Source organism: Luteimonas sp. Soil_C_16 (genome assembly GCF_057657295.1).
The window spans coordinates 226,751-451,276 of the sequence record NZ_JBDGIS010000002.1; the positions used below are offsets into that span (position 1 = coordinate 226,751).

204 protein-coding genes and 3 pseudogenes (2 of these 207 only partly in view) are annotated in these 224,526 nt (G+C 68.7%); 79 read left to right on the top strand and 128 right to left on the bottom strand.

The genetic code is table 11. The annotated features are described in order from the left end of the window. The 18 genes and pseudogenes from AC3A5T_RS04815 to AC3A5T_RS04900 form a co-directional block, all read right to left on the bottom strand. Positions 1 to 14, bottom strand: the 5' portion of a protein-coding gene (locus AC3A5T_RS04815) for a glycosyltransferase family 2 protein (protein ID WP_487627596.1). 847 nt of this gene lie to the left of the window's left edge; only the first 14 of its 861 coding nucleotides appear in the window; its start codon is at positions 12 to 14; its stop codon lies beyond the left edge, outside the window. Positions 15 to 142: 128 nt separating this feature from the next. Further along, a pseudogene (locus AC3A5T_RS04820) lies at positions 143 to 976 on the bottom strand (glycosyltransferase family 2 protein); the annotation flags it as partial. A 27-nt stretch (positions 977 to 1,003) separates the two neighbouring features. Further along, on the bottom strand, positions 1,004 to 3,289 hold the full coding sequence (gspD, locus tag AC3A5T_RS04825) for a type II secretion system secretin GspD (protein WP_487627597.1): 2,286 nt from the start codon (positions 3,287 to 3,289) through the stop codon (positions 1,004 to 1,006). A gap of 10 nt (positions 3,290 to 3,299) precedes the next feature. Continuing rightward, positions 3,300 to 4,148 carry a hypothetical protein gene (locus AC3A5T_RS04830; protein WP_487627598.1) on the bottom strand — a complete coding sequence of 283 codons (849 nt, stop codon included), beginning with the start codon at positions 4,146 to 4,148 and terminating at the stop codon, positions 3,300 to 3,302. Next, entirely contained in the window at positions 4,138 to 4,800 is a 663-nt protein-coding gene (gene gspM / locus AC3A5T_RS04835) for a type II secretion system protein GspM (protein ID WP_487627599.1), read from the bottom strand. The genes AC3A5T_RS04830 and gspM overlap by 11 nt, the downstream gene beginning before the upstream one ends. Beyond that, on the bottom strand, positions 4,790 to 5,977 hold the full coding sequence (locus AC3A5T_RS04840) for a PilN domain-containing protein (protein ID WP_487627600.1): 1,188 nt from the start codon (positions 5,975 to 5,977) through the stop codon (positions 4,790 to 4,792). The genes gspM and AC3A5T_RS04840 overlap by 11 nt, the downstream gene beginning before the upstream one ends. After that, a complete protein-coding gene (locus AC3A5T_RS04845) occupies positions 5,977 to 6,834 on the bottom strand; it encodes a type II secretion system minor pseudopilin (RefSeq protein WP_332079474.1) in 858 nt (285 codons plus the stop codon). The genes AC3A5T_RS04840 and AC3A5T_RS04845 overlap by 1 nt, the downstream gene beginning before the upstream one ends. After that, positions 6,831 to 7,466, bottom strand: coding sequence for a type II secretion system protein GspJ (locus AC3A5T_RS04850; RefSeq protein WP_332079473.1), 636 nt, complete (start codon positions 7,464 to 7,466; stop codon positions 6,831 to 6,833). The genes AC3A5T_RS04845 and AC3A5T_RS04850 overlap by 4 nt, the downstream gene beginning before the upstream one ends. Continuing rightward, positions 7,463 to 7,888: a type II secretion system protein XpsI gene (gene xpsI, locus AC3A5T_RS04855; RefSeq protein WP_487627601.1), complete on the bottom strand. Its 426-nt coding sequence runs from the start codon at positions 7,886 to 7,888 to the stop codon at positions 7,463 to 7,465. The genes AC3A5T_RS04850 and xpsI overlap by 4 nt, the downstream gene beginning before the upstream one ends. Beyond that, positions 7,885 to 8,349, bottom strand: coding sequence for a type II secretion system protein XpsH (gene xpsH / locus AC3A5T_RS04860; protein ID WP_332079471.1), 465 nt, complete (start codon positions 8,347 to 8,349; stop codon positions 7,885 to 7,887). The genes xpsI and xpsH overlap by 4 nt, the downstream gene beginning before the upstream one ends. Positions 8,350 to 8,429: 80 nt before the next feature. After that, positions 8,430 to 8,867, bottom strand: coding sequence for a type II secretion system major pseudopilin GspG (gspG, locus tag AC3A5T_RS04865; protein ID WP_332079470.1), 438 nt, complete (start codon positions 8,865 to 8,867; stop codon positions 8,430 to 8,432). 56 nt (positions 8,868 to 8,923) lie between these two features. Further along, on the bottom strand, positions 8,924 to 10,141 hold the full coding sequence (gene xpsF, locus AC3A5T_RS04870) for a type II secretion system protein XpsF (protein ID WP_487627602.1): 1,218 nt from the start codon (positions 10,139 to 10,141) through the stop codon (positions 8,924 to 8,926). Positions 10,142 to 10,154: 13 nt separating this feature from the next. After that, entirely contained in the window at positions 10,155 to 10,829 is a 675-nt protein-coding gene (locus AC3A5T_RS04875) for a hypothetical protein (RefSeq protein WP_487627603.1), read from the bottom strand. Then, positions 10,826 to 11,002: a hypothetical protein gene (locus AC3A5T_RS04880; protein WP_487627604.1), complete on the bottom strand. Its 177-nt coding sequence runs from the start codon at positions 11,000 to 11,002 to the stop codon at positions 10,826 to 10,828. Before AC3A5T_RS04880 ends, AC3A5T_RS04875 begins: the two co-directional genes overlap by 4 nt. After that, positions 10,999 to 11,655, bottom strand: a complete 657-nt coding sequence (locus tag AC3A5T_RS04885) for a dihydrofolate reductase family protein (RefSeq protein ID WP_487627605.1) — start codon at positions 11,653 to 11,655, stop codon at positions 10,999 to 11,001. Before AC3A5T_RS04885 ends, AC3A5T_RS04880 begins: the two co-directional genes overlap by 4 nt. Then, a complete protein-coding gene (gene gspE, locus AC3A5T_RS04890; RefSeq protein WP_487627606.1) occupies positions 11,655 to 13,388 on the bottom strand; it encodes a type II secretion system ATPase GspE in 1,734 nt (577 codons plus the stop codon). The genes AC3A5T_RS04885 and gspE overlap by 1 nt, the downstream gene beginning before the upstream one ends. Positions 13,389 to 13,458: 70 nt before the next feature. After that, the gene (locus AC3A5T_RS04895) at positions 13,459 to 14,100 is read right to left on the bottom strand and encodes a DUF2242 domain-containing protein (RefSeq protein WP_487627607.1); all 642 of its coding nucleotides are present in this window, start codon (positions 14,098 to 14,100) and stop codon (positions 13,459 to 13,461) included. A gap of 103 nt (positions 14,101 to 14,203) precedes the next feature. Then, entirely contained in the window at positions 14,204 to 14,611 is a 408-nt protein-coding gene (locus tag AC3A5T_RS04900; protein ID WP_332079464.1) for a hypothetical protein, read from the bottom strand. Between the two features lie 236 nt (positions 14,612 to 14,847). On the opposite strand from AC3A5T_RS04900, the gene AC3A5T_RS04905 reads away from it, so the two are divergent. From AC3A5T_RS04905 to AC3A5T_RS04915, 3 genes are read left to right on the top strand one after another with little or no spacing between them, the layout of a single operon-like run. Next, positions 14,848 to 15,999, top strand: a complete 1,152-nt coding sequence (locus AC3A5T_RS04905; RefSeq protein ID WP_487627608.1) for a heparan-alpha-glucosaminide N-acetyltransferase domain-containing protein — start codon at positions 14,848 to 14,850, stop codon at positions 15,997 to 15,999. Between the two features lie 28 nt (positions 16,000 to 16,027). Then, the gene (locus tag AC3A5T_RS04910) at positions 16,028 to 17,194 is read left to right on the top strand and encodes a serine hydrolase (protein ID WP_487627609.1); all 1,167 of its coding nucleotides are present in this window, start codon (positions 16,028 to 16,030) and stop codon (positions 17,192 to 17,194) included. Beyond that, positions 17,191 to 18,327: a serine hydrolase gene (locus AC3A5T_RS04915; protein WP_487627610.1), complete on the top strand. Its 1,137-nt coding sequence runs from the start codon at positions 17,191 to 17,193 to the stop codon at positions 18,325 to 18,327. The genes AC3A5T_RS04910 and AC3A5T_RS04915 overlap by 4 nt, the downstream gene beginning before the upstream one ends. 170 nt (positions 18,328 to 18,497) lie before the next feature. Here the strand turns inward: AC3A5T_RS04915 and AC3A5T_RS04920 are convergent, their stop codons facing one another. The 5 genes from AC3A5T_RS04920 to xerD all read right to left on the bottom strand — a co-directional run bounded on the left by AC3A5T_RS04920 (position 18,498) and on the right by xerD (position 37,640). Further along, positions 18,498 to 20,411: a S8 family peptidase gene (locus AC3A5T_RS04920; protein ID WP_487627611.1), complete on the bottom strand. Its 1,914-nt coding sequence runs from the start codon at positions 20,409 to 20,411 to the stop codon at positions 18,498 to 18,500. Positions 20,412 to 20,517: 106 nt separating this feature from the next. Continuing rightward, the gene (locus AC3A5T_RS04925; protein ID WP_487627612.1) at positions 20,518 to 30,702 is read right to left on the bottom strand and encodes an ESPR-type extended signal peptide-containing protein; all 10,185 of its coding nucleotides are present in this window, start codon (positions 30,700 to 30,702) and stop codon (positions 20,518 to 20,520) included. Positions 30,703 to 31,216: 514 nt separating this feature from the next. Next, positions 31,217 to 35,119: a phosphoribosylformylglycinamidine synthase gene (gene purL, locus AC3A5T_RS04930; RefSeq protein ID WP_487627613.1), complete on the bottom strand. Its 3,903-nt coding sequence runs from the start codon at positions 35,117 to 35,119 to the stop codon at positions 31,217 to 31,219. Positions 35,120 to 35,209: 90 nt separating this feature from the next. Next, positions 35,210 to 36,019: a DsbC family protein gene (locus AC3A5T_RS04935; RefSeq protein WP_332079457.1), complete on the bottom strand. Its 810-nt coding sequence runs from the start codon at positions 36,017 to 36,019 to the stop codon at positions 35,210 to 35,212. 634 nt (positions 36,020 to 36,653) lie between these two features. Beyond that, positions 36,654 to 37,640: a site-specific tyrosine recombinase XerD gene (gene xerD, locus AC3A5T_RS04940; protein WP_487627614.1), complete on the bottom strand. Its 987-nt coding sequence runs from the start codon at positions 37,638 to 37,640 to the stop codon at positions 36,654 to 36,656. A gap of 43 nt (positions 37,641 to 37,683) precedes the next feature. On the opposite strand from xerD, the gene AC3A5T_RS04945 reads away from it, so the two are divergent. Further along, positions 37,684 to 38,172 carry an RDD family protein gene (locus AC3A5T_RS04945; RefSeq protein ID WP_487627861.1) on the top strand — a complete coding sequence of 163 codons (489 nt, stop codon included), beginning with the start codon at positions 37,684 to 37,686 and terminating at the stop codon, positions 38,170 to 38,172. A gap of 509 nt (positions 38,173 to 38,681) precedes the next feature. Here AC3A5T_RS04945 and lptG read toward each other — a convergent pair. Both lptG and lptF read right to left on the bottom strand, forming a co-directional pair. Then, positions 38,682 to 39,845: an LPS export ABC transporter permease LptG gene (gene lptG, locus AC3A5T_RS04950; protein WP_425497277.1), complete on the bottom strand. Its 1,164-nt coding sequence runs from the start codon at positions 39,843 to 39,845 to the stop codon at positions 38,682 to 38,684. Next, positions 39,788 to 40,873, bottom strand: a complete 1,086-nt coding sequence (gene lptF, locus AC3A5T_RS04955; protein ID WP_332079453.1) for an LPS export ABC transporter permease LptF — start codon at positions 40,871 to 40,873, stop codon at positions 39,788 to 39,790. The genes lptG and lptF overlap by 58 nt, the downstream gene beginning before the upstream one ends. A 134-nt stretch (positions 40,874 to 41,007) precedes the next feature. On the opposite strand from lptF, the gene AC3A5T_RS04960 reads away from it, so the two are divergent. The 5 genes from AC3A5T_RS04960 (at position 41,008) to zupT (ending at position 48,254) form a co-directional block, all read left to right on the top strand. Further along, complete coding sequence (locus AC3A5T_RS04960) at positions 41,008 to 42,486, top strand: leucyl aminopeptidase (protein ID WP_487627615.1); 1,479 nt, start codon at positions 41,008 to 41,010, stop codon at positions 42,484 to 42,486. Between the two features lie 67 nt (positions 42,487 to 42,553). Continuing rightward, positions 42,554 to 42,979: a DNA polymerase III subunit chi gene (locus AC3A5T_RS04965; RefSeq protein WP_487627616.1), complete on the top strand. Its 426-nt coding sequence runs from the start codon at positions 42,554 to 42,556 to the stop codon at positions 42,977 to 42,979. A gap of 114 nt (positions 42,980 to 43,093) precedes the next feature. Further along, positions 43,094 to 45,928 carry a valine--tRNA ligase gene (locus AC3A5T_RS04970; RefSeq protein ID WP_487627617.1) on the top strand — a complete coding sequence of 945 codons (2,835 nt, stop codon included), beginning with the start codon at positions 43,094 to 43,096 and terminating at the stop codon, positions 45,926 to 45,928. Between the two features lie 126 nt (positions 45,929 to 46,054). Next, positions 46,055 to 47,368 (top strand): NAD(P)/FAD-dependent oxidoreductase, encoded by a 1,314-nt coding sequence (locus AC3A5T_RS04975; RefSeq protein ID WP_487627618.1) that lies wholly within the window; start codon positions 46,055 to 46,057, stop codon positions 47,366 to 47,368. A 76-nt stretch (positions 47,369 to 47,444) separates the two neighbouring features. Next, entirely contained in the window at positions 47,445 to 48,254 is an 810-nt protein-coding gene (zupT, locus tag AC3A5T_RS04980) for a zinc transporter ZupT (protein ID WP_487627619.1), read from the top strand. 89 nt (positions 48,255 to 48,343) lie between these two features. Here the strand turns inward: zupT and rpoH are convergent, their stop codons facing one another. From rpoH to AC3A5T_RS05015, 7 genes and pseudogenes are all read right to left on the bottom strand, one after another. Further along, complete coding sequence (rpoH, locus tag AC3A5T_RS04985) at positions 48,344 to 49,222, bottom strand: RNA polymerase sigma factor RpoH (protein ID WP_487627620.1); 879 nt, start codon at positions 49,220 to 49,222, stop codon at positions 48,344 to 48,346. A gap of 198 nt (positions 49,223 to 49,420) precedes the next feature. Further along, positions 49,421 to 52,198, bottom strand: coding sequence for a bifunctional [glutamate--ammonia ligase]-adenylyl-L-tyrosine phosphorylase/[glutamate--ammonia-ligase] adenylyltransferase (gene glnE, locus AC3A5T_RS04990; protein WP_487627621.1), 2,778 nt, complete (start codon positions 52,196 to 52,198; stop codon positions 49,421 to 49,423). A 219-nt stretch (positions 52,199 to 52,417) separates the two neighbouring features. Further along, positions 52,418 to 54,046, bottom strand: a complete 1,629-nt coding sequence (locus AC3A5T_RS04995) for a phytoene desaturase family protein (RefSeq protein ID WP_487627622.1) — start codon at positions 54,044 to 54,046, stop codon at positions 52,418 to 52,420. Continuing rightward, positions 54,043 to 55,161, bottom strand: coding sequence for a UDP-N-acetylglucosamine--N-acetylmuramyl-(pentapeptide) pyrophosphoryl-undecaprenol N-acetylglucosamine transferase (locus AC3A5T_RS05000; protein ID WP_487627623.1), 1,119 nt, complete (start codon positions 55,159 to 55,161; stop codon positions 54,043 to 54,045). The genes AC3A5T_RS04995 and AC3A5T_RS05000 overlap by 4 nt, the downstream gene beginning before the upstream one ends. Positions 55,162 to 55,235: 74 nt before the next feature. Continuing rightward, complete coding sequence (locus AC3A5T_RS05005; RefSeq protein WP_487627862.1) at positions 55,236 to 55,700, bottom strand: GNAT family N-acetyltransferase; 465 nt, start codon at positions 55,698 to 55,700, stop codon at positions 55,236 to 55,238. 9 nt (positions 55,701 to 55,709) lie between these two features. Continuing rightward, positions 55,710 to 55,961: pseudogene (locus tag AC3A5T_RS05010) on the bottom strand (GIY-YIG nuclease family protein); the annotation flags it as partial. Positions 55,962 to 55,992: 31 nt separating this feature from the next. After that, positions 55,993 to 57,207: an NAD(P)/FAD-dependent oxidoreductase gene (locus AC3A5T_RS05015; protein ID WP_487627624.1), complete on the bottom strand. Its 1,215-nt coding sequence runs from the start codon at positions 57,205 to 57,207 to the stop codon at positions 55,993 to 55,995. Between the two features lie 125 nt (positions 57,208 to 57,332). Between AC3A5T_RS05015 and AC3A5T_RS05020 the strand changes: the two genes are divergently transcribed. Then, positions 57,333 to 58,550 carry a BaiN/RdsA family NAD(P)/FAD-dependent oxidoreductase gene (locus tag AC3A5T_RS05020; RefSeq protein ID WP_487627625.1) on the top strand — a complete coding sequence of 406 codons (1,218 nt, stop codon included), beginning with the start codon at positions 57,333 to 57,335 and terminating at the stop codon, positions 58,548 to 58,550. Positions 58,551 to 58,642: 92 nt separating this feature from the next. Here AC3A5T_RS05020 and AC3A5T_RS05025 read toward each other — a convergent pair whose 3' ends face one another. From AC3A5T_RS05025 to AC3A5T_RS05045, 5 genes are all read right to left on the bottom strand, one after another. Continuing rightward, positions 58,643 to 59,716: a 3-deoxy-7-phosphoheptulonate synthase gene (locus AC3A5T_RS05025; protein ID WP_487627626.1), complete on the bottom strand. Its 1,074-nt coding sequence runs from the start codon at positions 59,714 to 59,716 to the stop codon at positions 58,643 to 58,645. 235 nt (positions 59,717 to 59,951) lie between these two features. Next, a complete protein-coding gene (locus AC3A5T_RS05030) occupies positions 59,952 to 62,144 on the bottom strand; it encodes an AsmA family protein (protein WP_487627627.1) in 2,193 nt (730 codons plus the stop codon). 141 nt (positions 62,145 to 62,285) lie between these two features. Beyond that, entirely contained in the window at positions 62,286 to 63,926 is a 1,641-nt protein-coding gene (gene groL, locus AC3A5T_RS05035; protein ID WP_332079438.1) for a chaperonin GroEL, read from the bottom strand. 97 nt (positions 63,927 to 64,023) lie between these two features. Continuing rightward, positions 64,024 to 64,314 (bottom strand): co-chaperone GroES, encoded by a 291-nt coding sequence (locus tag AC3A5T_RS05040; protein WP_232147877.1) that lies wholly within the window; start codon positions 64,312 to 64,314, stop codon positions 64,024 to 64,026. Between the two features lie 316 nt (positions 64,315 to 64,630). Beyond that, entirely contained in the window at positions 64,631 to 65,116 is a 486-nt protein-coding gene (locus tag AC3A5T_RS05045) for an acyloxyacyl hydrolase (protein WP_332079437.1), read from the bottom strand. A 360-nt stretch (positions 65,117 to 65,476) separates the two neighbouring features. Here AC3A5T_RS05045 and AC3A5T_RS05050 point away from each other — a divergent pair, with 360 nt between their 5' ends. The 5 genes from AC3A5T_RS05050 (at position 65,477) to accC (ending at position 70,931) form a co-directional block, all read left to right on the top strand. Further along, complete coding sequence (locus AC3A5T_RS05050; protein WP_487627863.1) at positions 65,477 to 67,861, top strand: protein-disulfide reductase DsbD family protein; 2,385 nt, start codon at positions 65,477 to 65,479, stop codon at positions 67,859 to 67,861. Next, complete coding sequence (locus AC3A5T_RS05055; RefSeq protein ID WP_487627628.1) at positions 67,858 to 68,457, top strand: TlpA family protein disulfide reductase; 600 nt, start codon at positions 67,858 to 67,860, stop codon at positions 68,455 to 68,457. The genes AC3A5T_RS05050 and AC3A5T_RS05055 overlap by 4 nt, the downstream gene beginning before the upstream one ends. Before the next feature lie 103 nt (positions 68,458 to 68,560). Then, on the top strand, positions 68,561 to 69,004 hold the full coding sequence (aroQ, locus tag AC3A5T_RS05060) for a type II 3-dehydroquinate dehydratase (protein WP_487627629.1): 444 nt from the start codon (positions 68,561 to 68,563) through the stop codon (positions 69,002 to 69,004). Positions 69,005 to 69,070: 66 nt separating this feature from the next. Then, entirely contained in the window at positions 69,071 to 69,553 is a 483-nt protein-coding gene (gene accB, locus AC3A5T_RS05065) for an acetyl-CoA carboxylase biotin carboxyl carrier protein (protein WP_332079434.1), read from the top strand. A gap of 10 nt (positions 69,554 to 69,563) precedes the next feature. Beyond that, positions 69,564 to 70,931 (top strand): acetyl-CoA carboxylase biotin carboxylase subunit, encoded by a 1,368-nt coding sequence (accC, locus tag AC3A5T_RS05070; protein ID WP_487627630.1) that lies wholly within the window; start codon positions 69,564 to 69,566, stop codon positions 70,929 to 70,931. 39 nt (positions 70,932 to 70,970) lie between these two features. On the opposite strand, the gene AC3A5T_RS05075 is transcribed toward accC, so the two are convergent. Further along, complete coding sequence (locus AC3A5T_RS05075) at positions 70,971 to 71,495, bottom strand: hypothetical protein (RefSeq protein ID WP_487627631.1); 525 nt, start codon at positions 71,493 to 71,495, stop codon at positions 70,971 to 70,973. Between the two features lie 134 nt (positions 71,496 to 71,629). Between AC3A5T_RS05075 and AC3A5T_RS05080 the strand changes: the two genes are divergently transcribed. Beyond that, on the top strand, positions 71,630 to 71,821 hold the full coding sequence (locus AC3A5T_RS05080; RefSeq protein WP_487627632.1) for a hypothetical protein: 192 nt from the start codon (positions 71,630 to 71,632) through the stop codon (positions 71,819 to 71,821). A 36-nt stretch (positions 71,822 to 71,857) separates the two neighbouring features. Here the strand turns inward: AC3A5T_RS05080 and AC3A5T_RS05085 are convergent, their stop codons facing one another. The 4 genes from AC3A5T_RS05085 to AC3A5T_RS05100 all read right to left on the bottom strand — a co-directional run bounded on the left by AC3A5T_RS05085 (position 71,858) and on the right by AC3A5T_RS05100 (position 74,237). Then, positions 71,858 to 72,301 (bottom strand): hypothetical protein, encoded by a 444-nt coding sequence (locus AC3A5T_RS05085; protein ID WP_487627633.1) that lies wholly within the window; start codon positions 72,299 to 72,301, stop codon positions 71,858 to 71,860. Between the two features lie 103 nt (positions 72,302 to 72,404). Then, positions 72,405 to 72,815, bottom strand: coding sequence for a hypothetical protein (locus AC3A5T_RS05090; RefSeq protein WP_487627634.1), 411 nt, complete (start codon positions 72,813 to 72,815; stop codon positions 72,405 to 72,407). 183 nt (positions 72,816 to 72,998) lie between these two features. Continuing rightward, on the bottom strand, positions 72,999 to 73,736 hold the full coding sequence (locus AC3A5T_RS05095; protein ID WP_487627635.1) for an HAD family hydrolase: 738 nt from the start codon (positions 73,734 to 73,736) through the stop codon (positions 72,999 to 73,001). Between the two features lie 123 nt (positions 73,737 to 73,859). Next, positions 73,860 to 74,237, bottom strand: coding sequence for an EF-hand domain-containing protein (locus AC3A5T_RS05100; RefSeq protein ID WP_487627636.1), 378 nt, complete (start codon positions 74,235 to 74,237; stop codon positions 73,860 to 73,862). A gap of 385 nt (positions 74,238 to 74,622) precedes the next feature. Here AC3A5T_RS05100 and AC3A5T_RS05105 point away from each other — a divergent pair, with 385 nt between their 5' ends. Beyond that, a complete protein-coding gene (locus AC3A5T_RS05105; RefSeq protein ID WP_487627637.1) occupies positions 74,623 to 75,825 on the top strand; it encodes a PQQ-dependent sugar dehydrogenase in 1,203 nt (400 codons plus the stop codon). Between the two features lie 58 nt (positions 75,826 to 75,883). Here AC3A5T_RS05105 and AC3A5T_RS05110 read toward each other — a convergent pair whose 3' ends face one another. Then, positions 75,884 to 76,657, bottom strand: a complete 774-nt coding sequence (locus tag AC3A5T_RS05110) for a lytic transglycosylase domain-containing protein (protein WP_487627638.1) — start codon at positions 76,655 to 76,657, stop codon at positions 75,884 to 75,886. Positions 76,658 to 76,748: 91 nt separating this feature from the next. Here AC3A5T_RS05110 and AC3A5T_RS05115 point away from each other — a divergent pair, with 91 nt between their 5' ends. Together AC3A5T_RS05115 and AC3A5T_RS05120 are read left to right on the top strand one after the other, a co-directional pair. Next, entirely contained in the window at positions 76,749 to 77,300 is a 552-nt protein-coding gene (locus AC3A5T_RS05115) for an adenine phosphoribosyltransferase (RefSeq protein WP_487627639.1), read from the top strand. 60 nt (positions 77,301 to 77,360) lie between these two features. Then, positions 77,361 to 77,840: a cupin domain-containing protein gene (locus AC3A5T_RS05120; RefSeq protein ID WP_487627640.1), complete on the top strand. Its 480-nt coding sequence runs from the start codon at positions 77,361 to 77,363 to the stop codon at positions 77,838 to 77,840. Between the two features lie 9 nt (positions 77,841 to 77,849). On the opposite strand, the gene AC3A5T_RS05125 is transcribed toward AC3A5T_RS05120, so the two are convergent. Both AC3A5T_RS05125 and AC3A5T_RS05130 read right to left on the bottom strand, forming a co-directional pair. Continuing rightward, the gene (locus AC3A5T_RS05125; protein WP_332079419.1) at positions 77,850 to 78,296 is read right to left on the bottom strand and encodes a hypothetical protein; all 447 of its coding nucleotides are present in this window, start codon (positions 78,294 to 78,296) and stop codon (positions 77,850 to 77,852) included. 61 nt (positions 78,297 to 78,357) lie between these two features. Continuing rightward, the gene (locus AC3A5T_RS05130; RefSeq protein WP_487627641.1) at positions 78,358 to 79,074 is read right to left on the bottom strand and encodes an SOS response-associated peptidase; all 717 of its coding nucleotides are present in this window, start codon (positions 79,072 to 79,074) and stop codon (positions 78,358 to 78,360) included. A gap of 145 nt (positions 79,075 to 79,219) precedes the next feature. On the opposite strand from AC3A5T_RS05130, the gene AC3A5T_RS05135 reads away from it, so the two are divergent. Beyond that, positions 79,220 to 79,420: a hypothetical protein gene (locus tag AC3A5T_RS05135; RefSeq protein WP_465074918.1), complete on the top strand. Its 201-nt coding sequence runs from the start codon at positions 79,220 to 79,222 to the stop codon at positions 79,418 to 79,420. Positions 79,421 to 79,551: 131 nt separating this feature from the next. On the opposite strand, the gene AC3A5T_RS05140 is transcribed toward AC3A5T_RS05135, so the two are convergent. Beyond that, complete coding sequence (locus AC3A5T_RS05140; protein WP_487627642.1) at positions 79,552 to 79,821, bottom strand: hypothetical protein; 270 nt, start codon at positions 79,819 to 79,821, stop codon at positions 79,552 to 79,554. 218 nt (positions 79,822 to 80,039) lie between these two features. Between AC3A5T_RS05140 and AC3A5T_RS05145 the strand changes: the two genes are divergently transcribed. Further along, entirely contained in the window at positions 80,040 to 80,546 is a 507-nt protein-coding gene (locus AC3A5T_RS05145; RefSeq protein WP_332079415.1) for a DUF421 domain-containing protein, read from the top strand. 55 nt (positions 80,547 to 80,601) lie between these two features. Further along, on the top strand, positions 80,602 to 81,201 hold the full coding sequence (locus AC3A5T_RS05150) for a DNA-3-methyladenine glycosylase (RefSeq protein ID WP_487627864.1): 600 nt from the start codon (positions 80,602 to 80,604) through the stop codon (positions 81,199 to 81,201). Here the strand turns inward: AC3A5T_RS05150 and AC3A5T_RS05155 are convergent. Beyond that, positions 81,198 to 81,521, bottom strand: a complete 324-nt coding sequence (locus AC3A5T_RS05155; RefSeq protein WP_487627643.1) for a thioredoxin family protein — start codon at positions 81,519 to 81,521, stop codon at positions 81,198 to 81,200. The two genes, AC3A5T_RS05150 and AC3A5T_RS05155, sit on opposite strands and share 4 nt — an antisense overlap. Beyond that, positions 81,521 to 81,919, bottom strand: a complete 399-nt coding sequence (locus AC3A5T_RS05160; protein ID WP_332079714.1) for a host attachment family protein — start codon at positions 81,917 to 81,919, stop codon at positions 81,521 to 81,523. Before AC3A5T_RS05160 ends, AC3A5T_RS05155 begins: the two co-directional genes overlap by 1 nt. Positions 81,920 to 82,105: 186 nt before the next feature. Here AC3A5T_RS05160 and AC3A5T_RS05165 point away from each other — a divergent pair, with 186 nt between their 5' ends. Then, positions 82,106 to 83,257 carry an acetyltransferase domain-containing protein gene (locus AC3A5T_RS05165; RefSeq protein ID WP_487627865.1) on the top strand — a complete coding sequence of 384 codons (1,152 nt, stop codon included), beginning with the start codon at positions 82,106 to 82,108 and terminating at the stop codon, positions 83,255 to 83,257. A gap of 34 nt (positions 83,258 to 83,291) precedes the next feature. On the opposite strand, the gene AC3A5T_RS05170 is transcribed toward AC3A5T_RS05165, so the two are convergent. The 3 genes from AC3A5T_RS05170 to AC3A5T_RS05180 all read right to left on the bottom strand — a co-directional run bounded on the left by AC3A5T_RS05170 (position 83,292) and on the right by AC3A5T_RS05180 (position 84,892). Continuing rightward, complete coding sequence (locus AC3A5T_RS05170; RefSeq protein WP_487627644.1) at positions 83,292 to 83,843, bottom strand: hypothetical protein; 552 nt, start codon at positions 83,841 to 83,843, stop codon at positions 83,292 to 83,294. 88 nt (positions 83,844 to 83,931) lie between these two features. Next, positions 83,932 to 84,579 carry an NAD(P)H-binding protein gene (locus tag AC3A5T_RS05175; protein WP_487627645.1) on the bottom strand — a complete coding sequence of 216 codons (648 nt, stop codon included), beginning with the start codon at positions 84,577 to 84,579 and terminating at the stop codon, positions 83,932 to 83,934. Further along, positions 84,569 to 84,892 carry a DUF6122 family protein gene (locus AC3A5T_RS05180; protein ID WP_332079410.1) on the bottom strand — a complete coding sequence of 108 codons (324 nt, stop codon included), beginning with the start codon at positions 84,890 to 84,892 and terminating at the stop codon, positions 84,569 to 84,571. Before AC3A5T_RS05180 ends, AC3A5T_RS05175 begins: the two co-directional genes overlap by 11 nt. A 189-nt stretch (positions 84,893 to 85,081) precedes the next feature. Here AC3A5T_RS05180 and AC3A5T_RS05185 point away from each other — a divergent pair, with 189 nt between their 5' ends. Beyond that, entirely contained in the window at positions 85,082 to 86,695 is a 1,614-nt protein-coding gene (locus tag AC3A5T_RS05185) for a sensor domain-containing diguanylate cyclase (protein ID WP_487627646.1), read from the top strand. A 21-nt stretch (positions 86,696 to 86,716) separates the two neighbouring features. Here the strand turns inward: AC3A5T_RS05185 and AC3A5T_RS05190 are convergent, their stop codons facing one another. Continuing rightward, entirely contained in the window at positions 86,717 to 87,151 is a 435-nt protein-coding gene (locus AC3A5T_RS05190) for a VOC family protein (RefSeq protein WP_487627647.1), read from the bottom strand. A 192-nt stretch (positions 87,152 to 87,343) separates the two neighbouring features. Here AC3A5T_RS05190 and AC3A5T_RS05195 point away from each other — a divergent pair, with 192 nt between their 5' ends. Next, entirely contained in the window at positions 87,344 to 88,054 is a 711-nt protein-coding gene (locus tag AC3A5T_RS05195) for a response regulator transcription factor (protein WP_232134207.1), read from the top strand. Positions 88,055 to 88,122: 68 nt separating this feature from the next. Here AC3A5T_RS05195 and AC3A5T_RS05200 read toward each other — a convergent pair whose 3' ends face one another. Continuing rightward, complete coding sequence (locus tag AC3A5T_RS05200; RefSeq protein ID WP_487627648.1) at positions 88,123 to 88,287, bottom strand: hypothetical protein; 165 nt, start codon at positions 88,285 to 88,287, stop codon at positions 88,123 to 88,125. Positions 88,288 to 88,489: 202 nt separating this feature from the next. On the opposite strand from AC3A5T_RS05200, the gene AC3A5T_RS05205 reads away from it, so the two are divergent. Continuing rightward, positions 88,490 to 88,873 carry a VOC family protein gene (locus AC3A5T_RS05205; protein ID WP_487627649.1) on the top strand — a complete coding sequence of 128 codons (384 nt, stop codon included), beginning with the start codon at positions 88,490 to 88,492 and terminating at the stop codon, positions 88,871 to 88,873. Positions 88,874 to 88,893: 20 nt separating this feature from the next. Here the strand turns inward: AC3A5T_RS05205 and AC3A5T_RS05210 are convergent, their stop codons facing one another. Then, positions 88,894 to 89,364 (bottom strand): hypothetical protein, encoded by a 471-nt coding sequence (locus tag AC3A5T_RS05210; protein ID WP_487627650.1) that lies wholly within the window; start codon positions 89,362 to 89,364, stop codon positions 88,894 to 88,896. Between the two features lie 74 nt (positions 89,365 to 89,438). Between AC3A5T_RS05210 and AC3A5T_RS05215 the strand changes: the two genes are divergently transcribed. Then, positions 89,439 to 90,605, top strand: a complete 1,167-nt coding sequence (locus AC3A5T_RS05215) for a PQQ-dependent sugar dehydrogenase (protein WP_487627651.1) — start codon at positions 89,439 to 89,441, stop codon at positions 90,603 to 90,605. 22 nt (positions 90,606 to 90,627) lie between these two features. Here AC3A5T_RS05215 and AC3A5T_RS05220 read toward each other — a convergent pair whose 3' ends face one another. Together AC3A5T_RS05220 and AC3A5T_RS05225 are read right to left on the bottom strand one after the other, a co-directional pair. Further along, positions 90,628 to 91,950 (bottom strand): glycoside hydrolase family 2 TIM barrel-domain containing protein, encoded by a 1,323-nt coding sequence (locus AC3A5T_RS05220; RefSeq protein ID WP_487627652.1) that lies wholly within the window; start codon positions 91,948 to 91,950, stop codon positions 90,628 to 90,630. 123 nt (positions 91,951 to 92,073) lie between these two features. Then, on the bottom strand, positions 92,074 to 93,249 hold the full coding sequence (locus AC3A5T_RS05225; RefSeq protein ID WP_487627653.1) for a GAF domain-containing sensor histidine kinase: 1,176 nt from the start codon (positions 93,247 to 93,249) through the stop codon (positions 92,074 to 92,076). 206 nt (positions 93,250 to 93,455) lie between these two features. Here AC3A5T_RS05225 and AC3A5T_RS05230 point away from each other — a divergent pair, with 206 nt between their 5' ends. From AC3A5T_RS05230 to AC3A5T_RS05245, 4 genes are all read left to right on the top strand, one after another. After that, positions 93,456 to 93,815, top strand: a complete 360-nt coding sequence (locus AC3A5T_RS05230; protein WP_487627654.1) for a GFA family protein — start codon at positions 93,456 to 93,458, stop codon at positions 93,813 to 93,815. 106 nt (positions 93,816 to 93,921) lie between these two features. Then, entirely contained in the window at positions 93,922 to 94,662 is a 741-nt protein-coding gene (locus AC3A5T_RS05235; protein WP_487627655.1) for a GAF domain-containing protein, read from the top strand. 85 nt (positions 94,663 to 94,747) lie between these two features. After that, entirely contained in the window at positions 94,748 to 94,984 is a 237-nt protein-coding gene (locus tag AC3A5T_RS05240; RefSeq protein WP_487627656.1) for a hypothetical protein, read from the top strand. A gap of 73 nt (positions 94,985 to 95,057) precedes the next feature. Continuing rightward, positions 95,058 to 96,251, top strand: a complete 1,194-nt coding sequence (locus AC3A5T_RS05245; RefSeq protein ID WP_487627657.1) for a sensor histidine kinase — start codon at positions 95,058 to 95,060, stop codon at positions 96,249 to 96,251. Positions 96,252 to 96,281: 30 nt separating this feature from the next. On the opposite strand, the gene AC3A5T_RS05250 is transcribed toward AC3A5T_RS05245, so the two are convergent. The 4 genes from AC3A5T_RS05250 to alaE all read right to left on the bottom strand — a co-directional run bounded on the left by AC3A5T_RS05250 (position 96,282) and on the right by alaE (position 98,293). Then, the gene (locus tag AC3A5T_RS05250; RefSeq protein WP_487627658.1) at positions 96,282 to 96,638 is read right to left on the bottom strand and encodes a low molecular weight protein tyrosine phosphatase family protein; all 357 of its coding nucleotides are present in this window, start codon (positions 96,636 to 96,638) and stop codon (positions 96,282 to 96,284) included. Next, positions 96,635 to 97,474, bottom strand: coding sequence for a polysaccharide deacetylase family protein (locus AC3A5T_RS05255; RefSeq protein WP_487627659.1), 840 nt, complete (start codon positions 97,472 to 97,474; stop codon positions 96,635 to 96,637). Before AC3A5T_RS05255 ends, AC3A5T_RS05250 begins: the two co-directional genes overlap by 4 nt. Further along, a complete protein-coding gene (locus AC3A5T_RS05260; RefSeq protein ID WP_487627660.1) occupies positions 97,471 to 97,593 on the bottom strand; it encodes a hypothetical protein in 123 nt (40 codons plus the stop codon). Before AC3A5T_RS05260 ends, AC3A5T_RS05255 begins: the two co-directional genes overlap by 4 nt. 244 nt (positions 97,594 to 97,837) lie before the next feature. Continuing rightward, positions 97,838 to 98,293, bottom strand: a complete 456-nt coding sequence (alaE, locus tag AC3A5T_RS05265) for an L-alanine exporter AlaE (RefSeq protein WP_487627661.1) — start codon at positions 98,291 to 98,293, stop codon at positions 97,838 to 97,840. Positions 98,294 to 98,545: 252 nt separating this feature from the next. Here alaE and AC3A5T_RS05270 point away from each other — a divergent pair, with 252 nt between their 5' ends. After that, complete coding sequence (locus tag AC3A5T_RS05270; RefSeq protein WP_487627662.1) at positions 98,546 to 98,779, top strand: hypothetical protein; 234 nt, start codon at positions 98,546 to 98,548, stop codon at positions 98,777 to 98,779. Between the two features lie 174 nt (positions 98,780 to 98,953). Then, on the top strand, positions 98,954 to 99,757 hold the full coding sequence (locus tag AC3A5T_RS05275; RefSeq protein WP_487627663.1) for an EAL domain-containing protein: 804 nt from the start codon (positions 98,954 to 98,956) through the stop codon (positions 99,755 to 99,757). A 6-nt stretch (positions 99,758 to 99,763) separates the two neighbouring features. On the opposite strand, the gene AC3A5T_RS05280 is transcribed toward AC3A5T_RS05275, so the two are convergent. Then, complete coding sequence (locus AC3A5T_RS05280; protein WP_487627664.1) at positions 99,764 to 100,009, bottom strand: hypothetical protein; 246 nt, start codon at positions 100,007 to 100,009, stop codon at positions 99,764 to 99,766. Between the two features lie 178 nt (positions 100,010 to 100,187). Between AC3A5T_RS05280 and AC3A5T_RS05285 the strand changes: the two genes are divergently transcribed. Further along, positions 100,188 to 101,225 carry a sensor histidine kinase gene (locus AC3A5T_RS05285; RefSeq protein WP_487627665.1) on the top strand — a complete coding sequence of 346 codons (1,038 nt, stop codon included), beginning with the start codon at positions 100,188 to 100,190 and terminating at the stop codon, positions 101,223 to 101,225. Continuing rightward, positions 101,222 to 101,620, top strand: a complete 399-nt coding sequence (locus AC3A5T_RS05290) for a response regulator (RefSeq protein WP_487627666.1) — start codon at positions 101,222 to 101,224, stop codon at positions 101,618 to 101,620. Before AC3A5T_RS05285 ends, AC3A5T_RS05290 begins: the two co-directional genes overlap by 4 nt. 287 nt (positions 101,621 to 101,907) lie before the next feature. On the opposite strand, the gene AC3A5T_RS05295 is transcribed toward AC3A5T_RS05290, so the two are convergent. From AC3A5T_RS05295 to AC3A5T_RS05310, 4 genes are all read right to left on the bottom strand, one after another. Continuing rightward, entirely contained in the window at positions 101,908 to 102,051 is a 144-nt protein-coding gene (locus AC3A5T_RS05295; protein WP_332079385.1) for a hypothetical protein, read from the bottom strand. Positions 102,052 to 102,122: 71 nt separating this feature from the next. Continuing rightward, a complete protein-coding gene (locus tag AC3A5T_RS05300) occupies positions 102,123 to 103,187 on the bottom strand; it encodes an SDR family oxidoreductase (protein WP_487627866.1) in 1,065 nt (354 codons plus the stop codon). Between the two features lie 36 nt (positions 103,188 to 103,223). Then, positions 103,224 to 103,592, bottom strand: a complete 369-nt coding sequence (locus tag AC3A5T_RS05305; protein WP_487627667.1) for a TraR/DksA family transcriptional regulator — start codon at positions 103,590 to 103,592, stop codon at positions 103,224 to 103,226. An 80-nt stretch (positions 103,593 to 103,672) separates the two neighbouring features. Next, positions 103,673 to 105,025: an amidohydrolase family protein gene (locus tag AC3A5T_RS05310; RefSeq protein WP_487627668.1), complete on the bottom strand. Its 1,353-nt coding sequence runs from the start codon at positions 105,023 to 105,025 to the stop codon at positions 103,673 to 103,675. Between the two features lie 83 nt (positions 105,026 to 105,108). Between AC3A5T_RS05310 and AC3A5T_RS05315 the strand changes: the two genes are divergently transcribed. From AC3A5T_RS05315 to AC3A5T_RS05330, 4 genes are all read left to right on the top strand, one after another. After that, on the top strand, positions 105,109 to 105,951 hold the full coding sequence (locus tag AC3A5T_RS05315; RefSeq protein ID WP_487627669.1) for a LysR family transcriptional regulator: 843 nt from the start codon (positions 105,109 to 105,111) through the stop codon (positions 105,949 to 105,951). Positions 105,952 to 106,416: 465 nt separating this feature from the next. After that, a complete protein-coding gene (locus AC3A5T_RS05320) occupies positions 106,417 to 106,626 on the top strand; it encodes a cold-shock protein (protein ID WP_332079381.1) in 210 nt (69 codons plus the stop codon). Between the two features lie 165 nt (positions 106,627 to 106,791). After that, complete coding sequence (locus tag AC3A5T_RS05325) at positions 106,792 to 107,505, top strand: pseudouridine synthase (protein WP_487627670.1); 714 nt, start codon at positions 106,792 to 106,794, stop codon at positions 107,503 to 107,505. Next, positions 107,505 to 107,756 (top strand): hypothetical protein, encoded by a 252-nt coding sequence (locus AC3A5T_RS05330; protein ID WP_487627671.1) that lies wholly within the window; start codon positions 107,505 to 107,507, stop codon positions 107,754 to 107,756. Before AC3A5T_RS05325 ends, AC3A5T_RS05330 begins: the two co-directional genes overlap by 1 nt. A gap of 21 nt (positions 107,757 to 107,777) precedes the next feature. Here AC3A5T_RS05330 and AC3A5T_RS05335 read toward each other — a convergent pair whose 3' ends face one another. After that, a complete protein-coding gene (locus tag AC3A5T_RS05335; protein WP_487627672.1) occupies positions 107,778 to 108,785 on the bottom strand; it encodes a hypothetical protein in 1,008 nt (335 codons plus the stop codon). 159 nt (positions 108,786 to 108,944) lie between these two features. Here AC3A5T_RS05335 and AC3A5T_RS05340 point away from each other — a divergent pair, with 159 nt between their 5' ends. Beyond that, on the top strand, positions 108,945 to 109,706 hold the full coding sequence (locus AC3A5T_RS05340; RefSeq protein ID WP_487627673.1) for a nuclear transport factor 2 family protein: 762 nt from the start codon (positions 108,945 to 108,947) through the stop codon (positions 109,704 to 109,706). Positions 109,707 to 109,726: 20 nt separating this feature from the next. Here AC3A5T_RS05340 and AC3A5T_RS05345 read toward each other — a convergent pair whose 3' ends face one another. From AC3A5T_RS05345 to AC3A5T_RS05375, 7 genes are all read right to left on the bottom strand, one after another. Then, positions 109,727 to 110,035: a hypothetical protein gene (locus tag AC3A5T_RS05345; protein WP_332079376.1), complete on the bottom strand. Its 309-nt coding sequence runs from the start codon at positions 110,033 to 110,035 to the stop codon at positions 109,727 to 109,729. A gap of 179 nt (positions 110,036 to 110,214) precedes the next feature. Next, positions 110,215 to 110,580: a hypothetical protein gene (locus tag AC3A5T_RS05350; RefSeq protein ID WP_487627674.1), complete on the bottom strand. Its 366-nt coding sequence runs from the start codon at positions 110,578 to 110,580 to the stop codon at positions 110,215 to 110,217. A gap of 77 nt (positions 110,581 to 110,657) precedes the next feature. Continuing rightward, positions 110,658 to 111,662 carry a hypothetical protein gene (locus tag AC3A5T_RS05355; protein WP_487627675.1) on the bottom strand — a complete coding sequence of 335 codons (1,005 nt, stop codon included), beginning with the start codon at positions 111,660 to 111,662 and terminating at the stop codon, positions 110,658 to 110,660. Between the two features lie 269 nt (positions 111,663 to 111,931). Next, positions 111,932 to 112,405, bottom strand: a complete 474-nt coding sequence (locus tag AC3A5T_RS05360; protein ID WP_487627676.1) for a BON domain-containing protein — start codon at positions 112,403 to 112,405, stop codon at positions 111,932 to 111,934. A 264-nt stretch (positions 112,406 to 112,669) separates the two neighbouring features. Next, positions 112,670 to 113,458: an alpha/beta fold hydrolase gene (locus AC3A5T_RS05365; protein WP_487627677.1), complete on the bottom strand. Its 789-nt coding sequence runs from the start codon at positions 113,456 to 113,458 to the stop codon at positions 112,670 to 112,672. A 183-nt stretch (positions 113,459 to 113,641) separates the two neighbouring features. Then, positions 113,642 to 114,424 (bottom strand): SDR family oxidoreductase, encoded by a 783-nt coding sequence (locus AC3A5T_RS05370; RefSeq protein ID WP_487627678.1) that lies wholly within the window; start codon positions 114,422 to 114,424, stop codon positions 113,642 to 113,644. Beyond that, positions 114,421 to 114,750 carry a nuclear transport factor 2 family protein gene (locus tag AC3A5T_RS05375; protein ID WP_487627679.1) on the bottom strand — a complete coding sequence of 110 codons (330 nt, stop codon included), beginning with the start codon at positions 114,748 to 114,750 and terminating at the stop codon, positions 114,421 to 114,423. Before AC3A5T_RS05375 ends, AC3A5T_RS05370 begins: the two co-directional genes overlap by 4 nt. A 97-nt stretch (positions 114,751 to 114,847) precedes the next feature. Between AC3A5T_RS05375 and AC3A5T_RS05380 the strand changes: the two genes are divergently transcribed. Continuing rightward, positions 114,848 to 115,777 carry a LysR family transcriptional regulator gene (locus AC3A5T_RS05380; protein ID WP_487627680.1) on the top strand — a complete coding sequence of 310 codons (930 nt, stop codon included), beginning with the start codon at positions 114,848 to 114,850 and terminating at the stop codon, positions 115,775 to 115,777. 75 nt (positions 115,778 to 115,852) lie between these two features. Here the strand turns inward: AC3A5T_RS05380 and AC3A5T_RS05385 are convergent, their stop codons facing one another. The 9 genes from AC3A5T_RS05385 to AC3A5T_RS05425 form a co-directional block, all read right to left on the bottom strand. Next, positions 115,853 to 116,425: a YybH family protein gene (locus tag AC3A5T_RS05385; protein ID WP_487627681.1), complete on the bottom strand. Its 573-nt coding sequence runs from the start codon at positions 116,423 to 116,425 to the stop codon at positions 115,853 to 115,855. 140 nt (positions 116,426 to 116,565) lie between these two features. Beyond that, positions 116,566 to 116,919: an FKBP-type peptidyl-prolyl cis-trans isomerase gene (locus AC3A5T_RS05390; RefSeq protein ID WP_487627682.1), complete on the bottom strand. Its 354-nt coding sequence runs from the start codon at positions 116,917 to 116,919 to the stop codon at positions 116,566 to 116,568. Positions 116,920 to 117,022: 103 nt separating this feature from the next. After that, complete coding sequence (locus tag AC3A5T_RS05395; RefSeq protein ID WP_487627683.1) at positions 117,023 to 117,634, bottom strand: hypothetical protein; 612 nt, start codon at positions 117,632 to 117,634, stop codon at positions 117,023 to 117,025. A gap of 162 nt (positions 117,635 to 117,796) precedes the next feature. Next, a complete protein-coding gene (locus AC3A5T_RS05400) occupies positions 117,797 to 118,480 on the bottom strand; it encodes a hypothetical protein (RefSeq protein WP_487627684.1) in 684 nt (227 codons plus the stop codon). Positions 118,481 to 118,540: 60 nt separating this feature from the next. Then, positions 118,541 to 118,897, bottom strand: a complete 357-nt coding sequence (locus AC3A5T_RS05405; protein WP_487627685.1) for a hypothetical protein — start codon at positions 118,895 to 118,897, stop codon at positions 118,541 to 118,543. After that, positions 118,897 to 119,283: a hypothetical protein gene (locus AC3A5T_RS05410; RefSeq protein ID WP_487627686.1), complete on the bottom strand. Its 387-nt coding sequence runs from the start codon at positions 119,281 to 119,283 to the stop codon at positions 118,897 to 118,899. The genes AC3A5T_RS05405 and AC3A5T_RS05410 overlap by 1 nt, the downstream gene beginning before the upstream one ends. Before the next feature lie 120 nt (positions 119,284 to 119,403). Then, on the bottom strand, positions 119,404 to 120,186 hold the full coding sequence (locus tag AC3A5T_RS05415; RefSeq protein ID WP_487627687.1) for a TSCPD domain-containing protein: 783 nt from the start codon (positions 120,184 to 120,186) through the stop codon (positions 119,404 to 119,406). 250 nt (positions 120,187 to 120,436) lie between these two features. Further along, a complete protein-coding gene (locus AC3A5T_RS05420) occupies positions 120,437 to 121,132 on the bottom strand; it encodes a hypothetical protein (RefSeq protein WP_487627688.1) in 696 nt (231 codons plus the stop codon). A gap of 167 nt (positions 121,133 to 121,299) precedes the next feature. Further along, positions 121,300 to 123,450, bottom strand: coding sequence for an adenosylcobalamin-dependent ribonucleoside-diphosphate reductase (locus tag AC3A5T_RS05425; RefSeq protein WP_487627689.1), 2,151 nt, complete (start codon positions 123,448 to 123,450; stop codon positions 121,300 to 121,302). A 535-nt stretch (positions 123,451 to 123,985) separates the two neighbouring features. Here AC3A5T_RS05425 and AC3A5T_RS05430 point away from each other — a divergent pair. The 5 genes and pseudogenes from AC3A5T_RS05430 to AC3A5T_RS05450 all read left to right on the top strand — a co-directional run bounded on the left by AC3A5T_RS05430 (position 123,986) and on the right by AC3A5T_RS05450 (position 128,102). Continuing rightward, positions 123,986 to 125,413 (top strand): Do family serine endopeptidase, encoded by a 1,428-nt coding sequence (locus AC3A5T_RS05430; protein ID WP_487627690.1) that lies wholly within the window; start codon positions 123,986 to 123,988, stop codon positions 125,411 to 125,413. A 58-nt stretch (positions 125,414 to 125,471) separates the two neighbouring features. Then, positions 125,472 to 125,828 (top strand): hypothetical protein, encoded by a 357-nt coding sequence (locus AC3A5T_RS05435; protein ID WP_232134162.1) that lies wholly within the window; start codon positions 125,472 to 125,474, stop codon positions 125,826 to 125,828. A gap of 24 nt (positions 125,829 to 125,852) precedes the next feature. Continuing rightward, positions 125,853 to 126,311 (top strand): annotated as a pseudogene (locus AC3A5T_RS05440) (phage holin family protein); the annotation flags it as partial. A 53-nt stretch (positions 126,312 to 126,364) separates the two neighbouring features. After that, positions 126,365 to 126,958: a protein sip-5 gene (locus tag AC3A5T_RS05445; RefSeq protein WP_487627691.1), complete on the top strand. Its 594-nt coding sequence runs from the start codon at positions 126,365 to 126,367 to the stop codon at positions 126,956 to 126,958. A gap of 22 nt (positions 126,959 to 126,980) precedes the next feature. Then, positions 126,981 to 128,102, top strand: coding sequence for an AI-2E family transporter (locus AC3A5T_RS05450; protein ID WP_487627692.1), 1,122 nt, complete (start codon positions 126,981 to 126,983; stop codon positions 128,100 to 128,102). A gap of 33 nt (positions 128,103 to 128,135) precedes the next feature. Here AC3A5T_RS05450 and AC3A5T_RS05455 read toward each other — a convergent pair whose 3' ends face one another. Both AC3A5T_RS05455 and AC3A5T_RS05460 read right to left on the bottom strand, forming a co-directional pair. After that, positions 128,136 to 131,318, bottom strand: coding sequence for a YadA-like family protein (locus AC3A5T_RS05455; protein ID WP_487627693.1), 3,183 nt, complete (start codon positions 131,316 to 131,318; stop codon positions 128,136 to 128,138). 157 nt (positions 131,319 to 131,475) lie between these two features. Continuing rightward, positions 131,476 to 133,815, bottom strand: a complete 2,340-nt coding sequence (locus AC3A5T_RS05460; protein ID WP_487627694.1) for a winged helix-turn-helix domain-containing protein — start codon at positions 133,813 to 133,815, stop codon at positions 131,476 to 131,478. Positions 133,816 to 133,972: 157 nt separating this feature from the next. On the opposite strand from AC3A5T_RS05460, the gene AC3A5T_RS05465 reads away from it, so the two are divergent. Both AC3A5T_RS05465 and AC3A5T_RS05470 read left to right on the top strand, forming a co-directional pair. Next, a complete protein-coding gene (locus tag AC3A5T_RS05465; RefSeq protein ID WP_487627695.1) occupies positions 133,973 to 134,686 on the top strand; it encodes an HAD family hydrolase in 714 nt (237 codons plus the stop codon). A 13-nt stretch (positions 134,687 to 134,699) separates the two neighbouring features. Then, the gene (locus AC3A5T_RS05470; protein ID WP_487627696.1) at positions 134,700 to 136,061 is read left to right on the top strand and encodes a leucyl aminopeptidase family protein; all 1,362 of its coding nucleotides are present in this window, start codon (positions 134,700 to 134,702) and stop codon (positions 136,059 to 136,061) included. Between the two features lie 7 nt (positions 136,062 to 136,068). Here AC3A5T_RS05470 and AC3A5T_RS05475 read toward each other — a convergent pair whose 3' ends face one another. Beyond that, entirely contained in the window at positions 136,069 to 136,494 is a 426-nt protein-coding gene (locus tag AC3A5T_RS05475; protein WP_332079350.1) for a hypothetical protein, read from the bottom strand. A gap of 180 nt (positions 136,495 to 136,674) precedes the next feature. On the opposite strand from AC3A5T_RS05475, the gene hglS reads away from it, so the two are divergent. Beyond that, positions 136,675 to 138,042, top strand: a complete 1,368-nt coding sequence (hglS, locus tag AC3A5T_RS05480; protein WP_487627697.1) for a 2-oxoadipate dioxygenase/decarboxylase HglS — start codon at positions 136,675 to 136,677, stop codon at positions 138,040 to 138,042. A 200-nt stretch (positions 138,043 to 138,242) separates the two neighbouring features. On the opposite strand, the gene AC3A5T_RS05485 is transcribed toward hglS, so the two are convergent. The 5 genes from AC3A5T_RS05485 to AC3A5T_RS05505 form a co-directional block, all read right to left on the bottom strand. Then, positions 138,243 to 138,863: a response regulator transcription factor gene (locus tag AC3A5T_RS05485; protein ID WP_487627867.1), complete on the bottom strand. Its 621-nt coding sequence runs from the start codon at positions 138,861 to 138,863 to the stop codon at positions 138,243 to 138,245. Positions 138,864 to 138,931: 68 nt separating this feature from the next. Next, positions 138,932 to 140,101, bottom strand: coding sequence for a sensor histidine kinase (locus AC3A5T_RS05490; protein ID WP_487627698.1), 1,170 nt, complete (start codon positions 140,099 to 140,101; stop codon positions 138,932 to 138,934). A 74-nt stretch (positions 140,102 to 140,175) separates the two neighbouring features. Further along, positions 140,176 to 142,029 (bottom strand): CIA30 family protein, encoded by a 1,854-nt coding sequence (locus AC3A5T_RS05495; protein WP_487627699.1) that lies wholly within the window; start codon positions 142,027 to 142,029, stop codon positions 140,176 to 140,178. 31 nt (positions 142,030 to 142,060) lie between these two features. Next, positions 142,061 to 142,831, bottom strand: coding sequence for an ABC transporter permease (locus AC3A5T_RS05500; protein ID WP_487627700.1), 771 nt, complete (start codon positions 142,829 to 142,831; stop codon positions 142,061 to 142,063). Beyond that, positions 142,831 to 143,778, bottom strand: a complete 948-nt coding sequence (locus tag AC3A5T_RS05505; protein ID WP_487627701.1) for an ABC transporter ATP-binding protein — start codon at positions 143,776 to 143,778, stop codon at positions 142,831 to 142,833. The genes AC3A5T_RS05500 and AC3A5T_RS05505 overlap by 1 nt, the downstream gene beginning before the upstream one ends. A gap of 246 nt (positions 143,779 to 144,024) precedes the next feature. On the opposite strand from AC3A5T_RS05505, the gene AC3A5T_RS05510 reads away from it, so the two are divergent. The 5 genes from AC3A5T_RS05510 to AC3A5T_RS05530 are packed head-to-tail and all read left to right on the top strand — an operon-like array spanning position 144,025 to position 148,862. Continuing rightward, a complete protein-coding gene (locus tag AC3A5T_RS05510; RefSeq protein ID WP_487627702.1) occupies positions 144,025 to 145,272 on the top strand; it encodes an efflux RND transporter periplasmic adaptor subunit in 1,248 nt (415 codons plus the stop codon). A gap of 44 nt (positions 145,273 to 145,316) precedes the next feature. Next, positions 145,317 to 146,009: an ABC transporter ATP-binding protein gene (locus AC3A5T_RS05515; protein ID WP_487627703.1), complete on the top strand. Its 693-nt coding sequence runs from the start codon at positions 145,317 to 145,319 to the stop codon at positions 146,007 to 146,009. A gap of 25 nt (positions 146,010 to 146,034) precedes the next feature. Next, complete coding sequence (locus tag AC3A5T_RS05520; protein WP_487627704.1) at positions 146,035 to 147,192, top strand: ABC transporter permease; 1,158 nt, start codon at positions 146,035 to 146,037, stop codon at positions 147,190 to 147,192. Positions 147,193 to 147,246: 54 nt separating this feature from the next. After that, positions 147,247 to 148,557, top strand: a complete 1,311-nt coding sequence (locus AC3A5T_RS05525) for an ABC transporter permease (protein WP_487627705.1) — start codon at positions 147,247 to 147,249, stop codon at positions 148,555 to 148,557. Further along, positions 148,554 to 148,862, top strand: coding sequence for a hypothetical protein (locus AC3A5T_RS05530; RefSeq protein ID WP_487627706.1), 309 nt, complete (start codon positions 148,554 to 148,556; stop codon positions 148,860 to 148,862). The genes AC3A5T_RS05525 and AC3A5T_RS05530 overlap by 4 nt, the downstream gene beginning before the upstream one ends. A gap of 271 nt (positions 148,863 to 149,133) precedes the next feature. Here the strand turns inward: AC3A5T_RS05530 and AC3A5T_RS05535 are convergent, their stop codons facing one another. Then, complete coding sequence (locus tag AC3A5T_RS05535; RefSeq protein ID WP_487627707.1) at positions 149,134 to 149,751, bottom strand: nucleotidyltransferase family protein; 618 nt, start codon at positions 149,749 to 149,751, stop codon at positions 149,134 to 149,136. 176 nt (positions 149,752 to 149,927) lie between these two features. On the opposite strand from AC3A5T_RS05535, the gene AC3A5T_RS05540 reads away from it, so the two are divergent. Continuing rightward, positions 149,928 to 151,001: an alpha/beta fold hydrolase gene (locus AC3A5T_RS05540; protein ID WP_487627708.1), complete on the top strand. Its 1,074-nt coding sequence runs from the start codon at positions 149,928 to 149,930 to the stop codon at positions 150,999 to 151,001. Between the two features lie 97 nt (positions 151,002 to 151,098). Here AC3A5T_RS05540 and rarD read toward each other — a convergent pair whose 3' ends face one another. The 15 genes from rarD to AC3A5T_RS05615 all read right to left on the bottom strand — a co-directional run bounded on the left by rarD (position 151,099) and on the right by AC3A5T_RS05615 (position 168,113). Then, on the bottom strand, positions 151,099 to 152,010 hold the full coding sequence (gene rarD / locus AC3A5T_RS05545; protein ID WP_487627709.1) for an EamA family transporter RarD: 912 nt from the start codon (positions 152,008 to 152,010) through the stop codon (positions 151,099 to 151,101). Next, positions 152,007 to 152,945, bottom strand: coding sequence for a drug/metabolite exporter YedA (gene yedA / locus AC3A5T_RS05550; protein WP_487627710.1), 939 nt, complete (start codon positions 152,943 to 152,945; stop codon positions 152,007 to 152,009). The genes rarD and yedA overlap by 4 nt, the downstream gene beginning before the upstream one ends. Positions 152,946 to 153,161: 216 nt before the next feature. Further along, the gene (locus tag AC3A5T_RS05555; RefSeq protein WP_332079334.1) at positions 153,162 to 155,354 is read right to left on the bottom strand and encodes a carboxy terminal-processing peptidase; all 2,193 of its coding nucleotides are present in this window, start codon (positions 155,352 to 155,354) and stop codon (positions 153,162 to 153,164) included. A gap of 182 nt (positions 155,355 to 155,536) precedes the next feature. After that, positions 155,537 to 156,544, bottom strand: a complete 1,008-nt coding sequence (gene lipA / locus AC3A5T_RS05560; RefSeq protein WP_487627711.1) for a lipoyl synthase — start codon at positions 156,542 to 156,544, stop codon at positions 155,537 to 155,539. 80 nt (positions 156,545 to 156,624) lie between these two features. After that, the gene (gene lipB / locus AC3A5T_RS05565) at positions 156,625 to 157,281 is read right to left on the bottom strand and encodes a lipoyl(octanoyl) transferase LipB (RefSeq protein ID WP_487627712.1); all 657 of its coding nucleotides are present in this window, start codon (positions 157,279 to 157,281) and stop codon (positions 156,625 to 156,627) included. After that, positions 157,278 to 157,745 carry a BLUF domain-containing protein gene (locus AC3A5T_RS05570; RefSeq protein WP_487627713.1) on the bottom strand — a complete coding sequence of 156 codons (468 nt, stop codon included), beginning with the start codon at positions 157,743 to 157,745 and terminating at the stop codon, positions 157,278 to 157,280. Before AC3A5T_RS05570 ends, lipB begins: the two co-directional genes overlap by 4 nt. Positions 157,746 to 157,767: 22 nt before the next feature. Further along, positions 157,768 to 158,046 (bottom strand): DUF493 family protein, encoded by a 279-nt coding sequence (locus tag AC3A5T_RS05575; RefSeq protein ID WP_332079330.1) that lies wholly within the window; start codon positions 158,044 to 158,046, stop codon positions 157,768 to 157,770. 257 nt (positions 158,047 to 158,303) lie between these two features. Further along, the gene (locus tag AC3A5T_RS05580) at positions 158,304 to 159,545 is read right to left on the bottom strand and encodes a D-alanyl-D-alanine carboxypeptidase family protein (protein ID WP_487627714.1); all 1,242 of its coding nucleotides are present in this window, start codon (positions 159,543 to 159,545) and stop codon (positions 158,304 to 158,306) included. Positions 159,546 to 159,600: 55 nt separating this feature from the next. Further along, the gene (locus AC3A5T_RS05585; RefSeq protein WP_487627715.1) at positions 159,601 to 160,917 is read right to left on the bottom strand and encodes a septal ring lytic transglycosylase RlpA family protein; all 1,317 of its coding nucleotides are present in this window, start codon (positions 160,915 to 160,917) and stop codon (positions 159,601 to 159,603) included. Then, a complete protein-coding gene (gene mltB, locus AC3A5T_RS05590; RefSeq protein WP_487627716.1) occupies positions 160,914 to 162,044 on the bottom strand; it encodes a lytic murein transglycosylase B in 1,131 nt (376 codons plus the stop codon). Before mltB ends, AC3A5T_RS05585 begins: the two co-directional genes overlap by 4 nt. 83 nt (positions 162,045 to 162,127) lie before the next feature. Beyond that, positions 162,128 to 163,237, bottom strand: coding sequence for a rod shape-determining protein RodA (gene rodA / locus AC3A5T_RS05595; protein ID WP_232147787.1), 1,110 nt, complete (start codon positions 163,235 to 163,237; stop codon positions 162,128 to 162,130). Continuing rightward, positions 163,234 to 165,291 carry a penicillin-binding protein 2 gene (gene mrdA / locus AC3A5T_RS05600; RefSeq protein ID WP_487627717.1) on the bottom strand — a complete coding sequence of 686 codons (2,058 nt, stop codon included), beginning with the start codon at positions 165,289 to 165,291 and terminating at the stop codon, positions 163,234 to 163,236. Before mrdA ends, rodA begins: the two co-directional genes overlap by 4 nt. A gap of 14 nt (positions 165,292 to 165,305) precedes the next feature. After that, complete coding sequence (mreD, locus tag AC3A5T_RS05605; RefSeq protein WP_487627718.1) at positions 165,306 to 165,785, bottom strand: rod shape-determining protein MreD; 480 nt, start codon at positions 165,783 to 165,785, stop codon at positions 165,306 to 165,308. After that, a complete protein-coding gene (gene mreC / locus AC3A5T_RS05610) occupies positions 165,782 to 166,843 on the bottom strand; it encodes a rod shape-determining protein MreC (RefSeq protein WP_487627719.1) in 1,062 nt (353 codons plus the stop codon). Before mreC ends, mreD begins: the two co-directional genes overlap by 4 nt. A 229-nt stretch (positions 166,844 to 167,072) precedes the next feature. After that, positions 167,073 to 168,113, bottom strand: coding sequence for a rod shape-determining protein (locus tag AC3A5T_RS05615; protein ID WP_332079324.1), 1,041 nt, complete (start codon positions 168,111 to 168,113; stop codon positions 167,073 to 167,075). 206 nt (positions 168,114 to 168,319) lie between these two features. Here AC3A5T_RS05615 and AC3A5T_RS05620 point away from each other — a divergent pair, with 206 nt between their 5' ends. From AC3A5T_RS05620 to AC3A5T_RS05635, 4 genes are all read left to right on the top strand, one after another. Then, on the top strand, positions 168,320 to 169,270 hold the full coding sequence (locus AC3A5T_RS05620; RefSeq protein ID WP_487627720.1) for a carbohydrate kinase family protein: 951 nt from the start codon (positions 168,320 to 168,322) through the stop codon (positions 169,268 to 169,270). Positions 169,271 to 169,647: 377 nt separating this feature from the next. Beyond that, a complete protein-coding gene (locus tag AC3A5T_RS05625; RefSeq protein WP_487627721.1) occupies positions 169,648 to 170,037 on the top strand; it encodes a hypothetical protein in 390 nt (129 codons plus the stop codon). Between the two features lie 1,029 nt (positions 170,038 to 171,066). Then, positions 171,067 to 171,420 (top strand): Imm8 family immunity protein, encoded by a 354-nt coding sequence (locus AC3A5T_RS05630; protein ID WP_487627722.1) that lies wholly within the window; start codon positions 171,067 to 171,069, stop codon positions 171,418 to 171,420. A gap of 675 nt (positions 171,421 to 172,095) precedes the next feature. Next, positions 172,096 to 172,545 carry a DUF4279 domain-containing protein gene (locus AC3A5T_RS05635; protein ID WP_487627723.1) on the top strand — a complete coding sequence of 150 codons (450 nt, stop codon included), beginning with the start codon at positions 172,096 to 172,098 and terminating at the stop codon, positions 172,543 to 172,545. A gap of 127 nt (positions 172,546 to 172,672) precedes the next feature. Here the strand turns inward: AC3A5T_RS05635 and AC3A5T_RS05640 are convergent, their stop codons facing one another. Both AC3A5T_RS05640 and AC3A5T_RS05645 read right to left on the bottom strand, forming a co-directional pair. Further along, complete coding sequence (locus AC3A5T_RS05640; RefSeq protein WP_487627724.1) at positions 172,673 to 175,669, bottom strand: LysM peptidoglycan-binding domain-containing protein; 2,997 nt, start codon at positions 175,667 to 175,669, stop codon at positions 172,673 to 172,675. A 196-nt stretch (positions 175,670 to 175,865) separates the two neighbouring features. Further along, positions 175,866 to 177,350, bottom strand: a complete 1,485-nt coding sequence (locus tag AC3A5T_RS05645; protein ID WP_487627725.1) for a peptidoglycan-binding protein — start codon at positions 177,348 to 177,350, stop codon at positions 175,866 to 175,868. 354 nt (positions 177,351 to 177,704) lie between these two features. On the opposite strand from AC3A5T_RS05645, the gene AC3A5T_RS05650 reads away from it, so the two are divergent. Then, entirely contained in the window at positions 177,705 to 179,204 is a 1,500-nt protein-coding gene (locus tag AC3A5T_RS05650) for an MATE family efflux transporter (protein ID WP_487627726.1), read from the top strand. A 115-nt stretch (positions 179,205 to 179,319) separates the two neighbouring features. Further along, positions 179,320 to 179,739, top strand: coding sequence for a hypothetical protein (locus AC3A5T_RS05655; protein ID WP_487627727.1), 420 nt, complete (start codon positions 179,320 to 179,322; stop codon positions 179,737 to 179,739). Positions 179,740 to 180,071: 332 nt separating this feature from the next. Here AC3A5T_RS05655 and AC3A5T_RS05660 read toward each other — a convergent pair whose 3' ends face one another. The 5 genes from AC3A5T_RS05660 to AC3A5T_RS05680 all read right to left on the bottom strand — a co-directional run bounded on the left by AC3A5T_RS05660 (position 180,072) and on the right by AC3A5T_RS05680 (position 187,932). Beyond that, a complete protein-coding gene (locus AC3A5T_RS05660) occupies positions 180,072 to 180,803 on the bottom strand; it encodes a hypothetical protein (RefSeq protein WP_487627728.1) in 732 nt (243 codons plus the stop codon). Further along, entirely contained in the window at positions 180,800 to 181,783 is a 984-nt protein-coding gene (locus tag AC3A5T_RS05665; protein ID WP_487627729.1) for an alpha/beta fold hydrolase, read from the bottom strand. The genes AC3A5T_RS05660 and AC3A5T_RS05665 overlap by 4 nt, the downstream gene beginning before the upstream one ends. 4 nt (positions 181,784 to 181,787) lie before the next feature. After that, positions 181,788 to 183,800: a M1 family metallopeptidase gene (locus AC3A5T_RS05670; RefSeq protein WP_487627730.1), complete on the bottom strand. Its 2,013-nt coding sequence runs from the start codon at positions 183,798 to 183,800 to the stop codon at positions 181,788 to 181,790. A gap of 940 nt (positions 183,801 to 184,740) precedes the next feature. Continuing rightward, positions 184,741 to 186,753 carry a BCCT family transporter gene (locus AC3A5T_RS05675; protein ID WP_487627731.1) on the bottom strand — a complete coding sequence of 671 codons (2,013 nt, stop codon included), beginning with the start codon at positions 186,751 to 186,753 and terminating at the stop codon, positions 184,741 to 184,743. Between the two features lie 123 nt (positions 186,754 to 186,876). Then, on the bottom strand, positions 186,877 to 187,932 hold the full coding sequence (locus AC3A5T_RS05680) for a hypothetical protein (protein WP_487627732.1): 1,056 nt from the start codon (positions 187,930 to 187,932) through the stop codon (positions 186,877 to 186,879). A 363-nt stretch (positions 187,933 to 188,295) separates the two neighbouring features. On the opposite strand from AC3A5T_RS05680, the gene AC3A5T_RS05685 reads away from it, so the two are divergent. Genes AC3A5T_RS05685 through AC3A5T_RS05695 form a run of 3 tightly spaced genes read left to right on the top strand, consistent with a single transcriptional unit; the run spans position 188,296 to position 189,282 of the window. After that, complete coding sequence (locus AC3A5T_RS05685) at positions 188,296 to 188,580, top strand: DUF4031 domain-containing protein (RefSeq protein WP_487627733.1); 285 nt, start codon at positions 188,296 to 188,298, stop codon at positions 188,578 to 188,580. A 60-nt stretch (positions 188,581 to 188,640) separates the two neighbouring features. Next, positions 188,641 to 188,883, top strand: coding sequence for a DUF3297 family protein (locus tag AC3A5T_RS05690; RefSeq protein WP_332078105.1), 243 nt, complete (start codon positions 188,641 to 188,643; stop codon positions 188,881 to 188,883). A gap of 24 nt (positions 188,884 to 188,907) precedes the next feature. Beyond that, positions 188,908 to 189,282, top strand: coding sequence for a YciI family protein (locus AC3A5T_RS05695; protein ID WP_487627734.1), 375 nt, complete (start codon positions 188,908 to 188,910; stop codon positions 189,280 to 189,282). Between the two features lie 21 nt (positions 189,283 to 189,303). Here AC3A5T_RS05695 and AC3A5T_RS05700 read toward each other — a convergent pair whose 3' ends face one another. From AC3A5T_RS05700 to AC3A5T_RS05740, 9 genes are all read right to left on the bottom strand, one after another. Continuing rightward, positions 189,304 to 190,386 carry a GGDEF domain-containing protein gene (locus AC3A5T_RS05700; RefSeq protein WP_487627735.1) on the bottom strand — a complete coding sequence of 361 codons (1,083 nt, stop codon included), beginning with the start codon at positions 190,384 to 190,386 and terminating at the stop codon, positions 189,304 to 189,306. 61 nt (positions 190,387 to 190,447) lie between these two features. Further along, positions 190,448 to 191,026, bottom strand: coding sequence for a DUF4410 domain-containing protein (locus AC3A5T_RS05705; RefSeq protein ID WP_487627736.1), 579 nt, complete (start codon positions 191,024 to 191,026; stop codon positions 190,448 to 190,450). Between the two features lie 162 nt (positions 191,027 to 191,188). Next, the gene (locus AC3A5T_RS05710) at positions 191,189 to 192,490 is read right to left on the bottom strand and encodes a DUF58 domain-containing protein (RefSeq protein ID WP_487627737.1); all 1,302 of its coding nucleotides are present in this window, start codon (positions 192,488 to 192,490) and stop codon (positions 191,189 to 191,191) included. A gap of 178 nt (positions 192,491 to 192,668) precedes the next feature. After that, complete coding sequence (locus AC3A5T_RS05715; RefSeq protein ID WP_487627738.1) at positions 192,669 to 193,661, bottom strand: AAA family ATPase; 993 nt, start codon at positions 193,659 to 193,661, stop codon at positions 192,669 to 192,671. Between the two features lie 8 nt (positions 193,662 to 193,669). Further along, positions 193,670 to 194,794: a DUF4350 domain-containing protein gene (locus AC3A5T_RS05720; protein ID WP_487627739.1), complete on the bottom strand. Its 1,125-nt coding sequence runs from the start codon at positions 194,792 to 194,794 to the stop codon at positions 193,670 to 193,672. Next, positions 194,794 to 196,407, bottom strand: a complete 1,614-nt coding sequence (locus AC3A5T_RS05725) for a DUF4129 domain-containing protein (protein WP_487627740.1) — start codon at positions 196,405 to 196,407, stop codon at positions 194,794 to 194,796. Before AC3A5T_RS05725 ends, AC3A5T_RS05720 begins: the two co-directional genes overlap by 1 nt. After that, positions 196,397 to 197,398 carry a stage II sporulation protein M gene (locus AC3A5T_RS05730; RefSeq protein ID WP_487627741.1) on the bottom strand — a complete coding sequence of 334 codons (1,002 nt, stop codon included), beginning with the start codon at positions 197,396 to 197,398 and terminating at the stop codon, positions 196,397 to 196,399. The genes AC3A5T_RS05725 and AC3A5T_RS05730 overlap by 11 nt, the downstream gene beginning before the upstream one ends. Further along, entirely contained in the window at positions 197,395 to 198,078 is a 684-nt protein-coding gene (locus AC3A5T_RS05735) for an RDD family protein (protein WP_487627742.1), read from the bottom strand. The genes AC3A5T_RS05730 and AC3A5T_RS05735 overlap by 4 nt, the downstream gene beginning before the upstream one ends. A gap of 80 nt (positions 198,079 to 198,158) precedes the next feature. After that, on the bottom strand, positions 198,159 to 198,701 hold the full coding sequence (locus AC3A5T_RS05740; protein ID WP_487627743.1) for a gamma carbonic anhydrase family protein: 543 nt from the start codon (positions 198,699 to 198,701) through the stop codon (positions 198,159 to 198,161). A 59-nt stretch (positions 198,702 to 198,760) separates the two neighbouring features. Between AC3A5T_RS05740 and AC3A5T_RS05745 the strand changes: the two genes are divergently transcribed. Then, a complete protein-coding gene (locus tag AC3A5T_RS05745; protein WP_487627744.1) occupies positions 198,761 to 200,182 on the top strand; it encodes a coniferyl aldehyde dehydrogenase in 1,422 nt (473 codons plus the stop codon). Here the strand turns inward: AC3A5T_RS05745 and AC3A5T_RS05750 are convergent. After that, positions 200,118 to 202,184 carry an LTA synthase family protein gene (locus AC3A5T_RS05750; protein ID WP_487627745.1) on the bottom strand — a complete coding sequence of 689 codons (2,067 nt, stop codon included), beginning with the start codon at positions 202,182 to 202,184 and terminating at the stop codon, positions 200,118 to 200,120. The two genes, AC3A5T_RS05745 and AC3A5T_RS05750, sit on opposite strands and share 65 nt — an antisense overlap. A 76-nt stretch (positions 202,185 to 202,260) precedes the next feature. Here AC3A5T_RS05750 and AC3A5T_RS05755 point away from each other — a divergent pair, with 76 nt between their 5' ends. Genes AC3A5T_RS05755 through xth form a run of 3 tightly spaced genes read left to right on the top strand, consistent with a single transcriptional unit; the run spans position 202,261 to position 205,015 of the window. Beyond that, positions 202,261 to 202,953: a response regulator transcription factor gene (locus AC3A5T_RS05755; RefSeq protein ID WP_487627746.1), complete on the top strand. Its 693-nt coding sequence runs from the start codon at positions 202,261 to 202,263 to the stop codon at positions 202,951 to 202,953. After that, positions 202,950 to 204,245, top strand: a complete 1,296-nt coding sequence (locus AC3A5T_RS05760; protein WP_487627747.1) for a sensor histidine kinase — start codon at positions 202,950 to 202,952, stop codon at positions 204,243 to 204,245. The genes AC3A5T_RS05755 and AC3A5T_RS05760 overlap by 4 nt, the downstream gene beginning before the upstream one ends. Further along, on the top strand, positions 204,242 to 205,015 hold the full coding sequence (gene xth / locus AC3A5T_RS05765; RefSeq protein WP_487627748.1) for an exodeoxyribonuclease III: 774 nt from the start codon (positions 204,242 to 204,244) through the stop codon (positions 205,013 to 205,015). The genes AC3A5T_RS05760 and xth overlap by 4 nt, the downstream gene beginning before the upstream one ends. 73 nt (positions 205,016 to 205,088) lie before the next feature. On the opposite strand, the gene AC3A5T_RS05770 is transcribed toward xth, so the two are convergent. Together AC3A5T_RS05770 and AC3A5T_RS05775 are read right to left on the bottom strand one after the other, a co-directional pair. Then, positions 205,089 to 205,346, bottom strand: coding sequence for a GlsB/YeaQ/YmgE family stress response membrane protein (locus tag AC3A5T_RS05770; RefSeq protein WP_232137503.1), 258 nt, complete (start codon positions 205,344 to 205,346; stop codon positions 205,089 to 205,091). A 103-nt stretch (positions 205,347 to 205,449) separates the two neighbouring features. Next, on the bottom strand, positions 205,450 to 206,868 hold the full coding sequence (locus AC3A5T_RS05775; protein WP_487627749.1) for an AMP-binding protein: 1,419 nt from the start codon (positions 206,866 to 206,868) through the stop codon (positions 205,450 to 205,452). 111 nt (positions 206,869 to 206,979) lie between these two features. On the opposite strand from AC3A5T_RS05775, the gene AC3A5T_RS05780 reads away from it, so the two are divergent. The 4 genes from AC3A5T_RS05780 to AC3A5T_RS05795 all read left to right on the top strand — a co-directional run bounded on the left by AC3A5T_RS05780 (position 206,980) and on the right by AC3A5T_RS05795 (position 210,465). Next, entirely contained in the window at positions 206,980 to 207,606 is a 627-nt protein-coding gene (locus AC3A5T_RS05780) for a 4'-phosphopantetheinyl transferase family protein (protein ID WP_487627750.1), read from the top strand. Positions 207,607 to 207,895: 289 nt separating this feature from the next. Then, positions 207,896 to 208,537 carry a 16S rRNA (guanine(527)-N(7))-methyltransferase RsmG gene (rsmG, locus tag AC3A5T_RS05785; RefSeq protein WP_487627751.1) on the top strand — a complete coding sequence of 214 codons (642 nt, stop codon included), beginning with the start codon at positions 207,896 to 207,898 and terminating at the stop codon, positions 208,535 to 208,537. A gap of 195 nt (positions 208,538 to 208,732) precedes the next feature. Beyond that, complete coding sequence (locus AC3A5T_RS05790; protein ID WP_487627752.1) at positions 208,733 to 209,548, top strand: ParA family protein; 816 nt, start codon at positions 208,733 to 208,735, stop codon at positions 209,546 to 209,548. Then, entirely contained in the window at positions 209,545 to 210,465 is a 921-nt protein-coding gene (locus AC3A5T_RS05795) for a ParB/RepB/Spo0J family partition protein (protein ID WP_332078085.1), read from the top strand. The genes AC3A5T_RS05790 and AC3A5T_RS05795 overlap by 4 nt, the downstream gene beginning before the upstream one ends. 4 nt (positions 210,466 to 210,469) lie before the next feature. Here the strand turns inward: AC3A5T_RS05795 and AC3A5T_RS05800 are convergent, their stop codons facing one another. Further along, entirely contained in the window at positions 210,470 to 211,102 is a 633-nt protein-coding gene (locus AC3A5T_RS05800; RefSeq protein ID WP_487627753.1) for a hypothetical protein, read from the bottom strand. Positions 211,103 to 211,266: 164 nt separating this feature from the next. Between AC3A5T_RS05800 and AC3A5T_RS05805 the strand changes: the two genes are divergently transcribed. The 4 genes from AC3A5T_RS05805 (at position 211,267) to AC3A5T_RS05820 (ending at position 217,363) form a co-directional block, all read left to right on the top strand. After that, complete coding sequence (locus AC3A5T_RS05805) at positions 211,267 to 211,614, top strand: DUF2946 family protein (RefSeq protein WP_487627754.1); 348 nt, start codon at positions 211,267 to 211,269, stop codon at positions 211,612 to 211,614. A 54-nt stretch (positions 211,615 to 211,668) separates the two neighbouring features. After that, positions 211,669 to 212,958 (top strand): TolC family protein, encoded by a 1,290-nt coding sequence (locus tag AC3A5T_RS05810; RefSeq protein ID WP_487627755.1) that lies wholly within the window; start codon positions 211,669 to 211,671, stop codon positions 212,956 to 212,958. After that, positions 212,955 to 213,944, top strand: coding sequence for an efflux RND transporter periplasmic adaptor subunit (locus AC3A5T_RS05815; RefSeq protein WP_487627756.1), 990 nt, complete (start codon positions 212,955 to 212,957; stop codon positions 213,942 to 213,944). Before AC3A5T_RS05810 ends, AC3A5T_RS05815 begins: the two co-directional genes overlap by 4 nt. Before the next feature lie 248 nt (positions 213,945 to 214,192). After that, a complete protein-coding gene (locus AC3A5T_RS05820; protein ID WP_487627757.1) occupies positions 214,193 to 217,363 on the top strand; it encodes an efflux RND transporter permease subunit in 3,171 nt (1,056 codons plus the stop codon). A 126-nt stretch (positions 217,364 to 217,489) separates the two neighbouring features. On the opposite strand, the gene AC3A5T_RS05825 is transcribed toward AC3A5T_RS05820, so the two are convergent. Both AC3A5T_RS05825 and AC3A5T_RS05830 read right to left on the bottom strand, forming a co-directional pair. Beyond that, a complete protein-coding gene (locus AC3A5T_RS05825) occupies positions 217,490 to 219,250 on the bottom strand; it encodes a DUF2207 domain-containing protein (RefSeq protein ID WP_487627758.1) in 1,761 nt (586 codons plus the stop codon). Between the two features lie 163 nt (positions 219,251 to 219,413). Further along, entirely contained in the window at positions 219,414 to 220,145 is a 732-nt protein-coding gene (locus AC3A5T_RS05830) for a nuclear transport factor 2 family protein (RefSeq protein ID WP_487627759.1), read from the bottom strand. Between the two features lie 119 nt (positions 220,146 to 220,264). Between AC3A5T_RS05830 and AC3A5T_RS05835 the strand changes: the two genes are divergently transcribed. The 3 genes from AC3A5T_RS05835 to AC3A5T_RS05845 form a co-directional block, all read left to right on the top strand. Next, the gene (locus AC3A5T_RS05835; RefSeq protein ID WP_487627760.1) at positions 220,265 to 221,590 is read left to right on the top strand and encodes an acetamidase/formamidase family protein; all 1,326 of its coding nucleotides are present in this window, start codon (positions 220,265 to 220,267) and stop codon (positions 221,588 to 221,590) included. A gap of 123 nt (positions 221,591 to 221,713) precedes the next feature. After that, positions 221,714 to 222,424: a DUF3348 domain-containing protein gene (locus AC3A5T_RS05840; RefSeq protein WP_487627761.1), complete on the top strand. Its 711-nt coding sequence runs from the start codon at positions 221,714 to 221,716 to the stop codon at positions 222,422 to 222,424. A gap of 10 nt (positions 222,425 to 222,434) precedes the next feature. Further along, positions 222,435 to 224,526: the 5' portion of a DUF802 domain-containing protein gene (locus AC3A5T_RS05845; RefSeq protein WP_487627762.1), read on the top strand. The gene runs 260 nt beyond the window's last position; only the first 2,092 of its 2,352 coding nucleotides appear in the window; the start codon lies at positions 222,435 to 222,437; its stop codon lies off the right edge, out of view.

Below are 224,526 nucleotides of genomic sequence, written 5' to 3' on the forward strand. Positions count from 1 at the left end.
ACTGCAGCGGTCACTTCGGTGGCGAGTCGTCGGTGGAAGCGACATTGTCCGCTGCGCCGGGTGCAGCGTGTGTGGTGCCGTCGTCGCCCGGGTGGGACACGGCAACCGGTGATGCATCATCGACCGCATCAGCCACGTCGTCCGCCTCGAACAGTTGCTGCTGCGCCGGCGCGTTCTCCAGCGCATCGAAGCCCTGCTTCAGCGCCAGCCGTGTCGCGTATAGCGGGTCCTGCATCAGGAAGGTCGCCAGCCGCGAATGCCACGCCGGCCAGCGCACCGCGAGCGCATCCATGTCGCCGTCGGCCGGCCCGCCTTCGCCGCCGCGCGCCACGAACGCGGTTTCGCACAGCGCATTGCGCCAGCCGAGGCCGGCCATGCGCAGCGACAGGTCGATCAGGGCGGCGTACCAGGAGCGGTAGCTCGACGCATCGAGACCGCCGGCCTTGCGCCGCGCATTGCCGCGCAGCAGCACCGCGTGGCCGATCGCAGCCGGCAGTTCGGGATACAGCGGCGGGAGCGCTTGGCAGGCACGCGCGAGACGGGCGGGTGCATCGGGCACGGGATTGATCTCGCCGATCCGCGGCCAGGCCGCGGACTCGCCGGCGTTGCACCACGGCGTCGCGGTCGCGATCGAGGCATCGCGCGCGAAGCAGGCGGCGAGCGCGTTGGCCCAGCCCGGCGCGGGAATCGCATCGGGTGCGAGCACGACGACGTCGGCATCGCCGCACGCGCGCAGCACGTCGTCGAGATGCGCGACCTCGCCGATCGAACGCTGGCGGCAGGTGTAATCGGCCTGCAGCGGCGTGCGGGCGAGCCAGCGCTGCACGATCTCCGCGCCACGCGGCCCGATGCGCGCGTCGTCGGCCAGCCAGATCCGCGTGCCCGCCGGGGTGCCGGCATCGAGCGCGGCCAGGCACGCGTCGAGCGCATCGTCGTCGTGCCCGACCGGCAGCAGGATCACCGGCAACTCAGCCATGCGCAGCATCTCCGCGCATCGCGGCCCTCAGTCCTGCGGACGCTGCAGCGGCTGCAGCGCGCGGAAACGGCGCCCGTACTCGTCGGTCAGCTGACGCGCCTCGAGCGGATTGCGCACGATGGTCGGCGTCAGCAACACGATGACTTCGCTGCGTTCGGTGCGCGATGTCTGCGAGCCGAACAGGCTGCCAATCACCGGAATGCGGCTCAGGCCCGGCAGGCCACCCGAGGTGCGGCCGACCTGGTCACTGATCAGTCCGGCCAGCATCACCGTGTCACCCGCCTGCACCGCGGCCTCGGTCTTGAGCCGACGCGTATCGATGCGTACGTTGCCCTGCGAATCGGCGGTGTTCTGCGGCTGGGGCGAACTGACTTCCTGCACGATGTCGAGGAACACCATGCCGTCGCGGGTCACGCGCGGGCGCACCTTGAGGATCGTGCCGGTCTCGATGTACTGGACCTGCGTGTACTGGCTGTCACCGAGGATCGGATTCACGCTGCTCGACGAGATCGGAATGCTCGCGCCGACATTGAACTCCGCCATGGCGTTGTTGCGCACGAACACCGATGGCGACTGCAGTATCTGCACATCTGTCACTTCATCCAGCGCGCGGATCACTGCCGCCGCGTCGTTCTTGACGAGCGACCATGCGAGCCCCGAACCCGAGACACCGCCGATGCTCGCACCGAGCGTGCTCCAGCTGGTCGGCCCCGCGAGTCCCTGCCCTGCACCTGGCGGACCAAACGGGCCGAAGCCGTTGTCGGTCATGCCCTTCTCGATGAACCAGTTAACGCCGTATTCCAGCGCGCCGGTCAGCGCAACCTCTACCACCTGCGCCTCGATATGCACCTGTGCCGGCATCACGTCGAGCCGTTCGACCACATCGCGGATCGAGCGCCACGCGGCGGGCGTCGTGCGCACCAGCAGCGTGTTCGTCTCGTCCACTGCCGACACGCCGACGCGATCGCCCTCGACTTCCAGCGTCACGCTGCTCGGCCCGTCCTGCTGCTCACTGAGTTGCATCTGGCCGATGTTGGCGCTTCCGCCACCGCTGCCACCGCGACCCATGCCCGCGCCGCCGCCGCGGTTGTTGCTGCCGAGGCCGGAACTGCTGCCACTGCCGCTGTCCAGACCGGACGAACCATCCGTGCCGCCGGTACGCAGCGTGTTGCCGGTGAGCCCCGGCATCAGCGAGGCTGCATCCTGACCGCCACTGCTGCCGCTGCCGCCGCCGAAGACTTCCGACAGGCGCTGCGCGAGCTCGCGGGCCTTGATGAACTTCAGTTCGTAGGAGAACAGCTTCGGGTCCTGGCCCGCGTTGTCGATGCGCTCCAGCCACTGCTGGATCTCGCCGAGGTAATCGGCCTGCGGCGTGATCACCAGCACCGCGTTCGCGCCTTCCAGCGGCATGAAACGGAACATGCCCGAGACCGGCGATTCGCTGTCCTGGCCGAATACCTTTTCCAGATCGGCGACGACCTGCGTCGCCTTGCCCGACTGCAGCGGGAACACGCCGACCGACATGCCCGACAGCCAGTCGACGTCGAAGATCTCGATCGTGCGCAGGTAGTTGTCGAGCTCGGAGCGGCTGCCGGAAATCGTGATGACGTTGCGGGCGTTGTCGGCGGAGACGATCGCGTTCGGACGCGCGTACGGCTCGAGCACCTTCTCCATCTCGGTCGCGGAGATGTAGCGCAGCGGCACGGTGCGGACTTCGAAACCGCGCGCGGCGCCGGTGCTGCCGGTGCGCGGCGCGACGGTGCCGGTCGCCAGCGCGGTGTCGGCGGCGACGATGTTGTAGCGGCCGTCGCTGTAGATCATGCGGGCGTTGTTCCAGCCCAGCACCATCTCCAGCAGGCTCAGCGCCTGCGCCGCGCTCACCGGCTGCGGCGTCGCGAGGGTCACCGTGCCCTGGACTTCCGGCGCGATGACGTAGTTCTGGCCGAGCATGTCGCCGAGGATCGCCTTGGCGACGGCGTGCACCGATTCGCCTTCGAAATTGAACGAAGCCTGCCCGCTGGTCGCGCCCAGCGTGGGCGGCGCGGCGGACGCGGCACGCTGGTTGAGCACGGTGCCGCTGCCGCGGCGGATCTGCGGCTGCGGGCGCTCGTCGTCGCCGAGCAGGGGCTGGGTGCGTGCGCCCGGCGCTGATGCGGTGTCGGCGGAGGAGGTGCCCGCCTCCGCACCCTGGCGCAGGTCGGCATCGCGGCGCATCGACGCGGTCGGCGCGGTGGCGCAGCCGGCGAGCAGTGCGATGCCGGTACCGAGGGCGATCGCCCGGAGGTGGAAGGCTGGCGTCTGGGAAGGCTTCATCGACGGGAGTCTAGTCCTGGGCGGAATTGGGTTGCTGTTGCTGCTGGCGCAGACGTGCGCGCCGTTCTTCGATCCGGCGACGGATCGCCTCGACCTGGGCTTCGGACGGGCCAGCGGCCGGCGCGGCTTCCGGCGTGACACCGCCGCTCGCGTCGACGGGCGTCGTCTGCGGCGCAGCCGCGCCGCGTGGCTGTCCGTTGCCGCCAGGCTCGGAGGCGCGGGCCGATGCGGTGGCACGTCCTGTCGTGGCGCCCGGACTGCCGGTGGCCGGGGGCGGCGGCGGGCGCGAGGCGGCCTGCGCCGGCGATTGACCATCCGGCGGCGGTGTCGGTGTCATCGGTGTCGGCGGCTGTCCGCCACTGCCGTCGAACACGCGCAGTTCCAGCGTGCGCGGGCCTTCGGGCGTGGTGAACACCACGCTGCGGGCATCCACCGAATCGAGCAGCCAGTTCGAGGCCTCAGGCGGACCTTCGCCGACCTTGAGCCGGATCGATTCGCCGCCGCCATTGGGCTGCAGGATCGCCATCGCGAAGTCGGGCGTGCGCAGCACGCTGGTCAGCACGTAGTCGAAGCCCGTGCCGGCCCCCTCGCCTTCGTCCTGCGGATCGATGAAGAAGGGATGCGGACGGCGGTCGCCGGAGAACAGCGGACGCGCGGCGACTTCGTCGAAGCTCGACAGCGGCGGCGCCGGCGAGGCGTCGCCGGGCGCAGGACCGATCGGCGCAGCGACCACGCCGTCGTCCTCCAGCGTGCCGATGCGACTGCCGAGTCCGGCCAGCGACAGCAGCGCGAACAACAGCGCCCAGCCGCCGACCGCGGCGACCAGCCAGGTGCGCGCGTTGGTGGCGTCAATCCGCATCGGCGCCTCCATTGGTCGCCGCGGGGCGCGCACGCGCGGCGGCATTGGCCGCCGGCGCCGCGCCGGGGGCCGGCAGCACGTAACCGGACAGATCGAAACTCACATCGACACCGCCACTGGTCGCACCGGCCGCGAGCGTGTGCCGCTGGCTGAGGATGTTGAGGTTGTCGATGAACAGCCGCGGCGTGCCGGTCTCCAGCGAATGCAGCACCGCCGCCAGCTCGGCATTGCCGCAGCGCAGGCGCACCTGCACGGTCGCGCGCGGGTACTTGTCGCTGCGCTGGCCGGCGATCGGCGAGCGGTTGCTGATCGCGCAGCTGCGATTGCCGGGGCTCGCGTCGAGCACGGCGCTCTCCAGCCGCTGCACCAGCGCCGCGGTCGCGAGTTCCACACCGGCCTGCGGCATGAAGCCGGGCGTGTCGTCCATCGCCGCGCGCGCGCGTTCAAGTTCGGCGAGCACCTGCGGCGCCTGCTCGAGTTCACGGCGGATGCGCAGCTCGCGTTCCTGCAACGTGTCGATACGCGTGCCGAGTTCGCGCATGGGCTGCGTCCACCACGGATGGATCAGCAGCAGGTATCCCAGCAACAGCACGCCCAGCAGCAGCGCGAGCGCCAGCCAGCGGTCGCGGGCCGACACGGGCCTATCGGGCATCGTCCGCACGCACGGGCTCCTGTGCCGGGGTGGATGCGGGCGCCGGCGCAGTCGCGGGCGGTACGAGTTCGGCGGTCAGTGTGAAACGGTCGGAGCGCGTGCGCGGATCATTCTGCAGCGCACCGGCGAGCGCGGGTGCGCGCCACAGCGTGGAGCCCGACAGTTGCCCGACCAGCGCCGAGGCTTCGGTGCTCAGGCCGATCAGCAGCACGCGGTCGCCCTCGATCGCGGCCTTCTCCAGCGACGTGGAATCCGGCAGCCGGCGCGCGAGTTCGTCGAGCACCGCGACCGTCAGCGGCCGCGCGGCGCGCTGCGCCTGCAGGAAGGCCATGCCTTCGCGCAGATCGGTCAGTTGCTGGCGCTGCGCGGATGCCGCGCGCGCACGGGTGGCTTCGGCGGCGACGCGTGCTTCGAGTGCATCGGCGGCGGCGCTGCGGTTCTCGCGCATCTGCCACAGGCCAAACGCGGTCAGCAGCACCGCGATCGCGAGGAGCATCAGCTGCACGCGACGCTGTGGATCCTCGCGTCGCCGACGACGCGCGTCGTCGATCAGGTTGACGCCCAACGGGCCGGCGTCGCCGGCGAGATCGATACCGGCCAGCATCGGCGCCAGCGGGCCGAGCGCGGCGAGCTGCGCGTCGATTGCGGTGCGCGGCACCACCACCAGTTCCACGTCGATCTGGCCATCGCCGCGCCGGCCGAGCACGCGATGGTCGTAACGCACATCGGCGGCGGCGAACGGCGTCTGCCGGTCGATCTCGAACCCCAGCACATCGTGCAGCCGATCGCCGGCGGCTTCGGGCAGCGTCAGGCGCCGGCGCAGACCGGTGCGTGCGGGCAGCAGCAACCAGCGCGGCAGATCGATCGTGCGCGGCGCGAGCAGCGCGGCCAGCGGATCGCCCTCGGTGTCGTCGAACGAGGCGCGCGGCACGTGCGCGAGGTCGCGTACGCCGTCGGCGTCCTGCAGGCGCAGGACGATGTCGCCGCCGTCGCCGACCAGCAGCAGGCGACGGCTGGCGAGGCCGAACAGTTCGCGCACGCGCGCCGGCAGCCAGGCCGACAGCGACGCACCCCACCACGACAGGAAAGTCCTGGCGCGCGCCGACGTGCGGCCGTCCAGACGCCAGGCGCGGCGGCCGGGCACGGTCTCGCCCGGAGTTGCGGGTGTCGCGGACATCATCGTGGTGACGCTCCTTCCTCCCAACGCAGCACGGTGTAGGCCGTGCCCGGTACGGCGCCAGCGCCGGTTCTGACGACTGCCCGCAGCCGCGCGGTCCGCCCCTCCGGAAGCCGCGCCTGGCTCTCGATACTATACGTGCCGCTGCCACTGCCCAGCAGTGCACCGGCGAGTTGCGCAACGGTCGCGTCGCGGGCCGCGAGGATCGGATCGGCGTCGACCCCCATCGCCTGCAGCACCGGCGCGGCGGCGAACTGCGGATCGGGCGACGGCAGGCGGCTGTAGATCGTCAGATACGGCGCGACCGCCTCGTACAGCTCGGGCGTCATGCCGAGCACCTGCTCGACCTCGGCGACGCTTTCGAATGGCGCATTCTTGGCGCCGTAGGGCCGCCCCGCGCTGGCGTAATCCGCGGCTTCCGCGCCGCCGGTGACCTGCACGAAATCGTCGCCATCGCGCCAGTCGACGATCGCGCCGGCGACCTGCACCGCAACGCTCTGCTCGGCGCCGGTGGTCTGCAGCAGCGCGGCGAGCAGCAGGCCGTCGGCGGCATTGAGATCGACCTTGCCGGTTTCGTCGACGATCTCGAGTGCCACGTCGATGTCGTGGAACCGCCAGGCATAGGGACGTCCGTCCGGCTGCCACTGCAGCGCGGGGTCCTCCATCGCCAGCCGGGTCAATGCGTATTCCAGGCCCGCGCGCGCGGCCTGGTCGCCGGCGACGCCGCGACTGAGCACGCGACCCTGCTGCTGTTCGATGCGCGCGGTCAGCGCGAACGCCCCGACCAGCGCCGCCAGCAGCGTGATCAGCCACAGCACCAGCAGCAGCGCCGCCCCGCGATGCGTGCGCGCGTTCATGGCATCGCCACCGGCGCGGCCTGCCCGGTGCCCTGTGGCAGCGTGACGACGAGTGTCGGCCAGGCGCCGTCACGCTCGGTCTCGATCTGCACCTCGACCTGCAACGGCAGCGCGGCCGGGCCCCAGCGCTCCTGCCACTCGCCGAGTGCGCCGGCGTCGTCGAAGCCGCGATAACGCATGCGCAGCTCGACCAGATCGTCGACCAGCGGCTCGGGCGGGCGCGGACTCGGCGGTTCGATCGTGCGGCCGGTCATCACCATGCCGAAGGCGACCGTCAGACGTTGGGCACCGCGCACCTCGTCGACCGCGATGTCGTGCAGATGCGGCCCGCCCTGGCCGAGATAATTCGGCAGATCGGCGACGAAGCGCAGGCGCTGGGGTTCGCCGATGAACTGCGAGATCTCGCCGGTGTTCTCGTCGGTCTGGAACGCGATCTGCTGCGCGGACGCGATGCGCCGACGCAGGAAGCCTTCGACCGCGCGCATGCGTTCGGTGCGCTGCGACAGCGCCTCGCCGCGATCGACGGTCGCGGTCGCGGCGCGCAATGTGGTCAGCGCCAGGGCCAGTCCGGCTGCGAGCAGCACCGTCGCCAGCAGCACTTCGATCAACGTGAATCCGCGCGCATGCCTCATGGCATCGGCGCTCCGAGTACATCCGGTTCGCGCAGCCGCAGCGTGTGGACCTGCAGACGCTCGCGCGGACCGCGTTCGCCCCAGTCCACGGCGAGCGCGATCTCGAACAGCTGCTGGCCGCTCGGATCGAGCAACGCGGGCGGCATCGCCGGATCGACGTAGGGCGCGATCTCCAGCGTCCAGCGATAGCGTCCGTTCTCGAATTCGCCGGTGGTGCTGCCCGGCAGCACCGGAATCTCGATGCCGAGGCCATCGAGCAGCGACTGCGCATGCAGCGCCGCGCGTCCCGAATCGGCCGCCCAGCGCACCTGGCGCGTGCCGTTCGACAAGGTGCCCAGCAGCAGCATCAGCGCGATGCCCAGCACCGCGAATGCCACGATGACTTCGATCAGGGTGTAACCGCGCTGGCCGCGATGACTCATTCGGTCGCGTTCGCGCGGGACAGACGCACTTCGCCGGTCAGCCAGGCCACGTCGACCTGCCACGCGGCATCGCGCAGCAACACGCGTACCCGGCCACCCGTGGCCGCGCCATCGGCGAAGAACAGGATCGCGCCTTCGCTGTCGCTCGATTGCAGCTCGCGCGCGCCGGTGAACTCGACCGCGAGCGGTTCTGGAATCGTACCGTGACGACCATTGGGCGCCTGCCACGTGCGCGCCTGCGGATCGATCACGAAGCGCTGCGGCGCACCGGTCGAAATCGCCTGTGCCCGCGTGTAACGCAGCTGCGCAGCGATGGTCTTGCTCGTCGACTGCAGCGCGATGCGATCGAAACCGCCGCTCATGGCGGCGGCCGCCAGCACCCCGGTCACGGCGATCAGGCCGACGACCAGCAGGACTTCGAGCAGCGAGAAACCGCGGACCCTGGCGATGCGATGCGACATCTGGCGCGGCGACGTTCCGGAGCGGGAGCAGCCCCGGAATCTAGCATCATCGGCGCCGCTTTCCACGGCGCGCGGAGTGCTTATTCGTAGCGGATATCGGCGTTCACACTGTCGCCGCCCGGCTTGCGATCGGCGCCGTAGCTGACGATGTCGAACGGCTGGCTGTTGCCTGGCGCCGCGAACTCGTAGGGCGTGTTCCAGGGATCGCGCAGTTCGGCGTCCTTGGCGTACGGGCCGAGCCAGCCGCTGGCGCCGCCGGGCTGGGTGACGAGATCGCCGAGTGAATTGGGCAGCGTGCCGGTGTCCATCTCGTACTGGTGCACCTTCTCGGCCAGCGTCTGCACCTGCGCCTTGGCGAGATTCACGCGCGCGCGGTCGCCGCCGCCGAGGATGCGGGTCGCGGCGAACGCCACGATGCCGCCGATCAGGACGACGACGAGGATGATCTCGATCAGGCTGAAGCCGCCCTGCGCGCTGCGCGGGCTGCCGAGGGGACGCGATCTGCGGATGTGCTGCATCGACACTGCCTCGTTCAAGAATCTGGATCGCATTGTATGACGCTGCGCAGCTGAACCTAGCCGATGACGCTGGTCAGGTCGTAGATCGGCACCAGCACCGCGAGGATCACCACCATCACCACGAGCGCGAGCAGCATCGTGATCGCCGGCACCAGGGCGGCGAGCATGCGGTCGAGCGACGTGCCGGTCTGCTGATCGAAGGTGTCCGCCGTCTTGAGCAGCATCGCGTCGAGCGCGCCGGACTCCTCGCCGACCTGGATCATCTGGATCGCGAGCCGCGGAAACCGCTTGGTGCGCCCCAGCGCCGTCGACAGGCCGACGCCGTTCTTGACCTCGGATTCGGCCGCTTCCACGTCCGCCGACAGCGCGAGGTTGCTCAGCACCTTGCGGCCGATCCCGAGCGCGGCGATCAGCGGCACCCCGTTGCGCAGCAGCGTGCCGAGCGTGCGGGCAATCCGCGCGGTCTCGATGCGCGCGACCAGCGGCCCGAAGATCCGCCGCTGCAGCAGCCAGCTGTCGAAGCGCAACCGGAAGCGCGCATCGCGCAGCTTCAGCACGAAGGCGTAGATCGCGATCACCGGCACCGCCAGCATCAGGAGCCACCAGTCGCGCACGAACTCGCCCAGACCGAGCACGATCTTGGTGAACACGGGCAGCTCGGCATCAAGGCTGTCGTACATCGCCGCGAACTGCGGCACCACGTAGCCGAGCAGGAACATCAACGACGCGCCGACCATGACGATCAGGATCGCCGGGTAGATCAACGCGTTGACCACGCGACCGCGCAACAGGCGCGCGCTCTCGAGGTAATCGGCGAGGCGCTGCAGCGTGTCTTCGAGACTGCCGCCGGCTTCACCGGCGCGCACCATGTTCACGTACAGCCGCGAGAACGTGCCGTGCTGGCGCTCGAGCGCCGTCGACAGCGACACACCGCCACGCACCGCATCGCGCAGCTCGGTGATCGTGCGCTTGGCTTCGGGTTCCTCAGGCAGATCGAGCAGGATGGTCAGCGCACGATCCAGCGGCTGCCCCGCATTGAGCAGCGTCGCGAGCTGCTGGGTGAACTGCACCAGCCGCTGGCCCGAGAACGGCTTGGGCTTGAACAGGGCCTTCCAGTCCTCGACCGCCCGCGCCTCGCTCGCCGGCCGCGCCTCGATCGGCAGATGCCCCTGCTCCTGCAGACGCAACGCGACCTCGGCTTCGCTGCCGGCATCCATCGTGCCGTCGAGCGTTTCACCGCGGGTGTTGAGGGCTTTGTAGCGGTAGAGGGTCATGGGAACGGGTTTCTCACGGCGCGTTGACCATTGCCACGTCCGGATCCGTCGAGAACAGGATCCGCATCTCGCTGGCACCGCCTGGCCAGGTGAACGCCATCTGGGCAAACACCGGCAATGGCATTGGCGGCTCGTTGGCGTCCGTTTCGTACCACCTGGCGTACCGTTCATCTGCGCCCGGCACGGCGAGCGGGATCGTCGCGGCACACAGGCTGCGCCCACAGCCGAATCCGGATATCTCGAGACCATGGCGGCCGAGCGATGTGCGTAGCCAGTCGCCGAACAACTGGTGCAGATCTCTTGCGTCGGGATCGGTCAGGCCATCGTTCTCGAACGCACGGACCGCATCTGTCCAAGCCTGCCCATTGTTGATGATTCCGAATGTATCGGACATCAGCGCGCCGTCCTGCAGCAACCGTGATTCGATGGAATCACGCGATCGCGGCGAGGCCTGTGCCTGACGTGTGGACACGCCTTCAGTCCGGAGTTGCCCCGTTGCGCGTGCGCCACCGGTCTGCGGCGCAGTCGCATCGATCGACACATCTCGATCCGTCAGATCAGCGCGCTCTTCGACGTTTCCGTTCGCGACGCGGGCATCGGCATCTGCGACTCGTCCATCCACGTCCCGATCGCCGCCACAGGCCGCGACCATCACCGCCGTCGCGCACACCAGTCCTGCCAGCTTCATGGGCTGCCTTCCGGGCGTATCCGTCGGTGCAGGCGGCATCTCCCCGCGTCCTCCGTCACCCGCAGCACTTCCACGATCGTCGTCTCGCCGACCTCGGCTTCGCTGCCGGCACCCATCGGGCCATCGAGCGTTTCGCCGCGGGCGCTGAGGGCTCTGTCGCGGTAGAGGGTCATGCGCCGGAGACCCGATCGATCAGCACGTGCATCGCACGCTCGCCCGGAACGCTCCGCGTCGCACGATATCCGAGCGCCGGCAGATCGAGCCCGGCCAGCAGCGACTCACCGCGCCCGAGCAACACGGGCGCCACGGCGAGGTGCAGCCGATCGATCGTGCCGGCCTGCAGAAACTGGCGGATCGTCGCGGCGCCACCACCGATCCGCACGTCCGCGCCGCCCGCGGCATCGCGTGCCAGCGCCAGTGCCGCTTCGGGACCGTCGGTGACGAAGTGGAACGTGGTGCCGCCCGCCATCGCCAGCGGTGCGCGCGCATGGTGCGAAAGAACGAAGACATCGCAGTGGTAGGGCGGCTCGTTGCCCCACCAGCCGCGCCAGCCGTCGTCCGGCCAGGCGCCGCGCGAGGGGCTGAACATGTTGCGGCCGAGAATCCACGCGCCGATGCCGTCGAAGCCGCGCGCGGCGAAGTCGTCATCGACGCCGGACTCGCCGACCTGTTGGCCGAGCACGTGCCGCTGGAAGGTGCGTGTCGGGCGGAACCAGTCGTGCAACGCCATGCCGCCGGCGCCCAGTGGATCGTCGAGCGACTGACCGGGGCCGGCCGCGAACCCGTCGATGGAGATGGCGAAGCTGTCGACCCGGACCTCGGCCATCACGCGTCCTCCGTCACCCGCAGCACTTCCTCGATCGTCGTCTCGCCGGCTAGTGCCTTGAGGATGCCGTCCTCGTACATCGTGCGCATGCCCGATTCGCGGGCGAGCTGTTCGAGTTCGCCCATGCCCGCGTGACGCATCACCGCGCGGCGCAGGGTGTCGTTCATGACCAGGAACTCGACGATCGTGGTGCGGCCGAGGTAACCGGTCGGCGCGGCGTTCGACGGACCGGGGCGATAGAGCACGATCTCGCCCTCGGGCTGGAAGCGGCGCAGTTCGAAGCGTTCGATCTCCTCGGGCGATGCGGCGTAGCGCACGCGATGCGTCGGCTCGAGCTTGCGCACCAGGCGCTGGGCGAGGATGCCGTTGACGGTCGAGGTCAGCAAGTAATCCTCGACGCCCATGTCGAGCATGCGGGTGATGCCGCCAGCGGCGTTGTTGGTGTGCAGCGTGCTGAGCACCAGATGGCCGGTCAATGCGGACTGGATCGCGATGCGTGCGGTTTCCAGATCGCGCATTTCGCCGATCATGATGATGTCCGGATCCTGGCGGACGATCGAGCGCAGCGCGTGCGCGAAATCGAGGCCGATCTGCGGCTTGGCCTGGATCTGGTTGATGCCTTCGATCTGGTATTCGACCGGATCCTCGACGGTGATGATCTTGACGTCCGGCGTGTTGAGCTGCGACAGCGCGGTGTAGAGCGTCGTCGTTTTGCCCGAACCGGTCGGGCCGGTGACCAGCAGGATGCCGTGCGGCTGGTCGAGCACCTTGTTGAACTGCGGCAGGAACTCGTCGGTGAAGCCGAGCCGGTAGAAATCGAACACCACCGTCTCGCGGTCGAGCAGGCGCATCACCACGCTCTCGCCGTGCGCGGTCGGCATCGTCGACACACGCAGGTCGAGTTCCTTGCCCTGCACGCGCAGCATGATGCGGCCGTCCTGCGGCAGGCGGCGTTCGGCGATGTTGAGCCGCGCCATGATCTTGATGCGGCTGATCACCGCCGCGGTGAGGTTCACCGGCGGACTCTCGCCGTCGATCAGCACGCCGTCGACGCGGTAGCGCACTTTGAGCCGGCTCTCGAACGGCTCGATGTGGATGTCGGACGCGCGCAGTTCCACGGCGCGCTGGATGACGAGGTTCACCAGCCGGATCACCGGCGCCTCGGATGCGAGATCGCGCAGGTGCTCGACATCCTCGACGTCGCCGCCGCCTTCGCCGTCGGCCGATTCGATGATCGTGCCCATCGCGCTGCGGCCCTGGCCATACCAGCGTTCGATCAGATCGTCGATTTCCGAACGCAGCCCGACCGCGGGCGCGATGTCGCAACCGGTCGCCAGCCGCACGGCGTCGAGCGCGTAATCGTCGTGCGGATCGGACATCCACACGTGCAGGCGGCCGCGGCTTTCGCCGATCGGCAGCACGTGGAACTGGCGCAGGAACCGCACCGACAACGGTTGCGCGCCGTCGACGAGTTCCGGCGGATCTTCCGGCACGGATTTGGCGCCGAGCAGTTGCAGGCCGAGTTCGGCGGCGCAGGCTTCGGCATGGTCGCGTTCCGACACCAGTCCGAGCCGTCCGAGCAGGGTCAGCAGGCTGCCGCCGGCTTCGGCGTGCAGGCGCTGCGCGCGCGCCAGGTCGACATCCTTGAGCCGGCCGCTGGCGCGCAGGCGCGCGACGATGCGCGCCTCGGGCGTGTCGGGCGTCGCTGTGGAATCCTCGAGCACCGCATTCACTGCACGGCCATCCCATCGATTACGGATCGGCCGACTTTAGCAGTTCGACGGCGCGGGGCGCCGCCGCGGATCAGCCCTGCGGAAGCGGTTCGGTGGTGGCCTCGGCGCCGCGCTTGAGGTCCGCCGGCGGGGGATCCTCGCGGCGCATCTCGTCGGCGCTCGGCTTGCGGTCGCGGCTGCTCGGCGCGGGCACGTAGTAGCCGACGCGTTCGAAGGAGCGGCGGTAGAAGCCGGTGTCCTGCACGGTGCTGCTGGCGGTGCGCACCAGCGAGTCCTCGCGGCTGCCGACCGGCAGCGACAGCGAACCGATGCCACCCACGCCGACGCTGGCCGAGTTGGAACTCTTGCGCATCACGTAGCGGTCGAGCAGCGCGCTGACGAACAGCAGCGAGCGGTCGTTGCCGCGCGACACGCAGGACACGCGCACCGACAGCTGGGTGTGCACGTCGTCCTCAGGCTGGAAGTTCTTGGACGCCTCCACCGCATCGTCGCTGGACTTGGCCACCGCGTAGCCCTGGCCGAGCAGCGCCAGGCGCGCCGCACTGCACACCTGCGCCGGCGGCAGCTCGTAGGTGCGCGAATAGGTCTCGTCGGAATCGAAGGATTCGCCCATGAACGGCGCGTCCTCGCGCACGTTGCGCCCGCATGCGGCCAACACCAGTACGGCGACGGCGATGGCGGTCAAACGCGGCAGGGAGCGGACGGATTGCATGGGGACGGATCGGAAGCCGGGACCGCGGCATGATACCGGCGTCGCCGCGCGCGCATCCCGACGCGGCCTGCACGGTTCATCATGCAGCCGGATGCCCGCGGCCTCAGTGCGCGGTGGGCGGCGCCTCGGGCGGCGCATTGCGCGTGCGGCGCTCGGCTTCGAGCCAGTCCAGATGCTCGGTCAGCGTGCGGCCTTCGGCCTGCGCCTCTGCGCTCGCGGCGGCATCGAGCGCCTTGGATACCGACAGTCGCGTCGCGATGCCGTTCGCATGTCGCGAGGCCGCGGTGTGCCGCAGCATGGCCAGCAACATCGCCGCGCTGTGCGTGGTCGCCACCGGTTCGCCGCGCAACACGAGCGTCCACTCGCCCTCGTGATAGGTCGCGCCGGCGAGCACGCGATCGTCGGGACCCTTGAGCTGTGCGTGGATCTGCGGTGCGCCTGCGCTGCCATCGCTGCGACGCGGTGCATTGCGACGCCGGGCGTCGCGGCGGGACTTGGACGAGATGGACATCGGACTGCGGTCGTACGGAAGGCTGGCGCGACAGTATCCCAGATCGGCGCGCGGCCGCTGACCGCTCCATCACGGTGGCACTGCTGGAATGCACGCCCCCGACCTCGAAGGATCCGCATGGTCCAGGTGCCGCCTCCCGTCCGCGCGCTGCGCACGCACGCCCGTTGCGCGGTGGCCAGTACCGGCTGTCGTTGCACGCCGCAGGGCGCAAGGCCCGCGCCGGACGAGGCGACGGCATGAGTGCGACGGAGTCGCCGGCGCAGTCGCTGGAAGCGAACACGTCGACGGTCTACACCGGCCGCATCGGCGCGATCGATCTGGCGCGCGGCTTCGCGGTCTGCCTCATGATCCTCAGTCACGGCACCAACGGCCTGATGCCGCTCGACGATTTTCCCGCATGGGGCCAGGTGCCGGTCCACGCGATCACCAAGTTCTCCTCGTCGTTGTTCGTGATCGTGTTCGGCATCGCGCTCGCGGTCGCCTTCGTCCCCAAGACCACGGCGCCCGACTGGCCGCAGCGACGCAATCGGCTGCTGTGGCGCGGTCTGCTGGTGCTGTTCTGGTACAAGGTTCTGACCGTCGTGGAGATGTATGGCCGCCACGACGCCGCCGCGATCGTCGACACGCTGCTGTACCGCGATTTCCCGTCGTTCGTCGAGATCCTCGGCTATTATGCGATCGCGCTGCTGTGGATTCCCTGGCTGCTGCCGCTGTGGGCGAAGACGCCCGCCGCACTGCGCTGGTTGAGCCCGGTTCCGGTCGCCTTCGCATCGTGGTGGCTGCTGCACCACTTCGATTTCTGGGGCGTGCCGCAGTTGCAGGCACTGATCGTCGAGCACCCCGATTACTACACCTGGGGCCAGCTCGCGCGCGGCCCGCTGATCCTCGTCGGCCTGTTGATCGGTGGCGTGCTGCTGCAGGCCTACCGCGAGCCGCGGACGCGCTGGGCGCTGGCAGGCGCACTGGCGCTGGTGTCCGCGGCGCTGTTCGCCTGGTTCGCGATCCGCGCCGGCGATCTGCGCCCATTGCTGGTCGAGATCGCGCGCAATGCCGGCAAGCATCCGCCGCAGCTGATGTTCATGCTCTTCAGCACGGGCGGCGCGTTCGCGTTGCTGGCGCTCGCGGTGGCGGGCGGCGAATGGCTGGCGAAATGGCTGCGACCGATCGCGGTCATCGGCAGCGACGCGCTGATGGCCTTCATCGTGCACATCAGCGTGATCTTCCTGTTGCTGCGCGAGACGCTGGGGCTCTACCAGTCGATCACCTACGAGCGCGCGCTGTGGTTGACCGGCTTGCTGCTGGTCGCGACTGCGACGTGGATCTGGCTGTGGGGCGCGATGAAGCGTGCTCTGAAGCGCGCGCCCGACTCGGAAGTTCAGCGCAAGTGAAGCGGCGCGGCGCGAGGCTTTCGAGCCCATGCTGAGACACCTGCGACATCTGTGTATCGTCGCTTCGCTCGCGCTGTCCTCGATGAGCGGCGCGGCGCTGACGCAGCCGGCCATACCCGCTGCCAAAGCGATGGTGCCGGTGAAACCCGGCATTGCGAAGACGGCACTGGCGGCATCGCCACCTGCGGCCAGGCCTTCCTGGTCAACCGAGCTCGACCGTCGCGTACGCGACATCGATGCGCGCTTCGCCGGCGAGCTGGGCGTGCACGTGCAGCGGCTCGGCGACGACGCGCAGTACGACTTTCGTGGCGACGAGATCTGGTATCTCGCGTCCGGCGTCAAGGTGCCGATCGCAATCGCGGTGCTGCGCGAGATCGAACAGGGCTGGCTGACGCTCGACACGCCGATCACGCTGCTCGACAGCGATTTCGTCGATGGCGCCGGCCGCACCAACGCGCATCGCGCGGGCGATCGGCTGACCATCGGCTGGCTCATCGAGCAGATGATCATCTACAGCGACAACACGGCGAGCGACATGCTGATCCGCACCGTCGGCCTCGGCCAGGTCAACGCGGTCGCCTCGGAACTGATCGCGCGCGACGTGCGCATCACGACCTTGGCCGATGTGCGTCGCCTCGCCTACGGCATGTTCCATCCCGGCGCCGCGGGGCTCACCTCGCAGGACATGCTGGCGCTGCAGCGCGCCGGCAGCGGCCAGGCGCGCGTGCGCGCGCTCGCGCAACGGCTCGGCGTGACACCCGCCGATTTCCTGCTGCCCGATCTCGACAGTGCGTTCGAGTCCTATTACGCCACCCACGTCAACAGCGCCACGCTGCGCGACTACGGCCACATGCTGGCGGCGCTGCAAGCGGGGCGCGCACTGGACCCCGACCGCACGCGCTATCTGCTCGACGTGATGGCCCGTGTGCAGACCGGCGAGCAGCGCATCCGCGCGGGTCTGCCTTCGACAGCGCGCTTCGCACACAAGACTGGTACCCAGTACCGGCGCATCTGCGATTCCGGTATCGCCAGCCTGCCGGCACGCGAAGGCACCGCACTAGTGGAGGTGGTCATCGCCGCCTGCGCCCGCGGCGCCGGCACGGCGGCCAGTGAACGCGCATTGCGCGAGCTCGGCGCAGCGATCACCGCATCGGGCGTGCTGAATCCCGTCTCTTCGCTCGAACCTGCCCGATGACTAACCGAACGCACGCCCGCCGCACGCAGCGGCTCGTCTCCGTCCTGCTGGCCGTTGCCCTGCTGGCGGCCTGCCGCGGTGGCGAAACACCGCCAGCGACCGACGATCCCGCCGCGCAGTCCGCGGTCGATGCTGCGCTGCAGGCCGATGCGCCGTGGGTCGCTGCGTTGGAGACACGCGTCGCCGCACTCGACGACGCGATGCCCGGACGTTTCGGCGTCTACGTGCGGCATTACGGTGCACAGCCGGGCACGCTGGATCGCGGTGACGATCGCGCGTGGTACCTGTCGTCCACGATCAAGATCCCGGTCGCAATCGCGGTGCTCGAACAGGTCGACGCCGGCACGCTATCCCTCGATGAGACGCTGACGCTCGCGCAAACCGACTTCGTCGACGGCTCCGGCGACATGCTCCAGCACAAGCCTGGCGAGACTTTCAGCATCGCCACGTTGCTGGAGAAATCGCTGCGCGACAGCGACAGCACCGCGACCGACATGCTGATTCGCAAGGTCGGCGAAGACCATCTCAACGCACGCATCCGCGACTGGACCGGCGGCGGCTTCGGACCGGTCACGACGATCCTGCAGGTGCGCTACGACGCCTACGATCCGGTGCATCCGGGCGTCGCGCAGCTCGACAACATGGCCATCGTGCGTCTGCGCAATGCGGACGCCGGCGAGCCACGTCTGCAGGCATTGGCGCAAGAACTGGGAGTGCCGCGCGCGGATCTCGATGCCGACACGCTCGAATCCGTGTTCGATGCCTACTATCGCGGAGATCGCAACACCGCGACTCTTCCCGCGTTCGCCACCTTGCTCGACCGCCTGGCGGCAGGCGAACTGCTGTCCCCCGGGAGCACCCGCCGCATGCTCGACCACATGCGCGCCATCAGCACCGGCGACCGCCGCATCAGCGCGGGCCTGCCACCCGATACCGACTTCGCGCAGAAGACCGGCACGCAGTTGCGACGCGCGTGCAACGTCGGCGTGATCGATCCCGGACGCGCCCGCAAAGGCGCCACGCTGGTGCTCGCGTGCGCGGAGGATTTCGACGACATCGCGCAGGCCGAAACCGCGTTCCAGGGTCTGGGACGTGCACTGGCCGAGACGGTGCTGGATCCGGAAGGCGGTTGACAGTCCGTCGTGCAGGCGCGCCTGCGCCGGAGTGCTTCATCGCTGCGCCCCTACCGACATCCGCGACGGATATCTCGCAAAGCGCCCATAAAAAAGCCGGCGGATGCAGGCATCCGCCGGCCAGACATTACGGTCCACCCGACCCGCGCGAACGCGGGCCGGGCCTTGAATCAGACCGGCGGCAGGGAGAAACGCGCCTGCAGCGTGACGTTCGAGTACGCGCGAACGCCCGTCAGCTTGATGTAGTACGTCCCCGCGGTCGGGGCATTGATGCGGATCGTTTCCGCATTGCCCGGGCGCGAGGAGTTCCACGTGCCCGTTGCCGCCGGCGCCTCGCCGAGGCTGACGTGCAGCGAGACGTCGCCGCTGCCGCCCGTGGTGGTGATGCTCAGCGGACCGGAGACACCCGACGGCACGTCGATGCTGTACAGCGTCTCGGCGCCGGCAGCGCCGGAGAGTGAACGCACCGGTGTCGCGTTGACGATCGGCGTCGCCGGCGGTGCGCATTCCTCGACTGCGGGGTCACAGGGCTCTTCCAGAGCCAAGGCCAACGCAGCCACAGGATTGACGATACCCGTGCCGATCGGCGTGTTGGCCGGGATGGTGGTCGGGAACGGGCGCGCGGTCGACTTCAGAAGCTCTTCCAGTGCCGCAGGCGTCAGCGGATCACGATCCGCAGCCGCCAGCGCGCTTTGCACGAGTGCGGCCACCGCGGCGACGTGCGGCGAAGCCATCGAGGTGCCGGTGTAACCGGTGTACAGGTAGGCACCGGAGTCCGGCGTGGTCGCAGCGTCGGAACCGGCCTGGATGATGTACCCATCCCAGCCGCCGTTGCCTGCATCCTGTGAACCACCACCGCCGGGCGCCGACAGGTCGACCAGCGCGCCGAAGTTGGAGTACGACGCACGGCCGCCGGTGATGCGCGTCGCGCCGACGGCTACGACGTTGTTGCAGCTTGCCGGACGGAAGTTCGCGACGTTGGAGTTGCTGTTGCCGGCGGCGACGACGACGAGGCTGCCGTTTGCGGTCGCGATGTTGATCGCATCCTGGTATGTGGCATCACAAGCCGCGCCACCGCCGAGGCTGAGATTGATGACCTCGGCCGGATTGGTGTTGGCGGGGAGACCGGGAACGGTGCCGCCCGACGCCCAGACAATGGCATCTGCAATGTCGGAACCATAGCCGCCGCAACGGCCCAGCACGCGGAGCGGGAGGACTTTGGCGCCATATGCGAGACCTGCTGCACCCAGCGCGTTGTTTGTCGTCTGCGCCACCGTGCCTGCGACATGCGTGCCGTGCCAGGAGCTGTCTTGGATCGGAGACGGCGTCGGGGTGGTGTAGCACTCACCGACTTCGGGATTCCAGTCGCCGTAGTCGAGTGCACCGGGAACACGCTCGTCGGTCGGGCGACGCGAGACGAATGCGTCACTGATGAAGTCGTAGCCCGGCAGCAGCTGTCCGGCGTTCATGTCGGGGTGGTCGGGCAGGATGCCGGTATCAAGCACGGCGACCACGACGCCTTCGCCAGTGGCCACGTCCCACGCCGCCGGCGCATTGACGCCGCCAACCGGATTGGTGAAGTTCCACTGGTACTGGCCGTAGAAGGGGTCATTCGGAACGAACTGCGGCGTCACATCCGTCGCAGCGCGCTGGTTGACGAGCGCGTAATCGCGCGTATCGACGTGCGCGTACTCGACAGACGGATCGGCCGAGATCTCACGCACAAGAGCGTTCAACGCACTGCTGTCCATCTTCTGCGACAGACGCAGCAGATCGGCGCCAACGCCAAGCTGGCGCACGTGGGTCGCCGACAGCGCGGCGCTACGGCCGGCCTTGGAGGTGTTGCCGCCCATCCGCGCAGCGGCGGACTGCACGACGCGGGTCTTGGCAGTGTTGCTGCTGCGCTCCAGCGTTCCCGCGCGGTACTTGACGATCAGACGTGCGCCCGCGAGCTGGGCGGACGCGGGGGGCTGGGCGATCCTGGACTCACCGATCACCGCCGTCGGACCCGCTGCGAATGCGGCAGGCATGCTCATTGCGGCTGCGACAGCGGCACACAACAGCGTCTTGTTCTTCATCGACATCAACACTCTCCTCAACGTATTTGGATTTGTTCCACTTCGACATGACGCTGCGGACCGCCGTCGCGCCCGTCCCCAAGCGGACGTGGCGGCGATCCGTACGCATTGGTTACCAACCGAAACCCGCACCCACACCGACCGACTTCTCGTCACCGCTGAACGCACCACCGACGGTCACCGTCGCGCGCTCACTGATCGCACGCTGGTAGCCGACCGACAGCGCGCTCTCGCCACCCTGGAAACCGACACCGACGCCGACGCGATTCTCGGTGCGGATGCCCGCGGCGCTGGTCGCCATGTTGAGCATTGCCGCGCCCATCGCGCCCTGGCGGTCGATGCGGCGATCGGTGTCGTAGAAGCGACGATCGACGTCACCCTTGAAGGTGTCGAAGTTGTCGTTCCACGCGGCGAACTTCTGGTCGGTGTAGGCGTTCGAGGTCGCGACGGCCTGGGTCCGCGCGGCATCCACCTGACCCACGTTCGCCGCATCCGTCGCCTGCGTACCCGCTGCCACGTTGGTGATCTGGCGCTGGTTGCCCGCGCTGCCCACCGACACCGTATTCGCGCGATCGGCCGTCGAACCCTGACCCAGTGCCACCGCACCCTGGGCGGTCACGCTCGCGCCTTGGCCGACCGCCGTGCCGGACGCCGCCGTCACCGACGCGCCCTCGCCCACTGCCACCGCATTCGTTGCGTTCGCCGAGATGTTGGTGTTGGCACCTACTGCCGTGCTGCCGTCCGCATTGACGCGCGCGTTGCCACCGATCGCAGTGTCGTTCGGACCGTGGGCATACGCATTGCCGCCGACGGCCACGCCGTTCTGGCCATTGGCCGCGGCGTTGGAACCGACTGCGACCGCGTTCGTCCCCGCGCCGACACTGGCGTCATCGGTGCCAGTGCCGTCACCGCCGACCGCGACGCGATCATTGGTGCCGTCGCCGGCTTCGATCACCGTTTCGACCGCGCCGACGCGCTGCTTCAGCTGGGTGATTTCGGTATTGAGCGCACCGAAGGTCGCCTCGATACCGGCGTAGTTGCTGCCCTGGATCGAGTAGCTCGGGGTCGAGATCGTCCCGAAGGCCGTGTCCACCATCGAACCGCCGCCCAGTGCGTCCGCAACACTCTGCAGACCGGCGTTGAGGCTTTCACCCGCGCCGTCGGAGATCCGACGAAGCTGGGCCAGGTTCACCGCATCGGTGTCTTCGGTACCTTCGGCCACGTTGACGATCTGGCGCTCGCTGCCGCTCGCACCCACCGACACCGTGTTCGCGCGATCCGCCACCGCGCCCTGACCCAGCGCCACGCTGTTGTCCGCGCTGGCGACTGCGGTCTGGCCGACCGCAGTGCTGTTGAGGCCCGAGGCTGCAGCCTGGCGACCCAGCGCCGTGCTGTTGTCGCCGGTGGCAGCCGCCTGATTGCCGACTGCCGTGGACAGTGCGCCCGTGGCATCCGAGTCCCAGCCGATCGCAGTTGCGCCGCGGCCGCTGGAGATCGCGAGCGCGCCAATCGCCGTCGAATGGAAGCCCGACGCGTTGGCCGCCTGACCAAACGCCGCGGATTCTTCATCGCTGGCCGATGCGCCCTGACCGACCGCCGTCGTCCGCAGCGCGGACGCCGTCGCCGCGCGGCCTAGTGCCGTGCTGTTCTCGCCGGTGGCGGAGGCGGAGTTGCCCAACGCGGTGGACAGCGCGCCGGAAGCCGTCGAATCCCAACCGATCGCGGTCGCACCGCGGCCGCTGGACTCGGCCAGCGCGCCGATGGCGGTCGAATGGAAGCCCGATGCATTGGCCGCCTGGCCGAATGCCGCAGCCTCCTCATCGCTTGCGGATGCGCCCTGGCCCACGGCCGTCGAACGAACTCCGGTGGCGCTGGAATTCGCACCGACCGCGACCGTGTTCTCTGCGGACGCTTCCGCCAGTTCACCCGCGGCAACCGAATTCACACCGCTTGCGGTTGCGCCGACACCCGCTTCACCTTCGGCAGGGCTTGCAGCGAAGTAGCGATTGCCTTCGGCGTCCACGTTCGCGATGGCGCCTTGCAGCTGATCGAGGTTGACCGCATCGGTCCCTACCGTCGCAGACGCGACATTGGTGATCTGCCGCTCATTACCGGCGCTGCCAACCGAAACGCTGTCGGCACGATCGGCCAGAGAGCCTGCGCCCAACGCGACGCTGTTGCCAGCGAAGCTTCTGGCATCGCGGCCGATCGCAGTGCCGTCCTGCGCCAGCACGACGCTGTTACTGCCGACACTGGTCGCGCCCACGGCGACCGCATTGACGTTGTAGCCGACCGCCGTCGCATCGTCCTGTGGCGCGAACGCCTGGCTGCCGAGTGCGGTGGCGCGGTTGCCACTCGCCACCGCGTTGTAGCCGAACGCCGAAGCGAACTGGGCGCCGTCTGCGTCGAAGATGTTCAACGCGCTCGCACCCGAGCCGAACGCGGAGCCCGTGGCACCAGCGCGGCTAAAGTAGCCCACCGTGGTGCCATCCGTCCCGCGCGCTTCGGCGAACTCACCGATTGCAACCGAGCGCGCACCGGCTGCGCCACTCAGGTGTCCGATCGCCACGCTCGCCGCGCCGGTCGCAGATGCACCCGCGCCGACAGCGACACTGTTCGTGCCGCTGGCGACGGCGTCATCGCTGCCGTCCTGCGCGCCGTCAGCCTTGAAGTAGCGTGCGTTTCCTGTCACCGCATCGCTGACTTCGGTGAGCTGATCCAGATTGACCGCATCGGTGCCCACCGTACCGGCTGCGACATTGGTGATCTGACGCTCGTCGCCCACATCGCCTACCGACACCGTGTTCGCTCGGTTGGTGAACGCGTTGGCACCGATCGCGACGCTGTTGGCTGCAGTCGCATAGGCGCTCAGACCGAGCGCCATCGAGTTCACGCCAGTTGCATACGAATCACGACCCACCGCGGTGGCGCCGATGGCCGTGGCCCATGCGAACTGACCCACTGCCGTGGTGTTGTCCGCCGTCGCCCACGCCGTGCCGCCGAGAGCGGTGCTGTTGAGATTGGTCGCACGCGACGCCGTGCCCAACGCCACGCTGCTCGCGCCACTGGCAGTCGACGTGTTGCCCACCGCCGTCGCATTCGTGCCGCTCGCCGTTGCCTGGATACCGACTGCCGTGGTCCGCGTGTTCGATGCCGTCGCGCTGTAACCCAATGCCGTTGCGAAATCACCGCTGGCGGTGCTGAAGCCACCGTTGGCCGTCGACGCCAGACCGCTCGCGGTGCTTGTGTAACCCGTTGCAGTTGACTGCGTATTGGTTGCCGAAGCGCGTGCACCGGTCGCGGTGGCGTACGCACCGGACGCAGTCGCACCCGCGCCGAAGGCCGACGCGCCATCCGCATTGGCGGTGGTCTGCACGGTCACGGTCGCACCCTGTGCATCGACGAACTCCAGCGTGCCGCCGACAGCGGTCGCAGAGTTGGCCGTTGCGGAGGCGCCGTAACCCGATGCCGTCGCGAACTGGCCATCCGCCTGCGCCCCAGCGCCATACGCCGACGCGCCCAGACCGAAGGCATTGGCGCCTTCACCGGATGCAGTTGCGAAATCGCCCTCGGCGTAGGCACCGACATCACCATCGGGGTCGCCCGTGCCGGTGGCCGCGAAGTACTTGTTGTACTGCGTGGCCTCTTCCAGCTGATCGACATTGACCGCATCGGTGCCCTGTGTGCCCGCGGCCACGTTGGTGATCTGGCGCTCTGCGCCGGACTCACCCACCGACACGCTGTTCGCACGATCCGCGACGGATCCGGCACCCAGCGCGACGCTGTTCTCCGCGCTGGCGTACGCGCCGTAACCGAATGCCGACGCGTTGTCAGCCTCTGCCCACGACGCCGCACCCACTGCAGTCGAGTTCTCGCCATCGGCGCTGCTGATCCAGCCCAGCGCGGTGGCGTAATCGTTGATCGCCCAGGCGCCGGAACCGAAAGCGGAGGCGCCATCGCCGGACGCACGGACCGGAATGAATCCGAACGCCGTGCCGCCGACCGCAACGCTTTCGAGACCCGTGGCTTCACTGTACTCGCCGACGGCGACGCTGCTGACGCCCGAAGCCTGTGCAGCGATACCGACTGCAGTGGCGTAGTCGGCGCCTGCTTCGGCACCGTAGCCGAGCGCAGTCGCCCCGAAGCCCGAAGCAGCGGAGTAGCTGCCGTAAGCCGATGCCGCATTCTCGGAGGCATTACTGCGGAAGCCGGTCGCCGTCGCCTGTTGACCCGACGCTGCGGCTTCGGTGCCCACGGCCGAGGCATAGGCGCCGGTCGCCTGCGCGCTGCTGCCGATGGCCGCTGCGCCAATTTCACTGGCATACGCCGAGCTGCCGACCGCGACGCTCAACTCACCGGCGGCCTCGCTGTAAGAACCCATTGCCAGCGCGTTGGTCGTGCTGGCCAGCGCGTTGAAGCCGACGGCGGTGGCGTAGTCGGCCTGCGCCATCGCGCCACTGCCCAGCGCCGATGCGCCTTCGCCGAACGCATCGCTCGAAGCACCGATGGCCGTGGCGTAATCGCCATCGGCGTAGGCGTTCGAACCTGCAGCCGTGGCGTCCTCTCCATTGACCAGCGCTTCGCCGTCACCGCTTGCGCGGAAGTACTGGTTGTAGGCAGTGGCTTCTGCCAGCTGACCGACGTTTACAGCATCCGTCGTTTCCGTACCGGCGGCGACGTTGGTGATCTGGCGCTCGCTGCCCGCCGAACCCACCGACACGCTGTCGTCCCGATCCGCAACCGAATCCGCGCCCAGCGCCACGCTGTTCACTGCGGACGCCTCGGCGAAGTTGCCGAGTGCCGTGCTGTTCTCACCCGATGCAACCGCCGCACCGCCGAGTGCGGTAGCAAAGTCGCCTGATGCCTCCGCGGCCGCGATGCCGAAGAACGCACCACCCACTGCAACGCTGTTGTAACCGGTCGCTGTCGCGGCCTGGCCGACCGCGGTGCTGTACGCACCCGATGCGGTGCTGTCCGCACCCAGCGCCACGCTGCTGCCACCGGACGCGTTGCTAGCGTTGCCGAAGGCTGAACTGTTTGCCCCCGTCGCGGCCGCATTGCCACCCACGGCCGTCGCGTAGATACCTGACGCTTCCGCGCGGAAGCCGAAGGCTGCGGCTTCTTCGGCACTGGCGATGCTCTCTGCACCGACTGCGGTCGCGACTTCACCAGATGCGTCTGCGAAGAAGCCAACCGCCGTCGCTTCGACGCCGGACGCTTCCGCCAATGCGCCGCTGGCCAACGCGCCGTCGCCGCTGGCGACCGCGCCTGCGCCGGTCGCGGTCGACAGTTCGCCGCTCGCCAGACTCTCGGCGCCCAGCGCCACGGCGTACTCGCCGTTGGCCTCTGCCGTCGCGCCGATCGCGATCGCATTGGCCGCCGATGCTGTGGCGTTGAAGCCGATCGCTGTGGCGAGATCGGCGCCCGCGAACGCCCCGCTGCCGAATGCGGAAGCACCATCACCGAGTGCATTGCTGGCATCGCCTGCCGCGGTCGCGTTGAGGCCGTCAGCGAAGGCGCCGACATCGTCCGCCGGATTTTCGTTGTTGCCGGTTGCGGCGAAGTACTTGTTGTACTGCGTCGCGGTTTCCAGCTGGTCCAGGTTCACCGCATCGGTGCCCTCGGTACCGGCAGCGACATTGGTGATCTGACGCTCGCTGCCGACATCGCCGACTGACACGGTATTCGCCCGCGTCGCGGTGGAGTTGGCACCCAACGCAACGCTGTTCGCACCACGCGCGGTGGAGTAGTAGCCCAGCGCGAGGCTGTCCTCGCCGCTGGCCCAGGACTCGCTGCCGATCGCGGTGGCATTGGTACCTGCTGCATAGGCGAAGTAGCCGACCGTCGTGCTGCCGTCGCCCTCCGCCGCGCTGAGGGTGCCGAGTGCCGTGCTGTTGTTGCCGGATGCCACGGTGCCCGCACCGAACGCTGCAGCGTTGTCACCCGACGCGGAGGTCGACACCAGGAAACCAAAGCCGGGGATCAGATCGGCAGGTCCGCCAACCGCGACGCTGCTGGCGCCGCTGGCGGTCGCCTGCGAGCCGACCGCCGTCGCGAAATCGGCAGATGCCGTCGAAACGGCACCCAATGCCAACGACTGGTCGCCGATCGCGCTGGCACCCACGCCAACTGCCGCCGAAGCAAAGCCCGATGCGTCCGCACTCGCGCCGACGGCCGTCGCGGCCACACCGGCGCTGGTCGCGGATGTCTCGACAGGTGCGCCACCGAGCGTCAGCAGGGGATTGCCGTCTTCGTCGACTGCGTTTCCGCCGATCGCGACGCTCGCAGGACCGTCGGCCTGCGCGCCGGCTCCGAACGCCGCACTGTTCTGACCGAATGCAGTCGCGTTGAACCCGACCGCGGTCGAGTTCGTCGACTGCGCGGTCGCGCCGCTGCCGAAAGCCGAGGCCCCTTCGGCATTGGCGCTGCTGGAGGCACCGATTGCAGTGCTGTAATCACCTTCGGCGTAGGCGTCCGAGCCGGATGCTGTGGAATCCGCGCCGAGCGCATATGCCTCGCCCTCGCCTGTTGCGCGGAAGTACTTGCTGTTGGCGGTCGCTTCTTCCAGCTGCCCCAGATTCACCGCGTCCGTCGCTTCCGTACCAGCGGCGACGTTGGTGATCTGGCGCTCATCGCCAACCGTACCCACCGAGACGCTGTTGGCGCGGTCAGCCTCGGAATACGCGCCCAGCGCCACGCTGTTGTCCGCGTAGGCATAAGCGCCGTAACCGAGCGCCGTCGAATCCTTGGCCTCCGCCCAGGACAACGTGCCGACCGAAGTGGTGAAGTCGGCCGTAGCCTCTGCGCCTGCGCCCAATGCCGTCGCCGCGAGCCCCGATGCGCGGGTGGCGTAACCATTTGCGATACCACCGATTGCCGTCGTTGCCTCCTCCGAGGCGACGCTGCCCCGACCCACCGCCGTGCTGCCCAGTCCCGACGCCGTGCTGTCCGAGCCGACCGCAACGCTGTCTTCTCCCGAAGCTGTGCTCGTCGAACCGAATGCCGAGCTGTTGAAGCCGCTGGCCACCGCGTTGCTGCCAGCGGCCGTCGCGAAATCACCAGACGCCTCTGCCAGCAGGCCGAACGCCGCCGATTCGTCACCGCTGGCAATGCTCTCAGCGCCAACCGCAGTCGCAGCGATACCGGTAGCGGCCGCGGCGTAACCCACGGCAACCGATTCGATGCTGCTTGCTTCGGCCGAATCGCCGAGCGCCACGCTGCTCACGCCGCTGGCTGCTGCGTTGAAGCCGATCGCGGTTGCGCCCGTCTCGATCGCGAAGGCGCCGCTGCCGAAGGCAGATGCACCATCGGAGCCCGCAAAAGCGGTCTCGCCTGCCGCCGTGGCGTACTCGCCATCGGCTGCAGCGGCGTTATCGCTGTCGACGCCACCGGTCGCGGTGAAGTATTTGCTGGTTTCTTCCGCGACGTCAGCCACGGCTTCCAGCTGCGCAAGATTCACGGCGTCGGTCGCCTGTGTACCCGCAGCGACGTTGACGATCTGACGTTGACTGGTCGCTGTACCCACCGACACAGTGTTCGCCCGGTTGGCGAGCGCATCAGCGCCGAGGGCTACGCTGTTAGCCGCGGACGCATAAGCGCCCAGCCCGAGCGCAGTCGCATTTGCGCCCGTCGCATAGGAGTCCTGACCCAGCGCAGTCGTGCCCGCACCGGTCGCCCATGCAAATTCACCGACCGCAGTCGCGTTGGCACCGGTCGCCCAGGCGAATTCGCCAAGTGCCGTCGCGTTCGCCGCGGTTGCGCGCGAGCCGCTACCGACTGCAGTCGCGTAGAGTCCCGCTGCACTGGCGCCCGCACCGACCGCCACGCTGTTCGCGCCGGTCGCCGCACTTTCCGTACCGACCGCGGTAGAGAAATCGCCCGTTGCATTAGCCACCGCACCGAAGGCCGACGCCTGCGCGCCGGTTGCAGCCGCACCCACACCTGCCGCCGTCGAGGCGAAGCCGGACGCGTCGGCGCTCGCGCCCAACGCGGTGCCCCCTACACCCGCGCTCGCTGCGCCGGTTTCAATCGGGTTGCCATCCGCATCGATCAGCAGCGGATTGCCGTTCTCATCAACAGCCTGACCGCCAACTGCGACGCTTCCTGCGCCGTCCGCCTGTGCCAAAGCGCCGAGCGCGACGCTGTTCTGGCCTTGCGCGGAGGCGTTGTAACCAACGGCCGTCGCGTAGTCGGCCTGCGCGGCCGCGCCGCTGCCGACTGCCGAGGCACCGACGCCATATGCATCGCTCGATGCACCCAGGGCGGTGCCGTAATCACCATCTGCAAACGCATTTGAGCCGACCGCCGTGGCGTCATCGCCAGACGCAAACGCCTGGCCGTCACCCGTTGCCTGAACGTAGTCGAGCTGTGCCGTGGCCTCTTCCAGTTGGCCCAGGTTGACCGCATCGTTTGCCTCGGTGCCCGCCGCGACATTGGTGATCTGACGCTGATTGTCGGACGTGCCCACAGACACGCTGTTCTCGCGGTCGGCGATCGACAGGGCACCCAGCGCGACGCTGTTCTCAGCGCCTGCATAGGCGCCGTAGCCCAGCGCAGTCGCGCCCAGTGCATCCACTTCGGACAGTGTACCGACAGCAGTCGCGAAATCCGCGAGTGCTCCCGCGCCTGCACCCAGTGCGGCAGACCGGTAGCCGACTGCCTCCGCGGCAAACCCGTTCGCGATACCGCCGAGCGCCGTGCTCTCGTCCGCCGAGGCGATGCTGTTCTGACCAACAGCCGTGCTGGCTAGGCCCGACGCCGTGCTGTCCGAACCGACGGCGACGCTGGCGTCGCCTGAAGCAGTGCTGGCGTTACCGAACGCGGAGCTGTTGAGACCGCTAGCCGTCGCGTAGCCGCCTACGGCCGAAGCGAAATCACCCGCCGCAGAAGACTGCAGACCGAATGCCGATGACTGTGCGCCCGATGCGGCGCTTTCGGCGCCGACCGCGGTCGCACCATCACCGGACGCATCCGCGATGTAGCCGGTCGCCGTCGACTCGACGCCCGACGCCTGCGCGCCGGCGCCGGTCGCCGTGCTGCCGAGGCCATTCGCACTGGCACCCGCGCCGGTCGCGGTGGCCTGGGAAGCCAATGCGCTGCTGCCATAGCCGACTGCCGTCGCATCGATGCCAGTCGCAGTCGCGCCGCTGCCCAGTGCAGTGGTCTGATCTCCCAGCGCCTGGGCGTTCGAGCCGACTGCAGCGGAATAATCGCCTTCGGCCGTGGCGCCCGAACCGACGGCAAGCGCTTCCTCGCCTTCGGCGATCGCGGCGGCATCGCCTGTCGCTTCGACGTAAAGGGCGGTTTCGCCCGCGACATCGGCGACCGCTTGAAGCTGCGCCACGTTCACGGCGTCGCTCGCCTGCGTACCCGCGGCCACGTTGGTGATCTGGCGCTGGGCATCCGCGGTGCCGACCGAGACGGTATTCGCACGATCGGCAACCGAGTTGTGGCCGAGCGCCACGCTGCCGTTGGCACTGGCGACCGCACCGCGACCCAGCGCGGTCGAACGCACCGCCTCGGCGCTGGCCGAGGTGCCGAGCGCGACCGAACCGTCGCCGGACGCGGTGCTGTTGGTACCGACGGCAGTCGATACGCCGCCGAGCGCCTGGCTGCCGCGACCGAGTGCGACAGCGGAATTGCCGCCTGCAATCGCAGCGGTGCCGATCGCGGTCGAGTTGAGGCCCGATGCATTCGAGAGCGCGCCGAAGGCGGCCGCATTGGTGTCGACCGCATTGGCGCCGCGACCGACCGCTGAGCTGTTGACGGCCGTGGCGTTGCTGCCGGTGCCCAGCGCCGTGGTGTTGGTTTCCGATGCAGTGCTGTTGACGCCGACCGCTGCGGCATTGGTGCCGCTGGCGGTGGCATTGCGACCGAGCGCGGTCGAGGCATTACCGGTCGACTGGGCGTTGTTGCCCACTGCCGTGGCGTTGTCGCCCGTGGCATTGGCGCGCGCGCCGACTGCCGTGGCACGCAGTCCGCTGGCGACGGCGGCACGACCGAATGCGGTCGATGCAGCGCCGGTCGCCTGGGCGCCCACACCGCACGCGGTGCTGTCCGCCCCGACTGCCGTACCGATCGGATTGCCGTTGGCGTCCAGACAGACCGCTTGCGCCAGGGCCATGGGTGAGGCCATGCCGAACAGCATCAGGCTCAGGGCGATTGCAAGCGCGGAACGGCCGGGCGCGGCGGCGCCACCGCCGTCGGACGCGCCGGCGCTGTCGCTGGATGCCAGCTCGGAGGCGACCACGACCTGGCCCAGCGACTTGTTCCATACCTTGCGATAGATGCGATTCATTTCGAGCCCCTCGAAGTGCTTGGTTTGATTGGAATTTCGGCGAAAAAAAAGCCGCAGCGTCGTCGAGCGACCGCTGCGGCTTCCGGGTGTCTCAGGCGTTGGCCGTTCCGTGCTCCGGAAGCGGCTCTGCAGCGCGGGAACGCGCTACATGAAGGCGGGATGTACGCAACTTGAATCTTCCCCAAACGCCAAACTGTGACCCGATACTCCTCCCGGGCAATCCGTGCCGTCAAGCGTTGCGGCGCGGATTCGACAGTCCGGCATCGAATATGCCTAAGGGCCTAGCCACTTACGTCAGAATCGAATATTCCGGATTAGATTCCAGCCACATCCAACTGATTTGTATATGATTTGGCTATTCAGTCAGACGCACTGAAACGTCAGAGAATTCTGAAAAAACCGCGTCATGACGGGCTTGAGGACGCCTGCGAGGCCCCGAACGCAGATCGGGCCGGGAGACTGTTCCGTCTCCCGGCCCGACCGGTTTTTGCGAAAAGTGACGCAGTGCGTCACGTCATCCGAGATGCCGCCTCGCGTTCCGGAACATCCGCAGCCAAGGGCTGTCATCCGGCCAATCGGTCGGGGCCCAGCTCAGGTTGGCGGTGCGCGGGGTGCGTTCGGGGTGCGGCATCAGGATCGTCGCCCGGCCGTCGAGCGACGCGAGACCGGCGATGGCGTCCTGGGAGCCGTTCGGATTCGCCGGGTAGCCCATGGCGTGTCCGTTGCCGTCGACGTAGCGCAAGGCCACGGTCGCTGCGATCCGGTCGGCATCGTCGTCGAACTGCACGCGACCTTCGCCGTGGGCGATCGCCACCGGAATCCGCGAACCGGCCATGCCGGCGAAGAACAGCGACGGTGATTCTTCGACTTCGAGCAGGCCGAAGCGCGCCTCGAACTGCTCGCTGCGGTTGCGGAGCAGGCGTGGCCAGTGCTGGGCGCCGGGGATGATCGGCTTGAGCTGCGACAGCATCTGGCAGCCGTTGCAGACACCCAGCGAGAACGTGTCGCTGCGGGCGAAGAAGCGTTCGAACGCCGCACGCAGCTCGGCGGCCTCCAGGACCGACGTCGCCCAACCGCGGCCCGCGCCGAGCACGTCGCCGTAGCTGAAACCGCCGCAGGCCACGAGGCCCTGCATCGTTGCCAGATCCACCCGGCCGGCGATCAGGTCGCTCATGTGCACGTCGACCGCGGTAAAACCAGCGCGATCGAAGGCCGAGGCCATTTCGATCTGACCATTGACGCCCTGCTCGCGCAGCACCGCGACCTTCGGTCGTGCGCCGGTCGAGATGTACGGCGCCGCGACATCCTCCGACGGGTCGAAGGTCAGGACCGGACGCATCGCCGGCGCATCGAAGCGACGCGCGTTTGCGCGCTCTTCCTCGGCGCACTCCGGGTTGTCGCGCAGCGCCTGCATCGCATGCGTCACCGACCACCAGGCGTCGAACAGCGTCTCCCACTTCCACTCGGCCAGCACGTCCTCGCCGTCGAGCACGCGGATCGCATTGGCGGTCGTCGGGCGCGCGATGCGCTGGGCGCATTCGATCAGGCCGTGACGCGCGACGAGATCGGCGAATTCGGCGCGGTCCTCGGCGGAGATCTGCACCACCGCGCCCAGCTCTTCCGAGAACAGTGTGCGCAGCGCGTCGCGGCTGCGGTCGTCGCCCCAGCCTTCGAGATCGATGTCGAGGCCGAGATGCGCGGTGAACGCCATTTCGCAGAGCGCGGCGAACGCGCCGCCGTCGGAACGGTCGTGATAGGCCATCAGCAGACCGGCCTCACGCGCTTCGCAGATCAGTTCGAAGAACGCTTTCAGGCGCTCGGGTTCGTCGATGTCCGGCACCGCGCCGCCGAAGCCTTCGAAACACTGCGACAGCACCGAACCACCGAGACGCTGCTTGCCGGCGCCCAGGCCGATCAGCCACAGCTCGGTATCGGGCTCGCGGCTGAGCAGCGGGGTGAGCTGGGTGCGCACGTCGGGCACCGGCGCGAACGCGGTGACCACCAGCGAGACCGGCGAGACGACCTTGTGCGCGGCGCCGTCGGCCTGCCACTGCGCCTGCATCGACAGCGAATCCTTGCCGACCGGAATCGACAGGTCGATCTCGGGGCACAGCTCCATCGCGACCGCATGCACGGCATCGAACAGGCGCGCGTCCTCGCCGGCGTGTCCGGCCGCGGCCATCCAGTTCGCCGACAGCTTGACCCGGTGCAGGGTCTCGACCGGCGCGGCGCACAGATTGGTGATCGCCTCGCCCACGGCCATGCGCGCGGCGGCGGCGGAATCGATCAGCGCCAGCGGGCTGCGCTCGCCGATCGCCATCGCCTCGCCGGTGAAGCCTTCGAACCCGGACAGCGTGATCGCGCAATCGGCGACCGGCAGCTGCCACGGGCCGACCATCTGGTCGCGCGCGGTCAGGCCGCCGACGCTGCGGTCGCCGATCGTGACCAGGAAGGACTTCGACGCGACGGTCGGATGCGCGAGCACGCGCAGACCGGCTTCGTGCAGATCGACGGCGCGGCTGTTGAGCGCCGGCCAGCGATGCGGCGTGGTGCGTGCGGTGTCGCGATGCATCTTCGGCGGCTTGCCGAACAGCACGTCCATCGGCAGATCGATCGGCCAGTCACGGCCGCTGCCGATCGTCTCCAGCGTCGCGCCGTAGCCGACCGTCAGATGTTCTTCGGCCGTCGCCACGCCGACGATCGCGACCGGGCAGCGCTCGCGCGCACAGATCGCTTCGAATTCCTCGACGCGGTCCTGCGGAATACCGAGGACGTAGCGTTCCTGCGATTCGTTGCACCACAGCTGCATCGGCGACAGCGACGGATCGTCGCTGGGCACGCGGTCGAGATCGATGATGCCGCCGACGTCGGAGTCGTGCAGCAGTTCGGGAATCGCGTTCGACAGACCACCCGCGCCGACGTCGTGGAACCACAGGATCGGGTTGCGCTCGCCCAGCGCCACGCAGCGGTCGATGACCTCCTGCACGCGGCGCTCCATCTCCGGGTTGTCGCGCTGCACGGAGGCGAAATCGAGATCCTCGGCGCTTTCGCCCGAGGCCACCGAACTCGCCGCGCCGCCGCCCAGACCGATCAGCATCGCCGGACCGCCGAGCACGACGACAGCATCGCCCGCCGACAGCGTCTTCTTCTCGACCATCGCGCGATCGATCGCGCCGAGGCCACCGGCCAGCATGATCGGCTTGTCGTAGCCGCGCACCAGGCCGTCGTCGCCTTCGGGCAGTTCGAAACTGCGGAAGTATCCGAGCAGGTTCGGGCGGCCGAACTCGTTGTTGAACGCGGCGCCGCCGAGCGGGCCGTCGAGCATGATCTCCAGCGCCGGCGCCATGCGCGGATTCAGCGCGCGCGGCGCTTCCCACGGCTGCGGCAGCGTCGGAATGCGCAGGTGCGAGACCGAGAAACCGGTCAGGCCGGCCTTGGGCTTGCCGCCGCGGCCGGTCGCGCCCTCGTCGCGGATTTCGCCGCCGGCGCCGGTGGCCGCGCCCGCGAACGGCGAGATCGCGGTCGGATGGTTGTGGGTCTCGACCTTGATGCAGAACGCGCTGTCGATCAGCGGCTCGCTGCGGTACTCGAACGACACCGGATCGGGCCGGAAGCGGCGCGCCGGATAGCCTTCGACGACCGCGGCGTTGTCGCTGTAGGCCGACAGCGTGTGCTCGGGCGTGCTCGCATGCGTGTGGCGGATCATGCCGAACAGCGATTGCGCGCGGCCGTTGCGCTGCATGTCCTCGCCGTCGATGGTCCACGACGCGTTGAAGATCTTGTGCCGGCAATGCTCGGAGTTCGCCTGCGCGAACATCATCAGCTCGACGTCGGCCGGGTCGCGACCCAGCGCGCCGAAGCGCTCGCGCAGGTAGGCGATCTCGTCGTCGGCCAGTGCCAGACCGAGGCGACGGTTGGCGGCGTCGAGATCGTCGAGCGCGATGCGTTCGAGCGCGCCGCGCGCGGGCGCCGCGAACAGCGCATCGGCGGCGTCCACGTCGCCCAGCAGCGACTGCGTCATCGGATCGTGCAGCAGCTTCGAGACCGCCGCCTGCGTGGCCGCATCGTCCGGCCAGCCGGTCAGGTCCAGGCGCAGGCCGCGTTCGACGCGATGCACCGGCAGGCCGGCGCCGCGCAGCAGCTCGGTCGACTTGCTGGCCCACGGCGAAATCGTGCCCAGCCGCGGCGAGACGACGCGCGAAACCGCGCCACCGATGCGCGCCGGTGCGGGACCGGCGTCGACCTCGAGGATGCGGCGCAGCGTGGCGTCGTCGGGCGACTGCCCGGCCTCGGCTTCGACGAAGTAGACATGCCAGGCACCGGCGACGGAAAGCGCGGGCGACACCGACTGCAGACGTGCTTCAAGCCGTTCGCGGCGGAACGGCGACAGGGCCTGCTGGCCCTCGAGGACGATCATGTCCGGGGAAACCGTATTTCAGGGCCGGCCATTGTAGCCAATGGCCGCGCCCGCCGCCCCAACGATCGCTGTGCGCGGGGGCGCGTTGGCTCAGCGGCTGCCGCCCGCGGCCTCGCCATCGAGGCGCTGCAGCGCTTCGAGCAGCTGGTCCGGCGGCATGTAGCCCGGCATCTGGGTGCCGTCGGCGGCGATGATCATCGGCGTACCGGTGAGGCCGGCGCGCTGGCCCAGCGCGTAGTGCGCGGCGACCGGGTTCTCGCAGGCTTTCGAATCGACGCGACGGCCGGCCTTGGCGTCGGTGAGCGCTTTCTTGCGGTCGGCCGCGCACCAGACCGATTCCATCAGGCGGAAATCGTCGCTGCCCGGGCCCATGCGCGGGTACGCGAGGTACTCGATCGCGATGCCGCGCTTGTTGTACTCGGCGATCTCCTCGTGCAGGCGACGGCAGTAGCCGCACTCGACGTCGGTGAAGACCGAGACCGTGTACTTCGGATTGGCCGGCGCGAAGATGATGCGCTGGTCCTCCGGCACCTCGGACAGCAGGCGCTGGCGCAGCTTCGACAGACCCGCTTGGCTCAGGTCACGCTTCTCGCGTGCATCGAACAGGCTGCCCTGCAGCACGTAGCGGCCGTCGTTGCTGACGTAGAGCACTTGGCCGGAGACCACGACTTCCTGGAAGCCCGGCAGCGCGGCATCGGACACGCTCTCGATGGACACGCGCGGATTGATCGACAGGATCGCGTCACGCGCCTCGGCGGCGGGCGAGCCTGCCGGCGCTTCGATCGCGGCTGGTGCCGGCGTGGCAGGCGTCGCGGCTGCGGCGGTGTCGGACGCACCCGGGTTCTGGGCACAGGCGGACAGGCTGAAGGCGCCGAGCAGCGCGAACACGTATCGCTTCATCGAATCTGACGACCAAGAGCGGGGGCGATCCCGGGGGCGGCCATTCTGGCATGAAGGGATGGGGCGGGCTTCGGGCGGCCTGGAGCGGGGCTGGGGGCGTTCATGGTGGGGCTCGGATGGTGGTTTGGTGGGCCTGGCCTGGTGATGGACGCCCCGGTGTGTCGCGTTCGAACGCCCAGCGACGTGGAGTCGTTCTGCTTCGTAGGATGGGTAGAGCGAGGCGAACCCCATCGCTCGCGGTTCGCGTGGTGGGTTCAATGCGATCTGCTGCCCTCACCCCAACCCCTCTCCCAGGGGGAGAGGGGCCTCGACATCCGGCGTCTTGGCGAACGACGTCTCTGATCTGGTGCGGGCCATCTACGCGCGACCTGCGTGCAACCGAAGCAGCACGCTCAGTCAGCAACCTGATCGACTCGCAAGAACAAGCGTTGTATCCGCACGGTCTTGATCGAACTGCTGCAGGCCATTCGCTTCATCGCATGTCCGGTCCGGCGAAGCACGCCGGGCGTTCGGCGCACCCGCGCGGTCGGAATCGGAGATCTATCGGCTTTTCGTTTCATCGCACGCCCGGCCCGGCGAAGCACGCCGGGCGTTCGGCGCAACCGCGCGGCAGTGCCGCGCAAACGGGTGCACCTCACCCCCTCGGATGATGCGTGGCGTGCAGCCGCTTGAGCTGTTCGCGCGCGACCAGCGTGTAGATCTGCGTCGTCGACAACGAGCTGTGGCCCAGCAGCATCTGCAGCGCGCGCAGGTCGGCACCGTGGTTGAGCAGATGGGTGGCGAAGCTGTGCCGCAGGCCATGCGGGCTGATACGCGCGGGATCGATGCCGGCCGCGGCGGCGTGGCGTTTCACGAGCACCCAGAACTGCTGCCGGCTCATCGCCGTGCGGCGCGCGGTCAGGAACAACGGTGTGTCGCCCGCAGCATCGCGGGCCGGACCCTTGCCGCCGGCGAGCGTCGGACGTGCGTCGTCGAGATAACGCTGCAACCAGTGCTGCGCCTCCTCGCCCAGCGGCACCAGACGCGTGCGCTCGCCCTTGCCGGTCACGCGCAGCGCGCCCTGGCGCAGGTTGACGCCGTTGGCCGGCAGGCCGACCAGTTCGCTGACGCGCAGCCCGCAGGCGTACATCAGTTCGAGCATCGTGCGGTCGCGCAGACCGTCGACGCTGGCGGTGTCCGGCACGCCGAGCAACGCGTCGATCTCGGACTCGCCCAGCGCCTTCGGCAGTGAGCGCGGCAGCTTGGGTGGATCGAGCAACGCGGTGGGATCGTCGACGCGTCCATGCCGGCGCTGACGATGCGCGAAGAACGCGCGCAGCGCGGACAGCAGACGGGCATTGCTGCGCGGCGACCAGCCGTGACGGGTGCGCCAAGCGAGATGTTCGAACAGGGCAACGCGGTCCGCGTGCGCGATGCCACCATCGCGTCCGTCGCGCCAGCGCGCGAGGCCTTCGAGATCGCGCCGGTACGCGGCCGCGGTCTGGTTCGCGATGCCGTGCTCGGCCCAGAACGCATCGAGGAACCCTTCGATGTCGCTGCGGTCCTCGTCGCGCAGCGGTGGCAGTGCGACCGCAAGGGCGCGGCGTTCGGCAGGCGTGGTCGTGGTGCTGCGGCTGGACATCGACGACAGCTTAGACGCTCGACGCTGCGGCTATGCTTCGGCGATGCCCGACGCCACGACGCCCCTCATCTCCCCACCCCGGCCGTGGATCGGCTGGCGCCTGCTGGCGCTGGTCTACGACCTGTGGCCGGCGCTCGCCCTGTGGTTGCTGCTGTCGGCGGCGTTCACGGCCGCCTTCACCTTTCTGGGCCATCACGATGCGCACGAGAACATCGCGCCGCTGAGTGGTCTGCAGCTCACCTTGTGGGCCGCGTGCTGGCTGGTGACCGGCCTGTATGCCGTCGTCAGCTGGCGCAATGGCGGGCAGACGCTGGGCATGCGGCCGTGGCGATTGCGCGTGCGCGCCATGGACGGCGGGCGGGCGTCGACGCGGTCGCTGTGGGTGCGCTTCGGCGTGGCGACGCTCTCGCTGCTCGCCGGAGGACTTGGCTTCTGGTGGGCGTGGGTCGATCGCGAGCGGCTGACCTGGCACGACCGGGCGAGCGGGACGCGGGTGGTGCGGGAGGCGAAGCAAGGGCTGGGAGGCGGTTGATTCGTCGCGCTTGAGCCGGGGAGCTACAACCAGGCTGCCAAGTGGGGCCCAGGAAGTCAGGATGTCGCGTTCACGCCTGTCGTCGTCATCCCGGCGCACGCCGGGATCCAGTGACGTGCGTCACCACGACGTCGCCTGCGTTCTCACCGCAAAGGCACATGGTTTTCAGCAGCCGATCGACTGGGTACCGGATGCGTGGCGCGCGCCGAGCCCTCACTGGATCCCGGCCTGCGCCGGGACGACGGCGTTCGGGCTGGTCGGGGCAGCCATCAGCCGTTGAGCCTCATCCGGCCGTACGACGCATTCGGCGCCGCGCGCGCCGCACGTCGACGTTCTACTGGCGGTCTGCTTCATCGCCCGCCCGGCCTCGCGAAGCACGCGAGGCGTTCACTGCCGCGCGCCGCACGTCGAAATATTATCGGCGATCTGCTTCATCGCCCGTCCGGCCCGGCGAAGCACGCCGGGCGTTCGCCGCACCCGCGCGGCAGTGCCGCGCAAGCGGGTGCGCCTCACCCACTCCGGCGACGGAAGAGGGTCCAGGAAATGATCAGCATCACGACAGGCGGCACGAGATAGGCCAGCCGATAGTCGATGCGGTACACGGCGGCGAGTTTCACGATCTGGGTCTGGCCGAGCCAGAAGCCCAGGGCGAAGACCACACCGATGAAGAGACGCTTGCCGGCGTTGCCGCTGCGCAGGGAACCGAACGCGAACGGGATCGCAGCCAGACACAGCGCCAGCACGTTGAGCGGATAGAACCAGCGGCCCCAGTAATGCTCTTCGAATTCGCTGGCGTCGAGCTGGTTGCGGTGCCGGTACTCGATGCCCGCACGCAGTTCGCTCGCCGGCATGTAGCGCGGGCGCCAAATGTTGCTGGCACTGGCGGCGAGCGTGGTCGCGTCGAGTTGCGACTCCCAGTGCTCTTCCAGCGCCTCGGTGCGGGTCACCGCGCGCGGTTCGAACCAGGTGCGCTGGACGTTGCGCAGCAGCCAGCCGTCGACGCCGTGTTCGGCCGTCTTGGCGTGCGCCACCGATTCCAGACGGCCGTCGCTGGCGAACTCGAACAGGCGCACGTCCTGCAGCTGGATCCGGGCACCGGCGCCGTCGCTGATCTCGGTGCCGTTCTGCGCGTTGAGGAAGGTGTCGCCTTCGCGTGCCCACAGGCCGGAATAACGGCCGACGATCATGTCGCTCGAACGTGCGGCCGACTTCATGCTGTCGGCGTTGCGCTGGGCCATCGGGCCGAGGGTCTCGCCGTTGAGCACCATCACCGCGGTCAACACGAGCAGCGGCAGTGCGACCGACACACTCAGGCGGGTACGCGACAGGCCCACGGCGCGCATCGCGATGAGTTCCGAGGTCGCCGCAAGCTGGCCCAGGCCCATCAGCGAGCCGATGACGGCCGCCGTCGGGAACATCACGTAGGCGCGACGCGGCAGCGTCTGCAGGATGTAGGTCAGGGCGCCGAAATAGGTGTAGTCGCCCTGCCCCACGGCGCCGATCTCGCTGACACCCGCCATCAGCGCGTCGAGACCGACCAGCACCACCCAGGTCGCCATCACCATCACGGTGACGACCTTGGCGACGTACAGATCATGGATGCGCAACAGGGTCTTCATTTCGCGCGCCTCCACTTGGGCGCGGTCACCCGGCCATCGGTGAAGTACATCCACGCCGCGAAGCCGAGCAGCGGCAGCACCAGCCACCACAGGCCCAGCAGCACCGGAATGCGCCCTTCGGCGACCCAGTCCTTGCCGAGCATCATCAGGTTCATGCCCATCACGTAGGCGAGGAAGCCGGTCATCATCCGGCCGTAGCGCGCCTGCCGCGGCGGGCTGCGGGCCAGCGGCACCGCCAGCAGCGCGAACGCCAGCGTCAGCAGCACCGGCGCGAGGCGGTAGTGCAGTTCGGCATGCGCTCCGGGGCGCGCGTCGCCGAACAGCGAGAACGTCGGCTGCAGCTCGGGATCATCGCCATCGGCGCGGGACTCCACCGCCGGCAGGCGCAATTCGTTGCTGGCGTAGCGCATCAACCGGTAGTCGAGGCCGGCATCGAGCGGACCTTCGACACGGAAGCCCTCATCGAGGCGCAGGAAGCGCTCGGTGCCGTCGATGCTCAGTGCGCCGGTCAGCGACGTGGTGACGTCCATGCGGCCTTCGTCCTGGCGATAGACGAATACGCGGCCGAGTTTGCTGCCGTCGTCCGACATCGCGTTGACATAGACCACGCCGCCACCGCCGGGGAACTCGACGAAGCGGCCGGCCTCCAGACCGGTCACCAGCAGGCTGCGCTGCCCGGCCTCGATCATCTGCTGCGAGTAGTCGCGCGCCCACGGGCCCAGCCACAACGAACAGGCACCGATCACCAGCAGCATCGGCCCGACCACCAGCGACAGCGGCCGCAGCAGGCGTCGCGGGCCGATGCCGACCGAGGTCAGCACCGGCATTTCCGAATCGCGGTACAGCCGGCCGAAGCCCAGCATCAGACCGAGCATCAGGCCCAGCGGCAGGATCAGCGGCATGTAGCTGATCACCGACAGGCCCAGCTGGGCCAGCATCAGCTTGGCCGGCACCCGGCCGCGGGCGATGTCGCTCAGCACGTCCGCGAACACGCCGCCCAAGCTCACGATCAGCAGCACCACGAGGGCAGCGAACGTGGACTGGGCCAACTCGCGGGACAGGTATCGGTCGAGCTTCGACATCGGCTGTGGGGGCTTTGCTTTAGACTTGGGGGTTCGTCCAGCCGCGCCACCACGGCGCTTCTGCAGCGGCAAGCCTGACTGGGCGCCGCGCGCTGGACCGTGAAGTGTACCGATCACCCCATGGAATCTGGTTGATGACCCTCGAATTCACCCTGAACCAAGCGTCCCCCGCCACCCTGTCCAGCGATTGCCTCGTCATTGGCGTCTTCGCTGACGGCCCGCTGGCCGGCGCTGCTGCCGCGATCGACGCCGCCAGCGGCGGTCGTCTGTCCACCCTTGCCACGCGTGGCGATCTGTCCGGCAAGGCTGGTCGTACCAGCCTGCTGCACGATTTGCCGGGCGTCACCGCGCCGCGCGTGTTGGCAATCGGTCTGGGCGAGCGCGCCAAGTTCGGCGTGCCGCAGTACCTCAAGGCGGTTGCCGATGCCGTGCGCGCGCTGCGCGACGGCAACAGCACCAGCGCTGCGATCGCGCTGGCTGACCTCGACGTCGCCGGCCGCGACACCGCGTGGAAGATCCGCCAGGCCGTGGTCGCCGCCGACCATGCCGCGTACCGCTACGTGGCCACGCTGGGCGCCAAGAACAAGAAGCGCGAGCCCGACACGCTGACCGCGATTTCGATCGTCGGTGACGATGCCGATGCGCTGGCGCAGGGCAAGGCGATCGCCGCGGGCGTGAAGTTCGCCCGCGAGCTCGGCAACCTGCCGCCGAACATCTGCAACCCGGCCTATCTCGGTGAGCAGGCGCAGACCTTCGCGTCACGCTTCGACAAGGCCTCGTGCGAAGTCCTCGACGAGACCCAGATGGAAGCGCTGGGCATGGGCTCGCTGCTCGCCGTGGCGCGCGGCTCGGCCAACCGTCCGCGTCTGGTCGTGCTGAGCTGGAAGAACGGCGGCGACGCCAAGCCCTATGTGCTGGTCGGCAAGGGCATCACGTTCGACACCGGCGGCGTCAACCTCAAGACGCAGGGCGGCATCGAGGAAATGAAGTTCGACATGTGCGGCGCGGCGACGGTCATGGGCACCTTCGTGTCCGCGGTCGGCCTCGATCTGCCGATCAACCTGCACGTGATCGTGCCGGCGGTGGAGAACGGCATCGACGGCGACGCGTATCGCCCGTCGGACGTCATCACCAGCATGTCGGGCAAGACCATCGAAGTCGGCAACACCGACGCCGAAGGCCGCCTGATCCTGTGCGACGCGCTGACCTACGCCGAGCGTTTCGAGCCGGCTGCGCTGGTCGACGTCGCCACGCTGACCGGCGCCTGCATGATCGCGCTCGGCACGCAGGCCACCGGCCTGATGAGCAAGCACGACGACCTGGCCGCCGAACTGCTGGCCGCCGGCGAGCACGTGTTCGACCGCGCCTGGCGTCTGCCGCTGTGGGACGAATACCAGTCGATGCTCGATTCCAACTTCGCCGACGTCTACAACATCGGCGGCCGTTGGGGCGGCGCGATCACCGCAGGCTGCTTCCTGTCGCGCTTCACCGAAGGCCAGCGCTGGGCGCATCTCGACATCGCCGGCAGTGCCAGCGGCAGCGGCAAGATGGCCTACGCCACCGGCCGCCCGGTCGGCCTGCTGAGCCAGTGGCTCATGGACCAGGTCGACTGACCGGTCCGGGCCTTGCGGGGATGCGGCTTCGCGCCGCGTCCCCGGTTCCGGCCCGACCGCCACCGCCATGGCCCGCGCCGACTTCTACCTGATCGCCAAGCCGCGCTTCCGCGAGGAACCGTTGCGCCTGGTGTGCGAACTGGTCCGCAAATCCTATGCGGCCGACCTGTGGACGCTGATCCTCGCCCGCGACGCCGAACAGGCCGAAGCGCTCGACGATCTGCTGTGGGACATGGGCGAGGACGCCTACATCCCGCACCAGATCGCCGGCATGGACGAGGAGGACGACGAAACGCCTGTCCTCATCGCCACGCCCGGCTTCGACGCGCCGATGCGCGCGCTGGTCATCAACCTGCGCGACGAAGTGGCGCCGCCGGGTTTCGAGCGCGTGCTCGAAGTGGTGCCGGCCGACGACTCGGCCCGCGAACCGCTGCGCGAGCGCTGGAAGCAGTACAAGGCCGCCGGCCTCGATCTCGCCAAGCACGATATGTGAGACGCGGTAACGGGTGATTGGTGATTGGTGATTCGAAAGAGCACTGGGCCGATCGCTTGATGCCGCTTCGCGTTTCCAATCCCGAATTACGAATCACCCATCACGGCCCTCCCCATGTCCCTCGCCCAAAGCTACGACCCCGGTACCTTCGAAGCCCGCCTGTACGCGGAATGGGAGAAGAGCGGCGTTTTCCAGCCGCAGGGCGACGGCCCGGCCTACACGATCCTGCTGCCGCCGCCGAACGTCACCGGCACGCTGCACATGGGCCACGCCTTCCAGCACACGCTGCAGGACGCGCTGATCCGCTATCACCGCATGCTGGGGCATCGCACGTTGTGGCAGATGGGCACCGACCACGCCGGCATCGCGACCGAGATGGTGGTCTCGCGCAACCTCGCGCTCGAAGGCAAGGGCGAGACCCGCGACTCGCTGGGCCGTGACGGCTTCATCGAGAAGGTGTGGGAGTGGAAGAGCCAGTCCGGCGACACGATCGAACGCCAGATGCGTCGCCTCGGCGCGTCGGGTGACTGGTCGCGCAAGACCTTCACGATGGATCCGCTGCCCTCGCAGGCGGTCGTCGAAGCCTTCGTGCGTCTGCACGAGGAAGGCCTGATCTATCGCGGCCAGCGCCTGGTCAACTGGGACCCGGTGCTCAAGACCGCGATCTCGGATCTGGAAGTTGTCAGCGAAGAAGAAGACGGTTCGCTGTGGTCGATCCGCTATCCGCTCGCCGATGGCGCCAGTTACGAACACGTCGAAGTCGACGCCGACGGCAACGAGACGCTGCGCGAGACGCGCGACTATCTCGTCGTCGCGACAACGCGCCCGGAAACCATGCTCGGCGACACCGCGGCGATGGTGCATCCCGATGACACGCGCTACGCGCACCTGATCGGCAAGGCAGTCGTGCTGCCGCTGACCGGTCGCCGGGTCCCGGTCATCGGCGATGGCTACGTCGACCGCGCGTTCGGTACCGGCGTGGTCAAGGTCACGCCCGCGCACGACTTCAACGATTACCAGGTCGGCCAGCGTCACGACCTGCCGATGATCAACCTGTTCACGCCTGACGCCGCGGTCAACGAGAACGCACCCGAGCAGTACCGTGGCCTCGATCGCTTTGATGCGCGCAAGGCCGTGCTCGCCGATCTGGAAGCCGGCGGCTTCCTCGTCGATACCAAGCCGCACAATTTGCAGGTCCCGCGCGGCGACCGCACCGGCCAGGTCATCGAGCCCTACCTGACCGACCAGTGGTTCGTCGCGATGGACGGCTTCGCAAAGCGCGGCATGGATCTGGTCGACGGTATCGATGGAAAGCCGGGCGAAGTGAAATTCGTCCCGCCGAACTGGACCAGCACCTATCGCCACTGGATGGAGAACATCCAGGACTGGTGCATCAGCCGCCAGCTGTGGTGGGGCCACCGCATTCCGGCGTGGTACGACGCCGACGGCAAGCCCTACGTCGGCCGCGACGAGGCCGAAGCGCGTGCGCGCAGCGGACTCGGCGCCGATGTCGTGCTGACCCAGGACACCGACGTGCTCGAGACCTGGTTCTCGTCGGGTTTGTGGCCGATCAACACGATGGGCTGGCCCGACGAAGCGGCGATGGCCGAGCGCGGCTTCGACCACTTCGTGCCGTCGAGCGTGCTGGTCACCGGTTTCGACATCATCTTCTTCTGGGTCGCCCGGATGATCATGCTGACCGATCACCTGACCGGCCAAGTGCCGTTCCGTGATGTCTACATGACCGGCCTCGTGCGCGACCGCGACGGCCAGAAGATGTCGAAGTCGAAGGGCAACGTGCTCGATCCGCTCGACATCATCGACGGCATCAGCATCGAAGACCTGGTCGCCAAGCGCACCACCGGGCTGATGAAGCCCAAGGACGCGCCGAAGATCGAGAAGGCGACGCGCAAGGAGTTTCCGGACGGCATCATCGCCCACGGCGCCGACCCGCTGCGCTTCACGATGGCCGCGCTGGCCGGTCCGGGCCGCGACATCAAGTTCGATCTCGGCCGCGCCGAGGGCTACAAGAATTTCTGCAACAAGCTGTGGAACGCGACGCGTTTCGTGCTGATGAACACCGAAGGCTTCAGCGCCGAGGGTGCGCCCGAGCCGACGACCGACGCCGAGAAGTGGATCCTCGCGCGCCTGGCGACGACCGCCGATGACGCGCGCGCACACTTCACCAGCTACCGCTTCGACCTGCTCGCGCAGACGCTGTACGAGTTCGCATGGAACGACTTCTGCGACTGGTTCGTCGAGCTCGCCAAGCCGGCGCTGCTCGGCGACGACGCCGCAGCTGCGGACAGCACCCGTCACACGCTGCTGCACGTGCTCGAATCGCTGCTGCGCCTGCTGCATCCGCTGATTCCGTTCGTCACCGAAGAACTGTGGCGCCAGGTCGCGCCGCGCGTCGGCATCACGGACGCGACGATTTCGCTGCGGCCCTACCCGGCGCCCGACAGTGCGCTGATCGCCCGCTGCGCGCAGGCGACGACCGACATCGAATGGCTCAAGCAGATGGTCACCGCGCTGCGTCGCGTGCGCAGCGAACTGGGCGTGTCGCCGGGCAAGCAGGTGCCGCTGCTGGTGCAGGTCGGCAGCGACGCCGCGCGTGCACGTCTGCAGCGTTTCGAGTCGCAGCTGAAGTTCCTCAACCGGCTCGAGCGCATCGACAGCGTCGATGGCGATCCACCGCCGGCCGCGACCGGTCTGGTCGGCGACGTGAAGCTGTTCGTGCCGCTGGAAGGTCTGGTCGATCTGGACGCCGAGCGCGCACGCCTCGACAAGGAAATCGCCCGCGTGGTGTCGGAGAAGGACAAGAGCGCGGCGAAGATCGCGAAGTTCAGCGACAAGGTGCCGGCGGCCGTCGTCGACCAGGAGCGTCAGCGTCTCGTCGACTGGACCGCGCAGCACGACGCCCTCGCCGCGCAGCGCGCGCGGCTCTGAGACATCACGCCGGCGCACGCAAGCGCCGGCGTTTGACTGCTGCACACGTACACGTGCAGCACGCGTCCTGACGAAGCGTTACCGGGCGGCCGCCTACAATCGGCCTCCACCACGCACGTCGATCACATGCCCAGTTCCGATCGCACTCCTCATGTCGTCATCGTCGGCGGCGGTTTCGCCGGTCTCTGGGCCACGCGTGCGCTGGCGCGCGATCCGGTGCGCATCACCCTCGTCGATCGCGGCAACCATCATCTGTTCCAGCCGCTGCTCTACCAGGTGGCGACGGCCGGCCTGTCGGCGCCGGACATCGCCGCGCCGCTGCGCCACATCCTGCGCAGCCAGGACAACGTCGAGGTGCGTCTGGCCGAAGTGCAGGGCATCGACACCGCCGCGAAGACGCTCGCGCTCGCCGACGGCACCGCCCTCGCCTTCGACACGCTGGTGCTCGCCGCCGGCGCGACCCATGCCTACTTCGGCAACGACCACTGGGCCGCGTATGCGCCGGGGCTGAAGACGCTCGACGATGCGCTGCTGCTGCGGCGCAAGCTGCTGCTCGCCTTCGAGCGCGCCGAGGCCGAAACGGACCCCGAGAAGCGCGCCGCGTGGCTCAGCTTCGCCGTCGTCGGCGGTGGCCCGACCGGCGTCGAACTCGCCGGCACACTGGCCGAGATCGCCCGTCACACGCTGCGCAGCGAGTTCCGCAACATCGATCCGGCGCTGGCAAAGGTGCGCCTGGTCGAAGCCGGACCGCGCGTGCTGTCGTCGTTCCCGGACGATCTGTCGGACAAGGCGCGTCGCCAGCTGCAGAAGCTCGGAGTCGAGGTGCAGACCGGCACGCCGGTCGCCGACATCGATGCCGACGGTTACCGCCTCGGCGATCAGCGCGTCGCCGCCAAGACGGTGATCTGGGCCGCGGGCGTTGCGGCGTCGCCGCTCGGCGCCCTGCTCGATGCGCCGCGCGACCGTGCGGGGCGCGTGCAGGTCGATCCCGATCTGCGCGTGCCGGGCCACCCCGACATCTACGTCGCCGGCGATCTCGCCGCGATCCAGAGCGCGGGCCAGCCTGTGCCGGGCGTCGCGCCGGCCGCCAAGCAGATGGGCCGGCACGTCGCGGCCGGCATCCGCGCGCGTCTGCGTGGGCAGACGACGACGCCGTTCGCCTACCGCGACTTCGGCAACCTCGCGACGATCGGGCGCATGGCCGCGGTCGTCCATTTCGGCCGGCTGAAACTGTCGGGCGCGCTCGCCTGGTGGTTCTGGCTGATCGCCCACGTGTTCTTCCTGATCGGCTTCCGCAACCGCGTGGTCGTGCTGCTCAACTGGACCATGGCGTACTGGAGCTACCAGCGCGCGGCGCGGATCATCTTCGGCCCGCCCGTCGATGCCGAGCCGGTCACACCGCCGGATCGTGAAGGACCCGATGCCCCGCGCATCGGCTAGCATGGCCGCGCGCCCACCCACGCCGGATCTGCAGCCGGGCTGAGTCGCTCCCTCCCACGTTCCGGCGTTCCCGCGCATGCTCGAAATCTCGACCCACAACTTCTGGATCGCGCTCGCGGTCACCACCGCGGCCGGCCTGGCGACCGGGCTCGGCAGCCTGCTGGTGCTGTTCTCCAAGCAGCCCAACGCGCGCCTGCTGTCCTTCGGTCTGGCGTTCGCCGCCGGCGCGATGGTCTACGTGTCGCTGACCGAGATCCTCGACAAGTCGATCCTCGCCTTCACCAATGCCTACGGCGCGCAGCTCGGCTTCACCTGGGGCACGCTGTCGTTCCTCGGCGGCGTGCTCTTCATCGTCTCGATCGATCGACTGGTGCCCAACCCGCACGAGCGACTGGAAGTCGACGATCCCTACTTTCGCGAGCACAACACCAGTTACATCAAGCGCGTCGGCCTGCTGACCGCGGTCGCGATCACCGCGCACAATTTCCCCGAAGGCCTGGCGACGTTCTTCGCCACGCTGGAAAACCCGGGCGTCGGCCTGCCGCTCGCATTCGCGATCGCGATCCACAACATCCCCGAAGGCATCGCGATCGCGGTGCCGGTGTACTTCGCCACCAACAACAAGCTCTACGCCTTCATCGCCTGCCTGCTGTCGGGCCTGGCCGAACCGATCGGCGCGCTGATCGGCTATGCGGTACTGCGGCCGTTCCTGTCCGAGCCGGTGTTCGGCGTCGTCTTCGGCCTGATCGCCGGCGTCATGGTGTTCCTCGCTCTCGACGAACTGCTGCCCGCCGCCAAGCGCTACGCCAAGGGACACGAGACGGTCTACGGCCTCGTCTCCGGCATGGCCGCACTGGCGATCAGCCTGGTGCTGTTCAAGTGGTGAGTGCGCGCCGCGCCTGGCGCGCCTGAAGACCCCGAACGGAAACGGCCCGCTTGCGCGGGCCGTTTCATATCTCGCGATCGCGCCGACGATCAGGCGGCGAACAGCGCCTTCATCTTCTTCAGCGCGTTGGCTTCGACCTGACGGATGCGCTCGGCGGACACGCCGTACTCGTCGGCCAGTTCCTGCAGCGTCACCTTGTGCTCGTCGTCGAGCCAGCGGCGGCTGATGATGTCGCGCGAGCGCGCATCCAGCGTGGCCATGCCTTCGCGCAGCAGCTCGAGCTTGCTGCCCTCGCTGTCGCGACGCTCGTAGGCCTGCGCGGGATCTTCGTCCTGTGCGACGAGATAGGCGACCGGCGCCGGCGGCGCGTTGTCGTCGTCCTCGCCCGCGGGCGCGTCGAAGCCGATGTCGCGACCGGACAGGCGCGATTCCATCTCGAGCACTTCGCGCTCGGACACGTTCAGATCGGCAGCGACCGCACGGACCTCGCTCGCGTTGAGCCAGCCCAGGCGCTTCTTGCTCTTGCGCAGGTTGAAGAACAACTTGCGCTGCGCCTTGGTCGTGGCGACCTTCACGATGCGCCAGTTCTTCAGGATGAACTCGTGCATCTCGGCACGGATCCAGTGCACAGCAAAGCTCACCAGGCGCACGCCCACATCGGGATCGAAACGCTTGACCGCCTTCATCAGGCCGATGTTGCCTTCCTGGATCAGATCGCCCAGCGGCAGGCCGTAGCCGTTGTAGCCGCGGGCGACGTGCACGACGAAGCGCAGGTGCGAGTGCACCAGTTCGCGCGCGGCGTCGAGATCGTCGTCGTCGCGGTAACGCTGCGCGAGTGCCTGCTCGTCTTCGACCGACAGCACCGGAATCTGGTGCACGGCGCCGATGTAGGCATCCAGCGAACCCAGCGGGTTGAGGGTCGGGAGGCTGTTGGCAACCAGGGCGTGGGACATGGTCTGCGTGCTCATGGGGAGGGATGTTAGCAGTCGATACATCTGACTGCTAAGACGCACAAGAGTTCCCGAACGTTCCATTCACAGAACGACGGCGGGATTTTCGTTGACTTCTGTTCACGGTCGAGATTGTGGTATTCCCCGACCGTGCTTTAACGTCGTGGACGCAAGTCTGCGGATCAGGCCGCCAACCTCGCATGAAAACCGCCGTATTCAGGTCCAGTCGGCGGCGCAACGGATCGTCTCGCGCGCCGCATCGAGCTCGGGCGTCTCGACGACGATCCGGGTCCGCCGATCCAACGTGCAGCCCAGGCCCAACTCGAGCAGCGTCGCGTGGGCGGCCCGCAGGCCCGCGCTCGTGGCCGCCTCGAGCACGCCTTCGGCACCGGCCGCCTCCAGCAGCAGGGGCGTTGCGCGCGGTGCGAGCAAGGCGGGCCGCGTCGCCGCCTCGCGCAGCACGATGCACTGCAGCAGGAATTCCAGATCGACCAGGCCGCCCCTGCCCTGCTTGAGGTCGAAGCGGTCCCCGACGCTGCGGTCCAGCTCGGCGCGCATGCGCCGCCGCATCGACAGCACGTCCTCGTGCAGCTTCGCCGGATCACGCGGCGTCGCCAGGATGTCGCGGCGGACGTCTTCGAACGCGGCCGCCATATCGTCATGCCCGGCCACGAAGCGTGCACGCACCAGCGCCTGGTGTTCCCAGGTCCAGGCCCGCTCGCGCTGGTACTCGGCGTAGCTGGCCAGCGACGAGACCAGCAGCCCCTTGCCGCCGTCCGGGCGCAGGCGCACGTCGACGTCGTAGAGGCGGCCGCCACCGGTGACGGTCCCCAGCAGCGCGACGATCTTCTGCCCCAGCCGCGCGGCCCAGCGCTGTGCATCGAGCGGGCGCGCACCGGTGGACTGCGCAGCGGCGGGCGCGTCGTAGAGGAACACGAGGTCGAGATCGGAACCGAAGCCGAGTTCTTCGCCGCCGAGGCTGCCGTAGCCGATCACCGCGAACCGCGCGTCGGGCAGCGCGCCATGCGTGGATTCGAGATCGCGCATCGCCAGCGCGAGTACGGTGTCGACCACCGCGTCGGCCAGCCACGCGAGCTGGCGGGTGGCGTCCTGTCCGGACTGGCGTCCGTCGAGTGTCGCGAGCGCGATGCGGAAGCTCAGCTGCTGGCGGGTCTCGTTGAGATCCAGCAGGCCGGCTTCGAGATCCGGCTGCCGCAGCGCACGCGCGCAGGACTGGGCCATCTCGCCACGCTGCAGCAGCGGGCCCTCGTCGCGCGTGTCGAGCAGTTCGTCGAGCAGCAGCGGATGCGCGGCGAGCCGTTCGGCGAGAAAGGCGCTGCGCGTGACCACGTCGACCAGACGCGCGAGCGCGGCCGGGCGTTCGTCGAGCAAAGCCAGATAACTCGCGCGTCGCAGGATGTTGTGCAGCAGGGCGAGCAGGCGGCGGATCGCCTGCAGCGGACGGTCCGCGGGCGCGGATGCCTGCAGCAGCACCGGCATCAGCCGGTCCAGTCGCGTGCGTGCGCTGTCGGACAGATCGCGCACGCTCGGCGAACGCGCGAAATCGCGCAGCGCGGCGTCGACTTCGGCGCTGTCGGTAAAGCCGGCGGCGTCGAGCACCGCGCGCTCGCCGCCTTCGGGCAGCGCGCGCCAGTAGCCGGCGAGATCGTCGTCCGTCTCGACCGTCCGCTGCTGGCTGCGCACGGCGAACAGGGCGTCGAACTCCTGTGCGACCGACGCGCGCACAACGCGCAGCGCGTCGACGAGCGCGTCCCAGTCGACGTATCCGAGGCCGCGTGCGATCCGCAGACGATCCAGCGGATCGGCGGGCAGCCTGTGCGTCTGCGCATCGCGCAGCATCTGCAGCCGGTTCTCCAGCTGACGCAGGAAGCGGTACGCGCGTTGCAGCAAGGCCAGCGTGTCCGCATCGATCTGCGCGTGCGCGTGCAGGGCCTCGAGCGTGGGCAGCAGGCGCCGATCGCGCAGCGCCGGCTCGCGGCCGCCGCGGATCAGCTGCAGGGCCTGGGCGAGGAATTCGATCTCGCGGATGCCACCGTCGCCGCGCTTGATGTCGTCGGACAGTTCCTTGCGCGCGACCTCGGCCGCGATCATCGCCTTCATCTGGCGCAGGCCGTCGAGCGCGCCGTAATCGAGATAGCGGCGATAGATGAAGGGCCGCAGCTGCGACAGGAACCGCTCGCCGGCCTCGATGTCGCCCGCGACCGGCCGCGCCTTCTGCCAAGCGTAACGCTCCCAGTCGCGGCCTTCGTGCTGGAAGTACTGTTCCATCGCCGCGAAGCTCAACGCGATGCGTCCGGCATTGCCGAACGGACGCAGACGCAGATCGACGCGATGGCTGAAACCGTCGGCGGTGTTCTCGTCGAGCAGCTTCGCGAGCTGCTGGCCCAGCCGGGTGAAGTAGTCCTCGGCCGCGAGCGCACGCGCGCCATCGCTCTCGCCCGCGGTCGCGAAGCCGTAGATCAGATCGATGTCGGAACTGAAATTGAGTTCCCCGCCACCGAGCTTGCCGAGGCCGAACACGATCAGTCGTACGACGGTGCCTTCGGCATCGCGCACCTGGCCGTAGCGCTGCGCGAACTCGGCTTCCAGCGCGTCGAGCGCAAGCGTCAGGCAGGTGTCCGCCAGCGCCGTGCTGCCGGCGAGCGTCGCGTCGACATCGTCGAGACCATGCACATCGCGCCACACCAGCCGCGCCGAAGACGCTGTGCGATAGCGACGCAACAATGCCGGCCATTCGCTGCGATTGCCTGCGTCGAGCGTCGGTGACGCGATGCCGTGTTGCGCGTCGTCTTCCAAAAGTTGCGCGAGCACCTCCGGCTGACGCTGCAACACATCGAGCGCGAAATCGCTGGCGAGCGCGACCGGGCGGATGCGCGCGATGGCATCGGCATCGCTGCGGATGGTGTCCGGCAGCCGCGCGATCAGGCGGTCGATCTGGGCGTCGAGTTCGGGCGGCAACGGGGCGTCGGGCATCCGAGGATTGTCGCATCGCGATGCGGATGTCGCGTCCGGGCACATTGCGTGTCCACGCGGCTGCAAAAACATCAGGCAAAAAAAAGCCCGCGACCGGTAAACCGGTTGCGGGCCTTGCTCCCTCCCCCACGTCGGGTGCAGGGCGATAGTGAAAGAGTCGTTACCGCTTTGCACGCTGCATTGCAAAACGATACCGACGGGTTCAAAAATCGGCCGTATTCAGGGTGCAGGGCCGCGACGCAGGTCGCGCAGGATCTCGCGCGCGGCGTTGCGTCCGGGTAGGCCGGTGACGCCGCCGCCCGGGTGCGAGCCCGAGCCGCACAGGTACAAGCCGCCCAGCGCGCCGCGATAGTTCCCCTGCCCGAGCACGGGCCGTGCGCTGAACAACTGGTCCGGGCCCAGCGCGCCGTGGAAGATGTCGCCGCCGATCAGACCGAGCCGGCGCTCAAGATCGAGCGGCGTCAGCGCGTCATAGCCGAGCACGCTGCGGGCGAAGTTCGGCGCCTGCGCGTCCACCGTGTCGATCATCAACTTTGCAACCGTGTTCCGGTGCGCGTCCCAGCCGCCGTCGGCGGCGTCGATCACCGGATTGACGTGCTGGCAGAACAGGCTGGCGACGTGCTGGCCGGGCGGCGCGAGGCTGTCGTCGAGCGTGGACGAGATCACCAGTTCCACGACGGGCGCACGCGCCCAGCCGGGATTGTGTTCGCGCGATTTCGCATCGAAGTACGCGCGTTCGAAATAGCCGAGCGAATCGCCGATCAGGATGCCGCTCTGATGATGCGGTTGCAGCGTCGTGCCCGGCGCTGCTCGGAAATCCGGCAGTTCCGACAGCGCGACATTCATGCGGAACGTGCCGGAACCGCAGCGGTAGCGGCGGATGCGCGCGGTGGTGTCCTCGTCGAGATGTTCGGGTGCGACCAGGCGCGTGTAGAGCAGCTTCGGATTGAGGTTGGACGCGACCACGCCGGCGCGCAATGTGCGTCCGTCGGCGAGTGCGACACCGACCGCGCGACCGTCTTCTACCAGCACCTGCGCGACCTCCGCAGCGGTGTCGATCACCACGCCACGCGCGCGGCATTCGGTCGCGATCGCCTCGCTGATCGCACCCATGCCGCCGATCGCGTGACCCCAGACGCCGCTCTTGCCGTTGACCTCGCCGAACACGTGGTGCAGCAGCACGTAGGCCGAGCCCGGCGTGTAGGGACTGGCGAAATTGCCGACGATCGAATCCCAGCCCAGCGCAGCCTTCAGCGGTGCGCATTCGAACCAGTCGTCGAGCAGTTCGCCGGCGGATTTGGAGAACAGATCGAGCAGGTCGCGGCGGCCGCGCATGTCCAGCGATTTCAGCTGTTTCGCGACGGTCAGCGAATTGAGCCAGTCGGCGAGCACGAAGCGGTCGCTGACGTTGGGCGGCGTGGCGTGCATCAACGCGCGCAGCACGACGACGACGCGGTCGAGCATCGCGTAGTACTCGGGCAGACGCGCGGCATCGCGTGGCGACCAGCGCGCGAGTTCGGCCGCGCCGTCCGGGCCGCCGAGCCGGAATGCACGGCCGTTCGGCAACGGCAGGAAATTCGAGTACGGCCGCTCGACCACGCGCAGGCCGTGCTGCGCCAGCCGCAGATCCGCGATCACCTTCGGGTTGAGCAGGCTGACGGTGTAGCTCGCGAGCGAGTTGCGAAAGCCGGGATGGAATTCCTCGGTGACGGCCGCGCCCCCGACGACGCCGCGGCGCTCCAGCACGCGCACGCGCAAGCCCGCGCCGGCGAGATACGCCGCGCAGACCAGCCCGTTGTGGCCGCCGCCGACGACCAGCACATCGCAGTCGTCGCGGCGGCCGCTCATGCGTGCCGGGCCAGCGTGGACTGCACGAGATCGGCCAGCGTCGACGCGGCCTGCGGGCGACCGAGCGCGGCGGACGCACGCGCGGCGTCAGGCAACACGGTCGGCGATGCGAACGCCTCGGCGAGCAAGGTCGACAGATGCTCGGGCGTGAGTTCGGGTTCGGGCACGCACCAGCCGATACCGGCCGCGGCCAGCGTTTCGGCATTGCGGCGCTGCTCGTCACGCGAGCCGCCGGCGGGGATCGGGACCAGCACCGCAGGACGGCCGACGGTCAGCAGATCCGCGGCCGTGGTCGCGCCGGCGCGGGTGATCACCAGATGCGCATCGCGCAGCCGCGCGCCCATGTCGTCGAAGAACGGACGCACGGTCGCGTCGATGCCGGCCTCGCGCAAGGTGCGTTCGATCTGGTCGGTCGCGTCGCCCTTGTATTGCAGCGAGACCTGCAGACGTTGGCGGATCGATCCGGGCAGTTGCAGAAGCGCCGGCGGCACGACCTCGCCGAACACGCGCGCGCTCTGGCTGCCGCCGACGACGAGCAGGCGCAGAGGCGACGTCGCGTCGAGCACCGGATAGTCACCGCGCGCATCGAGGATCGCCTGGCGCACGGGATTGCCGGTGTCGACGATGCGGGCGGCATTGAAGCCGTCGAGACCCGCGGTGGCCGGGAACGACGTCGCCACGCCGTCGGCGAAGCGCAGCAGTTTGCGGTTGGCCATGCTCAGGCGCGCGCCCTGCTCGTGCAGCAGCAGCGGCAGCGCACGGCTCTTGGCCGCCAGCGCCGGCGCGAAGCTCGGATAGCCACCGAACCCGACCAGCAGACGCACGCCGCGACGGCGCATGTCGGCGCGTGCCTGCGCCGTCGCCCGCAGGATCGTCAGGCCGGCGGCCAGCTTGCCCGACAGCCCGCCTTCGAGGCTGCGCGCCGGCAATACGAGGTGGTCGAGTCCCGCCAGTGCCTGCGTATACGCGGCGCCGCGGCGCTCGGTGTAGATCACCACCGGATGTCCGCGGCGCTGCAGCTCGCGCGCCAGCGCCTCGGCCGGGAACAGATGTCCGCCGGTGCCGCCTGCGGCGCAGGCGATGGTGGGGAGCGTTGCGGGAGACACGTGCGACATGGACAACCTGGGGGATCACGACAGCGCACGACTATAGCCAGTGCGCCCGGCGCGTTCACGCCCGCGCGCGGCGCTCAGTCGTTCAGGGTGCGGGTCATGAAAGTGCTGAAGGGATCGTCGACGTAATCGCCGAACGGACCGCAGGGCGCGAAGCCGTGGCGCGCGTACAGCGCATGCGCCGGGGCGAACGCGGCGGCGGTGCCGGTTTCCAGGCTCAGCCGCCGCCAGCCCTGCGCGCGGGCCGTGGCCATCAGGTGCGCGAGCATCGCGGCGGCCACGCCCTGGCGCAGATGCGCGGCGTCGGTGCGCATCGACTTGAGTTCGCCATGCCCGTCGCCGAGATCCTTCAGCGCGCCGCAGCCCGCCAGCGCATCGCCGCGCCAGGCGCCCCAGAACGACACGCCCGGCGCACGCAGGCCGGACAGGTCCAGCGCGTGGATGCTTTCGGGCGGCGAGTGCAGGGCCATCGCATCGAGATGCGCCTGCAGCAGCGCGATGACGCGTGGATCGTCGAGGCCACCGGCGCGGATCTCCAGCATCGGCGCGGGCGCCTGCAACCAGGCCAGCTTGCGCGCACGCGGCTGGCGCTTGAGTTGCCACTCGGCGCGCGACGCACTGGCGCGATCGGGATATCCGCGGCTGGCGAGGATGCACACCGGCGGGTTGCCGCGCGTGTACTTCGCGCCGCGGCCTGCCGCGTGGGCCTTGAACCGCGCGTCGAGATCATTGGTGATGCCGGCATACCAGCTGCCGTTGCGGCATTCGAGCAGGTACAGGTGCCAGGGCGACGGTGCGGTCATCGCACCGATTATCCACACGCGCGCGGCGCTGTCAGCGGTCGAGTCGATCGAACGAGAACAGCGCCGCCAGCGGATGTTTGCGCCGCTCGATCAGCGCCCGCAGCAGACCCGCGCCCAGCATCGAATAGGTGATGCCGTTGCCGCCGTAGGCCATCGCGAAATGCACGCGCTTGCCGGTCGCGGCATGCGGGCCGAAGAACGGCAGACCGTCGTCGGTTTCGGCGAAGGTGCCGGCCCAGGAGAACGTGGGCGTCAGGTCGAGATCCGGACGGATCTTCGCGATCTGTTTCATCAGCACGCGCGCCTTCTTCTCCACCCGCGCATCGCGCCGCGCGGGCACGTCGACATCGTCGTCCTCGCCGCCGATCAGCAGGCGCCGGTCGCCGGTGGTGCGCATGTAGAGGTAGGGCCGCGCGGTTTCCCAGACGAGGGTATGGGTGAGCGGACCCAGCTCGGCTTCGGAGATCGGATCAGTGACGAAGGCGTAGCTGCTGCGGTTGCGCGCGACCTGTTTGGGCAGCCAGTGCTGGCTGGCATACCCGGCTGCGATCACGACATGGCGGGCGCGGATGCGCGCACCGTTGTCGGTCGTCGCGACGACATCGCGCGGCCGCGCATCGAGGCGCAGGATCGCGGTGCGGTCGAACACCTGCGCGCCGCGCTTCACCAGCCGTGCGAGCAGCCGTGACGCGAAACGGTAGGGATCGACCTGCGCCGCCTGCCTGCTGCGCAGCGCAGCGGGCGCGTCGATCATGTATTCGGCTTTCAGCGGTTCCGATTCCAGATACTCGATGTCGAAGCCGTGGCGTTTACGCGCTTCGTATTCCTCGCGCAGGCTGGCGACGTCGCGCTTGCGGCTGGCGTAGTACAGGCTGTCGGCACGTTCGAAATCCACGTCGCGTAGGCCGCGTGCGACCTCGCCCAGCATGTCGATCGATTCGCCGCAGGCGCGATACGCGAGCGCGGCATCGTCCTCGCCGTAACGCTTGGCCAGATCCACCAGATGGGTGTCGATCTCGTACTGCAGCAGCGCCGTGCTCGCGGCCGTGCTGCCCCAGGCGATGTCGCGCTGCTCGACGACGACCACCGAATGCCCGTGCGTGGCGAGTTCGTCTGCGATCAGTGCGCCGGTGATGCCGCCGCCGACGACCAGCACGTCGCAGGCCACGTCGGCTTCGGGCCGCGGGAATGCGTGCATCAGCCCGTTGCGCACGGCCCAGAAGGGATAACCGCTCTTGAGGTCCATGCGCGCGCATCGATGGGAGGTGCGGCAGTCTGGACGCGCCCGCGTGAACACGCTGGTGACAGCCTCCGACGACAGCCGCAGCCGCTGCCCGCTAGACTGCGCGCCCCCGCCCGACCCGTGCCGTGATGCCCGTCGTTCCCGCTCCCGCCTCCACCGCCCTGCCGTCGACCGAGTGGGACGTCATCGTGCTCGGCGCGGGCGCCGCCGGCCTGATGGCGGCGATCGCGGCCGGCCAGCGCGGCCGCCGCGTGCTGGTGCTCGACCACGCGAACAAGGTCGGCAAGAAGATCCTGATGTCGGGCGGCGGCCACTGCAATTTCACCAATACCGGCACGACGCCGGCGCAGTACCTCTCCGACAACCCGCACTTCTGCAAGTCGGCGCTGGCGCGCTACACGCCGCAGGATTTCATCGAACTCGTCGATCGCCACGGCATCGCCTGGCACGAGAAGGAACTGGGCCAGCTGTTCTGCGATGGATCGTCGAAGCAGATCGTGCAGTTGCTGCTCGACGAAGCCGATGCCGTCGGCGTGCAGGTGCGCACGCACTGCACGGTGCAGCAGCCGCGGCGCGTCGACGACGGCTACGTGATCGACACCGCGGCCGGGCGTCTGCGCTGCACCTCGCTGATCGTCGCGACCGGCGGGCTGTCGATTCCGAGCATGGGCGCGACCGGCTTCGGCTACGAGCTCGCACGCAGCTTCGGCCACACGCTGGTGCCGACGCGCGCCGGCCTGGTGCCGCTGACGCTCAGCGGCAAGCATCAGGAACGCCTGGACGAGCTGTCCGGTGTCGCGCTCGATGTCGAAGCGGGTTGCAACGGCGCGTTCTTCCGCAACCGCATGCTGGTCACGCACCGCGGCATCAGCGGCCCGGCGATCCTGCAGATCTCGTCCTACTGGCAGCCCGGCGACGATCTGCGTCTGGACCTGCTGCCCGGCCGCGATGCGCTGACGTGGCTGCAGACGCAGCAGGCCGAGCGCCCCGGCACCGAACTCAAGAACGTGCTGGCCGAACTGATGCCGCGACGATTCGCCCAGCGCCTGTGCGAGATCTGGCTGCCGAACCGGCCGATGAAACAGTTCACCCCGCCGCAACTGCAGGACACCGCCGCGTTGCTGCAGGCCTGGCCGCTGGTCGCCAGCGGCACCGAGGGCTACCGCACCGCCGAAGTCACGCTCGGCGGCGTGGATACCGGCGGCGTGTCGTCGCGGACGATGGAATCGCAGCATGCGCCCGGGCTGTACTTCATCGGCGAAGTGCTCGACGTCACCGGCTGGCTCGGCGGTTACAACTTCCAGTGGGCCTGGGCCTCGGGCATGGCGGCGGGCAGCGTGGCCTGACAGCACTCCTGGAGCAGCGCGCTTGCGCGCGACGCGGCTGGACCGGAAAAGCCCCTCGCGCAAGCGCGCTCCCACAGGGTTGATGTATCCGCTCAGGCCGCCTGCGCGTCGGCGCGCGCACGGCGCGTCCGCACCGCATCGGCCAGACGATCGAGCGTGCGCACCGTCGTGTCCCAGTCGATGCAGCCGTCGGTGATGCTCTGGCCGTAGACCAGCGGCGTGCCCGGCACCAGCGCCTGCTTGCCCGCCACGAGATGGCTCTCGATCATCGCGCCGACGATGCGGCGCTCGCCGCCTTCGAGCTGGCGCGCGATGTCGTCGATCACCTTCGGCTGGTTGTCCGGATTCTTGCTGCTGTTGGCGTGGCTGGCGTCGATCATCAGTGCCGCGCGCTGGCCCTGCGCCTGCAGCACGCCGGACGCCGCCTCGACATGCGCCGCGTCGTAGTTGGGCACCGTGCCGCCGCGCAGGATCACGTGGCAATCCGGATTGCCGGACGTCGAGGCCACCGCGCAGTGCCCGTCCTTGCCGACGGCGAGGAAATGGTGCGGATGCGAGGCCGCGCCGACCGCGTCCACCGCGATGCGCACGTCACCGCCGGTGCCGTTCTTGAAGCCGACCGGACACGACAGGCCCGACGCCATCTCGCGATGCACCTGGCTCTCGGTCGTGCGCGCACCGATCGCCCCCCAGGCGACCAGATCGGCGAGGTACTGCGGGCTGATGATGTCGAGAAATTCGACGCCGGCCGGCAGGCCCAGCGCATTGACCTCGCGCAGCAGGCCGCGTGCCAGACGCAGGCCCTTGTCGATGTGGAAGCTGCCGTCGAGATCGGGATCGTTGATCAGGCCTTTCCAGCCGATCGTCGTGCGCGGCTTCTCGAAGTACACGCGCATCACCAGTTCCAGCGCATCGCCGTGCGTGTCGCGCAGCGCGCGCAGGCGATGCGCGTACTCCATCGCCGCGATCGGATCGTGGATCGAGCATGGGCCGACGACGACGATCAGACGGTCGTCCTCGCCGTGGAGGATCGCGTGGCAGGCGGCGCGGGCGTCGGCGACGGTCGTCGACATCGCGTCACTGCAGGGTAGTTCGGCGAGCAGCGTGGCGGGCGGGGTCAGCGGTTGCAGGTCGCGGATGCGGAGGTCGTCGGTGTGCGGGGGCATGGTCGATCTCGGAAACGGAAAGGCTGGAAACGAAAAAAGCCGCCAGGGTCTCTGGCGGCTTCCGGGAAAACGTGCGACCTGGTGTCAGGGCGCGCGCGGACCGTCCGCCGCCTGTGGCGTCGGAAACGCATACCAATAGAAAAAGCTGGCGGGGCGCGAGGTCATGGCGTCATTGATACCACGGCATTCCGCGCGGCGCGACGGTTGCAGTCGCGACCATCGCGGCCCGCTGCCGTCATTCGGGCAACAGCGGCGGCCGCGATTCGTACCAGTCGCGCGCACCGGCGATGTGCAGCTTGCGGTCGCCGCCCTGCAGCTCGACGCCCATGCCCAGCACGCCCCAGCGCGCGTACAGATCGCCGTCCGGCGTGCCGTCGGCGATGCGCAGGCGCGCCTGCATGTCGATGCGGTCGTTGCTGGCCTGCACGCGGTCGAACACCAGCTCGTTGCCGCGCAGCCGCAGATCGCCGGTCGCGTGCGCTTCGCCGGAATCGATCAGATTGCCGATCCAGCGCGGGAACACGCTGCGCTCGGCGAACAGCCCCAACAGCACGCTGACGTCACGCATGTCGACGCGGCCGCGGCCGCTGACTTCGAAGGGCTCGCGCCAGTCCAGCGTGCCGTTCTCCAGCGCGAGCCGCGCCCACCAAGGCGCGTCGTCGCCACCCGACCCGTCGAGACGTACGCCGTCGAGACGCAGCGCCATCGCATCGATCCTGTAGCGCCGTCCGAAGCGCTGCATGCGCGACAGGCGGCTGTCGAGATCGACATTGCCCGACAGCTGCGACGGTCCCAGCGCCACGCGCACATCCTGCCCGCGCACGCGCATGCGCCCGCCGAGCATCTCGCCGCCGTTGTCCAGTCGGATGTCGCCGCTGGCATGCCCGCTGCCGCCGACCAGACGCGCACTGTCGCCGGGCAGATAGCGGTTGTAGGTGCGCAGGTCCGGCACCTGCGCATCGTCGAAACGCAGCCGCGCATCGAGACGTTCGTGGAATTCGGCCAGCGCACCGGTGGAACTCAGATCCAGCCGCAGATCGCGACCGCGCAGATCGATCCGGTCGGGCGCCGATTCCGGCGCGAGCGTGAAGCGGTCGAGCACGATGCCGATCGTCGTGCGCTGGCCGGCCTGGGTGTCGTCGCGCATCCGCATGCGCGCGTGCGCGTTGCCGCTGAAACGATTGTCGAGCACGCGCGCGGTCAGCGCGGCATCGTCGAGATCGATGCGGCTGCCGGGCTGCAGCTGCCCGTCGTGCAGGCGCACGTCGGCATCGAGATCGGCGCGCCCGTCGAAGGCCAGCCAGTCGACGTCGCGCAGGATCACGTCGATCCAGCGCAGCGGCACCGCCGGCCATTGCGTCTCCACCGTCCCGCCCAGCGCGCGCACCGGTCGCAGCCAGTCATCGGGACCGATGCGGCGATCGGCGACACGCAGGTCGGCGCGCAGCCACGGCGTGCCCGACGCCGGCGCGGGCACGCGCGCGGCCACGAGGATCGCGTCCGACGAGGTGCGCAGGGCCACGCCCAGCGGATGCCGCAATGGCGTGCCATCGGCGGCGCTGGAATACACCGGCGCCGACCAGTCGAGCTGGCTACCGGGCATCAGCACGCCGCGTTCGAGCGTCAGATCGGCACGCAGATGCCCGACGAAACCGGCGGTGCCGATCGGCAGGGCGTCGTCGTTGCGCGCGACCAGATCGATCCCCGGCGCCGGCCCGTCGACGCGCATGCGCGCATCGAGCAGTACGAGTTTCTCCTCGCCCTGCGCCTGCTCACGGATGTGGGCGGGAATCGCGATCTCGAAATCGAGCATGCCCTCGCGCAGCACGGTCACGTCGCTGATCTGCAGGGTCGCGTCCGGCATCCTCAGTGTGGACGGACCGACTTCCATCGCGCCGCCCTGCAGCGTCTTCTCGAACTCGAAGCGCGCCTCGCCGTGCCCGGTCACGCGCGCATCGTAGAAATCCAGCCGCAGCAGGCTCGGCGTGGTGATCGCGGCGAAGCGGATCGTCCACGGCGACTTGCCGGGACGCACCGTGCTCGGCAGATCGTGCGGCGTGCGGGCGACGTGGACCGACACGTTCTGCGCGCGGATCCTGCCGAACGTGATCTGGCGCCCGAGCAGCGGCAGGATCCGGATGCGCCCGTTGGCGCGCGGACTGGCGACCGTCCACACGTTCGTGCGCGCATGACCGCCCATGACGATGCCGCGTGCGTGGATGTGCCCGGGATACAGACTCATCGCCCAGTCCCAGCGCGCATGGAAGCGCTCGGGCTTGCGGTTGATGATGTCCGCGCCGAACGTGCTGTTGAGGAACACGTTCGCGGCGACGAGATACAGCAGATACAGCACGCACGCGACGAGCGCCGCACGACGCAGGCCGCTGCGGTGCACGCGCCACCACGGATCGGGAGAAGTCGCCGGCATGTCGCGAGCATGGCCGATCACCGGTGACGGCTGCCTGCACGCGACACGGTGGAGCCCTTACAGACGGCCCGGATACGCGCGAAAAAAAACCCCGCCTCGCGGCGGGGTTCTTCGTGCAACGGTGCAGCGGATGGGGCTGGATCAGAAATCCATGCCGCCCATGCCACCCATGCCGCCGCCGCCCGGCATCGCCGGCTCTTCCTTCTTCGGCAGCTCGGCGACCATCGCTTCGGTCGTGATCATCAGACCGGCGATCGAGGCCGCGTTCTGCAGCGCCGAACGGGTGACCTTGGTCGGATCCAGGATGCCGAACGCGATCATGTCGCCGTATTCGCCGGTCGCGGCGTTGTAACCGAAGTTGCCGCTGCCGTCCTTGACGGCGTTGAGCACGACGCTCGGCTCTTCACCGCAGTTGGTGACGATCTCGCGCAGCGGGGCTTCCATCGCACGCAGGGCGATCACGATGCCGTGGTTCTGGTCCTCGTTCGCACCCTTCAGACCGTGGATGGCCTGCAGCGCGCGCACCAGGGCCACGCCGCCGCCCGGGACCACGCCTTCTTCGACCGCTGCGCGCGTGGCGTGCAGGGCGTCTTCGACGCGGGCCTTCTTTTCCTTCATCTCGATCTCGGTCGATGCGCCGACCTTGATCACCGCAACGCCGCCGGCCAGCTTGGCCACGCGCTCCTGCAGCTTCTCGCGGTCGTAGTCGGACGAGGTGTCCTCGATCTGCGCCTTGATCTGCTTGATGCGGGCTTCGATGCCACCGGTTTCGCCGGCGCCGTCGATGATCGTGGTGTTCTCCTTCGAGACCTGGATCTTCTTGGCACGGCCGAGGTCGGCGATGGTCGCCTTCTCGAGCGTCAGGCCGACTTCCTCGGAGATCACGGTGCCGCCGGTCAGGGTGGCCATGTCTTCGAGCATCGCCTTGCGACGGTCGCCGAAGCCCGGCGCCTTGACGGCGCAGACCTTGACGATGCCGCGGATCGTGTTGACGACCAGGGTCGCCAGCGCTTCGCCTTCGACTTCCTCGGCGACGATCAGCAGCGGCTTGCCGGCCTTGGCCACGCCTTCGAGGACGGGCAGCAGGTCACGGACGTTCGAGATCTTCTTGTCGTACAGCAGGATGAAGGGGTCATCCAGCTCGGCCGACATCGACTGCTGGTTGTTGACGAAGTACGGCGACAGGTAGCCGCGGTCGAACTGCATGCCCTCGACGACGTCGAGTTCGTTGTCAAGGCCCGAGCCTTCTTCAACGGTGATCACGCCTTCCTTGCCGACCTTCTTCATCGCGTCGGCGATGATCGTGCCGATCGACTCGTCCGAGTTGGCGGAGATCGTGCCGACCTGTGCGATCGCCTTGTCGTCGGCCGTCGGCTTGGACAGGTTCTTCAGCTCGGCGACGGCGGCCTTGACGGCCTGGTCGATACCGCGCTTGAGGTCCATCGGGTTCATGCCGGCCGCAACGGCCTTCGAACCTTCGCGGATCAGCGCCTGCGCCAGCACGGTCGCGGTGGTGGTGCCGTCACCGGCGTTGTCGGAAGTCTTGGACGCGACTTCCTTGACCATCTGCGCGCCCATGTTCTCGAACTTGTCGGCCAGCTCGATCTCCTTGGCGACGGACACGCCGTCCTTGGTGATCGTCGGCGCGCCGAAGCTCTTCTCGAGCACGACGTTGCGGCCCTTCGGGCCCAGGGTTGCCTTGACGGCATTGGCGAGAATGTTCACACCACGCACCATCTTGGAACGTGCGTCTTCGCCGAAGCGGATTTCCTTCGCAGCCATTGCGGTATTACCTCAGAAATGAAAGGGGATTGAAGGGCGGGCGGTGCCCGCCGGGGTCGATCGCGGGATCGCGCGGACGCGGTGCGTCCGCCGCGGATCAGCCGACGATCGCGAGGACGTCGTCTTCCTTGACGATCTTGTATTCGATGCCGTCGGCCTTGTAGGCGCTGCCGGCGTACTGGCCGTAGATCACGATGTCGCCGACCTTGACCTTCGGCGCGCGCACGCTGCCGTTGTCCAGGGCCTTGCCTTCGCCGACGGCGACGACTTCACCCTTGGTGGGCTTTTCCTTCGCGTTGTCCGGAATCAGGATGCCGCCGGCGCTCTTCTCTTCGGCCTCGACAGGCTTGACCACGATGCGGTCGTAAAGCGGCTTCAGGTTGCTCATTACAGCCTCGCTAAGTAATTGATTGGAAAGAAATCGGTCGCCAATTCTAGCACTCGCACATGGCGACTGCCAGAAACCGCGGCGCACGCACCCGGCAGAGCCGGGACCGGACGGGAGATGGGCACGGGGAATCGGAATGCAAGGGCGGCCGAGGAAAAATGTCCGCATACCGATACGCCTGTGCCCGCTGCAACCGACAGGCACGCAATGACGCACGGCCGCCGCGAGGCCCAGTGGCCCGCGGAACTCAGGATGTGTCGACGTGGCCGCCCCATCGGCGCGACGCCGGCGCCGGGCGAGCGGCGTCAATCCGTCGTCAGCGGAAGCGCCACGCCGCGAGCAACATCGTCTCGCCGTCGTTGGGCTGCTTGATGCTGGCGTTGGAGATGTGCCGGGCCAGCAGCGAGAACCGCTCCCAGCGCCAGCCGACGGTGCTGACGAACTGCGGATTGCCCGACAGCGCGCTCGTGCGGCCGGCCTGCACACCGACGCCGAAACCGGCGACGAAGCCGTTGTCGCGCTCGTAGCGGGCGCCGCCGTGGAACACGCCGGCGTCTTCGGACAGATCGAAGCGCGTGTTGTCGCGGCCGCGCACGTAGACCGCGCCGACGTCCCAGCGCAGCACACCATTCTGCGTGCGGCGCCATTCCGGCAGCCAGGCCACGCTGGCGACGAAGGTGGTTTCGTTTTCCCGCGTCGCGGACGCGCCGACAGCGATATCGACGGGCGCGCTCTGGGCGGCGGCGGGCAGTGTGGCGCAGGCCAGGAGGGCTGCGGCAAGGAGAGAGAGGATCGGGCGCATCGAACTCTGTAGGAATCGCCAGGCGATTCGGCTGGTTTGGGGAAGGTCAGTAATTATACCGACCGGTTCAGTAATGCGTGCGACATCTTTCTCCCACTGGCGGGATGCTGCGTCCGCACGGCGGCGCGCCAGCGTGGGCGGCGGCGCGTGGAGACGCCGTGCACGGCCCGCGTGGCGTCGCCTTCGGAGGCCTCTGCCGTCGCGCCCGGACGCAGGCCTGCGTCCGGGCGCGTCTCGATCGGCATCGCCGCTGCGCTCGCGCCGCTCGCCGAGCGGGATGACAGGCGCTGAACCCGCGTTCGGGCATCGGCCGTGGCGGCCTGCGATACTGGCGCGATGCGTGCGCCCTCCTCCGATGCCATGTCCGGCCGCGATCGCCGGCCCCGCTCCTTCACCGCGTGGCTGATGGCCTCGGTGCTGCTGTTCGCCGGGCTGCCGGCCTGGGCACAGGGCATCGGCTTCGACGACGTGCTGCCGGTCGACGAAGCGCTGCAGGTCTCGGCCGAGGCCGTCGCACCGGGCCGGATCGAGATCCGCTGGACCATCGCCGACGGCTATTACCTGTATCGCCATCGCATGGGCGCGCGGGTCGAGAGCGGCTTCAAGACCAATCCGCTGCAGTTGCCGGCCGGCCGCAAGCACACCGACGAATTCTTCGGCGAGGTCGAGACCTATCGCGGCCGGGTCACCGGCGTGCTGACCGGCGCGGCGGCCGACGGCGTCGACACGCTGCAGGTCGAAGTGAAATACCAGGGCTGCGCGGATGCGGGCATCTGCTATCCGCCGCAGACGCGCGTGCTGCAAGTCGCATTGCCGGGCGGCACTGCGGGTGCCGCACGCGCGCCGGCCGCGAGCGATGCCGGCTTCGCCGCATTCGGCCAGGCCCTCGGCGGCAACAGTGCCGGCCGCACGCCGACGCTCACCGGTGCGAACGATTCCCTGCCGCCGGAACGTGCGTTCGCGTTCGAGGCCATCGCGGGCGACGGCGACACGATCCTGCTGCGCTTCACCCCGGCCAAGGGTTACTACCTCTATCGCGACCGCAACCGCTTCGAAGTCCGCGGCGCCGACGGCATCCGCGCCGGCGCGCCGCGCTGGCCGAAGGGGCAAGCGCATCACGACGCGCACTTCGGCGACGTCACCGTCTATTTCGACCAGGTCGACGTGCCGCTGCCGCTGGTGCGCACGACGGCCGAGGCCGCGCAGGTCGAGGTCGTCGCGACGTTCCAGGGCTGTCAGGACGAGGGCATCTGCTATCCGCCGATGACCCGCACCGTGCGCGTCGCCTTGCCGGCGGGCCGTGTGCAGACGGTGGCCGAAGCCGCGGCTGCGCTGGCGGGCGCTGCATCGACTGGCGACCCCGCTACGACGGACGCGACCGACACTGCGGCCGACATCTCGACATTTGAAAGCCCGTCGCCTGTTGCAACCGGAGACACCGACGCGTCGACTGCAGACGCAGAGACTTCCAATGCCAGCGCCGACAACGCGGCGCGCACGCGCCCGCCCGCCGCCACGTCGATCGGCCTGTTCGCCGCCCTCGGTCTGGCGCTGCTCGGCGGCGTGCTGTTGAACCTGATGCCCTGCGTGCTGCCGATCCTGTCGCTCAAGGTGCTGGGCATCGCGAAGAGTGGCGGCAGTCGCGCGGCCGCGCGCGCGCATGCGCTCTGGTACACGGCCGGCGTGCTGGTGGCGTTCGCGCTAGTCGGCCTGCTCGCGATCGCCCTGCGCGCCGCCGGCCAGGCGATGGGCTGGGGCTTCCAGTTGCAGCAGCCCTGGTTCGTCGCGGCGCTCGCCTATCTGATGTTCGCGGTGGGCCTGAGTCTGTCGGGTGTCTTCAGCCTCGGCGGGCGCATCGGCAACGTCGGCCACGCGCTGGCGGGACGCACCGGCCCGGTCGGTGATTTCTTCACCGGCGTGCTGGCCTGCGTGGTCGCCAGCCCTTGCATCGCGCCCTTCATGGGCGGCGCGCTGGCCTATGCGTTCACCGCGTCGACGCCGATGGCGCTGGCGGTGTTCCTGATGCTGGGCCTGGGCCTGGCGCTGCCGTTCCTGCTGATCGGCCTGGTGCCGGCACTGGCCGACCGCCTCCCCAAGCCCGGCGCGTGGATGGAGACGCTGAAGCAGGTGCTGGCGTTCCCGATGTATCTCACCGCGCTGTGGCTGGCCTGGGTGCTCGGCAAGCAGCGCGGCGTCGATGCGATGGCGCTGCTGGTCGCGGGTATGACCGTGCTCGCGCTGGCGCTGTGGTGGTTCGAACGGCGCCGCTGGACCGGCCACGCCCTGCATCGCGGACTCGCGCTGGCGCTCGCGCTGCTGGCCCTGCTGCCGGTGATCGCGGTCGGCCGGCTGACGACGCCGGCGACGGCGAACAACACGGCCAGCGAAAGCGGCACGCACGTCGCCTACTCCGCGCAGCGCCTGGCCGCCTTGCGCGCCGCCGGCACGCCGGTGTTCGTCAACATGACCGCCGACTGGTGCGTGACCTGCAAGGCCAACGAGCGCCGGGTGCTGTCGGGTGCCACGTTCAAGACCGCGATGGCCGATGCCGGCGCGACCTACATGGTCGGCGACTGGACCAATGTGGATCCGGAGATCGGCGCCTTTCTCGAGGCGCATGGCGCGGTCGGCGTGCCGTTGTACGTGGTGTATCCGGCCGGCAGCGGTGACGGCGTCGTGCTGCCGGCGCTGCTCAGCGATGCGATCGTCGTCGACGCGCTCGGCCGCACGGGATCGGCGCAATGAAGGTCGGCCCGCTGACGGTCGTCGCGATCGCGGTCGTCGCCGGCGGTCTCGGCGTGCTCGCCAGCCTCTTCGTCGGAGGACCCGGCCCGCTGCTTGGCACCGAGACCGGACAACGTCTGTATGCCGATACGCTCAGCGCCACCGCGCCTGCGCCGCCCGAGGGTGTGACCGTCGCGCGTCGCGGCGACGTCATCGCGCCCTTCGAGGTCGCCGGTCTCGACGGACCGACGCTGCAGATGCCGGCCGCCTACGCCGGTCGACCGGTGCTGGTGAATCTGTGGGCGAGCTGGTGCGGGCCCTGCATCGAGGAAATGCCCGAACTGGACCGCTTCGCCCGCGAACAGGGCCAGACCGGCGTACAGGTACTCGGCATCGCGCTCGACGATGCCGAGGCCGTGCGGGCATTCCTCGAGCGGATTCCGGTGCGCTATGCCATCGCGCTCCATGCGCCCGGCCCGGCCGATGCCGGTGTGCGCCTGGGCAATCCACGCGGCGTGCTGCCCTACACAGTGCTGCTCTCGCCGGACGGGCGGTTGCTCAAGCAACGGATCGGCCCGTTCGCCCACGGCGAGATCGACGACTGGGTCGCGCCCTGACGCGGAAAATTCAAACGGACGTTTAAAATCGTCAAACGTCTGCGAACTGGACACCATCGGGGACATCCCGCAGACTTCGCGCACCTGCCGCACCGCGTTCCCGATGGCCTCGATCCTCGTCCTGCACGGCCCCAACCTCAACCTGCTCGGCACGCGCGAGCCGGCGGTCTACGGGTACGCGACACTGGCCGACATCGACACCGCGCTGCAGACGACCGCGCAGGCCGCCGGCCATACGCTGGAGAGCCTGCAGTCGAACGCCGAGCACGTGCTGGTCGACCGGGTGCAGGCCGCCCGGAGCGACGGCACCGCGCTGATCCTGCTCAATCCGGCCGCGTTCACCCACACCTCGGTGGCCCTGCGCGATGCGCTGGCCGCGATCGCCCTGCCGTTCTACGAGATCCACCTGTCGAACCCGCACCGCCGCGAGCCGTTCCGCCATACCAGCTATTTCAGTGATCTCGCCATCGGCGTGGTCTGCGGCTTCGGCGCCGACAGCTATCGCTACGCGCTCGACGCCGCGATCGCCCGGCTGCGCGCCGGCTGACCCGATTCCCATCATCCTGTTCCGTATTCGCGCGGCTGCGCGACCCACGCAAAGAGAGAGGCCCGCATGGACCTGAGAAAGATCAAGAAGCTCATCGACCTGCTCGAAGAGTCCAACCTGACCGAGATCGAGATCAAGGAAGGCGAAGAGTCCGTGCGCCTGTCGCGCAACTCGGGCAATGCCGCCCCGATGATGTACGCCCCCGCGCCGGCCGCGGCCGCGCCGCGCGCGGCCGAGCCGGTGATGCCGATGAGCTCGCCGGTCGATGCCGCCACCGGCGGCACGCCGAAGGCCGCAGGCGACGATCTGCCCGCAGGCCAGGTGACCAAGTCGCCGATGGTCGGCACGTACTACGCCTCGCCCGCACCGGACAAGCCGGCCTTTGTGACCGTGGGCCAGCAGGTCAAGGCAGGCGACACGCTGGGCATCATCGAAGCGATGAAGATGTTCAACCCGATCGAGGCCGAGACCTCGGGCACGGTCGTCGCGATCCTGTGCGAGAGCGGCCAGCCGGTCGAATTCGACCAGCCGCTGTTCGTGATCGGCTGAGGCCGCCGCGATGCTGGAAAAAGTCGTCATCGCCAATCGCGGTGAGATCGCGCTGCGCATCCTGCGCGCGTGTCACACCCTCGGCATCCGCACGGTCGCGGTGCACTCCACCGTCGACCGCAATCTCAAGCACGTGGCGATGGCCGACGAGTCGGTCTGCATCGGCCCGCCGCCGTCCGCGCAGAGCTATCTCGACATGCCGGCGATCATCGCCGCGGCCGAGGTCACCGACGCCCAGGCGATCCATCCCGGCTACGGCTTCCTCAGCGAGAACGCCGATTTCGCCGAGCGCGTCGAACAGTCGGGTTTCATCTTCATCGGGCCCAAGGCCGAGACCATCCGCCTGATGGGCGACAAGGTCGAGGCGATCCGCGCGATGAAGGAAGCCGGCGTACCCTGCGTGCCCGGTTCCGGCGGCCCGCTCGGCGACGACGCAGCGACCAACGTCAAGATCGCCCGCGAGATCGGCTATCCGGTCATCGTCAAGGCGGCCGGCGGCGGCGGCGGACGCGGCATGCGCGTGGTCCACACCGAAGCCGCGCTGGTCAACGCGATCGCGACGACCAAGCAGGAAGCCAAGGCCGCGTTCTCGAACGACATGGTCTACATGGAGAAGTTCCTCGAGAACCCGCGCCATGTGGAGATCCAGGTGCTGGCCGACGGCCAGGGCGGCGCGATCCATCTGGGCGAGCGCGACTGCTCGATGCAGCGTCGCCACCAGAAGGTCGTCGAGGAAGCACCGGCACCGGGCATCACGCCCGAAGCGCGTGCGGAGATCGGCAAGGTCTGCGTGGATGCCTGCATCCGCATCGGCTATCGCGGCGCGGGCACGTTCGAATTCCTCTACGAGAACGGCCGCTTCTACTTCATCGAAATGAACACCCGCATCCAGGTCGAGCATCCGGTGACCGAACTGGTGACCGGCATCGATCTGGTGCGCGAGCAGCTGATGATCGCCTCGGGCCACAAGCTGTCGATCAAGCAGGAAGACGTGGTGCTGACCGGCCATGCGATCGAGTGCCGCATCAACGCCGAGGATCCGGAGACCTTCCTGCCCTCGCCCGGCACGATCCGTCACTTCCACGCGCCCGGCGGCCCCGGCGTGCGCGTCGACACGCACGTCTACGAAGGCTATGCGGTGCCGCCGAATTACGACTCGATGATCGGCAAGCTGATCGTGCACGGCGCCGACCGCGAGCAGGCGATCTGCCGCATGCGCGTGGCCCTGTCGGAAATGGTCGTCGACGGCATCAAGACCAACATCCCGCTGCAGCAGCGGATCATGCGCGACCAGGGCTTCGCCGCCGGTGGGCAGAACATCCACTACCTCGAGAAGCGCCTCGCCGAGCGCAAGAACAAGACGCTGGCCATCGGCTGAGTCGGCATCCGGGCGTCGCAGTCGCGGCGCCCGGCGGCGTCAGCCTTCGCGGTCGGGAAACGCGCGGCGCAAGGCCGCGTCCAGCCGGATCGGCCGCGCCCAGCGGTCGAAACTCGATACCAGCCCACGCCGCACGCGGGTGAAGGTTTCCGTGCCGCGGCCCGCCTCCAGTCTCGCGAGCACCTCGCTCCAGCCGCCGGCCGGATCGAGCCGCCATTCGCCGACGATCTCCCGGCACGTCCGCCCCAGCGCACGCGCCGTCGCACAGGCCAGATAGACGTCTGCCGGTCGCGCGCCGGCATCCAGCAGTTCGGTCACGAACGCGCGCGGCGCGCCCTGGTAGCGCACCAGCTCGTCGACGAAGGCGCCGCGATAGCGCCCGGCGTACGTATTGACGTCCGCCAGCCAGGTATCGAGCCAGTCGTCACCGCTCGCCGCCGTCCAGATCGCGACTGCCGCCGGTGCGTCCGCGACCGCCACCGGCGCATCGGTCGCGTCCTGCGCCATCGCCGGCAGGGCGATACCGGTCAGCAACGCGGCGATCAGGGCGGAGCGGATGTACATCGAAGGTCCTCGACTGGCCGGACGGGCGCATCGCGCGCGTTGTCCGGCATGAGCGTTGACGCGCCGCCTCGCGACGTGCCTGCGACACGCGGTGGACGACGATACCCCACGCCCGCAATCCAAGGACAGCCGTCATGACCGCATCCCGCCCGCAGAACCGCTCGACCCGATTGTGGCGCTGGGGCATCGGGATCGGCGTGGTCGCCGTGCTGCTGGGCGCGTGGTGGCTGGCCCTGGACCGCGTCGCTGCACGGATCGGACTGGACGCCGAAAACACGATGCGCGAACTGCCCCGCAACGCGGACAACCGCCTGCTGGCGGACTGAAGGGAATTCGAACCGCGCCGGCACGCGGCGCGGTGCTCAGCGCGCAGCGATGACCAGCGTGCCGGGACGTCCGCCCTGTTGCCACCAGTCGCCGGTGCCGGTCACGCGCAGCGCTATTGCGCCCTTGCGCATCGCCAGATCGTTGCCGACCTGCCCGTTCGCCACGTAGGCACCGATCACGTCGCGCGGATCCTCCACGCCACTGAAGCTCGCCGCGCCCGCATCGATGCGCAGCGTGTCACCGCCATGGGCCTTGACGCTGACCCGCACCGGCAAGGTCCGCCCGTCGGCGCAGCGGAGTTCGCCGGTGCCGCGTGCGGCGCGGTGATGCGTCGACCAGTTGCCGGCGGTGAACACCAGTTCGCAGGTCATCGGCTCGGCGGCGACACCGCTTGCAGGCGCGCCCGCGAACAGCACGCACGCGGCCAGGACCGCGACGAGCGGACCGTGGGTTTGGCGGAAACGGAGATGGCGGCGCATGGGCCAACGCTAGCAGAAGGTCCGGACGGACACACGCCGCAGTCGATGACTGCGGCGTGGCGGATGGCTGAATGCGGCGGGCCGCCGCGATGTGGCGCCGGACTCAGCGCCAGCGGCGATCGCGCGAGCGGTCCTGGCGCGGATCGTAGTACTGCACGGTGCAGCGGCCGCGACGGTCGCAGGTCTCGCGGCGCACCTGCTGCTGGTTGCGCCAGCCGTGGGCGGGCGCGTGGCGCGGCGGGCCGTGGCGATAATGGCGTGAGTCGTAGCGCGGCGCCGTGCGGTAGTAGACCGGACGACCGCGGTTGTCGTAGGACACGCGCAGCTGGTTGTTGTAGTCGCCGCGGTAGTAGGGCTGGTTGCCGCGCAGCACCACATCGGCGACATCGACGATGACCTGCACCAGGTCGTCGTTGGACTGGGCGTGCGCCGGCGCCGGCGCGAGTGCGGCGGCCGACAGACCTGCGGCGAGCAGGCCGGGCGCGAGCCATCGGGTCAGGGGATTGGTGATCATGGCGTCTCTCCAGTGGGCCGCCACCGCAGCGGCCATGGGTCCAACATGGCGCCCCGGGAATGAACAGGCATGCAATTTCGCGGCCTGCGGCCCCACAGACGCGGCCGCGTAAAGAGACGGTTCAAACTGTAAACGTTTCCCGACGATGGAAGCGTTTACGGCGCGGTTGCGCGACCTTGCCGATCAATCTTCGCGAGAGGCCGATGCGCGCGCGGCGAGCATCGCCACCGCGTCGGGCAACGCTTCGGGTTCGGCGACCACGCACATCCGCGCATCGAGTGCCGCGTCGATGTTCGCGTCCGTTTCATGCGCCCACGTCGTGCGATACGGCATGTGCACGCCCCAGCCGCCGAGCGCGAGCACCGGTGCGATGTCGGAGCGCAGCGAATTGCCGATCATCAGGAATTGCCCGGCGTCGATGTCGAACTCGGCCAGCAGGCGCGCATAGGTCGGCGGATCCTTCTCGCTGACGATCTCGATGCGCCGGAACAGATCCGACAGCCCCGAATCGCGCACCTTGGCTTCCTGGTGGAATAGGTCGCCCTTGGTGATCAGCACGACGTCGAAATCCGTGGCCACGGCTTCGACCGCCTGGCGGATGCCGGGCAGCAGTTCCACCGGATGCCGCAGCAGCCCCTTGGCCATCTCGACGATGCGATGCAGATCGAGCGCGGCGATGCGGCCACCGGTGATCTGCGTCGCCGATTCGATCATCGACAGCGTCATGCCTTTCACGCCATAGCCGAACACCGCGATGTTGGCGGTCTCGACCGCATACAGCGCATCGAGCACGCGCACATCGGCGAGATCGACGTAGCGGCCGACGATGCGCTCGAACTCGGCCTGCGCATCATCGAAATAATCCTGGCTGCGCCAGAGCGTGTCGTCGGCATCGAAGCCGATCATGCGGATTCCGGTCATGCGCCGATTATGCGCTGCCCGCGTGACACGTCACCGCGACGCGGGCACGAAAAAAGGGCGGCCCGAAGGCCGCCCTCTGTCACGCGATCACTTGAAGTCGATCAGATCACGCGCGTGCCGGGATCACTCCTCCGCAGCGCCCGCACCAGCGGCCTGACGGTTCACGAAGTCGCGATACTCTTCCGGCGTGATAAAGCCATCGCCGTCGGCATCGACCTCGCTGAAGACCTGTGCGAGGCCCTCGAGGCCTGCAGCCTCGGCCTGGCTGAGCTTGCCGTCACCATCGGTATCAAGATCCGCCCAGGTCACCTGACCCTGCTGGGCCTGCGGCGCTTCGGCCGTGGCGTCGTGCGCGTAGTCCTGCGTGGTGGTGGTCGCCGCATCCGTGGTCGGTGGCGCCTGCGTGGTGGAGGCGGTCGGATCCTGCGCGAACGCCATCGGCATGGCCAGGGCAACACCCAGGGCGATCATCGCGGTCAGCGGCTTGCGTGCATTCTTCATGAGCGTCTACTCCGTATTTCAGAACTTGGGTTTGTTGCGCGGGGTGGTGAGTCGTCCTCGTCGTGGATACCGCACGGGATCCACCTTGCAGGCAGGCGAATGAACGCTCTTGGCGCCACGAACACCACTCCTTACGAACGCTTAACCACAGCGTGGATCGCGCGCTTTAGGCCGGCCGTTCATGACGCGTGAGCGCGAGCAGACGAAACGCTTGATGACGGCATTTGTGCGCGCGATGCATCGACGCGCTCGGACGGCTGCGTTGCGCCGGATTCACTGAATCGAACACAACGTTTACGAGCCGACGCTCGACCACGCGTCAAACGGTCTCTACGAACCGGTATGCGACACTCGGGTTTACCCCGATTGCGCCTTGGAGATACGCATGACACGCACGCGACCCCTCGTTCTGACCACCCTCGCCGCTTCGCTGTTGTGGCTCTCGGGCTGCGACGGCAATGCCGCCAACGGCACCGCGACGCAGGACACGGCAGCGCCGCAGGCAGCGACCTCCGACGCGACCGCGACCGCAGCGCCCGCCGCCGATGCGATCGAAGGCCTGCCGTTCGCGAGCACCGCGATCGCCAGCTTCAACGAGCCGTGGGCGATCGGCTTCCTGCCCGACGGCAGCGTGCTGATCACCGAGAAGAGCGGCGTGCTCAAACACGTGACGCTGCCCGGCGGCGAAGCGCGCGAGATTTCCGGTGTGCCGGCCGTCGCCAACGCGGGCCAGGGCGGCCTGGGCGACATCAAGCCGCATCCGCAGTTCGCGGAGAACGGCATCGTCTACCTGAGCTACGCGGAAGATGGCGAAGGCGGTCGCGGCGCGGCGGTTGCACGCGCGCGTCTGGATCTCGACGCCGGCGCGCTGCAGGACGTCTCGGTGATCTGGCGCCAGGTGCCCAAGGTCGACGGCAACGGCCATTACGGCCATCGCATCGCGTTCGATGGCGACGGCAAGCTGTGGATCTCCTCGGGCGAGCGGCAGAAGTTCGATCCCTCGCAGAGCATGCAGTCCAACCTCGGCAAGATCGTGCGCCTCAACGACGACGGCAGCGTGCCGGACGACAATCCGTTCGCCGGCAAGGGCGAGGTCGCGTCGCAGGTCTGGTCGCTCGGCCATCGCAATCCGCTCGGTCTCGCATTCGACACGCAGGGCCGTCTGTGGAACAGCGAGATGGGCCCGGCCGGCGGCGACGAACTCAACCTCGTCAAGCGCGGCGCGAACTACGGTTACCCGACGGTCTCCAACGGCGACCACTACGACGGCCGTCCGATTCCCGACCACGACACGCGCCCCGAATTCGAGAAGCCGGCGATCACCTGGACGCCGGTGATCTCGCCGTCGAGCCTCGCGTTCTACAGCGGCACGCTGTTCCCGGAATGGACCGGCAACGCCTTCATCGGCGGCCTGTCGGGCCAGACGCTGGTGCGCATCGAGATCGACGGCGACAGCGCGCGCGAAGCCGAGCGTTTCGCGATGGGCGGTCGCATCCGCGACGTCGCGCAGGGCCCGGACGGCGCGCTGTACGTGATCGAGGATGGCAAGGATGGCCGCCTGATCCGGCTGGCACCGCGCGAGGGCTGATCGCACACGCGTCGCATCGAAGGCCGCGGGGAACCGCGGCCTTCGTCGTTCCGGGCTTTCAGATTTCCGGTCGTTCGATCGGATTGCCCAGCGCGGCGCGATACCGCACGTACAGCGCCTGCACCTTGTCGATGTAGGCGCGCGTCTCGGCATACGGCGGTACGCCGTCGAACCGCGTGACCGTGCCGATGCCGGCGTTGTAGGCCGCGAGCGCGAGCGTGCGGTCGCCGTTGTAGCGGCGCAGCAGACCCCGCAGATGCCGTGCGCCGGCACGGATGGATTCGGCCGGTGCGTCCGGATCGACGACGCCGTAATCGGCGATGACATCGGGCATCAGCTGCATCACGCCGCGCGCGCCTTTCGGCGACACCGCCGTGGCGTCGAAGCCGCTTTCCGCGTGCGCGATCGCGCGCAGCCACGCCTCGTCGAGTCCATAGGTCTTCGCATTCGCCGCGAACAGCGCCGAGTGCGGTTTGAGCTGCGGCGCGCCGACGTTGCCCAGGCCTTCGTGCGCGGGTTCGCCGGGCGGCGTCTGCGCGGTGAAGCGCAAGTACTCGCGTGATCCCGGCAGCCGGCGCGTGCCGTAGACCATCACACCGTCCTGCTCGCGCTCGTACAGCACGCCGCTGAAGACGCCCATCGAACCCCACAGATTCGGCGTCTGCACCGCGTCGTCGGCGATCTCGCGCGCTTCGCATTTCGACCCGGGCTCCGGCGCGGTCGACAGGCTCACCGTGCCGCCCTTGACGCAGCGCCAGACGGTGCGTGCCTCGGCCGGCGCGGCGGCCACGAGTGCGGCCGCGACCACGAGGGCCGACCACCGGTGCGACATGGGCGGGAACTGGGGCATGACGGCACCGGAAGCGGGTCGCGGCTGTATACGCCGCATGGCGTGCACATTGTGTCGGAGCGCGTGTGCGGCCATGATCGTCGCCCGCCGAACGAGCCCTCCCCCGATGCCGCACTGGTCGTCGCTGATCCGGGAAATCCCGGACTTCCCCAAACCCGGCATCGTGTTCAAGGACATCACGCCGGTCCTCGCCGATGCACGCGGATTCGCCGACGCGATCGACGCGATGGCCGCGCCGTGGCGCGACGCGGTGCCCGATGCCTTCATCGGCATCGAATCGCGCGGCTTCATCTTCTCCGCCGCGCTCGCCCATGCGCTGGGCGCCGGCTTCGTACCGGTGCGCAAGCCGGGCAAGCTGCCGGCGCGCACGCTGAAGCACGACTACGCACTCGAATACGGCAGCGACCGGTTGGAGATGCACGCCGATGCACTGCCGCCGGGCGCACGCGTGGTGCTGGTCGACGACGTCCTCGCCACCGGCGGCACGCTGCGCGCCGCGTTGTCGCTCGCACGCCAGCAGGGTGCGCGCGTCGTCGGCGCCGCGGTACTGGTCGAACTGCCCGAACTCGACGGCCGCGCACGCTGGGACAGCGACGCGCCGCTGCACGTCGCCCTGCAGGGCTGAGTTCCCGGCCCTGTGACGCGTCCGCAGGCAAGTTGCAGGAAAGACCTGTCGGAGCCTGAAATGCGCATCGAACATCTGGTCCTCGGCCCCAACGACTGGGTGCCGAACCATCCATCGATCGCGGTGCGCGTCTATCGCGGCCTGCGCTCGGCCGACGGTCATGTGCCGGATGCATCGGCGTTCGAGCGCATGTTCGCGTCGCACGGCTGGCCGCCGGACTGGCGCGGCGGCGTCTACGACGATCACCACTACCATTTGACCGCGCACGAAGTGCTGGGCGTCTACGCCGGTCGCGCGCGACTGGAAATCGGTGGACCCGGCGGCAATGTCGTCACGCTCGAAGCAGGCGACGCACTGCTGTTGCCGGCCGGCACCGGGCATCGCCGTGTCGACGCCGACGCTGCGTTCCGCGTGGTCGGCGCCTATCCCGAGGGACAGGTTTGGGATCTGCAGCGCGACGCGCCGGATGCGGCGACGCGCGCGCGCATCCGTGCGCTGCCGGCGCCGGCGCGAGATCCCGTCGACGGCGCGCCGTTCTAGCGCAGTGCGTCAGGGCGTTGCAGGCGCCGGCGGTGCACCGCGCTTGGCCTGTTCCAGCAGCGCCGCGAAGCGCGCCTGCCGCAGCTGGTCGCCGAGCGTCGTGCACTGCGGACCGACCGGGCGCGACGCGAGCTGCGTGCGCATCGTGCCGGCGACCTGGTCGAACTGCGCATCGACGGCCTGCACCGTCGCGGCGAATTCGGGCGAGTCGGGCTTGCTGCCCTTCGCGGCGACGTAGTCGGGATTGTTGAGGCGGAACTGGGTCACGCCGGTATCGAGCGCCTGCGCGCCGGCCGGATCCTTGGCACAGAACTCGCGGAACACCTCGATCTGGCGATCAAAGACGTGCGCGCCCATGTAGGCGGCCTGCGCATCGGTGGGCGGTGCCTGGGCGAAGGCGGGGGCGCCGACGGCGGCAAGGGACAGCGCGAGACAGGCGGTGCGCAGGATCGGCATGACGGACTCCGGAACGGACTGGGGGAAGCGCGGACGATAGCGCTGCGATGTGAGTTTTCCGTCAGTCGTCGTCGATGTCCGCGTCGGGATCGGCATCGTCGTCCACCGCATCGGCATCGTCCGGCGGTGCGGGTTCGAGCAGGGTGTAGTCGTCGACATCGCGGCTGCGGATGCGCTTCGAGACCGGATAGGCCTCGAGCGCCGGCTGTGGTGTCCCGGCGATCCGCGCGGGATCAGGCGCCGGATCGGACAGCCAGTCGAGAATGTTCGAGGCTGGCAGGAACAGCGGCCCGTCGGGCGACAGGGGCCGCGGAATCGCGGTGTTCGGCATCGTCAGCAACGCGAACGAGGCCAGCGGCGGCGGCTCGCGTTCCCACAGATCCCAGACGCCGGCCGCGAACAGCAGCTCGCCGCTGCGCGACTGGATGAAGTGCGGCACGGGCCGCGCGCCGCTGCGGTCCCATTTGTAATAGCCGTTCATCGGCACGACGCATCGCCGCGATGCCCACGGCCGCGCGTAGATGCGACTGGTCGGTGCGCGATTCAGGCGCGCGGTGATCGTGCTGTACGCGGTTTCCGGCAGCTTCGACCAGCGCGGCACCAGCCCCCAGCGCAGCGTGTCCACCACCACCTCGCCGTCGTGCAGAACCAGCACGAGCGCCTCGCCGTTGGACGCGATGTTGTAGCGCGGCGGCGCGTCCGACAGCGCGGCCCTGATGTCGGGCGCCAGCGCGGCCGGCACGGTATCGGCGGCGACGGCCTGCACGAACCTACGCATCGACGGTCTCTGGATGCACGATGTGGCGCACGTGATGCGACATGTGACCAACCTGCGACGGGGCGCGTGAAGCAGGCGCGGATTTCACGCGTGCATGGCGCGTCCGCGGCCACGGTGGACGCACCACCCGCACCGAGACGACGCCATGCAGATGCCGAACCCTTCGCGACCGCCGACGCCGCCGGATGACGTGCCCGGCAGCATTCCGCATCCGATGCACGATCCGATGCCGGACCAGCCGGTCGATCCACCGCTGCCGACGCCCGGCGACCCGGAGCGGGACCCGCAGCCGATGCAGGACCCGCCCGCACCCAACCAGCCGCAGGATCCGCCGCAGCAGTACTGAGCGCGCATGGAACAGCGCACGCAAGACTGCGTGTCGCTGTCGAACGTCGGTAGCGCGTCTGATGCGCGCGTGCCACCGGCGGGTCCGCGCGGCGGCCTGATGCCCCAAGTGAATGCCGGCTGTCGTACGCGTCAGAGTGCGACGGTCGATACCGTGTCGTCGCCGCCCGACTGCGCGGCCATCGACGCAGCGGGGGCGTACATGCGTTCGTGCTCGTAGCCCCCATCGGCGCCGAAGATGCGCAGCGTCGCGCCACGCGCGAGCGTCAGCGGATTGGCGGCGAGGGTGTCGAACGCCGAGGCATGCGTGGCGTGGTGCGAGGGTGTGGCATCGCCGGCCGCGGCGAGTTCCCAGTCGAACGTGGCGGCGTTGTGCCGCAGGGTGAAACTGATCGGAGACATTGCAGGGTGTCCATCGACGGTGAGGAGGCCGCCGGGCACCGGAGCATCCTCACACGCGCGGCATGATGGCCTCGTGTGCGCGGCCCGCAGGCTGCGCAGCAACGCGATGCACATGCCGGTCCGATTGCGACGGGCGGGCCTTGGCCCCGCATTCACCGAGGCAGCACATGCGCTGCGCGATAAGCCCGGACACCGGCGCACCGCCGGCGGAGACGCCCATGCACGCTGCATTCGAGAGTCTGTTTTCGCTGAGCATGCCGTGGTGGGAGTTCGTGCTGCGCGCGGTGCTGGTGTACGTGGTCGTCCTGGTGTTGATGCGCCTCACCGGCAAGCGCACCGTCGGCCAGCTCACACCGTTCGATCTGCTGGTCGTCGTGCTGCTGGGCAATGCGGTGCAGAACTCGCTGATCGGCGAGGACACCTCCCTGCTCGGCGGTCTGATTCTCGCCGCGACGCTGTTGGGATTGAACTCGCTGGTCGGCCGGTTGTCGGCGCACAACCGCCGCTTCGACCGGTTCATCGAAGGCTCGCCGGTGATCCTGGCGCGTCGCGGCGAAGTGTTCCGCGCGCAGCTCGCGCGCCAGGCGATCAGCGAGCAGGATTTCGCGATCGCGCGCCGCGCCGCCGGTTACGCGACACTGGGCGAGATCGAACTGGCGGTGCTCGAGACGTCGGGCGAGATCACCTTCATCCCACGCAGGGACGGCGCGCACGCGACACGCTGAGTGGTCGTTCGCACGCGCGCCACGCGGCTGCATGCACGCTGCATCCATGCGTCCCCTGCCCCGTCGTTTCTATGCCCGCGACGCGGATGTCGTCGCACCCGAGCTGCTCAACAAGGTGCTCGTCACTGCCGATGGACGCCGCGCGCGCATCGTCGAAGTGGAGGCCTATCGCGGCGGCGACGATCCGGCGGCGCACTCGTTCCGCGGTCCGACACCACGCAATGCGGTGATGTTCGGCGCGGCCGGTCATCTGTACGTCTATTTCATCTACGGCATGCACTGGGCGATCAATGCCGTCTGCGGACAGCGGTCCGGGCATGGCGTGCTGATCCGCGCGGCCGAACCGCTTGCGGGCCTGGACACCATGGCCGAGGCGCGCCGGACGACGACTCCGACATTGCTCGCGTCAGGCCCGGGACGCCTGGCGCAGGCATTGGGCGTGACACGCGAGGATGGCGGGCTCGACATCACCCGGCGCACGTCGCGCATCTGGATCGGCGACGACGGCACCCCGCCGCCACCGGCCCCCTCGATCACGACCCGTATCGGCATCCGCCGTGCGATCGACGCGCCGTGGCGCTTCTGCGTACCGGGCAATCCCCATGTCTCGAAACATCGCGGACCACCGAAGGCCCGACGCACGCGGACGCGCTAGTCCAGCGCGCGCAGCGCCTCGGTAACGGCCGCCGCATCGGTCGGACGGATGACGCGGGCGAGTTCCACGCCATCACGCATCACGATCAGCGTGGGCCACAGCTTCACCGAGAAGCTGCGGCCGAGCGGACGGCCCTTGCCGTCCTCGACCTTCAGATGTGCGATGGACTCACGACCGGCGAGCGCGGAGGCGATCGCCGGTTGCGCGGCCTGGCAGTGGCCGCACCAGTCGGTCCCGAATTCGATCACCAGCGGCCCACGCATCGTGTCGACGTCATCACGCGTCGGCGCCGCTTCGCGGTAGCCGCGGGTGGCCGTCATCAGGACAGCGAACGCTGGATGTCTTCGAGCGGCGCGTTGGTCAGATCCTTGGCGAGATCGCCGACCAGACGCTGCTGGGTTTCCTTGTGCAGCAGCGGACGCACGCGGCCCAGCGTCTTGGCATCGGCGATCAGCACCAGATGCGCGTACTTGTTCTTCAGCGCGCCGTCGTTGAGGCCCTTGGCCAGCTGCTTGGCGAACGTGGCCTCGTCGAGCTGCGAGGCGCTGGATTCCGACGGCATCGAACCGGACGGACCTTCGTCGTCCAGATTCATGCCTTCCAGCAGCGCTTCCTGCTTCAGGGCCAGGTTGCGTTCGTCACCGGTGTTGCTGAACACGCGGGCCGAGCCGCCATCCGCCACTACGATCAGGGCGCCCTGCGGAATCTTCATCGTCATCTTCGCCTCCACTTTGTTGGTCTGCGCCGTCATCCGGCTGCGGCCAGCCTAGGCAGGCAAATGTGAGCAGCGCGGCATGGGGGCGTTCGCGCTGCCGCGTTGCGTTCAGGGCCGGGAGGCCTCCAGACTTGTTATGTAATAATCTAACGATTGACGGTTTCCGGTTCCGCTGTGTCCACCAACGTCCTGTCCGCCGCGCCGACGGCACGCCTGTCCTCGATCGATCTGCTCCGCGGCACCGTGATGGTGCTGATGCTGCTCGACCATGTGCGCGAGACCTTCTTCCTGCACGTGCAGATGGGCGACCCGGTCGACGTGGCCACGGCTTCGCCTGCCCTGTTCTTCTGCCGCCTGCTGGCGCATCTGTGCGCACCAGTGTTCGTATTCCTGACCGGCCTGTCGGCTTGGCTGTACGCGAGCCGTCAGCCGGATGGCCGACGCGCGGCCTCGGCCTTCCTGTTCAAACGCGGCCTGTTTCTGGTCGTGCTCGAACTGACCCTGGTCAACTTCGCGTGGACCTTCGAACTGCCGCCGCAGACGCTGTACCTGCAGGTGATCTGGGCGATCGGGCTGAGCATGTTGGCGCTGTCCGCGCTGCTGTGGCTGCCGCGTGCAGTTCTGATTGCGCTGGCGATCGCGATCATCGCCGGCCACAACCTGCTCGATGGGCTGCGGCTGGAGGCCGACCATCCGTTGCACACGCTGTGGGCGGTGCTGCACCAGCGCGACTGGCTGCAGATCGACGACGCAATGCGTGCGCGCACCTCGTACCCGCTGCTGCCGTGGATCGGTGTCATCGCGCTGGGCTGGGCGGCCGGCCCGTGGTTCGCACGCGAGGCGTCGGCCGCGCGCCGGCATGGGCTGTTGCTGTGGAGCGGGCTCGGCGCCCTCGGCGGCTTCCTGATGCTGCGCATGGCGAATGTCTACGGCGACGCAGCCTGGACACTGCAGGCCGACACCACGCGCACGCTGATGGCGTTCTTCAATGTGACCAAGTACCCGCCATCGCTGCAGTTCGTGCTGCTCACCCTCGGCGTCGGCCTGTTGCTGCTGCGGCTCTACGAATCGCCCGCACTCGCGCCCCGCCTCCAGCCGCTGTCCGCACTGGGCGCCGCGCCGATGTTCTTCTATCTGCTGCACCTGTACGTGCTGAAGCTGCTGTACCTGGCCGCGGTGGCGCTATGGGGCACCAACCAAGGTGCGGTGTTCGGCTTCGACAGCGTGGCGACGCTGGTGGCGATCTCGATCGCGCTGGCGGTGGTGCTGCAGCCGCCAACGGCCGCCTTCGCGCAGCTCAAGGCGCGCCGACGCGACATCGCGTGGCTGCGTTACCTCTGACGTTCAAACATCCAGCACTGTCGCGCCGGCACGCTCAGCGCCAGGGCTGACGGCCTTCGGTCCACGATTCGCCGCGGATGCGGCCGGATGGATACGGGCCGTGGATGTCATTGAAGCCCGCGCCGAAGCCGTCGAAGTAGCCGCCGTAGCCACCGTAGGGGCCGAAGCCGCGGCCGTAGTAACCGGGGCCGTCGAACTGGGCGACGCGCAGGTTGAGCTGCATCGTGTTGATGTTGCCGGCGTCGCTGACGGTTTCCTTGCACAGACTGATGTCGGCGGCGTTGAAGTGGCTGTTGCCGCCGCGCGAGGAATAGCCGATGCCGGTGGTGACGCTGCCGGTGACGGTGCGTTCGCTGCCGTCCGGCCCGGTCGGGCAACCGCCGCGACGCACCCGTTCGTCGCCGTAGCGGCCGCGATACGCGGGCATATCGGTGCGCGGGCCGGTGTACTCGCCGCCGCCGAAGGCCGCTTCGCCGGTGAACATCGGCTGCGACGGCAGGCTCAGGTCGACGCGATCGTCTTCCGCCGCGTACGCCATGCAGGGCGCGACGAGCAGGGAGATCCACAACACTGGGGTGATCCGCATCGCGAGGCCTGTTCCGGTTTCGTGGGCGGGCAGCGTCGGCCCGGAGTTCGACGCTAGCACTGCGCGCTTGAATCGGTGCTGGCTGCGCTCAGGCCAATGCGGCCGCGTCGACGACCCGGCAGACGGGCACGGCAGCCAGCGCGTGCTCGACGAGGGCGTCGGCGATGCGCGCCGCAGGACTGATGCGCCAGCGCTTCGGCAACACCGGCCCCAGCGCACCGAGCACGACCGCGGCGGCGCGTTCGGCAGGCCGCGCCTCGTTGCGATCGCCGCCGATGAGACCCGGACGCACGAACGTCAGCGACGGCCAGACCTGCGCCTGCAGCGTGGCTTCGAGTTCGCCCTTGACCCGGTTGTAGAAGAACCGCGACTGCGCATCGGCGCCCATCGCCGAGGTCAGCGCGAAGGCCTGCGCCCCATGACGACGCGCGAGCGCGGCGGTCGCCAGCGGGTAGTCGTGGTCGACGCGGCGGAACGCTTCGCGCGAGCCGGCCACGCGCATCGTCGTGCCGAGCGTGCAGATCACCGCATCGACCGACCACAGCGCGGCATCGTCGGGCAATGCATCGAAATCGACGACCGGCGCCTGCAGCCGTGCATCGCGACGTGGCAACGGACGCCGCACCGGCGCGATCACGCGCGTAACACGTGGATCCGCCAGCAGCCTGTCCAGCACATGGCCGCCGACGAGGCCGGTGGCACCGACCAGTAAAATGCGCGCGCCGTCAGCCGACATGACGCATCCACACGCAGTCGATCGCATCGAGCGCGATGTGCACCAGCAGGCCGATGCCGAACAGGCGCGTGCGCCGTGGCACCGTCAGCCCCGCGTAGACCGCGATCGCCGGCGCGGTGTGCAGCGGATGGAAGCCGATGCTGCAACGCCCCGGCGCATAGATCGGATCGGCCAGCAGATGGTCGATGTCGATGATCCAGCCGAGCATCAGCAGCGCCCAGGCCCGGCCGAACCGTTCGCGCCAGAACAGCCACGCCAGCAGCGCGGGCACGGCGGCATGCAGCAGCAGGTGGAGGATGGCGCGGACACCCATGGGCGACGACGGTTCGACGGAGGCCGCACAGCTTAGACCCGCGTGCGGTGACGATCACGCCAGCCGCGGCGCTGCACGACTCAAGCAATCGGGAACGCGGCCGTTACACTTTCCGAAGCTCCCATTCCGGGAAACAGGGTGTCTCCGGCGCGAACGATGATGCGAATGCGGGGTTGGCGGGCGATGGCCATGTCCATCGCGGGGGGATTACTGGTGTGCATGCTGGCGGCCTGCGGGCAGCCCGGCGCGGCTGCGCCCGTGGTCACCGGCGCGCCCGCGCTCGTCTCCGACGCCCAGCACGAATGCGTGCACGTGCATCGTCCTGGCCGGCAGGTGCTGCAGTTGCCGGCGCCCGAGGGCGGTTGGTCCGGTCATCCGCAGGCGGTGGTGGTGCTCAATGCGCTGTCGGGCGAAGTCGACATCCGCCACGGCCAGCGCGACCGCTGCGGCACGCTGGCCGACGCCCGCACGCTCGATTCGCGCTTCCGCGCCGGTGTCGGCACGGTGCTGGTGCCCGATGCCGGCGACACCGCACCGATCGAGATCGAATACGACGCCAATCCCCTGCCGCTGTGGCGGCCGATCGTGCAGCTGGGCGAACCGGCACCGGTGCAGCGCGCGGACATCGGCCGCTTCGCGATCCGCGTCGCGTCGCTGGCGGTGGTGTTGACGCTGGTGATGTCGGCGCTGCTGAGTTTCGTCGCCACGCGCGAGCGCGCGTTCCTGACCTACGCCACCACGGTGAGCGTCTTCGCGATCTGGGTGGCGCTGCTGTCGGGCATGTGGGCGTGGCCGCGTCCGTGGCTGCCGATCGCCGGCTTCGCGGTGGAGGCGATGGTGGGGCTTGCGGTCGCGCTGGTCGGCGTGACCACGCTCGCGCTGGTGCGGCAATCCTGGTTGCGACGTCGCCTGCCCCAGCTCGAGCGCGGCGTGCGCTGGGCCGCGTGGGCGCTGGTCATCGCCGGACTGTGCGCGCCGCTGCTGCCGCCGGTCGTACTGGCGGCGATGTCGGTGGCGACGGAAGTCGGCTTCTACCTGTTGGCGCTGGTGTTCGCCGGCGTCGCGATCACGGCGCTGGCACGGCGACGCGGCGGTGGCGCCTCGCTGCTGGCCGGTGTGCTGCCGTTCCTGGCCGTCGCCGCACTGGAGGCCTTCGCGCCGATGACGCTGGCGCTGTGGAAGGTCGAAGCTTTCATGCTGTCGGGCGGCTGGCTCGCGCTGACCTGCAGCATGGTGTTGACCCTGCGCCTGGGCGTGCTGCGCCAGCAGCGCGACGAGATGACGCGGCTGGCGCAGACCGATCCGCTGACCGGCCTGCCCAATCGGCGCGCGGCACTGGCGCAGCTCGAGCGCAGCATCGCGGGCGCACGCACCAGCGGCGCACCGCTGACGGTCGCCTTCATCGACCTGGATCATTTCAAGCGCATCAACGATCTCTACGGCCACGAATGCGGCGATCGCGTACTGCGCCACGTCGCGCACGCGCTGCGTGGCGCGTTCCGCAGCGCGGACCACGTCGCGCGCATGGGCGGCGAGGAGTTCCTGGTGATCCTGCCCGGCGCCGATCCCGATCACGCCCGCATGCGGGTCGATACCCTGCGCGCGATGCTGTCGAGCACCGGCGTCGTGCTCGACACGCCCGGCATGCAGGTCACGCTCAGTGCCGGCATCAGCGCGCTGCGCGCCGACGATGCCGGCGGCGATGCGCTGCTGCAGCGTGCCGACACCGCGATGTACGCGGCCAAGCACGCGGGCCGCGACCGGACCGAACTCGAAGCGCCGCGGCCGGCCCTGGTCGACTGACCGCCACCGCGCCTGCGCCGGTCATTCCGCGAACGAGATCTCCACCGACGCCGCGCTGCGCCTGGCCTCGCCATGGAAGACCACTTCGATGTTGTTGCCGTCCGGATCGAGCACGAACGCGGCGTAGTAGCCCGGGTGATACGGGCGCTCGCCCGGCGCGCCGTGATCGCGTCCGCCGGCACCCAGCGCCGCGGCATGGAAGGCGTCGACCATCGCCCGGTCGCGCGCCTGGAACGCCAGATGATGGCGCCCGGTCGGCACGCCTGCGGCGGCCTCGCTGTCGGGGGTGGAGACGAACAGCTCGTCGGCCCAGAAGAAGCCCGGACCTTCGCCGCCGATCGGCACATCGAGCACGTCGAGGACCGCCTGGTAGAAGCGACGACTGGCGGCGAGATCGGCGACGACGAGCTGCAGATGATCGATCAGACGGCCGCGGTACAACTGCTGGGTTTCCATGTCGGGAGGCCTAGGCAGGGTGGAACGCCGATCTTGCACCTGCCACGTGACGGCCAGGGCGACGCCGCGAACCCCCGCCCAACGTCCCCGAACGGGTCGCCATATGTGCGGAAACGCACATGGGTTTTCACCGGATTTCCACCGCCGTGATGCGAGCTTCGCGAACCTTAATCCTGTAGTCGGAGTCGTTCCATGGCGCACCACAGTCCCGGCGGTCTCATCCTGCTCGTCGAGGACAACCGCAACATTTCCGAACCCGTGGGCGAGTTCCTCGAAAGCCGCGGCTTCGAGGTCGATTACGCGGCCGACGGACTCGATGCGGTGAACCTCGCAACCGAGATCCAGTTCGACGTCATCGTGCTCGATCTCATGCTGCCGCGACTGGGCGGACTGGAAGTCTGCCGCCGCCTGCGCACCGAACACCGCAGCACCACGCCGATCCTGATGCTCACCGCGCGCGATTCGCTGGAAGAGAAGATCGAAGGCCTGGAAGCCGGTGCCGACGACTATCTGACCAAGCCGTTCGACATCAAGGAACTCGAGGCGCGCGTGCGCGCATTGATCCGCCGTGACCGTCGCGAGATCGGTGCCAGCGTGCTGCAGATCGCCGATCTCGTGCTCGACCCGGCTTCACTGCGCGTGCAGCGCGGAGGCCGCGAGCTCAACCTCGCGCCGATCGCGCTGAAGATCCTGACCATCCTGATGCGCGAAGCGCCGCGCGTGGTCAGCCGCCGCGAGATCGAACAGGAAATCTGGGGCCTGACGCTGCCCGATTCCGACACGCTGCGCAGCCATCTCTACAACCTGCGCAAGGCCGTCGATCGCGACCAGGACGTGCAGCTGCTGCACACCATCACCGGCGCAGGCTATCGCGTCGCAGATCTGGACAAGGCGGTCGCCTGATCCGTTTCGCGTGACGCTCCGGCACCGGAGCGTCACGCTGCGTCGTACATCGGCGCACGAGACGCCGCTTATTCCTCTTCTTCGCTGCCGCCGGGCGTCTGACGCTGCGGCTGCTGACGCGTCGCATCATCTTGACGATCGTTGCCCTGCTGACCGGGCGACTGGCCGTCCTGCTGACCCTGGTTGTTCTGGGACTGCGACTGCTGCTGCGGCTTCTGATGCTGATTGCTCATGGGAGGCTCCAACGGCGGGAATCGCCGTACGCGCACCCTCCGCCGATCCTCGTGAGTCGTTCGAGACGAACGGGCATTCAGTACGCACGCCCGCCTGGCCGTTGTGTTCGATACAGGCAGCTGTCTGCGCACCGCGCCCGATCGCCACGTGTGCTTCACCGCTGCAGGCGCGTGATACCGATATCCCATCGGAGATACCGCCATGCTGCAGGACTTCCCGCTCTACAGTGATCTCCCCGCGCGCGACGTCGCGCGTGCGCGCCGCTTCTACGAAGACACACTGGGGCTGCATGCCAGCGAGGAAAACGCGGGCGGCGCGACCTATCGCTTCGCAGGCGGCACCGCGTGCTTCCTGTATCCGACGCCGAACGCCGGCACGTCGAAGGCCAGCCAGGCGTTCTGGCAGGTCCGCGACATCCACTCGGTGAAGCGCGCACTCGAAGCACGCGGCGTCGTGTTCGAACGCTACGACCTCGACGACGACGACGGTGCGTGGGACGACGGGGTGTTCACCGGCGGCGGCGCGAAGGCCGCGTGGTTCAAGGACAGCGAGGGCAACATCCTCGCGCTGATCGAACCCGTCTGAGCGTCAGTCCCGCGCGGCGATCAGTGGCGACTGCGGCGGCGCCGCGTCCACCATGCGAATGCAGCGCCGGCGAGCAGGCTGCCAAGCGCCATCGACAGCAAACCGCCGATGCCGCGGGTCGCGTCGATGAGCACCGGCATCGGCGCGACCGCATCGACGACGCGCACCGCGGCGATCAGACCGACACCGGCAGCGAGCGCGTAAACGGGCACGCGCGCCTGCGGCCATGCGCGCACCAGCAGGGCGGCGGCGAGAAACGCGGGCAGCCATGCCGCCAGCACGATGCCGGCGTAGACCGGGCCGAAACCCGCGAGATCCTGCAGCGTGGTCGCGCCACGCACCTGCAGCGGAATGTCGACATCCAGCGCCACCAGTGCCTGCAGATTGAACTGCGTCTGCACCACGCTGCCCCACGCGGTGGCGAGCAGCAGGGCGGCGAGGAACGCGGCGATGCGCCGGCCCCATCCAACGGTGCGGGTCGTACGGGACATCGTCATCGGCAAGGGTCATGCAGCATCATGTGACGCGATGATGCCGCAGTCGCGGCGCCGAATGTGGAGTGTGCATGTCGATCGCGTCCCCCTGCCCGCCGTTGTCGCAAGTGACGTGCAGGCCGTTCGCGCGCGTCGGCATCGCCTGCATCGCGCTGCTGTCGATGCTGCTGTCCGGGACCGCCGTCGGCGATACGCGCGATTACCGCGTGGAGACCGTCGCCGGCGGCCTCGACCATCCGTGGTCGCTCGCCTTTCTGCCCGACGGTCGCATGCTGGTGACCGAACGCGCGGGTCGCCTGCGCGTCATCGAACGCGACCGCAATGGCGCATTCGCATTGCGCGACGCGCCGGTCGGCGGCGTGCCGCCGGTGCTGGCGATGGGGCAGGCCGGGCTGTTCGACGTCATGGTCGATCCCGGCTTCGCGAACAATGGCCTCGTCTATCTGTCGTTCGCGCACGGCACCGCGGACGCGAACCACCTGCGCATCGTGCGCGCGCGCTTCGACGGCACGCGCCTCCACGGGGTCACGCCGGTCTTCACTTCGCAACCGGCCAAGCGCGCCGGCCAGCATTTCGGCGGCCGCATGGCGCTGCTCGCCGATGGCACGCTGGTCACCGCGATGGGCGACGGCAATCTCGAGCGCACCGATGCGCAGCGTCTGCACACGCATCTGGGCAAGACCATCCGCGTGCACACCGACGGCCGCGTGCCGCGCGACAATCCCTTCGTCGGCCGGGACGGTGCGCTGCCGGAAATCTATACGACCGGCCATCGCAATCCGCAGGCGATGGTGCGCGTCGGCAACCTGCTGTATTCGAACGAGCACGGCGCCAAGGGCGGCGACGAACTCAACGCGATCACCGCCGGCGCGAACTACGGCTGGCCGATCACCACCGACGGCGTCGACTACACCGGCGCGCGCGTGACGCCCTATCGCACCTGGCCCGGCATCACCGCGCCGCTGACGCACTGGACGCCGTCGATCGCACCCTCGGGCATGGCCTGGTACGACGGCGCCCTGTTCCCCGCCTGGCGTGGCAGCCTGTTCGTCTCGGCGCTGGCCGAACGCAGCGTGCGACGCGTGCCGATGGCCGGCGGCACGCCGGGCACGCAGGACATCCTGTTTACCGAACTCGGCGAGCGCATCCGCGATGTCCGCAGCGGACCGGACGGCGCGCTGTATCTGCTGACCGACAGCGCGAGCGGGCGCGTGCTGCGGATCTTGCCGGCGCAGTGACGGCGCACGCGCCTGCGGCTCATCACGCAGGCGGCGGCCCGACATGGAACGGGAAATTCGCGTAGGCCGCATGGCCTTGGCCGTCGCGCACTTCGACGAACAACCGGTAGGCACCCGGCGTCGTGGGCGCGGAGAAACGCAGCGTGCCGTCCGCATGTTCCGCCAGCCGCAACGACATCTCGGGCGGCAACGCTTCCGGATCGCCCCCGATCGACGTCGCCCGGCTCTCTTCGCGCACGATCCAGCGGTAGACGAGCGGATCGCCATCGGGATCGGTCGCGACCACCTGCGCGCGATGTTCGGCATCGGGCATCAGCACCACGCTGTCGGTGGCGACACGCGCGTCGATGCGCAGCGGTGAGATCGCCGGCGCACGATTCGCCGGCCAGTGCCCGGTCCACAGCTGCTGCATCGCATCGACGCCGGGCGTGGATTCACCGCCGGACAGGAACAGGCCGTACCAGGTCGGCGTGCGTTCCTGCTTCTGCCCCCACAGGAACACATAGGACCCGAGTCCCTGCGCGGCATCGGCCTCGATGATGCGCGTGTAGCGATCGACCAGCAGCGCCGCCTTGCGCGATGCGTCGTCTTCGACCGGCGCACCCCAGGACGTCAGCGGGCTTTCCCAGTGACCGGTCGGGCCCCATTCGGTGACGACATAGGGCCCGGCCCAGCGCGCCGCCTCGAGCTTGCGCGGCAGATCGACGATGTCGCCGTAGAGCTGCACGCCGATCAGGTCCAGCGACGGCGCGCGCGTACGCAGCAGGTCCACGAGCGAGGGGTCGAATCCCGCCAGCGGTGTCATCACCGGATGGTTCGGATCTTCGGCGTGGATCGCCCGCGTGATCGCCTCGACCGCATCCCAGACCCGCGGATCGCGGCCTTCGAGATTCAGTTCGTTGCCGACCACCCACATCAGCACCGCGGGGTGATCCTTGTAAGCACGCACCTGTGCGAGGAGGCGCGCCTGCTGCGCCGCGAGCGCAGCGGCATCGTCGAAGTCGAATCCGTGCCGTTCCTTGCCGACGTGCAGACCCATCGCAACCATGAGCCCGTTGCGCTGCGCCCGATCGAGCATCGCGCGCACCTGCGCGGCATCGTCCGCGGTGTGCCAGGTCCGGAACGAATTCGCGCCGCGTGCGGCGAGCGCTTCCTGGTCGCCGTCCTGCAGCCCGGCGCCGCGGATGCGGAACGGCGTGCCGTCGACCTGCAGCTGATGGCCGTCCGCCGTTGCGACGATGCGGACGACCGCCGGGCCATCGGCAGCGGCCACGGACAGGCTGCTCGCGCACAGCACCAGCACTGCGATCGCGCGCAATGTGTAGCGAGACATCACTCCGTTCATCGCGGACTCCAGCGCGCGGACGGGCGCAATCGCGCCACTCTAACGGCGGAACCGCGCACGCCCGAGCCGCAGCGCAGCATGCGCCTCCGGATCAGAGCGGAGCGGAATGACCCGGCTAAGACCTCAGACCTTCGGCAGCGACACCGACACCCGCGTGCCTTCGCCGAGTGCGGACTGCACGTCGATGCGCGCGCCCAGCACGTCGGCCGCCTGACGCACGATCCACAGACCGATGCCGAGACCTTCGGATGCGGCATCGGCCTGGCGGAATGCGGTGAAGTAATCCTCGACACGGGTGGCGTCCATGCCGATGCCGGTATCGGCGACGACGATCTCGATCGCGTCGTCGCCGGCGCTGCAGTCGACGCTGACGCGGCCGCCGTCGGGCGTGTACTTGATCGCGTTCGACACGAGATTGCCGAGCAGCGTTTCGAGCAGGCCGGCATTGGTGCTGGCGATGCAGGGCGACGGGTCGACCACCAGTTCGATGCGCTTGCGGCGCGCGGCACGATTCCACACACGGCCCACTTCGCCCAGCACCGGCGCCAGATCGGTCGGGCGCAGTTCCGGCGCGGCAGCGCCGCCCTTGCCGGTGGCGCCGGCGATCATGTCGCCGAACTTCTGGTTGATGTAGGCGAGATCGTGCTCGGCACTTTCCAGCCGGGCTTCGCGTTCTTCGCCATCGGCGACACGCGCCTTGGTCAGCGCGTACAGCGCGGCGCGCAGCGGACCCTTGAGATCGTGACCGGCGGTCGCGAGCACGCGGGCGCGATGCTGGTTCAGCGCCTGCGCCTCGATCAGCATGCGCCGCAGTTCGAGCTGCGCCATCACCTGCCGCGCGAGCGCCTGCAGGGTGTCGATCTGCAGCGGCGTAAGTTCGCGCGGCACGGTGTCGAGCACGCAGACCGTGCCGAGCGGCAGGCCGTCGGGCGTCTTCAGCAGCGCGCCGGCGTAGAACCGCAGGCCCGGATCGCCGGTCACCAGCGGATTGCTGGCGAAGCGCGCATCGGTGGTGGTGTTGGGGACTTCGAGAAAGTCGTGTTCGAGGATCGCGTGCGCGCAGATCGACGTGTCGAGCGGCGTCTCGCGCACGCCCAGGCCGATCTCGGACTTGAACCACTGGCGATCGGCATCGATCAGGTTGACCACCGAAATCGGCGTGCCGCAGACGGCCGCGGCGATCCGGGTGATGTCGTCGAAGACCGTCTCGGCCGGCGTGTCGAGGATTCCGTAGCTGCGCAACGCGGACAGGCGCCGGGACTCGGCGTGGGCGGGCAACTTCGCGGCGGCCTGATGCATGGTGCACTCCGAGGGGGTGGCGGATTCTGCCACGTCCGGCAGGGGCGGCATGTGGTGCCGGCATTCCGCGGTGCGGATCGCGGCACGGCACGACGCCACGACCACGCGGCTTAGCTACGATCGCCCGGACCGCCCCAGGCCGGAGTCCGCATGCCCGTCGTCCGCTTCGTCGTTCGCGCCCTGTCGCCGACCCGGGCGCCCGGTCGATGAGCGCCCTGCTCGCCTCCTGCCACTGCGGCGCGATCGAGATCGCCGTCGACGTCGCGCCCACCGAGGTCACCGAGTGCAACTGCTCGCTGTGCCGCCGCTACGGCGTGGTGTGGGCCTACTTCGAAGCCGACCAGCTCACCCTGCCCGATGCGTCGCTGAGCGCGACCTACGCCTGGAACGGGCGCCACGTCGACTTCCATCGCTGCCGGACCTGCGGCTGCGTGACCCATTGGGTGCCGCGCACCGACGGCCGGACCCGGCGCGGACTCAACGCACGCCTGTTGCCGCCCGAGGTGATGGCTGCCGCGCGCCTGCGGCACAAGGACGGCGCCGGCAGCGGCGCGTATCTCGATTGAGCCCGGCGCGCGCGACATCGGCGACGTCTGAGCCGCAGCTGTCGGTGGCGAAGGACGCGTGCCTCGGCGGCCTGCCGAATGCCGCGTCCCGCGCTACGCTACGCACATGACGCAGACCACCCTCGATCAACTCAACGACCTGGTCGCCGAGGGCCGGTTGCGCAGCGCGCTCGAGACGCTGAACCTGCTCTCGGGGTGCCGCTTCACCGCGTTCTTCCGCTTCAGTGATGCGGATCTGCGCAACCTCGTGCTCATCGACCGGCAGGACCCCTACGCCCCGACGATGCAGGCGGCCCCGATCGACCAGACCTACTGCGTGTTCGTGCAGCAGTCGCGCGATGCCTTCCTGGTCACCGACGCTTCGGGCGATCTGCGACTGGAAGGGCATCCCAAGCGTCCTGTGGTCCGCACCTACGTCGGTTTTCCGGTGGCGTCGGGCGACGTGGTGTTCGGCACCGTCTGCCATTTCGATTACGAAGTGATCGAGGTCTCGCCGGCGGTCGTCGCGCTGACCCGCGCCTTCGTCGCCTCGTTCGAACCGCTCGGCGCGATGGCCGGCCTGCAGCATCTGCTGGATCGCCGGCTCGAATCGTTGCGGCTGATGAGCCACGAGATCCTGCTGGCGTCCACCACGCGCAGCGAGGCGCTCGAAGCGTTCGAGGAATACGCGCAGCCGCTGCGCCAGGAAGCCGGCCGCCTGCTCGACCCCCACGTGGCCGCCGCGTTCCACGCCGACATCGACGCGCTCGCCACGCACTTCCTGTCGCTGGACGGATCCGCCGCCGCCACGCCGCCGCTGCCGCTGCTCCCCATCGGCGCGGCGCCCGATCTGCAGCCCGCCGTCTAGATGCCCGGAATCAGACCGCTGCTGCGGATGTGAGGAGCGCCGTCCGGGCCAGCTGCTAGGTTTCCCGATTGACCGGGAGAACATCTTGACCACTCGCGACACCGCGACTTCGGTGCTGGACGACCTGGACGGCGAGCTCGTCCGCATGGCCGACACCGGCGCCCCCGAGCTGTCCCGCCTGGCCGCATTCGCGAATGTGGCGGACGCCCTGCAGTTCATGATCGTGCCGGTGGATCGGCCCTGGTTCTTCGGCGCGTTGCAGATTCTCGTCGAACGTCACCACCTGCCCGTCAAACGCCTGGACGCAGCGGCCGCGCATTGAGCGGACGTCTGGCAACGCCGTGCGCCTTCACATAGGATTCACGCCAGAGGATGAGTCGCCCGGGGAGGGCGTCGTGGCCACCGGCGAACGCTTCTTCAGCCAGTCGGGCAATCTCGCCGATCTCGCGGTCGCCTCGGTGACCAGCACGTCGCTCCGCCATGCCTTCGACGATCTGCTCGACGGTCTCAAGCGCAGCCTCGACGTCGCGCATGCGCAGCTGACCTTCGATCCACAGGTCTCGGCCTGGTTCGCGCTCGAAGGCGCGCCCGAACCGGCGCCGGTCGACGACGGCGCGCCGGATCTCACCGTCGTCTGCCGCCAGGTCATCGCGCACAGCACGCCGATCGAGGTCACCGATCTCGCGGCGCATCCGGTATTCGCCGACGAACCGTTCGTCACCCGCGCCGGGTACCGCTTTTACAGCGGCCTGCCGCTGCTTTCGGATTCCGGTCGCGCGCTCGGCGCGCTGTGCGTGCTCGACACCCGACCGCGCGTGCTCGACGCCGACGAACGCGCCCTGCTGCAGGGCGCGGTGCGCCAAGCCAGCATCCAGCTCGAACTGCGACGGGCGCTCGAGAGTGCGCGTCGCGCCAACCGTTATCGCTCGCGCCTCAACGTGCTCGCCACGCGCGGCTTCCGCGGGCCGCTGACTACCATCACCACCGTACTCGGCGAACTGGCGGGTTTCACGCACTCCGCCGAAGAAAAAGAGTTACTGGAACTGGCGCTGGACGCGGCGCGCACCCTGGAAACCGACTTCCGCCAGGTCGCCGAAGCCACTGCGGAAGACGCCGACCAGGACCTGCAACCCAGCGCGCCGATCGCGCTGTCGCAGGTGTTCAACGATCTCGCGCACTCCATGGCGTTGCCGATGCGCGTGCACGGCACCCGGCTCGAAGTCGAGGCGACCGACGTCGTGCTGCACACCAATGCGCCCCTGCTGCTGCGCACGCTGTGCAGCCTCGTCCGCGTGGCGCTGGAGCGACGCGCGACGCTGGTGTACGTGCAATGCAGTCGCGACGCCGACGGCCTGCTGCTCTCGGTGCGCGCCCGCGGCGGTGGCGATCGCAGCGGCATGAACGACCGCGACGCGCGCGGCGTTGCCGAGGATCTCGCCGGCCTCAATCCCAACGGCTCGCTGGGCCTCGGCACCAGTATCGCCAAGCGCAGCTGTGACGTGCTGGGCTACAGGCTGTCGGTCGAGACCGCGCTCGACATCGGCAGCGACTACAGCATCCGCATTCCGGCGACGCAGATCGTCGACTGAAGTTCCTGCGACACGACGTCGCTCGCGGCGTCAGTCTTCGCGCCGTGACGCGGCGGGCCCGCGTGGCAGATGCGGCGACACCTTCGCCTGGAGCAGACGCACCAGCGCCGGCGCCATGAAATCGAAGTCGTCCGGTATCTGCAGACAGATCACCCGCGCATGCCGCAGATGCGTCCGGAACCGTTCGCCCAGACGCGCGCGATGCACGCGCTCCATGACGAAGATCGTATCGGCCCAGGCCAGCAGTTCCGGTGTCACCGGCACTTCGGCATCCGGGCTCAGGCCGGCCGATGCGGTCTCGATCCCGGGCCAGTCCGCGAACACCTGTTCGGCGGTCGGGCTGCGCAGCCGGTTGCGGCTGCAGACGAACAGGACGTGCCGGGTCAAGGTGCGTCCATTCCGGGGCGGGCCGGTGCATCGGCCTGCGTCTGCTGGCGGCGCACCCAGGTCATGATCTCGCGGAAGGTCGCGGTCCAGTAGCGGTCGCGATGCGCAGCGAGATGATCGAGCAGTTGCGCATGCGCCTCGCTCGACACGGCGAGGTGCTCGGCGCCGATCCCGTGGAAGGTCAGGTTCACCATCGTGCCGCGGCGCGCGGCCGCGTCGACCAGCGCGATCAATGCCTCGCCATCGAGATCGGCCGGCGCCTCCACCGGTACCGCCTGCGGGTCGAGGCTGCGCATGTCGGGTACGACGGCGCCGCCCATCACCTTGATGCCCACGAAGTCCGCAGCGAGTCCCGCCACGTAATCGCCATCGCGCGCCACGGTGTCGCCGCAGGGCACGGTGAACGTCCGCGCCGTGGCGCCGTCGATCGCCTGCAGCATCGTCGATGCCAGCCGCACCTGTTCCTGCATCTGCGCGACGGTCATCGCGTCGAGATCGTGCTGCGGCGTCACCCATGTGCGCTCCGGCTTCGACGCCGCGCACTGGTGGAACAGGCTGTGGTTGCCGAGCTCGTGCCCGTTGCGCGCCGCCGCGCGCCACGCGTCCATGCGCGTACGCACCGTGTCGGATGACAGCGTGAGGTAGAAGCTGGCCTTCAATCCCCGGCGATCGAGTGCGGGAATCGCCGTGTCGAGCTGCGAATCCAGCGCATCGTCGTAGGCGAGACTCACCGCGGCCCGCTGGCCATCGGGCCACGCGAACGCAGCCGGCTCCGCTGCCGCGGCCGCGCACGACGCCACGGCCAGAATCAGCGCAAATGCAGACCGGCGTGTCACGGCACTGGATCCGCACGCATGAAGTTCGTCACGTAAACGGGCGATCCGTCCTTGGACGTCATGCCCATCCGCGGGTCGACGAAGCTGTTGTGGAACCAGAACACTTGGATCGGCTTCATCCGGAGTTCCCTGCAGAACGCATCCGCGCAGCGTAGTCCGGTCGCGCGCGCCGTGCATGCGGGACCTGCATCGCGCAGTCCGGCGCACGTCGTGATCGCTGTCGCGCACGGCGGGCGGCAGTCGTCGCTGACGCTGTCCCGGCGCAGACCGGTTCGGGCGCTCGATTCAGCGCACCGCTCGTTCGACGCGGTGCGCTGACCGATCGAGCGCGTTCCGTGGGCACGGGTCGGCGCGCCGCAACCGTCAGGACTGCAGGCTCATCGGCTTCTCGCCGCCCGGCGGCAGTCCGAACAGGCGCCTGATCCAGTTGAGGAACGCGCCGTAGGGGCGCCCCGACACCAGCATGATCGCCGTCGCACCCAGCACGCCGAGCAGCAGGCCACGACCCGACGCACCGCTGATCGCGATGATCGCCGCGTAGATCGGCACCTGGAACGACACCAGCGCCAGGCTGTCCCACGCGGTGCGCGACAGGCGGGACGGGCCAGCGCGTCGCATCAGCCAGTCACGCCACACGCCATAGGGTCGCGCCACCGGAATCATCAAGGCCGCGCCGAGCAGACGGGCATGCAGCACTTCGTCCCAGGACATGCCGGAGACGAAGCGTTCGTTGAGTGCACCGGTCACGGTGAAGAACAGCAACAGCGCAGTGGTGTCGGCGAGGAACGCGCGCGTGCGTGTCGGTTGTGTGGGGGTCATGGGAGACGGCCGTGCAGATCGTGGCAGGAACCGGCGCCAACGGACCGTGGCAGCCGTGCGCCGCGTCCGGTGCCGCGGCGTTGCAGTGTGACATTGGGTGGACGCGATCCCGTTTCACGTCGACGCCTTGCGCATGCCGAAACCGGTATTCGCAGCGGAATCCGCAGCATCGCGCAGAACAGCCGCCTGCAACCGTGACATACCGTGCACGCGCCCGCTCTACAGTTGCGCATCCCTCCGGATGCACAGCCCATGCCCATCAACGACGCCACGACCGCCGCGCTGCAGGACCTCGACGTCAGCCTGTGCAACTACGGCGATTCCGAGGGCGACCGCCTGAAGAAGATCGCCGCACTCGCGAACATGGCGGTGCGCCTGCGCGAGAGCGCACCGGCGGACGAGCGCGACTGGATCAACCAGGCACTGCACGCTCTGGCGACCAAGCATCGTGTGCCCGACGAGTGCGTCCTGCCGCATCCGAACTGATCCACGGCCTCGGGCGCGACGCACGCATCGCCCCCGGGACTGCATGACCTCCGATACGAGCGTCGATCGACGCGCAAAGTGCGCCAGCGCGCACATCGGCGCGCAGCCCGGTCGTAGGATGGAGTGCGTCCGCGGTGCATCCTGCGTGCGGCGCTCCTTCCGCTGGAACCTGGCATGTATCTCGAGAAATTCTTCGGCGCCGCGCCGTCCCCGCATCCCTGCAGCGGCTGTGGCGGTGATGACACGCTCGATTTCGAAGTCCGCATGGCGTTCCAGCCGATCGTCGATGCGCGCGACCACTCGATCTTCGGATACGAAGCGCTGGTCCGCACCGGAGACGGCGGCGGCGCGGCCGAAGTCATCGCGCGGGTCACGCCGGCGCAGCTCTACCGCTTCGACCAGACCTGCCGGGTGAAGGCCATCGAAACCGCGGCGCGGCTCGGTCTGCAGCAGCGGCTGTCGATCAACTTCTTTCCCAATGCGGTCTACGAGCCGGCGACCTGCATCCGCCTGACGCTGACCGCGGCGCAGATGTTCGGCTTCCCTACCGACCGGTTGATCTTCGAGACCGCGGAATCGGAGCAGGTCCGCGACCACGCGCATCTCACGCGGATCTTCCGCGACTACCGCAATCGCGGCTTTCTCACCGCCATCGACGACTTCGGCGCCGGCTACGCGGGCCTGAACCTGCTGGCGGATTTCCAGCCCGATCTGATCAAGCTCGACATCGCGCTGATCCGCAATGTCGACACCGATCCGGTGCGCACCTCGATCGCACGCGGCCTCGTGCAGATCGCCGATGCGATCGGCTGCACGCTGCTCGCGGAAGGTGTGGAAACCGAGGCCGAATACCGGTGTCTGCGCGCGCTCGGCGTGCCGCTGTTCCAGGGTTACCTGTTCGGCAAACCGCAACTGGAACGCCTCGACACCGTCCCCGACGCGCTCTGGGACCAGCTCGAGCGATCGCCGGGCACCTGAGCGCCTTCAGGCGGAATCGACGGCGATCGCGTCACCGGGCGCGTCGTCGCGCGTCGACGCGACCTGCCGGGCGGCCTCGATCGCGGCGACCTCGGCCACCTGCGGCGTTTCGAAGCTGTCGCCTGCCAGCACCGTGTCGATGGGCGCATCCGATCCGGCCACGTGCAGTTCGCCTTGCGAGGTCCACTTCCCGGGCTTGTCGGCCGTGGGCGTGACCCGTGCGGTGATGGCGTAACGGCCTTCTGTGTCCATGGCATGCGCTCGGCCGGGTGGCGGGCCTGCAGCGTACGCGGGCGCCCTGCAGCGTCGCCTTCACCCGCGCGACCCGGTCTGACCTGCGTCGGGCGAGCATTCAGATTGCGGGGCCGTCATGACGGAATGCCCACAAACCCCGGTGCTAGAGTCGGCCACCGCCTCGCGAGCCCGTGCCGTGCAACTTGCCCAGCCGCGTGACCCTGCCACCTTGCGCGCCTATGAAGCGCTGCTGCAGGCCACGCCCGATCTCCTCTACGTGTTCGATCTGCAGCACCGGTTCGTCTACGCGAACGATGCGCTGCTGGCGATGTGGGGGATGCGCTGGGAAGACGCGGCCGGCAAGACCTGTCTGGAAATCGGCTACGAGCCCTGGCACGCGGCGATGCACGACGAAGAGATCGACCGCGTCATCGCCACCCGCGCACCGATCCGCGGCGACGTGCCCTTCCAGCACCACGCGAAAGGCACACGGATCTACGACTACATCTTCACTCCGGTGATCGGCGCCGATGGCAAGGTCGAGGCGGTCGCCGGCAGCACTCGCGATGTGACCGACCGGCGCGTGCACGAGGAACACCTCGAACTGCTGGTCAACGAGCTGAACCACCGGGTCAAGAACACCCTGTCCACCGTGCAGTCGCTGGTGCGCCAGACCCTGGGCACCGCGCAGGATCTCGACGACGGTGGCACGCGCATCGAATCGCGCCTGTTCGCACTGTCGCGGGCGCACGATGTGCTCACGCGCGAGAACTGGCACAGCGCCGACATCCAGGACATTGTCGAAGGCGCCATCGCACCCTACGAGGCGGAAGTGGGCCAGCGCTTCGAATTGTCGGGCCCGCCCTGCCGCGTGAATCCGCAGCGCGCGCTCGCCCTCGCCATGGCGCTGCACGAGCTGGCGACGAATGCGGTGAAATACGGCGCGCTGTCGCGCGACGAGGGCGAAGTGCACATCCACTGGGACTGCACGCATCCCGGCGAAGGCGCCGCGATGGAGTTCACGTGGCGCGAGTGCGGCGGCCCCGTCGTGCAGGCACCGACGCGCCGGGGGTTCGGCTCGCGACTGCTCGAACGCGGCCTGCGCAACGATCTGGGCGGCGACGTCGAGCTCGCCTACGCGCCCGAGGGCGTGGTGTTCCGCGCGACCGCACCGCTCGAATCCGCACCGACCGAGACGCTGACCGAAGCCGAACTGGAAACGGAAGCCCGATGATCGGCACCGATGCCGCGATCCTCATCGTCGAGGACGAATCGATCCTGGCGATGCTGCTGGAGGATTTTCTCGGCGATCTGGGCTACGCGCCGCCGGCGGTGGCGTCCAACGTCGCCCAGGCGCTGCGCATCATCGATGCCCGCGACTTCGACTTCGCGATACTCGACATCAACCTCGGCGGCGAACAGAGTTTTCCGATCGCCGACGCACTCGACGCACGCGGCGTTCCCTACATCTTCATGACCGGCTACGGCGCTGCCGGCGTGCCCGAGCGGCTGCGCGACCACTACATCCTGCAGAAGCCCTACGGCGCCGATGCGCTGCAGAAGGCCCTCGCGAGCGGCGGCCGGATGGTCGACGCCGCGCGTGCACGCCAGTCGGGCGCTGGCGCCTGACGCGAACGTGCCGCGCTAGTCCGGGTAATCCGCAAGACGCGCACCGTCGATCGACACGATGCGATCGAGCCGCACAGGCCTGCCGCTGTCGAGCAATACGTATTCGCCATCGGGCCGGGTGACGATGTCACCGATGGCGCCTGCACGCGCTCGATCGCATCGGCGGCATCACGGACCTCCAGCGTCACCACCGAACGCCGCGTTGCCGCGGCCTCCAGCAGGTCGTGGAAGTCGCAGCTGATCGGGCGGTAGGGCGTGTCGTCCATGCGATGTCTCCGCGAACCGGCTCAGTGCCCGCCCTGACGTTCTTCGGCGCGATCGCCGGCTTCGTCGCTCGACAGCTTCGACGGCGCCTCCTTCCCGGGCGTTTGCGGTGGCGCCTTGTCCTGCTGCGACTTCTTCATGCTGTCGGGTGTCTGCGGGATGCTCATAGCGGATCTCCGTGGTCGGGCGATCACCCTGCGCCCGGGCGGATCAGCCAGCCGTGATGCGCGGCGCCTGTCTAGGGAATCAGCCGCTGCGCGCGCAGCTTCGCGAACAGATCGAAGAACGCATCGTCACTGGGCTGGTAGTCCAGAAAGCCCATGCGGCGGCTCTTGGACATGTCGGTGACGACTTCCAGCGGCCGGCCCAGATCGGCATCGGTATGCCAGGGCGAAATCAGGCGGTGGATGTCGGCTTCGATCAGACCGTGGGCAACCGCGAGCTGCGTCCACGCGTCGGCATCGTCCGCCATCTGCATTTCCAGCGGCTGCACCGTGCCGTCGAACGGCGCGGGCTCGAGCTCGAACCACTCGGCGATGCGGCCCCACATCCAGCGCCAGCGGAACACGTCGCCGTTGACCACGTTGAAGGCTTCATCGGCCGCGGCCGGCGTGGTCGCGGCCCACAGCAGATGCTTGGCCAGCTGGCGTGCATCGGTCATGTCGGTCAGGCCTTCCCACTGCGCGGTGGAACCCGGGAAGCGGAACGGCCGGCCGGTCGCCTTGCACAGCGAGGCATGGACGGCGAGCGTCGTGCCCATGTTCATCGCATTGCCGACGGCCGCGCCGATCACCGTGTGCGGACGATGCACGCTCCAATGGAAGCCGTCGCGCGCAGCGGCGGCGAACACCTCGTCTTCCTGCGCGTAATAGAAATTCTCGACGTCGAGCCGCGGTTGTTCCTCGCGGAACGGCGTCTGCGGCAGCGCGCCTCTTGCGTACGCTTCGAACGGACCGAGGTAATGCTTCAGCCCGGTCACCAGCGCGACGTGCCGCACCGAACCCGCCGGCTGCAGCGCATCGAGCAGGTTGCGCACCATTGCCGCGTTGACGCGGATGTTCTCCGCCTCGTTCACCTGCCGCGACCAGGTGGTGATGAACACATGGCTGGGGGCGAGACCCGCCAGCGCCGCGCGCGTACCCTGCGCATCGAACAGATCCGCCGCCACGCCCTGCACGCCCGGCGGCAATGCCTCCGGCCGTCGCGCCAGTCCATGCACGTCCCAGCCCGCTGCCAGCAGCTGTTTCGCCAGCGCGCTGCCCACGATGCCCGTCGCGCCCACCACCAGTGCCTGCTGCGTCATCTGTCCCGCCTTGCGTTGCATGTCCGGCGCCATGTCTTACGCGTCCTCGTCTTCTTCGACGGTCCACAGACTCTCCGGCAGCGCATCGAGACGGGCCTTGGGAATCGGTGCGCCACTGCGATCGGACAGACCGTAGCTGCCGTCCTCGATCTTCTGCAGTGCGCGCATCACGGCCGCGAGGCGCGCGGTGTTGTGCTCGATCAGCGCGGCGTTGTTGTCGCGCAGGTTGGTCTTCTGCGCGTCGTCGCCCGAGCCCTGCGGTTCGTCGATCGAATCGGCCTGCAGCTCGGCTTCTTCAGCTGCGGAGGCCTGATTATCCGCCCCCAGCTCGTCGCGCAGGGCCAGCAGGCGCGCCTTCTGTGCGGCGATGTAATCGGCTGATAACGCGGCGGTGTCGTGGGCCATGGGGGAATCCGCTCGATGCAAAGTGAGCGCAGACCCTAGGCCACGCGGCGCCTGATGCGCGTGAGCATCGGCTCCGTGCCTCAGGCGGCGCCCACCTCGCCCGAGACCAGACGCCCCTCCTGGAAGGTCGCGCGACGCGGTGAACAGCGCGCCACCACCTCGGCCGAGCAGCTGGCCTCTGCAAGCACGAACGCCGCCGCATCACCGGCCTTTGGCCAGGCGCGCGCGCCTGCATCGTCCAAGGGCAGCACATCGCCGGTCGCGATCCGCAACGCACGCGACAGACTGTGCTCGTCGCTGCCCGCGTAGAGCTGCGCGTACAGATTCGCCTTGTCGATCATGTCGCCAGTGCCGAAGGGCGACCAGTGATCGATGACGCTGTCGGTGCCCGACATCACCCGCACGCCCATCTCGCGCAGCGCCTGCAGCGGCATCACCGAACGGCCGATTGGCACGGTCGAGGCCACGTCGATCCCCTGCGCCGCCATCCGTCCGCCGAGCTCCGCCAGTTCGCCTGCGTCCAATGACGCCAGCGCGAAGGCATGACTGAAGGTCACGCGCGAGCGGAGCGGCGCGTTGGCCTCGACCGTCTCGACCATGTAGCGCAGGGCCGCGACGCCCGACGGGCCGGACTCGTGCAGATGGATGTCGACGCCCTTGTCGTGGTCCAGCGCGATCTGGAACATCGCGTCCAGCGAGGCTTCCATCGCACCGTCCACATTGGTGGGATCCAGCCCGCCCACGTGCGTGACGCCCAGCGCCATCGATTCGCGCATCAGGCCGTCCACCTTCGAATGCAGCAGGCCGTGCTGCGGAAACGCGACGATCTCGCACTCGAACGATGCCTGGCGTTCGGCCAGCGCGCGCTTCAGATGTTCCAGGCTTCGCAATCCGCTGACCGGATCGATGTTGCAGTGGCTGCGCGCCGTCGTGGTGCCGTTCGACAGCAGCAGCGCGATCAACGCTTCGGCGCGCGCCTGCGAGGTCGGCAGCAACTGCGGCAGCAGCGTTTCCTCGTACGCGATCATGTCCATGATCGTCTTGCCCTTGCGCGGACGCGGCGCCTGCCACGGACCGCCGTAGAAGGTCTTGTCGAGATGGATGTGCATGTCGCGCATCGGCGGCAGCGCCAGCAGTCCCTGCGCGCTGTAGCGCGGCAGGTTGCCCGCGGGTGCGTCGTGGATCGCGACGATGCGGCCGCCTGCGATCTCGAGCGTCTGCAGCGCGGTCTCGGTGCCGACCACCACGCCGCCGTCGCGCGCGAAGCCGGTTTCCAGACGCACGTCGGTCAGCAGGTAGTGGTCGTGGACGATGCCTGTCACACCTGCGGTGTCCGGTGCTCGCGCCTGCGCGTGCACGGGCAAAAATCCAAGGGCTGCGCCCGCCGTCATGATGCTGCCGCTGCGGCGCAGGAACTCTCTGCGGTTGGTCATGGGTGCGTTCCCGGGTCCGAACTGACGCACTGTAGACCGCCGCCGCTGTATTCAGAAATTAAATATCCGGATACTTTTCATGCATGAACCAGATGATCGACCCGCGCCTGCTCCGCGCCTTCATCGCCGTCGTCGACGGCGGCGGCTTCACCCGCGCGGCCGAACATCTGCACATGACCCAGTCCACCATCAGCCAGCAGATCGCGCGGCTCGAGGGGCAGCTCGGCCAGCCATTGATCGACCGGGATGCGCGTCCGATCCGCATGACCGCGGCGGGCGAACGCCTGTCCGGCTACGCCCGGCGCATCCTCTCGCTGCAGGACGAAGCCACACGCGCGCTGGGCGATCCGTCCGGTACGGTGCCCGTCCGCATCGGCCTGGCCGACGACATGCTCACGCCTGCCATGGCCCAGCTGTTCGCCACGTTCGCGGCGGCGCATCGCCACATCCGTCTCGACGTCACCACCGGCCTCAGCCGGGGACTGACGGCGCGCTATCGCGACGGCGAATTCGACATCGTGGTGGTCAAGGAAGCCGCGCCGGCGTCCGACTGTCGCGTGAGCTTTCCGGAACCGGTTGCATGGTTCGAAGCCAAGGGCGCTGCACCGTGGCCCGACCCGCTGCCGCTCGTGACGTTTCCGCCAGGCGGCCTGTATCGCGATCAGATGTTCGCGCGTGCGGAGGCCGACTGGCATCGCTGGTACGTCGCGTTTTCGGGCAGCAACCTGCAGAACGTGACCACGGCCGTCGAGGCGGGGCTCGGCATTTCGTTGTTGCCGGTGCGGGCGGTCGCAGATCGCAAGGTGCAACGTTGCCGACGCTTCGGCGCCGAGCAGGCCATGGTCGTCTCGATGTACGCGTGGGAAGCGCAGGGTCCGTACGGACCGCTGGTCGCGGACATGTACGGCGTGCTGGAGTCCCGCTGAGCGGCGAAACGCAGTTCCGGCGTTTTCGACGGCCGCGTCCGGGATCCACCGTTCGCCGCATACGCGATCGAATTCCCGGACGCAGGTTTGCCCCGGTTGACCGACGTTGACGGCGTTCGGCGCACCGGCCGCGCTGGATCGGGCGCCACGATGGTCTCTGCTTCAACCGGGAAAACACCGCTCAGGCCCGTCGTACCGCCGTTTCCCTGCCCCGCCCGCAGCTCCGCCCGTCATCGGGCGCTCACAGTTCACAGACAAATCGGAAAAGTGCTGTAAGGTGCACCCACTGTTCAAAGCGGGATCACGGTACATCGTGGCTCCGATGCGGTTGATCACAGGTTCCAGGGCCGGCAACGGCCTCTCCAGACGATCCGCTCCATCGCTTCGCGTTACCCCTTGCTCGATACAGTCCCGGCACCGCACTTGCGGGCCGTGTTTCCAATCACTGATCCAAGGAGTAACACCATGTCTGATCGTCAGAACGGCGTCGTCAAGTGGTTCAACGATGCAAAGGGCTTCGGCTTCATCACCCCGCAGAGCGGCGACGATCTGTTCGTCCACTTCCGTTCGATCCAGGGCAGCGGCTTCAAGTCGCTCCAGGAAGGCCAGAAGGTCTCGTTCAAGGTCGCGCAGGGCCAGAAGGGCCTGCAGGCTGAAGAAGTCCAGGCCGAGTAAGTTCTACTCGACCTGTGCCGCGCAAGCGGTACCAAAGAACCCGGGCGGAAACGTCCGGGTTTTTTTTGTGGCTGCTCTCCGGCGCCGCGCGCCCACTTCGATGACCCCGCGCGCGTGATCTGCCAGACTGCCTGCCCTTCGCGATCACCGGTACCGCACGCGTCCATGCGCCTGAACAAGCACATCAGCGACACCGGCGCCTGTTCGCGGCGCGAAGCCGACCGCCTCATCGGCGAAGGCCGGGTCACGGTCAACGGCATGCGCGCGCGCGTGGGCGCGGAAGTGGGCGAAGGCGACACCGTCATGATCGACGGCCAGGCGCTGCTGCAGCGGACCACCGCGCCCGGCAAGCGGCGACACGTGTACATCGCGCTGCACAAGCCGGTGGGCATCACCTGCACCACCGAGGCATCGGTGAAGGGCAACATCGTCGACTTCGTTGACCATCGCGAACGCATCTTCCCGATCGGCCGCCTCGACAAGGATTCCGAGGGCCTGATCCTGCTGACCAGCAACGGCGACATCGTCAACGCGATCCTGCGCGCCGAGAACAAACTGGAGAAGGAGTATCTGGTCACCGTGAACCACGCGGTGAGCCAGGAGGTGCTGCGCGGCATGTCGCGCGGCGTGCCGATCCACGGCCAGACCACCCTGCCCTGCCGCACCAGCCCGCTGGGCAAGTTCGGCTTCCGCATCATCCTGGTCCAGGGCCTCAACCGGCAGATCCGCCTGATGGCCGCGCACTTCAAACTGCGCGTGAAACAGCTGATCCGCGTGCGCATCGGCCCGGTCAAGCTGGCGCATCTCAAGCCCGGCCAATGGCGCAATCTCACCGACGCCGAACTGCGCGGCCTGTTGCCCGGTCAGGCGGACTTCTGATGCGCGACGACCTCACCATCGCCGTCGGCGAGCTCTACCAGGCCATCCGCCACGAACACTGGCAGGGCAAGACCTACCGCCAGTTCTGGACCTGGTTCAACGACCGCTGCATCGAGATCGTCGGCATGGCGGAGACGGCGGATCTCGACGCACTCGGCACCGCCCTGCTCGATGTGCGCGATGCGATCGAAGCCGGCGGCTACACGGTGGGTTCGGACCGGCTGGACGAGACGATCAACCCGGAGATGTGAGTCCGCTCGACGCGTCCTGCGTCAATCGCCGACCGGTGCATAGCCACTCGACTGCAGCACGCCGTCCAGATCATCCAGACGCAGCATCGCGCGCAGGGCGAGATCGCGATCGGGTGCGCGCGTCACGTATCCGTGCCAGATGCGCTGACCGATCCAGTACCCCAGATCCTGCGGCCGGTCCGGCGTCGCCGCATTCCAGAACCAGCGCGTGCCGGCCGCCATGGCCTCGGCATCGGGCGCATCGCCCTGCCAGTGCGCGCGCATGACGGCGCGATCGTGATGGAAGGCGGCCATCAGGTCGGTCTCGCGCGCCATGGCCCAGGCGTCGTCCGCGCCCGAGGGATCTTCGCCGCGCACCAGCGCACCGAGATAGTTCGCCGCACCTTCGCGCAGTGCCCACGCCAGCAGATCGCGACGCAGAGGCGCATCGTCCGGCCATTCGGGCTGCGGTGCATGCGCGAATTCGTGGGCGAGCAATGCACGAAAGCCCGGTCGCCAGTCCGGCGTCGCGCAGACCCGCTCCACCGCCACCGCGATCGTCGGCCCGGGCAGACGCATGCCGGACGAACTGTCGGCGCCCGCCACGACATGGATCGGTGGCACGACGAAATCGGGAAACACGTGGGCGTACGCAGCCGCGATGGCCTGCGCATCCAGCGCGGCCTCGCGTCGTGCCGCCTCGCTGCCGCAGCGCGCGAGCGCCATGCGCCAGCGTTGCGGCTGCGCGGCGACGGCGTCGGCCAGACGAGACGCGCCGCCGATCGCGTCCCTGTCGAACGCGTGCAAGGCAGGGCTGCCAGGATCCAGATAGCTACGCTGCAGCGCGGCGGCATCGGGCGCCGGATGCGATGCGTGCATCACTGCAGCGAACCGGTCGACGTCATCCATCGACAGCACGGTGTCCGGTGACGCGGGCGCACTCGCGCATCCCGCGGTGATGAGGCCGCACAGCGCGAGCCACATGACGCGCGCGCACCGGGCGCTCCATGTGTCGATGCAGTCGGATGCCGAGCCCATCTCCGTGGTCATGCCTGCGCCGCGCCATGTCGATCGTGCAGCGGAGTGTGCGCGTGGGAGATCATCTGCGCGAGCAGACCGCATCGCCATCCGTCAGGGTGTCTTCCGGACGACGCCGGGCGCGCGACTTCCCATTACCTTGCGGTCTCCAGGCACGGCAGGCGCATGTCCATGAGAACAGCTCGATGCGTGACCCTTGCCGCATTACTGATGGCGTGCGCCGCGGCGAGCGCGCAGACGCCGGATGCAGAGCGCGACGTGCGCGCTGCCGATGCCGCGTTCTGGAGCGCGTACAACGCCTGCGACATGACGGCGATCGGCGCGCTGCTCACCACCGACGTCGAGTTCTATCACGACAGAACCGGCCTCACGACCACGCGCGCCGGCGTCGTCGACTCGCTGCGCAACGGTCCCTGCGCGACACCCGACATGCGACTGCGTCGCGAGCTCATCGAGGACAGTCTCGCGTTCCATCCACTGGCTGACGGCTACGCGATCCTGTCGGGGCGACATCGCTTCCACGTGCGCAACGGCGATGCACCGGAGCGTGTGGATGGACAGGCCGGTTTCACCACGCTCTGGCAGAGCCGCGACGGCCATTGGCGGATGCACCGCGTGTTGAGTTATGCGCACGGGCCGGTGGCGTATGAGCCGCCGTCGGCGATCCAGTTGCCGGCGGCGACGCTCGCCCGCTACGCCGGACGCTACAACTCGGCGCGCATCGGCGGGATTGCCGTCGTCGTCGAGGGCGACCATCTGAGGCTGACCGCCGGCGATTTCGTCGTGGCGTTGTATCCGGAGTCGGTGACGCGCTTCTTCGCAATGGAACGCGACCTGCGTTTCGAGTTCGACACCAGCGGGACGTCGACGCCGAGCGCGCTGGCCGTCTACGAGAACGGCGGCCTGACCGAACGCGCCACGCGCGAGCGCTGAGCGCGTCGGACGCGACACGATCACACGATCGGCGGCGGCTCCACCGGCGGTCGCTCGCCCGGCAGCGGGCGCAGGTTTTCGGCCTCGCTTTCGCGCTTGTCGATGATCTCGCTGGCCAGCTTGTCCGCTGCCACCCGGTGCTGCAGCGATTTGCACAGCGCGATGCCGGCGTGGGTCAGACGCACACCGTCTTCGTGCTCTTCGACGAGCGCGCCTTCGAGCAGGCGCCGGGTCATCTCGGTCTCGACCGGCGTCGGATCGTTCGCTTCGCTGATCTGCTGCAGGACGTCGAGAAGCGCGAGGTCTTCCAACGGAATCGGGTCGATCATGGACGTGTCCGTCGGCTCAGAGGCCGGCAGTATGCGCCCGCACGCCGGCGAGCGGACGCCCGTTGCCTACCTGCCCGGAACCTATTCAGCGCCTGGCCCGGTCCGGATGTCGCCACGCGCGCACGTCCGCGCACGCCTCCATGACGGCGATCCGATCCTGCAATCGCGCCAACCGCGCGCTACGGCGCCGGGCGTGTCGCGTTCCAGTTGAACAGGAAGTTGCGGTGCTCGGCCCAGGTCTGGCCGCTGGCGGTCGCGCCGGCCAGGCACACCGCCGTGTGGTACGGGCCGGCGCCGTCCGTCGTGCGGAAACTCGCGCACAGGCGGCCGCGGTCCTGCTTCCAGCGCCCGGCTTCGATCGCGCTGCCGTAGAAGCTGCCACTGACCGTGCCGTCGGCCGCGAGCGACAGCTGCATCGGCTGCGTGTAGACCTCGCCCGGCTTGCTGGACAGGTCGACGACCCAGGCGCCGTCCAGACCGGTGTCGGCGGCGGACGCCGGCACCGCAGCCAGGCTCACGAGTACGCACAACACGAATCGACGCATGACGGTGTCCTCGATGCGAAAGGCCGGCCCGGCGCGACGCGATCCACGCCCGGCGTTTCCGCGGATCCTACGCCTGCCTAGGCCGCGCGGGCGACTGCCCAAGCGTCCGGCTTCGGCGCCCAGTCGCCCTCGCCGAGCACCGCTTCGACCAGGTGTTCGAGCGGATACCCCAACGTGTCGATCGCGGCGGCGCTGCCGGCATCGTCGCTGGCGGCAATCGCGGCGAACGCGCGGAATGCGGCTTCGTCTTCGCGCGCCGCGAGTGCGGTGATCGCGCGCGCAAGATCGTAGGCCAGCTCGACACCCTCGCCTGCGGTGTGGAATGCGGCGCCCGACCAGAACGCCTGGATCGTCGTCGCGTTCCACCAGTCCGCATGGCGCGCGGCCATTTCGTCGGGGCGATACAGCGCCAGACGCGGATCGGCGAGTCGCGGCAGCAGGGTGCGCTCCACGTTCACCGCGAAGCCCTCGTGCAACCAGTCCGGCATCGGCAGATGCGCCAGCAGCGCATGCGTGAGTTCGTGGACGACGACCGCCTCCAGTTCGTCCAGCCCGTCGTGCCAGCTGGCGAAATGTCCGTAGCCGGCATTGATGAAGACGCCGCTCGACATCGGCACCGTCTCGCCCTCGCCCTGGTATTGCGACAGATAGGCGTAGTAGTCGTCCTGGCTGGCGAACACCACGACGACGTGGCGGCCATAGCCGGTCTCGCAGGCCAGCGGACCGAGGCTGCTGCGGATCGCCCGCAAGGCCTGCGTGCAACTGCGCAGCACCAGCGCGGACGCGCGCGCCGACTGCGCCGACAGCAACAGGAAATCCTTCGTACCCGTCTGCCGATAGCCGGCGGGCAACGCCGTGGCGAGCACGTCGAGCCAGTGCGCCGCCGCGGCATCGTAATAGCCGTGCAGCAGTGTCTCGTCCGCGTCCTCGGGCAGCGCGGCGTCCATCGCCTGCCAGTCCGGCACGGGCAGTGCCATGTCGGCGCGCCAGTGCATCTGCACCGGCATCCGCGCGTGCGCGTCGCGCGTGTCCGGCGCCTCGTGCGCCTCAGGTGTCTTCTTTCCGAACAGCCAAGCGAGCATCCTGCTCCTCCCCGATTCCGTTGCGCATCGTCGCATGACGCGACGTGCACCTGCAGCCCGCGTCGCGCATCGCGCGCCGGATCGGACGGACACGCCAGGCACCGCGGCCGATCCGGTCAGCCGGGTGCGGCACGCGCCCCGGCCCGCCGGTGACAGTTGAGCCCATAAAAAAATGCCGCACACCCGAAGGTGCGCGGCATTTCGATCCAGGCATGAATCCGCGATGCGCTGCGCGTCGGGCGCGTGGCCCGATCCGCGGCGCTCGGGACTTACTGCGTCGTCACCAGATTGGTGGTCACGACGTCGGTCACGCCTTCGATCTCACGCGCAATGCGCGTTGCTTCGGTGACCTGCGAGGCCTGCTCGACCTGGCCCGTCAGCGTCACGACACCATTGACGGTTTCCACGTCGATCTTCAAACCGGACACGTCGGAATCGGCCAGCAGCGAGGACTTCACCTTGGTGGTGATCCAGGTGTCGGAGCCCGGCTGGTCGGATTCCATGCCGGTGTTCATGCCGTTCGCCGAACCGTCCATCGGCGCGTCGGTGCGCGCAGCGCCCGTCGCGGTCGTGTCAGGCGTGGTAGCCGGCGTCGTCGCCGGCGGCGGGGTCTGCATTGCAGGATCGGTGGCAGGCGTCGTGGCGGCCTCGTCCGCAGTGCGGTCGTTCGAACAACCGACGGCGAGTGCAAGGACCGAGGACATCGCAATGGCGAGCGGAATACGGGTGATATTGGAAGTCATCTGAAGCTCCAGCGTCTGGGTGTGCCGGAGAGTGTCAACGGTGGGTGTCATCGGTCGCGTGACGGAATGACCCGGATTTCAGAATCCGGGTTTACGTTTGTGACACGCCCGCGAAGACGTGCCTGCAGCGCTGCGCAAACGACTGCGCGCTGCATCGATGCGCTGATCGAACATCAAGACGAGGAGTTCAATGTGCCGTGCGGACGCTTCGTACGCTGCGCGAACGCGATGGGCCGGACGCGACCGGTCCATCGCAATGAACGATCACTCGCCCTGACGCACGCCCTGCGCGGCGCGCTCGATCGCATCGGCGACCACGCCCGGCTGGGTATAGAACAGCGCGTGGCTGGCCGACACGCGCGTGATGTCTGCGCCGATGCGTTCGGCCATGTGGACGAGCATCGCCTGATCGAATGCCTTGTCCTCGGTCGCGATCACCGCCCAGCTGGGCTTGCTCCGCCACGCGGACTGCGTCAGCGGCGTGGCGAACGCGGCCATGTTGATCGGCACCTGCGAATCGCGCAGGAACGCCGCGTCGGCGTCGGTGGTGTCGTGCGCGAAGCCGGCCTTGAACTGCGCGGGCTTTACGATGCCGAAGCCGTCGGCCGCGGTGTCGATGACGAATTCCGGCGTCGGCGCGAAACCGGCGTACTGCTGCGCGGTCGTCTCGCCGGCATCGGGCGCCAGCGCGGACACGTAGACCAGCGCGGTCACCTTGTCGTGCACGCCGGCCTCGGTGATCACCGTGCCGCCCCAGGAGTGGCCGACGAGCACGGTCGGCCCGTCCTGGCGATCGAGGACGCGGCGCGTGGCCGCGACATCGTCTTCCAGCGAGGTCAGCGGGTTCTGCACGATCGACACGCGATAGCCGCGTGCGGTGAGCAACTCGTACACCGGGCGCCAGCCGGAACCGTCGGCGAACGCGCCGTGCACCAGCACGACATTCTTCGCATGGGTCGGGGTGGTCGGCGTGGCCGCATCACTCGCGTGCGCGCCGGACACGGCGCTGGCGGTCAGGGCGGCAGCAAGCACGGCGGTCTTGAGCATGGACATGGCAGGTCTCCGGTCGGGATGGGATGGCGGTCTGGGTGCGGCGGGATGTGTCGTTCGGCAGCGCTACTTTTCCACAACCACTGGACTATGGGGAATTTAAAGTCCATATAAATTGACAATTAGTCCGAATCTGCCGGCGATCCCCCGCCGCCGCGGCTGACCGTCCGCGGCAGCCGGCGCGGGTCAGGCGGTGGGGACCGTGCCGCCGTCGATCGTGATCTCGCTGCCCGACATCGCCGCCGCGCGTGGCGAGATCAGGAATGCGATCAGATCCGCGACCTCCGCTGGCATCGCCGGCCGCCCCAGCGGAATGCCGCCCAGCGCATCCATGACCATTTGCCGTGCGCCCGCGAGATCGGTGTCCGCGCCGGCGGCGATGGTGCCGAGGAAATCGGTCGCGGCTTCGGTCTCCACCCAGCCCGGCGAGACGCGCAGCACGCGCACGCCTTGCGACGTCACCTCTTTCGACAGCGCCTTGCTGTAGGTCGACAGTGCGGCCTTCGCTGCGGCGTAGGCGATGGTGGAATCGTGCAGCGGCAGACGGTGCTGGATCGAGGTCACGTGCACGATCACGCCCGCGCCGCGCTGAAGCATCTCCGGCAGCACGGCACGGTCCGTGCGCACGGCCGCCATCAGATTGAGATCCAGCGCCTTGGCCCACTCCGCGTCGTCGAGTTTCGCAAAGCCGCCCGCGGGCGCCGACGATCCGCCGACCACATTGACCAGTGCATCCACGCCGCCGAGATGGTCGCGCGCACCGGCCACCGCGCGCGCGACGCCTTCGGGCGTGGCGAGATCGACCGCGAGGTAGTACACGCCGTCCACGGCCGTGTCGGGGATGGACCTGGCCGTCGCCACGACGCGGGCGCCCAGGCTGGCCAGCAATGCGGAGACCGCGGCGCCCACGCCCCGCGTGCCGCCCGTGACCAGCACGCGTGTGCCAGAGAGTCGGAGATCGAAGCTCATGGCGCGATCTCCAGCGAGGCGATCCGGCCGCGCGCCAGGGTGAAGGTGTAGCGCAGGTCGATCGGGCTGCCCGGGAACGCGCCGGACACGTTGCAGGTCACGATGTACGCGCGACCGTCCTGGGCCACGGCGTGCGGCCGGGCGATGAAGTCGTACTTCGCCTGCGTCGCCGACTTCCAGTCCGCGATCTGCGCGGGACCGCGATGGGTGTGACTTTCGTCCAGCACCACGCCGTCGTCGTTGAAGCAGCGCCCGACCGCCTGCGCGTTCTGGCGGTCGGCTTCGAAATAGGCGGCAATCGGTTCGGGGAGATCGAGGGTGTGCATGACGCGCTCCTGTCGGTGGGAGCGGTCATGCTGCGCCGCGTGTTCAATGCCGTGAATCGCCTATTATCGAATCGGCTTATGTCGAAAACGGTGCACAGTGCGCGGATCCGAATTCGCTGAACTCCGGGCCTTCGCGGCCGTCGTCGACCGGTCCAGCTTCGCCCGGGCCGCCGATCATCTGGGCCTGTCCCGCTCGGTCCTGAGCCAGATCATCCGGCAGCTCGAAGAACGCCTCGGCGTGCGCCTGCTCAACCGCACCACGCGCAGCGTGTCGCCGACGGAAGCCGGCAGGCGCCTGCACACGCGCATCGCCCCGATGCTCCGCGACATGGACGAAGCGGTGGCCGAGGCGATGGGATCGAACGCACGCGCCGCCGGCACGCTGCGCATCAACACTTTCAGCATGGCGGCCGAGACCCTCATCGCGCCGCGGCTCGGGCGATTCGGCCGGGCGCATCCGGATGTCGTGCTCGACGTCGTCATCAGCGACGGGCTCAGCGACATCGCTGCCGAGGGCTTCGACGCCGGCATCCGCGTGGGCGGTCGACTGGAGAAGGATGTCGTCGCGGTGCGGCTGACGCCCGACGTGCAGCTGATGGCCGTCGCCAGCCCCGACTACCTGGCGCGCCACGGTACGCCCGCCACCCCGTCGGACCTGCAGCGTCACGCATGCATCAGGTTCCGGTTTCCCGGCAGCGGCAGGATCGCCGGCTGGGAGTTCGCGAAGGCGGGCAAGCGGGTCGAGTTCCACGGCGACGGGCCGGTGATCGCGAATCACCAGAGCATCATTTCCGCGGCAGCGGTGGCGGGCCTCGGCATCCTCTACACCTATCACGACGACGGCGTCGCCCAGGCATTGCAGGACGGCCGGCTGACACGCGTGCTCGCCGACTGGTCGCCGACGGTGCCGGGGCTGTATCTGTACTACGCCAACAGGCGGCACATGCGCCCCGCGCTGCGCGCCTTCATCGACTGCCTGCTGGATCGGGATCTCAAGGCCGCCGCGTCCCCGGCTGCTGCCGACTGACGATGCCGGATGCAGGACGCCAACCGACCTCTCGCGCGCTCCCGCACAGCGCATCGAACGGTGCTGGCACAGTCCTCAGGGCGTTGCCGGCGCCATCAGCAGCGACTCGTGCGCGAGTACGATCCGCCAGCCCTCGGGCAGCCGCTTCCAGATCGACGTGGCGAACACGCGCGCATCCGCTTTCGCGCCAGCCGGCGTCGTGCTCGTGACCTCCAGCGTCTGCAGCGTCGCCACCACGTCCGCACTGATCGGCGTGATCCGAGGCGGTGACGGCGCGCGGTACACCGCATCGGATTTGCCGTGGTCCCACCAGTCCAGCTGTGCGTCGTGAATGGCCTGCCAGCCGCGCAACGTGATGTCGTCGAACACCAGCACGGTGTCCGGCTGTCTGGCGTACATCCGCATGAAGCGGTCCGTGTCGTGGGCATTGGCGGCCGCCAGCATCTCGTCGAGCAAGGGCTGAAGTTCCGCCTGCACGGTCGTCGGGGACGGTGCCGCCGGCGCGGCCACCGCCAGACTCGACCACGCACACAGGACGACGAGACACGTTGCACCGGCCAGCCGGCGCAAGGCCGACCGCAAGCCATGCCGCCGCGCACCCGCCCGGAGTGATTCACCCGCTGGTTTCACTCCGGACTCGACACCCATTTCCGACTCCCCACGCGCTGCGCGTCCTGAAAGACTTCAAGCGCTGCAAACATCGAAACGCCCTCGACTCCATACGTCAGTTGCGATCGGATCCGGCCGCTTGACGCGAAGACGCTCGGCGCCGCACGTGCACTGCCGATTCAGGCGCCAAGCAGTTCCACGTCGAACTTCAGCGTGGCATTGGGCGGAATGACGCCACCGGCGCCGCGTGCGCCGTAGCCGAGGTTGGCCGGAATGATCAGCGTGCGCTGGCCGCCTTCCTTCATGCCCTGCACGCCTTCATCCCAGCCCTTGATGACCATGCCGCCGCCCAGCGGAAAGATGAAAGGCTCATCGCGATCCTTGCTCGAATCGAACTTCGCGCCCTGCACACCGTTATCAAACAACCAGCCCGTGTAATGCACGGTCACGTTGCGGCCGGGCTGCGCTTCCTTGCCCGTGCCGACGACGGTGTCTTCGTACTGCAGGCCGGACGGCGTGGTGATGGAGGTCATGGGGGGATCCTTGTCGAATGCGGAAACGGGCGCGCAGTTTAGCGGGTACGTCGGAAGCCGGATTCTTCCGCAGTTCGAGCGTCCCCGGCCTCGCGTCGCAGCTTCAAAGCGCCAGGTACTCCTCGGCCGCAAAGTCCCTGATGAAATCCCGTGCATCCGCTTCGGTTCTACCGTCCCCCGAATTGCGCAGACGCTCCAGCATTTCGCGGTACGCCTTCGTCCCGGTGAACATCCTGAACTTCTCAGCCCTGTAGGCCTCGAACGCTTCGGCGGATAGATGGAGATGCTCCAGCACGCGCCCGGATGCGACTCGCAGCACTTGATAGCGCTCGAACGTGGAGCCGTAGCCCATGTGGACGTAGTTCTTCACTTGGCCCTCCGGCACAACGAGCGCGCCGCTGTACCAACTCGCGACCACTCGCTGGGACGCAGGGAAAAGCGTAGGCAAAATGCTCTTTTCGGCATCTTCGCGGCTCTCACCGACTGCAATGCGGACAGTGACGTCTTTCAGGACCAGCTGGCCGTCTGAGATCTCCCAGTGAGCGACGTAGCCACGCCAGTTCGCGGTAGACCACATGGCGTCCCGCGGCGGTTTCCAGTTCCGCTCGCGTAGATACGAGGCCAATGGATTGGTGTGAAGCAAGTGCGCCTCGCCATCGATCTGGATACGGTCGGCCACCTGCGCCGTCGCCAACGCGCCTCCAGGCAGCAGCATTGCGAACAACATCGTGACTGCACACATTGCTCTTAACATCGCCCCCCCAGGATTCACCGCGTTAGATTTTGGCCGCAATCTGCCACCATTCTCAAACAGATAATTGAAGTCGAACCGGCGCCTTGAGCCCTTGAGCCGGTAAGTGAACCTGACACCGTTAACTCAAGTGCCAACGGTCTCAGCAGCATGCTCGCGTTGAACAATCAGCGCTTCGTCGAGCAGGTAGCCATAGAACTGCAACCGCCTGCGGAACTCGGCGCCGGCCCAGCCGATCACCCAGAGGATCGCAGCCATGATCGCGAAGAACGACATCCAGCCGGGCAATGTCAGCAGGTCTCGCCAGTTGCGCAGCACGACGAACAGCGACAACAGAAGTGGCAGCAGACCGAGCCGCTCGACACCGCCAATCAGCATGATCAGCCGCGACCCCAGGCGTTCGTACGCCATCCGCGCAGCGCGCGCCTGCGCTTCCAGCTCACCCCTGGGGTACGCGGCAAGCCGTGTCGCCAACGCACGGAACTCACCGACATCATGGTCGACCTGTGCGATCAGCCCTTGCCGATGCGTACGGACCTCACGCCACAGCACGAAAACGTTGCGCACGAACCCCGGGGCGAATCCGATCGCCATGACGATCAGCCCGGCCTTCGACATCCAGACCATCCACTGTGCCGGCGCGAACCACTGGATCAACAGCGAGGGCAGCAAGCCCAGCACTGCACCCAGAACGCCAACCAGCGTCCAAGGGCGAATCCACTGCGGCGTGTTGAGCGTCGCGACCGGCCCGTCGGGCACAGCCTCGATTTGGGCGTCCAGCAATGCGAATGTCAGGGGCGCCTGATCCATGGCCTCGTCTCGTCCCCTCAGTTAAAATAAAAAATATAAGTGAAACTGACCCCGTTATTTCTAGTAAAGCCCGCTATCCAAGTCATCCAGCAGCGAATCGATTGTTTCATCGACACCGACCGCTTTCCTCCGCGCCAGTTCGTACATTCCCTTCAATAAATTATACGGAGCTTCAATACCCTCAATCGTTTCATCACTTATCTCTTCGACAGCGCCGCCAAGAGAATTTAAGATCGAGATAATTACCTCTTCCTCCCCTCGATTTCGACGACTCTCGCGCACGAGAATTCTCACCGTACTGCGAGGAAAAGAAACTTGATACACGCCTTGACGTTCGGTTTCCTCCCAAGGAAGAGAGCCCTCATTCGTCTTGTCTGCTAGCGCCACGACAAGCCGCGCCAATTTCATATCGCTCATTAATGCGTCTCCGTGTGCGCAGATTCCACAAGGTAGACCTGCAGCTGATCAATTGATTTGGTAATTTGAGCATTTAGTCGAGGCACGTTTGCAGCGAACTCCACCTCTGAAACACCTTGATCAATTAAACGCTCAACTCCCGCAAGCCGGGTGACTAATCCCTGCAAAGATTTCTGCACATCATCGCTGTTAAATATCGGTCCATTTCTTAGCGAAACAATACTAAGCCTCAGCGCCTCATAGCGCGCCGGCAGAACTTCAACAGCGCCAGTTCTATGCAGCGTCTTTAATTCACTAAGCGCTTTTATGATATGCGTTAAGTCAACAACTGCGCTTGATCTCAAGCTTGCGTCGCGTGCACGTTCCGCTGATTCCTTCGCACTCATCGACGCCAATCGCGCGCGTCGCGCCTCCCGAATCGAAAAAGCAACTCCTACCAACGTGAGAGCGAAGCCCCCTACACTCACGACGTCCATTATCTGCATGCAACTGGCCCTTTACCTAGTTCAGCCGCATTTCGAGTAACCACAGTTCAAACAAGTCGCACACCCATCCATCAGCACCAGCGCCTTCGTGCTGCACTTGTGGCACATGGTCGCGGACGGCGGGAAACTCGCGCCGTCGCCGGTGATTTCGATGTCTTCGGGGTGATCGTCGGCGCTGCTGGGCGCGCGCGGCGCGCCGCTCACGTCACTGTTTTTTTTTGAGCCTTCGCGCTGGGCGATCTGCTTGCGCTTCTCGGCGATCAGGGCTTTCTGCGCGTCGGACATTTCCGGGTCGTGCATCATGCCTATCGATTTGAGGTGGTCCTCGACGATCATGCCGAGCTCGGCGACCAGCGACGGCATGTACACGCCACCGGCCTTGAAGTAGCCGCCCTTGGGGTCGAACACGGCGCGCATTTCCTCGACGAGGAAGGTCACGTCGCCGCCCTTGCGGAACACGGCGGACATGATGCGCGTCAGCGCGACGATCCACTGGAAGTGGTCCATCGACTTGGAGTTGATGAAGATCTCGAACGGGCGACGCTGTTCGTGCTCGGAGCCGGCGTTGAGCACGATGTCGTTGATCGTCACGTACATGGCGTGTTCGACCAGCGGGGATTTGATCTTGTAGGTGCTGCCGATCAGGACGTCCGGGCGCTCGATGCGCTCGTGCATGTGGATGACGTCGGCCTTGGGGAGTTCCGCCTCGACGATCTCGCGTGGGACGGACGTGCCTTCGACGGGCTTGTCCTCCGGCTTGACGACGGCGTATCCGGTGATCTTGCGGTCGATCTTGACGGCCATGGCGGGTGTCCTGGGTGGGGCGGTTGTCGGTACGGCTTGGGACGCGTTCGGCGGCGACGGGCAGCTGTCGCGACGGATGTTCTGGAGGATGGGTGGTGCGTGGTTCGGGATTGGGACGTCGTCGTTCCTTCACCCCAACCCCGCTCCCATTGGGAAAGGGGCGTTAGAACTGAGTGGTGGAGATCGGGACGTCGTCCCTCCCTCACCCCAACCCCTCTCCCGGAGGGAGAGGGGCTTTGAAGCGGATGGATCAGGCCTTCTTCGACGCGCGCTTGGTGGCGCCCTTCTTGGCGGCGACCGAACGCTTGGCGGTCTTGACCGTCTTCTTGGCGACGCCCTTGCGGGCGGCGACGCTGCGCTTGGCGGTCGCGGTCTTGGCGGCGGCCTTCTTGGCGACCTTCTTCACCGCTTTCTTGACGGTCTTCTTGGTCGCGTTGACCTTGCGGGTGGTCGCGGCCTTCTTGGCGGCGGTCTTGCGGGTCGCCGACTTCTGGGTGGCGGCCTTCTTCGCCGGTGCCTTCTTGGCGACCGACTTCTTGGCGACTGCCTTCTTGGCCGTGGCCTTCTTCGCGGTGGCCTTCTTCGCCGTCGTCTTCTTGGCGGTCTTCTTGGTGGCCTTCTTCGCGGCGGTCTTGCCGGCGCCCTTGCGCTTGAGCGCGGCGATCTCGGACGAGGCGGCGCTCTTGGCGGCGGCGAGCTTCTTCTTCACCGCGGTCACGCGCTTGCTCACGGCCTTGCTCGCGGTTTCGGCGCGCTTGGTCGCGGCCTTGCGCACCTTGGTGACGCGCTTGGTGACGGTCTTCTCTGCGTCCTGCGCGCTCTTCTTCGCGGATTTCGCGACAGCGTTCGCGCGTTTCTTGACCTCTGCGACGATTTCCTTCGCCTTCTCGGCGACGTCTTCGGCGGCGTGCGTCAGGGTGTCTGCAACCCCGTTTCCGTTACTCATTATCGGTGTCCTCGTCAGTGAACTTTACGGAGCACTTCGTCCGCGGCGGAAATGTAGCGCGAAGCCGGTGCACAGGGGAGCAGCAATTGCGGAGACGACGGTGATGCCACTGCACAGCGTGTTGCCGTTTCCGCGCCGGCGTTGCCGCCGACGCGTCGCGGCACGGCTCAGAACTTGCCGTAATACCCTTCCTTCAACGCGTCGAACAGATTGGCGGCGGTGTGCATTTCGCCGTCGTATTCGATCTGCTCGTTACCCGCGACTTCCAGCACCTCGCCGCCTTCCAGCTCGAAGCGGTAGGTGGTGTTGGCCAGATCCGCCTCCTTCACCAGCACGCCCTGGAACGCCGCGGGGTTGAAGCGGAACGTGGTGCAGCCCTTGAGGCCGCGCTGGTGGGCGTAGCGGTAGATGTCCTTGAAGTCCTCGTACGGGTAATCCGTCGGGACGTTCGCGGTCTTGGAGATCGAGCTGTCCACCCAGATCTGCGCGGCGGCCTGCACGTCGACGTGCGCCTTGGGCGTGATGTCGTCGGCGGCGATGAAGTAGTCCGGCAGCTGCGCATCGGCATCGTCCGAGTACGGCATGGCCTTCGGATTGACGAGTTCGCGGTAGGCCAGCAGCTCGAACGAGAAGACGTCCACCTTCTCCTTGGACTTCTTGCCTTCGCGGATCACGTTGCGGCTGTAGTGGTGCGCGAACGACGGCTCGATGCCGTTGGAGGCGTTGTTGGCCAGCGACAGCGAGATGGTGCCGGTGGGCGCGATCGAGCTGTGGTGGGTGAAACGCGCGCCGGACTCGGCCAGCTGGTCGACGAGATCGGGCGCGACCTCGGCGATCTTCTGCATGTAGCGCGAGTACTTGGCGTGCAACACCTTGCCGGGAATTTCCTGGCCGAGCTTCCAGCCGTCCTTCGCCATTTCCGGGCGCTTGCGCAGCATGGCCGCGGTGACTTCGAAGCGCTCTTCCATGATCGGCGCCGGGCCTTTTTCCTGCGCCAGGGTCAGGCCCGTTTCCCAGCCGGCGACGGCCATCTCGCGCGCGATGCGCTCGGTGAACTCGCAGGAATCTGGCTCGCCGTATTTCATCTGCAGCATGGTCAGCGTGCTGCCGAGACCGAGGAAGCCCATGCCGTGGCGGCGCTTGCGCAGGATCTCGTCGCGCTGCTTCTGCAGCGGCAGCCCGTTGACCTCGACCACGTTGTCGAGCATGCGGGTGAAGACGCGCACGACTTCCTTGTATTCCTCCCAGTCGAAGCGCGCGCGCTCGGTGAAGGGCTCGCGCACGAACTTGGTGAGGTTGACCGAGCCGAGCAGGCAGGCGCCATAGGGCGGCAGCGGCTGCTCGCCGCAGGGATTGGTCGCGCGGATGGTCTCGCACCACCAGTTGTTGTTCATCTCGTTGACGCGGTCGATGAGGATGAACCCCGGCTCGGCGTAGTCGTACGTCGAGACCATGATCATGTCCCACAGGTGCCGCGCGCGGACCTTGCCGTAGACCTTGCAGGCGACGAGGCCATCGTCGCGGGACACGTAGCCTTTGGTCTGCGGCCATTCGCGCCAGATCACCTGCTCGGCGTCGGCGAGATCGAAATCGCCGGTTTCCTTCTCGTTGATCGGAAACACCAGCGGCCAGTCGGCGTCGGTGTCGACGGCGTCCATGAACCCGTCGGTGATCAGCAGCGAGAGGTTGAACTGGCGCAGGCGTCCGTCCTCGCGCTTGGCACGGATGAAGTCGCGCACGTCGGGATGGCTGACATCGAAAGTGCCCATCTGCGCGCCGCGACGACCGCCGGCGGAACTGACGGTGAAACACATCTTGTCGTAGATATCCATGAAGGACATCGGGCCGGAGGTGTACGCGCCGGCGCCGGCGACGAACGCGCCCTTGGGCCGCAGCGTGGAGAACTCGTAGCCGATGCCGCAGCCGGCCTTCAGCGTGAGGCCGGCCTCGTGGACCTTCTCGAGGATGCCGTCCATCGAATCGACGATGGTGCCCGACACGGTGCAGTTGATCGTGCTGGTCGCGGGCTTGTGTTCCAGCGCGCCGGCGTTGGAGGTGATGCGGCCGGCGGGAATCGCACCGCGGCGCAGCGCCCACAGGAACCGTTCGTGCCAGTGGCGCTGCTTCTCGACGGTGGTCTCGGCTTCGGCGAGCGCCTTCGCCACGCGCTGGTAGGTGCCGTCGATGTCGGCATCCACGGCCACGCCCTGCTTGGTCTTGAGGCGGTACTTCTTGTCCCAGATGTCGTCCGACGCGGGCTGCATCGGAATTTCCGGACCGGGATCGGACTTCACCGCCGCGAGGCGAACCGTGCTCATGCTGCTGTGCGCTCCTGGAATCGCGCCGGTGTGGACCGGTCGCCTGTCGTGTACGTGTTGCGGACGCGAGCGGACCGTCGGCGCATCAGGCGCCGTCGATCCGTGCGGAATTCAAAACAGTGGTGCGGGTGCAGGCGCAGTGCCGGTTGCGGCCGGGCGCCGTCGTCTCCCTGGCGTTCGAACCCATCGCGTGCATCCCCTTTGCTGCGAAGTGTCGCTGACCGTTGAAAGCCCCATGTGTTGGGAATTTCCAACGCCGACACCCAATATGTAGTGGCGGCAACGGGGGTCCACGCTACGCCCGGACTCCGATCGGTGTCAACCGGAAATCCGGGCGACCGGCGATTGTCGGCAGGACCTATGACAGATGTCGCCGCGGGTATTGCGGCGCATCATCTGAATGCGGCTTTCAACACCGATTCAAACGCTGCGGGCCACACTGCTGGCCCCGCAGACGGTGCTTCGAGACCGTCTTCGACCCGTTTTCCACGCTCCGGCGTCGATCATCCGACGCACTGCCGACAGGGGACGCTCCATGCGCGCCAAGACCACACTTCTCGCCCTGACCTGCGCCGCCGCGTTCGGCGGATTCGCCGCAACCGCGATCCGCGACGTGGTGCAGCAACCCGCGGGCGCGACCCCGGCCACGGTTGCCGCGGTGCCGACGATGGCCGCCCTGCCTGCAGCGGTCGACGGCGCGCCGCTGCCGTCGCTGGCACCGATGCTCAAGACGGTGACGCCGTCGGTGGTGTCGGTGCATGCCAAGCAGCGCGTGCGCGTGAGTCCGTTCGGCAACGACCCCTTCTTCCGTCGCATGTTTCCCGAGCTCGACCAGGAGCGGATGAACGAGTCGCTGGGTTCGGGCGTGATCGTCGATGCGCAGCAGGGCTACGTGCTGACCAACCACCACGTGATCGAAGGCGCGGACGACGTGTCGGTGACGCTGTCCGACGGCCGCACGGTGGAGGCGGAATTCATCGGCTCGGACGTCGACACCGATGTCGCGCTGATGCGGATCAAGGCCGACAACCTCACCGCGATTCCGCTGGCGCAGGACGCGAATCTGCAGGTCGGCGATTTCGTCGTCGCGGTGGGCAATCCGTTCGGATTCGGGCAGACGGTGACCTCGGGCATCATCTCCGCGGTGGGCCGCAGCAACGTGCCGGGCGTGGGGTTCCAGAACTTCATCCAGACCGATGCGTCGATCAATCCGGGCAATTCCGGCGGCGCGTTGGTGAACCTGCGCGGTCAGCTGGTCGGCATCAACACCGCGAGCTTCAACACGCGCGGCAGCATGGCCGGCAACATCGGCCTGGGCTTCGCGATTCCGATCGGCCTGGCCCGCAACGTGATGATGCAGCTGGCGACGACCGGCAGCGTGCAGCGCGGCACGCTGGGCATCGACACGCAGACGGTGGATGCGCGCATCGCGCAGGGCCTCGGTCTCGACACGCCACGCGGCGCGGTGATCACGCGCGTCTACGGCGGTTCGCCCGCAGCGCGCGCGGGCCTGCGCACCGGCGACGTGGTGGTGGCCGCGAACGGCGAGCGCATCGACAACAGCGAATCGCTGCGCAACTTCCAGGGCCTGCAGGCACTCGATACGCCGGTGACGCTGGACGTGTTGCGCGACGGCCGCACGGTGAAGATCGACACGCGCCTGACCGCACTGCCGCGCGACGGCGCGAGCGTGGATGCGCGTCTGGCCGGCGCGATGTTCGCCGACCTGCCGGAAGCATTGCGTCGCCAGAACCAGCGCGCCGGCGGCGTGCTGGTGGAGGCGGTGGAAGCCGGCAGCCGCGCGTTCCAGAGCGGCCTGCGCGAAGGCGATCTGATCCTCGCGGCGAACAGTGGCCAGTTCCGTGATCTCGCGGGTTTCCGCGACTCGCTGGCCGACCGTCCGTCCGATCTGGTGCTGCGCATTTCACGTCGCGGACGCATCGCCGACGTGATCATGCGTTGACCCAATCCCCCGTGCCGCGCGCTCTGCGCGGCACCGTTCAACTGACAGGAGCACGACCATGAGCCCCACTTCGACCGACGCGGTGAAGACCCATCTTGGCGAGGCAGGTTCGCACCTTGCCCAGGCCGCCCGCGATGCAGGCGCCGCGGTCAAGAACGCCGCCAGCGTGGCCGGTGACGAGCTCAAGCTCGGCCGTGCGACCGTGAAGTCCGACCTCGCCGATTCCGCGATCGCCGGTGTCGCCGCGTTCGAGGAAGGTGGCACCGCCGCCAAGGAACAGTACGACGTGCTGCTTGACAAGGGCCGCGATCTGGTCGAAAGCGCTGCGGACCTGATCCGCGAGCGTCCGATCGCCGCATTCGGCACCGCGTTCGCGGCCGGCTGGATCATCGCCAAGCTCGCGCGCAGCAAGTAAGCGCGGCGTTTCGTGACCGAGCGCGTGACCGGGGAAGACCCGCGCGAGGAACCCGCCGGCAGCGCACATCGTGCGCCCGGCGAAGCACCGCACCTCGACGAAAGCATCCGCCGCATCCGTGCGGCGGCCACTGAAACCTTCAGCTCGGGCCTCGACAGCGGCCGCGCCCTGCGCAAGCTGGTCGCGGCCGACATGGCGTTGTCGCGCAGTGCCCTCGGGCGTGCGCTGGCGTGGTCGGCGGTATCCGTCGTGTTCGGCGCATCGGCGTGGTTGCTCGCGATGGGCGCCGCGATTGCATTGCTGCAGTCGTGGGGGCTGTCGTGGCTGGCGTCGATCTCGATCGCCACGTTGATCAGTCTGGTCGTCACCGCGATCGCCGCGTGGCGCGTCTCGGTGTTCTTCGACTATGCCGGCATGCATGCGACGCGACGCCAGCTGTCGCGTCTGGGCATGTTCTCCGAAGCCGGACACGATGATGACGAGGATGAGGACGAGACGTCCTTGCCCGCACGCGCATCCGACAAGGCGAAGGCGTCATGAATTTCGAAGGCCTCAAGAACCGCGTCGAACGCGCGGAATCACTGGTGGACGGTCGCGTGGTGCAGACCACCGACCGCTACCGCGCCCTGAGCACGAGCTGGCGCGAAGCCTGGACGCCGCCGCGCATTCTTATCGCCGGTCTGGTGATGGGCTTCGCGACCGGTCATCTCGAGCCGCGGCGCGCATTGACCAAGCTCGGCAAGCTGGGCGGTCCGAAGTCGATCCAGTTGATCAGTGCCCTGTCGGGCCTGCTGACGTCGGTGCAGGCCACCGTGGCCGCGGCGACCGCGGAGAAAGCGGCCGAAACCGCGGACGACGCGGCGCAGACGGCCGATGCGGCTGCGGATAATGTCGCAGCCAAGACGGACGGCTCGGCGGACACGCAGGCCGCCGCGGCTGCAGGCGCTGCCGCGGCGGCGCAGGTGGTGTCCTCGGGCGCCACGCAGACCCAGCGTGCAACGCCATCGGGTGCCACGCCCGAGGCGGGCACGTCGGCACCGCGCACGGATCGCGGGCGTCCCGATCCGGTGCTGTCGGAGCAGCCGCGTCCCGCGGAAGCGGCGACCGAGCTGTCGGAATCCGGGCGCTGAGCGCCCGATTCCCGGACCGCCAATGAGCACACCCATCAGTCCCCCGCCGGAGGACGACGCGCCGTTGCCGGCGCCGACACCGGTCACCCCGCGCCCGCGTGCATCGACCGCCGTCATCGTGCTGGCCACGCTCGCCGTGCTGGCGACGCTGTGGGCGGCGCAGACGGTGATCCTGCCGATCCTGCTGGCGGTGTTCTTCGCGCTGGTCGGCAATCCGGTGCTCCGCGCGCTGCGCCGGCTGTGGATTCCGCGCTTCGTCGGCGCCCTGCTGGTGCTGACACTCGGCATCGCCGGTGCCGGCGCACTCGGCCTGCAACTCTACGGCCCGGCCAGCGAATGGGTGCAGCAGGCACCGAAAACCCTGCGCACGCTCGCGCCGCGCCTCAAGGCGATGACGCAGCCAGTGCACCAGGCCAGCCAGGCCGCCGAATCCTTCGCGCGCGCCACCGAGGACCGCCCGCAGCGCCGCGTGCAGCTCGTGCAGATCCAGGACAACAGTTCGTGGCGCACGATCGTCGCGACGCCGAAGATGCTGGCCTCGGTGCTCGCCGTCGTGCTGCTGACGTTCTTCTTCATGGTCTACGGCGAGAACCTGCAGCGGAACGCGATCGCGATGCTGCCCGATCGTCAGCGCCGCAAGCTGACCGTCGACATCATGCAGTCCATCGAACACGAGATCTCGCGTTACGTGCTGACGATCTCGATCATCAACACGCTGCTGGGCGCGGTGTTCGCCGGCGTGCTGTTCTGGATGCAGCTGCCGCTGCAGGACGCCCTGCTGTGGGGCACGGTGGTCGCACTGCTGAACTTCGCGCCCTATGTCGGTCCGCTGATCGGCGTGCTGCTGATGCTGCTGGTGGGCTTCGTCAGCTACGACGGCACCTGGCCGAACGCGGCCTGGGCACCGGTGATTCCGGCGGCGGTGTATCTGCTGCTGCATACGATCGAAGGGCAGTTCGTCACCCCAATCGTGCTCGGCCGCCGCATGGCGATCTCGCCGCTGATGCTGATCCTCGCGCTGATGCTGTTCGGCTGGATGTGGGGCATCGTCGGCCTGCTGCTGGCCGTGCCGCTGATCGTCTGCGTGAAGCTGGTGCTGGCGCGCGTGGAAGGCTTCGAAGGCTGGGCGCGCCTGCTGGCCTGACCCGTGCCGGCGCTGCCGGCACGGGCCCGATCCTCACCAGCTGAAACCGGCGCCTGCCGACACGCTGCTCTCGCCGCCGGCGACGGCGCCGCCGAACGAAATGCTCGCGCGATTGCCGATCGCACGCTGGTAGCCGACGGCGATCGCCTGCTCACCGCCCTGCCCGCCGACGCCGACGCCCACGCGGTTGCGTCCGGCCAGGCCTGCCGTGTTGAGCGCCATGCCCGCATACGCACCGCTCATCGCCCCCATGCGATCGATGCGGCGATCCTGGTGCCGCAGGCGCTCGTCGACCTCGCCGCGCAGCGCCGAGAAATTGTCTTCCCAGGCGGCGAAGCGGCTATCGGTGTAGGCGTTGGCGCTCTGCAGCGTGCGCGCATCGCCTGCGTTCACCTGGGCCACATTGGCCGCATCGCTATTGCGGACGCCCTCGGCGACGTTGGTCACGCGGCGCTTCTGATCCGCATTGCCGACCGACACCGTATTCGCCTCGTCGGCGATCGCGCCCTGGCCGAGTGCGACTGCGCCTGCGGCGCTCGCGCGCGCGCCCTGTCCCACCGCCGTCCCCGAGGCCGCCTCGACGCGCGCGTCGGCACCGACCGCGACGGCATTGGATGCATGGGCCGTGATCGAGGCGTTGCTGCCGACCGCGGTACTGCCCTCGGCCTCGACGATCGCGCCATGTCCGACCGCAGTGTCGTTGCCGTCGATCGCGACGCTGCCGTTGCCGACGGCCAGGCCGTCGCCGTGGCCGGATGGCGGTGCAGTGCCGCTGCCACCGCCGCCGGTTTCCAGCGCGCCGATGCGGCCGTCGAGTCCGGCGATGACACCGTCGAGCGCACCCAGTGCGTCGCCGACGTTGCCGTAGAAGCGGCCCTGGACGGTGAACACACTGCCGATCAGGCGGCCACCGGCATCGACGACGGTGCCGCCGCCGAACGCGGTCGCCGCCGATTGCATCGCCGCGTGCACCTGCGCGCCGTTCACCGCATCGCGGCTCGACGCGTCGATCGCACCCGCGGCGACATTGCCCAGGCGCGTGCCGCCCTCGCCCGCCAGCGTGACGCTGTCGCGCTGCGCGTCGTCGTAGGCCACCGCATTCGCGGCCACGCCTTCGATGTCGCCGATGCGGTCCTCGATGCCGTCGACCCGGCCTTCCACCGCGCCGACGCGCTGGTTGGTGTCGAACAGCTGGTGGCCGGTCACCGCATCGGTGCTGTCGGCCGCGAGCTCGCCGTCGGCGAGATTGGTCAGCACCGTGCCCTGCGCGCCGGCGAACGTCACCCGGCCGCGGCTCGCGTCGTCGTAGCCGATCGCGCTGTCGGCGACTTCGCCCACGCGCGCGGCGACGGCGCTGAGCTGGTCGAAGTTGACCGCATCGGTGCCCTGCGTGCCGGCGGCGAGGTTGACCAGTTGCCGTTCCGCGCCGGCGGCGCCGATCGACACCGTATTCGCACGATCGGCGAATGCGCCGGCGCCGAGCGCGACGCTGCCGATCGCGGTGGACCACGCGTCGACGCCCAGCGCCAGACTGCCTTCGCCATCGGACTGGCTGCGGAAGCCCAACGCCACGCTCTGCACGCCAAAGGCGCGCGCGACCTGGCCGAGCGCGGTGGCGCTGTCGGCGAACGCGCCGGCGCTGCCGCCGACCGCCAACGAGCGAATCGCACCGGCCGCAGCGCCGTGGCCGATCGCGGTCGAATGATCGGCCGCCGCTGTCGCCATCACGCCGATCGCCGTCGTCGAATTCCCCTGCGCGCTGCCGGAGATCGACACCGATTCCTCGCCGCCGGCATAGGCGCCCGCGCCGATCGCGGTCGACGCGTATTCCAGTGCGCGCGCGCCGGCGCCCACTGCGGTGCTCTCGCGGCCGGAGGCGATGGTCGAGAACTCTTCCATCTCCCAGGTTTCGCCGTTCATCACGTAGTACTGGCCACCGATGGCGGTGGCGCTGTCGGCAGAGGCCTGCGCACCGGCGCCGAATGCGCTGGCGTAGTCGGCCGACGCCGCGCTGTTGAAGCCGATCGCGGTCGTGTGCTTCTCGTATGCGAACGCGCCGCTGCCGAACGCGGACGCGCCGATCGACGCGGCGAGCGCACCGGATCCGGCGGCCGTGCCGTAGTCGCCCATCACGGTCGCGGGCTGCTGGTTGTCCGGGCCGCCGGTCGCTTCGAAGAATTCGGCGTACCGGGTCGCCTCGCGCAGCTGGCCGAGGTTCACCGCGTCGGTGTCCTCCGTGCCGGCAGCGACGTTGACCAGCTGGCGCTCCGCACCGCCGGCGCCGATGGAGACGGTGAAGTCGCGATCGGCGACGGCGTTGGCACCGAGCGCGACACTGCCGGTCGCGATCGAGAACGCATCGGCGCCGAGCGCCATGCCGCCCTCGCCGACCACCAGACTCCGGAAGCCCAGTGCCACGCTCTGCGTGCCATAGGCCTGGGCCACCTGGCCGAGCGCGGTGGCGCTGTCGCCGAACGCCGCACTGCTGCCGCCGACCGCCAGCGTGCGCATCGCACCGGTCGTGGCGCCCTTGCCGATCGCGGTCGAATGGTCGGCGCCCGCCGTCGCCATGACACCGACCGCGGTCGTCGAATCGCCGCGCGCACTGCCCCCGATCGACACCGACTCCTCGCCGGCGGCATAGGCACCGGCGCCGATCGCCGTCGACTGGTACGCCAGCGCGCGTGCACCGGCGCCCACGGCCACGCTCTCGCGGCCCGATGCGATGGTCGCGAAGGCTTCCATTTCCCAGGTCTCGCCATTCATTACGTAGAGCTGGCCGCCAATGGCGGTCGCACTGTCGGCGGCGGCCTGCGCGCCGGCGCCAAACGCGCTGGCGTAGTCGGCCGATGCCGCGCTGTCGAAGCCGACCGCGGTCGTGTGCATCGCCTGCGCCGCCGCGCCGCTGCCGAACGCCGATGCACCGGGTGCGTTCGCGATCGCGCCGGAGCCGGCGGCCGTCGCGAATGCGCCGGTGGCGGAGGCACCGGCATCGCCGTCGGCCTGGAAGTACGGATCGATACCGGCCTGCGGGGCGGCGTCGGCCTCGGCGTCGGCGCTCGCCTCGTCGGGCTCGGACGACGTCGAAGGCGCCGGCGTCGCTGCAGCGGCGGGCTGTCGCGTCGCATCCGTTGCGGTCTCGGAAGTCTGCGCGCGTGCCTGCGGCAGGACGGCAACAAGTGCGGCAATGGCGAGCGCCAGGGTCGTACGGGTCATGAAGGGTCTTCTCTCGGTGGGACACGGTGGCGGCGGAACGGGCATTCCACCTGCGTCGCCGCGCTGTGCGGCACGCCCGATCCTTGGCGCACGGCGCCGGAGAAGACCATTCCTGACGCGTTACCGATCCATTACATCTCCATTTTTCCGTTTGCGTTCAAAGGTCTGCGCCGCCGCGTGGCGGCAGCGCAGGCGGCGTCTGCAACGCGGCCGGGATGGCCCGCTCGCCGGCCAGACGCTTCGCATCCTGCAGCGCGATCGACCAGGCATCGACCTGTCCGATCGCATGCAGCAGCCGGGTCTGCAGCAACGCCAGGTCGAAATCCTGGCGCGCCCAGGGCGCGATGCGGCCGACCAGCGCCGTCGCCTCGGCCCGGTCGTCGTGCGCCAGCAGCCAGGTCGTGCCGGCGTAGACGGCCTGCGCGACCTCTTCGGGCACGCCGTCCTGCTCGGCACGCGCCACCGCGACGCGGTAGGCGTGGCCGGCATCGGCATCGCGGTCCTGCGCCTGCGCGGTCATCGCCACCAGCAGCCAGTCCCAGGCATAGCCGGTGTCGTCGGAGGCCGGGCGCGGGGCGTCGTCGGCGCGCAGCGGGAGGTCGGCTTCCAGCGCCGCCTGGTGCCGCATCCAGCGCACCCGGAACAACCGTTCCGCCCGCGCCTCGGGATTCCACCGGGCCAGTACGCGGTCGGCGAGCCGGACGGCCGCCGCGGGATCGCCGCGGCGCCAGGCCATCTCGATCCGCAGGGCATCGGCGCGATGCAGATCGCTGTTGAGCGTCGGGCCGGCCGCGTCGGCGCCCAGCATCGATTCGGCGGCGGCGAACGCGCCCTGCCGGATCATCGCCTCGGCGCGGCCCAGGGCGATGTTGGTCAGCTGGCTCGGATCGGAAATGCGCGCGCGCAGCGCCCAGGCCTGTTCGATGCTCGCGCGCGCGTCGTCGGGCTGCAGCAGCAACAGCTGCGTTTCGGCCAGTGCCACCGACATCGACACCAGCTCGTAGATCGCGCCGAAGCGTCGGAACTCGCCGAGCGTGCGGGCGATGTATTCCGCCGCCTGCGCCGGGCGGCCACGCACCTTTTCCAGAAACCCCAGGCTCGCATCGACCCGGGCGACGGCCAGTGGATCGCCGGTGCGCACGGCCAGGATCCGCGCCTGGCCCAGATCCTCCAGCGCACCGTCGTAATGGCCGAGCAGCGAGCGGACCATGCCGCGGCCGTTGAGCGCATCGCCGCGAAGCACGATGTCGCCCGCAGGGCCGACCAGCGCCAGCACTTCGGTGTAGTCGCGCTCGGCGGCGACGCGATGATCGAGCCGGCGGTCGATCCCGGCCCGCAGCAGCAACACCTGGGCGCGGAACAGCGGCGTGTCGGCAGCCTCGATCCGCAGCAGCCGCTCGACCTCGTCGCGGACCTTCGGATACAGACCGGCGCGGAAATCGACCTGTGCCAGACGCAGCCGCAGGCCTGGATCATTGCGCTGCGCGGGCGGCGCCTCGGCCAGGATGCGCCGGGCCGCGTCCAGCTCGTTGCTCAGCAATGCGGCCTGCGCGCGCTGCAACCGTTCGCTGAGGCCCGCATCGACGTCCGGCCCGGTGGCATCCCGGCCCAACGCCGCCAGCAGACGGCCGCAGGCCTGATCGGCCGCGCGCACCAGATCGGCGTGCTCGCCGTAGGCGTGCCGTGACGCATCGTCGCGACCTTCGGCGGTGATCTCGACCCGCCAGCCCGAGCCGCGGCGCATCGCCCGGCTGTGCACCACCCAGTCGCCGGCCACTTCGTCGCGCAGGCGCGCGGGTTCGATGCGCTCGCCGTCGTGCGCATGCATCAGCGACAGCACGCTTTCACTGGCGGCCACCGGCAGGCCGGCGCGGCGCAGGCGATCGCCGATGAAATCCATCAGGCCCAGTCGCGCCCACGCGATGTCGGCGGTCTGGTCGAGTTCGGTGGGCAGCACGATGAACGCGCCGGCACCCGGCTGCGGCGCGGCATCGGGGCGCGGCCGGGCGGTCGTCCACCACCACGCTGAAGCCGCCAGCAATGTCACCGCGACCAGCACTGCGATAGCGGACAACAGGCGTCCGCGGCGCGCAGGCGCGGTCGGCACGGGCTCGCCGACCGGCGATGCAGGCGCCGCGACGTCGGACGCCGGCGCGGGCGGCGCGACCTGCACCGCAGCCGCCACCGGCGTCACCTCGGCCACCCAGCGGAACCCGAAACTCGGCACCGTGCGGATGACGCGCTGCTCCTGGCCGTCGTCGCCGACCGCGCGGCGCGCACGCAGGATGATCTGGCTCAGCTGCGCATCGGAGACGTTGTCGCGGGCGAAGATCGCCATCGCCAGTTCGTCGCGCGAGACCGCGCGCTCGCGATGTTCGAGCAGATACTGCAGACAGGCGAACACACGCGCCGGCACCACGACCACGACGCCGTCACGGCGCAGTTCGCGTGCATCGAAGTCGAGCAGGGACTCGGAGAATCGGTAGGCGTTCGGCATCGGAATCGGAGATGGCGAGCCGCCCTTTGCCACCGCGGCCGGCCGGTGACGGCTTCAGCGCGTCCAGTATGACCCAAGGTGGTCGCCGTGCCCGCGGCGGCTCCGGTCCGTGAACCCGTGCCGGAGGCGCGTTGCGGCCACTCGTTACAATGGGCCCATGACGTTCCCCATCCGCGCCATCACCCTCGATCTCGACGACACCCTCTGGCCGTTCGCGCCGATCGGGGCGCGGGTCGAGCAGACGCTCGATGCGTTCCTGCGCACGCACAGCCCCGCGACCGCGGACATGTATCCGATCGAGAAGATGCGCGATCTGCGCACGCGGGTGTTCGCCGAGAACGCGCATCTGATGCACGACCTGTCCGCGCTGCGGCAGCTGACCATCGAACACGCGCTGCGCGACAGCGGCGGCGATCTCGGTCTGCTGGATGCCGCGTACGAGGTGTTCTACGCCGAACGCAACAAGGTCGAGTATTACCCCGACAGCCTGGCCGCGCTCGAACGCATCGCCGCGCGGGTGCCGGTGGCGGCGGTGACGAACGGCAACGCGGATCTCGATCGCGTGGGCATCGGTCATCTGTTCGCGTTCACCCTCGGCTCGCGCGAACACGGCGTCGCCAAACCGGACGCGAGCATCTTCCACGCCGCCTGCGATCGACTCGGCTGCGCGCACGGCGACGTGCTGCACGTCGGCGACCACATCGAGATGGACGTCGCCGGCGCCGCGCGCGCGGGCCTGCGCACCTGCTGGATCAATCGCCAAGACCGGCGCTGGGAACATCCGACGCTGACGCCCGATCTCGAATTCGACACGCTCACCGCGCTCGCCGACTGGCTCGATGCCGCTCCGGCCATCGCCGACCGCACCTGACTCCGGCTTACCCATGACCGACACCACGACCCACCTCTTCGCCACCGCTTCGCAGGACGCGCGCCCGCTGCACATCGTTACACGTGAGGGCTACGCGGCCTGGCGCGACACGCAGCCGGCCCTCGTGCAGGCCTGGCTCGATGCGCAGGCCTTCGATGCGGCGCCCGGTGCGCTGGCATTGCTGCCGGGTGACGGCGGCCTCGACGGCGCGGTGATCGGCATCGGCGATGCACGCGATCCGGACAGCTACGCGCATGCGGTCTACGGCCTGCCGGAAGGCGACTGGCGCGTGGCCGGTGCGCACGATGCGGCGACGCTGCAGCTGGGCTGGGGACTCGGCGCGTACCGCTTCACCCGCTACAAGACGACCGCGCGCAAGCCGGCGCGACTGGCCGTGGACGCGGCCGATGCCGAGACCGTCGACGTCATCGCCGCGACCACGCGCGTGCGCGATCTGGTCAACACGCCGACCGAGCACATGGGCCCCGAGCAGATGGAAGCGGTGGTCCGCGAGATCGCGCAGACGCATGGCGCAACCTTCGACAGCATCGTCGGCGACGCACTGCTCGAGCAGAATTTTCCGGCGATCCACGCGGTCGGCCGCGCCTCGCATCGCGCGCCGCGCCTGCTGCATCTGAGCTGGGGCGACGCCGCGCATCCGCACATCGCGATCGTCGGCAAGGGCGTGTGTTTCGACACCGGCGGCCTCGACCTCAAGCCGGCCGACGGCATGCGCAACATGAAGAAGGACATGGGTGGCGCGGCGCACGCGATCGCGCTGGCCGAGCTGGTGATGTCGCGCAAGCTGCCGCTGCGCATCACGTTGCTGGTGCCGGCGGTCGAGAACGCGATCGGCCCGGATGCATTCCGTCCCGGCGAAGTCATCGCCACGCGCAAAGGCATCAGCGTCGAGATCGACAACACCGATGCGGAAGGGCGTCTGGTGCTGTGCGATGCGCTGACCTTCGCCGGCGAGCAGTCGCCGGACACGATCCTCGATTTCGCTACGCTCACCGGCGCGGCGCGCATCGCGCTGGGCCCGGACCTGCCGGCGCTGTTCTCCAACAACGATGCGCTGGCGAACGCCTGGATCGCGGGCGGCGAAGCGACGCGCGATCCGGTGTGGCGCATGCCGTTGTGGCGGCCCTACCTGCGTTACCTCACCAGCGGCATCGCCGATCTCGCCAATGCCGGCTCACGCATGGCCGGCGCAGTCACCGCGGCGCTGTATCTCGAACGCTTCGTGCCGGCGGAGACGCCGTGGGCGCATCTCGATACCTACGCCTGGAACGACAGCAGCCGCGCGGGCCATCCGCAGGGCGGCGAGGCGCTGGGCCTGCGCGCGGCGTGGGCGCTGCTGAAGTCGCGCGTCTGAGGCTGCGTCAGCGCAGCCAGCCGCGACGCGCGGCGCCGCGGGCGAACAGCCACATCGACGCGACCACCAGGATCAGCAGCAGCGGCAGGCCCAGCCCGCGCAGGCCGGTCAGCGCCCAGACCGGCGTCAGCGCGTAGCTGGCGACCATCTGCACGACGATCGCGATGAACGACACCCGCAGCGCGGGCTCGGCCCAGCGGCGCGCGAACAGCAGCGCGATCGAACCGGCCGTGCCGGCCAGCGTCGCCAGACCGAACACACCGTAGATCCACATCGGCATCGCCGCATTGATCTGCTGCTGGTCGAGCGGCAGCGCCGCGCGCTGCTCGGGCGACATCGACACCTGCAGCGCGAACACCAGCAGGCCGAACAGGTTCCACAGCAGCGCGGTCAGCGCGACCACGCGGGCGCCCAGCGGCATGGGGGTCTGCATCGGTCGGTCCTCGGTGTGCGCGGCGGTGGCATAGCGTAGCAGCGGCGGCGCATGCGCCCGCCGGCCGTCCGCCGCCTGAAGCGGACGCGCCGCGCGCGAACGCGAGGTTCCCGCGGGCGTCGCCGACAGGCGAAAATGGCGGCTTCGCCGGGGAACCCCCGGTCCTTCGCCCGGTCCCCGATGAACGCTTCGACGCCGCTGTCCCCCAACGAGATCCGCAGCCTGTTCGCGCAGGCGATGTCGCGCATGTATCGCGACGAGGTGCCGCTGTACGGCACGCTGATGGAACTGGTGTCGGAGGTGAACGCCGCGACGCTGGCGCGCGATCCGTCGCTCTCCGCGCGCCTGCAGCGCAGCGATGCGCTCGACCGTCTGGATGCCGAGCGTCATGGTGCGATCCGCGTCGGCACGCCGCGCGAACTTGCGACGCTGCGGCGCCTGTTCGCGGTGATGGGCATGCATCCGGTCGGCTACTACGACCTCGCCGTCGCCGGCGTGCCGGTGCACGCGACCGCGTTCCGCCCGGTCGACGCCGCGGCGCTCGCGCGCAATCCGTTCCGGGTGTTCACGTCCCTGCTGCGGCTTGAACTGATCGAGGATGCCGCGCTGCGCGACGCGGCCGCCGCGATTCTCGAAGCGCGCGAAATCTTCACCCCGCGCGCGCTTGAGCTGATCGAACGCTTCGAGCAGGCCGGTGGCCTCACTGCCGACGAAGCCGCCGAATTCGTCGCGCAGGCGCTGGAGACCTTCCGTTGGCACAGGGAAGCCACCGTGTCGCACGCGACCTACCAGGCGCTGCTGTCCGCGCATCGCCTGATCGCCGACGTGGTCTGCTTCCGCGGCCCGCACATCAACCATCTGACCCCGCGCACGCTCGACATCGACGCCGCGCAGGACGCGATGCAGGCGCGCGGCATCCACGCCAAGGCGGTCATCGAAGGCCCGCCGCGCCGTCGCTGCCCGATCCTGCTGCGCCAGACCAGCTTCAAGGCGCTGCAGGAGCCGGTGCTGTTTCCCGCCGGCGACAGCGCCGACGCCGGCACGCACACCGCGCGCTTCGGCGAGATCGAGCAGCGCGGCCTCGCGCTGACGCCCAAGGGCCGCGCCCTGTACGACAGCCTGCTCGCGCGTGCACGCGAGGCAGGCGGCGCCGGCAGCACCGGCGACTACGGCACGCGCCTGGCCGCGGCGTTCGGCGACTTCCCGGATGACGACGACGCGCTGCGTCGCGAAGGCCTCGGCTATTACCGCTACGCGCTGACCGATGCGGGTCGCGCGGACCCGTCGGCCGTCGCGCGCGGCAGCGTCGACGATGCGATCAGTGCGGGACTCGTGACGGCAGACCCGGTCGTCTACGAGGATTTCCTGCCGGTCAGCGCGGCCGGCATCTTCCAGTCGAATCTCGGCGGCGGGGAACAGCGCGCGTTTGCGGCGCAATCGAATCGTGACGCGTTCGAAGCGGCGCTGGGTGCGCAGGTGCACGACGAGTTCGAGATCTATGCGCGGATCGAGCGGGATTCGCTAGTGGCGGTGGGGCTGGCGGGGTAAGAGCCCTCGACGCTCCAAGCCCTCCCCCGCCTGCGGGGGAGGGTTGGGTGGGGGCAATCCGCCTGACGCTAGAAACCCAAGCACGTGCGTCGACAACTTAGGCAAATGATTTCCGCGACCTGATCGTTCGCCCCCATCCCAACCTTCCCCCACCAGTGGGGGAAGGAGCTGCCGGTCGCACGCGTCAGGCAACCCGTGTCCTACAACCACCCCTTCTGCCGCGCCAGCCGATACGCCTCGATCCGGTTGCCGACGCCCAGCTTCCCGATCGCTTCCGACAGGTAATTGCGTACGGTGCCGTGCGAGAGCTTCAGCTGCGCGGCGATCTCGCTGGCGCTCATGCCCTGCCCCGCGAGCCGCAACGCCTGTCGCTCGCGTTCGCTCAACGGGTCGGGCTCGCTCCAGGCTTCCAGCGCGAGTTGCGGGTCGATCGCGCGGCCGCCGTCGTGGACGCGGCGCAACGCATCGGCGAGTTGTTCGGCCGGCGCGTCCTTGAGCAGATAGCCACCGACGCCGGCATCCAGCGCGCGGCGCAGGAAACCCGCGCGGGCGAAGGTGGTGACGATGACCACGCGGACCGGGAGTTCGTGGCGCTGGATGCGCTGCGCGAGTTCGAGACCGGTGAGGCCGGGCATCTCGATGTCGGTGACGAGGATGTCGGGCGACAGGCGCTGCAGTTCGCGCCAGGCCGATTCGCCGTCGCCGACGCTGCCGACCACCGACAGATCGTCTTCGAGATTCAGCAGCGCCGTCAGCGCGCCGCGCAGCATCGACTGGTCCTCGGCGATGAGGATGCGGAGCGGCGCTTCGGACGTGGGCATGCGCGACATGGCAGTGACGGTAGCAGCTGGACGACGGTCGAAAGGAACGGAGGTGCGTGCGTTGCGGATCAGCCGGCAGCGCCGAGCGGAATGCGCGCATCGATCCGCGTGCCGTCGGCCCCGCTGTCGATGCGCAACTGCCCGCCCAGTGCTTCGATGCGCTCGCGCATGCCCGACAGACCATTGCCGGGCACGATCGCGCCGCCGCGACCGTCGTCGCTGACCTGCAGCCGGATCGCGTCGCCTTCGCGCGAGAACTGCGCCTGCGCCGTGTGCGCATGCGCGTGCCGCTGCAGATTGGTCACCGATTCGCGCAACGTCATCGCCAGCGCCGTCTCCACCGCAGGCGACAGGCCGGCGCCGGCAACGTCCGCATCGAGGCTGTAGCCGAAGGCCACGCCGTCGGTCTCGAGCAGCAGGCGCGCGGATGCGAGTTCGGCTGCGAGCCCCGCAGCGCGGATGCCGCTGACGGCCTGCCGCACCTGCGTCAGCGCATCGCGGGCGATGCCGCCGACCTCGCCGATCTCGCGCTGGGCGCCGGTGGGATCGCGTTCGACGAGCCGCGCGGCGAGATCGGCCTTCAGCGCGACCATCGACAGTGTGTGACCGAGCAGATCGTGCAGATCACGGCCGATGCGTTCGCGCTCGCCCACGGCAGCCAGCCGGCGCACCTCGTCGTGCGACAGGCGCAGCGCGGCGTCCTGCCGGTTCTTCAGCCTCTCCACGTGCACCAGCAGGCCGATCATCACCGTCGTCACCGGCATCCAGGCCAGCGCCGCCCATGGATAGCCGAGCACGCGCGCCCAGGTCATCAGCACCGCGTTGAACACGATCAGCGCGAGCACGTAACGCCATACCGACGTGCGCGACAACGCGCCGAGGAACACACAGCCGAACACGAAGTAGCTGAGGCTCGACACGTACCAGGGCAACAGCGTGAAGCACAGCGCGATCATGCCGAGCGCGCACCACGGCGAACGGCGCGCCGGCAACAGCAGCGCACCCGCGTACAGGGCGATGAAGACCGGGTACGACAGCAGGGTGATCAGCAGCCAGCGCAGGTCGTAGCCCTGCGGCGAGAACATCGGCACGACGAACACCCAGACCGACCACAGCACGTGGACGCCTTCGCTCCACGCCGGGCGGCCCTGACGCAGCGCGCAACCGATGATCGAATCCGGCGCAGGTCGCAGACCGGCGAAGGTGCGCAGCGGTGCCGGGCTCGGAAGCGTGTCCATGTCGCGCAGCCTAGCCATCTCGAGTGTCCGCCAGAAGGGGCGGCTGCCCTGCGCCGTGCCGATCCGCCTGCATCTCAGTGCAGCTCGACGTCGTCGAGTGCGAAGGCGTACGTGCCTTCGGGCTGACCGGCGGTCCATGCGATGCCGCGTACCTGCGACAGGTCCGCGCCGGCGAATCCGTCGAGCGGCAGTCGCACTTCGGTCCAGCCGCGGCCGGCCTCGAAGCTCTGCATCGCCGGCATCGCGTTCGGCGATGCGCCGGAGAACAGCAGGGCGCTGTAGCGGCGCCCGTCGCCGCGCACGCGGAACACGAGCGTCTTGCGCGACGACAGATCCGCGGGCTGCATCGCCTGCGCGGCCGGGAAGAAGATCACGCCCGACCACGGAAACGCGAAGCCCGGTCTGATCTCGCCGGTGACCGACAGCGCCCCGGCCGAACCGTCCGCGCCGCCGTCGATGCGCGCGTGCGCAACGGTGGAGGCGCCGCCGGCCATCTGGTCGGTGGTCGGCGCCCAGCTGCCGAAGCGGGCATCGAGTCCGGTGTCGAAATCGCTGATGCGGGTGTCGTCCGGCACCGCGCCAGCGACCGCCGCAGCCGCGGGCTGCGTGCGTTCGACGCGCGCGCCGTTCTTCCACACGGTGTCGATGCGCCGCGTCGCGGTGATGTCCTCGAGCGGGTTGCCGTCGACCAGCACCAGATCGGCGCGCAGACCCGTCGCGATGCGACCGCGGTCGGCGATGCCGAAGCGCGTGGCCGGCGCGGACGTCGCTGCGACCAGTGCCTGCTGTGGCGTCAGCCCGGCCTGCACCAGCAACGCCAGTTCGCCGTGCAGGCTCGCGCCCTGGGCGGTGCCGGAATTGGGGGCATCGCTGCCGGCGAGGATCGTCACGCCTGCCGCGTGCAGCCGACGCACGCTGTCGATCGCATCGGTGAGGCGCTGCGGCTTCGGGGCGGTGGACATGCGCGCGCCGAGGCTGTCGCGCTGCTCCGGCGTGAGCCACGGCGACAAGGCGGGATCGGCCGCGAGCCGACCGCCTGCATCGGTGCCCGCCACCGAGGCGATCACCACCAGCGTCGGCACGACGAACACGTCGCGACGCGCGACCTCGGCGACGAAGGCGTCGTCGACCACGGCATCGTCGGTGACGTGCACGAAGCCGTCGATGCCGGCATCCAGCACCGCGCGGGCACTGTCCTGCGTGGACACGTGGGCGACGGCGATGCGCGTGTGCGCATGCGCGGCATCGACGACGGCGCGCACCTGCGCGGCGGTCAGGGTCGGCAACCTGCGCGTGCCGCCGTAGCCGCTGAGATCCTCGACGATCAGCTTGATGAAGTCGTCGCCTTCGGCCACGCGGGCGGCGATGAAGGCCGGGATGTCGGTGTCGGCATCGACGGTCGGCACCGGGAATCCGAACTGCGTGCCGTGCCCACCGGGCGCGGTGATCGCATAGCCCGCGGCCCACAGGTCGGCCTGCGTCGCCGGCGCGATCGACTCGCGTTGCGCGCGCAGCGCCGGCAGGCGCTCCGGCATGCCGTGCATGTCGAACGCGGTGGTGACGCCGAAGCGCAGCATGTCCTGCTGCGCGTTGCCCCAGGCGTGCACGTGGGCGTCGATCAGACCGGGCAGCAGCGTCTTGCCGGCCGCGTCCACCACGGTGACGCCGTCCGGCACTGCGACATCGGCGCCGACCGCTTCGATCAGTCCGTCGCGCACGAGTACCGTGCCGCGTTCGATGACCTCGACGCCATCGAAGATGCGGGCGTTGCGGATGGCGAGCCGGCCTTCCGTCACTGGCGCCGCGGTCGAATCCGTCCCCTGTTCGCGCCCGGCGACGGCCACCGCGGCGCCGAGCACCGCCACCAGTGCCACTACCGCCGCGACGCCGGGCCAGCGACGCTGGCCCTGTCGATTCGTCTGTGTCATTACGTTCTCCCCGAAAGTGAAGCGGATGATCTCAGACCGCACGCGCCAGGCGGCGCAGCGCGAGCACGCAGCAGGCGACGGTCACGACGATCAGCACCAGCAGGTGCAGCCACAGCGGCGCCGTGCCTGCCTGGCCGGTCACGCCGAGCGCGATCTGCGCCAGGTGCCAGGCCGGCCACACCGGTGCGAGCGTCGCGAACACGCCGGGCAGCATCGACAGCGGCAGCCACAGGCCGGACAGGAAGGCCATCGGCAGGAACAGCAGGTTGACCCACGCCGGCGCCGCATTCGCGCTGGCGATACTGCCGAGCAGCAGGCCGATCGCGCAGAACGGCAGCGCGCCGAGCACGGTCACCGTCCACAGCAAGGCCCATTGCCCCGCCGTCATGGACACGCCACCGAACACCATCGCCAGCGCCGCGAGTTCCAGCACGATGACCAGCGCAAACAGCATCGCGATCAGCAGCCGCGACACCAGCCAGGCGCTCGGCGGCGCCGGCAATGCGCGACGCAGGGCGAAGAAGCCGCGCTCCCGGTCGATCGCGAGCGTCACCGCGAAGCCGAACAGGCCCGCGCCCATCGCACCGAACACGCCGTAGGTCGCGAGCAGATAGCGCGCCGCTTCGCCGCTGCCGCGCCCGCCGAGCAGCAGGCCGAACATCACGTAGAACAGCGCCGGGAACAGCAGCGTCGGAATGATGTACATCGGCTCGCGCAGCAGCCGCAGCAGTTCGCAGCGCGTGTCGAGCAGATAGCAGCGCCAGAGGCTGACGCGTGTGCCGGTGTCGAGTGTCGTGTCCATCACGCGGCCTCCTGGTTCGCGGCGGACGTCTCGTCCGGCGCCGTCATCGCGACGAAGGCCTCGGCGAGACCGGCGCGCTGGACTTCGAGATCACCGAGCTGCGGATCCGCATCCAGCAAGCGACGCAGCACGGACTCCGTCTGCTCGGCCATTACCACCAGCTGCCCGTCGACGACATCGGCCGAGCGCACGCCGGGCCAGTCCGCGACGACATCCGCAGACACGACACTCGTGCAGCGGATGCGCCGCTGCGCGACCTGCGCACGCACCGCGCCGACGCTGCCGTCGGCGCGCACGCGGCCCGCATCGAGCACGATGACGCGATCGGCCAGCGCTTCGGCTTCTTCCAGATAATGCGTGGTCAGCAGAATGCCGACGCCGTCGGCGACCAGGCTGCGGATCGCGCGCCACACCTGCTGGCGCGCGCCGATGTCGAGCCCGGTGGTCGGTTCGTCGAGAAACAGCAGCTTCGGTCGCCCGCACAGCGCGAGCGCGAACTGCACGCGGCGCTGCTGCCCGCCCGAGAGCCGGCCATAGCGCCGGTCGAGCAAGCCGTCGAGTCCGCCCAGTGCGACGCAGTCGGCGACGCTGCGCGGCTGCGGATACCAGCTGCGTGTCAGCGCGAGCAGCTCATCGACCCGCAGGCGTTCGGGCAACTGCGCCTGCTGCAGCATCACGCCGATGTGGCGGCGCGCCTCGAGATCGGACGGATGCCGGCCGAACAGCATGACCTCGCCCGCATCGGCCGGCTGCAGGCCGAGCAGGATTTCGATCGCGGTCGTTTTGCCGGCGCCGTTGACGCCGAGCAGCGCGGTCACCTGGCCGGCGGGCAGCGAGAGGTCCACGCCGTCGAGCGCCTGCACCGCGCCGCGACGGCGACGCACGCCGCGCAGGCTGGCCAGCGGCGCCGCGGTGAAGGGGTCTGTACTGGACGGGACTGGACGCATCTCGGTTCCTCCGGGTTGCAGCCAGTCTCATGGGATGCGCGCCCTGCGGTCAGTCGCAGGCGTCATCCACTGCGGATGACACTCGTCAGGTGACCGGCGCACCGGATGCGCGCAGACTCGGCCCGACCCGCCACCGCGGGTGCCTCGCCCGGCGCCCTGCCGGAAACTGACTTCCGGCAGGTTGGATCGCCCGACCCCCACGGTCACACTCGCGCCTGTCGTCACGTCCTGCTTTCCATGGAACCCATGAATACCAAGGCCGACCTGCTCAACGAACTCCGCATCGACCGCAAGGCGCCGCCCGAACCGCCACGGCGGCGCGGCCTGTGGATCGCCATCGCGGTCGTCGTGCTGCTGTTCCTGCTGGTCGCCGGCTGGGCGCTGTTCGGACGCGATGGCGGCGTCGAGGTGCGCACCGCGCCCGTAGTCGCGATCACCGCCGGCGGCGCGAATGCATCGGTGCTCGATGCCACCGGCTACGTCGTCGCCCGTCGCACCGCGACGGTGTCGTCGAAGATCACCGGGCGTGTGCGCGAGGTGCTGATCGAGGAAGGCCAGCGCGTCGAGGCCGGCGACATCATGGCGACGCTCGATCCGATCGACGCCGACGCGCAACGCAATCTGTCGGCCTCGCAGCTCGCCGCCGCGCGCAGCCAGACCGGCAGCGTGCAGGCGCAGCTGGCCCAGGCCGAGGCCGATGCGACGCGTCTGCAAGCACTGGTGGCGCAGCAGCTGGTCTCGCGCTCGCAGTTCGACCAGGCCGTCGCCCAGCGCGATGCGCTGCGCGCGCAGCTGATCACCGCGCGGCGCAACACGCAGGTCGCGTCCGACTCGCTGGCGATCGCCGATCTCGGCGTCGACAACACCGTCGTGCGCGCGCCATTCGCCGGCGTCGTCACCGCCAAGGCTGCGCAGCCGGGCGAAATCGTCTCGCCGCTGTCGGCCGGCGGCGGCTTCACCCGCACCGGCATCGGCACGATCGTCGACATGGATTCGCTGGAAGTCGAAGTCGACGTCGGCGAGGCCTTCATCGGCCGTGTGCAGCCGAAGATGCCGGTCGAGGCGACGCTCAACGCCTATCCCGACTGGAAGATTCCCGCCGAGGTCATCGCGATCATCCCGGCCGCGGATCGCGGCAAGGCGACGGTCAAGGTGCGCATCGCGATCAAGCAGAAGGACGCGCGCATCGTGCCGGACATGGGTGTACGCGTGAGCTTCCTCGAAGCGCCGAAAGCCGCCGATGTAGAAAAGCCCAGCGGCGTGCGCGTGCCCGGCGCGGCGATCGTGCAGCGCGATGGCGCCGATGTCGCGTTCGTGCTCGGCGAGGACAACACGGTGACGCAGCAGGCGCTGAAGACCGGCATCGCCCTCGGCGACGACCGCCAGGTGCTGTCGGGCGTCAACGCCGGCGACACCGTCGTGCTCGATCCACCCGAGACGCTGGCCGACGGCGCGAAGGTGCGCATGGCCGCCAGCGACGCCGACACGCGCTGATCGCGCCCCACATCCAACGAGCAGCATCCAACCCGGAGTGCGCCATGTCGTCCCTCGTCAGCATCCGCAACCTGCACAAGACCTACCAGCGCGGCCCGGAGAAGGTCGACGTGCTGCACGGTATCGATCTCGACATTCCGCAGGGCGATTTCGTAGCGCTGATGGGTCCGTCGGGTTCGGGCAAGACCACGCTGCTGAATCTGATCGGCGGGCTGGACACGCCGACCTCGGGCGAGATCGAGATCGAAGGCGAGCGCATCGACCGCATGAGCGCCGGCCAGCTGTCGAACTGGCGCAGCCGCCACGTCGGCTTCGTGTTCCAGTTCTACAACCTGATGCCGATGCTCAATGCGCAGAAGAACGTGGAACTGCCGTTGCTGCTGACCACGCTCGGCGCCGCGCAACGCAAGCGCAACGCGGAGATCGCGCTGACCCTGGTCGGCCTGGCGGAGCGTCGCACCCACAAGCCCAACGAACTGTCCGGCGGCCAGCAGCAGCGCGTGGCGATCGCCCGCGCGATCGTGTCCGACCCGACCTTCCTGATCTGCGACGAACCCACCGGCGATCTCGACCGCCAGAGCGCGGAGGAGATCCTCGGCCTGCTGCAGGAACTCAACCGCGAGCACGGCAAGACCATCGTCATGGTCACCCACGATCCGAAGGCCGCCGAGTACGCGACCCACACGATCCATCTCGACAAGGGCGAGCTGGTCGACACGCCCGTCGGCGCGCACTGACCCACGCTGCTTCGGAGACCACACGATGAAATACCTGTCGCTGGTGTGGGCCCAGCTGTTCCGCAGCAAGACGCGGACACTGCTGACGCTGTTGTCGGTGGTCGCGGCGTTCCTGCTGTTCGGCATGCTCGATTCGGTGCGCGTGGCCTTTAATGCCGGCGGCAGCGTCGACGGCGCGAACCGGCTGATCGTCGCCTCGCGCCTGTCGATCACGCAGTCGCTGCCGGTGCGCCTGCAGTCGCAGATCGAGTCGATTCCCGGCGTGCGCAAGGTGACGTACGCGATGTGGTTCGGCGGCATCTACCAGGACCAGCGCAATTTCTTCCCGAACTTCTCCGTGGCGCCGAACTTCTTCGACGTCTACGGCGAATACGACGTGCCGCCCGACCAGCTGCAGGCGTTCCGCGACACGCGCACCGGCGCGGCCGTGGGCGAAGCGCTGGCCAACAAGTTCGGCTGGAAGATCGGCGACACGATTCCGATGCAGGCGACGATCTTTCCGCGCGGCGGCAGCAACGACTGGCCGCTGGAACTCAAGGCGATCTTCCGCGCCAAGGACCGCAGCAACGTGGGCGCCGAGAACCAGTTGATGATGAACTGGAAATACTTCGACGAATCCAACGACTACATCAAGAACCAGGTCAGCTGGTTCACCGTGCAGCTGTCCAACGCCGACCAGGCCTCGCGCGTGGCGCAGGCGATCGATGCGATCTCGGCGAACTCCGACCACGAGACCAAATCGCAGACCGAATCGGCGTTCCAGCAGGCGTTCGCCAAGCAGTTCGCCGACATTGGCCTGATCGTCACCGCGATCATGGGCGCGGTGTTCTTCACCCTGCTGCTGCTGACCGGCAACACGATGGCGCAGGCCTTGCGCGAACGCATTCCTGAACTCGCGACGCTGAAGACGCTCGGCTTCACCGACGGCACCGTGCTGGTGCTGGTGATGGTGGAATCGGTGCTGCTGGTGGTGATCGGCGGACTCGTCGGCCTGGGTCTCGCCTCGGCGATCATGCCGGGCGTGAGCGCGGCGAGCGGCGGCGTGATCGCGCTGCCGACGGTCCCGGCGCAGACGTGGTTGATCGGGCTGGGCCTGATGATCGGCATCGGCATCATCGTCGGCGTGCTGCCGGCGCTGCGCGCGCAGCGATTGAAGATCGTCGACGCGCTGGCGGGGCGCTGACGTCATGACCCATTGCATTGCCTTCCGCTGCACGACGAACCGGATCGGACCGACATGAAAAGCCCGTGGCTCTGGAACCTGCTGTCGATCGTCGCGCTCGTCGTCGGGCTCGCGGTGTGGGTGCTGCTGCCCTGGTACGGCGTGCTGGCGATCGCGGTCGCCATCGCGTTGTGGCTGGTGCTCACGCGCGGCGGCCGACTGGCGCTGGCGGCGGCGCGCATCGGCATCAGCAGCCTGCCGCAGCGCTGGGGCGCGTCGTCGGTGATCGTGGTCGGCATCGCCGGCGTGGTCGGCGTGCTGGTGGCGATGCTGGCGATGGGCGAAGGCTTCAAGGCCACGCTCAACAGCACCGGCGACGAGACCTCGGCGATCGTGCTGCGCGGCGGTTCGCAGGCCGAAACCAATTCGGTGATCACCCGTGACCAGGTGCCGCTGATCGGCACGCTGGCCGGCATCGCACGCGATGCGCAGGGTCGCCCGCTGCTGTCGCCGGAGCTGTCGCAGGTGGTCAACCTGCCGTCGAAGTCCGACGGCACCGACGTCAACGCGCAGTTCCGCGGCGTCGGCGAACTCGCCTGGGCCGTGCACGACAAGGTGCAGGTGATCGAAGGGCGCAAGTTCGCGCCCGGTCTGCGCGAAATCGTCGTCGGCCAGGGCGCGCGCAGCCAGTTCCGCGGACTCGAAGTCGGCAAGACGCTCAACCTCGGCAACCAGCAGTGGACCGTGGTCGGCGTGTTCGCATCGGGCGACGCGCACGATTCGGAGCTGTGGACCGACGGCGAAACGCTGGCGTCGACCTATAACCGCGGCGCCTACCAGTCGATCACCGTGCGCACCGACGGCAAAGCCGGCTTCACCGCGTTCAAGACCGCGATGGATGCCGACCAGCGCCTGAAACTCGATGTCTCGACGACGCGCGCCTACTACGGCAAGCAGTCCGGCCAGCTGGCGACGCTGATCAATGTGCTCGGCACGGTCATCGGCGCGATCATGGCGGTCGGCGCGGTGTTCGGCGCGCTCAACACGATGTATGCCGCGGTCGCCGGCCGCGCACGCGAGATCGCGACGATGCGCGCGATCGGCTTCCGCGGCCTGCCCGTCGTGGTCGCGGTGATGCTGGAGACGATGCTGCTGGCGTTGCTCGGCGGCCTGCTCGGCGGCCTGCTCGCGTGGAGCATCTTCAACGGCTACAGCGTCAGCACGCTGGGCAGCAACTTCAGCCAGGTGGTGTTCCAGTTCAAGGTGTCGCCGGAACTGCTGTGGAACGGCCTGAAATGGGCGCTTGGCATCGGTCTCGTCGGCGGCCTGTTCCCGGCCCTGCGCGCCGCGCGTCTGCCGGTCACCGCGGCGCTGCGCGCGACATGAGTGCCGCATCGCCAGACACGTTGTCGAACGCCGACATCGCACGCGAGATCCAGTCGCTGCAGAAGCGTGCGTTCGAACGCTACGAAGATGCCGCGCTGCGCGCCGAAGCCGACCCCGCGCGCGCCGAGGTCATCTACGCCCAGGCCGAACGCGACACCGCGCCGTGGATCGCACGCGCGACCGCACTCAACGACGAACGCGTCGCGCGCTATCGACGCCGTGCGAAACGCTGGCGCACTGCGACGCTGGTGATCGGTGTGGTCGGTGCGGTGTGCGTGATGTGGATGATGTCGCGCGCGGGTTGATCAGAACGCACGCCAGACTCGATTAGCAACTTGCGCCCTCGTAATTTCAAGACACCATCAGTTCGCCACCCTTTCGATCCCGTTATTCCGGCGAAGGCCGGGTTTTCAACCGCCGCAGTGTGGGTCATCCAGTGACTTTCCGGCCGTAACGCCAACATCCAAGACACTGGATGACCCGCCGTGCGGCGGTTGAAAGCCCCGCTTCCGCGGGAATGACGACAGTGAGATGAAAGAGCGCTTGAGCGTCGAAGACGCCGTCAAGTCGAGTGAGTTAGACCCCGCGATCCAGCAACCCGTCCGCGAGCGCCTGCGCCACGTCGTCCGCGGTGTCGATATCCTGCGCCAGCGACGGCGCCTGCAGCCGGAACAGATCCTCCTCCGGCAGCGCCGCCAGCAACGACCCGAATCCCCGATCGCCTTCCAACACATCCACCTGCGCGAACAGCGTGTGCGACAGCACCGCGGGCGCGCCGGGGTGCTCGCCGTGCATCACCGCTGCGCAGCCCGACCGCACGCTGCGCGAGCCGTCCAGCAGCGCGCGCAGATGCAGGGCATTGAGCGCAGGCTGATCGATGCCGGTCACCAGCACCGGGCCGCGGTGTGCCTGCAGCGCCCGCGATGCGGCGACGAGGCTGGCGGACAGGCCTTCGCGCCAGTCCGGTACTTCGTGCAGCTCGACGAAGCCGTGCGGCGACGGTGCGAGCTCCGCCGCGACCGCGTCGTGATACGCGCCGAGCATCACCACGAGCCGGCAGGGATGGGTTTCCGCGACCAGCCGCACGACGCGCGCGACCAGGCTTTCCCCGTCGCGACGCAGCAGCTGCTTGGGCCTGCCCAAGCGCGTGCTGCCGCCGGCGGCCAGCACGATTGCGGCATGCGCGGTGGTCATCGGAAACGTCCGGCGTGACAGATCGACATCGCCGCACTGTGCCAGAAGGCCCGTGCAGCGGCCGGCTCACGCCGATGAACGGCGACAGTCTGTCATGCAGCTGTCATCGCAGTGCGATAGCGACGCCTGGCGCCGCGTCGATAGTCTGCGCGGCCGCCTCGCCTCCGCCCGCTGCCATGCTTCGCCTCGCCGCCCTCCTCGTCGCCTGCCTGCTCGTCGCCGGATTCTCGTCATGGCCGGGCATGGCGAATTCGCTGGCGTCGAAGCTGGTCGCACCGCCCGGTGCATCGCCCTTGCTGCAGACCGATCGCGTCGAGGCCGCATTCGCGCGATTGCCGAACCGCAGCGGACACGTCACCACGAGCGCTGGTGTCTCGATGTTCTGGCGTGCGCTCGATCCTGGCGATTACGGCATGGACTACACGTGGACGCGGCCGGCGGACGATCCGCACGGCGTCGACTTCTCGCTCGACTTCCACGCGCCCTCAACGCCGTCCGCGCCGTCCGCCCCACCGCGCGGCACGGTCGTGCTGCTGCACGGCTGGATGATGGATGGCGGCTCGCTGCTGCCGTGGTCGATCGCGCTGGCCGAAGCCGGCTATCGCACGATCACCCTGGACCTGCGCAACCATGGCCGCTCCGGCCATGCACCGTCGGGCTACGGCACGCGCGAAGCTAGCGATGTCGTCGACGCGGTCGCCGCACTGCGCGCGCAAGGCGAAATCGTCGGCCCGCTGCACGTGTTCGGCGTGTCCTACGGCGCGGCGACCGCGCTGTTCGCCGCTGCCGATCCACGCCTGCAGGCCGAACGCGTGGTCGCGCTGGAGTCCTTCGACAACGCCGGCGCCGCGATCCGCGACATGGTGCCGCACATGCTCGACGAAGACGGCGGCAGCTGGCACGCGCAACTCACGCGGCGCTGGCTGCGCTGGCGCATCGATGCCTCGGTGCTGGACGCAGCGATCGTGCGCGCGGGCGACACGCTGTCGTTGCCGCTCGACGGCGTCGATGTCGGCGCTGCCCTCGCCCAGGCGCCGGGCTGCGTGCTGCTGGTGCATGGCGATGCGGATCGACACGTGCCGGTGGAACACGGCCGCGCACTCGCGGCGGCCGTGCCGGGGGCTCGATATCTGGAACTCTCCGGCGAAGACCATCTCAGCCTGCCGATGCGGCTCGACCGTCTCGCGCCGACCGTCGTCGACTGGTTCGACGCACCGGCCTGTCCGCAGACCGCGCTCGCTGCGCGCTAGAAGAAACGGTGGGAGCGCGCTCGCGCGCGATGAGCCTTGCCGGCGACGTGCAATCGCGCGCAAGCGCTCTCCCACACCAGCAGGTCGCCCCTCCCTGTTAGGCCTGCTGCGCGACGATCCGCCGGCGCGACTGCAGAAAGCCGTCGATCGCGAACACCACCAGCCCGACCCAGATGAAGCCAAAGCCGACCGCGCGGTCGATGCCGAAGGCTTCGCCGAAGAAGAACACCCCCAGGAGCAGCTGCAGCGTGGGACCGATGTACTGCAGCAGGCCGACGACGGTCAGCGGCACACGGCGCACCGCATAGGCGAAACAGATCAGCGGGATCGCAGTCAGCGCGCCACCGAGCACCAGCAGCACGTCGGTGAGTCCACCCCAGCGCAGCGAGAAGAAACCGCCGCCGCCCTGGGTCTCGAACCAGACCAGCGCGAGCAGCGCAGGACCGAACACGAACAGGTTCTCGACGCCGAGTCCCTGCACCGCTTCGACCGCGGCGAACTTGCGGATCAGCCCGTACAGCGCGAACGAAGTCGCCAGGCACAGCGCGATCCACGGAAAGCTGCCGTAGTTGAAGGTCAGCCAGGCGACGCCGCCGCCGGCCAGCGCAACCGCGATCCACTGCGGCAGCGACAGCCGTTCGCGCAGAAACACCACGCCGATGACGACGTTGAGCAATGGATTGATGAAGTAACCCAGGCTCGCCTCGACCACGTGGCCGCTGTTGACGGCCCACACGTAGAGCGCCCAGTTCGCCGCGATCAGACAGCCCGACATCGCGAGCATACCGGCGAGCTTCGGTTGCGCGAGGATCTCGCGCAGCCAGCCGCGGCCCTGGCGGATGGTCAGGAACGCGGCGACGAGAATCGCGCACCAGATCGAGCGGTGCAGCACGATCTGCAGCGACGGCACGTGACGCAGCAGATACCAGTACAGCGGCATCAGGCCCCAGATCACGAAGGCCGCGACCGCGATCCACAATCCGCGACGGCTCTGAGCGGCGTCGATCATGGATCTTCTCCGGCGACTGCCGCGGCCGGTGTCGGCACGACCTTCTTCGCGCGCGCGCGGCCGAGCGTGATCGCGACCACCGCGACCAGGATCACCGCCATCGCGCCGAGATCGTTGACGTGGAAGCGCTCCGACGCGAGCCACACGCCGAGCAGCACCGCGATCGCCGGATTGACGTAGGCATAGCTGCCGGCGAGCGTCGGGCGCACGTTGTGCAGCAGCCAGACGTAGGCGGTGAAGCCGATGATCGAACCGAAGGACGCGAGATACGCGACCGACAGCGTGCCCTCGAGCGTCGGCAGCTCATGGAAGCGTTCGCCGATCAACAGGCCCACCGCGAGGATGATCACGCCGCCGGCGAGCATCTGCGCGGCAGCTGCCATGAACGGCGACGGCAGATCCCGGCCGCGGCTCCACACCGAACCGAAAGCCCAGGCCAGCGGCGCGATCAGCAAGGCGATCAGACCGGTCGGCGTCGCGGTCAGCGAGCTGCCGGCGTTGAGCCACAGCACGCCGGCGAAGCCGACCGCGAGACCGGCCCATTCGATGCGCGAGGGACGATCGCCGCGGATCGCCGCGAACAATGCGATCCAGATCGGCGCCGACGCGACCGCGACCGCGGCCAGACCCGACGACACGCTCTGCTCGGCGATGCAGACCATGCCGTTGCCCAGACCGAGCAGCAGCACGCCCATTGCGAGCAGGGTCTTCCACTGGTTGCGCGTCGGCGCCGGCACACCGCGCAGCCGCAGCGCGGCGTACATCAGGCCACCGGCGACGATGAAGCGCATGCCCGCCATCAGCAGCGGCGGATAACCGCCTTCGAGCGCGAACCGGATCGCCAGATAGGTCGACCCCCAGACGAGATAGACGGCCGCCAGCGCCAGCGCGATGGCCAGGACCGAGGCGGGACGCGACACCGGCGCGACGCTCATGGGGGTTCCGGAGACAGGAGGAGAAGCCGCGAATGCGGAGCGGAATTCTACGCCCGCGGCCCGTTGCACGGCTGGAATGATGGTGTTGCAGCGGTGCAGTGGCGCGAGAACGCAAGCGGATGCCGGGATCCCGTGCGGACGCCCCGACAAAGACGCCCCGAAAAAAAAGCCGCCGCGGTCACCCGCGGCGGCTTCGTTCGCACACCTGCCAGCGGCTCAGCGCGCCCAGCGGCCCGGCGCGGTCGACTCCGGCAGCACCGTCGCCGACAGATCGCGGTCGGCGTTGAGCAGGCGCACCGCATCGGCCAGGATCGCCGCCGATTCGCGCAGCAGCGGATCCGGACGCTCTTCGGCCGCCTTCTCCAGACGGTTCTGCTGGGCGATCGCACGCTCGTTGGCCTGCAGGCCGTCGTCGTCCGAATCCTCCGCCAGCGGATCGAGTTCCAGACCCAGCGCGCGACGTTCTTCCTGACGCACCTGACGCTTCTCGGTCTGGCGATCCCGCTCGGCGCGACGCTCGGCCTCGTTGAGCGACACGAACTTCTTCTCGCGCTCGGCGCGGAATTCGGCGATGTCCTCGGCCCACCAGACGAATTCCTTGTCCGTCGCCACACGCGTCTCGTGCAGCTGTTCGAGGCGCGGCAGAAGCGGCGCGAAATCGCCGTACTGGGTATGCGGCACGGCGGCGATGCGCGTCCACGGCAACGCGTTGTCGTAGGTGCTCTCGCCGAACTCGGTCGCATCGACCGTCACCGGGAAATGGATGTCCGGCTCGACGCCCTTGTTCTGGGTGCTGCTGCCGCCGGGCAGGAAGAACTGCGCGATGGTCAGCTTCACCTGGCCGAAGCGCTTGGTCTCGTTCGCCGGCCAGCGGTCGAGGTCGACCAGATTCTGCACCGTGCCCTTGCCGAAGGTGGTCTCGCCGATGATCAGGCCGCGGCCGTAATCCTGGATGGCGCCCGCGACGATCTCCGACGCCGACGCCGAACCGCGGTTGATCAGCACCGCCAGCGGACCGTCCCAGGCCACGCCCGGTTCGCGATCGCCCTGCACGCCGACGCGGCCGCCGGATTCGCGCACCTGCACCACCGGCCCCTGGTCGATGAAGAGACCGGTCAGCTCGACCGCCTCGTTGAGCGAACCGCCGCCGTTGTTGCGCAGGTCGAGCACCACGCCGTCGACCTTCTGGGTCTTGAACGCTTCGAGCAGGCGCGCGACGTCGCGCGTCGCCGAGGCGTACTCGCCATCGCGATTCCGGCGCCCCTCGAAGTCCTGGTAGAAGGCCGGCAGCTTGATCACGCCGATCTGCTTCTCGCGGCCGCCTTCGGTATCGGCCGGCAGCGTCAGCGTCTCGGCCTTGGCCGCCTGCTCCTCCAGACGCACGCGCGCACGTGTCAGCGTGATGCGCACCGGCTCGCTGTCGAGCGTGGCTTCGGCGGGAATGACGTCCAGGCGCACCTGGGTGTCCTTCGGGCCCTTGATCTTGTCGACCACGTCGTCGATGCGCCAGCCGATCACGTCTTCCATCGGGCCGTTGGTGCCCTGGCCGACGCCGACGATGCGATCGCCCGGCTTGAAGCGGTTGCTGATCGCGGCGGGACCGCCGGCGATCACCTCGCGGATCACCACCACGTCGTCCTGCTTCTGCAGCTGCGCGCCGATGCCTTCGAGCGACAGCGACATGCTCTGGTTGAACAGACGCGCCGCACGCGGGTTGAAGTAGTCGGTGTGCGGATCGATCGAGCCGGTGTAGGCGTTGAGGAAGCTGCTGAAGGCGTCCTCGTTGTTGAGCGCGGCGACCGTGTTCGCGGTGTTGAGGTAGCGACGGTCGAGCGTCTTGCGGATCTCGTCGTCGGCCTTGCCGGCCAGCTTCAGACGCAGCCAGTCGTTGCGCACCGACTGGCGCCACAGCGCGTCGAGCTCGGCCGAATCGGCGGCCCACGGCGCGTCCTCGCGGTCGTACTCCCAGCGGTCATTGCCGCTGAAATCGAAGATGTCCTGCTTGAGCAGTTCACGCGCGCCGGTGATGCGCTCATTGACGCGCTGCTTGTACAGCGCGAAGACCTCGAGCGCCGGGGCCACGTCGCCGTCGCGGACGGCCGCGCCCATGCCCGCGCGCAGCGGCTCGAAGCGGGCGATGTCCTGCTGGGTGAAGAACAGCTTGCCGGCGTCGAGATTCTCGAAATAGCGGTCGAAGATCTCGCCCGACAGCGTGCCGTCGAGCGCGCGCGGCCGGTAGGCGTAGCGGCTGTCGGACAGCAATCCGTAGACCAGCTTCGACGCGGCCACCTGGTCGGCGTTCGGCGTCATCGGCACATCGGCGATGGCGTCGGGCCTGGCCATCAGCGCGAGCGGCACCGCCAGCGCGAGGGCGATCAGGGAGCCGGAAACGACGCGGGAAGCTTTCATGCAGGGTCCTGGATTGCGGATGCGGTCATCATGCGACATGCCTTCGAGCGTGTCGCGTGAACTGACGCGTCGACAGTGCCGAAAGTTGCACGTTGCATGCAATCGACTGTACGGAAACAGGATGAATCGACGCTGCGTTCATCGCGGCGTCAGTCGCGGGCGCCCTGAGCCCGCGGCCGGGCTCAGGCGGCGACGCCGGCGTCCATCGCCTGCTGGTCGGCGTGATACGACGAGCGCACCAGCGGGCCGGAGGCGACGTGGCTAAAACCCAGCGCCATGCCGTAGTCCTCGAGCGCGCGGAACTCTTCCGGCGTCCAGTAACGCAGCACCGGGTGGTGGTGCGCGCTCGGCTGCAGGTACTGGCCGATGGTGACCATGTCGACATCGTGCGCGCGCAGGTCGCGCAGCGTGCCCTGCACCTGTTCCATGGTCTCGCCCAGGCCGAGCATGATGCCGGACTTGGTCGGCACGTCCGGATGCTGGGCCTTGAACTTCTTCAGCAGATCGAGCGACCACTGGTAGTCCGCGCCCGGGCGCACGTTGCGGTAGAGATCGGGCACCGTCTCGACGTTGTGGTTGAACACGTCCGGCGGATCGGTCTTGAGGATTTCCAGCGCGCGTTCCATGCGGCCCTTGCCGCGGAAGTCCGGCGTCAGCACCTCGATGCGGATGTGCGGCGACTGCTTGCGCACTTCGCGGATGCAGTCGACGAAATGCTGGGCACCGCCGTCGCGCAGGTCGTCGCGGTCGACGGACGTGATCACGACGTACTTCAGGCCCATGTCGGCGATGGTGTTCGCGAGGTTCAGCGGCTCGCTGGCATCCGGCGGCTTGGGCCGGCCGTGGGCGACGTCGCAGAACGAGCAGCGGCGCGTGCAGACCTCGCCGAGAATCATGAAGGTCGCGGTGCCGTGGCCGAAGCATTCGTGGATGTTCGGGCAGCTGGCTTCCTCGCAGACCGTCACCAGACGGTTCTCGCGCAGCTTCGACTTCAGCGCGGCAACCGCGCCGTTGGACGGGATGCGCACACGGATCCACGACGGCTTGCGCAGCACGGGCGCATCGGCGAACTGCACCGGCGAGCGCGCGATCTTGTCGCCCGCCACCTGCTTGACGCCGGTCTGCAGCGACGCCGGCGGCGGCGTGGAGACCACCTGCAGCGGGATCGATTTGTCGACGGAAGAGGACATGGCGGCCAGGACTGCGGTCGGAGGGTCATTGTAGGCCCCTGCCCCGGCAGTGTCTCCCGAGGGGCGAGGGATACAGCGTGTCATTCAGCGGGCTGAAGCGCCGGCGGCGGGCCTGCGGTCAGCGACAGGCCGAACTGCGCGGCCAGATTCTCGAGCAGCATCGGCGCCACCGTCCCGGGCGAGCAAGGCCCCCCCAGATCGCCCAGCGACACCACCTGCAGACCTTCGTAGCCGCAGGGATTGATGCGCTGGAAGGGTTCGAGATCCATCGCGACGTTGAACGCCAGCCCGTGGAAGGTGCAGCCGCGGCGCACGCGGATGCCAAGCGCGGCGATCTTGGCGTCGTTGACGTAAACGCCCGGCGCGCCGTTGCGGCGTACGGCCTCGATGTTCCAGTCGCCCAGCGTGTCGATGATCGACTGCTCGATCTTGCAGACGTATTCGCGCACGCCGATCTTGAGCCGCGGCAGGTTCAGCAGCGGGTAGACCACCAGCTGGCCGGGGCCGTGATAGGTCACCTGGCCGCCGCGATCGACCTGCACCACCGGAATATCGCCGGGCGCGAGCACGTGTTCGGGCTTGCCGGCCTGGCCGAGGGTGAACACCGGATCGTGTTCGACGACCCACAACTCGTCCGTGCCGTCGGCGCCGCGCGCATCGGTGAAGCGCTGCATCGCGCGCCAGACCGGTTCGTAGGGCTGCCGTCCGAGCTGGCGGACGATCGCCGGGCTGCTCACAGCACGCGCTCCATCACCCGCGCGCAGCCGAGTCCACCCGTGGGCACCGGCGCGCCGTGCAGGAAATCTCGCATCGCCGCAGCGACACGATCGCTGCGCGCGCTCTCGAGCAACGCCAGCGCCGCGGTGTCGGTTTCGAGACCTTCGAACGCCGGCGCCTCACCGTCGAGCGGCGCCTCGCTCCAGGCCATGCGCCAGCCGGGCAACAGCGGCGCGGTGCGTTCGGCGCGGACCATCAGCCGTACCTCGCAGTGGCGTGGATCGGCGGCGATGCGTGCGTACAGCGCATCCACCGCGGCGGCCGGGCCTTCGAGCAGCTGCATGAACAGCCCGTCCTGCCACAGCAGCATGCCGCCGATGCCGTGATGCGCGTTGTAGGCGCGGCTGCGCAACAGCAGATGCACCATGTCCGGCACGGTGAATTCGTACAGCTGGCCGCTGCGATAGAGCAGCTGGCGGATCATGTGCGGCGTCCCGTTCGAAGCGTTACAGCGTCCACTTCACTTCGGGATGGTCGCGCAGGGCCGCGTGCGCGGCGTCGTACTGCGCGCGCGTCTCGGCGCGGAAGCTGAGCTTGATCGACACGTACTTGCCGCCGCTCGACTCGCGCGCGGTGACGGTTTCGTGGAGCACGGCGATACCGGCGGCGGCCAGCAGGCGCGGGATCTCGGCGTCGAGCCCGGCGTCCGCCGGTCCCATCGCGGTGATCTCGAACACGCCCGGAAACTGGAAGCCGTGGTCGGGGTTGTCGGAGGAGATGTCCATCGCGGGATTATCGGGGCAGAGGTCGCCGAACCCAAGCGGTGGCGACCGTTCGATGACGCGAAGCCCTGCCCCGCATTGCGGGAGAGGGTTCGGTGGGGGCGAACAGTCGGGTCGGCGTTCGCCAGTCATCGCGCGACCGGCTCGTGAGGCACAGTTGTCCGCTCAACCGGAACGTTCGGCCCCCATCCCGGCCTTCCCCCGCAAACGGGGGAAGGAGACCTACACGCGGCTCCAATGAAGCCGCGAAGCACCCGTGCTTAGGCGTTCCACCACATCAGGAACTCGTGCCACAGGCGCTTGAAGAAGCCGGCTTCTTCGACCGCTTCCAGCGCGACCAGCGGGCGCTCGGCGATGACCTTGCCGTCGAGCTCGACGCGCACGGTGCCGATGGCCTGGCCCTTTTCGATCGGGGCTTCCAGCGTCTGCGGGATGTCCATCGACGGCTTGAGCTGCGCGTACTTGCCGCGCGGCATCGACACCAGCATCGGCTCGGCGACGCCCAGCTGCACTTCGTTGGTCTTGCCCTTCCAGACCTTCTGCGTGGCGACGGCCTTGCCCGCGTCGTAGACGGCGTGGGTCTCGAAGAACCGGAAGCCCCAGTTGAGCAGCGCCAGCGAATCGGTGGCGCGCTGCGCCTCGCTGGTCGAGCCCATCACCACCGAGACCAGGCGCTGGTCGCCGCGCAGGGCCGACGCCATCAGGCAATAGCCGGCGCCGCTGTGGTGACCGGTCTTGATGCCGTCGACGCTGTCGTCGCGCCACAGCAGGCGGTTGCGGTTGTGCTGGGTGATCGGCCCGACGGTGAATTCCTTGATCTTGTTGTGCGCGTATTCCTCGGGGAAGTCGCGCACCATCGCGCGGCCGAGGATCGCCAGATCGCGCGCGGTCGAGTAGTGCTCCGGGCCGGACAGACCGGTCGCATTCTCGAAGTGGCTGTTCTTCATGCCGATGCGCGCGGCGTAGGCGTTCATCAGCTGGGCGAAGGCTTCCTCGCTGCCGGCGACGTGCTCGGCGAGCGCGATCGCGGCATCGTTGCCGGACTGCACGACCATGCCGATTTCCATGTCCAGCAGCGGCGCGGTCTGGTTCACCGGGAAGCCGCTGTAGCTGCCGTCGGTGCCGGCGCCGCCCTTGCGCCAGGCGTTCTCGCTCATCAGCACCTGGTCGTCCGGCTTGATCTTGCCGGCCGCGAGCTCGGCGGCGATCACGTAGCTGGTCATCACCTTGGTGATGCTGGCCGGCTCGACGCGCTGGTCTTCGTTCTCGCCCGCCAGGATCTGGCCGGTGGCGTAATCCATGACCACCCAGGCGGTGCCGGTGATGGTCGGCGGGGGCGGCGTCGGCAGGTCGTCGCTGAGCGCGGGCGCGGCGGCGGCAGGCGCGGCAGGCCGGGGCGCGGGCTGCGGCGTGGGCGCCGGACCCTGCGCGACGGCGATGCCCACCGTGGCGGTGGCCAGCGCGGCCAGCAACATGCGCGAAACGACTACGGACACTTTCATGTAATGCACAACTCCGGGAAACCGGCCGCGTCGACCGGCGGTTGATGGAAAGGATTCAATCGCGGACGACGGTGGGCGCGCCGAAGCCGAGGCCGGCGACGCGCGAGGACACTTCGGCGACCTGCGTGGCTTCGACCGGACCCACGCGCAGGCGCCAGACCGGCTTGCCGGCGGCGGTGCCGTCCTGCAGCTGGGCTGCGGCGATCCCGGCGCCACGCAACGTGGCGAGCGCGCGTTCGGCGTTGGCGCGGGCGCCGAAGGCGGCGACCTGCAGGGTCACGCCGCCCAAGGCGGCAGCGGCCGTGCGGACCGGCGCTGGCGTCGGCGTCGGCGCGGTCACCGCAGCCACGGCAACCGGTGCGGCGGGCGTGGCTGCAGGCTGCGGATGCAGCGGCACCTGGCGGCCGTTCTCGAGCTTGATCCCGCGCGAGGCGAGCCAGGCATCGAAGTCGTCGGCGGTCATGACCTTACCGTTCTGGTACATGTTGAAGCGGCCGTTCGACGCATCGCCCTGCGGCGCGGGCGCGGGACGCTCGCCGGTCTGGGCGCTAGCGATCGGCAGCGCTTCGACGATGGCGTCCATCGCACTGCCGGCGGCCGAGGTCGTGGCGGCTGCGGTGGCGGTCGCGCGGGGCGCAGGTGCAGCAGCGGGAGGGGGCGCGCTCGCGACGGCGTCGTAATCGTTGCGGGCGTTCTCGCCCGGGCTCAGCGCGCGCACTTCGACGCGGCCGGTGCCGGCGGGATGAATGCCGATCTTCACCGCGGCGGCATAGCTCAGATCGACGACGCGGCCTTCGTGGAACGGGCCGCGATCGTTCACGCGCACGATCACCGACTTGCCGTTGTCGAGATTGGTCACCCGCGCGAAGCTCGGCAGCGGCAGCGACTTGTGCGCGGCGGTGAACGCGTACATGTCGTAGACCTCGCGGTTTGAGGTCAGCCGGCCGTGGAACTTCGCGCCGTAGTACGAAGCGGTGCCGGTCTCGGCGAACTCGCTGTGATCGTCGAGCACGCGGTAGCTCTTGCCCAGCACCTGGTAGGGGCTGCGGTTGCCGACCGGCGAACGCGGCAGGTCGACGACCTCCGGTTCCGGAATCGCGTCGACGTTGGGCAGGTAGTCGGGGAGGCTGTCGGGCACGCCCGGGCGGTACAGGCCGCCGGCGGTGTAATGGCCACGCGTGTCCGGGTCTTCCTGCGCAGGTGCGTAGGGCGAGACGCGGTTCTGGCCGGATGCCGGCCGGTGTGCGCTGCCGCCGTGCGCTGCCGGTGCGGACACCGTGCTGCCGGCTCCCGGCGTGGCGCCGCGCTTGGCGTTGCCCGCGCAGCCCGCGAGCAGGGCCACCGCCGCCAGCGGCAGCAGCCATCGGATCACGGACCGACCCCGGCCCGGATCGCCTGCGCGAGCTGGTGCACCGACAGCGAATACATCGGCGAGCGGTTGTAGCGGGTGATCACGTAGAAGTTGCGGTACGCCAGCCAGTACTCCATGCCGGCCTCGCCATCGAGCGACAGCAGCGTCGCGCCTTCCGCGGTCGGCTGACCGGGCGCCGGCGTGTAGCCGCGCCTGGCCAGATCGGCCAGCGGGTACACCGGATCCCAGTTCTCGGGCTTGAAGTCGGCTGCCGAGGCATCGCGCTGCCCGCGGGCCACGACCGGGCCACCCCGCTGCCAGCCGTGCACGACGAAGTAATTGGCGATCGACGCAAACACGTCGGGCTTGTGGGTCAGCAGGTCGCGGCGGCCATCGCCGTCGCCGTCCTTCGCCCACAGGCGATAGCTCGACGGCATGAACTGGCCCATGCCCATCGCACCGGCATAGCTGCCCTTGAGCTCACCGATGTCGAGCTGCGGCTCGGCCTTCTCCAACGCGAACAGCTGCGCGAGTTCGCCCGCGAAGAACGGCGCGCGCGGCGCGTAGTCGAACGACAGCGTGTACAGCGCGTCGATCACCTTCCAGTTGCCGGTGATGCGACCGTAGCTGGTTTCCACACCGATGATCGCGACGATGTACTCGGCCGGCACACCGGTCTCGGCAGCCACGCGATCGAGCGCGGCGCGGTTTTCGCGGTAGAACGCCACGCCGCCGTTGATGCGCGCGTCGTTGATGAAGATCGGGCGGTAGTCGCGCCACGGACGCACGGCTTCGGCCGGGCGGCTGATCGCGGTGAGGATCGCCTGCTGCACCTGCGCCTTCGCCAGCACGCTACGCACGTGCGCCGGATCGGCGCCGTAGGTCTGCACGGTGTAGTCGACGAAGTTCTCGACACGCTGCGCGCGCGGAATCGCCGGATCGGTGACCGAGGTCGGCGCGACCGGGCGTTCGGGCGGCTGCGGCACCGGCGCCAGCAGGGCACCTTCGGTGCGCGCAGGCTCGGGCAACGGCGTCACCGCACCGTAGTCCTCGGCATGGCCGTCGGACGGATTGACGGGGGTCGCACACGCTGCCAATGCGAACGGCAGCGCGGCCACGGCGAGTCGGAAAAAAGGGCGTCGGCTCATCGGCGGCGAGGTTAGCACGCACCTGCGCGCGGCACGCAGCGTTGCGCGGGCGCAGTCAGGGCCGGTAAGGAATGCGGCGACGCTCAGCGCCGCCGCGTCGCACTCGCCTGCACCGCCATCACCACGCCGAAGCCGGCCAGCAGCGAGACCGCCGCGGTGCCGCCGAAACTCAGCAGCGGCATCGGCACGCCGACCACCGGCAGCAGGCCGGAGATCATGCCGCCGTTGACGATGACGTAGACGAACAGCGCGAGGCCCAGGCTGCCGACCAGCAAGCGCGAGAATCCATCGCGCGCCTCGCTGGCGATCCACAGACACCGGCCCACGATGAACAGGTATAGGCCCAGCACGACGCTCACACCGAGCCAGCCGAACTCCTCGCTCAGCACCGCGAAGATGAAGTCGGTGGTGTGTTCGGGCACGTAGTTGAGATGCGACTGCGAACCGTCACCCCAGCCCTGCCCCGAAAAGCCACCCGAACCGATCGCGATCTTCGACTGGATGATGTTCCAGCCGGTGCCCAGCGGATCGGATTCGGGATCGAGGAAGGTCAGGATGCGGTCCTTCTGGTACTGCTGGAAATACCAGAACCATGCCGCCGGGGCGGCCACCGCGAATGCCGCCGCGCCGCCGATGAACCACCACCACGACAGCCCGGCCAGATACAGCGCGAACACGCCGCCCGAGGCCACCAGTACCGCGGTGCCCAGATCGGGCTGCAGCAGGATCAGGCCGGTCGGCAGGCCGATGATTGCGGCGGCGATCGCGATCGTGCCCAGCCGCGGCGGTGTGGGCTGCTGGCCCAGCCACCAGGCGGCCATCATCGGCAGCGACAGTTTCATCAGCTCGGCCGGCTGCACGTAAAACACGCCGAGGTTGAGCCAGTGCTGGCCGCTGCGGCCGGTGCCCATGAACAGCACGGCGATCAGTGGCAACAGCGAGGCGACATACGCCGCCGGCGTGAAACGACGCAGCTGCACGGCGGGAATCCGCGACAGCAACCACATCGCACCGAGCCCGACGACGAAGCGGCTGCCCTGCGAGGCGACCATCGCAACGTTCTGGTTGGTCGCGCTGTGCAGCACGGCGAGGCCGATGCACATCAGCGCGACCAGCGCGGCGAGCAGCGGCCAGTCCAGCGTGCGGGTGAACCGCTGCAGCATTTCCAGCAGCCAGCGCAGGATCACGTTCATGGCGTGGGCTCCGTCGGCGGTGCGGCGCCGGTCGCGGGCGCAGGTGACGTCGTCGGCGTCACGCCCGGGAACTTGCCGTTGGCATCTCGCGGCGCGGTGCGCACGCCGGCGACGACCGCTTCGAACGAGGGCTCGGGCGCGAGCTCGGCCTCGGGCACGACCGCGGCCACGGCGGCCGGTGCGCCGGTGGCGGCGTCGATCTCGACTTCGGGCATCTTGCCGAGCAGCCAGGCATCGAAAATGCGGCGCGCGATCGGCGCGGCGGTGCTGCCGCCGTAGCCGCCGTGTTCGACGGTAATCGCGAGCGCGATCGTCGGGTTTTCGGCCGGCGCGTAGCCGACGAACAGCGCCTGGTGGCGCAGGTGATACGGCAGGCTGCGCGGATCCATGCTCGCGCTGCCGCGGCGGCTGACGCGCTGCGCGGTGCCGGTCTTGCCGGCCATGCGGTACTCGGCGCCGATCGCCATGCGCGTGCCCGTGCCGCGACCGTGGATCGTGGTGACCATGCCCTCCTGCACCGCACGCAGATGCGCCGGGTTGTCGGTGATCGACGTCGCGGCCGGGCGCGGCACCAGGCGCCACGGCGCATCGAATCCGTCGCGGCGTTCGTTGGCCAGATGCAGCGTGTTGAGTTCGCCGCCATTGGCGATCGCCGCGGTACCGCGCGCGAGCTGCAGCGCGGTCGCGATCCAGTAGCCCTGCCCGATGCCGGCGATCACGGTCTCGCCGGCGTACCAGGGTTCACGCGAGCGCGAGGCCTTGAAGCGCGGCGACGGCACGACACCGGCGTTTTCGCCGAGCAGATCGATGCCGGTCGGCTGGCCGAAGCCGTAGCGCGTCATGTATTCGTCGAAGCGCTCGATGCCCATTTCGTAGGCGAGCTGGTAGTAGTAATAGTTCACCGAACGCGCGATCGAATCGCGCAGGTCGGTCCAGCCGGCGCCTCGCGCGGCATCGCGATAGCCGCGGCGCTGGCCGGGGATGAAGAACTCGCCGGTCGAGAACACGCGCGATTCGGGCGTGCGCAGGCCGCTGTCGACACCGGCCAGCGCGACCAGCGGCTTGATCGTCGAGCCGGGCGGGCCGCCGCCGAGCACGTTGCGGTTGAACAGCGGACGCGCGGGATCGTCCATCAGGCTGCGGTAGTCGTCGTGCGAGATGCCGTTGACGAACAGATTGGGATCGAAGCTCGGCAGGCTGACCATGCCGAGGATGTTGCCGGTGGCCGGTTCCACCGCGACGGCCGAGCCGTGCAGACCGCCGAAGGCCAGCACCATCGCCTGCTGCAGGTCGGCGTCCACGCTCAGGCGCAGATCCGCGCCGGCCGTCGCGGGCAGCAGGCCCAGCCGGCGCAGCGCGCGGCCCTCGACATTCGTCTCGACCTGCTCGTAGCCGATCTTGCCGCGCAGCGCCTCGTCGTAATACCGCTCCAGGCCCGTGCGCCCGGTCTGCGGATACAGCAGATGCGCCTGGCCGTAGCGCGCGACGTCGCTCTCGTCGGTGCGGCCCACGTAGCCGACCACGTGCGCGAACAGATCGCCGTAGGGGTAGTAGCGGTTGAGATACGGCACCACTTCGACGCCGGGGAAACGCCAGCGGTCGAGCGCGAAGCGCGCCATCTCGTCCTCGCTGATGCGCAGCTTGAGCGTGACCGCGCGGAAGCTGCGCTGCGCCTTGCGCTCGCGATCGAAGCGCGCAATGTCGTCGGGCGACAGCGCGATGATCCGCGACAGCTCGCTGATGAGCCGTCGCGTGTCGCCGGCTTCTTCGGGCGTGACTTCGAGGCGATACGCCTGTTCGTTCTCGGCCAGGATGCGGCCCTTGCGGTCGAGGATCAGCCCGCGTCCCGGCACCACCGGCCGCGGCTTGATGCGGTTGGCCTCCGAGCGCTTGGCGTAGATGTCGTGGTCGATGACCTGCAGCTTGAAATACCAGCCGGCGAGCACGCCCAACGCGAGCACCACGGCGCCGAATCCGATGATCGCGCGCGTGCGGAACGCCGCCGCTTCGGTGGCGTTGTTGCGGATGTCGGGACGGCGACCGCGTCTGGCCATGCGTCAGGCCTCCGCTACGACTTGCGCCCGAAGCGCAGTGCGTCCATGACCAGGTACAGCGGCGCCCACAGCAGCATGCCGATCAGCGGCGCCAGCCAGTACGTCCACGGCAGCTGCGGCACGCCGAGCGCGACGTGGATCGCCGCACTGATGATGCGGTCGTTGAGCAGCAGGCCGCCGATCGCCAGCGCCTGCTGCGCGACCGGGAAGAAACGCAGCTGCGAACGGAAGCGCTGCAGGATGAAGGCCATCATGACCAGCCGGAGCGCCTGTTCGCCAAGCAGGCCGCCGAACGCGAGATCGGCGATCAGGCCCATCGAGAACGCGAAGCCAAGACCGGCGCGATCGGGATCCTCGATCACCCAATAGGCGACCACCAGCGCCAGCCAGAACGGCCGGAACGGCTGCAGGCCCGGCGGCAACGGCAGCAGGCCGAGCAGCAGCGCGACGAACAGGCTGGCCGGCAGGACCCAGGGATTGCGGCGACGGCTCATCGCTGCGGCGCCTGCGCAGGCGGTGTCGCGGGCGGTGTCTGCGGCGGCGTTTGCGTCGCCGGCGCCGGCGGCGTGTCGGCAGGGGGCGTGTCGCCGGTGTCGGGCGCCGTCGCTTCGGTCCCGTCGGCGGGCGCAGCCGCCGCGTCGGCCTCGGCCTGCGCACGCGCAGCCGCCTCGCGTTCGGCGGCGGCGGCTTCGAGATCGGCCGTCGTCACCGGCACCACGACGTCGCGCAGCAGCAGTACGTCGCGGCCGCGATCGAGCTGCGCGGCCGGCGTCAGATCGCCGACCAGGAACGCGCGGCTGTCGTCGGGTTGCAGTTCGGTGATCGTGCCGACCGGAAACCCGGGCGGAAACCGCCCGCCGAGGCCCGAGGTCACCAGCGTGTCGCCGACTTCGACATCGGCCGACAGCGGCACGTTGCGCAGCGCCAGATGGTCCGCGCGGCCGCTGCCGTAGGCGACCAAGCGCACGCCGTTGCGGGCGATGATCACCGGCACCGCGTGTTCGAGATCGGTCACCAACAGCACGGTCGAGGTCAGCGGCGTGACCGTGATGACCTGGCCGAGCAGGCCGCCGGCATCGATGACGCTCTGGCCGACGCGCACGCCGTTGCGGCTGCCGGCATCGAGCAGCAGGCGCTGGCGCGTGGGGTCCTGGTCGACGTCGAGGATCGGCGCGAGCTGCACGTCGAGACTGCCCTGCTCCACCGCGCCGAGCAGCGCGCGCAGCCGTGCGTTCTCGACCGCCTCCACGCGCAGACGCGCCTGGCCGGCATTGAGCACCAGCAGTTCGTTGCGCAGGCGGCGGTTGTCGGCCGACAGCTGGGTGCGCGTGGCGGCATCGTTGCGCATGCTGTCGCCCAGACGCGACGGCAGACCCGCCAGCCACCACAGCGGCTGCATCGCCACGCTGGCCTGCTGGCGGAACTGCGACAGCCAGCCGCCCTGGTGATCACTGACAACCAACGCACACGACAGCGCGAGATAGGCGAGCAGACGCAGCGTGCCGGCGACATCGCCGGGCCGGGGCGCGGGAGAGCTGGCGTAGGAGGACATCAGGGGCGGTCGCTCGGCGTCATCTCGGACGTGGGCTCAACAGTCGAAGGCCGCATTGTCGTCGCCCCAGCGCACGCCGGGGCCCATCTCGATCGTGAGAACAGGCCCTGCCGCACGTCGACACCGGCGGGACCGCGGAGCTTGCGAACGCACGGGAGCCGCTGCGCTGGAGGACATCGACGACGGGCGGGCGACCGGACCTTCGCGCCGATCGCCGGTCCCGACGCCATCAGTCCGCGAAGAACTCGTTGCCGTGCAGGTCCAGCAGCTCCAGCGCACGACCGCCACCGCGGGCGACGCAGGTCAGCGGATCCTCGGCGACCTGCACGTGCAGGCCGGTGGCTTCGCTGATCAGGCGGTCGAGGTCGCGCAGCAGCGCGCCACCACCGGTCAGCACGATGCCGCGCTCGGCGACGTCGGCGCACAGTTCCGGCGGCGTCTGTTCGAGCGCCTGCTTCACCGCCTCGACGATGCCCGACAGCGGCTCGCGCAGCGCGTCGAGCACTTCGTTGGAGCTGATCGTGACGATCTTCGGCACGCCTTCGGCGAGGTGACGACCGGAGACTTCCATCTCCATGACGTGTTCCTGCGGATACGCGCAGCCGATTTCGAGCTTGATGCGCTCGGCGGTGGATTCGCCGATCAGCATGCCGTGGTTGCGGCGCACGTAATTGATGATCGACTCGTCGAAGCGGTCGCCGCCGATGCGGGCCGACTGCGAGTAGACGATGCCGTTGAGCGCGATCACCGCGACTTCCGTGGTGCCGCCGCCGATGTCGACGACCATCGAACCGCGCGCCTCGGTGACCGGCAGGCCGGCGCCGATCGCGGCCGCCATCGGCTCTTCGATCAGTGACACGTCACGCGCACCGGCTTCCAGCGCGGAATCCTTGATGGCGCGCTTCTCCACCTGGGTGGAGCCGGCCGGCACGCAGATCAGCACGCGCGGGCTCGGACGCAGGAAGCGCGACTTGTGCACCTTCTTGATGAAGTACTTCAGCATCTCCTCGGTGTAGGTGAAATCGGCGATGACGCCGTCCTTCATCGGGCGATGCGTGGTGATGTTGCCGGGCGTGCGGCCGAGCATCTGCTTGGCCTCGGTGCCGACGGCGGCGACGACCTTCTGGCCGGCGCTCCGGTCCTGGCGCACGGCGACGACCGACGGCTCGTTGAGCACGATGCCCTGGCCGCGGACGAAGATGAGGGTATTTGCGGTGCCCAGGTCGATGGACAGGTCATTGGAGAAGAGACCGCGGAACTTCTTGAACATCGGGAGAGGGCGTCCGGCAGGGAGGCGAAACGAAGCGGATTAGCCTAGCAAAAAAGCGGCCTTCCCGCGGCCCCGGGGCAGCCCCAGTTGCGCGCCCGGTAGGCCGCTGTTCCGGGTCTTCGCGGCGCGCCGCATCGGCCCCCGCGCTGGCCTCGCGCCCCCTGCGCCGGTACCCTGTGCGGCCTTTCCGCGCGAGCTTCCGCCCGATGTCTGCACTGATCTGCGGCTCCCTGGCCTACGACACCATCATGGTGTTCCCCGACCAGTTCAAGAACCACATCCTGCCGGACAAGGTGCACATCCTGAACGTCTCGTTCCTGGTGCCGCGGATGCGTCGCGAGTTCGGCGGCTGCGCCGGCAACATCGCCTACAACCTGAAGCTGCTGGGCGGCGACCCGATCCCGATGGGCACCGTGGGCCAGGACTTCGGCCCCTACCGCGAGTGGTTCGAAGAACACGGAATCAACCTGTCGCAGGTCCGCGAGATCCCCGACCTGTTCACGCCGCAGGCCTTCATCACCACCGATCTGGACAACAACCAGATCACCGCCTTCCACCCGGGCGCGATGATGCGCAGCCACGAGAACCACGTGAAGGACGTGCCGGGCGTGACCATCGGCCTCGTCGGCCCCGACGGCCGCGAAGGCATGCTGCAGAACGCGCAGGAATTCTTCGACGGCAAGATCCCCTTCATCTTCGACCCCGGCCAGGCGATGCCGCTGTTCAACGGCGAAGAGCTGCGCAACTTCATCGAGCTGGCCGACTACGTCGTCGTCAACGACTACGAGTCCAACCTGCTGCAGGAACGCACCGGCTGGGACGAGAAGACCATCGCCGGCAAGGTGAAGGCCTACATCTGCACCCGCGGCCCCAAGGGCGTCGTCATCCATGCCGAAAGCCAGACCCACGACATCCCGCCCGCCCACGAGCGCCGCGTGACCGATCCCACCGGCTGCGGCGACGCCTTCCGCGCGGGCCTGCTGTTCGGCATCGAAAAAGGCTGCGACTGGCTGACCATCGGCCGCATCGGCAACCTGATGGGCGCATTGAAAGTCGAACACCCCGGCACGCAGAACCAGCGCTTCGATTACGCCGAGTTCTCGCTGCAGTTCCGGCAGCAGTTCGGGTATGCGTTGGAGAGCAAGACGGCTGGTTGAGTCGGGCGGCATTGCGACGAGTGAATCAAGGGCGTCCTTTGGGGCGCCTTTTTTCTTACCAGGCGCTGTTCCAAGACGCGCACCGGAGACCGAAGCCCGCAGCCAGACACATATCGAAATGCGACGCGTGGCCGACCACCGACCATCGGCATTACACGTAACTTCTGGCGTGTAACGCCACGCGTAGCTACTCGCCTGATAACGCAGCCAATCGCGGGGCCTGGCATCGGGTGCAGATGATGGCAAACCATTGAATCAACGCAGAGAACATGACCTTTGCAGCCGACACATCCCCAACGCATCCTCGACGCGACACCCCGTTTTAGGGTCCCCGGTTCCGTTAAACTCGAACCGCTTCAACCACAGGGGGATCACTTATGAAGCAGATTCTTGTTTGTGCAGCATTGCTGCTCGCTACTTCCACTGCCGTTGCGCAGTCGTCTACTTACCAGCGCATTGGAAGCACAACATATCAGGACAACGACGACAGCACTTCGAGCACTTATCAGCGCATCGGAAACACTACCTATCGCAACGATTCAGAAGGTACAAGCGGGACCTACCAGGCTATTGGTAACACCACGTACCGTAATGACAGCGATGGTTACAGCAGCACTCGCCAGCGAATTGGCAACACAACGTATGAGACGGGCAGCGACGGTCGTACCAGCACCACTCAACGCATTGGCAACACGTCCTACACCACTGACAGCGATGGGACCACGCGCTCCTGCCAAACCATTGGATCCACGGTCTACTGCAACTAATCGCAGGTCTGGACCCTAACAATTCATTCAAGCCGACGCCGCTTCGCGGCACGACTTAACGCAGGCGTTAGGCGCCATGGAATTAGCGACCTCATCTCCGAGGATCTACTTCGACGCGAACTCGGCAGTAGCGCCACGCAGCTACCTAATAGTCCAGGGCATGGCTGATGACCTGGAGGCCTTGGGGCTGTCGGTGGACGCGGCAGTGGGGTGTCGCTTCACGTTCGTCCAAGAGGATGCGGGTCCGGCGGGCGAACCTGACGCGTTGTTCTTCGAGGGAACGATCACGCGGGTTTGTAGCGCCCAGTACCTCGCCGTGGCGGACGAGCCAGGTGTGAGGTGGTGGTCCCAAGTGCACGGGCTCGGCGCCTGACGAGTCGTTGCAGCCGAAGTTGCATGGGTGCTCGGCTCGGGCGGCAGGTAGAGCTTGCCACCCAGTCCAATCGCCGCTACAACGCGGCTGAACTCTTGTGTTAGGCGGCAAATGGAAAAATGCGGCGTCCGATACAAACTTGTAACCGCACGGAGTTGCCTGCGGATCACGACTACTGTGTTGGCGCTCGTAGCAGCGTTCGCTGTGCTTGGTGGCCTCCGCCTGTGGGGTCACAGTTCCCGTCAGGATCCGCTACCAGCGCTCCAAGAGCCTGTTGCTCCGCCGGTCGCGTCCATGCGCTATTTGCCCACAGAAGTTCAAGCTGTCCTTGTGTCGCTGTGCAAAGGCTGCTCTTTCGCAGACTCAAACGCAGCTTGGATCGCTACCGATGTAGTCATGGACGACCATTTGCCTAGACGGCGCCTTACGCGTACGGAGAGACAAGGCCGCGAATGGATTATCGAGTACGAGCACGGCGGTATAGCCACGTTCGAGCATAGATTGGTACTTTCAGGCACGTCGTCACCTGCACTTCTACAGGGGAGCTCATGCATTCCAGACCAAGCGCGCAAGTGCAGTTGGTAGTGTTACCGCCTCACAATTAATTCAAGCCGATGCCGCTTTGCGGAACGGCTTAATTCAGGCGTTAGGCGCTTATGAAGCCAATGCTCAAAGCACAGGATTGCTCCGACCATGATCCCATTGAGACATGGAAGCCTGCCGATCCTACGGATATTGATTACCACCTTTGCCTACACATCGGCCCTGCGAACCAGAAAGGTGCAGACTTTTTCTACGTCAATATTCTTTCAGAGGAAACTGCAAGCCGCCTGAGTGCACGTGAGCTTGCATCGCGCAAGAAGATTTTCGTGAATAACTATTCTTGGGTTGCCGTTATACATGCTATCGACGACATCCTTCTCCAGATCAATGAGCCGGATTGGAATCAGACTGCGCAAAAGTTGAGCCAATACTTTGATTGGGAATTCGATGATTACAAGCTTGCATAAGCCGCGCACCTAAGAATTCATTAATTCAGGCGTTAGACCGCCGCTGAGATATGCACCGTTCCCATAGAGAAACACTGAATCTTGCCGCCGCTGTGATTGTCGGACTACTCGCCATCAGCCCGTTCGCCGTAGCGATCGACATGATGGTACTGTTTCTTCCTGATCGCCCGGTATTCGGCTACATGCGCTCAGCCCCTCTTCTATTTAAGGCGGCTTGGATTGCTCTTGGGCCACTCGGCATAGTCACCATCCTGGTTCTTATTAGGCAACCGGTTCTTGGTGCCGCCCTCACCACAGTCTTCTCGCTGGCTCTTGTTCCGCTCGCCGTTATTCTTTGGCGCCATGTCACATGGGGCTGCTGGCTTGCTGGCCTAGCAGTTGTTCTCGCGACTTTCGGGGCGTCCATAGGTCGGCGCTAACCGGGTCACGTTCACTTATCGGCTCTTTGCCAGCCTGCTCCAAAAGGGCTGGCGCCGGATGATTTTCGCTTCGATACGCCCATGAATCCGACATCTGAGCGCGGCGGAGCAGGCTGAGCACCTTTGGACAATTCGAGAGACGTGCGAGCTGCTAAAGGAAATATGAAATGTCGTTCGAACTGGTGACGTCCTTCCAAACGACTTGCCTCAAGCGGCAGCCCACACGAAGCAACCCAGACCATCCGCCCCTGTTGGAGTGCCGGTAGGCACCATCCAGCTCGGCGGGCCGATCGACTGGTTTTCTGCGTCGCTTCAGGTCAGCGGAGACGATCTCGATCCTGAGCAGATCACGCGCCTGCTCGAACATGCGCCGACGCGCGCGCAGCGCCGGGGCGTGCCGCTGCGCAGGCCAGACGGAACAGGGCGCGCGCCGCCTCGGTTCGGCCGATGGGCTCGCGACCTGAAGCCATCCCAGGCGGACAAGTGGGACATCTCGGAGGTGATCAGCCTTCTGTTCGAAGGGCGCCCCCTCGACCTGGCTGTCTGGGATCAAGTCGCTGCGCTCGGGCGGACCCTGGTGACTTTCGGCCTCAACATGCCGACTTCCAACCGCGAGTTCGAACTGGAACCCGGCCTCATGCGATTTCTTGCGGACCGACGCGTTTCGGTCTGGTTCGACATCTACTGCGAGCAGGAGGAGGCGTGACGGTTGATCTCCGGACCTGCCTTACGCGAATTTACGGTGCCGGATTCACTTGAGTCACCGACTCAACGAAGAAGGGCCTGCAATCGCAGGCCCTCCTGAGCTCCACCTGTAAGACGCGCCAATCGCGTCAGAAGCCGAGCTGCGACAGGTACGTCGCCGCCTGTTCGTCGCTGAGTACGCCCTCGTCGCGCGCGGCCTCGATGCCGTCGCGTGCAGCCTCCGGCCAGCCGTTGTAGGCGTGGCTGGTGGCCATGTTCTCCACGAACACATCCAGCATGCCGTCTTCCTGAAGCTGGCGGACGATTTCGGCGCGATAGGTGTCGCTGGTGTCCTTGAACAGGTTGCCCGTCATCGCGGGGTCACCGGTTGGCAGGTTCTCGTAGTCGCGCACGGCCTGGTCACGCTCTTCGGCGTTCTCGCCGAACAGTTCCGGCGCGGCTTCGCGCGCGACCTCGGCTGCGCTCGGGAACGAGTCCTCGACCATCTGGCGCGTATTGGCGTCGAATGTGCCCTCGCTGTTGGACGGCCGGTTGTTGTAATGGTCTGCAAAGCGCTGGAAGAACATCGCGTCGTCCGCGCGTGCTGCGGTCAGAAACGCATGCGCGTCGTCGGCGCCGATGCCGTTGGCCTGCAGGGCCGCGACGGTGCCGGCAGCTTCGGGCGGCGACCAGAACACCTCCGGGAAGTCCTTCGCCAGCGTCTGGATCTGCGCAGGCGACAGATCGAGGCCGTCGCGCAGGATGTTCGTGGTTTCCGAGGCTTCGTTGCCCAGGATCTCCGCGGTGGACGCGTCGATGCCGGCGTCGCGATAGAACTGTTCGGCGAGATCGGTGCGCGCGTTGATGTCTTGGCGGTACTGCACCAGCGCGACGCCGCCGGTGGCGATCATCATCACGCCGACGCCCACCGGGCCACCCCAGGCGCCGATGGTGCCGTTGGCGGCGAGCACGGTCATGATCGCGCCGCCTGCGCCAGCGGCGTTGAACAGCACACCGGGCACGCTGCCCTGGCTCCACTGGTCGATCGCGCCTGCGGCGTAGTAGGCGGTGTTGAGCACGCCGACGAATTTCGCGGTGAACTGGCCGGCCCACGATGCGCCGGTGCCCCATTGCGCCGCGCGGCCTTCGGCGTTGATGAGGCCGACGGTCGATGCGAACGCCGTCGCGTCCTGCGCCAGGCCGACCGAGTAGGCCAGGGTGCCGATCGCGTTCTGCGCGTTCGGATTGTCGATCGTGGTTTGCGCCGAGGTGAGAAACGCCGCGCCGGACATGCCCAGCGCCAGCGTGCGGAACGCCATCGCGGCCGGGCCGGAGCTGAACTGCGTATCGCGCAGCGCGGTGAGGTCGCGCTGCGCGTCGCTGAAGGACTGCACCGACTCGAATGCCTGGCCCGGGCTGAGACGCGCGCCCGGATCGGACAGCGTGTCCGACAGACTGCGCAGACGCGCCACACCCGCGTCGATCTCGGTCTGCGGAATGCCGAACAAGCGCGCACCGTTGCGCTCGAGATCGTTGATCGCCGCATTCGCGCGCGACACGCTCGCGGGATCGTTCGGATTCATCGCGCCGATCGCCGGCATCAGCTGGCTGTTGACGTAGGCGTTGGCGAGATTCTTGAGGAAATCGCTGCCCTTCTGTCCTTCGTCGGCGAGGAAGGTGGCAAGGTTGCCGACCTGCGGTCCTGCGAGCAGCGTGGGATCAAGCGACAACGCGAACGAGAGGCTGCCCTGCGTGGTCTCGTCGCCCGCGATGTCGCTCAGGATCGCATCGATGCCCTGCCCGGCGCTGGCGAGTTCCGGCGGCAGGTCGTGGAGCGCGGCCATGCTGTCGAGCAGTGCGCCGCCATCGGTTGCGATCTGCGCCTGCAGTTCCTCCAGCCGCGCCTGCCACTCCGGTCCCTTGCCGGCGACGTAGGCATCGATCGCCTGCTGGCGCTGCTCGGGCGACAGGTTGTCGCCGGTGTCGTTGAGCACAGTGAGCAGTTCTTCGGTGTGCTCGGCGTAGGCCTCGATGGTGCTGTTGAGATCCGCCTGCAGGGTGTACGAGCCCTGGGCGGCAGCGCGCAACGCGGCGCCGGCCTCGTCGGGCTTGCCGGCTGCTTCCAGCCTGCCGGCCAGCGCGATCGACAGCTCGGGCGATGCGCCATTGGCGACCGCATTGCGAACGATGCCGGTACTGGGATCGATGAAGAAGCCGCTCCACTTCTCGACCTGCGGCAGGAAGGCTTCGGCCACCTGGTCGGCGACAGCGCCTGCGCTCGGGGCATCGCCCATCGCGCCGACTGCGCGAGACAGATCGGTGTAGGCACCGGAGCCGGCATAGACGCCTTCGACGCCGGCGATGCGTTCGATCGTCGGCATGCTGCGCTCGACCAGCGCTCCCGCCATCGCCGGCGGCAGCGTATCGGTGAGATCCGAGAGCCGCTGCGCGGCTTGCTCGGCGAACAGGGGATTGGTGGTTGCATCCCGGTCGTCGACACCCTCGAAGGGCTCACCCACCCATTCGGCGGCCGCTTCGAGACGCGCCTGCACGGACGGCTGCTGCAACAGCTCGGTCACCACGGCGGGCGACTCGCTGGCCAGCGACTGGCCGAGCACGGTGAGGCGGTCGCCCGGCGTCACGCTGCTGCCGAAGACATCGGTCTGCGCAAGCACATCGGCGCGGTGCTCGGTGGCGAAGGTATCGATCGACTGCGACAGCGCCTGATGGGCGGCAGGATCATCGGCGTGCCGCGCGAGCAGGGTGTCGCGCATCGAGGCGATGGTCTGCTGGCTGGTCGGCGCGCCGGGGATGCGCGCGTCCACACCGTTGACGACCGGCGCGAGTTCCGCGGTGACGGCCGCATCCAGCGCACTGCGCGCAGACGGCGTGGTGGCGAGCGGTCCGGGCAGGCGCGCTGATTCCGCCAGAGCCTGCTGGTAATCCGCCAGCGCCGCATCGGTACGTTCGGCAGCGCTCAGCTGCGGGCCTGCGGGCTCCGCGTCGACCGGGATCGCGAGTTCCTGGCCGGCCTCCAGTTCCGCATTCGGATCGAGCCGATTCGCCTCGGCAAGGTCCTGAAGCTGCAGATTGCGCGCAGCGGCGATGCTGGCGAGCGTTTCGCCGTTGTTGACGGTATAGGTCATGGGAGGCGCGGTCCTTCGGGCATTTGGGCGGAATGAAACCGCGTACCGGCCGCCGCGTCAGCCCCGGGCCGGCCCTAGGTACGCGTGCTGCCCCACGCCGATCGCCATTTTTTTATCGCAACATGGGCTTGCGAACCCGGACACGAACAGGGCGCCTCCCGGCGCCCTGTCAGGTGCTGCAACTTGGAACACCGCATCAACGCAGATTGACGAACCCGTCCGCATCCACGTTGCCGTTCGCGATCCGGCTGCGCATGTCCGCGGTGCTCAGGCCGGTATCGAGCTGGAAGTGCGGCCGGTCGACGAAGGTCGTCCAGTTGCCGCCCCATTCCAGACCCATGTCGGTGCCGATGCGGCCGATGGCGTCCCAGTCGGGGCTCCAGTTGATGCTGCCGTTCGGGCGCACTTCGACGACGTCGAAGGCGGTGGCGAAGTTGTGGTTGCTGTAGCCGCCGCGCGCATTGGTGACGATGTCGCCCGGCGTGGTGCGGCCCTGGGCGTACAGAGCATCCTGCTCGGCGTAGGTGCGGAAGCCCTGGGTCACGCGCAGCGTGATGCCCAGTTCCTGCTCGACGCGATTGACGAACTCGGCCGCCTGGCCGCGCAGTTCGGGATGCAGGCCGGCGATGCGCGCATTGCTCGGGCCGTCGGTGACCCGGGCGACCTCACCCGGGGCGACCGGTTCGGTGGCCGGCGGCTTCTCGACCGCAGGCGCGCCATTGAGCTGCGCCCAGGTGTTCGGGCCGACGACGCCGTCGACCTCGATGCCGCGGCTCGCCTGGTAGCTGCGCACCGCGCCCTCGGTGCGGGCGCCGAAGATGCCGTCGGCCGTGCCCGGGCTGAAGCCTGCAGCTGCCAGACGGGTCTGCAGATCAGTGACGGCCGGGCCGCGATCGTTGCGTTCGAGCGTCGGCGTGGCCGACGCCGGTGCGTTCTGCTGGACCGGCGCGGTGCCGTCGGTGCGCGCGCCGCCGTTGAATGGCGTACCCAGCAGGCCCTGCGCCTGCGCGTCGGCGACGGCCGTGCGCGCGGCGGACACGTCGGTGTTGTAGGTATTCGTCAAGCCCTTGTAGGCGCCCCAAGGCGACAGGTTGGTGCCGTTGTTGGAGAGTTCGAACGCGACGCGGGCATTGGTCTGCGGGTCGAACAGCTGCTCGTTCGAGCTCAGACCGAAGGCTTCGCGGCGCTCCGGACCCATCGCACCGATCATGTTGATCTGGGTCAGGCCGTAGGACTTGTCGCCAGTGGCGGCATTGCCGTTGAACGCGGCCGGATCGCCTGTGGATTCGCGCATTGCGATCGCAACCATGCTCACCAGGTTCTCGCCGCGGAAGCCCGCTTCGTGGAACAGCTGGGCGAGCTGGGTGCGATCCAGCGGGCCGCCGGTGTAGGTGCCCTGGGTCGCGTTCGCCGGCGCCGCGCCATTGACCGTCGCCGCGTCGCTGCTCAACGGCCTGGTGCCGGCGGGCAATGCGATGGACTGGTCGGGATAGATGACGTCGGGGTTGTTCACCTGCGGATTCGCCGCCAGCAGGCCTTCCAGGCTGACGCCATGGGCCTTGGCGATCTCCGACAGCGTGTCCCCGCGCTGCGCGGTGTAGGACGGCGTGGCCTCGCCCGGCGGCGGCAGGTCCTGCAGACGGCTGGTGATTTCGGATGACGAGACGGCGTTGACGCTCACGGCAGGCTCCTGGATCGGTCGGGCACGCATTCCCGGATGTCTCCAGTGTCCAAGCGTCTGCGCCCGCGCGACAGATGGGGGGTGCCCCAGCGTGCATGGGTCACAGTTCGCGGTCCAAGGTCGCAGCGCTGAAGCCCCCCGTGCACGGGGGAGGGTTGGGTGGGGGCGGACCTTCCTATGCAGGGAGATCGAGCCCCGGCGCGGGCATGGCGAGCGGTCCTCATATTGCGCGAGCTGACGGTGTGCCCCCATCCCGTCCTTCCCCCGCGCGCGGGGGAAGGGGCGGACAGCCGCGGGCGTGACAGCAACCCCATCCTCACCACGCCGCGATCCACTTCCCGATTGAATGCGCGGATGCCGCGACGCCGACCTGCCGACACCCCCGCCCGTCCACGCGATCTGACCCGCGGTGCGATCGGCCCCACGCTGTTCGCGTTCGCGCTCCCGATTCTGGGCGGCAACGTCATGCAGTCGCTCAACGGCTCGGTCAATGCGGTCTGGATCGGGCGCTTCCTCGGTGAGGGCGCACTGGCGGCGATCGCCAACGCCAACAACATCCTGTTCCTGCTGCTGGGCGCGGTGTTCGGTGTGGGCATGGCGGCGACGATCCTGGTGGCGCAGGCGATCGGTCGCGAGGATCTGCCGGGCGCCAAGCGCGTGATCGGTACCAGCGCGACGTTCTTTCTCACCGCATCGGTCCTCGTCGCGCTGGTCGGCCTGCCGCTGTCGCGCCACGTGCTGCTGTGGATGGGCACGCCGGCCGATGCGCTGCCGCATGCGGACGCCTATCTGAAACTGATCTTTCTCGCGGTGCCGTTCCTGTACGCGTTCGCGTTCCTGTCGGCGATCCTGCGCGGCGCCGGCGATGCGCGCACGCCGTTCCTGTTCCTGCTGCTGGTGGTCGCGCTCGACATCGTGCTGGTGCCGATGCTGATGCTCGGCGTCGGGCCGCTGCCGGCAATGGGCATGGCCGGCGCGGCGCTGGCCAGCCTGGTCGCGAATGCGCTCGGTCTGACCGCCCTGCTCGCTTGGCTGCGGCATCGGAAACACCGCTTGTGGATCCATCGCACCGAGCGGCATCTCTACAGACCGGACTGGACGATCGTGCGTGCGCTGCTCGCCAAGGGCCTGCCGATGGGGCTGCAGATGGTGATGCTGTCGGCGGCGATGATCGCGATGATCTCCATGGTCAATGCGCACGGCGTCGACACCACCGCGGGCTACGGCGCCGCGCTGCAGTTGTGGACCTATGTGCAGATGCCGGCGATGGCGATCGGCGCGGCGTGTTCGACGATGGCGGCGCAGAATGTCGGCGCCGGGCACTGGGACCGTGTGTCCCGCATCGCCGCGACCGGCGTGGGCTTCAACGTGCTGATGACCGGCGGGCTGATCGCGCTGTTGTTGCTGCTCGACCGCGCCGCGCTGTCGCTGTTCCTCGGCGATGCCAGCGTCGCGCTGGAGACCGCGCGCCATCTGAACCGCATCGCGATCTGGTCGTTCCTGTTCTTCGGCGTGACCTTCGTGCTGTTCGGCGTCGTCCGCTCCACCGGCGCGGTGATGCCGCCACTGGTGATCCTCGCGGTCACGCTGTGGGGTGTGCGCGTGCCGTTCGCGACGCTGCTGCAGCCGACGCTCGGCGTGGATGCGATCTGGTGGAGTTTCCCGGCCAGCGCCCTGCTCGCGATGCTGCTGTCGATCGGCTACTACCGCTGGGGCGGCTGGCGGCGCGCCCGCATGCTCGATGGCGCGCGCGAGCCGGTGGCGATGCCGGCCGAAGTGCCGGCGCAACCGCCGGCGCCACTGGCGAGTCTCGATCCGCACGACACACAGGACGGGCGTCGCCGCGCGCTGTGAGGATGCGGCAGCCGGCCCGCGCCTGAACCCGTGGACCGCGCTGCATTGACCTGCCTGCGTCGCGACGGCATCTAGGACGTTCGAACGCGATGTTCCGCGTGCACCCGGACAGCCCATGCGCACTGCACCTTTGCTGATGCTGTTGATCGCTACCGCGACGTCGCCTGCGTTCGCGCAGCAGTTGCGCAATCCGGCCGATCCAGCCCCACGCGCCGCGCCGGTGCTGCGTCAGGCGGAACCGTTGCCGCGCCTGCCCACGCATGTCGGCGCGAACGCGGCGCGCGATGCCGCGCACGAGCGCTGCGTGCAGGCGGCCTCGCGCGCGATCCAGCCCACCAGCGACGCCCGCGTGGCGAGCGCACAACGTCGCGCCGCGGCGATCGAAACCCAGCGCGCCGCACGCGGCGGCGATGCACGCGATCCGACGGATCGGAGCGGCCTGCGCGCGCAGCGCGATGCGCAGCAGCGGATGGCGATGCGGGAGCGGAATGCGGCGGGTCAATGGTTGTCGGTGGCGCAGGCGAATTGCCGCTAAGGCGTCGGCTTTGCGCTGATGCCTGTCGTATTCAACACCTGCTGTGATCCCGGCGAACGCCAGAGGTGTTCTTCAACAGCCGAATGGCTGGTCATCCAGTGATTTCGGCTCTGCGTTGTGTCTGCCTGATCGCTTTGAAGACTGGACAGCGTAAGTCGCTGGATTCCGGCTTTCGCCGGAATGACGGCAGCTAATTTCCGGGGATCCACGAAGACCTCTGCCCCCGTCATTCCAGCGGAGGCTGGGCTTTCGCTGGAATGACGGAATGGCAGATCGGCGCGCACTTCAGCTGCTGATGCCCAGCGAGCCTTGCGATGACGCCGACTCCCGGCTCACCCCCACTTCGGCATCTTCGCCCGATCCAGCCCCGCGACTTCGAACACCGCCGTCCGGGTACCGCCCGCCTTCACCGGGAATTCGATCGAGACCGTCTTCGCGCCGTCGAGCAGGCGCCACAGCGCGCGTTCGTCGTCGATGAACATCGCGATGGCTTCATCGGTCTTCGGGCGGTTGGCGGCCATGCGGCGGGGTTCGGCGTCGTCGACGCGCACGCTGACGCGGCAGCTGGGGTAACAGTCGAAGTCGCCAGCCTGCAGCACGAGATAGCTGCTGCGGCCCCAGGACGGGTGGTCACGGAAGATGAGCTGCACGCGTTTCGCGCCGGTGCCATCGACATCGATGCTGTCCTTGGCGTAGATCGCCGCCGACAGCTGTTCGCCGCCTTCGACGTTCGCGGTGTTGTAAGTCCACAGCGCCTGGGTGCGCGTGGTTTCGCGCAACGCTTCGCCCTTGGCCGCGACGTCGTCGAACTTCGCGCGCACGCGCTCCGCGGCGGCGGTGTCGGGATAGCGGGCGAGCAACACGTCGGCCTGCGCCTTCGCCAGCGCCCAGTTCTCGACCGCGACGGCGGCTTCGAAATCGCGCTCACCGGCTTCGGCCTGTGTCTCCGCAGCGGCGGCCTGGGCCTGCGCCTGTGCGGCGGCCTGGGCTTCGCGGTCCTGACAGGCGGTCAACGGCAGCAGCGCCGCGAGCAGTGCAGTGATGAGCAGGTGTCGGGATGTCATGCGGGCGTTCCTCGTTCGATCAGCCAGTGCACCGCGTCGGCGACATCGCGCGGTTGCTCCATCAGGGTCATGTGGCCGCTGCGGTCGAGCAGGACCTGACGCGCCTGCGGCATGCGCGCAGCGTACAGGGCCATCGCACTCGGATCGATCACCGCATCGTGCGCGCCCCAGATCAGCACGGCGGGTTGCCGGATGTCGCCGGCCGCATCGCCGGGCGCGAAGCGTTCGTCGCTTCGGCCGATGCGATCGAGCACCGATTGTTCGAACGCGGCCTCGTTGCGGCGATGACGCACGAACGCGATCGCACCCGGCCACGGCAGCGGCGGCCGTGCGCTGCGCTCGTGGAACAGCACCGACAGGTAATGCTCCATCGACGCGGTGTCCTCGATGCCGAAGGGATTGCGGCCGTCGAGCACGGCAAGCCCGAAGGCGTTGTCCTCGAAGTGCACGCCGGCCGCATCGAGCAGACCGACGCGCGCGACGCGGTCGGGATATTTCGCGGCGACCAGTGCGGCGATGCCGCCGCCCATCGAATGCCCCAGCAGCACGACCGGGCCTGCATCGAGATGGCGCAGGAACGCGGCGACGTGCGCGGCTTCGGCGACGAAGCCGTGGTCGGCATTCGCGATGCGTTCGCTGTCGCCCCAGCCGGGGAGGTCGGGCATCACGAGACGGAAGCGTGCATCGAGTTCGGGCACCAGCCGGTACCAGTTCTCCTTGCTGCCGGTGTAGCCGTGCAGCATCACCAGCGTCGGCGCGGATGCATCAAGGCCCGCGCGTTCGGTCCAGCACCAGCGCAGGCCGTGGATGCGCGCGCGATGCACGGTCAGCCGCAGGCGTCGACGCTGGCGCCCGTACTCGGCGCGGATCAGTTGCCGCGGCTCGCGGAACAACACCCAGGCGAATGCGGCGATGCCGATGGCCGCAACGCACGCGGCCGCCACGAGGGCGGCCGCGAACGGATGGCTCAATGCCTGCATCGCCTCAGTTGGCGGGTGCCGGCGCCGCCGGATCGGCAGGCGCGGCCGCATCGGCCGCAGGCGTCTCGACCGGTGCCGTAGCGGGTGCCGGCGCGGGCTTCGCCTCGTTGATCAGCTTCTCCACCGAACCGGTCGTGATGGGGTGGTAGCCCGGACGCGCGGTCGCGAAGATCTGCTTCGCCAGCGCGAGGCCCGGCTCGGTCTGCACCAGCGCGGTGTAGATCGGCATGATCAGCTTGCGACGGCCGACGCGCGCGGTGAACTCGGCCAGCGCCTCGTTCGCCTGCGTGTAGCCGCTGCGCACCGCCAGCGGATACCAGCGCATCGCGATCTCGCCGTTCTCCGTGCCGGTGAACTTGTAGGCCTCGTCCAGCTGGGCCAGCTGTTCGACGGTCAGCGTCGGCGGCAGGCTTTCGAGGAAGTGCAGCCATTCCTGGGTCGACCACGCGTCGGTGATCTGACGCGGCGGCAGCTGCGCGCTGCCCAGCCATGCCAGACGCGCGGAATCGACGATGCCGAAGTTGCGCGACATCACCTGCGGCGCGTAGCCCGGAATGCCCGGCGCGTAGACCCATTCCTGGATCTCGGCGTCGGTCACGGTGTCCGGGAACTTGTCGAACAGGTGTTCCTTGGCGTAGGCGAGGAACTGCTCGGTGGTGATGCTCTGGAACGCGAAGTGGTCGAAGTAGCCGCGCAGGAACGCGTCGAAATTCTCGCGACCGAAGCGCTGCTCGAGGAACTGCAGGAACCAAGCGCCCTTGTCGTACGACACCGCGCTCAGCGCGTCGTCGGCATCGAGTGCGACGTCCGGCTTCACCGCCAGCGCCTGCGTGGCTTCGGGCATCGACGCGATGTTCTCGCGCAGGGAGTTACGCGCGATCACGTACTCCATGTCGCTGACTTCCTTGCCGTACAGCGACTCGACGATGCGGTTCTCGACGTAGCTGGTGAAGCCCTCGTTGAGCCAGCCGTGCTTGGCGCTGGAGAAGGTCACCAGGTTGCCCGACCAGCTGTGCGCGAGCTCGTGCGCGATCAGCGAGACCAGCGACTTGTCGCCGACGATGACGGTCGGGGTGATGAACGACAGGCGCGGATTCTCCATACCGCCGTAGGGGAACGACGGCGGCAGGATCAGCAGGTCGTAACGCTCCCAGCGATACGGGCCGTAGAGCTGCTCGGTCACCTCGATCATCTTCTCGGTGTCGGCGAACTCGGCGACCGCGCGGTCGACCATCGCCGGCTCGGCCCACACGCCGGCGCGATTCGAGATTTCCTTGAACACCAGGTCGCCGGCGGCGATCGCCATCAGATACGACGGAATCTTCTGCGGCATCTTGAAGCTGTAGTCGCCGTCGCGCTGCGCGGCCGGATCGTTGTCGGCGCTCATCAGCACCATGACGTCCGGACGTGCGGTGACGTGCGCGGTGTAGGTGTAGCGGATCGCCGGCGTGTCCTGCAGCGGCACCCACGAACGCGCGTGGATCTGCTGCGACTGGCTGAACATGAAGGGCAGCTGCTTGCCCTCGGTCATCTCCGGCGTGAGCCACTGCAGGCCCGACGCGTCCGGCGAGGTCACATAGGTCACGCGGACCTTGGCATTGCGCGCGGGCGTTTCGATCGTGAGCTTGCTGCCCAGCGTCGCATCGGCCTGCGCCAGCGCGTACTGCAGCGGCTGCCACTGGCCGCCGGCGGCTTCGCCTTCGACCTTGGAGATCGTCAGGTCGCGCGTGTCGAGCACCAGCTGCGTGGCGGACGAGTCCTTCCACTGCAGCGTGTAGGTCGCGGTGCCGGCGATGGTCTTCGCATCGAAGTCCAGCGCGATGTCGAGCGCCAGGTCTTCGGTGACGACCTTGTCGGGCTCGGCGTAGGAATGCTCGTCGCGGTCGACGGCGGCGGGCGCAGGACCGGTCGCGGGGGTCACGGCGGTCTGGTCTCCGGATTCACGCTGGCAACCAACGGCCAGCAGGGCGAGCAGCAGTGCCGGCAGGAACCGGCGGACATCCAGCTTCGATCGCATAAGGGGTTTGGCAACGGACAGGGATGCACAGTCTAGCGCGGGGGGATGGCAGGCCTGTGGAGTGTGCGGAATCGCACACTTGTGCGGTGCTCCGGCAAGTGCCGTTCTTTGCCGCGCCCCGTCATTCCCGCGAAAGCGGGAATCCATTTTGACTTGCTCGGCTTCGGCTTCAGCTTTAGCTTTGGCTTCTGCTGTTCGCCTTTGACTTGAATCGAGCCGTAGAGCGAGCCGAGCACCGGAGCCTGGCGTGGCCGAAGAGCAGCCCATGTCTGAGCGCAGCGAGTTTGGGCTGCGTGCCGCGTCAGGCGAGGAGCGGAGGGAACCGATGCGGCTTCATCGCATCGGCTCGCGTCCGGCGAAGACGGTTTTGCTTACTTTTGCCAAGACAAAAGTGAGCCGCGCGACAGCGCGGAAGCCCTGTCTTTGATCTTCTCTCTCGGCGTTCATTCGTCTCCCTCAAGCCGAAGAATCAAAGTCGCAAAGCGACGAGCAAAGAAGCCGGAGCAGGTGCAGGGCTTTCGCCCGCTGCGCGTGCGAGTCCCTTTTGGATGGACCCAAAAGGAACCAAAAGGTCCCTTCGCCGGACGCGATCCGCCGCGATACAGCCGCGGCGGTCCCCTGCGCTTCTCGGGCAACGGGGCACGCAGCCCAAACTCGCTGCGCTCAGACATGGGCTGCTCTTCGACCCCGCCGCCCTGCGATGCTCGGCTCGCTTTACGGCTCGATTCAAGTCAAAAGCTAGAGGCCAAGGCCAAGGCCAAAACCAAAGCACAAGACACAAAGCGGAAGCAGAGCAAGCCGACGGCTCAGCATCCTTCGAATTCAAAAAGAAAAGGCCGCGTGCGAACACGCGGCCTTTCCCGATCAGGTCCACCTGACGCGTAGTGTCACCGCGCCAGTCAACCGCCTCCGATGCACACGCAGCGGAGGCGATGCGTTCTCAACGCACCACGTTGAGGAAGTGGATATGCCGCTGGTACTGGTCGAGCACGTCGTGGATCAGCTCGTCCTTGCGCCAGCCCATCACGTCGTAATCCTGGCCGCCTTCGCGCAGATGGACCTCGCCGCGGTAGAAGCGGTCGGTCTCCTTCCGGCGACGGCGCGGATCTTCGAACATGAAGCTCGGCGGCTCGTACGGCACCGGGCGCACGGAGTAGAAGAAGTCCATCTCCTCGCCGTGACCGACCTGCAGCCAGACACGGCCGTCGTCGCCTTCCTCGACCGCGACTTCGAGGTTCTGCTTGCGCAGCTCCGCGGCCACGTCCTCGAACGCCGGCCTGACCTGTGTCTGCAGGAATGCGAGCACTTCCTTCTGCATCGGATGGTGCGCGAGCGAGCGCAGACGGGCCTTCCAGTCGCCGCCCGCGCCGATCCCGACCGGCGCGACACGCGCGTCGCGCAGGCTCGTGCGCTTGACCACTTCCAGACGCATCGCCCGCACCATGCCCCAGCACATCAGGATCATGACCACGGTAAACGGCAGTGCAGAGGCGATCGTCGCCGCCTGCAGCGCGGCCAGACCACCGGCGAGCAGCAGTGCGATCGCGACGATGCCCTCGGCCAGCGCCCAGAAGATGCGCTGCCACACCGGCGATTCCTCTTCGCCCTTCGTTGTGAGCATGTCGATCACCAGCGAGCCGGAGTCGGACGAGGTCACGAAGAAGATCACCACCAGCGCGGTCGCCAGGCCGGACGTGATCGTCGAGAACGGCAGGTTCTCGAGGAACTGGAAGATCGCGACCGAACTGTCGGCCGCCACCGCGTCGACGAGCTGCGTTGCCCCGTCGACCATCACCATGTGCAGCGCGGTGTTGCCGTAGATCGTCATCCACAGGAAGGTGAAGCCCAGCGGCACCAGCAGCACGCCGACGACGAACTCGCGGATGGTGCGGCCACGTGAGATGCGCGCGATGAACATGCCGACGAACGGGGACCAGGCGATCCACCAGCCCCAGTAGAACAGCGTCCAGCCGCCCAGCCAGGTGCCGCGGGATTCGTAGGCGTACAGATTGAACGTCATCGCGAACACGTTCGAGATGTACATGCCGGTGTTCTGCACGAAGGTCTGCATCAGGTAGACCGTCGGGCCGGCGATCAGCACGAACGCGAGCAGCGCCACCGCCATGATCATGTTGAGCTCGGACAGACGGCGCACGCCCTTGTCCAGACCGCTGACGACCGAACCGGTCGCGATCAGTGTGATCACGCTGATCAGGATCACCTGTGTGGTGGTGCCGACCGGCGTGTCGAACAGGTAGTTCAGACCGGCGTTGATCTGGATCACGCCCAGACCCAGCGAGGTCGCCAGGCCGAAGATCGTGCCGAGCACGGCGAAGGTGTCGACCGCGTGGCCGATCGGGCCATGGATGCGATCGCCGATCAGCGGATACAGCGACGAGCGGATGCGCAGCGGCAGGCCGTGGCGATACGCGAAGTATGCCAGCGACAGCGCGACCACCGCGTAGATCGCCCACGCGTGGATGCCCCAGTGGAAGAACGTGATGCGCATCGCCTGTCGCGCGGCGGCGACCGTCTGCGCATCGCCGACCGGCGGTTCGGCGTAATGCATGATCGGTTCGGCGACACCGAAGAACATCAGGCCGATGCCCATGCCGGCGGCGAACAGCATCGCAAACCAGGTCGCGTAGCTGTAATCGGGACTGCTGTGGTCGGGGCCGAGTTTCAGGCGGCCGAAGCCGCTGATCGCGATGCCCACGATGAAGACCAGGAAGCCGGCGACCGTCAGCACGGTGAACCAGCCCGCCTCGTCGGCGACCCAGGCCTTGGCATGGCCGAACATCGATTCCATCGCCTCGGGGGCGATGAACGACATCACGATCAGCGCCAGCACGATCAGCGCCGAGGGATAGAACACGGGACCGAGAATGCGCGAGTGCCAGCGTTCTGGCGGCGCGGCCGGATCAGTGTCCGGACGCACGGTGGGATCGTTCATGGAAAGTCCTCATGGCAGGACGCGACAGCGCGGAGACAGCGTGGATCAGAAGCTGCCGCGTCCAGGTGAAACCGCCGGCGACCGGCGGCGTATCGATGCGGCCGGGCAGCGCCCGGCCGTGGATCAGAAGTAGAAGCCGATGTTGACGTTGAGTCGCGAGTGCCAGCCGTCGTTGGCCGGATCGCGCACGCCGATGCCGGGGCCGCCGGCGAACCACATGTTCTTGCCGGCGATCCAGTCGACGTAGGTCAGCATCACGCCCTTGCCGAAGCTGCAGCCGGTGACGTTCTGGATCGAATCGCGCAGACCGGGCTCATTGCCGACCGGCAGGGTCGCGCTGGCGTTGTTGTAGCAGGTGATGCTGTCGAACCAGCCGGTGCGCTGCACGTCGTAGGCGACGTTGAACGTCGGCACGTCGGCCTGCGAGGCGATCTCGAACGGGAACATGAAGGCCGACATCGCGATGCGCGATTCCGGATTGTCGTAGCGGTAGCGCGCCCACTGCGCCTGCAGCGTCAGCGGACCGCGCACCCATTGGCCGTGCACGGCGGCGCCGGTGTGATCGTGCTTGCCATCGTCGATGCGGTTCTCGATGCGACCGGCGAACGCGGATGCGCCCCAGGTCGTTTCCCAGCCGTCGGCTTCACTGGTGTGCTCGTACCGCACGATGCCGCGTTCGCGCTCGCGATAGGGCAGATCGTCCGTCGTCGCGACATCGAAGGAATAGCGGTCGAAGTTCGCACCGGTACCGTACTCGTCCCCCGCGAACACGCCCGCGTGCCACTGGTGCGCGCCGGACTGGCGCTGCCACACCACGCCGAGGTCGTAATCGTCCTCGATGCCGAGGTAGTAGCCCGAACCGAACCAGAAACTGTGCGAGGCCGTGGGCAGAAGACCGAACGGCACCTGCTGGATACCGGCGCGGATGTCGGACGTGGCGCCGTCGCGGCCGTCCTCGAGTTTCCAGCCCGCGTAGGCGTGGTGTACGGCGTCGAATCCGTCGTACCAGCGGTATTGCAGCGAGAAGAACGCCGGACCGGCGTTGCCGCGTGCATCGACCCGCAACAGTTCGAGTTCGGGACCGCTGCTGGGGCCGTAATCGAGCCACCCGTAATTGAAGCGGACCGCGCCGCCGAGTTCGAAACCGGGTGTCTCGTCGGCGCCATCTTCAGCCGACACTGCGGGCGCCGCAGCCACGAAAACACCACACAACAACCACTTGAAACCGCGCGAAATCACGACGGGTCTGCCCTCCTCGATAATTCGTAAACGCAATGCAGACCGGCCATCTTAACGATTTCTGCACGAACCCCCAAATGCGCGACGTTTCAAAACTGTAGAAAACGGCTTGAAAACAGGGGTTTTCACGCGTCCATCGATATGCAACGCGCACGCGCCTCCATCCGCCGGACGAAACGTCTGCAAGCGAAGGCACGGCGGGGAGAAAACTGTGATGGCCGGGCGCAAGGCCCGAGGCATGCGTCGCCACATGCGGGCGCTATGATCCATGAACGGCGATGATGCCGATGTGCAGGCACGTTCATGACCGTCTACGTCGACGATGCGGTCCATTCCTGGCGCGGCGAGCGCTGGGCGCATCTGCTCGCCGACACGCTCGACGAACTGCATGCCTTCGCCGCGCTGCTCGGCATACCGCGACGCGCATTCCAGGACCGCACCAGTGGCGCGCATTACGACGTGACCGCGGCGATGCGTGAACGTGCAATTGCACTGGGTGCGATGCCGATCTCGCGCCACCACGATCGTGCGCTCGTGCGCGCGGTGATCGCGAATGCGCGCCGGCAGGGACGCGGCGAGGCGCCGTAGGTGAAGCCGGCACCCGGCGGCGGTATCCTGCGCGCAGTTTCCACACCGCAATCCGACGCCATGACCGATACGCCGCCCGACCATCTCTCCAACGATCCGCGCAGCCCGCACTACAACGAGGCGGCGATGAATCGCGGCATCGGCATCCGCTTCAACGGCAACGAGCGTCGCGACGTCGAGGAATACTGCGTCAGCGAAGGCTGGATCCGTGTCGCCGCCGGCCGCGCGCTCGATCGCCGGGGCCAACCGCTGACCGTCAAGCTGCGCGGCACCGTGGAACCCTACTTCCATCTGGAAGCCTGACCCGCCCATCCGAGGACGCGCCCGATGCAGTACCTGCTGCTGATCTACACCGACGACACCTTGCTCGACGGTCTGGCCGAGGGCGAATACGACACGATGATGCGCGGTTGCCTGCAGCATGCCGATGCACTGCAGGCCGACGGCACGCTGCTCGGATTCCAGCAGCTCGAACATGCGAGCACCGCCAAGACCGTGCGCACGCGCAGCGGTCGCACGCAGGTGTTCGACGGTCCGTTCTCCGAGACCAAGGAAATGCTGGCCGGCTTCAACCTCATCGAGGCCGAGAGCGAGGAAGAGGCGTTGCGCATCGCGGGCGATTTCCCGTGGGCGCGCACCGGCAGCATCGAAGTGCGCCCCGTGCGCGATGTCGGGCTTGTACGGACGCGCGTCGGCGCCTGAGCGCACGCGCGGCGCGTTGCGTCAGATCTGCACGCGATTGCGCCCGGACGCCTTCGCGACGTAGAGCGCGCGGTCGGCCACGTCGATCAGCGCCTTCGCCTCGCGCGTGTCGTCCGGCCCCGATACCGCGCCGCCGACACTGACGGTGACCACCTGCGCCAGCGACGACGCGGGATGCGGCAGCGCCAACGCCTCGATGCGCGTGCGCAGCGATTCCGCCGCATGCCAGGCCTGGCCCGCACCGTGGCAGGGCAGCAGCACCGCGAATTCCTCGCCGCCGAAACGCGCCGCCAGGCCGTCGGCGTCCGCCGCCGCGGCCGCGCACACGCCGGCGATCGCGCGCAGGCATTCGTCGCCGTGCAGATGCCCCAGCGCATCGTTGAGCGCCTTGAAGTAATCGGCGTCGGCCAGCAGCAGCACCATCGACTGGCCGGCGGGTCGCAAGCGACGCAGCATCGCGTCGAGCGCCTGGTCGAACGCACGCCGGTTCGCGATGCCGGTCAGGCCATCGACCATCGACATCTGCTGCAGCCGCGCATTCGCGACTTCCAGCGCCGCGGCGATGCGCGCGAAATGGATGGCGCCGGCGATCTGGTCAGCGATCGCGTCGAAGGCCTCGCGCATGTCGTCGTCGAAGAACGCGGAATCGGCGCTCTCGACATTGAGCACGCCGTGCAGACGCATACGGTGGCGGATCGGCACGAGGTATTCGGAGCGCACCTCGTGATTGCCGGCGAGATAATCCGTGTCGGTATCGACATCCATGATCAGCTGGGGCTCGCCCAGACGCGCGCAGCGGCCTGCAGCGCCGACACTGAGCGGCCACGGCCAGGTCATCGGCGACAGATCGATGGTCCCGGCCGAGACCTCCTGCACGAAGGCTTCGCCGGCCTCGTCGAGCAGGATGATGCTGACGACCGCGACCGGCAGTTCCGCCGCCACGACATCCACGATCCGCTGCATCACGCCGTCGAGCGCGCCGTCCTGCAGGGCCTCGCGCGAAACCCGCGCGAGGATGCGCTGCAGCGATGCGCGGCCGCCCGTACCGGCATGCCCGGCGCCTGCTCCTGCATCGCGCTCCCCCATCGCGTCCTCCCGGCCCATGGCCCGGGCGGCGTACCGCCCAGGCGCACTGTACGCCGGTCGATCGTGTGGCGGGCGTGGGTCAGCCGCCGCGCGCTTCGGCGACGATCTGATCGGTGATCGCCTGCACCTGTTTGACCGTCATCGGCGCGAAGATGCCCTGCCACGCGCTCGACGCAGTGTCGTAGGTCCGAGTCGCCGCAACCTTTCCGCCGGGCACTTCGATGAACTGCGCGCTGGCCTTGATGTGCGCATTGCCGGTCATCACGCCGAGTCCGTAGCGCGCCCCGGTGGAGACGTAGCGGAAGCTGTCGACACGCACCACCACGACCACACCCGGCGGGTCCAGCGACGCAGGTCGGCTGTCACGCACGCTGCCCTGGATGCCGGCGGCGGTGGCGGACGTGCGGATCGCGTCGTTCCACAGGGCGCGGAACTCCGCCCAGTCCTCCTGCGCCCGCGCGGTGTCGCTGCCTTCGACGACCAGCACGACCTGGCGCACGTCGCCGTTGATCGCAACCGGATCGACGGGCGCGGCAGCGGGCCGTTGCACCGTCGCCGCGCACGCGGACAGCAGCGCGGCGGCACCGAGCAGAACGAGCGAACGGAAGAGACGCGGCAGACGCGCCGCGGGCGGAGTCACAGGGGTGTGGATGTGCATGGCAGGGCCTCGTCGGATGGCTGGCATCGCGCGGCCCCGGATCACTCCCCCTGCGCAGCGTCCGGTGCGCGCGCTCTGTTTCTAGCGGGGATTCCATTCACGGCGGGTGAAAGGCGCCTGACTTCGAGCCATCCCCGCTTGCGGGCGGAGGTCGAGTGTCCCCTACAGCAAGCCGTCCCGCTTCACGGCCAGATAGCGCCCGACCAGCGCGGACGGCAGTTCTTCGCCGGTGACATCGAGCACGGCGATGCGGTGGTTGCGCAGTGCATCGTGCGCGGCCTTGCGCTGGGCGAGGTAACGGGCCGTGGCACCGGCGCGGATCGCGTCGTCGTGGTCGCGCACGTCGGTCGACAGCACCTCATCGAGCGCGCGTTCGCGAAGGGACGCGACGATCACCAGATGCCGTTTCTGCAGCATGCGTACTGCGGCCAGCACATCCTCGATGTCCTCGTCGCGCAGGTTGGTCACCAGCATCAGCAGGCCGCGGCGGCGCTGGCGCAGCGACAGCTCGGTCGCGGCGGCGAGATAGTCGGTCGCGACCGCTTGCGGCTGCAGGTCGTGGCTGATGCGCAGCAAGGTGTCGACCGCGCCCATACCGCGCTGCGGGGCCATCCAGCGGCTCTCGCCGCCGGTGGCGAACAGGCCGACCGCATCGCCCTGGCGCAACGCGAGATAGGACACGACCAGCGCCGCATCGAGCGCGTGGTCGAAATGCGACAACGCGCCGTCCTGGGCGAGCATGCGCCGACCGGTGTCGAGCACGACGACGAGCTGCTGGTTCTTCTCGTCCTGGTACTCGCGCGAGATCAGCTTGCGTGCGCGCGAACTCGCCTTCCAGTCGATCTGGCGCAGGCTGTCGCCGACGCGGTATTCGCGCATCTGATGGAAATCGGTGCCCTCACCGCGGCGACGCTTGATGTGTGCGCCGACCAGCCGCGAGGCGCGGTCGGCGCTGAGCAACGCGAAGCGCGCCAGCGGTGCGAAATTCGGGAACACGCGCACCTGATGGCGCGTGCCGGCGTCGCGCCGCTGCCGCCACAGCGCGAGCGGCGAACGCAACCGCAGTTGCACACCTTCGAACACCGCCGCGCCGCGCGTGTCGGGCTGCAGCGTGTAGTCGACACGCGACACGGTGTCCGGCGCCAGGCGCAGGCGTCGCGGCAGGCCATCGACGCGCCAGCCCGGTGGATGCAGATCGAAGACCTCGAGATGCTGGACCTGTGGGCCACCCTCGAGTTGCAACGAGACCGGCCGCGCGATGCCGATCGGCCAGGCCTCGGCCATCGTGCGAACGACGTCCGGGGTCGGACGCCGCAACAGCAGCACGAGATCGAGGATCGACAGCAGCAGCAATGCCGTGCCGAACACGTTCCAGGGCAGCACCGCGACAGGCCACAGCGACGCGGCGACGCCGCCCAGTCCCCAGACGACCAGCAGCACGACGAGCGCGATCGTCGGCCTCATGCGTGACGGCTCATGTGCGGGCGTCGCGACGGGTATCGAAACTGTTCAAGGTCCGTCGCGAGCGCCGCCAGATGGCGCGTGGTGGAGCGCAGGAAGCGCAGCGTACATGTGGTACGCGAGCACGCCGAGCACCGCACGCGCGTCAGCTGGCAAGCGCAGCAGGACATTGCGCAGTTTCTCACTTGCGCGGCGCTTCCACGCGGGCCAGCAGCGCCTGCAGCACCTGGTCGGCATCCTGGCCTTCGATCTGCAGCTCCGGCGCCAGCGCGATGCGATGACGCAGCGCCGGCGTCGCGATCTCGCGGATGTCGTCGGGCGTGACGAAATCGCGGCCCGACAGCACCGCCTGCGCCCGCGCCGCGCGCACCAGCGCGAGGCTGCCGCGCGGGCCGGCGCCGAGTGCGATGCCTGGCCACTTGCGCGTGGCCGCGGCGATGCGCACCGCGTAATCGATCACCGCCGCATCGACCACCGTCGCCGCGGTGCCCTGCTGCAGCGCGACGATCTCGCCCGGCTGCAGAACGGTTGCGAGCTGCGACAGGTCGAAATCGGCGGCGACCTTGCCGCTGCTGATCGCGGTGACCATCGCGACCTCGTCGGCATGCTCGGGATAGTCGATCAGCACCTTGAGCAGGAAACGGTCGAGCTGCGCTTCGGGCAGCGGATACGTGCCTTCCTGTTCGACCGGATTCTGCGTCGCCAGCGTCATGAACGGCGGCGGCAGTTCGAAGCTGTGGCCTTCGATCGTGACCTGCTGTTCCTGCATCGCTTCGAGCAGCGCGGACTGCGTCTTGGCCGGCGCGCGGTTGATCTCGTCGGCCAGCAGCAGATTGGTGAAGATCGCGCCGCGGCGGACCACGAAGGTCTCGCTCTTGGTGTCCCAGACCGCGTGGCCGCTGACGTCGCTGGGCATCAGGTCGGGCGTGAACTGCACGCGCGCGAAGTTGCAGCCGAGCACCGCCGACAGCGCGCGCACCAGCAGCGTCTTGCCGAGGCCGGGCACGCCTTCGATCAGCACGTGGCCGCCGGCGAGCAGCGCGACCAGGATCTGGTCGAGCACCTCGGGCTGGCCGATGAAGGCCTTGGAGACTTCATCGCGCACGGCGGCGACGCGCGCGGCGAGAGCGTCGCCGGTGATCGGTGCGGACGGGGGCACGGGCAGTTCGGTCATGGTCTGGCTCACAGGTTGTTGCGCATCTGGATCAGTCGGGCGATGCGCTGGCGGAACGCCGTCGCATCATCGGGTCGGGGCGCCTGCAGCGCCTGGCGGACATCGCGTGGCGACACGCCGGTGCGCGCGGCGATGGCCTCGATGCCGGCCTCGCCTTCGAGCGCGGCGGCGAGTGGATCGCGCCGGCGCAGGCGATCGAGGAACGTCGTGCGCACCGCGTCGTAGAGCAGCGGCGCGCGGCCGTATCGCACGAGATGTTCGCCACTCGCGGCGACGTGTTCGAGCAGCGCGCGCCGTGCGACCGGCGGCGCCGGCGATACCGGACCGAGCCGCTGCGTGCGCATCCACAACCAGGCGAGCAGCGCGAGCAGCAACGGCCCCCACGCCATCCAGCCGCGGGTGAGGATCTGGTACCACAGCGGCGGCACGCTGGCGGCGTAGACCAGATGCACGGTGCCCGCGCCCCAGTTCGGCGCCAGCAGCTGCCGGGTCAGCAGCGCGTGCGGCACTTCGCGCAGATCGGCATTGCGCATGAAATCGAAGTCGGCGAGCACGTCGACTCTGCCGGCGCCATGCGCCAGTCGCGCGAACACCAGACCGTCCTCGCCGCTGTCGCCCCATTCGAGCAGCGGCTCCGCGTCGACGAGGAAGCGCCGGCCGTTGCAGAACTCGACATGGCCGCCCTGCCCGGTCACCAGCAGCGGTTCGCACTGCGTGCGGCCGTCGACGGTGTGCACGCCGAGGCGTTCGAGCAGATCCCAGGGACGCGCGGCATCCGCGCGACGGCGCGGCAACGGCGTGCGCACCAGCAGATGTCCGCCCTGCTGGACCCAGCCGAGCAGCGCTTCGACTTCCGACGGCAGCAGCGTGCGCGGTTCGCTGTAGAGCAGCACGGTGTCGCGCGGTCCCAGCGGCACGCTGGCGAGTTGCAGACGCTGACGCGAACGCGCCTCCACCCCATCGGCGCGCAGCGTTTCGCGCAACGCGTACAGCGGGTTGTAGGCGGCCTCGCCGCGCGGCGGCAGATCGACGGTGTCGGAGACGCGCTCGTGCGTATGCAGGAACCAGGCGACGCCCAGGGCGACGATCAACGCGCCGAGTGCGGCGAGGGCGATGCGGGTGGGCCAGCGCATCAGGCGGACCATCCGAAACGCGGCGCCAGACGCGCCAGCAGCGCATCCAGGCCGGCATCATCCGGCAGGCGCTGGCCGTAGGCGGCGCGCTGCCAGACGCGCACCATCTCGGCGAACGCATCACGGTCTTCGGCATCGGGCAGGCGCCGCGACGCGCGCAGGACCTGCGCCTCGGTCGCGCCCGGCACCAGTGTCACGCCGGCGCGCGCGACCATCGCCTCGACGCCGCCGCGATACAGCAGCGCCAGCGCGCGACGATGCCGGCCCTCGGCCCACAGCCGTCGCACTTCGGAGACCAGATCGGCGGGCAGGTTTTCCGGCGGAAGCGGTGCAGCTTCGACCACGATCTCGCTCGGTTCGCGCACCGGTCCCAGGGTGTCGCGCATCCACGGCCACCAGCGGCGCGCGGTCCAGGCCAGCACGCCGACGACGATCGCGAGCACCAGCCACAGACCGTACTCGGCGATCAGCGCGAAGACCTGCCCGATCGCGGCCAGCAGGCCGGTGTTCGGTATCGGCGGGGCCGTGTCGTCTGTCTTGTCCTCGTCCGCGTCCTTGCGCTGCCAGCGCATGACCTCGCGCTTGTTGTCGAGCAGCGGATCGGCATAGGCACGTTCGATCGCGCGCTGGAACGCGGCGCCGTCCTTGAGGCGTCCGAAGACCTGCGGGAGCGTCGGCGTCTGCGCCGCATCGTCCTGCGCGACGTCCTGCTTGCGTTCGCCAGGCCGCCAGGTCTTGGTCGGATTGATCTCGCGCGTGCCTTCGCCGCCGGCGGTCGCTGCGTCCTGCGCCTGTCCGGAGACCGGCGCCAGCATCAGGCCGGCGAGCAGCAGCCCGAGCACCAGCGTCGCTGCAGGCGCCAGGCGCGCGCGCAGACGCCGGAACGCGATCTCCAGATCCCAGGCTTCCAGCTGCGTGCGACGGTTGAGATACAGACCGAAGCCGGCACCGATGTAGAACGGCTCGACCAGCCCGATCGCCATCCAGAACGCGAGATTGCCCAGCACCTGCACCCAGCGCGGCGGCTGCTCGGAGACCAGCGCCCACATCGCGCGTGCCGATTCGGACAGCAGCTCGGTGGGCACGAACATCAGCACCAGCGTCGACAGCGACAGCAGCAGCGCGGCCACGAACAACTGGCAGATCACGGTCAGCAGCAGCGCGTGTCCGCCGATGCCGTCGGCGAGCAGATGGCGCCGCTGCACGAGCGGCGCGCCGGACAGACCTTCGAGCAGATCCACCGGCAGCGTCGCCGCGCGCCAGGGACTGAACCGGCGCCAGGTCAGATGCCCGATCAGCGGCCGCCAACCCCAGCGCCATTGCGCATCGAGCGTCGCGCGCATGCCCAGCGCCGCACCGAACACCGCGCGCGACAGCACGAACAGCGGCACGCGATCGAACACCGGCTTGAGCCACCACAGCAGTAGCGCCGACAGCCACAGCTGGTCGATCGCCCAGCCCAAGGCGTTGAGCACGACGAACACCGGCAGCCCGAGCAGCAGCGACGGGCCCCAGATCGCGAGCGCGTGGCGGCGCACCAGCGCGTTGCCGAGCTCCATCGCTTCCCAGGCGGTGCGCGGCCGCAGTTCCACCTGCACGGTTTCAACGCGCATCGGCGACTCCGCGTCCACCGCGCCACAGCCACAGCCCGGTCAGCAGCCACAGGCCGCCACCGACACCGAACTTGACGGGATCGGGAATCGCGCCGGTCGACGACCAGAACGCTTCGACGAACGCCGCGAACACCAGCATGAAGAGGATGCCCAGACACAGCCGGCCACCGTCGCGACCGGCCTGCACCAGCGCATCGACGCGGCGCAGCTGACCCGGTGCGACCAGCGCGAGTCCGAGCCGCAGACCACCGGCACCGGCAATCACGATCGCGGTGAGCTCCGGCGCCGAATGGCCGACGACGAAGCGCCAGAACGGACCGCCGTGGCCGATCGCCTGCAGATGTCCGGCGACCGTGCCGATGAAAACACCGTTGAAGATCAGCACGAAGATCGTGCCCACACCCGCAAGCAGACCGCTGGCGAAGGTGCGGAAGCCGATGCTGACGTTGTTCCAGATGTAGTAGCCGAACATCTCCATGTCGCTCTGGCTCTCACGCGCGAAACGCTCGGCTGCGCGCGCCGGGTCGTACATGCCTTCCATCTGCGCCAGCTGCTCGGGCGACATCACCCCGTAGGCGAGTTCCGGCCACTGCTGGATCAGCACGAACATCAGCACCAGCGGCACCGCGAACAGCACCAGCGCGGCCCACAGGCAGCCGCGCTGCGCGCGCACCAGGCGCGGGAAATCGGCGAGCAGGAACCGCAGCGCACGCCGCCACGGCGGCGGTGGCGGGCGATAGAGCACGTTGTGGCCGCGCTGCATCAGCGCCTGCAACCGCGCGGTGACCTGCGGGCTGTAGCCGCGACGGCGGGCGAGCGCCTGCTGCTGGCACAGGCGGCGATAGCGCGAGGGCACGTCCTCGTCGACCAGGCCGTCCCAGTCGCGACGCGTCGCACGCGCGCGGCGCGGACTGCCTTCGCGCGCATCGAGCCAGCGTTCGAACGCGTCCCACTCGGGCTCGTGCCGGGCGACGAAGGCGTCCTGCCTCATGCGCGCCGCCCCAGCAGCCAGTTGGCCACGCCCAGCAATCGCAGCACGCCGGTTTCGCCGCGGGCACCGGTGACCGGCATGGCGAGGTCGGCCAGTTCCTGCTGGCGTTCGCCGGTCAACGCGTGCGCGCGTTCGGCGAATGCGATCACCGCGAGCTGCTCGTGCGCCTGCAACGGCGCGGCCGGCGCCTGCGGCGCGATCTGCAACGCGTCGATGCGGGTGCGCTCGCGCGGCGCGTGGATCACCAGCGTGCCTGCGACCATGTCGCCGAGCCGCCGGCTCCAGGGATCGGCGAGGCTGGCGACCAGACCCGCGCCGTAGCCGAAGGGCAGCATGTCGACGGTGCGCATCAGATTGCGCACGAAACTCGCCATCCAGCCGATCGGCGCGCCGTCGGCCGAGACCACGCGCAGGCTCAGCGCGCGCTTGCCCGGCGTCTGCCCGCCGTACAGCGCTTCGAACACCACCGGATAGCCCCAGAACACGACGAACAGCACGATCATGTACAGGCCCGAGCCGAACTTGCCGAGCATGCCGAGCACGATCGAGATCGCCATCAACAGCGCGCCGCGGATCGCCAGATCGATCAGCCACGCCACCGCACGCGGCACCGGACCGGCAGCCGGCAGACGCAGCGCGACGCCCTCGGGGGTGTGGACCTCGCGGACCGTATCGAGCATCAGGCGCCGCGGCTCCGTGCGGTCATGCGCGAATGCGCGTCGTCCCGGTGCGTCATGTGTCGTACCTGCCCCTGCGCTGCTCAGCCCGCCAGCGCGGCGAGGTATTCGTCCTTGAGACGCACGTAGTGCGCGGCGCTGTAGTACAGGCCTTCGATCTGCGCATCGTCGAGCCTGCGAACGCAGCGCGCCGGATTGCCGACCCACAGTTCGCCTTCGCCGACCACCTTGCCCGGCGACACCACCGCGCCTGCGGCCACGAATGCGTGCTTCTTCACCACCGCGCCGTCGAGCAAAAGCGCGCCCATGCCGATCAGCGCCGCGTCCTCGATCGTGCAGGCGTGGATCACCGCCTTGTGGCCGATGGTGACGTCGCTGCCGATCAGCGTCGGGAAGCCGCCGCGCTTGGCATGCGGGCCGGCGTGGCTGACGTGGATCACGGTGCCGTCCTGCACGCTGGTGCGCGCGCCGATGTGCACGTGGTTCACGTCGCCGCGGATCACCGTCGCCGGCCACACCGACACGTCGTCGCCGAGCACGACATCGCCGATCACCGTTGCTGCAGGGTCCACATAGACACGTGCGCCGAGGCGCGGGGCGGTGTTCCGATAGGGTCTCAAGTCCATCGCCGGAGTCTACCTGCGGCCCTGCCGGAATGCCGCGACGCCGGCGCTACACTGCGGCGATGGACGCCGCCCCGACCGATCCGACACCCGCCGCGACGCCGGTCGCCGACCTGCGACCGACGCTTGATGCCCTCCGCGCAGCCTGGCGCAGCCGTCGCCCCGATGCCGCGCAGCGCCGCGACGATCTCGCCCGCCTGCGCGCCGCATTCGCGCGACGCCTGGAGGAGATGGCCGACGCGATCTCGGCCGACTTCGGCCATCGCGCGCGGTCCGAATCGCTGATCGCCGACGGCATGACCGTGCTGTCAGAGATCGATGCACTGCGCCGCCATCTGCGTGGCTGGATGCGCCCGCGTCGCGTCGGCGCCGGCTGGAAGCTGTGGCCGGCGCGCGCCGAAGTGCGTCCGGTGCCGCTGGGCGTGGTCGGTGTGATCGCGCCGTGGAACTACCCGGTGAATCTGGCGCTGATTCCGCTGGCGACCGCGATCGCCGCCGGCAACCACGTCTATCTCAAGCCGTCCGAACACACGCCGCGCAGCAGCGCGTTCCTGCGTTCGCTGCTGGCCGAAGTGTTTCCGGCCGACCGCGTCGCCGTCGCGCTCGGCGATGCCGACATCGGCGCTTCGTTCGCCGGCCTGCCGTTCGACCATCTGGTGTTCACCGGCTCCACCGCAGTCGGCCGCAAGGTCATGGCCGCCGCGGCGCCGAACCTCACCCCGCTGACGCTGGAACTCGGCGGCAAGTCGCCGGCGATCGTCTGCCCCGGCTATCCGCTCGAGAAGGCCGCGTCGCGGCTGGTCACCGGCAAGCTGTTCAACGCCGGCCAGACCTGCATCGCGCCGGATTACGTGCTGGTCGATGCCGCGCGTCGCGACGCGCTGCTGGAGGCGCTGCGTTTCGAGGTGCAGGCGCGCTATGCCGATGCCGGCACCCGCGCGTCGGATTACACGCACATCGTCAGCGACGCGCAGCATGCGCGCCTGACCGGTCTGCTCGACGATGCGCGCACACGCGGCCTGACCGTGCTGCCGCTGCTCGAGGTCGACGGCGCGCGCGCCCTCGCACCGACGCTGGTCGTCGAGCCCGGCGACGACAGCGAGGTGATGCGCGAGGAAATCTTCGGGCCGATCCTGCCGGTGATGTCCTACAACTCGCTCGACGACGCCATCGCCTTCGTCGAAGCGCGCGACCGGCCGCTGGCGCTGTACCCCTTCGGCGATCGCGCGCAGGCCGAGGCGATCCTCGCGCGCACCGTCGCCGGCGGCGTGACCGTCAACGACACCCTGCTGCATTTCGCCGCGAACCGCCTGCCGTTCGGCGGCGTCGGCCCGAGCGGCATGGGCGCGTATCACGGCCGCGCCGGGTTCGATGCGATGACCAAGGCGCTGCCGGTGCTGTGGCAGTCGCGCGTCGCGGTTACCGACTGGCTGCGACCGCCGTATGCGCGGATCGCGAAGCTGGTGGATTTTCTCGCGCGTTGACCCGCGGCAATCCGTACCAGCCACGCTCATACGCGAGCGATCCCCACAGCGCCTGCGCATGCGCCTCGCGTGCGAGCAGTGGCGACAGCGCCGCGGGCTGCAGGCGGCCCTGGCCCGGCACGTAGCGGTACTGGCTCGGCACCTTGTCGGGCTGCAGCACCACCACATCGTCGCCCTGCAACCACGCGAAATTGCGGTCGTACTGCATCAACGCGCGCCCGGGCAGGCGCATCGCCGGATCGGCGAGATCGCGGCCGGTCATCGGCGTGGCATCGGCGATGCCGATCAGCGACAGCAGCGTCGGCCCCAGATCGATCTGGCTGGCGATGCGGTCGTCGCGACGCGGCGCGATGCCGGCGCCGAGGATCAGACCCGGAATATGGAAATTGTCGACCGGCACCAGATCGCGGCCGAACACGCGCGAGTCGTGGTCGGCGACGACGAGGAACACGGTGTCGTTCCAGTAGTCGCTGGCCATCGCCTTGTCGAAGAAGCCGCCCAGCGCGTGGTCGGCGTACTTCGCGGCATTGTTGCGCGTGGCCAGCGGCTGCTCGAACGGGGTGATGCGGCCGGTCGGGAACTCGAAGGGATCGTGGTTGCTCGAGGTGAATACGAAACCGAAGAACGGCTTCCCGTCCGCATGCAGGCGCGCGAATTCCTCGTCGGCGCGCGCGAACAGATCCTCGTCGGACACGCCCCAGGAGCCGACGAACGCCGGCGCGCGATAGTCGCGTTGCTCGACCACGCGGCCGAAGCCGTTGCCGAGGAAGAAACCGCGCATGTTGTCGAAATGGCTTTCGCCGCCGTAGTAGAACGTCGTGTCGTAACCGCGCCGGCGCAGCACGTCGGCGAGGGTGAAAAAGCCCTGCTGACTGCGCGCACGTTTGACCACGGCCTGCGCCGGCGTCGGCGCGAAGCCGGCGACCACCGCCTCGATGCCGCGCACCGAGCGCGTACCGGTCGCGTACAGCCGCTCGAACGCCCAGCCCTGTTCGCTCAGGCGGTCGTACTCCGGCGACAGCGGCCGCCCGCCGAGGCTGCCGATGAACTGCGCGCCGAGGCTCTCCTCCAGCACGATCACCAGGTTCTTCGGCTTGCCGCGCCACACCGGCGCACGCGCGGCGAGCGTCGGACGCTCGGGGTCGGTGAACGCCGAGGCCGGCAGGCCGGTGCCGGCCCGGACCGATGCGAGTACCGTCTCCGCCGGCAGTTCGCCGTACAGGGACTCGGCGGTCTCCTCGTGCTGCAGCCAGCCGCGCATCGCGAACGCCAGCGAGTAGAACGAGTTCAGCGGCAGCGCATTGACCGTGGGATTGGTGCTGAAGGCCAGCATCGCCGGATTCATCGGCCGATGGCCCAGCGTCGAGCGCGCACCGAACGCGCCGACGCCGAGCACCAGCACCGCGAGGCCGGCGCGCAGCAGCACGCCGCCGGCCGGCGTCGGCTGACTGGGCCACCCGCGTCGCGCGAGCCGCAGGCTGGCCCAGGCGGCCGCCGCGGTCAGCAGCAGCACGCCGATGCATTCCAGCGGCCGGCCTTCGGCGAGCATCGACAGCACTTCGCGCGGATAGACCAGATATTCGACGAACACGCGGTCGGGCCGCAGGCCGTACTCGGCCATGAAGCCGGGCGTGGCGAGTTCGAGCCAGACCAGCAGCGTCGTCGCGAGCGCGAGCCAGCCCACCGCGATGCCGCGCACCCAGCGCGCGTCGTAGACCGCGGCGGGCACCAGCAGCAGCAACGCCGCCAGCGGCACGAACAGCAGGCACAGCGTGGCGACGTCGACGCGCAGGCCCTGCACGAGCACCGGCACCCAGCCATGGACCTCGTCCACCGCCGCCCGTTGCCACAGCGCCAGCCCCAACCGCGACACGCCGAGCACGACGAGGCCGAGCATGGCCATGCCCAGCACCGGTTTCAGGCGCGTCATCGCAGTCCGTAGCGTCATGTCCGAATCCACCCGCCGCGCGATCCGCGGCCCGTACAGGATCGACGCCGGCATGTCGGAAGCCTGTCGGAACGCCGCGCCGCCGCGCCGTATCATCGGCCGGCACGCTTTGCGCCCAGGACGAGAACCGATGCGACTGCTGGTGGTCGAGGACAACCGCAACCTGGTCGGCAACCTGTTCGACTACTTCGAGCCGCGTGGCCACGAGATGGACGCCGCGCCGGACGGCATCGTGGGCCTGCACCTCGCGGTGACCCAGCATTACGACGCGATCATCCTCGACTGGATGCTGCCGCGCCTCGACGGCCGCGCCCTGCTGCAGCGCCTGCGCGAACATGCGATCGACACCCCGGTGATCATGCTCACCGCCCGCGACGAACTGCCCGACAAGATCGCCGGCTTCCGCGCCGGGGCCGACGACTATCTGACCAAGCCCTTCGCACTGCCGGAACTCGAAGTGCGCCTGGAAGCCGTGCTGGCGCGTGCGCGCGGCCGCCGCAGCGCGCGCACGCTGGAAGTGCACGACCTGCGCCTCAACCTCGACACGCTCGAAGCCAGCCGCGCCGGCCAGCCGCTGCATCTCTACCCCGCGGGCCGCAAGCTGCTCGAAGTGCTGATGCAGGCCAGTCCCGCCGCGGTCGAACGCCAGCAGTTAGAGCACGCGCTGTGGGCCGACGCGCCGCCCGATGGCGACATGCTGCGCTCGCATGTCTACGAACTGCGCCGCAGCGTCGACGGCCCGTTCGCGATCAAGCTGATCCAGACCCTGCCGCGCTACGGCTACCGGCTGGCGGCGCCCGCCGACACCGGCGCGCCGGCATGAGCCGCGCACGCAGTCTGCGCAGCCGCATCCTGTACTGGCTGGCCGTCTACGCGCTGCTGCTCGCGGCCGGCGTCTCGCTGCACGGCTTTCTCGTCAACGAGTACGCCGAACGCCTGCTGTGGGATTCGATGCTGCGCACCGAGTTCACCCATCATCTGCAACGCAGCGCGGCGGATCCGTCGTATCGCTGGAGCGATTCCGACAGCCTGCGTCTGTACGTCAACGGCGGCGCGCCGCCGGAAACCGCGGCATTGCCCGACGGCATCCACGACGAGGTCGAGCTGCCGAACGGCACCGAGATCCTGGTGCTGGTCGAGCACGTCGACGGCGTGCGCCACGTGCTGACCCTCGACATCACCGACATGGAGCGCGAGGAGGACCGGCTCACGCTCTTCATTCTCGGCTCGTCGGTCATCCTGGTTACGGTGATGGGCGGACTGATGGCGCTGGGCCTCGGCCGCACCCTGCGGCCGTTGACCACGCTCGCCGGCGACATCGCCGCGCTGTCGCCCGACCGCACCGGCCAGCGGATCGTGCCCGAGACGCGCGCGAGTTCGGAACTGCTGGTCATCGCCAACGCGCTCAACGACTACCTCCAGCGCAACGAGCAGTTCGTCGATCGCGAACGCGCCTTCATCAACACCGCCAGCCACGAACTGCGCACGCCGATCGCGGTGATGTCCGGCGCCGCGGAACTCGCACTGGCGCCGCCCGACGTGCCGGCCATGACCGCGCACCAGCTGCGCCGCATCCAGCGCACCGCCGACGACATGGACCGGATGATCGCCCTGCTGCTCGCGCTGGCGAAGGATCCCGCGCGCCTGCTGCAGGCCGGCCAGCCGATCGAACTGTCGGCCTTGCTGCCCGCGATCATCGACGACCACCGCCATCTCACCCGCGACAAGGCACTGGAGATCGTGCTGCACGCGCCGCAGCCCTGCACCCTGCTCGCGCCGCCGGCCGTCGTGCGCGCGACGGTGGGCAACCTGCTGCGCAATGCGATCGAACACAGCGACCGCGGCCGCATCGACGTCGAACTGCAGGGCGATGCCACCGTCGTGATCCGCGATCCCGGGCACGGCATGACACCCGAGCAGATCAGCGCCGTCTACTCGCGCATGGCGCGCACCGGCGTGCCGACCGGCGACGGCATCGGCCTGGAACTCATCGCGCGCGTCTGCGAACACCTCGGCTGGGCGCTCGACATCCGCTCCTCGCCCGAAGGCGGCACCACCGCCACGCTGCGCATGCGCGCGACCGGCGAGGCGGCGGACGCTAGAATTCCCGGATGAAGATCGCCAGCTGGAACGTCAACTCGCTCAACGTCCGCCTGCCGCACCTCGAGCAATGGCTGCGCGATGCGCAACCCGACGTGGTCGGCATCCAGGAAACCAAGCTCGAGGACGCGCGCTTCCCCGTCACCGCGCTCGCCGCGCTCGGCTACCGCACCGTGTTCGCCGGCCAGAAGACCTACAACGGCGTCGCCCTGCTCGCCCGCGACCGCGTACTCGACGACGTGCAGATCGGCATTCCGGGATTCGACGACGAACAGAAGCGCGTGATCGCCGCGACCATCGACGGCGTGCGCGTCATCAACCTGTACGTCGTCAACGGCCAGGACGTCGGCACCGAAAAATACGCCTACAAACTGCGCTGGCTCGCCGCCGTGCACGACTGGGTGCAGCGCGAACTCGCCGCGCACCCGAAGCTCGTCGTGCTCGGCGATTTCAACATCGCCCCCGACGACCGCGACGTGCACGACCCCGCGGTCTGGAACGACAGCCACATCCTGACCTCGACCGCCGAGCGCGACGCCCTGCGCGGCCTGCTCGGCCTCGGTCTGCACGATGCGTTCCGCCTGCATCACGACGACGCGGGCGTCTTCAGCTGGTGGGATTACCGCCAGGCGGGTTTCCGCCGCGATCTCGGCCTGCGGATCGATCTCACGCTGGTGTCGGATGCGTTGCGGGATCAGGTCGTCGCATCCGGCATCGATCGCGAACCGCGGACCTGGGACCGCCCCAGCGACCATGCGCCGGCCTGGGTCACCATTTCGGGCTGAGGCGACGCGGTGCATCCCGCAAAGAAAAGGCCCGGCAATGCCGGGCCTTTTTTTGACATCGATCCCGCTGCGATCAGCGCGCGCTGCCGCGGCGGAACAGGTTGACGATCGCCAGCAGGATGATCGCGCCGATCAGCGCGGTCAGCAGGAAGCCGATCCAGCCTGCGCCGAGCGAGACGCCCAGCATCGGCAGCAGCCAGCCACCGATGAAGCCACCGATGATGCCGACGACGATGTTCAGCAGGATGCCCTGCTGCCCGTTGGTGCGCATCAGGATGCTGGCGAGCCAGCCGGCGATGCCACCGACGATGATGTAGATGAGGAAGTTCATGCGGAATGCTCCAGTGCGGAACTCGGGAAATCGGGAAGTGGCGCGTGCAGGCCCGAAGGCCGGCGCCAGCATCCGGCCCGGTCCGTGACGGAGATGTCGGTATTCAGCCGGCCGAAGGACCGAACAGAGCGTCCAGCGCGGCGCGGGGCAGTTTGCCGGTCTCGTTGCGCGGCAGCCCGTCGACGCGGCGGATGCGGCGCGGCAGGAACACCGGATCCATACTGGCCCGCAAGGCGTCCAGCAGCGCGGCATCGTCGAGCGCAGGACTCGCCACGACCGCGGCCATGATCCGGCGGACGCCGGTGGCATCCGGCGTGGCGCTCTGGCAGATCACGCCGTCGCGGACGCCGTCGATGGCGAGCAGGCGGCGGGTGAGGTCGGCGAGCGAGGCGCGCTTGCCGGCGATCTCGATCATGTCGGCCTGACGGCCACGCAGCTCGAACCGGCCCGCGGCATCGAGTTCGACGATGTCGGCCAGCAGCCGCGGCTCGGGCAGATGCGGCGCGTGCACGAGGGTGCCGTCGGGCACGGGCTGCAGACGCACGCCGTCGAACGGGGTCCAGGCCTGCTCGAGCGCGGTGCGGCGGCGCGCGAAGATGCAGGTCTCGGTGGATCCGAACAGTTCGCGCACCTCGCAGCCGAACCGCGCTTCGGCCTCGGCGGCCAGCGCCTGCGGCAGGGGCGCGGTCGCGGTGGCGATCGCGGCCAGCGGCGGCAGGGCGACGCCCGATTCGACCAGCGAGCGCAGATGCACCGGCGTGGTGACCAGCAACGGCGGACGCGGTGCATCGCGCAACGCGGCCGCGATGTCTTCGGGAAAGAACGGCCGTGCGCCGTGTACGGCGACATTGCCGAGCAGCGGCAGCAGGATGGAGAGCTCCATGCCGTACATGTGCTGCGGCGGCACGGTCGCCACGACCGGCAACGTGGCCGCGCCGTGCAGATCGGCGAGTGCGGCGAGGTTCTGCAGCGTGCACGCGTGGAACGTGGCCCAGGTCTTGGGATTGGCGCCGGGCACGCCCGTGCTGCCGGAGGTGAACCCGATCGCGACCAGCGCGTCGAGCGCGATCTGCGGCACGTCGCCATCGCGCGTCGGCAGCGCATCGGGCAGGCGCACGTAATGCGGCGGCGCGGGCGCGTGGCCGACATCGTGCGGCGCGTCGCAGCCGCAGTCGTCGCGATCGCCGATGCAGTAGCTGTGCGGATGCCGCGCGCGAACGTCGTCGATCGCACCGCGCGTGCGCGCCGGCGGCAGCAGCGTGGTCTGCCCGCGCAACGCGACGGCGCAGAACGCGACGAGGAAGCGGTAGCGGTCTTCGCAGAGGTTCAGCGCGAACGGCGCATCGGGCAGCAGCGCGGCGACGCCGCGCACGTGCGCGAGAAAGGTGTCGAGCGTCACCACGCCGCCGGCGCCGAACGCGATCGCGCGCGACGGATCGCCGCCGACCAGCGGCCGGTACTCGCCTGCGCCCTGCAGGCCCTCGATGCGCGACGCGCCCTGTTCCACACCCACTGCCGACATCGTGTTGCGACTCCGAAGATTGTTCCGTACGCCGTGTCCGGCCCGCGGAACAGCGGTTTTAGCTTACGCTGGACGGCCTGCGGGATGCCAAGTTCGGATGTTCAGCGAGGGATGTTCAGCGAAACCTTGAGTCTGGCCGCCGGGGCGGTGCGCATCGCGTGGCGGGACTACCGCCGCGGCCAGTCCGCCGAATCCCTGGTGCGCCCCTGGTTGGCCGACACGCTCGGCCGCCCCGGGTCCGACCTCGCCCTCGACCGCGACGCGCGCGGCCGCCCGCAGTTGCAGGTGCCCGGCCATCCGGGCCTCGACGCGAACTGGAGCCACAGCGGCGATGCCTTGCTGGTCGCACTGGGCGACGGTGTGTCGGTGGGCGTGGACATCGAATGGATGCGGCCCCGGCCACAGGCGATGGCACTGGCGCAGCGCTTCTTCACTGCGGGCGAAGCCACGGCGCTGGCGACGCGCGCCCCCGACGATGCAGAGGCCGCCTTCGTGCAGCTGTGGTGCGCGAAGGAAGCCGTGCTGAAAGCGCATGGGCAGGGGTTGTCGTTCGGGCTCGATCGCCTGGAGTTCGCCGCGCGCGACGATGGCTGGGCGCTGGTCGCCTGTGACCCTGCGCTGGGGACACCGGCGGACTGGCATCTGCATGCGTTCGCACCGTTGCCGGGCTATCTGGCGACGGTGGCGTGGCGGCGGGTGGATCTAGCGGGCGTTCGGGTTGCTGATTCGCAGATCTGATTTGCGATCAAGGTCGTCTCCCGACCTGCCAAGAAATCTGCACCTCTCCCTCTGGGAGAGGTCGGCGCGCGCAGCGCGTCGGGTGAGGGCCGAAGCTTTGCGCGGAACATCCTGAAAGCACCCGCTTCCGCCCTCCGGGCACCTTCCCCCGGAAAGGAAAGGACGAGGCGCACCGCAATCTGGACGTTCGAGCCCACTGGACACCCGCGCTCAGCAAGCGCACGCGAGGACGCAGTCATCCGGCTCGATCCACAGACCACGCGCCGCACCAGCTTCTACAATGCGCGCCATGGAACTCTCCGACGACACCGCGCTGCGCGCCGAACTCGACGCCGGGCTGCGCACCCTGGGCCTCGCGCCGACGCTGGCCGACCCGCTGCTCGCCTATCTCGCGCTGCTCGTGCGCTGGAACAAGACCTACAACCTGACCGCCGTGCGCGATCCGCGCGAGATGGTGGTGCGGCATCTGCTCGATTCGCTGGCGATGGTGCCGCACGTCGACGGCCTCGCCACGCTCGCCGATCTCGGCACCGGCCCCGGCCTGCCCGGCATTCCGCTGGCGATCGCGCTGCCCGGCCTGCACGTCACTCTGGTCGAGTCGAACGGCAAGAAGGCGCGCTTCCTGCGCGAGGCGGTGCGGCAGCTCAAACTCACCAATGCCGACGTCGCCGAATCGCGCATCGAAGCCGTCGACCGGCCCGGTGCGTTCGACGCGATCACCGCGCGTGCGCTGGCCACGCTGCCCGATATCCTCGCCGTCGGCGGCCATCTGCCGAAAGCCGACGGCGGCCGCCTGCTGGCGATGAAGGGCGTCCATCCGGTCGACGAGATCGTCGCGCTGCCGACCGGCTGGCGGCTCGACTCGGTCACCCCGCTCGAGGTGCCCGGCCTCGACGCCGAACGGCACCTGGTCGTCGTCGCACGCGCCTGAGCCGCTGTCCCGGATCGCACGCGGGACATCCGCGACACCCGGCCGCGCATCCCCGGTTCATCTGCAACCGCGTCGCCCCGTTGATGCCGACGCGCGGCCGGATCGGTGTCCCCAAGCGACCCTTGGGGGGCATAATCCCCGGTCCGGCCGCCGCCCGCGGTGGCCGATTCCCTTCCTGAACCTCGCACGGAGCCCATGGCCCGCATCATCGCCATCGCCAACCAGAAGGGCGGCGTCGGAAAGACGACGACGGCCGTGAACCTGGCCGCTGCGCTCGCGCGCACGCCGCTCCGCGTGCTGCTGGTCGACCTCGATTCGCAGGGCAACGCGACCATGGGCTGCGGCATCGACAAGGGCGCGGTGCCGGTGTCGACCTGCGACGTGCTGCTGGGCGAGGTGGAGGCCGGTGATGCGATCGTGCAGACCGAGGAAGAGGTCGACCTGATTCCCGGCAACACCGATCTCACCGCCGCCGAACTCGAACTGATGGGCGCCGACGATCGCGAGCAGCGCCTCAAGCGCGCGCTCGAACCGCTGCGCGCGCGTTACGACTACATCCTGATCGACTGTCCGCCGGCGCTGTCGCTGCTGACGCTCAATGCGCTGACCGCCGCCGATTCGGTGCTCGTGCCGATGCAGTGCGAGTACTACGCGCTCGAAGGCCTGACCGCGCTGCTGCAGACGATCGATGCGATCAAGCAGAACCTCAATCCCAAGCTCGAGGTCGAGGGCGTGCTGCGCACGATGTTCGACGTGCGCAACAACCTCGCCAACGCCGTGTCGGGCGAGCTGACGAACCACTTCGGCGACAAGGTGTTCCGCACCATCGTGCCGCGCAACGTGCGCGTGGCCGAGGCGCCCAGCCACGGCCAGAGCATCGTCGGCTACGACAAGGGCTCGCGCGGCGCGATCGCCTATCTCGGTCTCGCCGGCGAAGTGATCCGCCGCCAGCGCGAACGCGACGCACAGAAGAGCAATCAGGACGCCACCGCCATGGAGACGCCGGCATGACCGCTGCGAAGACGCCCGCCAAGAAGCGCGGTCTGGGCCGCGGCCTCGAAGCCCTGCTCGGCCCGAAGGCCGCAGCCGAGGCGCCGGCCAGCCTGGAAGCGACCGAGCAGGACACGCTGCGCGTGCTGCCGATCGATGCGCTGAGCGCCGGCAAGTACCAGCCCCGCAAACACTGGGACGCCGACAAGCTCACCGAGCTGGCCGAGTCGATCAAGGCCCAGGGCGTGATCCAGCCGCTGGTGGTGCGCGAGCGCCCCGACCGCACCTTCGAGATCATCGCCGGCGAACGGCGCTGGCGCGCGTCGAAGCAGGCCGGCCTGAGCGAAGTGCCGGCGGTCGTGCGCAACGTCGAGGACCGCACGGTCGTCGCGATGGCGCTGATCGAGAACATCCAGCGCGAAGACCTCAACCCGCTGGAAGAAGCGCAGGCGCTGCAGCGGCTGATCGACGAATTCGACCTCACCCACGCACAAGCCGCCGAAGCCGTCGGCCGCTCGCGCGCCGCGGTGTCGAACCTGCTGCGTCTGCTGGAACTGCCGCCGGCGATCCGCATCCTGGTCGAATCCAGGCAGCTGGAAATGGGCCACGCCCGCGCCCTGCTGACGCTCTCGCCCGAACTCGCCAGCAAGCTCGCCAGCGACGCCGTCGAGCACGGTTGGTCGGTCCGCGAAGTCGAACATCGCGCGCAGCAGTTCGCTGCCGGTCGCGTGCCGGGCGGCGATACGCGCACCGTCGCGCGCAACAAGGCGCGCCCGCAGGCCGACATCGTCTCGCTGGAGAACGAACTGTCGGAGACACTGGGCACGCGCGTGTCCATCGCGAACGGCCGCGGCAACAAGGGCCGGCTGGTGATCCATTACGGCAATCTCGAAGCGCTCGACGGCGTGCTCGAGCGCCTGCGCGCGCAGCGCGCCTGAGGCGTCATCCGCCGGCGGGCACCGCCGGCCGCCGCAGCGGCGTCATCTCCACAGGCTCGCGTGGCGTCAGCCGCTTCTTCGGCAGGCGCGGCACATCGATGTCGGGCCGCGTGATCCGTTGCGGCACGCGATCCACCAGACAGCCGCGCATCACGTAATCGCCGGTCACTGCGCGATCACTGCCGCTGTTGCGATACGCCACGAATTTGATCCGGCTGCCGCGGTCGGCGTACAGCGGACCGTCCGCCGCAGCGGTCCAGATGATGGCGTCGTTCGACAACCGCATGTCGTACCAGCCGCTCTCGCCCGACACGCTGGCGGACAGATCGCCGGCCGACAGTCCCGGCCCGCGCAGCGTCGCGCGGACCTGGCGGATTTCGAGATACCGGTGTTCGGGCACGAAGTCCGAAGACGCGCCCGCGCCGGTGACGTTGGCACCCATGACGAACGTGCCGCGGTTTTCGAACGGCTGTGCGCAGACGCGGCGCAGTTCCGAGACGTCCGGTCGCGGCAGGCGGTCGGCGATGTCCGGATCGAGTTCACGGCTGCCGGTCGGCGGTGGCGCGGCGGCGGCCGTCAGGCACAGCAGGCCCAGCACGAGCGCGGGAACGGCATGTCGCAGGCGGGATCGGGTCATGGCGGTCTCTCGGTCGCTTCGCGAAGCGCGATGGTGGGCGGCCGGTTGCGCGCGAATCCGGCCCGTTTCCCGTCCAACGCAGAAAGCGCCACGAACGGTCCACCGCGCCACGCACGCGTCTGCTGGAATTGTGTAACGCCGTGCGCAGCGCCTAGGCTGCGCGGATGCATCGCATCGCCAACTCCCTGTCCTGGTCGCGCCGGCTGCTGCTGGCGCTGCTGGTGTTCGGGTTGATGGCAGCGCCGGTGCTGGTGGCGATGGGCAATACCTACGAGGCCGCGCACGGCGAGACCGCCGAGCAGCACGACCACGCATCCGACACGCACGAGGACGGCGGCGACCTGCTGCACGCGGTCGCGCATTGCGCCACCTGTGGCGCGCATACGCCCGCGCTGCCGCCGGTGGCATCGCTGCTGGCACCACTGGCGATGCCGCACCCCGCATTGCCCGTGTCCGAATCCGCGCCCGCGCGCGTGCCCGATTCCCTGCTGCGCCCGCCGATTTCCGCATGACGCGCGCGCCGGCCTGAGGCCGGCTTTTCGTCATTCCGGAATTGGAGCGTTCCCATGTTGTTGCGATTGGCGGCCCTGGCCGCCCTCGCCGCTGCGCCGTGCCTCGTGGCCGCGCAGTCGGCGCCCGTGCGCGCAAGCGCGCAGTCCCTCACCCTCGATGACGCGTTCGTGCGTGTTGCCGATGCCCATCCCGAGCTGCGCCTGTTCGACGGCCAGCGCGCGGTGTTCGATGCCGAACGCGAGGTCGCCGCGCTGCGACCGCCGCTGGAGGCCGGCATCGAGATCGAGAACCTCGGCCTCGATGCGCCCACGCGCACACTCGAAACCACGCTGACGCTGGCCGGCGTGTTCGAACGCGGCGGCAAGCCCGATGCACGCCGCGCGCTCGCGCAGACCCGTATCGATGCGCTGGCCCTGCAGCGCGAAGCCGCACGCGTCGATCTGCTGGCCGACACCGCGCGTCGCCATCTCGCGATCGTCGTCGCCATGCGGCGCCTGGAAATCGCGCAGGCCGACGTCGCGCAGCGCACGCGTGTCGTGGCCGCGGCGCGCCAGCGCTTCGCCGCTGGTGCCTCACCCGAAGCGGTCGTGCTCACCGCGCAGGCGGCGCAGGCGCAGGCCGAACTGCAGGCCGCCAATGCGCGCCTGGAAATCGAAACCGCACAGCGCAGCCTGTCGATGCTGTGGGGCGATCCGGAGGGTGGAGTCGCCATCGCCGACAGCGATCCGCTGGTGCTGCCGGACATATCCGACTTCGAGACGTTGCGCACTTTGCTTGCGCGATCACCGGAACTGCTGCAATTCAACGACAAGGCACGCATCGCCGAAGCACGGCTGCAGCTCGCGCGCAGCGACGCCACGCCGGACATCGGCTGGCAGGCCGGCATCCGCCATCAGCGCGAGAACGGCGACACCTCGCTGGTCGGTGGCCTTGTCCTGCCGCTGGGCAGTCGCGCGCGTGCGCAGCCGGCGATCCGCGCCGCAGCCGCGGAACTCGCACTGGTCTCGATCGAGCGCGATGCCGGTGATCGCGCGCTGCAGGCCACGCTGGCCGACGCGCATGGCCGCTATCGCGTCGCGCAGTCGGCGGTCTCGCTGCTCGCGCGCGACGTGCTGCCGCGTCTGGATCGCGCCGCCAGTGCCACCGAGCGCGCGTGGCGCGCAGGCGCGGTGTCGTATCTCGAATGGTCGCAACTGCAGGACGCGCGCAGCGATGCGCTGCGCCAGCAACTCGACGCCGCCGAAGCCGCGCAGATCGCCCTGATCGAACTGCAGCGCCTGACCGGCCAGTCCCTCGTCGTCGCGCATGCGACGCCCGCCCCTTTCGAAGGAGACGCCCGATGAGGACGTTCCACCATGTCACTGCCGCTTCGTTCGCGCTCGCCCTGGCACTGCTGTTTTCCGCGTGCAGCGGATCGTCGACGGCGCCAGCGGCCGACACGTCCGGTGCGCCTGCCGATGCACCCGCGGACGCGCACGCCGATGACGGGCACGCAGACGAGGCGCATGCAGACGACGCCACGACCATCGCAGCCGACATCGCCGACGACCTCGGCATCCGTGTCGCGCCCGCCGTGGCCGGCACCATCGCCGACCAGCACGAAGTGCAGGGCCTGCTGACCACGCTGGAAAGCGGCAACGCCCGCGTGACCGCACGCTTCCCCGGGCCGATCCGCCGGCTGCACGCCGAAGTCGGCGACCGCGTGCGCGCCGGCCAGGCGCTGGCGACGATCGAGAGCAATCTCAGCCTGTCGACGTATGCGGTTGCCGCGCCGATCACCGGCACCGTCCTCGCGCGCAACGCGTCCGTCGGCCAGAGCGCCGGCGAAGGCGCGGTGCTGTACGAGATCGCCGATCTGTCGACGCTGTGGGTCGACCTGCATGTCTTCGGACGCGATGCCGAGCATCTCGCCGCCGGCTCGCCGGTGACGATCAGCCGCCTCGGCGACGGCGCGACTGCCGACACGCGTATCGACCGCGTGCTGCCCGGCACCGCCACCGCGAGCCAGAGCACGATCGCCCGCGCCACGCTCGACAACGCGGACGGCCAGTGGCGCCCCGGCTCGGCCGTGCGCGCGTTGGTCACCGTGTCGACGCAGCCGGCGGATCTCGTCGTGCCGCTGACGGCTTTGCAACAGATGGACGGCCGCGACGTGGTGTTCGTGCGCGAGGGCGATCGCTACGAGAAACGTGTGGTGACGCTCGGGCGGCGCGATGCGCGGCAGGTGGAGATCGTCGAGGGCATTGCGGTGGGCGAGGACGTGGTGATCGCACAGAGCTACACGATCAAGGCGGATCTGGAGAAGGCGGGGGCGGGTCATGCGCATTGACGTCACTTCCGACGCAGGCCGTGCGTTCGGACCCGTTCGCGGGTTGCCGTTTCCCCGTCATTCCCGCGAAAGCGGGAATCCATCTTCGCTGGGAACGAACCGAAGCCGCTCTTCAGGTCATTCCGCCAGCATCAGAATGGATATCGGCGTGATCAGACATACGTCTGTTGAAAGCCGCTGGAATGACGTTACCGGGATCGGAGGGGTGCCTGCGAAGTCACGCCTGATCGCAAGCAGGGACCACCCCCATGCTTGAATCCCTCATCCACGCCGCCATCCGCCATCGCTGGCTGGTCCTTGCCGCGACGCTCCTGCTGATCGCCGTCGGCAGCTGGAGTTTCACGAAACTGCCGATCGACGCGACGCCCGACATCACCAACGTGCAGGTGCAGATCAACACGTCGGCGCCCGGCTATTCGCCGCTGGAAACCGAACAGCGCGTCACGTTCCCGATCGAGACCGCGCTCGCGGGATTGCCGCGTCTCGACTACACGCGTTCGCTGTCGGCGTATGGCCTCTCGCAGGTCACCGTCGTGTTCGAGGACGGCACCGATCTGTACTTCGCGCGGCAGCAGGTCGCCGAGCGCGTGCAGCAGGTGCAGGGGCAGTTGCCGGACGATGTCGAGCCGTCGCTCGGTCCCGTCGCGACCGGGCTCGGCGAGATCTTCATGTACACCGTCGAGGCCGAGCCGGATGCGCGCAAGCCGGACGGCACGCCCTACACCGCGACCGATCTGCGCACGCTGCAGGACTGGGTCGTGCGGCCGCAGATGCGCAATGTGCGCGGCGTGACCGAGGTCGACACCATCGGCGGTTTCGCGCGGGAAGTGCACATCACGCCCGATCCCGCGCTGCTGGTCGCGCTCGACTTCACGTTCGAGGATGTCGTCACCGCGGTCGCCAACAACAACCGCAATGTCGGCGCCGGCTACATCGAGCGCAACGGCCAGCAGTTGCTGGTGCGCGTGCCGGGGCAGGTCGCCGATGTCGAGGCGATCGGCAACATCGTCATGGCGCGGCGCGATGGCGTGCCGATCCACGTGCACGATGTGGCGAGCGTCGGCGAAGGCCGCGAACTGCGCACCGGCGCGGCCACGCAGAACGGCGCGGAAGTCGTGCTCGGCACGGTGCTGATGCTGTTCGGCGAGAACAGCCGCACCGTGGCGCAGGCCGCGGCGCAGCGGCTGGAGGCGACGAATGCGAGCCTGCCCGACGGCGTGCGCGCAGTCGCGGTCTACGACCGCACGGCGCTGGTCGACCGCACCATCCGCACGGTCGCCAAGAACCTGATCGAAGGCGCGCTGCTGGTGATCGTGGTGCTGTTCCTGCTGCTCGGCAACGTGCGCGCGGCGCTGCTCACCGCGCTGGTGATTCCGCTGACGATGCTGTTCACCGTGATCGGCATGCGTCAGGGCGGCGTGTCCGGGAATCTGATGAGCATGGGCGCGCTGGATTTCGGACTGATCGTCGACGGCGCGGTGATCATCGTCGAGAACTGCCTGCGCCGCTTCGGCGAAGCGCAGCAGCGGCTCGGCCGCCTGCTCGATACGCGCGAGCGGCACGCGGTCGCGGCCTCGGCCAGCGCCGAAGTCATCCGACCCAGTCTGTTCGGGCTCGGCATCATCGCCGCGGTGTATCTGCCGGTGTTCGCGCTCGAAGGCGTGGAAGGCAAGATGTTCCACCCGATGGCGATCACCGTCGTGCTGGCGTTGACCGGCGCGATGCTCCTGTCGCTGACCTTCGTGCCGGCGACCATCGCCTTGCTGCTGCGCGGCCGCGTTGCCGAGCACGACAACCGGGTCATGCGCGCCGCACGTCGCGGCTATGCGCCCGCGCTCGACTGGGCGCTGCGACACGGACACTGGTTCGTCGGCGGCGCGCTGGTGCTGGTGCTGGCCTGCGGCTGGCTGGCCACGCGGATGGGCAGCGAGTTCGTTCCCGGACTCGACGAGGGCGACATCGCACTGCATGCGATGCGCGTGCCCGGCACCGGCATCGAACAGTCGGTGGCGATGCAGCGCGCGCTCGAACGCCGTCTGTTGCAGGTGCCCGAGGTCGCACGCGTGTTCTCGAAAATCGGCACCGCCGAAGTCGCCAGCGACCCGATGCCGCCGTCGGTCGCCGACACCTTCCTGATCCTCAGGCCGCGCGCGGATTGGCCCGATCCGCGCAAGCCACGCGCCACGCTGGTCGGCGAGCTCGAAACCATCGCCGAGACCCTGCCCGGCAACAACTACGAGTTCACCCAGCCGATCCAGATGCGCTTCAACGAACTGATCTCCGGCGTGCGCAGCGACGTGGCGGTGAAGATCCAGGGCGACGATCTCGAGCGCCTGCAGGCGGTCGCCACTGATGTCGAACGCGTGCTGCAGGGCATCGACGGCGCCGCCGACGTGCGCATCGAAGCGGTCGACGGCCTGCCGTTGCTGGAGATCGCGCCCGATCCACGCGCGATGGCGCGCTACGGGCTCAACCCGGGCGACGTGCAACGCGTGGTCGCCGCGGCGATCGGCGGCGAGACAGCGGGCCAGCTCTTCGATGGCGACCGCCGTTTCGACATCGTCGTGCGGCTGCCTGAGTCGTTGCGCGGTGATCCTGCAGCGCTGGCCGACCTGCCGATTCCGCTCCCGGGCGCCGCCGCCGACAGCGCCGACGAATCCGATCGCGGCGGCAGCTGGGCCAGTGGCACGCCCCGCACGGTGCCGCTGCGCGAAGTCGCGACCATCGGCACGCAGCTCGCGCCGAACCAGATCAACCGCGAGAACGGCAAACGCCGCATCGTCGTCACCGCCAACGTGCGCGGACGCGATCTCGGTGGCTTCGTCGGCGAGCTGCAGAGCGCCGTCGCCGCTTCGGTGACGCTGCCGACCGGTTACTGGATCGACTACGGCGGCACGTTCGAACAGCTGGCGTCGGCCAGCCAGCGTCTGTCGCTGGTGGTGCCGCTGACGCTGGCGGTGATCCTCGCGCTGCTGTTCATGGCCTTCGGTTCGCTGCGCGATGCACTGGTGGTCTTCAGCGGCGTACCGCTCGCGCTCACCGGCGGCGTACTCGCACTCGCGGCGCGCGGCATTCCGCTGTCGATCTCGGCCGGTGTCGGCTTCATCGCGCTGTCGGGTGTGGCCGTGCTCAACGGCCTCGTGATGCTGACCTTCATCCGCAAGCTGCGCGAGGACGGCCTCGATCTACGCCCTGCGATCGTCGAAGGTGCACTCGGACGCCTGCGTCCGGTGCTGATGACCGCACTGGTCGCCTCGCTCGGCTTCGTGCCGATGGCGTTCAACGTCGGCGCGGGTGCGGAAGTGCAGCGCCCGCTGGCGACGGTGGTCATCGGCGGGATCCTCTCGTCGACGCTGCTGACGCTGCTGGTGTTGCCGGTGTTGTACCGGTGGATGCATCGGCGGGCCGATCGGACTTGAGGTCGCGGGTCATCGGGATTTGGCTTTTCGGCGGCCCGCACCCCGCGCGACCGGCTGGCCCTTGAGCCCCTCTCCCTCAGGGAGAGGGGTTGGGGTGAGGGCGCTCTGGGCGACACAACGCATCGCTCACCGCCCGCCGCCGCCCCCACCTCCACCGCCCCCACCCGAAAACCCACCGCCCCCACTCCCCGACGAACTCCCAGGCGGCGACGCCGACGACGCGATCTGTCCGGTGAACCCGCTGCCGATCGCCTTGCTGAAACCGGCGATGTCGGAAATGCCCGGGGCGCCGTGCGCGCCGCTTCCGTAGTACCAGCCGATCGACGCGGTCGCAGCCGCCGCCGCGCTCGCGCCCACGGCGGCGGTGAATTTCTTCGTCCACGCATCCTCGACCTGCAGCGCCACCGCATATGGCAGCAGGAATTCGAAACGGCCCGCGTCCAGCATCGGCGCGTCCGCATCCGGTGCTGTCAGGCGCTGCAGATCCTGCTTGTCGGCCACGGTCAGATAGCGCCGGAAGCCTTCGATGCGGTCGCGCATGCGGCGGCCTGCGGGCGTCACCGTCGGCAGCAGGAACACGAACACCAGGAACACCACTGCCATGGCGATCAGCAACGGCAGCGCGAGCACGAGGCCCGAGCCCGTGCCGATGCCGAACATCACCGTCGCGATCGAGAACACCGCCAGCAGCAGTGCCATCCACGCAATGCTGCCGCCGTTGTAGCGGTACAGGCCGCCGGGAAAGCGCGTGGCCATCGCCTGCTTGATCCGCACCCGGTGCGCGTTGAGGATGCGCACCATGCGTGTGGCGTTGCCGGAGTCGAAGATCAGGGCATCGTCGTCCTCGAACAGGTCCGCCAGCAAGGCGGCTTCGCCCGGCGCAAGCGGCCGGCCCGGACCGGAAGCACGCTGCACGCGCCAGTCGTCCTGCTTGAGCACCTTCTCGTCGCGATGGATGTCGACATGCCCGGCCACGGCCAGCGACAGCACGTCGGCCGAGAACCCGCGCGCGTCGATGTGCATCTTCTCGATGTAGCGCAGCGTGGCGGGCGACAGATCGTCGGGCGGGTCGTACTCGACCACCACCGGGCCTGCCTTCGGGTCGCGCCCCACCTTGCGCCAGCGCATCAGGCCGAAGGCCAGCATCACGATCAGTCCGGCCAGCGCGATCAGCGCCGCGCGGTTGTCGTCGAGCATCCAGCGCAGTCTCTGCGCGCGGGTCGGTTCGACGAACAGGCCTTTCGGAAACGAGAGCACCGTGGTCAGCCCTTCTTCCGGCTGCAACGGTGCGGTCAGTGTCCACCGCGCGGCGCCCGGACCGGTGACCTCGGCCGTGCAGGCCTGCGTCGTCGCACCCTGCGCGCCGGTGTAGCACTCGGCGGCCAGATCGGCGGCGGGGATGTCGCGCGGCAGACGCAGCGTCGCACCGCCGGTTTCGATCGGAAACGCCCAACCGTGGCCGATCGCGTTGAAGTACAGCTCGTCGTGCGTGTCGAAAAATCCCAACTGCCGCGACGTGCGATAGCGCAGCGTGTACGTGAACGCCGCCGGCACCGGCAGGAAGTCGTCATTGCCGGTGTTGATGCGCACGCCGTTCGACCTGTTTTCCAGAAAGAACGGCTCGGGCTGCCCATCGCGCATGAGGCCCAACATTTCGAAGTCGACCACGACCCGGTTGCCGTAGCGGTCCCGGTAATGCGTGGGGAAATCGCGATAGATGCCGCGGCGGATCTGCTCGCCTTCCGCGCGGACCCGGATGCGCTCGGTCACATCCAGGCTGCCGTCCGCATTGAGCTGCAGATCGCTGTCGTAAGACAGGATGCGTTCCTGCGCCAGCAGCGGCGCGGTGCACAGCAACAGCAGACACGACAGCAGCAGACGGATCATCGGGCGGTTCCCTGGGGGTGGAGCGCGCCGAGGGAGTGCCCCCGCGACGCGAATGCCGATGATCACACCGCAGGCGTGGCGGTGTCGCGCGCAGCGTGCGCAAGGGATGGCGCTTGTCCCGATACGGGCCTGTGCATCGCGAACACCGCGCGTCGGGCGTTGATCACTCCGCCGGGGATGACGCGTCCTGCGCCGGCGGCACCGAACTCGAATGCGAGCTGGCGATCTGCCACTGCCCGTCCCGGTGCACGGCCACCATCGTCGACACGAGCACGCCAGTGAACGCATGGCCGCCTGCACTTCCGCGCCACGTGCTGCGGCCGGTCATGAGGGCCGTGTCGCCGTAGACGCGCACCCGCGCATCGCTGGCATCGAACACGGCGGATTCGAACTTTGGCGCAGTCGGCTGCGGATTCGCGTACTCGTTAATGAACTGCGCGCGCGTACTGACCGTGCCATCCGGCGACACATCGACGAAGTCCTCCGAGAGCAACCGGTCGAGCGTGGCGACGTCGCGTTCGACGATCGCGTTCGCGTAGGTGCCAGCGAGCGCGATGACTTCGTGTTCCGCATGCGCCTCGCGCACCCCCGGCGCATTCGTTTGTGCGAGCAGCGGAAGAGACGCCAGGGATGCGGTGGCAATGAATCCCGCGAACACGATCGTTTTCAGCACGGTGACGCTCCTCATGGGTACGCAATGGATGTCACAAGCCCTCGATCGCCGCGTCCAGTGTCGAGTCGGCAGGTCGCCAGTTGCCAGGAGCCAAGCCTTGGGACACGGGATGACGAACGCGGAAAGCGACGCGCAGCGGCCATCGCCGATGGAGTCGAACGTGAGGTTCCGAACTCGCTTCCGGTCCGGATAGACGCTTGATTCCGTGATCTGGCGCAGCACGCTCCGGACCCGCCTTACAGCGCGGACACCGTGACTCATTCCACTGTCCGTGGCTGGCGCAGCGCGCCTAGCCTGTGCCAGGCGCGCCATTCCGGCAGAGCGCTGCAAGGGATGAAGCGATGCGGATCTGTCTGTGGAGTGTCCTTCTCATCCTCACAACGCTGCCTGCCGCAGCGCAGGAGACCGAAACCTGGCTGCTCTCCATCGACCGGTGGGGCAACGCCGAACATCGGGTCCTCACGCTCCAGTCGTCTGCCCCTCGCGTGTCGGGCGACTTGGATGGTTGGAACGTGAGCGGTTCAAGGGACGGCATGCACCTGAGCGTTGCCGCGATGGACACCCACGATGTTGCGTACCGATTCGAAGCCGAGATTTCGGGCGACCGTCTAACGGGCTGGGCGGACTATCCTGACACCAGCAACAAAGGGCCGCGCGCACGGCATGCGGTCACCGGTCTTCGCCTGGCGATGCCTTCGGGTGCGCCCGCACGACGGGTGTATGCGCCCACGAGCTATTCCAATGCTTTCGATGCGGCGCGCCCGCCCGTCATGGTGATCCAGCCCGGCGATGTGGTGGCCACCCACACCATCGACTCGGGCGGCGTGGACGCCCATGGCAGCGTCGTTGCGCTGTATGGAAATCCACAAACCGGCCCGTTCTTCGTATCCGGTGCGAAGGCCGGCGACGTGCTGGCGGTGCACATCCGAAAGCTGCGGCTGAATCGCGACTACGCGGACAGCCTGGATGGACTCGCGCATCGGGCCACCTCGATCGGCATCGCTCCGAAGACCACAGGACTGGGGCAGCAGGTACGCTGGCGTCTGGACCGCGAGGCCGGCACTGCGCGCCTGGAAAATCCGCCCGCGGGTCTGCGCAACTATGTGGTGCCGGTGAAGCCCATGCTGGGCGGATTGGCCGTGGCCCCCGATTTCGGATTCGGCGCGCCTTCGACCGGCGACACCGGCCGATGGGGCGGCAACATGGATTTCAACCGGATCGCCGAAGGCGCCACGGTGTATCTGCCCGTCTATCAACCGGGCGCCATGCTGTATCTCGGCGATGGCCATGCCTTGCAGGGTGACGGCGAGACGACACAGTGGGCGCTCGAAACCTCGCTGGATGTCGAGTTCAGTGTCGAAGTGCTGGCGGACCGCGCACTGGCTGCGCCGCGGGTCGAAGATGACACCCACATCAGCACGATCGGGCAGGCGTCGTCGCTGGACGAGGCTGCGCGCGCCGCGACCGCGGCCATGATCCAGTGGCTGGAACAGGACTACGGCCTCGATGTGTCCGAAGCCTCGCTTGTCTTGGGCACGGTGGCCGAGTTCCGCGTCGTGACACTGGCCGGCCGCAACGCGGCCATCGCCTTGAGTCTGGACAAAGCACGCCTGGGCGGGCTGACACGGGACGACCGGCGCACCGATCTGAAACCGCCGTCCCGCTGAAGACCGGGCCCGCGACTTCCCGTATCCGAAGCAGGCGCCCTCGCATTCCGGACCCGGCGCTTGGGCGTCGCCCGCCGGAATGCATGCACACTGTAAAATCGCCGTCTTTTGCGCGCCACCTCCTTGGATTCCCCGCCCCGCCCCGCCTTCCGCGGCCCGACCTTCATCCGGCTGCTGGCCCGCCTGACCGACGACACGCTGCCGCAAGGCGGCCCGGCGCCGGCCGAGCGTTTGAGCCAGTGGATCGACTGGACGCGGGCGGTGGTGCTGTCGAAGGTGCTGGACGCGAAGGCGTCCGAGGCTGAACAAGACGCGCAAGTCGTTGATCGGGATGATGCAGCGGCGTGTGCCAAGGCGCGCGCAACATTGCTGGCGTCGATCACCGAGGCGCCGGAACTGGCGATTCCCCAGCCGCAGGCAGCCGAGGCCTCGAACGACGCCGATGCCGCACCCGCGGCCGCCATCGACTTCGCGCCGTTCCGCCAGCGGCATCTCGCGCTGCAGCGGTCGATGCTGATCGCAACCGGGCGATTGCGCGGCGATCTGCGCGACCGGTTGGCGCAGCGCTCGGCCGAAATGGCGCGGCTGGCCGAGGTGGATGCGGTGATGGAGGGCGCGCTGAGCCCGCGCGAGCACGCGTTGCTCGGCGCGGTGCCGGCCCTGCTCGAAACGCACTTCGAGCGGCTGCGCGCCGCCGCGGGTGCGTCGGCCACGGATCCGTCCGCGGCCTGGCTCGATGGTTTTCGCAGGGACATGCAGGGCGTGCTGATCGCCGAGCTGGATGTCCGTTTCCAACCGGTCGAGGGGCTGCTCGCAGCGCTTCGCACCCACTGACGCAGTCCTTATGTCCTCAAGCAGTCGTAATACCGCTCTCCTTCCCGCGTTCGTGTTCGCCCTCGGCCTCGCCGTGGTCGGCTGGATCGCGATCGGTTACGTCGGTTCGAACACGCTGGCGCTCGCCGTCACGCTGTTGATCGGCGCTTGTTACGTCGCCGGCGGGCTGGAACTGCTGCGCTACCGGCAGGCCACGCAGACACTGTCCGATGGCGTGGCGCAATTGAGCGCACCGCCGGCCTCGCTGGGCGCCTGGCTGGGCGGTCTGGATGCGGGTCTGCGCAACGCGGTGCGCCTGCGCATCGAGGGCGAGCGCGTCGCGCTGCCGGTGCCGGCACTCACGCCGTATCTGGTCGGCATGCTGGTGCTGCTGGGCATGCTGGGCACGCTGCTCGGCATGATGGTGATGCTGCGCGGCACCGGCATGGCGCTGGAGACGGCGACCGATCTTCAGGCGATCCGCGATTCGCTGGCGGCGCCGGTCAAGGGGCTGGGCTTCGCGTTCGGCACATCGATTGCGGGCATCGCGACCTCGGCGATGCTGGGTCTGGCCTCGGCGCTGCTGCGTCGCGAACGCGCGCACGTCGTGCAGCTGCTGGACGTGGCCGCCGCGACGACGCTGCGCACGCATTCGCAGGCGCATCAGCGCGAGGAAACCCTGCGTCTGCTGCAGCAGCAGACCGAAGTGATGCCGGCGCTGGTCGAGCGGCTGGGCGCGATGATGGCGACGATCGAGCAGCAGCACGCCGCGTCGGGTGAGCGTCACGCCGCCAGCCAGGATGCCTTCCACGGCCGCACCGAAGCGGTCTACACGCAGCTGGCCGCCTCTGTCGAACGCGCCCTGCAGACCAGTGTCGCCGACAGCGCGCGCGCGGCGACGGCCGCGTTGCAGCCGGTGTTCGAAACGACGATGGCCGCGCTCGCACGCGAAACCGCAGCGCTGCAGGCGACGGTCTCCGACGCGGTCGAGCGCCAGCTGCAGACGCTGACCGCCGGCTTCGAAGCCTCGACCGCGACCGTGGCGCAGCGCTGGCAGCAGGCGGTGGACGGGCAGCAGGCGTCGAACGAAACCTTGGCGCGCGATCTGCGTGGCGCGCTCGACGGCTTCAACACGACGTTCGGGCAGCGCGCGGATGCGCTGCTCGGCGACGTCACCACGCGCCTCGACGCGACGAGCGCGCAGACCACCGCGCTGCACGAGACGGTGACCGGCGCCGTCGACCGCCAGCTGCAGGCACTGACGACCGGCTTCGACGCGTCGACGGCAAGCGTGGCCGCACGCTGGCAGGACGCGCTGGCCGCGCAGCAGGCGTCGCATGCCGCGCTGACGGCCGATCTGCGCAGCGCACTCGACGGCATCGGCGACACCTTCGAGCAGCGCGCCACCGCACTGGTCGACGGCGTCGCCACGCGCCTCGACGCCACCGCCGGCACGGTCAGCGCCGCGTGGAACGACGCGCTCGAAAAGCAGGCCGCCACGAACGACGCGATGAGCGCGCATCACCAGCAGGCGCTCACCGCAGCCGCGGCGACGTTCGAAACGCACTCGGCCGCGCTGCTGCAGCAGCTCGACAGTTCGCATGCCGGCCTGCAGACCGCGCTCGCCGCGCAGGATGCGCAGCGCCTGGCCGCGTGGACCGACAGCCTCACCGCGATGGGCGCCGCGCTGCGCGAGGACTGGGCGCGGGCCGGCGCCGAGACCACGCGCCAGCAGCAGGCGATCTGCGACACGCTGGCGACCACGGCCGACACCATCGGCGCGCAGACGCAGGCGCATGCCAGCGAGACCATCGCCGAGATCTCGCGCCTCGTGGACACCGCATCGGAAGCGCCGCGCGCGGCCGCCGAAGTCATCGCCGAACTGCGCCAGTCGCTATCGGAGAGCATGGTGCGCGACACCGCGATGCTGGAAGAGCGCACGCAGATGCTGTCGACGCTCGACACCTTGCTGAGCGCGGTAAACCACGCGTCGACCGAACAGCGCGCGGCGATCGATGCGCTAGTGGCGACCTCGGCCGATCTGCTCGAACGCGTGGGCACCCGCTTCACCGATCACATCACTGCCGAGACCGGCAAGCTCGACGGCGTGGCGGCGACGCTCA

What these genes read in the sequence shown, in the direction of transcription:
- gspD (WP_487627597.1), bottom strand. Translation starts at nt 3,289, where the DNA reads ATGAAGCCTTCCCAGACGCCAGCCTTCCACCTCCGGGCGATCGCCCTC.
- AC3A5T_RS04830 (WP_487627598.1), bottom strand. Translation starts at nt 4,148, where the DNA reads ATGCGGATTGACGCCACCAACGCGCGCACCTGGCTGGTCGCCGCGGTC.
- gspM (WP_487627599.1), bottom strand. Translation starts at nt 4,800, where the DNA reads ATGCCCGATAGGCCCGTGTCGGCCCGCGACCGCTGGCTGGCGCTCGCG.
- AC3A5T_RS04840 (WP_487627600.1), bottom strand. Translation starts at nt 5,977, where the DNA reads ATGTCCGCGACACCCGCAACTCCGGGCGAGACCGTGCCCGGCCGCCGC.
- AC3A5T_RS04845 (WP_332079474.1), bottom strand. Translation starts at nt 6,834, where the DNA reads ATGAACGCGCGCACGCATCGCGGGGCGGCGCTGCTGCTGGTGCTGTGG.
- AC3A5T_RS04850 (WP_332079473.1), bottom strand. Translation starts at nt 7,466, where the DNA reads ATGAGGCATGCGCGCGGATTCACGTTGATCGAAGTGCTGCTGGCGACG.
- xpsI (WP_487627601.1), bottom strand. Translation starts at nt 7,888, where the DNA reads ATGAGTCATCGCGGCCAGCGCGGTTACACCCTGATCGAAGTCATCGTG.
- xpsH (WP_332079471.1), bottom strand. Translation starts at nt 8,349, where the DNA reads ATGTCGCATCGCATCGCCAGGGTCCGCGGTTTCTCGCTGCTCGAAGTC.
- gspG (WP_332079470.1), bottom strand. Translation starts at nt 8,867, where the DNA reads ATGCAGCACATCCGCAGATCGCGTCCCCTCGGCAGCCCGCGCAGCGCG.
- xpsF (WP_487627602.1), bottom strand. Translation starts at nt 10,141, where the DNA reads ATGACCCTCTACCGCTACAAAGCCCTCAACACCCGCGGTGAAACGCTC.
- AC3A5T_RS04875 (WP_487627603.1), bottom strand. Translation starts at nt 10,829, where the DNA reads ATGAAGCTGGCAGGACTGGTGTGCGCGACGGCGGTGATGGTCGCGGCC.
- AC3A5T_RS04880 (WP_487627604.1), bottom strand. Translation starts at nt 11,002, where the DNA reads ATGACCCTCTACCGCGACAGAGCCCTCAGCGCCCGCGGCGAAACGCTC.
- AC3A5T_RS04885 (WP_487627605.1), bottom strand. Translation starts at nt 11,655, where the DNA reads ATGGCCGAGGTCCGGGTCGACAGCTTCGCCATCTCCATCGACGGGTTC.
- AC3A5T_RS04895 (WP_487627607.1), bottom strand. Translation starts at nt 14,100, where the DNA reads ATGCAATCCGTCCGCTCCCTGCCGCGTTTGACCGCCATCGCCGTCGCC.
- AC3A5T_RS04900 (WP_332079464.1), bottom strand. Translation starts at nt 14,611, where the DNA reads ATGTCCATCTCGTCCAAGTCCCGCCGCGACGCCCGGCGTCGCAATGCA.
- AC3A5T_RS04905 (WP_487627608.1), top strand. Translation starts at nt 14,848, where the DNA reads ATGAGTGCGACGGAGTCGCCGGCGCAGTCGCTGGAAGCGAACACGTCG.
- AC3A5T_RS04910 (WP_487627609.1), top strand. Translation starts at nt 16,028, where the DNA reads ATGCTGAGACACCTGCGACATCTGTGTATCGTCGCTTCGCTCGCGCTG.
- AC3A5T_RS04915 (WP_487627610.1), top strand. Translation starts at nt 17,191, where the DNA reads ATGACTAACCGAACGCACGCCCGCCGCACGCAGCGGCTCGTCTCCGTC.
- AC3A5T_RS04920 (WP_487627611.1), bottom strand. Translation starts at nt 20,411, where the DNA reads ATGTCGATGAAGAACAAGACGCTGTTGTGTGCCGCTGTCGCAGCCGCA.
- AC3A5T_RS04925 (WP_487627612.1), bottom strand. Translation starts at nt 30,702, where the DNA reads ATGAATCGCATCTATCGCAAGGTATGGAACAAGTCGCTGGGCCAGGTC.
- purL (WP_487627613.1), bottom strand. Translation starts at nt 35,119, where the DNA reads ATGATCGTCCTCGAGGGCCAGCAGGCCCTGTCGCCGTTCCGCCGCGAA.
- AC3A5T_RS04935 (WP_332079457.1), bottom strand. Translation starts at nt 36,019, where the DNA reads ATGAAGCGATACGTGTTCGCGCTGCTCGGCGCCTTCAGCCTGTCCGCC.
- xerD (WP_487627614.1), bottom strand. Translation starts at nt 37,640, where the DNA reads ATGTCCAGCCGCAGCACCACGACCACGCCTGCCGAACGCCGCGCCCTT.
- AC3A5T_RS04945 (WP_487627861.1), top strand. Translation starts at nt 37,684, where the DNA reads ATGCCCGACGCCACGACGCCCCTCATCTCCCCACCCCGGCCGTGGATC.
- lptF (WP_332079453.1), bottom strand. Translation starts at nt 40,873, where the DNA reads ATGTCGAAGCTCGACCGATACCTGTCCCGCGAGTTGGCCCAGTCCACG.
- AC3A5T_RS04960 (WP_487627615.1), top strand. Translation starts at nt 41,008, where the DNA reads ATGACCCTCGAATTCACCCTGAACCAAGCGTCCCCCGCCACCCTGTCC.
- AC3A5T_RS04965 (WP_487627616.1), top strand. Translation starts at nt 42,554, where the DNA reads ATGGCCCGCGCCGACTTCTACCTGATCGCCAAGCCGCGCTTCCGCGAG.
- AC3A5T_RS04970 (WP_487627617.1), top strand. Translation starts at nt 43,094, where the DNA reads ATGTCCCTCGCCCAAAGCTACGACCCCGGTACCTTCGAAGCCCGCCTG.
- AC3A5T_RS04975 (WP_487627618.1), top strand. Translation starts at nt 46,055, where the DNA reads ATGCCCAGTTCCGATCGCACTCCTCATGTCGTCATCGTCGGCGGCGGT.
- zupT (WP_487627619.1), top strand. Translation starts at nt 47,445, where the DNA reads ATGCTCGAAATCTCGACCCACAACTTCTGGATCGCGCTCGCGGTCACC.
- rpoH (WP_487627620.1), bottom strand. Translation starts at nt 49,222, where the DNA reads ATGAGCACGCAGACCATGTCCCACGCCCTGGTTGCCAACAGCCTCCCG.
- glnE (WP_487627621.1), bottom strand. Translation starts at nt 52,198, where the DNA reads ATGCCCGACGCCCCGTTGCCGCCCGAACTCGACGCCCAGATCGACCGC.
- AC3A5T_RS04995 (WP_487627622.1), bottom strand. Translation starts at nt 54,046, where the DNA reads ATGAGCGGCCGCCGCGACGACTGCGATGTGCTGGTCGTCGGCGGCGGC.
- AC3A5T_RS05000 (WP_487627623.1), bottom strand. Translation starts at nt 55,161, where the DNA reads ATGTCGCACGTGTCTCCCGCAACGCTCCCCACCATCGCCTGCGCCGCA.
- AC3A5T_RS05005 (WP_487627862.1), bottom strand. Translation starts at nt 55,700, where the DNA reads ATGCTGGAGATCCGCGCCGGTGGCCTCGACGATCCACGCGTCATCGCG.
- AC3A5T_RS05015 (WP_487627624.1), bottom strand. Translation starts at nt 57,207, where the DNA reads ATGGACCTCAAGAGCGGTTATCCCTTCTGGGCCGTGCGCAACGGGCTG.
- AC3A5T_RS05020 (WP_487627625.1), top strand. Translation starts at nt 57,333, where the DNA reads ATGCCCGTCGTTCCCGCTCCCGCCTCCACCGCCCTGCCGTCGACCGAG.
- AC3A5T_RS05025 (WP_487627626.1), bottom strand. Translation starts at nt 59,716, where the DNA reads ATGCCCCCGCACACCGACGACCTCCGCATCCGCGACCTGCAACCGCTG.
- AC3A5T_RS05030 (WP_487627627.1), bottom strand. Translation starts at nt 62,144, where the DNA reads ATGCCGGCGACTTCTCCCGATCCGTGGTGGCGCGTGCACCGCAGCGGC.
- groL (WP_332079438.1), bottom strand. Translation starts at nt 63,926, where the DNA reads ATGGCTGCGAAGGAAATCCGCTTCGGCGAAGACGCACGTTCCAAGATG.
- AC3A5T_RS05040 (WP_232147877.1), bottom strand. Translation starts at nt 64,314, where the DNA reads ATGAGCAACCTGAAGCCGCTTTACGACCGCATCGTGGTCAAGCCTGTC.
- AC3A5T_RS05045 (WP_332079437.1), bottom strand. Translation starts at nt 65,116, where the DNA reads ATGCGCCCGATCCTCTCTCTCCTTGCCGCAGCCCTCCTGGCCTGCGCC.
- AC3A5T_RS05050 (WP_487627863.1), top strand. Translation starts at nt 65,477, where the DNA reads ATGTCCGGCCGCGATCGCCGGCCCCGCTCCTTCACCGCGTGGCTGATG.
- AC3A5T_RS05055 (WP_487627628.1), top strand. Translation starts at nt 67,858, where the DNA reads ATGAAGGTCGGCCCGCTGACGGTCGTCGCGATCGCGGTCGTCGCCGGC.
- aroQ (WP_487627629.1), top strand. Translation starts at nt 68,561, where the DNA reads ATGGCCTCGATCCTCGTCCTGCACGGCCCCAACCTCAACCTGCTCGGC.
- accB (WP_332079434.1), top strand. Translation starts at nt 69,071, where the DNA reads ATGGACCTGAGAAAGATCAAGAAGCTCATCGACCTGCTCGAAGAGTCC.
- accC (WP_487627630.1), top strand. Translation starts at nt 69,564, where the DNA reads ATGCTGGAAAAAGTCGTCATCGCCAATCGCGGTGAGATCGCGCTGCGC.
- AC3A5T_RS05075 (WP_487627631.1), bottom strand. Translation starts at nt 71,495, where the DNA reads ATGTACATCCGCTCCGCCCTGATCGCCGCGTTGCTGACCGGTATCGCC.
- AC3A5T_RS05080 (WP_487627632.1), top strand. Translation starts at nt 71,630, where the DNA reads ATGACCGCATCCCGCCCGCAGAACCGCTCGACCCGATTGTGGCGCTGG.
- AC3A5T_RS05085 (WP_487627633.1), bottom strand. Translation starts at nt 72,301, where the DNA reads ATGCGCCGCCATCTCCGTTTCCGCCAAACCCACGGTCCGCTCGTCGCG.
- AC3A5T_RS05090 (WP_487627634.1), bottom strand. Translation starts at nt 72,815, where the DNA reads ATGATCACCAATCCCCTGACCCGATGGCTCGCGCCCGGCCTGCTCGCC.
- AC3A5T_RS05095 (WP_487627635.1), bottom strand. Translation starts at nt 73,736, where the DNA reads ATGACCGGAATCCGCATGATCGGCTTCGATGCCGACGACACGCTCTGG.
- AC3A5T_RS05100 (WP_487627636.1), bottom strand. Translation starts at nt 74,237, where the DNA reads ATGAAGAATGCACGCAAGCCGCTGACCGCGATGATCGCCCTGGGTGTT.
- AC3A5T_RS05105 (WP_487627637.1), top strand. Translation starts at nt 74,623, where the DNA reads ATGACACGCACGCGACCCCTCGTTCTGACCACCCTCGCCGCTTCGCTG.
- AC3A5T_RS05110 (WP_487627638.1), bottom strand. Translation starts at nt 76,657, where the DNA reads ATGTCGCACCGGTGGTCGGCCCTCGTGGTCGCGGCCGCACTCGTGGCC.
- AC3A5T_RS05115 (WP_487627639.1), top strand. Translation starts at nt 76,749, where the DNA reads ATGATCGTCGCCCGCCGAACGAGCCCTCCCCCGATGCCGCACTGGTCG.
- AC3A5T_RS05120 (WP_487627640.1), top strand. Translation starts at nt 77,361, where the DNA reads ATGCGCATCGAACATCTGGTCCTCGGCCCCAACGACTGGGTGCCGAAC.
- AC3A5T_RS05125 (WP_332079419.1), bottom strand. Translation starts at nt 78,296, where the DNA reads ATGCCGATCCTGCGCACCGCCTGTCTCGCGCTGTCCCTTGCCGCCGTC.
- AC3A5T_RS05130 (WP_487627641.1), bottom strand. Translation starts at nt 79,074, where the DNA reads ATGCGTAGGTTCGTGCAGGCCGTCGCCGCCGATACCGTGCCGGCCGCG.
- AC3A5T_RS05135 (WP_465074918.1), top strand. Translation starts at nt 79,220, where the DNA reads ATGCAGATGCCGAACCCTTCGCGACCGCCGACGCCGCCGGATGACGTG.
- AC3A5T_RS05140 (WP_487627642.1), bottom strand. Translation starts at nt 79,821, where the DNA reads ATGTCTCCGATCAGTTTCACCCTGCGGCACAACGCCGCCACGTTCGAC.
- AC3A5T_RS05145 (WP_332079415.1), top strand. Translation starts at nt 80,040, where the DNA reads ATGCACGCTGCATTCGAGAGTCTGTTTTCGCTGAGCATGCCGTGGTGG.
- AC3A5T_RS05155 (WP_487627643.1), bottom strand. Translation starts at nt 81,521, where the DNA reads ATGACGGCCACCCGCGGCTACCGCGAAGCGGCGCCGACGCGTGATGAC.
- AC3A5T_RS05160 (WP_332079714.1), bottom strand. Translation starts at nt 81,919, where the DNA reads ATGACGATGAAGATTCCGCAGGGCGCCCTGATCGTAGTGGCGGATGGC.
- AC3A5T_RS05170 (WP_487627644.1), bottom strand. Translation starts at nt 83,843, where the DNA reads ATGCGGATCACCCCAGTGTTGTGGATCTCCCTGCTCGTCGCGCCCTGC.
- AC3A5T_RS05175 (WP_487627645.1), bottom strand. Translation starts at nt 84,579, where the DNA reads ATGTCGGCTGACGGCGCGCGCATTTTACTGGTCGGTGCCACCGGCCTC.
- AC3A5T_RS05180 (WP_332079410.1), bottom strand. Translation starts at nt 84,892, where the DNA reads ATGGGTGTCCGCGCCATCCTCCACCTGCTGCTGCATGCCGCCGTGCCC.
- AC3A5T_RS05185 (WP_487627646.1), top strand. Translation starts at nt 85,082, where the DNA reads ATGTCCATCGCGGGGGGATTACTGGTGTGCATGCTGGCGGCCTGCGGG.
- AC3A5T_RS05190 (WP_487627647.1), bottom strand. Translation starts at nt 87,151, where the DNA reads ATGGAAACCCAGCAGTTGTACCGCGGCCGTCTGATCGATCATCTGCAG.
- AC3A5T_RS05195 (WP_232134207.1), top strand. Translation starts at nt 87,344, where the DNA reads ATGGCGCACCACAGTCCCGGCGGTCTCATCCTGCTCGTCGAGGACAAC.
- AC3A5T_RS05200 (WP_487627648.1), bottom strand. Translation starts at nt 88,287, where the DNA reads ATGAGCAATCAGCATCAGAAGCCGCAGCAGCAGTCGCAGTCCCAGAAC.
- AC3A5T_RS05205 (WP_487627649.1), top strand. Translation starts at nt 88,490, where the DNA reads ATGCTGCAGGACTTCCCGCTCTACAGTGATCTCCCCGCGCGCGACGTC.
- AC3A5T_RS05210 (WP_487627650.1), bottom strand. Translation starts at nt 89,364, where the DNA reads ATGTCCCGTACGACCCGCACCGTTGGATGGGGCCGGCGCATCGCCGCG.
- AC3A5T_RS05215 (WP_487627651.1), top strand. Translation starts at nt 89,439, where the DNA reads ATGTCGATCGCGTCCCCCTGCCCGCCGTTGTCGCAAGTGACGTGCAGG.
- AC3A5T_RS05220 (WP_487627652.1), bottom strand. Translation starts at nt 91,950, where the DNA reads ATGAACGGAGTGATGTCTCGCTACACATTGCGCGCGATCGCAGTGCTG.
- AC3A5T_RS05225 (WP_487627653.1), bottom strand. Translation starts at nt 93,249, where the DNA reads ATGCATCAGGCCGCCGCGAAGTTGCCCGCCCACGCCGAGTCCCGGCGC.
- AC3A5T_RS05230 (WP_487627654.1), top strand. Translation starts at nt 93,456, where the DNA reads ATGAGCGCCCTGCTCGCCTCCTGCCACTGCGGCGCGATCGAGATCGCC.
- AC3A5T_RS05235 (WP_487627655.1), top strand. Translation starts at nt 93,922, where the DNA reads ATGACGCAGACCACCCTCGATCAACTCAACGACCTGGTCGCCGAGGGC.
- AC3A5T_RS05260 (WP_487627660.1), bottom strand. Translation starts at nt 97,593, where the DNA reads ATGAAGCCGATCCAAGTGTTCTGGTTCCACAACAGCTTCGTCGACCCG.
- alaE (WP_487627661.1), bottom strand. Translation starts at nt 98,293, where the DNA reads ATGACCCCCACACAACCGACACGCACGCGCGCGTTCCTCGCCGACACC.
- AC3A5T_RS05270 (WP_487627662.1), top strand. Translation starts at nt 98,546, where the DNA reads ATGCCCATCAACGACGCCACGACCGCCGCGCTGCAGGACCTCGACGTC.
- AC3A5T_RS05275 (WP_487627663.1), top strand. Translation starts at nt 98,954, where the DNA reads ATGTATCTCGAGAAATTCTTCGGCGCCGCGCCGTCCCCGCATCCCTGC.
- AC3A5T_RS05280 (WP_487627664.1), bottom strand. Translation starts at nt 100,009, where the DNA reads ATGGACACAGAAGGCCGTTACGCCATCACCGCACGGGTCACGCCCACG.
- AC3A5T_RS05290 (WP_487627666.1), top strand. Translation starts at nt 101,222, where the DNA reads ATGATCGGCACCGATGCCGCGATCCTCATCGTCGAGGACGAATCGATC.
- AC3A5T_RS05295 (WP_332079385.1), bottom strand. Translation starts at nt 102,051, where the DNA reads ATGAGCATCCCGCAGACACCCGACAGCATGAAGAAGTCGCAGCAGGAC.
- AC3A5T_RS05300 (WP_487627866.1), bottom strand. Translation starts at nt 103,187, where the DNA reads ATGACGCAGCAGGCACTGGTGGTGGGCGCGACGGGCATCGTGGGCAGC.
- AC3A5T_RS05305 (WP_487627667.1), bottom strand. Translation starts at nt 103,592, where the DNA reads ATGGCCCACGACACCGCCGCGTTATCAGCCGATTACATCGCCGCACAG.
- AC3A5T_RS05310 (WP_487627668.1), bottom strand. Translation starts at nt 105,025, where the DNA reads ATGACCAACCGCAGAGAGTTCCTGCGCCGCAGCGGCAGCATCATGACG.
- AC3A5T_RS05315 (WP_487627669.1), top strand. Translation starts at nt 105,109, where the DNA reads ATGAACCAGATGATCGACCCGCGCCTGCTCCGCGCCTTCATCGCCGTC.
- AC3A5T_RS05320 (WP_332079381.1), top strand. Translation starts at nt 106,417, where the DNA reads ATGTCTGATCGTCAGAACGGCGTCGTCAAGTGGTTCAACGATGCAAAG.
- AC3A5T_RS05325 (WP_487627670.1), top strand. Translation starts at nt 106,792, where the DNA reads ATGCGCCTGAACAAGCACATCAGCGACACCGGCGCCTGTTCGCGGCGC.
- AC3A5T_RS05330 (WP_487627671.1), top strand. Translation starts at nt 107,505, where the DNA reads ATGCGCGACGACCTCACCATCGCCGTCGGCGAGCTCTACCAGGCCATC.
- AC3A5T_RS05335 (WP_487627672.1), bottom strand. Translation starts at nt 108,785, where the DNA reads ATGACCACGGAGATGGGCTCGGCATCCGACTGCATCGACACATGGAGC.
- AC3A5T_RS05340 (WP_487627673.1), top strand. Translation starts at nt 108,945, where the DNA reads ATGAGAACAGCTCGATGCGTGACCCTTGCCGCATTACTGATGGCGTGC.
- AC3A5T_RS05345 (WP_332079376.1), bottom strand. Translation starts at nt 110,035, where the DNA reads ATGATCGACCCGATTCCGTTGGAAGACCTCGCGCTTCTCGACGTCCTG.
- AC3A5T_RS05350 (WP_487627674.1), bottom strand. Translation starts at nt 110,580, where the DNA reads ATGCGTCGATTCGTGTTGTGCGTACTCGTGAGCCTGGCTGCGGTGCCG.
- AC3A5T_RS05355 (WP_487627675.1), bottom strand. Translation starts at nt 111,662, where the DNA reads ATGCTCGCTTGGCTGTTCGGAAAGAAGACACCTGAGGCGCACGAGGCG.
- AC3A5T_RS05360 (WP_487627676.1), bottom strand. Translation starts at nt 112,405, where the DNA reads ATGACTTCCAATATCACCCGTATTCCGCTCGCCATTGCGATGTCCTCG.
- AC3A5T_RS05365 (WP_487627677.1), bottom strand. Translation starts at nt 113,458, where the DNA reads ATGTCCATGCTCAAGACCGCCGTGCTTGCTGCCGCCCTGACCGCCAGC.
- AC3A5T_RS05370 (WP_487627678.1), bottom strand. Translation starts at nt 114,424, where the DNA reads ATGAGCTTCGATCTCCGACTCTCTGGCACACGCGTGCTGGTCACGGGC.
- AC3A5T_RS05375 (WP_487627679.1), bottom strand. Translation starts at nt 114,750, where the DNA reads ATGCACACCCTCGATCTCCCCGAACCGATTGCCGCCTATTTCGAAGCC.
- AC3A5T_RS05385 (WP_487627681.1), bottom strand. Translation starts at nt 116,425, where the DNA reads ATGGGTGTCGAGTCCGGAGTGAAACCAGCGGGTGAATCACTCCGGGCG.
- AC3A5T_RS05390 (WP_487627682.1), bottom strand. Translation starts at nt 116,919, where the DNA reads ATGACCTCCATCACCACGCCGTCCGGCCTGCAGTACGAAGACACCGTC.
- AC3A5T_RS05395 (WP_487627683.1), bottom strand. Translation starts at nt 117,634, where the DNA reads ATGCTGCTGCCTGGAGGCGCGTTGGCGACGGCGCAGGTGGCCGACCGT.
- AC3A5T_RS05400 (WP_487627684.1), bottom strand. Translation starts at nt 118,480, where the DNA reads ATGGATCAGGCGCCCCTGACATTCGCATTGCTGGACGCCCAAATCGAG.
- AC3A5T_RS05405 (WP_487627685.1), bottom strand. Translation starts at nt 118,897, where the DNA reads ATGAGCGATATGAAATTGGCGCGGCTTGTCGTGGCGCTAGCAGACAAG.
- AC3A5T_RS05410 (WP_487627686.1), bottom strand. Translation starts at nt 119,283, where the DNA reads ATGAGTGCGAAGGAATCAGCGGAACGTGCACGCGACGCAAGCTTGAGA.
- AC3A5T_RS05415 (WP_487627687.1), bottom strand. Translation starts at nt 120,186, where the DNA reads ATGGCCGTCAAGATCGACCGCAAGATCACCGGATACGCCGTCGTCAAG.
- AC3A5T_RS05420 (WP_487627688.1), bottom strand. Translation starts at nt 121,132, where the DNA reads ATGAGTAACGGAAACGGGGTTGCAGACACCCTGACGCACGCCGCCGAA.
- AC3A5T_RS05425 (WP_487627689.1), bottom strand. Translation starts at nt 123,450, where the DNA reads ATGAGCACGGTTCGCCTCGCGGCGGTGAAGTCCGATCCCGGTCCGGAA.
- AC3A5T_RS05430 (WP_487627690.1), top strand. Translation starts at nt 123,986, where the DNA reads ATGCGCGCCAAGACCACACTTCTCGCCCTGACCTGCGCCGCCGCGTTC.
- AC3A5T_RS05435 (WP_232134162.1), top strand. Translation starts at nt 125,472, where the DNA reads ATGAGCCCCACTTCGACCGACGCGGTGAAGACCCATCTTGGCGAGGCA.
- AC3A5T_RS05445 (WP_487627691.1), top strand. Translation starts at nt 126,365, where the DNA reads ATGAATTTCGAAGGCCTCAAGAACCGCGTCGAACGCGCGGAATCACTG.
- AC3A5T_RS05450 (WP_487627692.1), top strand. Translation starts at nt 126,981, where the DNA reads ATGAGCACACCCATCAGTCCCCCGCCGGAGGACGACGCGCCGTTGCCG.
- AC3A5T_RS05455 (WP_487627693.1), bottom strand. Translation starts at nt 131,318, where the DNA reads ATGACCCGTACGACCCTGGCGCTCGCCATTGCCGCACTTGTTGCCGTC.
- AC3A5T_RS05460 (WP_487627694.1), bottom strand. Translation starts at nt 133,815, where the DNA reads ATGCCGAACGCCTACCGATTCTCCGAGTCCCTGCTCGACTTCGATGCA.
- AC3A5T_RS05465 (WP_487627695.1), top strand. Translation starts at nt 133,973, where the DNA reads ATGACGTTCCCCATCCGCGCCATCACCCTCGATCTCGACGACACCCTC.
- AC3A5T_RS05470 (WP_487627696.1), top strand. Translation starts at nt 134,700, where the DNA reads ATGACCGACACCACGACCCACCTCTTCGCCACCGCTTCGCAGGACGCG.
- AC3A5T_RS05475 (WP_332079350.1), bottom strand. Translation starts at nt 136,494, where the DNA reads ATGCAGACCCCCATGCCGCTGGGCGCCCGCGTGGTCGCGCTGACCGCG.
- hglS (WP_487627697.1), top strand. Translation starts at nt 136,675, where the DNA reads ATGAACGCTTCGACGCCGCTGTCCCCCAACGAGATCCGCAGCCTGTTC.
- AC3A5T_RS05485 (WP_487627867.1), bottom strand. Translation starts at nt 138,863, where the DNA reads ATGCCCACGTCCGAAGCGCCGCTCCGCATCCTCATCGCCGAGGACCAG.
- AC3A5T_RS05490 (WP_487627698.1), bottom strand. Translation starts at nt 140,101, where the DNA reads ATGGACACGCTTCCGAGCCCGGCACCGCTGCGCACCTTCGCCGGTCTG.
- AC3A5T_RS05495 (WP_487627699.1), bottom strand. Translation starts at nt 142,029, where the DNA reads ATGACACAGACGAATCGACAGGGCCAGCGTCGCTGGCCCGGCGTCGCG.
- AC3A5T_RS05500 (WP_487627700.1), bottom strand. Translation starts at nt 142,831, where the DNA reads ATGGACACGACACTCGACACCGGCACACGCGTCAGCCTCTGGCGCTGC.
- AC3A5T_RS05505 (WP_487627701.1), bottom strand. Translation starts at nt 143,778, where the DNA reads ATGCGTCCAGTCCCGTCCAGTACAGACCCCTTCACCGCGGCGCCGCTG.
- AC3A5T_RS05510 (WP_487627702.1), top strand. Translation starts at nt 144,025, where the DNA reads ATGAATACCAAGGCCGACCTGCTCAACGAACTCCGCATCGACCGCAAG.
- AC3A5T_RS05515 (WP_487627703.1), top strand. Translation starts at nt 145,317, where the DNA reads ATGTCGTCCCTCGTCAGCATCCGCAACCTGCACAAGACCTACCAGCGC.
- AC3A5T_RS05520 (WP_487627704.1), top strand. Translation starts at nt 146,035, where the DNA reads ATGAAATACCTGTCGCTGGTGTGGGCCCAGCTGTTCCGCAGCAAGACG.
- AC3A5T_RS05525 (WP_487627705.1), top strand. Translation starts at nt 147,247, where the DNA reads ATGAAAAGCCCGTGGCTCTGGAACCTGCTGTCGATCGTCGCGCTCGTC.
- AC3A5T_RS05530 (WP_487627706.1), top strand. Translation starts at nt 148,554, where the DNA reads ATGAGTGCCGCATCGCCAGACACGTTGTCGAACGCCGACATCGCACGC.
- AC3A5T_RS05535 (WP_487627707.1), bottom strand. Translation starts at nt 149,751, where the DNA reads ATGACCACCGCGCATGCCGCAATCGTGCTGGCCGCCGGCGGCAGCACG.
- AC3A5T_RS05540 (WP_487627708.1), top strand. Translation starts at nt 149,928, where the DNA reads ATGCTTCGCCTCGCCGCCCTCCTCGTCGCCTGCCTGCTCGTCGCCGGA.
- rarD (WP_487627709.1), bottom strand. Translation starts at nt 152,010, where the DNA reads ATGATCGACGCCGCTCAGAGCCGTCGCGGATTGTGGATCGCGGTCGCG.
- yedA (WP_487627710.1), bottom strand. Translation starts at nt 152,945, where the DNA reads ATGAGCGTCGCGCCGGTGTCGCGTCCCGCCTCGGTCCTGGCCATCGCG.
- AC3A5T_RS05555 (WP_332079334.1), bottom strand. Translation starts at nt 155,354, where the DNA reads ATGAAAGCTTCCCGCGTCGTTTCCGGCTCCCTGATCGCCCTCGCGCTG.
- lipA (WP_487627711.1), bottom strand. Translation starts at nt 156,544, where the DNA reads ATGTCCTCTTCCGTCGACAAATCGATCCCGCTGCAGGTGGTCTCCACG.
- AC3A5T_RS05570 (WP_487627713.1), bottom strand. Translation starts at nt 157,745, where the DNA reads ATGATCCGCCAGCTGCTCTATCGCAGCGGCCAGCTGTACGAATTCACC.
- AC3A5T_RS05575 (WP_332079330.1), bottom strand. Translation starts at nt 158,046, where the DNA reads ATGGACATCTCCTCCGACAACCCCGACCACGGCTTCCAGTTTCCGGGC.
- AC3A5T_RS05580 (WP_487627714.1), bottom strand. Translation starts at nt 159,545, where the DNA reads ATGAAAGTGTCCGTAGTCGTTTCGCGCATGTTGCTGGCCGCGCTGGCC.
- mltB (WP_487627716.1), bottom strand. Translation starts at nt 162,044, where the DNA reads ATGAGCCGACGCCCTTTTTTCCGACTCGCCGTGGCCGCGCTGCCGTTC.
- rodA (WP_232147787.1), bottom strand. Translation starts at nt 163,237, where the DNA reads ATGAACGTGATCCTGCGCTGGCTGCTGGAAATGCTGCAGCGGTTCACC.
- mrdA (WP_487627717.1), bottom strand. Translation starts at nt 165,291, where the DNA reads ATGGCCAGACGCGGTCGCCGTCCCGACATCCGCAACAACGCCACCGAA.
- mreD (WP_487627718.1), bottom strand. Translation starts at nt 165,785, where the DNA reads ATGAGCCGTCGCCGCAATCCCTGGGTCCTGCCGGCCAGCCTGTTCGTC.
- mreC (WP_487627719.1), bottom strand. Translation starts at nt 166,843, where the DNA reads ATGTCCTCCTACGCCAGCTCTCCCGCGCCCCGGCCCGGCGATGTCGCC.
- AC3A5T_RS05615 (WP_332079324.1), bottom strand. Translation starts at nt 168,113, where the DNA reads ATGTTCAAGAAGTTCCGCGGTCTCTTCTCCAATGACCTGTCCATCGAC.
- AC3A5T_RS05620 (WP_487627720.1), top strand. Translation starts at nt 168,320, where the DNA reads ATGTCTGCACTGATCTGCGGCTCCCTGGCCTACGACACCATCATGGTG.
- AC3A5T_RS05625 (WP_487627721.1), top strand. Translation starts at nt 169,648, where the DNA reads ATGAAGCAGATTCTTGTTTGTGCAGCATTGCTGCTCGCTACTTCCACT.
- AC3A5T_RS05630 (WP_487627722.1), top strand. Translation starts at nt 171,067, where the DNA reads ATGAAGCCAATGCTCAAAGCACAGGATTGCTCCGACCATGATCCCATT.
- AC3A5T_RS05640 (WP_487627724.1), bottom strand. Translation starts at nt 175,669, where the DNA reads ATGACCTATACCGTCAACAACGGCGAAACGCTCGCCAGCATCGCCGCT.
- AC3A5T_RS05650 (WP_487627726.1), top strand. Translation starts at nt 177,705, where the DNA reads ATGCCGCGACGCCGACCTGCCGACACCCCCGCCCGTCCACGCGATCTG.
- AC3A5T_RS05655 (WP_487627727.1), top strand. Translation starts at nt 179,320, where the DNA reads ATGCGCACTGCACCTTTGCTGATGCTGTTGATCGCTACCGCGACGTCG.
- AC3A5T_RS05660 (WP_487627728.1), bottom strand. Translation starts at nt 180,803, where the DNA reads ATGACATCCCGACACCTGCTCATCACTGCACTGCTCGCGGCGCTGCTG.
- AC3A5T_RS05665 (WP_487627729.1), bottom strand. Translation starts at nt 181,783, where the DNA reads ATGCAGGCATTGAGCCATCCGTTCGCGGCCGCCCTCGTGGCGGCCGCG.
- AC3A5T_RS05670 (WP_487627730.1), bottom strand. Translation starts at nt 183,800, where the DNA reads ATGCGATCGAAGCTGGATGTCCGCCGGTTCCTGCCGGCACTGCTGCTC.
- AC3A5T_RS05675 (WP_487627731.1), bottom strand. Translation starts at nt 186,753, where the DNA reads ATGAACGATCCCACCGTGCGTCCGGACACTGATCCGGCCGCGCCGCCA.
- AC3A5T_RS05685 (WP_487627733.1), top strand. Translation starts at nt 188,296, where the DNA reads ATGACCGTCTACGTCGACGATGCGGTCCATTCCTGGCGCGGCGAGCGC.
- AC3A5T_RS05690 (WP_332078105.1), top strand. Translation starts at nt 188,641, where the DNA reads ATGACCGATACGCCGCCCGACCATCTCTCCAACGATCCGCGCAGCCCG.
- AC3A5T_RS05695 (WP_487627734.1), top strand. Translation starts at nt 188,908, where the DNA reads ATGCAGTACCTGCTGCTGATCTACACCGACGACACCTTGCTCGACGGT.
- AC3A5T_RS05700 (WP_487627735.1), bottom strand. Translation starts at nt 190,386, where the DNA reads ATGGGCCGGGAGGACGCGATGGGGGAGCGCGATGCAGGAGCAGGCGCC.
- AC3A5T_RS05705 (WP_487627736.1), bottom strand. Translation starts at nt 191,026, where the DNA reads ATGCACATCCACACCCCTGTGACTCCGCCCGCGGCGCGTCTGCCGCGT.
- AC3A5T_RS05710 (WP_487627737.1), bottom strand. Translation starts at nt 192,490, where the DNA reads ATGAGGCCGACGATCGCGCTCGTCGTGCTGCTGGTCGTCTGGGGACTG.
- AC3A5T_RS05715 (WP_487627738.1), bottom strand. Translation starts at nt 193,661, where the DNA reads ATGACCGAACTGCCCGTGCCCCCGTCCGCACCGATCACCGGCGACGCT.
- AC3A5T_RS05720 (WP_487627739.1), bottom strand. Translation starts at nt 194,794, where the DNA reads ATGCGCTGGCCCACCCGCATCGCCCTCGCCGCACTCGGCGCGTTGATC.
- AC3A5T_RS05725 (WP_487627740.1), bottom strand. Translation starts at nt 196,407, where the DNA reads ATGCGCGTTGAAACCGTGCAGGTGGAACTGCGGCCGCGCACCGCCTGG.
- AC3A5T_RS05730 (WP_487627741.1), bottom strand. Translation starts at nt 197,398, where the DNA reads ATGAGGCAGGACGCCTTCGTCGCCCGGCACGAGCCCGAGTGGGACGCG.
- AC3A5T_RS05735 (WP_487627742.1), bottom strand. Translation starts at nt 198,078, where the DNA reads ATGCTCGATACGGTCCGCGAGGTCCACACCCCCGAGGGCGTCGCGCTG.
- AC3A5T_RS05740 (WP_487627743.1), bottom strand. Translation starts at nt 198,701, where the DNA reads ATGGACTTGAGACCCTATCGGAACACCGCCCCGCGCCTCGGCGCACGT.
- AC3A5T_RS05745 (WP_487627744.1), top strand. Translation starts at nt 198,761, where the DNA reads ATGGACGCCGCCCCGACCGATCCGACACCCGCCGCGACGCCGGTCGCC.
- AC3A5T_RS05750 (WP_487627745.1), bottom strand. Translation starts at nt 202,184, where the DNA reads ATGCCGGCGTCGATCCTGTACGGGCCGCGGATCGCGCGGCGGGTGGAT.
- AC3A5T_RS05755 (WP_487627746.1), top strand. Translation starts at nt 202,261, where the DNA reads ATGCGACTGCTGGTGGTCGAGGACAACCGCAACCTGGTCGGCAACCTG.
- AC3A5T_RS05760 (WP_487627747.1), top strand. Translation starts at nt 202,950, where the DNA reads ATGAGCCGCGCACGCAGTCTGCGCAGCCGCATCCTGTACTGGCTGGCC.
- xth (WP_487627748.1), top strand. Translation starts at nt 204,242, where the DNA reads ATGAAGATCGCCAGCTGGAACGTCAACTCGCTCAACGTCCGCCTGCCG.
- AC3A5T_RS05770 (WP_232137503.1), bottom strand. Translation starts at nt 205,346, where the DNA reads ATGAACTTCCTCATCTACATCATCGTCGGTGGCATCGCCGGCTGGCTC.
- AC3A5T_RS05775 (WP_487627749.1), bottom strand. Translation starts at nt 206,868, where the DNA reads ATGTCGGCAGTGGGTGTGGAACAGGGCGCGTCGCGCATCGAGGGCCTG.
- AC3A5T_RS05780 (WP_487627750.1), top strand. Translation starts at nt 206,980, where the DNA reads ATGTTCAGCGAAACCTTGAGTCTGGCCGCCGGGGCGGTGCGCATCGCG.
- rsmG (WP_487627751.1), top strand. Translation starts at nt 207,896, where the DNA reads ATGGAACTCTCCGACGACACCGCGCTGCGCGCCGAACTCGACGCCGGG.
- AC3A5T_RS05790 (WP_487627752.1), top strand. Translation starts at nt 208,733, where the DNA reads ATGGCCCGCATCATCGCCATCGCCAACCAGAAGGGCGGCGTCGGAAAG.
- AC3A5T_RS05795 (WP_332078085.1), top strand. Translation starts at nt 209,545, where the DNA reads ATGACCGCTGCGAAGACGCCCGCCAAGAAGCGCGGTCTGGGCCGCGGC.
- AC3A5T_RS05800 (WP_487627753.1), bottom strand. Translation starts at nt 211,102, where the DNA reads ATGACCCGATCCCGCCTGCGACATGCCGTTCCCGCGCTCGTGCTGGGC.
- AC3A5T_RS05805 (WP_487627754.1), top strand. Translation starts at nt 211,267, where the DNA reads ATGCATCGCATCGCCAACTCCCTGTCCTGGTCGCGCCGGCTGCTGCTG.
- AC3A5T_RS05810 (WP_487627755.1), top strand. Translation starts at nt 211,669, where the DNA reads ATGTTGTTGCGATTGGCGGCCCTGGCCGCCCTCGCCGCTGCGCCGTGC.
- AC3A5T_RS05815 (WP_487627756.1), top strand. Translation starts at nt 212,955, where the DNA reads ATGAGGACGTTCCACCATGTCACTGCCGCTTCGTTCGCGCTCGCCCTG.
- AC3A5T_RS05820 (WP_487627757.1), top strand. Translation starts at nt 214,193, where the DNA reads ATGCTTGAATCCCTCATCCACGCCGCCATCCGCCATCGCTGGCTGGTC.
- AC3A5T_RS05825 (WP_487627758.1), bottom strand. Translation starts at nt 219,250, where the DNA reads ATGATCCGTCTGCTGCTGTCGTGTCTGCTGTTGCTGTGCACCGCGCCG.
- AC3A5T_RS05835 (WP_487627760.1), top strand. Translation starts at nt 220,265, where the DNA reads ATGCGGATCTGTCTGTGGAGTGTCCTTCTCATCCTCACAACGCTGCCT.